134 protein-coding genes, 9 tRNA genes, 3 pseudogenes and 1 riboswitch are annotated in these 164,088 nt (G+C 64.4%); of the genes and pseudogenes, 64 read left to right on the top strand and 82 right to left on the bottom strand.

All coding sequences use genetic code 11. The features are described 5' to 3' along the window. Both J7360_RS10785 and J7360_RS10780 read right to left on the bottom strand, forming a co-directional pair. The coding region (locus J7360_RS10785; protein WP_059001059.1) for a transposase at nucleotides 1–200 on the bottom strand (200 nt) is incomplete at its 3' end. A gap of 64 nt (nucleotides 201–264) precedes the next feature. Further along, nucleotides 265–734: pseudogene (locus J7360_RS10780) on the bottom strand (BLUF domain-containing protein). Nucleotides 735–1,064: 330 nt separating this feature from the next. On the opposite strand from J7360_RS10780, the gene J7360_RS10775 reads away from it, so the two are divergent. Beyond that, a complete protein-coding gene (locus tag J7360_RS10775; RefSeq protein ID WP_209033839.1) occupies nucleotides 1,065–1,481 on the top strand; it encodes a hypothetical protein in 417 nt (138 codons plus the stop codon). 960 nt (nucleotides 1,482–2,441) lie between these two features. Here J7360_RS10775 and J7360_RS10770 read toward each other — a convergent pair. Both J7360_RS10770 and J7360_RS10765 read right to left on the bottom strand, forming a co-directional pair. Further along, the gene (locus J7360_RS10770; RefSeq protein ID WP_057664169.1) at nucleotides 2,442–4,262 is read right to left on the bottom strand and encodes a hypothetical protein; all 1,821 of its coding nucleotides are present in this window, start codon (nucleotides 4,260–4,262) and stop codon (nucleotides 2,442–2,444) included. A gap of 13 nt (nucleotides 4,263–4,275) precedes the next feature. Then, nucleotides 4,276–4,875 (bottom strand): NfuA family Fe-S biogenesis protein, encoded by a 600-nt coding sequence (locus tag J7360_RS10765; protein WP_007964449.1) that lies wholly within the window; start codon nucleotides 4,873–4,875, stop codon nucleotides 4,276–4,278. A gap of 88 nt (nucleotides 4,876–4,963) precedes the next feature. On the opposite strand from J7360_RS10765, the gene J7360_RS10760 reads away from it, so the two are divergent. From J7360_RS10760 to J7360_RS10745, 4 genes and pseudogenes are all read left to right on the top strand, one after another. Further along, nucleotides 4,964–5,320, top strand: coding sequence for a 4a-hydroxytetrahydrobiopterin dehydratase (locus tag J7360_RS10760; RefSeq protein WP_003489213.1), 357 nt, complete (start codon nucleotides 4,964–4,966; stop codon nucleotides 5,318–5,320). Further along, nucleotides 5,317–5,739, top strand: coding sequence for an energy transducer TonB (locus J7360_RS10755; protein ID WP_005916451.1), 423 nt, complete (start codon nucleotides 5,317–5,319; stop codon nucleotides 5,737–5,739). Before J7360_RS10760 ends, J7360_RS10755 begins: the two co-directional genes overlap by 4 nt. A 265-nt stretch (nucleotides 5,740–6,004) precedes the next feature. After that, nucleotides 6,005–6,823, top strand: a complete 819-nt coding sequence (gene zupT, locus J7360_RS10750) for a zinc transporter ZupT (RefSeq protein ID WP_209033837.1) — start codon at nucleotides 6,005–6,007, stop codon at nucleotides 6,821–6,823. A gap of 293 nt (nucleotides 6,824–7,116) precedes the next feature. Then, nucleotides 7,117–8,917: pseudogene (locus tag J7360_RS10745) on the top strand (DUF3300 domain-containing protein). A 32-nt stretch (nucleotides 8,918–8,949) separates the two neighbouring features. Here J7360_RS10745 and J7360_RS10740 read toward each other — a convergent pair. After that, nucleotides 8,950–9,936, bottom strand: coding sequence for an RluA family pseudouridine synthase (locus tag J7360_RS10740; RefSeq protein ID WP_022559188.1), 987 nt, complete (start codon nucleotides 9,934–9,936; stop codon nucleotides 8,950–8,952). Between the two features lie 409 nt (nucleotides 9,937–10,345). Here J7360_RS10740 and J7360_RS10735 point away from each other — a divergent pair, with 409 nt between their 5' ends. After that, nucleotides 10,346–14,005, top strand: a complete 3,660-nt coding sequence (locus tag J7360_RS10735) for an Rne/Rng family ribonuclease (protein ID WP_057664176.1) — start codon at nucleotides 10,346–10,348, stop codon at nucleotides 14,003–14,005. Between the two features lie 562 nt (nucleotides 14,006–14,567). Here J7360_RS10735 and xopE read toward each other — a convergent pair. From xopE to J7360_RS10715, 4 genes are all read right to left on the bottom strand, one after another. After that, the gene (gene xopE, locus J7360_RS10730) at nucleotides 14,568–15,641 is read right to left on the bottom strand and encodes a XopE/AvrPphe family type III secretion system effector (RefSeq protein WP_057661330.1); all 1,074 of its coding nucleotides are present in this window, start codon (nucleotides 15,639–15,641) and stop codon (nucleotides 14,568–14,570) included. A gap of 710 nt (nucleotides 15,642–16,351) precedes the next feature. Further along, on the bottom strand, nucleotides 16,352–16,999 hold the full coding sequence (locus tag J7360_RS10725; protein WP_003489223.1) for a response regulator: 648 nt from the start codon (nucleotides 16,997–16,999) through the stop codon (nucleotides 16,352–16,354). Between the two features lie 239 nt (nucleotides 17,000–17,238). Continuing rightward, the gene (locus J7360_RS10720; protein WP_057662149.1) at nucleotides 17,239–17,985 is read right to left on the bottom strand and encodes a sulfurtransferase; all 747 of its coding nucleotides are present in this window, start codon (nucleotides 17,983–17,985) and stop codon (nucleotides 17,239–17,241) included. Between the two features lie 99 nt (nucleotides 17,986–18,084). Beyond that, nucleotides 18,085–18,450 (bottom strand): DUF6164 family protein, encoded by a 366-nt coding sequence (locus J7360_RS10715; protein WP_007964431.1) that lies wholly within the window; start codon nucleotides 18,448–18,450, stop codon nucleotides 18,085–18,087. 59 nt (nucleotides 18,451–18,509) lie between these two features. Between J7360_RS10715 and J7360_RS10710 the strand changes: the two genes are divergently transcribed. Next, nucleotides 18,510–18,941 (top strand): FKBP-type peptidyl-prolyl cis-trans isomerase, encoded by a 432-nt coding sequence (locus J7360_RS10710; protein WP_209033833.1) that lies wholly within the window; start codon nucleotides 18,510–18,512, stop codon nucleotides 18,939–18,941. A 10-nt stretch (nucleotides 18,942–18,951) separates the two neighbouring features. Beyond that, nucleotides 18,952–20,217 carry a TIGR03862 family flavoprotein gene (locus J7360_RS10705; protein WP_057662153.1) on the top strand — a complete coding sequence of 422 codons (1,266 nt, stop codon included), beginning with the start codon at nucleotides 18,952–18,954 and terminating at the stop codon, nucleotides 20,215–20,217. Here J7360_RS10705 and J7360_RS10700 read toward each other — a convergent pair. Continuing rightward, entirely contained in the window at nucleotides 20,201–21,493 is a 1,293-nt protein-coding gene (locus J7360_RS10700) for a nucleotide sugar dehydrogenase (RefSeq protein ID WP_057662156.1), read from the bottom strand. The two genes, J7360_RS10705 and J7360_RS10700, sit on opposite strands and share 17 nt — an antisense overlap. Before the next feature lie 139 nt (nucleotides 21,494–21,632). On the opposite strand from J7360_RS10700, the gene J7360_RS10695 reads away from it, so the two are divergent. After that, a tRNA-Leu gene (locus tag J7360_RS10695) sits at nucleotides 21,633–21,716 on the top strand. Between the two features lie 329 nt (nucleotides 21,717–22,045). Here J7360_RS10695 and J7360_RS10690 read toward each other — a convergent pair. The 13 genes from J7360_RS10690 to J7360_RS10630 all read right to left on the bottom strand — a co-directional run bounded on the left by J7360_RS10690 (nucleotide 22,046) and on the right by J7360_RS10630 (nucleotide 34,285). Further along, a tRNA-Gly gene (locus tag J7360_RS10690) sits at nucleotides 22,046–22,121 on the bottom strand. Between the two features lie 81 nt (nucleotides 22,122–22,202). Next, a tRNA-Cys gene (locus J7360_RS10685) sits at nucleotides 22,203–22,276 on the bottom strand. A gap of 68 nt (nucleotides 22,277–22,344) precedes the next feature. Then, nucleotides 22,345–22,420, bottom strand: a tRNA-Gly gene (locus tag J7360_RS10680). A gap of 36 nt (nucleotides 22,421–22,456) precedes the next feature. After that, nucleotides 22,457–23,089, bottom strand: coding sequence for a CDP-diacylglycerol--glycerol-3-phosphate 3-phosphatidyltransferase (gene pgsA, locus J7360_RS10675; protein WP_209033831.1), 633 nt, complete (start codon nucleotides 23,087–23,089; stop codon nucleotides 22,457–22,459). Next, complete coding sequence (gene uvrC / locus J7360_RS10670; RefSeq protein WP_209033829.1) at nucleotides 23,086–24,945, bottom strand: excinuclease ABC subunit UvrC; 1,860 nt, start codon at nucleotides 24,943–24,945, stop codon at nucleotides 23,086–23,088. The genes pgsA and uvrC overlap by 4 nt, the downstream gene beginning before the upstream one ends. Next, nucleotides 24,942–26,360, bottom strand: a complete 1,419-nt coding sequence (locus tag J7360_RS10665) for a nhl repeat protein (protein ID WP_033481027.1) — start codon at nucleotides 26,358–26,360, stop codon at nucleotides 24,942–24,944. Before J7360_RS10665 ends, uvrC begins: the two co-directional genes overlap by 4 nt. Before the next feature lie 23 nt (nucleotides 26,361–26,383). Then, nucleotides 26,384–26,848, bottom strand: a complete 465-nt coding sequence (locus J7360_RS10660) for a low molecular weight protein-tyrosine-phosphatase (protein WP_078587421.1) — start codon at nucleotides 26,846–26,848, stop codon at nucleotides 26,384–26,386. Continuing rightward, a complete protein-coding gene (gene kdsB, locus J7360_RS10655) occupies nucleotides 26,845–27,624 on the bottom strand; it encodes a 3-deoxy-manno-octulosonate cytidylyltransferase (protein WP_057662164.1) in 780 nt (259 codons plus the stop codon). Before kdsB ends, J7360_RS10660 begins: the two co-directional genes overlap by 4 nt. Nucleotides 27,625–27,917: 293 nt before the next feature. Then, complete coding sequence (lpxK, locus tag J7360_RS10650; protein ID WP_057662167.1) at nucleotides 27,918–28,955, bottom strand: tetraacyldisaccharide 4'-kinase; 1,038 nt, start codon at nucleotides 28,953–28,955, stop codon at nucleotides 27,918–27,920. Then, complete coding sequence (gene msbA, locus J7360_RS10645) at nucleotides 28,952–30,721, bottom strand: lipid A export permease/ATP-binding protein MsbA (protein WP_057662171.1); 1,770 nt, start codon at nucleotides 30,719–30,721, stop codon at nucleotides 28,952–28,954. The genes lpxK and msbA overlap by 4 nt, the downstream gene beginning before the upstream one ends. Further along, nucleotides 30,718–31,182: a biopolymer transporter ExbD gene (locus J7360_RS10640; protein ID WP_057662174.1), complete on the bottom strand. Its 465-nt coding sequence runs from the start codon at nucleotides 31,180–31,182 to the stop codon at nucleotides 30,718–30,720. The genes msbA and J7360_RS10640 overlap by 4 nt, the downstream gene beginning before the upstream one ends. Nucleotides 31,183–31,185: 3 nt before the next feature. Continuing rightward, nucleotides 31,186–31,848: a MotA/TolQ/ExbB proton channel family protein gene (locus J7360_RS10635; RefSeq protein ID WP_022559179.1), complete on the bottom strand. Its 663-nt coding sequence runs from the start codon at nucleotides 31,846–31,848 to the stop codon at nucleotides 31,186–31,188. After that, entirely contained in the window at nucleotides 31,739–34,285 is a 2,547-nt protein-coding gene (locus tag J7360_RS10630) for a DNA internalization-related competence protein ComEC/Rec2 (RefSeq protein WP_209033827.1), read from the bottom strand. Before J7360_RS10630 ends, J7360_RS10635 begins: the two co-directional genes overlap by 110 nt. Before the next feature lie 300 nt (nucleotides 34,286–34,585). Between J7360_RS10630 and J7360_RS10625 the strand changes: the two genes are divergently transcribed. After that, a complete protein-coding gene (locus J7360_RS10625; RefSeq protein ID WP_209033824.1) occupies nucleotides 34,586–35,650 on the top strand; it encodes an SDR family oxidoreductase in 1,065 nt (354 codons plus the stop codon). Between the two features lie 208 nt (nucleotides 35,651–35,858). On the opposite strand, the gene lolD is transcribed toward J7360_RS10625, so the two are convergent. From lolD to J7360_RS21380, 10 genes are all read right to left on the bottom strand, one after another. After that, nucleotides 35,859–36,593 carry a lipoprotein-releasing ABC transporter ATP-binding protein LolD gene (gene lolD, locus J7360_RS10620; RefSeq protein ID WP_022559176.1) on the bottom strand — a complete coding sequence of 245 codons (735 nt, stop codon included), beginning with the start codon at nucleotides 36,591–36,593 and terminating at the stop codon, nucleotides 35,859–35,861. Continuing rightward, nucleotides 36,586–37,827, bottom strand: coding sequence for a lipoprotein-releasing ABC transporter permease subunit (locus J7360_RS10615; RefSeq protein WP_057662185.1), 1,242 nt, complete (start codon nucleotides 37,825–37,827; stop codon nucleotides 36,586–36,588). The genes lolD and J7360_RS10615 overlap by 8 nt, the downstream gene beginning before the upstream one ends. Nucleotides 37,828–37,850: 23 nt before the next feature. Beyond that, nucleotides 37,851–38,303, bottom strand: a complete 453-nt coding sequence (locus J7360_RS10610) for a hypothetical protein (protein WP_007963510.1) — start codon at nucleotides 38,301–38,303, stop codon at nucleotides 37,851–37,853. After that, a complete protein-coding gene (locus J7360_RS10605) occupies nucleotides 38,254–38,502 on the bottom strand; it encodes a succinate dehydrogenase assembly factor 2 (RefSeq protein WP_003482785.1) in 249 nt (82 codons plus the stop codon). Before J7360_RS10605 ends, J7360_RS10610 begins: the two co-directional genes overlap by 50 nt. A gap of 111 nt (nucleotides 38,503–38,613) precedes the next feature. Beyond that, a complete protein-coding gene (locus J7360_RS10600; protein WP_209033822.1) occupies nucleotides 38,614–39,396 on the bottom strand; it encodes a succinate dehydrogenase iron-sulfur subunit in 783 nt (260 codons plus the stop codon). 16 nt (nucleotides 39,397–39,412) lie between these two features. Next, nucleotides 39,413–39,616: a hypothetical protein gene (locus J7360_RS10595; RefSeq protein ID WP_209033820.1), complete on the bottom strand. Its 204-nt coding sequence runs from the start codon at nucleotides 39,614–39,616 to the stop codon at nucleotides 39,413–39,415. Between the two features lie 9 nt (nucleotides 39,617–39,625). Beyond that, entirely contained in the window at nucleotides 39,626–41,416 is a 1,791-nt protein-coding gene (gene sdhA, locus J7360_RS10590) for a succinate dehydrogenase flavoprotein subunit (RefSeq protein ID WP_057662188.1), read from the bottom strand. Between the two features lie 33 nt (nucleotides 41,417–41,449). After that, nucleotides 41,450–41,836, bottom strand: a complete 387-nt coding sequence (gene sdhD / locus J7360_RS10585) for a succinate dehydrogenase, hydrophobic membrane anchor protein (protein WP_022559171.1) — start codon at nucleotides 41,834–41,836, stop codon at nucleotides 41,450–41,452. After that, complete coding sequence (sdhC, locus tag J7360_RS10580; RefSeq protein WP_007963517.1) at nucleotides 41,833–42,228, bottom strand: succinate dehydrogenase, cytochrome b556 subunit; 396 nt, start codon at nucleotides 42,226–42,228, stop codon at nucleotides 41,833–41,835. The genes sdhD and sdhC overlap by 4 nt, the downstream gene beginning before the upstream one ends. Before the next feature lie 56 nt (nucleotides 42,229–42,284). Then, nucleotides 42,285–42,455 carry a DUF1674 domain-containing protein gene (locus J7360_RS21380; RefSeq protein WP_005929790.1) on the bottom strand — a complete coding sequence of 57 codons (171 nt, stop codon included), beginning with the start codon at nucleotides 42,453–42,455 and terminating at the stop codon, nucleotides 42,285–42,287. Nucleotides 42,456–42,494: 39 nt separating this feature from the next. On the opposite strand from J7360_RS21380, the gene J7360_RS10570 reads away from it, so the two are divergent. Then, nucleotides 42,495–43,367, top strand: coding sequence for a folate-binding protein YgfZ (locus J7360_RS10570; protein ID WP_209033818.1), 873 nt, complete (start codon nucleotides 42,495–42,497; stop codon nucleotides 43,365–43,367). A 133-nt stretch (nucleotides 43,368–43,500) separates the two neighbouring features. On the opposite strand, the gene ugpC is transcribed toward J7360_RS10570, so the two are convergent. After that, entirely contained in the window at nucleotides 43,501–44,589 is a 1,089-nt protein-coding gene (gene ugpC, locus J7360_RS10565; RefSeq protein ID WP_007963519.1) for a sn-glycerol-3-phosphate ABC transporter ATP-binding protein UgpC, read from the bottom strand. A gap of 420 nt (nucleotides 44,590–45,009) precedes the next feature. Here ugpC and zwf point away from each other — a divergent pair, with 420 nt between their 5' ends. The 5 genes from zwf to J7360_RS10540 all read left to right on the top strand — a co-directional run bounded on the left by zwf (nucleotide 45,010) and on the right by J7360_RS10540 (nucleotide 50,919). Then, the gene (gene zwf, locus J7360_RS10560) at nucleotides 45,010–46,440 is read left to right on the top strand and encodes a glucose-6-phosphate dehydrogenase (RefSeq protein ID WP_057662194.1); all 1,431 of its coding nucleotides are present in this window, start codon (nucleotides 45,010–45,012) and stop codon (nucleotides 46,438–46,440) included. Further along, nucleotides 46,437–47,444 (top strand): glucokinase, encoded by a 1,008-nt coding sequence (gene glk / locus J7360_RS10555; protein ID WP_005929801.1) that lies wholly within the window; start codon nucleotides 46,437–46,439, stop codon nucleotides 47,442–47,444. The genes zwf and glk overlap by 4 nt, the downstream gene beginning before the upstream one ends. Beyond that, a complete protein-coding gene (pgl, locus tag J7360_RS10550) occupies nucleotides 47,441–48,160 on the top strand; it encodes a 6-phosphogluconolactonase (protein WP_022559168.1) in 720 nt (239 codons plus the stop codon). The genes glk and pgl overlap by 4 nt, the downstream gene beginning before the upstream one ends. A gap of 130 nt (nucleotides 48,161–48,290) precedes the next feature. Further along, entirely contained in the window at nucleotides 48,291–50,207 is a 1,917-nt protein-coding gene (edd, locus tag J7360_RS10545) for a phosphogluconate dehydratase (RefSeq protein WP_007963533.1), read from the top strand. A gap of 52 nt (nucleotides 50,208–50,259) precedes the next feature. Then, the gene (locus J7360_RS10540; RefSeq protein ID WP_057662197.1) at nucleotides 50,260–50,919 is read left to right on the top strand and encodes a bifunctional 4-hydroxy-2-oxoglutarate aldolase/2-dehydro-3-deoxy-phosphogluconate aldolase; all 660 of its coding nucleotides are present in this window, start codon (nucleotides 50,260–50,262) and stop codon (nucleotides 50,917–50,919) included. A 462-nt stretch (nucleotides 50,920–51,381) separates the two neighbouring features. Here J7360_RS10540 and J7360_RS10535 read toward each other — a convergent pair whose 3' ends face one another. From J7360_RS10535 to J7360_RS10525, 3 genes are read right to left on the bottom strand one after another with little or no spacing between them, the layout of a single operon-like run. Continuing rightward, nucleotides 51,382–54,468: an efflux RND transporter permease subunit gene (locus tag J7360_RS10535; protein ID WP_209033816.1), complete on the bottom strand. Its 3,087-nt coding sequence runs from the start codon at nucleotides 54,466–54,468 to the stop codon at nucleotides 51,382–51,384. After that, nucleotides 54,465–57,974 carry an efflux RND transporter permease subunit gene (locus J7360_RS10530; protein ID WP_209033814.1) on the bottom strand — a complete coding sequence of 1,170 codons (3,510 nt, stop codon included), beginning with the start codon at nucleotides 57,972–57,974 and terminating at the stop codon, nucleotides 54,465–54,467. The genes J7360_RS10535 and J7360_RS10530 overlap by 4 nt, the downstream gene beginning before the upstream one ends. Next, a complete protein-coding gene (locus J7360_RS10525; RefSeq protein ID WP_209033812.1) occupies nucleotides 57,971–59,104 on the bottom strand; it encodes an efflux RND transporter periplasmic adaptor subunit in 1,134 nt (377 codons plus the stop codon). Before J7360_RS10525 ends, J7360_RS10530 begins: the two co-directional genes overlap by 4 nt. Nucleotides 59,105–59,308: 204 nt before the next feature. On the opposite strand from J7360_RS10525, the gene J7360_RS10520 reads away from it, so the two are divergent. From J7360_RS10520 to J7360_RS10495, 6 genes are all read left to right on the top strand, one after another. Further along, on the top strand, nucleotides 59,309–59,701 hold the full coding sequence (locus J7360_RS10520; protein ID WP_057662211.1) for a c-type cytochrome: 393 nt from the start codon (nucleotides 59,309–59,311) through the stop codon (nucleotides 59,699–59,701). Between the two features lie 8 nt (nucleotides 59,702–59,709). After that, nucleotides 59,710–60,171, top strand: a complete 462-nt coding sequence (locus tag J7360_RS10515; RefSeq protein ID WP_005915693.1) for a cytochrome c — start codon at nucleotides 59,710–59,712, stop codon at nucleotides 60,169–60,171. A 90-nt stretch (nucleotides 60,172–60,261) separates the two neighbouring features. Further along, nucleotides 60,262–60,337: transfer RNA gene (locus J7360_RS10510), tRNA-Ala, on the top strand. A gap of 46 nt (nucleotides 60,338–60,383) precedes the next feature. Next, a tRNA-Glu gene (locus J7360_RS10505) sits at nucleotides 60,384–60,459 on the top strand. Nucleotides 60,460–61,216: 757 nt separating this feature from the next. After that, nucleotides 61,217–61,292: transfer RNA gene (locus tag J7360_RS10500), tRNA-Ala, on the top strand. 47 nt (nucleotides 61,293–61,339) lie between these two features. After that, a tRNA-Glu gene (locus tag J7360_RS10495) sits at nucleotides 61,340–61,415 on the top strand. 298 nt (nucleotides 61,416–61,713) lie between these two features. Here the strand turns inward: J7360_RS10495 and J7360_RS10490 are convergent. Together J7360_RS10490 and J7360_RS10485 are read right to left on the bottom strand one after the other, a co-directional pair. Continuing rightward, nucleotides 61,714–61,890, bottom strand: coding sequence for a hypothetical protein (locus tag J7360_RS10490; RefSeq protein WP_003482805.1), 177 nt, complete (start codon nucleotides 61,888–61,890; stop codon nucleotides 61,714–61,716). Between the two features lie 368 nt (nucleotides 61,891–62,258). Continuing rightward, a tRNA-Leu gene (locus tag J7360_RS10485) sits at nucleotides 62,259–62,345 on the bottom strand. A 138-nt stretch (nucleotides 62,346–62,483) separates the two neighbouring features. Between J7360_RS10485 and J7360_RS10480 the strand changes: the two genes are divergently transcribed. Both J7360_RS10480 and J7360_RS10475 read left to right on the top strand, forming a co-directional pair. After that, a complete protein-coding gene (locus J7360_RS10480) occupies nucleotides 62,484–62,864 on the top strand; it encodes a response regulator (protein ID WP_007964402.1) in 381 nt (126 codons plus the stop codon). 211 nt (nucleotides 62,865–63,075) lie between these two features. Continuing rightward, nucleotides 63,076–66,459 (top strand): PAS domain S-box protein, encoded by a 3,384-nt coding sequence (locus tag J7360_RS10475; protein ID WP_209033810.1) that lies wholly within the window; start codon nucleotides 63,076–63,078, stop codon nucleotides 66,457–66,459. Nucleotides 66,460–66,956: 497 nt separating this feature from the next. Here the strand turns inward: J7360_RS10475 and J7360_RS10470 are convergent, their stop codons facing one another. Then, the gene (locus tag J7360_RS10470) at nucleotides 66,957–69,317 is read right to left on the bottom strand and encodes a Tex family protein (RefSeq protein ID WP_022559161.1); all 2,361 of its coding nucleotides are present in this window, start codon (nucleotides 69,315–69,317) and stop codon (nucleotides 66,957–66,959) included. A 102-nt stretch (nucleotides 69,318–69,419) separates the two neighbouring features. Further along, a complete protein-coding gene (locus J7360_RS10465) occupies nucleotides 69,420–69,647 on the bottom strand; it encodes a hypothetical protein (protein WP_017157548.1) in 228 nt (75 codons plus the stop codon). A 193-nt stretch (nucleotides 69,648–69,840) separates the two neighbouring features. Here J7360_RS10465 and J7360_RS10460 point away from each other — a divergent pair, with 193 nt between their 5' ends. Further along, nucleotides 69,841–71,052, top strand: a complete 1,212-nt coding sequence (locus J7360_RS10460) for an FAD-dependent oxidoreductase (protein ID WP_057659486.1) — start codon at nucleotides 69,841–69,843, stop codon at nucleotides 71,050–71,052. Here the strand turns inward: J7360_RS10460 and J7360_RS10455 are convergent. The 5 genes from J7360_RS10455 to J7360_RS10435 form a co-directional block, all read right to left on the bottom strand. Further along, nucleotides 71,010–71,486, bottom strand: a complete 477-nt coding sequence (locus J7360_RS10455) for a hypothetical protein (protein ID WP_007964398.1) — start codon at nucleotides 71,484–71,486, stop codon at nucleotides 71,010–71,012. The two genes, J7360_RS10460 and J7360_RS10455, sit on opposite strands and share 43 nt — an antisense overlap. Nucleotides 71,487–71,494: 8 nt before the next feature. After that, nucleotides 71,495–71,692 (bottom strand): PspC domain-containing protein, encoded by a 198-nt coding sequence (locus J7360_RS10450; protein ID WP_005915706.1) that lies wholly within the window; start codon nucleotides 71,690–71,692, stop codon nucleotides 71,495–71,497. Nucleotides 71,693–71,804: 112 nt separating this feature from the next. Further along, entirely contained in the window at nucleotides 71,805–72,881 is a 1,077-nt protein-coding gene (locus J7360_RS10445) for a class III poly(R)-hydroxyalkanoic acid synthase subunit PhaC (protein WP_057659482.1), read from the bottom strand. Continuing rightward, nucleotides 72,878–74,104: a class III poly(R)-hydroxyalkanoic acid synthase subunit PhaE gene (phaE, locus tag J7360_RS10440; RefSeq protein WP_057659480.1), complete on the bottom strand. Its 1,227-nt coding sequence runs from the start codon at nucleotides 74,102–74,104 to the stop codon at nucleotides 72,878–72,880. The genes J7360_RS10445 and phaE overlap by 4 nt, the downstream gene beginning before the upstream one ends. A 54-nt stretch (nucleotides 74,105–74,158) precedes the next feature. Continuing rightward, nucleotides 74,159–74,821: a CDP-alcohol phosphatidyltransferase family protein gene (locus J7360_RS10435; protein WP_209033808.1), complete on the bottom strand. Its 663-nt coding sequence runs from the start codon at nucleotides 74,819–74,821 to the stop codon at nucleotides 74,159–74,161. An 84-nt stretch (nucleotides 74,822–74,905) separates the two neighbouring features. Between J7360_RS10435 and J7360_RS10430 the strand changes: the two genes are divergently transcribed. Further along, the gene (locus tag J7360_RS10430; protein WP_057659478.1) at nucleotides 74,906–75,664 is read left to right on the top strand and encodes a 3-hydroxybutyrate dehydrogenase; all 759 of its coding nucleotides are present in this window, start codon (nucleotides 74,906–74,908) and stop codon (nucleotides 75,662–75,664) included. 359 nt (nucleotides 75,665–76,023) lie between these two features. Here J7360_RS10430 and J7360_RS10425 read toward each other — a convergent pair whose 3' ends face one another. The 3 genes from J7360_RS10425 to J7360_RS10415 all read right to left on the bottom strand — a co-directional run bounded on the left by J7360_RS10425 (nucleotide 76,024) and on the right by J7360_RS10415 (nucleotide 78,101). Then, entirely contained in the window at nucleotides 76,024–76,512 is a 489-nt protein-coding gene (locus J7360_RS10425; RefSeq protein WP_057659476.1) for an 8-oxo-dGTP diphosphatase, read from the bottom strand. Between the two features lie 69 nt (nucleotides 76,513–76,581). After that, on the bottom strand, nucleotides 76,582–77,091 hold the full coding sequence (locus tag J7360_RS10420) for a DUF1249 domain-containing protein (protein WP_007964391.1): 510 nt from the start codon (nucleotides 77,089–77,091) through the stop codon (nucleotides 76,582–76,584). Between the two features lie 188 nt (nucleotides 77,092–77,279). Beyond that, nucleotides 77,280–78,101 (bottom strand): pyruvate, water dikinase regulatory protein, encoded by an 822-nt coding sequence (locus tag J7360_RS10415; RefSeq protein ID WP_003482830.1) that lies wholly within the window; start codon nucleotides 78,099–78,101, stop codon nucleotides 77,280–77,282. A gap of 142 nt (nucleotides 78,102–78,243) precedes the next feature. Here J7360_RS10415 and ppsA point away from each other — a divergent pair, with 142 nt between their 5' ends. Both ppsA and J7360_RS10405 read left to right on the top strand, forming a co-directional pair. Beyond that, on the top strand, nucleotides 78,244–80,622 hold the full coding sequence (gene ppsA / locus J7360_RS10410; RefSeq protein WP_209033806.1) for a phosphoenolpyruvate synthase: 2,379 nt from the start codon (nucleotides 78,244–78,246) through the stop codon (nucleotides 80,620–80,622). Continuing rightward, the gene (locus J7360_RS10405; protein WP_057659473.1) at nucleotides 80,622–81,614 is read left to right on the top strand and encodes a mechanosensitive ion channel family protein; all 993 of its coding nucleotides are present in this window, start codon (nucleotides 80,622–80,624) and stop codon (nucleotides 81,612–81,614) included. The genes ppsA and J7360_RS10405 overlap by 1 nt, the downstream gene beginning before the upstream one ends. A 218-nt stretch (nucleotides 81,615–81,832) precedes the next feature. Here J7360_RS10405 and orn read toward each other — a convergent pair whose 3' ends face one another. The 3 genes from orn to mntR form a co-directional block, all read right to left on the bottom strand. Further along, entirely contained in the window at nucleotides 81,833–82,417 is a 585-nt protein-coding gene (gene orn / locus J7360_RS10400; protein WP_007971273.1) for an oligoribonuclease, read from the bottom strand. A 72-nt stretch (nucleotides 82,418–82,489) separates the two neighbouring features. Beyond that, a complete protein-coding gene (tadA, locus tag J7360_RS10395) occupies nucleotides 82,490–83,005 on the bottom strand; it encodes a tRNA adenosine(34) deaminase TadA (protein WP_209033804.1) in 516 nt (171 codons plus the stop codon). Next, the gene (gene mntR / locus J7360_RS10390; RefSeq protein ID WP_022559153.1) at nucleotides 83,002–83,469 is read right to left on the bottom strand and encodes a manganese-binding transcriptional regulator MntR; all 468 of its coding nucleotides are present in this window, start codon (nucleotides 83,467–83,469) and stop codon (nucleotides 83,002–83,004) included. The genes tadA and mntR overlap by 4 nt, the downstream gene beginning before the upstream one ends. Nucleotides 83,470–83,611: 142 nt before the next feature. Here mntR and J7360_RS10385 point away from each other — a divergent pair, with 142 nt between their 5' ends. From J7360_RS10385 to J7360_RS10370, 4 genes are all read left to right on the top strand, one after another. Continuing rightward, the gene (locus J7360_RS10385; protein WP_007964370.1) at nucleotides 83,612–84,946 is read left to right on the top strand and encodes an Nramp family divalent metal transporter; all 1,335 of its coding nucleotides are present in this window, start codon (nucleotides 83,612–83,614) and stop codon (nucleotides 84,944–84,946) included. A gap of 693 nt (nucleotides 84,947–85,639) precedes the next feature. Beyond that, complete coding sequence (locus tag J7360_RS10380) at nucleotides 85,640–86,464, top strand: alpha/beta hydrolase (RefSeq protein WP_007964368.1); 825 nt, start codon at nucleotides 85,640–85,642, stop codon at nucleotides 86,462–86,464. A gap of 489 nt (nucleotides 86,465–86,953) precedes the next feature. After that, complete coding sequence (locus tag J7360_RS10375) at nucleotides 86,954–88,387, top strand: NAD(P)-binding domain-containing protein (RefSeq protein ID WP_209033802.1); 1,434 nt, start codon at nucleotides 86,954–86,956, stop codon at nucleotides 88,385–88,387. Then, nucleotides 88,380–89,306 (top strand): SDR family oxidoreductase, encoded by a 927-nt coding sequence (locus tag J7360_RS10370; RefSeq protein WP_057659466.1) that lies wholly within the window; start codon nucleotides 88,380–88,382, stop codon nucleotides 89,304–89,306. Before J7360_RS10375 ends, J7360_RS10370 begins: the two co-directional genes overlap by 8 nt. 111 nt (nucleotides 89,307–89,417) lie before the next feature. Here the strand turns inward: J7360_RS10370 and J7360_RS10365 are convergent, their stop codons facing one another. The 4 genes from J7360_RS10365 to J7360_RS10350 all read right to left on the bottom strand — a co-directional run bounded on the left by J7360_RS10365 (nucleotide 89,418) and on the right by J7360_RS10350 (nucleotide 92,943). Continuing rightward, nucleotides 89,418–90,485, bottom strand: a complete 1,068-nt coding sequence (locus J7360_RS10365) for an AraC family transcriptional regulator (protein WP_057659464.1) — start codon at nucleotides 90,483–90,485, stop codon at nucleotides 89,418–89,420. A gap of 230 nt (nucleotides 90,486–90,715) precedes the next feature. After that, nucleotides 90,716–91,078 carry a hypothetical protein gene (locus J7360_RS10360; protein ID WP_057659462.1) on the bottom strand — a complete coding sequence of 121 codons (363 nt, stop codon included), beginning with the start codon at nucleotides 91,076–91,078 and terminating at the stop codon, nucleotides 90,716–90,718. Further along, the gene (locus tag J7360_RS10355) at nucleotides 91,062–91,631 is read right to left on the bottom strand and encodes a molybdenum cofactor guanylyltransferase (RefSeq protein ID WP_057659461.1); all 570 of its coding nucleotides are present in this window, start codon (nucleotides 91,629–91,631) and stop codon (nucleotides 91,062–91,064) included. The genes J7360_RS10360 and J7360_RS10355 overlap by 17 nt, the downstream gene beginning before the upstream one ends. A gap of 37 nt (nucleotides 91,632–91,668) precedes the next feature. After that, the gene (locus J7360_RS10350) at nucleotides 91,669–92,943 is read right to left on the bottom strand and encodes a molybdopterin molybdotransferase MoeA (protein ID WP_139792651.1); all 1,275 of its coding nucleotides are present in this window, start codon (nucleotides 92,941–92,943) and stop codon (nucleotides 91,669–91,671) included. A gap of 179 nt (nucleotides 92,944–93,122) precedes the next feature. Here J7360_RS10350 and J7360_RS10345 point away from each other — a divergent pair, with 179 nt between their 5' ends. Continuing rightward, on the top strand, nucleotides 93,123–93,398 hold the full coding sequence (locus J7360_RS10345) for a PQ-loop domain-containing transporter (RefSeq protein ID WP_209033800.1): 276 nt from the start codon (nucleotides 93,123–93,125) through the stop codon (nucleotides 93,396–93,398). A 36-nt stretch (nucleotides 93,399–93,434) separates the two neighbouring features. On the opposite strand, the gene xth is transcribed toward J7360_RS10345, so the two are convergent. Next, nucleotides 93,435–94,427 (bottom strand): exodeoxyribonuclease III, encoded by a 993-nt coding sequence (gene xth / locus J7360_RS10340; RefSeq protein WP_057659456.1) that lies wholly within the window; start codon nucleotides 94,425–94,427, stop codon nucleotides 93,435–93,437. Nucleotides 94,428–94,574: 147 nt separating this feature from the next. On the opposite strand from xth, the gene J7360_RS10335 reads away from it, so the two are divergent. Continuing rightward, nucleotides 94,575–95,345: an OBAP family protein gene (locus J7360_RS10335; protein WP_089095429.1), complete on the top strand. Its 771-nt coding sequence runs from the start codon at nucleotides 94,575–94,577 to the stop codon at nucleotides 95,343–95,345. A gap of 194 nt (nucleotides 95,346–95,539) precedes the next feature. On the opposite strand, the gene J7360_RS10330 is transcribed toward J7360_RS10335, so the two are convergent. The 5 genes from J7360_RS10330 to J7360_RS10310 form a co-directional block, all read right to left on the bottom strand. Beyond that, entirely contained in the window at nucleotides 95,540–96,709 is a 1,170-nt protein-coding gene (locus J7360_RS10330) for a zinc-dependent alcohol dehydrogenase (protein ID WP_057659452.1), read from the bottom strand. Nucleotides 96,710–96,722: 13 nt separating this feature from the next. Next, nucleotides 96,723–97,253: a hypothetical protein gene (locus J7360_RS10325; RefSeq protein WP_057659449.1), complete on the bottom strand. Its 531-nt coding sequence runs from the start codon at nucleotides 97,251–97,253 to the stop codon at nucleotides 96,723–96,725. 3 nt (nucleotides 97,254–97,256) lie between these two features. Continuing rightward, nucleotides 97,257–97,835, bottom strand: coding sequence for a DUF4142 domain-containing protein (locus tag J7360_RS10320; RefSeq protein WP_209033798.1), 579 nt, complete (start codon nucleotides 97,833–97,835; stop codon nucleotides 97,257–97,259). 380 nt (nucleotides 97,836–98,215) lie between these two features. Next, entirely contained in the window at nucleotides 98,216–98,431 is a 216-nt protein-coding gene (locus J7360_RS10315) for a hypothetical protein (protein WP_042675080.1), read from the bottom strand. An 82-nt stretch (nucleotides 98,432–98,513) separates the two neighbouring features. Beyond that, the gene (locus J7360_RS10310) at nucleotides 98,514–101,168 is read right to left on the bottom strand and encodes a TonB-dependent receptor (protein ID WP_209033796.1); all 2,655 of its coding nucleotides are present in this window, start codon (nucleotides 101,166–101,168) and stop codon (nucleotides 98,514–98,516) included. A gap of 185 nt (nucleotides 101,169–101,353) precedes the next feature. On the opposite strand from J7360_RS10310, the gene moeB reads away from it, so the two are divergent. Continuing rightward, nucleotides 101,354–102,559, top strand: a complete 1,206-nt coding sequence (gene moeB / locus J7360_RS10305; RefSeq protein WP_176214978.1) for a molybdopterin-synthase adenylyltransferase MoeB — start codon at nucleotides 101,354–101,356, stop codon at nucleotides 102,557–102,559. A 347-nt stretch (nucleotides 102,560–102,906) separates the two neighbouring features. Here the strand turns inward: moeB and glp are convergent, their stop codons facing one another. The 8 genes from glp to ndk all read right to left on the bottom strand — a co-directional run bounded on the left by glp (nucleotide 102,907) and on the right by ndk (nucleotide 111,077). Next, the gene (gene glp, locus J7360_RS10300) at nucleotides 102,907–104,127 is read right to left on the bottom strand and encodes a gephyrin-like molybdotransferase Glp (RefSeq protein WP_057659445.1); all 1,221 of its coding nucleotides are present in this window, start codon (nucleotides 104,125–104,127) and stop codon (nucleotides 102,907–102,909) included. A 311-nt stretch (nucleotides 104,128–104,438) separates the two neighbouring features. Then, the gene (gene der, locus J7360_RS10295; protein WP_007963808.1) at nucleotides 104,439–105,836 is read right to left on the bottom strand and encodes a ribosome biogenesis GTPase Der; all 1,398 of its coding nucleotides are present in this window, start codon (nucleotides 105,834–105,836) and stop codon (nucleotides 104,439–104,441) included. A 10-nt stretch (nucleotides 105,837–105,846) separates the two neighbouring features. Then, entirely contained in the window at nucleotides 105,847–107,064 is a 1,218-nt protein-coding gene (gene bamB, locus J7360_RS10290) for an outer membrane protein assembly factor BamB (RefSeq protein ID WP_057659444.1), read from the bottom strand. Further along, nucleotides 107,064–107,702, bottom strand: coding sequence for a tetratricopeptide repeat protein (locus tag J7360_RS10285; protein ID WP_007963810.1), 639 nt, complete (start codon nucleotides 107,700–107,702; stop codon nucleotides 107,064–107,066). The genes bamB and J7360_RS10285 overlap by 1 nt, the downstream gene beginning before the upstream one ends. 69 nt (nucleotides 107,703–107,771) lie before the next feature. Beyond that, nucleotides 107,772–108,632: a helix-turn-helix domain-containing protein gene (locus J7360_RS10280; RefSeq protein WP_007963811.1), complete on the bottom strand. Its 861-nt coding sequence runs from the start codon at nucleotides 108,630–108,632 to the stop codon at nucleotides 107,772–107,774. Then, a complete protein-coding gene (gene pilW / locus J7360_RS10275; protein WP_057659442.1) occupies nucleotides 108,629–109,417 on the bottom strand; it encodes a type IV pilus biogenesis/stability protein PilW in 789 nt (262 codons plus the stop codon). The genes J7360_RS10280 and pilW overlap by 4 nt, the downstream gene beginning before the upstream one ends. Nucleotides 109,418–109,427: 10 nt before the next feature. Beyond that, nucleotides 109,428–110,621 carry a 23S rRNA (adenine(2503)-C(2))-methyltransferase RlmN gene (gene rlmN, locus J7360_RS10270; RefSeq protein ID WP_254894380.1) on the bottom strand — a complete coding sequence of 398 codons (1,194 nt, stop codon included), beginning with the start codon at nucleotides 110,619–110,621 and terminating at the stop codon, nucleotides 109,428–109,430. Between the two features lie 30 nt (nucleotides 110,622–110,651). Further along, on the bottom strand, nucleotides 110,652–111,077 hold the full coding sequence (ndk, locus tag J7360_RS10265) for a nucleoside-diphosphate kinase (protein WP_007963814.1): 426 nt from the start codon (nucleotides 111,075–111,077) through the stop codon (nucleotides 110,652–110,654). A 218-nt stretch (nucleotides 111,078–111,295) separates the two neighbouring features. On the opposite strand from ndk, the gene J7360_RS10260 reads away from it, so the two are divergent. From J7360_RS10260 to J7360_RS10250, 3 genes are all read left to right on the top strand, one after another. Beyond that, the gene (locus tag J7360_RS10260; protein WP_209033794.1) at nucleotides 111,296–111,928 is read left to right on the top strand and encodes a TetR/AcrR family transcriptional regulator; all 633 of its coding nucleotides are present in this window, start codon (nucleotides 111,296–111,298) and stop codon (nucleotides 111,926–111,928) included. 24 nt (nucleotides 111,929–111,952) lie between these two features. Further along, nucleotides 111,953–114,325, top strand: a complete 2,373-nt coding sequence (locus J7360_RS10255; protein ID WP_007963816.1) for a 3-hydroxyacyl-CoA dehydrogenase/enoyl-CoA hydratase family protein — start codon at nucleotides 111,953–111,955, stop codon at nucleotides 114,323–114,325. 164 nt (nucleotides 114,326–114,489) lie between these two features. Continuing rightward, nucleotides 114,490–115,695 carry an acetyl-CoA C-acyltransferase gene (locus tag J7360_RS10250; protein ID WP_209033792.1) on the top strand — a complete coding sequence of 402 codons (1,206 nt, stop codon included), beginning with the start codon at nucleotides 114,490–114,492 and terminating at the stop codon, nucleotides 115,693–115,695. A gap of 316 nt (nucleotides 115,696–116,011) precedes the next feature. On the opposite strand, the gene crcB is transcribed toward J7360_RS10250, so the two are convergent. Next, on the bottom strand, nucleotides 116,012–116,413 hold the full coding sequence (crcB, locus tag J7360_RS10245; RefSeq protein WP_022559136.1) for a fluoride efflux transporter CrcB: 402 nt from the start codon (nucleotides 116,411–116,413) through the stop codon (nucleotides 116,012–116,014). A gap of 109 nt (nucleotides 116,414–116,522) precedes the next feature. After that, a riboswitch (Fluoride riboswitch) is annotated at nucleotides 116,523–116,590 on the bottom strand. Nucleotides 116,591–116,592: 2 nt separating this feature from the next. After that, a complete protein-coding gene (locus J7360_RS10240) occupies nucleotides 116,593–117,966 on the bottom strand; it encodes a replication-associated recombination protein A (RefSeq protein ID WP_057659437.1) in 1,374 nt (457 codons plus the stop codon). A gap of 236 nt (nucleotides 117,967–118,202) precedes the next feature. Here J7360_RS10240 and xopZ point away from each other — a divergent pair, with 236 nt between their 5' ends. After that, complete coding sequence (gene xopZ / locus J7360_RS10235; protein ID WP_209033790.1) at nucleotides 118,203–122,369, top strand: XopZ family type III secretion system effector; 4,167 nt, start codon at nucleotides 118,203–118,205, stop codon at nucleotides 122,367–122,369. A 120-nt stretch (nucleotides 122,370–122,489) separates the two neighbouring features. On the opposite strand, the gene lolA is transcribed toward xopZ, so the two are convergent. The 3 genes and pseudogenes from lolA to J7360_RS10220 all read right to left on the bottom strand — a co-directional run bounded on the left by lolA (nucleotide 122,490) and on the right by J7360_RS10220 (nucleotide 127,663). Beyond that, nucleotides 122,490–123,161: an outer membrane lipoprotein chaperone LolA gene (gene lolA, locus J7360_RS10230; protein ID WP_057659434.1), complete on the bottom strand. Its 672-nt coding sequence runs from the start codon at nucleotides 123,159–123,161 to the stop codon at nucleotides 122,490–122,492. 33 nt (nucleotides 123,162–123,194) lie between these two features. Continuing rightward, nucleotides 123,195–125,154 (bottom strand): annotated as a pseudogene (locus tag J7360_RS10225) (DUF3857 and transglutaminase domain-containing protein). Between the two features lie 151 nt (nucleotides 125,155–125,305). Further along, nucleotides 125,306–127,663, bottom strand: coding sequence for a DNA translocase FtsK (locus J7360_RS10220; RefSeq protein WP_003482906.1), 2,358 nt, complete (start codon nucleotides 127,661–127,663; stop codon nucleotides 125,306–125,308). 283 nt (nucleotides 127,664–127,946) lie between these two features. Here J7360_RS10220 and trxB point away from each other — a divergent pair, with 283 nt between their 5' ends. From trxB to infA, 4 genes are all read left to right on the top strand, one after another. Further along, entirely contained in the window at nucleotides 127,947–128,915 is a 969-nt protein-coding gene (gene trxB, locus J7360_RS10215; protein WP_057659430.1) for a thioredoxin-disulfide reductase, read from the top strand. A 57-nt stretch (nucleotides 128,916–128,972) separates the two neighbouring features. Further along, nucleotides 128,973–130,091, top strand: a complete 1,119-nt coding sequence (locus tag J7360_RS10210) for a GNAT family N-acetyltransferase (RefSeq protein ID WP_057659429.1) — start codon at nucleotides 128,973–128,975, stop codon at nucleotides 130,089–130,091. A 265-nt stretch (nucleotides 130,092–130,356) separates the two neighbouring features. Then, nucleotides 130,357–131,106, top strand: a complete 750-nt coding sequence (gene aat, locus J7360_RS10205; RefSeq protein ID WP_057659427.1) for a leucyl/phenylalanyl-tRNA--protein transferase — start codon at nucleotides 130,357–130,359, stop codon at nucleotides 131,104–131,106. 80 nt (nucleotides 131,107–131,186) lie between these two features. Beyond that, nucleotides 131,187–131,405: a translation initiation factor IF-1 gene (infA, locus tag J7360_RS10200; RefSeq protein ID WP_002813418.1), complete on the top strand. Its 219-nt coding sequence runs from the start codon at nucleotides 131,187–131,189 to the stop codon at nucleotides 131,403–131,405. Between the two features lie 284 nt (nucleotides 131,406–131,689). Here infA and clpA read toward each other — a convergent pair whose 3' ends face one another. After that, nucleotides 131,690–133,972: an ATP-dependent Clp protease ATP-binding subunit ClpA gene (gene clpA, locus J7360_RS10195; RefSeq protein ID WP_209033788.1), complete on the bottom strand. Its 2,283-nt coding sequence runs from the start codon at nucleotides 133,970–133,972 to the stop codon at nucleotides 131,690–131,692. Between the two features lie 142 nt (nucleotides 133,973–134,114). Continuing rightward, nucleotides 134,115–134,435: an ATP-dependent Clp protease adapter ClpS gene (gene clpS / locus J7360_RS10190; protein ID WP_017158321.1), complete on the bottom strand. Its 321-nt coding sequence runs from the start codon at nucleotides 134,433–134,435 to the stop codon at nucleotides 134,115–134,117. Nucleotides 134,436–134,536: 101 nt separating this feature from the next. On the opposite strand from clpS, the gene J7360_RS10185 reads away from it, so the two are divergent. The 6 genes from J7360_RS10185 to J7360_RS10160 all read left to right on the top strand — a co-directional run bounded on the left by J7360_RS10185 (nucleotide 134,537) and on the right by J7360_RS10160 (nucleotide 138,600). Beyond that, nucleotides 134,537–134,689 carry a hypothetical protein gene (locus tag J7360_RS10185; protein ID WP_176214977.1) on the top strand — a complete coding sequence of 51 codons (153 nt, stop codon included), beginning with the start codon at nucleotides 134,537–134,539 and terminating at the stop codon, nucleotides 134,687–134,689. Next, nucleotides 134,686–135,144, top strand: a complete 459-nt coding sequence (locus J7360_RS10180; protein ID WP_209033786.1) for an NUDIX hydrolase — start codon at nucleotides 134,686–134,688, stop codon at nucleotides 135,142–135,144. The genes J7360_RS10185 and J7360_RS10180 overlap by 4 nt, the downstream gene beginning before the upstream one ends. Further along, a complete protein-coding gene (mnmA, locus tag J7360_RS10175; RefSeq protein ID WP_057659422.1) occupies nucleotides 135,141–136,277 on the top strand; it encodes a tRNA 2-thiouridine(34) synthase MnmA in 1,137 nt (378 codons plus the stop codon). Before J7360_RS10180 ends, mnmA begins: the two co-directional genes overlap by 4 nt. Beyond that, nucleotides 136,277–136,891, top strand: a complete 615-nt coding sequence (gene hflD / locus J7360_RS10170) for a high frequency lysogenization protein HflD (RefSeq protein WP_209033784.1) — start codon at nucleotides 136,277–136,279, stop codon at nucleotides 136,889–136,891. Before mnmA ends, hflD begins: the two co-directional genes overlap by 1 nt. Before the next feature lie 60 nt (nucleotides 136,892–136,951). Further along, nucleotides 136,952–138,229 (top strand): methyl-accepting chemotaxis protein, encoded by a 1,278-nt coding sequence (locus J7360_RS10165; protein ID WP_014090132.1) that lies wholly within the window; start codon nucleotides 136,952–136,954, stop codon nucleotides 138,227–138,229. 86 nt (nucleotides 138,230–138,315) lie between these two features. Then, entirely contained in the window at nucleotides 138,316–138,600 is a 285-nt protein-coding gene (locus J7360_RS10160; protein ID WP_017158325.1) for a hypothetical protein, read from the top strand. 961 nt (nucleotides 138,601–139,561) lie between these two features. Here J7360_RS10160 and J7360_RS10155 read toward each other — a convergent pair. Next, nucleotides 139,562–142,348, bottom strand: a complete 2,787-nt coding sequence (locus tag J7360_RS10155) for an EAL domain-containing protein (RefSeq protein WP_209033782.1) — start codon at nucleotides 142,346–142,348, stop codon at nucleotides 139,562–139,564. 120 nt (nucleotides 142,349–142,468) lie between these two features. On the opposite strand from J7360_RS10155, the gene J7360_RS10150 reads away from it, so the two are divergent. Then, nucleotides 142,469–144,601 (top strand): PAS domain S-box protein, encoded by a 2,133-nt coding sequence (locus J7360_RS10150; protein ID WP_209033780.1) that lies wholly within the window; start codon nucleotides 142,469–142,471, stop codon nucleotides 144,599–144,601. Nucleotides 144,602–144,604: 3 nt separating this feature from the next. After that, entirely contained in the window at nucleotides 144,605–146,326 is a 1,722-nt protein-coding gene (locus J7360_RS10145; RefSeq protein ID WP_007964288.1) for an EAL domain-containing protein, read from the top strand. A gap of 140 nt (nucleotides 146,327–146,466) precedes the next feature. Here J7360_RS10145 and J7360_RS10140 read toward each other — a convergent pair whose 3' ends face one another. The 4 genes from J7360_RS10140 to flgA all read right to left on the bottom strand — a co-directional run bounded on the left by J7360_RS10140 (nucleotide 146,467) and on the right by flgA (nucleotide 149,230). After that, nucleotides 146,467–147,693 carry an ATP-binding protein gene (locus J7360_RS10140; protein WP_057659498.1) on the bottom strand — a complete coding sequence of 409 codons (1,227 nt, stop codon included), beginning with the start codon at nucleotides 147,691–147,693 and terminating at the stop codon, nucleotides 146,467–146,469. Nucleotides 147,694–147,859: 166 nt separating this feature from the next. Continuing rightward, entirely contained in the window at nucleotides 147,860–148,192 is a 333-nt protein-coding gene (locus J7360_RS10135; protein WP_003482942.1) for a flagella protein, read from the bottom strand. Between the two features lie 15 nt (nucleotides 148,193–148,207). Further along, entirely contained in the window at nucleotides 148,208–148,519 is a 312-nt protein-coding gene (gene flgM / locus J7360_RS10130; RefSeq protein ID WP_057659499.1) for a flagellar biosynthesis anti-sigma factor FlgM, read from the bottom strand. 66 nt (nucleotides 148,520–148,585) lie between these two features. After that, the gene (gene flgA, locus J7360_RS10125) at nucleotides 148,586–149,230 is read right to left on the bottom strand and encodes a flagellar basal body P-ring formation chaperone FlgA (protein ID WP_057659501.1); all 645 of its coding nucleotides are present in this window, start codon (nucleotides 149,228–149,230) and stop codon (nucleotides 148,586–148,588) included. A gap of 359 nt (nucleotides 149,231–149,589) precedes the next feature. Here flgA and J7360_RS10120 point away from each other — a divergent pair, with 359 nt between their 5' ends. The 13 genes from J7360_RS10120 to J7360_RS10060 all read left to right on the top strand — a co-directional run bounded on the left by J7360_RS10120 (nucleotide 149,590) and on the right by J7360_RS10060 (nucleotide 163,859). Further along, entirely contained in the window at nucleotides 149,590–150,534 is a 945-nt protein-coding gene (locus J7360_RS10120; RefSeq protein ID WP_003482947.1) for a chemotaxis protein CheV, read from the top strand. Nucleotides 150,535–150,855: 321 nt separating this feature from the next. Continuing rightward, entirely contained in the window at nucleotides 150,856–151,257 is a 402-nt protein-coding gene (gene flgB / locus J7360_RS10115) for a flagellar basal body rod protein FlgB (protein ID WP_003482950.1), read from the top strand. Between the two features lie 3 nt (nucleotides 151,258–151,260). Next, nucleotides 151,261–151,668, top strand: coding sequence for a flagellar basal body rod protein FlgC (gene flgC / locus J7360_RS10110; RefSeq protein ID WP_003482953.1), 408 nt, complete (start codon nucleotides 151,261–151,263; stop codon nucleotides 151,666–151,668). A gap of 37 nt (nucleotides 151,669–151,705) precedes the next feature. After that, the gene (locus tag J7360_RS10105) at nucleotides 151,706–152,371 is read left to right on the top strand and encodes a flagellar hook capping FlgD N-terminal domain-containing protein (protein WP_003482955.1); all 666 of its coding nucleotides are present in this window, start codon (nucleotides 151,706–151,708) and stop codon (nucleotides 152,369–152,371) included. 31 nt (nucleotides 152,372–152,402) lie between these two features. Beyond that, on the top strand, nucleotides 152,403–153,626 hold the full coding sequence (gene flgE / locus J7360_RS10100; protein ID WP_003482957.1) for a flagellar hook protein FlgE: 1,224 nt from the start codon (nucleotides 152,403–152,405) through the stop codon (nucleotides 153,624–153,626). A 158-nt stretch (nucleotides 153,627–153,784) separates the two neighbouring features. Further along, nucleotides 153,785–154,540: a flagellar basal-body rod protein FlgF gene (flgF, locus tag J7360_RS10095; RefSeq protein ID WP_057659396.1), complete on the top strand. Its 756-nt coding sequence runs from the start codon at nucleotides 153,785–153,787 to the stop codon at nucleotides 154,538–154,540. An 884-nt stretch (nucleotides 154,541–155,424) separates the two neighbouring features. Next, entirely contained in the window at nucleotides 155,425–156,210 is a 786-nt protein-coding gene (gene flgG, locus J7360_RS10090; RefSeq protein ID WP_003482961.1) for a flagellar basal-body rod protein FlgG, read from the top strand. Nucleotides 156,211–156,248: 38 nt separating this feature from the next. After that, entirely contained in the window at nucleotides 156,249–156,941 is a 693-nt protein-coding gene (flgH, locus tag J7360_RS10085) for a flagellar basal body L-ring protein FlgH (RefSeq protein WP_007971977.1), read from the top strand. A gap of 10 nt (nucleotides 156,942–156,951) precedes the next feature. Next, a complete protein-coding gene (locus J7360_RS10080) occupies nucleotides 156,952–158,070 on the top strand; it encodes a flagellar basal body P-ring protein FlgI (RefSeq protein ID WP_007971976.1) in 1,119 nt (372 codons plus the stop codon). Nucleotide 158,071: 1 nt separating this feature from the next. Continuing rightward, nucleotides 158,072–159,250, top strand: a complete 1,179-nt coding sequence (locus J7360_RS10075) for a flagellar assembly peptidoglycan hydrolase FlgJ (RefSeq protein WP_057659394.1) — start codon at nucleotides 158,072–158,074, stop codon at nucleotides 159,248–159,250. 11 nt (nucleotides 159,251–159,261) lie between these two features. After that, on the top strand, nucleotides 159,262–161,136 hold the full coding sequence (gene flgK, locus J7360_RS10070) for a flagellar hook-associated protein FlgK (RefSeq protein WP_209033778.1): 1,875 nt from the start codon (nucleotides 159,262–159,264) through the stop codon (nucleotides 161,134–161,136). Continuing rightward, nucleotides 161,136–162,341, top strand: a complete 1,206-nt coding sequence (flgL, locus tag J7360_RS10065) for a flagellar hook-associated protein FlgL (protein ID WP_057659390.1) — start codon at nucleotides 161,136–161,138, stop codon at nucleotides 162,339–162,341. The genes flgK and flgL overlap by 1 nt, the downstream gene beginning before the upstream one ends. 318 nt (nucleotides 162,342–162,659) lie before the next feature. Continuing rightward, nucleotides 162,660–163,859, top strand: coding sequence for a flagellin (locus J7360_RS10060; protein ID WP_057659388.1), 1,200 nt, complete (start codon nucleotides 162,660–162,662; stop codon nucleotides 163,857–163,859). Nucleotides 163,860–164,088 lie beyond the last annotated feature (229 nt).

Below are 164,088 nucleotides of genomic sequence, written 5' to 3'. Positions count from 1 at the left end.
TTGAGCCGGCGGTTCTCCTCCTCCAGCTCCTTCATGCGCGCGACCATGGACACGTCCATGCCGCCGAACTTGCTGCGCCACTTGTAGAACGTCGCCGAGCTGATGCCGTGCTCGCGGCACAGCTCCGGCACGGGCGCACCGGCCTGGGCCTGCTTGAGCACGGCGATGATCTGGCTGTCGGTAAAGCGGGACTTCTTCATGGAACCTCCTCGAGAAAGGGTACGAGAAAATTCCACTTCTGGCGTCTGCTAATGGGCGGGGGGATTACCCCGGCGGCGTGGCTCCCTCCCAGACTCCAGCAACCGGGAGACAGGCTCTGGCTTTTTTCCCGCAGACCACAGCGCGAGGCGTGTGCGCGACCAGCGTTGTGCGCTGAGCTCGACGATCGACCCGGGGAGCACTTTCCGGCACGCCATCTGCCAGTCGGGAAAGTAACGCTCGACGATGGAACCGTTGTAGACCTCCGCGATCACGTGATGGCGCGAAGACCGCTTGATGCGATCGTAGGTGTGCTGCACTCCGGCGGGTGAGCCCTCGAAATACTGGAAGAATCGAGCGCCGTCGTAGAGCAGGACACCGGTGATGGCGGCCAGCGAGTTGTGTGCACTGGAAGAGACAAGCAGCCGGTCGACCTCCCCCATCGACATGGGACGACGCACCTCGCTCACGTAAGCGATGGCCTGCAGCGGTGGATTTGCCAAGAACGCATCTCGATAGGTGATCTGCTCCAACATCCATTTCTGCAGAGTCGTCAGCGCCGGCTCCTCCTGAGGTCGCTGCGAGCGCCAGTATCAGGGCGCGACGCACCGGTTGGCAATGGAGACATTACAATTTACTTATACATAGCGGCGATGTGCGTCCATGGGCCAGCATGCTCGCCCGCCCCGGCTCGTGCAGTGCCATGCTGGCAGGCCAGTGGATCCGATGGACGGCGCGCGAAGACGCTGACGCTGAAGCAGTGGATGGCCGAAGACGTGACCGCGGTTTCATCTGAAGGAATCTGAAGGAAGTCGACAATGCACGCATCGCTCCAGGGCTACACGCTCCCTCAATCACGCCAGACGATGACCGTCGGCAAGCATGACCTTCATCGCGGCCCCTTTCTGTTTCTGGCAGTGCTTGCCGTCATGTCGCTCGGAGGATGCGCCGCCACGCCTCCGGCGGCCGGTCATCTCATCGAAGGCCCTGTGCGCCTAGGGGAGATGGCAGCGGTCGATGGTCCCAGAGTGCGGCCAGATCGCGTGGTCGAAGACAGCCGCTGCCCTGCCGATGTTCGATGCATCGTGGAAGGCCGACTGATCGTGAGTGCGACGGTCCTGGGGGGCGGATGGTCCAAACAGGTTGACCTCACGTTAGGCATCCCGGTCCCTATTGCCGATGGCATGTTGACGCTGGTGGATGCCACGCCCACGCCCATCGCCCCGGAAACCGCCGCACGCTCTGCGGCACGCTTCACCTTCACATTTCAAGGCGGTCGCTAGCCAAGCATGCCCTCAGGCTAAAGATCCGCATCTTGCGTCAGCGACCACTTCCAGCGGATTGGAAGTTGCCTGCCCTACTTTCGTTAAATTGCGCTGATCGCGGGCCGAATGCACTGGATCGCCACTGCGAAGTCCAAGCAGCTGGTCGGACGCAACAAGATCCCGCACCCATTACCGCAGCGATTGAAACGTTTCTCGCAGGTGGTCGACCAATGCAGGCGGATTTCCCATCGCAGCGAAATGCCCGCTCGCCCCGACCCGCGCGGCAATCGTCGAGAAGGTCACCGCGGAAGCGTGTGTGCGTCTGCAGGCGGCCCTGCCCGACGACGACGCCCCGCCCGATCCCCTGGCAAGCCTGAGACGCATCACGCACGCCTTGGTGGAAGACCTGGATCTGGTCATCTCCAGCGTCACCGGGATGGGCATGGACGGCGCCGAACGCGGCAATACCTGTTACGCCGCGCCGGAATGGCAGCCGTTCCAGGCGCATCTGGATGCTTCTTCTTGCATGGCCGGCAGCGCGGCGTGTTGGGTATCGAAATGTCGGCGTCCTGATGGAGCGACTTCTATCTCTCGTGCCTGTTCGGAGCCGGTTGGGCTGTGGCCACCGGCGCACTGGCACAGGCATCGGTCGTGCGTGCGGTCCCGACCTCGTTCCTGGACGGCGCACGTTCCGGTTCGAGAGTGCAATCTCCCTAGCCGCAAGCCGGGACAACACGCGATTGATCGCGTTTGCTCAGTTGAAGCGATCGGTCTCTAACGAAGCGGCAAGCCAGTTCGCCGGGGGACGGGCACGGTCTGCACGCGATGCACGAGGATCACCTACGCATCATGCGCTGTCGGCGGTTGATGCAGACGATGCATCTCCGCGCGCTCAGAGACGCAAGGGCACCGTCGAGCGAAAGATCGCAGGCCCCGAATCTGTGCGGTCAGGCAGACATCGCCGCACGTCATCGCGCCTCACGCTCCCCCGCCGTTATGGGGCAGCGCGCCCTTGTCTTCCTGTAGCTCGCGCTTGAACGGCACGTCCGGCGGTGGGCGTGCGGTGGCCGGTTGATCGTTGAGATTGGGGTCGCTCAGGCCGCAACCGCCACCCAATTGCAGGAGCGACACCACGCAGCTGATCTTGGTGGTCGTGCCCGGAATCGGAATCTCGATCTTCTTCAGGCCGCGCCGCACCCACTCCTGCAGCAGCGTCTGGTTCGGCATCCAGTACTTGTCCAGCGATGTCGGCGTGTAGCCGTACGGCGGACGTTTAAGCCAGGTGCCGCCCTGGGCAATCTGGTCGCGGGTCCAGGTATCGGCCTCGCTGCCCGGTGGTCCGCGGTCACCTGTCGCCTTGCCGGCATCACCTGTTCCGGTGGCCACCTTGACGCTGCCATCGGCATTGAACATGCCGTTGCGCTGGGCGTTGGCGCCTGTCGTGTCGCCTTGCCGATCGCGGTCGGATTTGCTCCAATCGTCGGCGTTGGCGGCCACGTCCCACCCGCCGCTGCGATCGGCAGGCGTCGGGCCGGCATGACTGCTGGCGGCGGGCTTGACGGGCGACGATGCAGCGGCCGCCGCGCTGCCGGAACGCTCGGACGGAGCAGGACTGGCCTGCGACTGCGCAGGTTGCGCGGCTGCTTGCGCGGATGGCGCCGGCTGCGGGTCGGGAGTCGCAGGCGCAGGCGCCGCTGGCACGACAGGTGTCGCCGCCAATGGCGCAGGCGTCGGATCCGGTACGTTCGGCAGCTCTGCAGGACGCACCGCGATGTCAGGCATGCGCACCGTCGGCGAGATCTCACGCAGGCGTGCAGCCGGCGCTGAGATTTGCGGGCGCTCGGGGATGACGACGTCGCGCTCGCGCACCGTTGGGGCCGTGGCGGTGCGCAGCGCTACATCCGTGGCCGGACGTTGCAGTTCGCGCACCTGCGGACGTTCGGTCAGCGTCTGGATGTCGCGTTGACGCACCTCGACCTGCGGTGCTGCGCGTTCGATCGCACGCGGCGTCAGCGTGATCGTTGGCGGCGGTGGTACGACAAAGTCGGTGGTGGCGACCGGGGTTTCGGTGACCTGCAGCGGCGATTCGATCGTCACCGGCGGTACCTGGAACGTCACCTGCGGAATGTCCGCGGCGACGGGTTCGCTGGCAGCTTGCACCGGTTCCGGCGCATGTTCCGGTGCCTGGGCCGTGTCCGGAGGCTCGACAGGATCGGCGGCTGGCTGCGCTGGTGTCGGTGTCGACAATGGAGCTGCCTCGCTTTTCGCCGCCGATGCACCCGCGTGCGCTGGCGAAGATGCCGCAGCTGCAGACGCCTGCGTCGACGCCTCAGCCGCAGGCTGCCCTTCCCCGCCGCCCTGCTCTTCCGCCCCATCGCCGATCAAGGTCATGCGCACCCGCGATTCGTCGCCGGGTGCGGTTTCCTCCGGCGCCCAGCGCACGGTGACCACCCAGACGAGCAGCGCAATAAACCCGAGGTGGATGAAAAAACTGCCAAGCACCGCCAACCAGTGCTGCCGACGCTGATCCTTCGGGCGCGGGTCCCAGTGCTGCCACCACAGGCTGCGGAACGCCTGGAACGGCGACAGGAGAGAGACGCCGGCCACACCGCGCCGGGCAGGCTGCTCACGCGCCAACAGCACATCCATGACCTGGTCATCGTTGAATGGCGCAGCCACGTGCTTGCGGTTGCCCATCCAGATGCCCCAGCCATACGGAAGGCCGGTGCGCCGATCCACAATGAGCTTGCCGGGCATGCGCGCGCGCAGTGCCTGCAGCAGATCGGCAGCCGTTGTCACCGGTGGTGCGGAATCAGGCCGCGCTGTCGCGCGGAATGTAGGGGGCGTCGCCGGTGGCGTGGTCGGTCGCGTCGCGCACCGCAGTCACGCCGGGCACGCGCCCCATCAGGGTCTTTTCGATGCCCTGCTTCAAGGTCACGTCGGCCATGCCGCAGCCGTGACAACCGCCGCCGAAGCGCAGCAACACCACGCCGTCGGCGGAGACTTCCTGCACGGCCACGCGCCCGCCATGCGATGCCAGCTGCGGGTTGACCTCGTTTTCCACCACCCAGCGCACACGCTCGACCATCGAAGCCGACTCTGCGGGCGCTTCGCCCTTGATCTTGGGCGCCTTGATGGTGAGCTGCTGGTTGCCGGTGGACTGGGTGACGTAGTCGATTTCGGCACCATCCATCCACGGCACGCTGGCGGCGACGACATACAAGGTGAAGCCGTCGCAGTCGATCGCCCATTCGTCGCCGCTCAGGTCCGCCGGTTCGGCGAACTCAAGCCGTGCATCGGCGCGTGGGGTGCCCGCATCCACCGCGCTCAGGCGCACGCCCATGCCGGGCACGCCCTCGCGCTCGATGAGCTTGCGGAAATAGGTCTGGGCTTTGTCGGATATCTGGATCATGCGGGTTATTCTACCGCTCAAAGCGCCCTCGCTCATGGAACACCGTGATCCTGGTGGGCGCGCCGTCCGCCACCCCTGCGAGACCGTCATGACCGATCTGATTCCCCTGGAGCAGGCGCATTGCCTCCCGCGCAAAGGCAGCGACCACAAGCTGGGCGAGGCGCGCCTGGCCGAACTGCTGCCGCAGGTGCCCGGCTGGGAGCTGGCCGAGGCCGGCATGGCGCTCACGCGCACGTTCCGCTTCGCCGACTATTACCGCACCCTGGCCTTCGTGAATGCGCTGGCCTGGATCGCCCACCGCGAAGACCACCACCCCGACCTGGGCGTGCATTACGACCGCGTCGTGGTGCGCTATTCCACCCATGACGTGGGCGGGCTGAGCGAGAACGACTTCATCTGCGCGGCCAAGACCGCGCAACTCTACGATCAAGGAATCACTGCATGAACATGTATCGCGCTGCGCTCGCCGGTCTCATCGTCGCCACCGGCCTCGGCGGCTGCGGCAAGTCGCCACAGCAGGCCTCTGCGCCCACCGTCGCGCCCACCGAACTGGCTGCCCTGAAGACGCCACCGCCGGAATATTCGCCGCAGCTGGCTTGCGCCGGTGTCGGCGGCACCACCGTGCTGCGGGTCGTGGTCGGCGCTCAAGGCACCCCCACCGACGTGTCGGTGGCACAGAGCAGCGGCCAGCCGGTGCTCGACGAAGCGGCCCAGAAGCGCGTGCGGGAATGGCAGTTCAAGGCTGCCACCCGCAATGGCCAGGCCGTGTCGCAGACCATCCAGGTGCCGGTCTCGTTCAAGCCGCCGGTACCGCGTCCAAACGAATGTTTCGCCATCGAGGAACGCGCACGCCGCGGCGGCTGAGGACCGCGCAGGTCGCTGACGCCTTGTTTCTGCACGGCGCAAGCGCGCCGACACAAGCGAATGAGCGCCAGCGCCCTGTTCGGGCGCGCTTGAGTTTCGCACATGGGTGACGCTGGCGCAGATGCGCTACGTTTCGTCTTCAACACCACGTCTTCGTCATCGCGGCATGGCCATCCTGCTTCCCCGGAGGTCGTGCGTATCTCGCGAGCTGCAGTCGCCACGCTCTCCGCAGGAAGTTCTTCATTCCACGAGGACGTCGCGCCACATGCTTGCAGTGTCATCACACAATCTCTGGATCGCGCTTGCGGTCACGCTGGCTGCCGGACTGGCGACCGGGCTCGGCAGCCTCATGGTGGTGTTCGCCAAAAAGCCCAATCCGCGGCTGTTGGCGTTCGGCCTGGCCTTCGCCGGCGGCGCCATGATGTACGTGTCGCTCACCGAGATCCTCAACAAGTCGATCGCCGCGTTTTCCCAGGCCTACAACGACAAGCTCGGCTTTACCTTCGGCACATTGACCTTTCTGGGCGGCATGCTGCTGATCATGGTGATCGACCGCCTGGTGCCGAATCCGCACCAGAGTTTGTCCAGCGACGATCCGCAGTTTCGCGAAGACAACCGGGCCTATATCCGCCGGGTGGGGCTGATGACCGCCGTCGCGATCACCGCGCACAATTTTCCGGAAGGATTGGCGACTTTTTTCGCCACGCTTGAAAGTCCGGCGGTCGGCATGCCGCTGGCGTTCGCGATCGCCATCCACAATATTCCCGAAGGCATTGCGATCGCGGTGCCGGTGTATTTCGCCACGCGCAACAAGTTCTATGCGGTGGGCGCCAGCCTGCTCAGCGGGCTGGCCGAACCGATCGGTGCGGGCATCGGATATCTGGCCTTGTCCAGCGTGCTCTCGGACGCGGTCTTCGGCACCGTGTTCGGGCTGATCTCCGGGGTCATGGTGTTTCTGGCACTGGACGAGTTACTGCCGGCTGCCAAGCGGTACGCCCAGGGTCACGAGACCGTGTACGGCCTGGTCTCGGGCATGGGAACGCTGGCGATCAGCCTAGTGTTGTTCCGCTTCGCGACGCCGTGAAGCGCGTCGTGCGCTGGCATCTCATGATGACCTGGCCGCAAAGTCTGCTGCGCTAGGGGCTGAGAGCTTTCTGCAGCGACACCATCGCTGTCTTGTTGATGACGAGCCGATGCGCGCTGCCTGCCTGAAATCAACCGCGTGCGTCTTCGCGCACCTTCGTGGCAGATGGCTTCCCGCACTTCTGCTGAACACCGTCGCGCCCGGTCGACTGAAGCACAGTTTTAGAAAGGTTCCAGACATTCAAACCGGCGCATGGTACGCGCGTCATCAACGCGCACACAGCGAGGTGCCGTATGCAACGCACATGGTCACAAGGGCGCCTTGCCTTGGCGCTGTCGATCGCATCCACCGGCCTGATCGCGCTTGGCGGGTGCCGACGTACTGACTCACCGGCGCCGGCCGCCGCCGAGCCTCCGCCGCCTCCCAGCGCGATGGCAACGCCGGCTTACGCGCCGCCCACGGCGGACCAGCTTTACCAATTGGTCGCGCCGATTGCCCTGTTTCCAGATAAGTTGCTGGCGCAAACGCTGGCGGCGTCGGTCTATCCCGATCAAGTGGTCACTGCACAGGAATGGCTACGCAGCAATAGCGGTTTGAGCGCTGCCGATCGCGCGCAGGCCACGGTGTCGCAATCGTGGGATCCGAGTATCAAGGCACTGACTGCCTTTCCCGATGTGGTGGCCCAACTGGCCGGCAATCTGGATTGGACGCGTACGCTCGGCGATGCCTATGCCCACGACCCCAACGATGTGCTCAACGCGGTGCAGATCATGCGCCAACGCGCCCAGGCCAGCGGCCATCTGCGCAGTACGCCGCAACAACAAGTGCAGGTGGCGCGCCACGTGGTGGTGACGCCCATTATGGATGAGGGCCGCATCCCGCCGCCCTTGCAGGTGATCACCATCGAACCAGCGCAACCGGACGTGGTGTACGTACCGCGCTACGATCCCGGCGTGGTCTACGGCACGCCATCGGGAGTATCGCTACCGCCCGGTCCGCTGGTACGACGAAGGCGACGTCGTCACCACCGGCCTGGTGTCGTTCGGCGTCGGCGTGCTGGTGGGCGGCGCACTTGAGCACCATCACGGTTGGTTCGGCTGGGTCGAGCCGGCGCCTGTCTGGCACCGCTGGGGCTGGAACAGCTGGGGTGTGGATTGGAACGCGCCGCCGGCCGCACCGCATTACGTGGTCTACCAGAACCATGTCTATGCGCCGCGCACCACCACCATCAACAACCGAAACACCTATATCGATGCGCGCTCGTATGTGAATCAGGATCAGCGCCATTGGTCCAATCCGACATCCGCGCCCGTGGCCGGGATGTCTCCGGCCAGCTTCCACGCAGCGCAGGCGGCCGCTCTGCCTGCAGCGGTCGCCAACGCACGTGGGCTTGGTGCGTTTGCAGGAGCCACCACGCCGGCGCCCTCGCCCGCGCAGCTGCATCGCCCGCCCGACTATGCGCATCTGGCCACACCGCATTTCAGTGCGCAGATGCTGCAGCCAGGGCGCCCGGTCGCGCTGAACGCGTCGCCGTCGCCGCATGCTGCGTCCCTGACACCTGCGGCCCGTCCGATGCAGCCATTGCCCTCTGGGATGCGTTCGCCGCGCGTGCAAGCGCCGGCATTCGCATCGGCCGCAGCGCCTGCGCGGGTGAATGACCTACAGGCCGCACAGCAGCGCGTGGCGCAGATGCACGCAGATTCGCGGGCAGCGCAGGAGCAAGCAGCGGCAGCCAACCGTGCACATGCCGGCATGCCGCCGCGTGATGCATTGGCGAGCCGCGACGCCCGCGACAGCCAGTTCCGGGCGCAAGCCCACCCTGCGCAATGGAAGCCGCCCGTGCAAGAGCAACGACAGCTGCCGCCCCATCAGCAATTCGCATCCGCAGCATTGCCGCGTGTCGAACATGCGCAGCAGTCGCAGCCGCGTTACGAACCGCACCCGGTCATGAAGGCAGAGCCGCAGCAGCGCATGCAGCGGATGGCGTCCTTCGCCCCGCCGCGCGCCGCTCCGACACATCAGGCCGATATGCACCAGCAACGCCCGCATCCGTCGGCGCAGCCGCAACATCACGACCACCGCCACGAGGGCTGAGCCAGCGCGCTGGCGCAGCCCTCGTGGCTGCGTCAGCGACCGAGCTGGTCCAGCGCCTCGGCCAGCTCTGGCGCCAGCGGCGCGCTCAACACATACGGCGTCTTGCCGGCATCCAGCGCGAATTCCAGCGATGCGGCATGCAGGAACAGCCGCTTCAACCCAAGCTGGTCGCGTAGGCGCTTGTTGACGTCCGCCTCGCCGTATTTATCGTCGCCGGCCACCGGGTGCCCCAGGTGCTGGGCATGCACGCGAATCTGATGGGTGCGGCCGGTTTCGATGCGCACTTCGCAATACGAATGCCCGCCGCGCCGTTCCAGCAACCTGAAATGGCTCAGCGACGGCTTGCCGATCGCATTCACCTGCACATGTCGCTCCCCTCCCTGGCGCAGGCCGATGTGCAGCGGCGCGTCCACGGTCATCACGCCGTCGGGCATGCGGCCCACCAGCAGGGTCAGGTAGCGCTTGGTGATGCCGCGCCCTTCGACGCGGTCGTCTTCACGCATCAAGGCCTGCAGCTCGGTCAGCGCCGAGCGCTTCTTGGCCACGATCAATAGGCCCGATGTATCGCGATCGAGCCGATGCACCAGTTCCAGGCTCTGGTTCGGCCGCAGCGCCCGCAGCGTCTCAATGGCGCCAAAACTGATCCCGCTGCCGCCATGGCTGGCGACTCCAGAGGGCTTGTTGAGGGCAAGCAGGCGCGCATCCTCGAACACGATCGCCGCTTCCAGCCTGGCCATGAACGAGGACGGTGGCGCTGCCTTGTCGCCTTCGTCGTTGATGCGTACCGGCGGAATCCGCACTTCTTCGCCGCCTTCGAGCTTGCGCTCGGCCTTGGCCCGCCCGCCGTTCACCCGCACCTGGCCGCTGCGGACCAGCTTGTAGATCAGGCTGCGCGGGGCGCCCTTGAGCTGGCCGAGCAGGAAATTGTCCAGCCGCTGTCCAGCACGGTCTTCCGGAACTTTGAGAATACGCACGCCGACGCGGTCGGCCGGCGGCTTGGGGGGCTGGGGGTCGGTCATCCGGCTCTTTATTCTGTTACACTCGGCGAGCGAGATAAGGGTTTGATTTTGTTGGAAGTTGATTGGCCAGAAGCCTGACTTCCGATGATTCCGGCACAGTGCGCGACCACCGCCCCCGGGGCGGCCATGTTAGCGGCTCACCGGCCTACCCGGCCATCGCCAGCGGTTTTTGACCGCTGCGCTGAACATGTCCCGTGCGCTGCCCCGGTTCGTCCGGACGCGGCTGCCGGCCCTGAAACACCTATAAAACTTAAACAAGCGCTCCCGCGGCCTGCCGTGGTGTTGCAGCGCTGGAAACTCTGGTCAGGCCTGTCCGCGCGTTGCGCGAAGGGCCGACAAGCTGTTCCAGAGGCGAAACGTCACGGCGTTCCGCGCGGTAGAGCGCGTGAGGAACGCAACAATGAAGCGAATGCTGATCAACGCAACGCAGGCCGAAGAGCTGCGCGTGGCGATTGTGGACGGCCAGACCCTGTACGACATCGACATCGAACAGCCGTCCAAGGAACAAAAGAAGTCCAACATCTACAAGGGCCGTATTACCCGGCTTGAGCCTTCCCTGGAAGCGGCGTTCGTGGACTACGGCGCCGAGCGTCATGGCTTCCTGCCGTTGAAGGAAATTTCCCGCGATTATTTCCAGGCCGGTGTCGACCATAACAAGTCGACCATTCGCGAGCTTCTGCGCGAAGGCCAGGAAATCGTGGTGCAGGTCGACAAGGAAGAGCGTGGCAACAAGGGCGCCGCCCTGACCACGTTCATCTCGCTGGCCGGCCGCTACATGGTGCTGATGCCAAATTCGCCGAGCGCCGGTGGCGTTTCGCGCCGCATCGAGGGCGAAGACCGCGCCGCGTTGAAGGAAGCGCTGGACAAGCTCGACATTCCCGACGACATGGGCGTGATCATCCGCACCGCCGGCGTGGGCCGCGATGCCGAAGAACTGCAGTGGGATCTGGACTATCTGCTGCAGACCTGGAAGGCAATTGCCGAAGCTGCGCTGAGCAAGCCGGCCGCGTTCCTGATCTACCAGGAATCGCGCCTGATCATCCGCGCCCTGCGCGACTACCTGCGCGCCGATGTCGGCGAGATCCTGGTCGATACCCCGGAGCTGTACGCCGACGCCCAGGAGTTCATGAAGCAGGTGATGCCGCAGAGCCTGCGCAAGCTCAAGCACTACACCGACGATATCCCGCTGTTCAATCGCTTCCAGATCGAATCGCAGATCGAAGGCGCCTATGAGCGCAACGTGCGCCTGCCCTCGGGCGGCTCGATCGTGGTGGACCAGACCGAAGCGCTGACCGCCGTGGACGTGAACTCCTCGCGCGCCACCAAGGGGAGCGATATCGAAGAAACCGCGTTCCAGACCAATCTGGAAGCGGCAGAAGAAGTCGCACGCCAGCTGCGCCTGCGCGACCTGGGCGGCCTGGTGGTCATCGACTTCATCGACATGGCCTCGTCCAAGCACCAGCGCGAAGTCGAAAACAGGTTGCAGAACGCGCTCAAGTACGACCGTGCGCGCGTGCAGTTGGGCCGCATCTCGCGTTTCGGCCTGATGGAAATGAGCCGTCAACGGCTACGTCCGAGCCTGGGCGAATCCAGCCAGATCGTCTGCCCGCGTTGCGACGGCCACGGCCGCATGCGCAGCGTCGAGTCGCTGTCGCTGTCGATCATCCGCGTGGCCGAAGAGCACGCCATGAAGGAAAACACCGGGCAGGTGCTGGTCCAGGCGCCGGTAGAAATCGCCAACTACCTGCTCAACGAAAAGCGTAGCGCACTGCGTGAAATCGAGCAGCGCCATGAGTCGCCGATCATCATCGTCGCCGACGAGCAGCTGCACACCCCGCACTACGAAGTCACGCGCCTGCGCGAGAACGAGCTGGGCGAAGAGAGCGGCAAGCCGAGCTACCAGCGCGGCACCCCGCGCAAGCTGCCGGTGCATGCACTGACCAAGGCGCAGTTGAATATTCCTGCCGCTCCGGCGGTCACGTCGATCAAGCCGAGCCAACCGGCACCGGTGCGCGAAGAGGCCCCTGCCCCGGTCGCGCCCGTCGCTGCTCCGGCGCCGGTGGTGACCGTGCCCATTCCGGCACCGGTCACTGGCGTGGTGGGTTGGCTGAAGCGGATCTTCGGCGGCGTCGAGCCAATTGCCCCGGCCCCAGAGTCGACCCCGCGTCCGCGCCAGAACGATGCCGGCCGCAATAACCGTAGCGAGCGCGGCGAGCGTGGCGGTCAGCGCCGCGATGGTCGCGATGCCCGCAATGGTGGCAACCAGCAACGTGGCAATGGCGGCAATGGCAACGGCGCCAACAAGGAACGCCGTGACGAGCGTCGTCAGCCTGCCAACGCCCAGGGCGCGCAGAATGGCGCACAGGCGCAGCAGCAGGTGCAGGTGCCCAAGCCGCCGCGCAGCGAAGCGCAGGCGCCAAAGCCGCAGCAGCAGAAGCCCAAGCCGCAGAATCAGAGCCCGCGTCCGCCACGTGGGCCTGCACAGCAGGATGGCGCGCCGGCCGAGCGTCAGCCGCGTCCGGCACGCCAGGATGAAGGCACGGCAGCGGCGCAGACCCTGACCCCCACTGCCGCAACGGCAACCACGTCGAGCGTGGTGTCCGCCATTGCCGATGCCGCTGCCGCTGCACCCACCAATGCGCAGACCAACGCGAATGAAGCGGTCCAGGCGCATCCGGTCGATGTCACCGTGATCGAATCCACCGCTGATCGCGGTGCCGACGCGAATGCGGCTGCACCGGCTCCGGATGCCGCAGGCGACGATGCAGCCAATGGGGAAGGCGGAAGCCGCCGTCGCCGCGGCCGTCGTGGTGGCCGTCGTCGTCGTCGTGGCGCTGGTGCCAACGGAGAAGGTGGTGCCAGCGTCGATGGTCTGGACGGCGACGATCTGGACAGCGATGCCGACAACGATCTCGATGGCGACAGCGAAGGTGACGACGCTGGGATGCAGGCGCATGCTTCGGCCGCACCACGCGCCGGCCAGCCGGAATTCGACTTCGACGACGAAGCACCGGCACCCGCAGTGCGCGCCAAGCCAGAACCCGCTGCCCAGGCAACCGCCAAGGCACGTCCGGTTCCCAAGGAGCGTGCAGAGCCACAGATCGGCAGCGATACAGCCTCGACCACCGCGCCGGTTTCCAATACCGTGCCGGCATCGCAGCCGTCAGCAACACCCGTTGCCAACGCTGACACCGCCCGCGAGCGCCCTGCTGCGCCCGTCGCGGCTACGGACGCAACTGCCAAACCCGCGCCGGCTGCCACAGCGCCGACGGTTGCCGGCACCGATGGTGCGGCAGCGCAGGCTGCGGAACAGCGCCCCGTAACGGTCGCTCAGCAGGCATCCGCCACCCCGGCACCGATTGCCGCTCCCGCACCAGTGGTATCCACTCCGGCAGCTGCAGTGGCTCCCGCCGCCGGGGCGGCACCGACGGCACCGGTGGCGGCTGCCGTGGCTCCGGCACCGGCTGTTGCATCGCCTGTGACCAGCAATGCGGCGACAAGCAGCCAGCAGCAGCCTTCGGCGCCGGCAACTGCAGCTGCGCCTGCCGCTGCCCAGGCCGCGAAGCCCGACCAACAGCAACCCGCTGCGTCGGCGGACGTTGAAACACCTCCGGTGCAAGCCACTCTGGTGCAGCCGGCACGTGGAACGCCTGCTGAGGACCTCTCGGCACCTGCGGCAGCTTCCCCGGCGTCGCAGGCCGCAGTGGTCACGGTGACGTCGCCGCACGCCGAGCAGTCTGCTTCGCAGACGCCATCTTCCGAGGTGGCAATGACCTCTACCTCGACGGTTGTGCAGGCAAGCCCGAGTGCAGACACCGCGCCCGTGCGCAAGCCGTATGCTCCGGTGCAGACCACCATGCTCGATGCGCTGAGCCCGAACGATGCTGCGCCAGCGGCCTCCTCTGCCAGCAAGCCTCCGGCAGCAGCCCCTGCAGCAGCGCAGGAATCGCAGGCAGACAAGCCCAAGCCGACGGTGATTGTGTCCGAAGCAGTCAAGCCAGTTGCTCCATCGGCCGAAGCCGACCAGGCGCAGGGGGACGACAGCAGCAAGCCGCGTGGCGATCACTGATCGCCAAGTGACCCGGTCGGCTGGCCTGGTTGGATAGCAGGCCATGTCAACATCGAAAACAGCGGCCTTCGGGCCGCTGTTTTTTATGCGCCACCTGCACTAACGCGAAGCCGCATCCGCCGGCTGCAATCCCGGCGAGGCATCTGCGCTCCACGTTGGGGTTCAGCCGACATACGTGTAAAAATGACTCGCAGAATCCGATTTCTTTTTTGAAGACATGAGGTTACCGGATAAAACGGCGCTTCCATCGGCTCATCCACTACCTCGTCCTTGTTGAGGTTCGGCACGCTGCAACTGTCTTGCGGGGAGTGTGCGAGACCGGTCGGTCACCAGGTGGGTAATAGACGGATGCCGCCGCCCCATGTAGCGGCGGTCATGAGGGTCGGCAGGGATTAACGACGCCCTGCCGACCCTCATGCCGGGCTACTGCTGCCCGTGCGCCACGTGGCAGGCCCGGCCTATAGCACCGCGCATCGCATGGCCGTGCTTGGGCGCGTAGCGCGCCCAAGCACGCTCCGGTGGCGTCATGGACGTCTCGACGCTCATCCGGTTTGATCCATCGTCACCAACTCAAGGGTGGGCGACCCAAGGCATCCAGGCGTTCTGCATCTTCAAGTATCGCAGCAGTTGTGCGCGGCGAAATTGGCTGTGCGTCATCCAGTGCATAGGCCTGCCGCGCAGCATCGGCGGCTAGAGCCTCACGCGTCCGCGGTGAGTGCTCTTGCAGCCTTTGACGCGTGCTCTGGGCCAGATCGGGCGCGATGACTGGCATCGAGGGAAAGGCGTATTGGGGCGCACGCTTGGCCTGGTTGAAAAGCAAGGCCTCCTCTAATTGGCGTGCATACGCATGGTTCGCAGTTTGCGGGTCCTCGATCTCGGTCTTGTATGCGTTCGCCTTATTCAGCGCTGCGCTCGCGGCAGGCTTGTCGAACTTTTCAACTACGGTGGTGGTCGTTCCGTACGTTTCGGCCCAGCGCGAATCCCTTAGTAGCGTGGCTGGACCGTCGCACCACGAGTCAAGGACCACCGCAGATTTCTTCGCTTCTGCCGCGCCTGGCGGCTGGTAAAGCGCGTAAACGTGGGGCACGCTGCATTCACGTACGGTCATCATCTGCCCGCCATCCTCCATGCGGACTGCATGTTGGCGGGCATTGATCGCTGCGTTATGGTCACAGTTGCCAGCCCCAACAGCTAGCCCGCTGCCTGCCTCATCTCGATACATGGCATAAGCCACGTCAGTGTAGATGGCGCTCCGTCCGTTGCTGAGCCGCAGATCGCTATCGACATTGCCTCGCCCACGGTGCAAGGCGAGTCGTGTCTCGTGCACCGTCTCTGTAGCATCGGCAAGGCGTTGACGGTCGCTCGCGTCTTCGATGGGTCTGCCGTTGAGTCGCATACCAAGCTGGTAGGCCGCCTGCTGAACTTCGTGCGGCTGTAGGGTCGGCTGCCGGAAGCGACCCCGCCTTGTTCCCGAAGAGCCGATTGCCACCAAGCCATGCAGGCTGGGTGACATGGGCGCCTCGGGGGATGAAGGCGTAGAGGGCGTGGTCTGCTCTGTGGTGTGGGTTAAATAATGCTCAGGTTCACCCGCTACGGGTGAACCCACTACGCTCGGCTTTGAAGTGCATAGCCCCATCTTGATCTCCTGCAGTGACTGTAGAAGCAAGTTTGGCGGTGAGCACTTCGCTTCGCTTCGCCTCACCGAAACCCTGGCTGGGATGGCGAAGCATGACGCGGGGGATGACCGACCCTCATGACCGCCGCTACATGGGGCGGCGGCATCCGTCTATTACCCACCCGGTGACCGACCGGTCTCGCACACTCCCCGCAAGACAGTTGCAGCGTGCCGAACCTCGAAAGGGACGAGGTAGTGGATGAGCCGATGGAAGCGCCGTTTTATCCGGTAACCTCATGTCTTCAAAAAAGAAATCGGATTCTGCGAGTCATTTTTACACGTATGTCGGCTGAACCCCACGTTCTTCCAACACGGCGGTCAAAGTGTGCCGCTCGTGCCTAGCGGTTGTAAAAAACCTTCGACCAGGAATTGCGACGACGCCAGAACTTGCCGGCACATGACGACCATCGTTGCGGAAAGCTCCCTGTGCGAGGCTTGTATTCATGCTCATTGCATGGGACCTCAGGGCGCACGCCGCCAGGTTCTAACGTAGTGCGCGCCTCTAGCAGGCCAGACTAATTCGCGCACGCATGCGTGTGCGCAATCCAGCTGCGGCTGCCGAAGGGCAAGACACGTCGTTTCTCAGCGCGCGATGAGTCTTCTCTACGCGATGTTGTTCGCCCTGGCCTCGCAATGCAGCGCAGCCAATGCGGCGCACTCAAGGCAACGGTTCACAGCACTCTGGAGGGATCGGTCAGACCGTATTGATTGGCTAGCCGTGCCAGCGCAATGTTGTCCTGGATGCCGACCTTCTCAAACAGGCGTGCCTTGTGCGTGTTGATGGTCTTGGCGCTGAGGTTCAGGCGCTTGGCGATGTCTTCCTGGCGCAGCCCCTGGGTCAGCAGTAACGCCACTTCCAGCTCGCGGGGCGACAATGCATCGAACGGTGAACCGCCACCTTCCAGATTGGACAGAGCCAGGTTCTGCGCGATCGTGTTGCCGAGATAACGCCGCCCCAATGCGACTTCACGCACCGCGCGCAGCAACTCGTGCGCGTCACCGCCCTTGCCCACATAGCCGGAGGCGCCTGCCTCGAGCAAACGCTTGGGCAATGGGCCGTCTTCGAGCACGGAGACGATGATGACCCGCGTGCCGTAGTCGCCCTTGACGATGCGCTCGGTAATTTCCAGGCCGCTGACGCCGGGCAAATGCAGATCGCACAGCACGATGTCCGGTTTGAGTTGACGAATCTGCGGCAATGCAGCTTCGCCGCTCTCTGCTTCACCCACCACATCGACGTCCACTTCCTTGGACAGAATCATCTTCATGCCTGTACGCACGAGTGCATGATCGTCGATCAGAAAAACTCTGATGGTCATCCTTGTTGTCCTCGCTAGCGGCTGGCTGGTGCAGCCTATCTCCGTGAATAATTCAGGGCAAGCTCGATGCGACGTATTACGCTCAAGTTAGAGCGTTATGACGCGTCACTAGAGCATGCATGACGTGCGCATGGCGCGATGTCTCTAGGCAAGATGTTGCAACGTATGTCGATGATGCGGGCGCCAGGCCGACAGGTGACATCGGGCAATGCAGTCGCGCTCGGTCAGATTTCCACTGGCTAGGCGGTACGGTCGGCGTCCACCAAGGGGTTTAACTCGGGATCCAGTGCGACGCGTTCGTCGAAGACAAAGCAGCGGCCGTCGTAGCCTTCGCCGCCGACCTCTTCGAAGTAGCCCAGGATTCCGCCCTCCAGTTGCAGCACGTTGTCCATGCCATCGGCCTGCATCCACAGCGCGGCCTTTTCGCAACGGATGCCACCGGTGCAGAAGCTGACCACCGTGGCATCGGCCAAGGCAGCACGATGCACCTCCAGCGCGCCAGGCAAGTCGGTGAACTTGTCGATCGGCAGCGTCAACGCACCCTGGAAGGTTCCGTATCTCACTTCCTGCGCATTGCGCGTGTCCAGCAACACCAACGGGCGGCCGCGATCATCCTGCCCGTTACGCAGCCAATTGCGCAGCACGGCAGGCGTCACCGAAGGCGCACGACCTTGCAGCGGCGATGCATCGTCGCGCCGAAAACTGATGATCTCCGGCTTGATCTTGACCTTGAGCCGCGCAAACGGCTGATGCTTGCTTTCGCTGTACTTGATGCGCATCTGCGCAAACCGCGTATCGGACTGCAGCCAGGTATAGAACCCGCCGATCTGCTCGGCAGCGCCTGCCAGAAATAGGTTGATGCCCTCTTCGGCCACCAGCACCGATCCTTTCAGCGCGTGCTGTTCGGCCTGCGCAAGCACGCTGGTGGCAAGTGTCTGCGGATCCTGGATGGTGGCGAACTGGTAGGCGGCGGTATTGGTAATCATGCGGCTATTTTAGAGCCGCGGGCAGCCCCTAGCGAGCGCTGTGAGCGGGGCGCCCAACGCGGTGCAGCAGCGAGCCTGCAACCGCGTGCTGCTTCGCACTCAGCCGCGCAACAGCACAAACGGCAGCAACACCAGCGAGGCGACGATCAGCATGCCGATCAGCGTCACGATCACGAACACCGGTCGCCTGCGCAGCAATGCGCCAAAGGTCTCCGCAGTGCCGGCTGCAAGTTCTTCCTGTCGCTGGGCACGCGCAATCGCGCCGCGCTGCGCCTGGTAGGCATCCATCGCCGCCTTGGCGCGTGGATAGTCGGCATCGTCGCCAAGCCAGATACCGCCAGCGGAAATCCCCCAGTTGCTGGGGCGCGTTTCGTAGATCTGCACGCCCTGCTCGCGCATCAGCGCCCGCACCTCGTCGGCTTCGTCGTCGGGGACATTGCGCAGATTGAGCAGTAGCTTGGCCATGCCGCGATGATACCGGGAGCCAGGTGCGATAATGGCCGTCTTTCTTCATGGACCCTGCCATGCGCCTTTTGTTGACGCTCGTCGCCGCCTTGTTGCTCGCAAGCTGCGCACCTGCCCTGCCGCCCTCCGGCGGCACCATCGCCAGTTTCGAACGGATCGACCGCAACGTGGGGACCGGCGCAGAGGCCACACCGGGCGAAATGGTCACCGTGCACTACACCGGCTGGCTGTACGACGAAAAAGCCGCCGACAAACATGGCAAGAAGTTCGACAGCTCGCTGGATCGCGCCGAGCCGTTCCAATTCGTATTAGGTGGCCACCAGGTCATCCGCGGCTGGGACGACGGCGTGGCCGGCATGCGTGTCGGCGGTAAGCGCACCTTGATGATCCCGCCCGATTACGGCTACGGCGACAACGGCGCCGGTGGCGTGATACCGCCTGGTGCATCGCTGGTGTTTGATGTTGAATTGCTGGGCGTGCAGCCGCGTTGAGTGCCTGACGATGACTGATCTGAGCAGGCAGCGGCTGGCAGTGATCGGCGGTGGGCCGGCCGGTTTGATGGCGGCGGAAGTGGCCTGTGCGGCGGGCCTGGCAGTGGATCTGTACGAGGCAAAGGGTTCGGTGGGACGCAAGTTCCTGATCGCTGGCAAAGGCGGCTTGAATCTCACGCATTCCGATTCGATGCCGCTGTTTGCGCAACGCTATCGCGACCGTCAACAACCGGTTTCCGCATGGTTGCAGGACTTCGATGCTGATGCGCTGCGCGATTGGGCGCGAGAGCTCGGTGTCGAGACCTACGTCGGCAGTTCCGGCCGTGTCTTTCCGATGGACCGCAAGGCGGCCCCCCTGCTGCGTGGCTGGGTGCGTCGGCTCAAGGAACAGGGCGTCGTGTTTCATGTGCAGCACCGTTGGCTGGGCTGGTCTGAAAACGGCGCACTCCGTTTCGACGCCCCCACCGGCACGGTGGAGTGCAGTGCAGAGGCAGTCGTGCTGGCGCTTGGTGGCGGCAGCTGGCCGCAGCTCGGTTCCGACGGGCAGTGGCAAGCCTCATTGCAGCAATGCGGGATCGCGGTAGCGCCCCTGGTTCCGGCCAACTGCGGCTTCGATATCGATTGGAGCGCGCACTTCGTGCAGCGTCATGCAGGTGCGCCGCTGAAACCGGTCGTTGCGCACTGGCAGGACAGCAACGGCATGCAGCATGCATTGCAGGGCGAATGCGTGGCCACAGCGAACGGCATCGAGGGCAGCTTGATCTATGCCTTGGCCGCGGACCTGCGCGAGCAGATCGATGCGCACGGCGTCGCCGAACTCGTGCTGGATCTGATTCCCGGTCGCTCGCTCGAACGCGTGCATGCCGAACTGGCCCAACCGCGCAAGGGACGCAGTTTCAGCGAGCATCTGCGCCGCCAGGTCGGCATCGATGGCGTCAAGGCGGCTCTCCTCTACGAAGAACTCGGCAAGCAGGCGGGCGACGCTGTCGCGTTGGTCGCACGCACGCTCAAGCAGTTGCCGCTGCGCCTGTTGCGGCCACGTCCGCTCGCCGAAGCGATCAGTTCGGCGGGCGGCGTACGACTGGAAGCGCTGGACGACCAGCTGATGGCACTCGCGCAACCTGGCGTGTTTTGCGCTGGCGAAATGCTCGATTGGGAAGCGCCAACCGGCGGCTATCTGCTCACCGCCTGTTTCGCCAGCGGCCGACGCGCCGCACGCGGCGCTGTGCAGTGGCTAGCGCAGCGCGACGTACGCGCTGCTACAGGCGATCGCTGACTGCCGCACGCGGCCACACCGATTTGACGTCGTACACCACCGCGCCCGGTTTGCCGAGCGCGGCGATCCGCTCCACGTCGTAGTCGCGATACTGCGCGTGCGCCACCGCCAGCACTACGGCATCGTAGGCGCCGTCTTCCGGCATCTCGCTTAAGTGCACACCGCCGTGCTGCAGCGCTTCAGCCGGGTCTGCCCACGGGTCGCAGGTGTCCACCTGCACGCCGGCGGCCTGCAGCAACTGCACCAATTCCAGGGCGCGGCTGTTGCGCAGATCCGGGCAGTTCTCCTTGAACGTCGCGCCCAGCACCAGCACCCTCGCCTGCGCAAGCGCGACGCCACGCATGGCCAGCATGCCGCACACGCGCTCGGCCACATGTCGGCCGACACGATTATTGACCTGCCGCGCGGTGTGGATCAGGTCCGGGTGATAGCCCACGCTTTCGGATTTGTGCATCAGGTAGTACGGATCCACCCCGATGCAATGCCCACCGACCAGGCCAGGGCGAAACGGCAGGAAATTCCACTTGGTTCCTGCGGCATCGAGCACATCGAGGGTGTCGATTCCCAACTTGTCGAAAATCAACGCCAACTCGTTGACCAGCGCGATATTGACGTCGCGCTGGATGTTTTCGACCACCTTTGCCGCTTCGGCCACGCGCATCGACGGAGCGCGCCAGGTACCGGCAGTGATGATGCTGGTGTATAGCGCATCGACGGCATCGGCGGCGTCTGCCGTCGAGCCCGAGGTGATCTTGCGGATATCACGCAGACGCCGCTGGCGATCGCCGGGATTGACGCGCTCGGGGCTGTAGCCGCAAAAGAAGTCGTGGTTGAAACGCAGCCCGGAGGTTGCTTCGAGCAAGGGCACGCAAACTTCTTCAGTGGTTCCTGGATAAACCGTGGATTCGTAGATCACCAGATCGCCGGGTTTGAGTACGGCGGCGATCAAGGCCGTGGCGCTACGCAACGGCTCCAGATCCGGTTGCTCGAAGCTATCGATCGGCGTCGGCACGGTCACGATGAAAATGCGACACGCAGCCAGATCCGCGGCGTTTGCGCTGTAGCGCAGACGCGTTGCGGCACCCAATTCGGCATCGTCCAGTTCCAGCGTGACATCGTGGCCGTCACGCAGTTGCGCAACGCGCTGCGCATCGATGTCGAAGCCCAAAGTGTCGCGTTGCTCCCCGAATCCAACCGCCAATGGCAGGCCGACGTAACCTAAGCCGATGACGGCGATGCGCCCCTGTGCGAGGGCGAGAAGCGTGGTGCCGGACATGCGGTTCCTTGGAATGGTGCGCAGCCGGTGGCGACGCGCTATGCGGCGGCAGCATAACGCAGGCCGCAGGAGCCAGGCAGTGCAGGAAGTACGCTGCAAAGATTCACAATCGCCGCGCAATCAGGCACGCTATCGCCATGCCCGGGTGGCGAAATTGGTAGACGCAAGGGACTTAAAATCCCTCAGCCGCAAGGCTATGCGGGTTCGACCCCCGCCCCGGGCACGCATTTATCAGGTAATCGAGTCGGCGCAATCGTGTTCGCGCCGCGCGACGCTTACCTGCTGATGTCCACGCATGATCATTCGCACCGTGCGGCCAATGTGGTGGTCACCCGAGCTCAGATTGCGTCTTCGATTCCCGCGTGCATTCGACCGCCTGTGTCCAAAGCGCCCAGGCACATATGTGCGCGCACCGGAACAGGCATTCATTATCGGACACCGCAGCGCCACTGCTCGTATTTAGCGGCAGCCGCTTAATGCGTGAACGTCCCCGGCCAATAACATGCGACAAATAAAAACCCTGGATATCGAGCGATATCCAGGGTTCGAATTTGGAGCGGGAAACGAGACTCGAACTCGCGACCTCAACCTTGGCAAGGTTGCGCTCTACCAACTGAGCTATTCCCGCGTGGAGCAAAATTGTACAGCGTATTACTTCGTTGCGCTAGCCCTGTCGTCGTTATCGATGGCAGGAATACCGCATGCGATGTGGAGGCCTGGGCCGGAATTGAACCGGCGTACGCGGATTTGCAGTCCGCTGCATAACCACTCTACCACCAGGCCGAAACATCAAACCCAAGGCATCCTGCCTTGAAACAACGAGACCCCTGACGCGGGGTCCTGTCTACATCTGGAGCGGGAAACGAGACTCGAACTCGCGACCTCAACCTTGGCAAGGTTGCGCTCTACCAACTGAGCTATTCCCGCTTGGGAGGCGAAATTCTACAGTGAACAGGATAGCTGTCAACTGTTGCTTTCGATTTTTTTCGGCTTGTTGCTGATCGCTGCTTTCTCGTCGGCGCGCAGGCTTGGCCATGCGGCCTGCAGATACTGAAACCCTGACCACAGCGTCAGCAAGGCCGCAATGGCTAGCGTCCAGTAGCCCGCACGAAAAATCAGGTTGCCCAGCCAGATTTCATGCGTGGGCATCTGCCCTGGGGTGACCGAATACAACAGGCACAGCAACGCCGCCATTTGTGCCGTGGTTTTGATCTTGCCGATTGCCGCCACGCGCACCTTGGCACGCTGGCCGATCTCGGCCATCCATTCACGGAGTGCAGAGACGGCAATCTCGCGTCCGACGATGACTGCAGCCCAGAACGCCATCCACGGCGTGGGATGGCCCTGCACAATCAGGAACAGCGCCACCGCGACCATCAACTTGTCGGCGACCGGGTCCAGAAATGCGCCGAATGCGGAATATTGGTGATAACGCCGCGCGACCCAGCCATCCAGCCAGTCGGTGATGGCGGCCAGCGCAAACACGCCGGCGGACGCGAAGTTCGTCCACGTGTAGGGCAGGTAGAACACCACGACCAACACCGGGATCATCACGATCCTCAGCAGTGTCAGCCACGTGGGGATGGTCAACTTCATTGCGGACTTGCCTCGCCTGCCGCATCGGGAAGCGCCAGCCCGTGCAGGTTAGCGTAGATTCGCGCGGCAAGTGCGGCATTGACCCCCTCCACCCGCGCAATCTCGGCCTCGCCAGCGGCCTTGAGCCCGACCATTCCTCCGAAATGCTTGAGCAGGCTCGCGCGGCGCCGAGGGCCGATGCCGGGGATATCCTCGAGCTTGCTGGTCATGCGCGCCTTCTGGCGGCGCCCACGGTGGCCGGTGATCGCAAAGCGGTGCGCTTCGTCACGCACTTGCTGGATGAATTGCAGCGCAGGCGAGGCCGCGCCCGGCCTTAGCTCGCGCCCGTCGGCCATGATCAACGCTTCGTGCCCTGCCCGGCGCTCTTCGCCCTTGGCCACGCCGACCAGCAACACGTTCTCGACCCCAAGATCGGCCAGCGCGGCCTGGGCCTGCGCCAGCTGGCCTGCGCCACCGTCGATCAGCAGCACGTCGGGCAGCACGCCGTTCTCTTCCACGGCGCGACGGAAACGGCGCTCGATCGCCTGCCGCATGGCTGCGTAGTCGTCGCCCGGCGTGATGCCGGAAATATTGAAGCGCCGGTACTGGCCACGCACCGGGCCGCTGGCGTCGAATACCACGCACGAGGCGACGGTCGCCTCGCCCATGGTGTGACTGATGTCGAAACACTCCACGCGCTTGACCGGCTCGGCAAGTCCAAGCATCTCGCGCAAGGCTTCGCTGCGTGCATGCTGCGCGCTCTGGCTGGTGAGCTCGGTGACCAGGGTCAGCTGCGCATTGCGCGTGGCCAGCAGCAGATAGCCGGCACGCTCGCCGCGCACGTTCCACTTCAGTGCCACCTTGTGCTCGGCGGCCGTACTGAGCGCGGCTTCGATCAGCTCGGCTTCCGGGATCTCGCGGTCGAGCAGGATTTCGCGCGGAGGAGAGTGCTCGGCGTAGTACTGCGATACGAACGCGCCAAGAATTTCGTCGGCACTGTCTTCCCCGTTGGTCTTTGGAAAGAACGAGCGCGTGCCGAGATTGCGGCCATCGCGAAAACTCAGCAACAGGACGCAGGCCTGGCTGGATTGCGTGGCGCAGGCCAGCACGTCCAGGTCCGCTGCACGGCCATCGACGTATTGACGGTTCTGCATGCTGCGCAGCGACGAGAGCAAATCGCGCAAACGCGCGGCGCGCTCGAATTCCAGCGCCTCGCTGGCCTGCTGCATCGAGTGCATGATCTCTTCGCCGAGCTGATCGCTCTTGCCTTCGAGAAACATGGTGGCGCGGCGCACCGATTCGGCGTAATCCGAAGGCGCCACCAAATCCACGCACGGTCCGCTGCAACGCCCGATCTGGTATTGCAGGCATGGCCGCGAACGGTTGCGGAACACGCTGTCCTCGCAACTGCGCAGCTTGAAGAGCTTATGCATCAGGCTCAGCGTTTCGCGTACACCGGTGACGCCCGTGTAAGGGCCGAAATAACGCCCTTGCACCGCACGCGGGCCGCGGTGCAAGGCAATACGAGGCCATTGTTCGCGCGTCAGCAACACGTATGGGTAGCTTTTGTCGTCGCGCAACGAAACGTTGTAGCGCGGCGACAGCGATTTGATCAGCTGGTTTTCCAGCAGTAGCGCTTCGGCTTCGCTGCGGGTGACGGTGACGTCCATGCGCGCGACCTGCGACAGCATCGAGGTCAACCGGGCGTTCTTCGGCGTCCCGTTGAAATAACTTCCCACACGCTTGCGCAACGCGCCCGCCTTGCCGACGTACAACAAGGTGTCGTCGCCCGCATACATGCGATAGACGCCAGGCGCGGTGCTCAGTTGCGCAGCAAACGCTTTTCCATCGAAATCGTTTTGGGGCCTTACGCTCATTCGTCTATCGAAACATCACTCAGTGCGCCGCTTGCAAGGTCGTACCGCAAGATGGCATGTGCATCGGTTTCTGCGATCCAGACCGCACCGGCGGTGACCGCCAGACCGGCCGGACCATGCAGACGACGCGGCAGCGTCACCGTGGTCAATTCGCCACCGCCCAGGCGCAGGCAGCGCAGGCAGCCATTGCCGGTGTCGGCGATCCACAGCAGCGGCGAATCGGCCGCCAGTGCAATGGCCTGTGGGAACTGCAGACGCGCCGTGCTGCGTGGGCCGTCCTGATCCCCAAACTGCCAGGTGCCCTGCCCGCCCACCAAGGTCTGCACCAGATCGCCGCGCAGTTGCATGGTGCGGATCGACGAGCCCAGCCCGTCGCAGACATAGGCCACTTGCTGCACCGACGCCAAGCCTGCCGGCTGTGCGAAAGCAGCGAGATGGCCACTGCCGTCGCGAATTTCAAGGGCACCGGTGCCTGCGCGCGCGGTCAGCGCGGCGCGGCCCAGGTGATAACTCCAGATCCGGTTATCGCCGGCCATGGCGATCAACACCTGGTTGTCGGCGATGGCCAGACCTTGCGGGTAGTTCAGCGCAGAGCCACCGGGCGACGCCAACGGGCCTTCGACCGGCTCGCCGGAACGACCGGTGCCGCACAAGGTATCCACCTGCCCGCTGCGCAGGTTGATACGACGCAGCGCATGGTTGCCGGTATCGGCGACATACAGCTGATCGCGTTCCAACGCCAAACCTTGCGGCCGCCGAAATGCTGCTTCGCCGACACCGCCGTCGATGAGATCAGCATTGCCATGCCCGAACTGGCGCAGCACGCGCCCGCTGTGCGTGCACTCGAGCACGCGGTGGTGGCCGGTATCGGCGACGTACAGCCGGTCTTCGGTCGCCGCCAAACCAGTAGGAAAACGCAACGCCAGATGCGGCTCGGGCTCGCGCTCGGCCACGCCGTGCAGGTCGGCGTCAGACGGGGGCGGCTGGCCTTCGCACAGGGCAGTCAGGGCCTTGTCCAGATCGCCGGTGACGCCCACCAGGCGCTGCCGCTCGCGGCCATAGGCATCCAGCAGCACCAGCGTGGGCCAGGCTTCGATACCGAAGCGGCGCCAGGTTTCCCAGTCCTTGTCGAGCAGGATCGGCGCACTCACGCCGTGTCCGCGCAGTTGTTTAAGCGAGCGTTGCGGCAGCCGTTCGCTGTCGAAACGCGGCACCTGTACCACGATCACCTGGAGCCGGCCAGGGCTGCGCGCCTGCCAGTGGGCAAGCTCGGCCAGGCGTTCTGCGCACCACACCGAGCTGGCGTTGACGAACGCCAGCACCAGCGCACGCCCGCGATGCTCCTGCAAGGTGGAGGGCCTGGCATTGAGCCAGGTGGGAAATTCCGGCAGTTCCTGGGTGAGCTGGGCGTTCATGTGGTGATTATGCCCAAGCGCGATTAGCCGCGGGTGAGTCTGGCTACGGTGAGGCGCGCGGCAGTGTCGACCAGCTGCCATACCTGCTCGAAGTCATTCATGCTGCCGGTATACGGGTCGGGGATTTCATCGCGCGCGTCGATGCCGGCCCAGGGCAGCCACAAGGCGAGCTTGTCGCGCTGCGCTGCCGGGGCCAGCCGCTGCAGATCGCGCAGGTTGTTGCCGTCTGCGCATAGCAGCCAATCGAAATGCTCGACATCCGAGTGCTTCACCTGGCGCGCGCGAAGACCCGAAATATCCACGCCGTGACCGCCCGCGCAGCGGATCGCGCGCGGGTCCGGCGGATCGCCGGCATGCCAATCGCCGGTCCCGGCCGAATCGACCTCGATGCGCCGCGACAGCCGTGCCTTGTCCAGTTGCGCACGCAAGGCACCCTCGCCCATCGGTGACCGGCAGATATTGCCCAGGCAGACGATCAGCACCTTCATGCCGAAGCCACCCGCATCTGCGCGCGAACGAGATCGTCCGCGGTATCGATGCCCGGCGGAAACGGCTCAGGCGTCACCGCCACGGCGATGCGATAGCCGGCTTCCATCACGCGCAATTGTTCCAGCGATTCGGTGCGCTCCAGCATGCCGGGCGGCATGGCTGCGAAGCGTTGCAGGAAGCCTGCGCGATAGGCGTAGATGCCGATGTGACGCAGCCACTGACCTTCTGCAGGCACGCTATCGTGCTGGCTGGCGAAGCTGTCGCGGTGCCAGGGAATCGGCGCACGGCTGAAATACAGCGCGTCACCGCCGGCCGTGCGCACCAGCTTCACCACGTTGGGATCGAACAGGTCGTGCGCGTTGTCCACCGGCGCGGCCAGCGTGGCCATCTGGGCACCGGAGTGCTGCAGCAGATCTGCAACCGCGCGGATGCCTGCAGCCGGCGCAAACGGCTCGTCGCCTTGCAGATTGACCACGCAGGTCTGTTCGTCCCATCCGGCAACGCGCGCGCATTCGGCAAGGCGGTCGGTGCCGGAAAGATGCGCGGTGCCGGTCATCGCCACATGCACTCCGGGCAGATGCTCGATCGCCGCTGCGATACGCGCGTCGTCGGTGGCCACCCACACCTCGCGCGCACCCGCCAGCAATGCACGCTCGGCCACGTGCTGGATCATCGGTCGATCACCGATCAGTTGCAGCGGTTTACCCGGCAGCCGCGTGGAAGCGTAACGGGCGGGAATGGCGACAACGAAATCGGCAGGCGTGGTGGGTGTCATACGTGCGCGCTCTGGATGCAGTAGGAAGTGGGGGGGGACGAAAGAACCGAATCGCTTGATGCCGATGTGTGATTGAGCGAAGTGGCGGTATTCAGTTGGCGCTGCGCTGCACGACATCAAAACGCGCCGCGCGCCCTGATCGCAGCGATGCGCACCAATATTTTAGGGTAGACCTTTACCCGAGTGGTGCGAGATTTCATCCAGCATGGATGACGCATCACAGCCGCAAGAGCGCACTCAACGCCTGGCTGCCGATGCTTGGCCAGCAACCGTCCAACTGCAAGCCGACTCGCTCACACGCCCTGCCGGCTCGCCAATTTGTTCAACCGGTCCAGCAGACTCACCCAGAAAGCGGCCGGCAGTTCCGCCTTCAGTGGCACGCTGTACAGCCACTCGTCGGCGAACGGACGGCATTTCACCGCGTCCTTTTCGGTCATCAGCACCGGCAGGCGGCTTCCGAAGCTGAAATCCGCGGCGCGATAGACGTGATGATCGGGAAACGCGTGCGGCACCACGCCGATGCCGCGCGCGCGCAGCATGGCGAAGAACCGTTCCGGATGCGCGATGCCCGCCACTGCATGCACGCGCTGTCCGGCAAGCATGCCCAAGGGCTGCGCACGCTTGCCGTCCATTGGCTGCACGCTGTCGATGCTCAAACGCATCTGCCATTCGCCGAAACCGGCATCATCCGGCGCCTGCGGTGCGGCAGTGGCACTGGCCTGGCCGAGATTGACCACGCGAAAATCGCAATCGTGCGCCCGCGCGGCCGGTTCGCGTAGCGGGCCGGCAGGCAAGAGGCGTCCGTTGCCGTAGCGTCGCTGGCCATCGACCACTTCGATCTCGACATCGCGCGCCAGACGGTAATGCTGCAGCCCATCGTCGCAGATCACGATGTCGCAGCCCGCCTCGACCAGCGCCCGCGCAGCAGCGAGCCGGTCGCTGTCGACGCGCACGCGCGCACCGGTCTTCCAGGCGATCAACACCGGTTCGTCGCCGCCGAGCGCCACCGGCGTGTCCGCTTCGACCCAGCGGGCGGTGCCGGCGTCATCGCGGCCGTAGCCACGGCTGGCGACCCCAGGGGTCCAGCCGGCTTCCTGCAGCTTCGCGACCAAGGCAATCGTCAGCGGCGTCTTGCCGGTGCCGCCGGCGGTGACATTGCCGACCACGACCACCGGCACCGGCACCCCGTGGCGCCTGCGCCAGCCGCGGCGATACAGCGCCCGTCGCAATGCGATCGCAGCGCCGTAGACCGGCGCCAGGATGCGCGCCGGCAATGGGATCGGCGTGTTGTCGTACCAGTAACCCGGGGTGCGGGTGCCGCGCTTGCTCATGCCTGGCGTTCGCGGAATTGCATGCCGTGCAGGTGCGAATACAAGCCGCCCTGCGCCAGCAATTGGTGATGCGTACCGCGCTCGACGATCCGGCCCTGGTCCATCACCAGCACCTGATCGGCATGCTCGATGGTGGACAGGCGATGGGCGATGACCAGCGTGGTGCGGTCCGGCATCAGCTTGTGCAGGGCGTCCTGCACCAATCGCTCGGATTCGTTGTCCAGCGCTGCGGTGGCCTCGTCCAGAATCAGGACCGGCGCGTCCTTGAGCATGGCGCGTGCGATCGCCAGACGCTGGCGCTGGCCGCCGGACAGACGCCCACCCTTGGTGCCGACATGCGACTGCAGACCGTCGGGCAGCTGCGCGACAAACTCCATCGCATTGGCGCCCAGAATCGCGCGCTCCAACTGGCCGGCATCGGCATTGCGCATTTCGCCGAACGCCACGTTGTCGGCGATGCTGCCGTCGAACAACATCACCTGCTGGCCGACCAGCGCAATCTGCCTGCGCAGATCCGCCAACGCATACGCCTGTACCGGATGCCCGTCGAGCAGGATCTGCCCGGCCTCGGCTTCGTAAAAACGCGGAATCAATTTGATCAGACTGGATTTGCCGCTCCCGGAACGCCCGACGATGGCGGTGACGGTGCCCGGTTGCGCAACGAAGCTGACATCGGCCAGTGCCGGATTGACCTGGCCGGGGTAGCGCGCCGTGACATCGCGAAATTCGATCAAACCCTTGGCACGCGTCAGCGGCACGGTACCTTGATCCGGCTCGTCCGGGCTGTCGAGCACCGAAAACAGACGCTCGGCCGATGCCAGGCCGCGCTGCACCATGTTCTGCACATTGGTCAGCTGCTTGAGGCCAGGAATGATCGTCAGCATCGAGGTCATCAGCACGACGAAATCGCCGGCCGTCAACCGCCCGGCCAAGGCCTGCGCACCGGCCACGAACAGCAATGCCGACAAGCCGATCGCGCCGATCATCTGCACGGTGGCAGTGGAAATGCCGCGGGTGGATTCGACCTTCATCGCCAGGCGCAGGTTGCGATTGGCCAGCGCGCCATAGCGCTCCATTTCGGTCTGCTGAGCCCCGTAGATCTTGACCTCCTGATGGCTGGACAAGGTCTGGTCGGCGGCCTGCAGCAGCTGCGCACCGCTTTCCTGGATGCTGTGGCTGATACGCCGGTAGCGCCGCGCCACCTTGTCCATCACCCAGGCCAGCACCGGGGCAAGCACCAGGATGGTCAATGTCACCTGCCAGCTATGCCACAGCATCAGCGCAAGCGCACCGATCACCTGCAGCGATTGCTGGATCATGACCTTGACCGCATCCACTGCGGCCTGCGCAACCTGGTCCGAATCCGAGCCCAGGCGTATCAGCATCGACGGCACCGGCTCCGAATCGAAGCGTGACCCCGGCAGGCGCAGATACTTGGCCATCACCTTGATGCGCAGATCGCGCGCGATGCTGCGTGCGGATTTGCCCATCGCCATGTCGGTGACGTAGCCGGCCACGCCGCGCACCACGAACAGCAGGATGATCTGCACCGGCAGCCAGCGACTGACCTCGGCGTTCTTGTAGATGAAGGTCTCGTCGGTGATCGGCTTCATCAACGCCAGAAAACCGGTGGTGCCGGCCGCTTCGATCAACGCAGCGATCAGCGCGGCCACCAGCAACAAACGGTATGGCTTGGCAAACGCCAGCAGGCGACGGTACGTGCGCCAGGAAGACACTGGCGCCGGGCGGCCGGTGGAGATGGTCACTGGCGGGTTCCGTTGGTGCTTGTCTTGCCGGTCGTACTGGCGGCGCTGGCCGGAGGCGCGGTGGCGATGGCAATGCGCCGGAAGCCGAGCTGGCCCAGCGCATCCTGCGCGGTCACCACGGCCTGATACGGGGTCCGCGCATCGGCGCGCATCAGCACGGTCTGTTCGCGGTCATCGCTGGCGATCTGGGCGATGGTCTGCTTGAGCGAATCCACATCCGAGCGCAGTACTTCCTGATCGTTGATGAAGTAACGCCCATCGGCGTTGACCAGCACGCTCAACGAACGTGGCGGTGCACCGCTGTGCTGGTCGCTGGCGGTCGGCAACTGCAGCTGCAGCGTGGAGCGCGCGTCGAAGGTTGTGGTCACCACGAAAAAGATGATGAGGACGAGGATGACGTCAATCAATGGCACCAGGTCGATATGCGGCTCGTCCTGGCTTCGGTCGCTGCCGATGCGCATCCGTCAACCCTTTGCCGTGACAGGCTTGGCGCCCGCTGCAGCCGGCGCGAAGGCGGCCGGCACGACACGGCCATCCATGGTGTCCAGCAACAAGATGGCTTCCTGCTCCATCTCGACGATGTAGCCGGCGATCCGCCCCTTGAAGAAGCGATGTGCCATCAATGCCGGAACCGCGATGATCATGCCGGTCGCAGTGCACACCAGCGCCTTGCCAATGCCGCCGGCGAGCTGATTCACATCGCCTACGCCGTGATCGAGGATGCCCATGAACATCTGGATCATGCCGACCACGGTACCGAGCAGACCCAACAATGGCCCGGCCGATGCGATCGTGCCCAACGCGTTCAGATAGCGCTCCATGCGATGCACCACATGCCGGCCGGTGTCTTCGATACGTTCGCGGATCACGTCACGCGGGCGGCCACGCACGTCCAGCGCAGCGGCCAGCAAGGCGCCCAACGGCGAATTGCGGCGCAGCGACTCGATGTGGGTGGGATCCAGGTTGCCGCGCGCGGCCCAATTGCGCACTTCTTCACCCAGGCCCGGCGGCGTCACCTCATTGCGGCGCAGGCTCCACAGACGCTCCAGCACGATCGCCAGGGCGATCACGCCCAGCAACAGCAACGGCACCATCGGCCAACCGCCTGCCTTGACCAGCTCCAACACGATTCGATTCCTCCGGCAACGCGGCCGCCTGTTCGCTGACCGATAGGATAGCAGCCGACCGCCGCCGTTCCGCAGCATCCCATAGCCGCGGCTGCCAGCGCCGTCGCTCGCGCAGTTGCAGGCCCGCGGCACCGAGCCACACCCGGATCGCTCCCGACTGGGCGGTGTCCAACACCCCTGCCCCGCCTGACTTCCAGCGTTGCATGACCTCGGCGCGCGGATGCCCGAATCTGTTGCCATGACCGGACGACACCAACGCCAGGCGTGCGCCGGTGGCGGCGATGAAACCGGCGTGCGAGCCGTCGGCGCTGCCGTGGTGCGGGACGATCACCAGGTCGGCACGCAGGTCGGAGGCGTGCCCGCGCAGCAGGCGACGCTCGACGATGTCGCCAATATCGCCCGGCAACAGTGCGCTCGCATACGCGGTCTCGACCCGCAGCACGCAACTGGATTGGTTGCGTAGGTAAGGAAAACCCACGCCGGGATGCAGGAAGCGAAAGCGCACCCCGTCCCACTCCCACTGCTGCCCGGCGCGGCAGCGTGCGGTGACGTCCAATGGCGCACCCGGTGGCGCAGCCGTGCGTGCCACCGGCAGCCCCGTGCGCACCGCGGCATAGCCACCAGCATGATCGGCATCGGCATGGCTGAGCACGATGGCGTCCAGCCGGCGCACACCAAGCGCGCGCAACGCCGGCAGCACGACGCGCTCGCCGGCATCGAAGCCGTCGCGTACCGCCGGACCGGTATCGAACAACAGCGCATGACGTTGCGTGCGCACCAGCACCGCCAAGCCCTGCCCCACGTCCAGCAACTGCACTTCCGCCTCGCCTGCGGCGGGTAGCTCGCGATCCGGCCAGAGCAACGGCAGCCACAGCAGCGCCGCCAGCGATTTACCCGGCGTCGCGCGCGGCAGCAACAGCCAGAACGCACCGAGCAGGGCGGCGATCAGGGCAACGCCATCGGACTCGGGCACCCACCACAACGCCACCGCGGTCTGCCCAAGCCAGACGAACCCCGGCCAGGTCAGCTCAAAGCACCAGCCCGCAAGCTGCCACGCCCACACGCCGGTCCCCGGGTAGATCGCCTCCAGTGCGGTCCCCAACAGGCATAGCGGTACCACCACGAAAGTCCACCACGGAATGGCGACCACATTGGCGAATGGCCCGACCAGCGACGCCTGCCCGAACAAGCTGACCGTCAATGGCAGCAGGCCAACGGTGGCCACGGTCTGCGCAGACAGGAAGCCGCGCACGATGGCGCGATCGTCAGACGGCAGGCACCAGACCAGCCATGCCACGCCGGCGAAGCTGAGCCAGAAGCCAGCCACCAGCACGCTGAGCGGATCCCACAGCAACACCGCCAACAAGGCGAGCGAGAGGACGTGCGCGGTCGAGGCGCGTCTACGCAGCACCCTGGCAAGGGCCACCACCGCAATCATCAACACGGTGCGTACCGTCGGCAGCGCCAGGCCAGCCAGTAGCGCGTAGGCCGCAGCGCCGAGTAGCGCGGCAATCGATGCCGCATGCAGACGCGGCATGAATGTGCCCAGTCGCGGCTGCCAGCGCCATATGCCAGCGACCAGCAGCGCGAAGAATGCCCCGACCAGCCCGACATGAAATCCAGAGATGGCGATCAGATGGCTGAGCCCGGTCGCGCGCAACGTTGCCCATGCGGTATCGTCCAGCCCCCGGGTATCTCCGAGCGCGAGCGCCCGCAGGTACGGCGCAGAGGGGCCGCCGACACGCTCGGCGATGCGGTGCGACATCCGTTCGCGCCAGGCATCCACGCCTTGCGGCGGTGCGGTCTGGCGTGCGATTGCAGGCATGCGCACATAGCCCGTCGCAGCGATGCGTTGCGCCAGTGCCTGGCGCTCGGCATCGAAGCCTCCGGGATTGCGCAAGCCGCGTGGCGCACGCAGCTTGAGCCGCAGCTGCCAGCGCGCACCTGCATGTAGGGCCGCGCGCGGGCCGATGCGCTCGGCGCCAAAGTCGTCGTACCAGGCCACCTGCAGGAGCTTGCCGCGCAGTGCCGCCGGCTGCGCCGGAGCCCCGTCCACGCGCAGCTGAAAGCGGGTACGGCGTTGCTCGGCGATCGGTAGCCCGACCATCTGTCCGCGCACGGTGACATCGCGTGTTTCATCCCGCGGAAGCAACTGCGCCTGCAGCGCGCCAGTCACCTGCCATCCCATCGCTCCGAATCCCAGGAGTGCCGCTGCGCCGGCCAGCAATAGCGCACTCCAGCAAGGGCGCAGCCACACCGTCGCGCCGCTGCCCAGCAACGCAACGCACACGCAGCCGGCGTAAACCATCCGCGGTAGCAGTATGGGCGACCAGGCGCACGCCACCACGCCCAGCAATAACGCGGCCGCGATGACCACCGCCGATCCCATCTGTGGCGGCGCTGGGTGCGCTGACACTTCCATGCTGTCGGTCGCCATCCTGGACCCTATCGAGCAACGTCTTCACCTTAGATCGCGACACTTTCCACGCACAGCGGAGATCTGCCCAAGCCTGGGTAGGAAGAACACTGCTGCGGCGGTCGCTGATTACGCATACGAACGACGTCCTGCGGCACATCGCAATCACTTGATGCGGTGCGTCGCACATCTGCACACGTGAAGATGCATGCCGCAGCAGATCGAGCGATCAACGGCGCAAGCATGCCCTCCGGCCTAGCGTTCGCCCCGATTTCATGGTGTCACCGCTAAGGTGAGATCCGTTTTTTCAGGAGCCTCCCCATGCGTAAAGGCATTGCATTGATCGTCGGTGTGACCGGCATCTCCGGTTACAACCTTGCCAACGTGCTGCTCGCCGACGGCTGGACCGTGTACGGCCTTGCACGTCGGCCACTGCCCCACGACGGTGTCATTCCGGTGGCGGCCGATCTGCTGGACGCCGAGAGCACGCACAACGCGTTGCGTGGTCTACCGATTACCCACGTGTTCTTCTGCACCTGGACGCGTCGCGATACCGAGCGCGAGAACGTCCAGGCCAACGCCGCGATGATGCGGCACCTGTGCGATGCGCTCAGCGATGCGCCGCTGCAGCACATGGCGCTGGTCACCGGCACCAAGCACTACCTGGGCGCGTTCGAAAATTCCGGCAGCGGCAAGGCCGAGACGCCGTTTCGCGAAAGCGAGCCGCGCCAGCCGGGGGAAAACTTCTACTACACGTTGGAAGACCTGCTGTTCGCGCATGCGCAGCAGCATGGTTTCGGCTGGAGCGTACATCGCTCGCACACCATGATCGGCATGGCCAACGGCAGTAATGCCATGAACATGGGCGTGACGCTGGCGGTATATGCGTCGCTGTGCAAGCACACCGGGCAACCTTTCGTGTTTCCAGGGTCGCAAGCGCAGTGGAACAGCCTCACCGACCTCACCGATGCCGGGCTGCTTGGCCGCCAACTGGCCTGGGCCGGGCTTAGCCCCGCGGCGCGCAATCAGGCCTTCAACACCGTCAATGGCGATGTATTCCGCTGGCGCTGGATGTGGGGTGAGATTGCGAAGTTCTTCGAGCTCGACGCTGCGCCCTGCCCCGCTGTGCCGGAACCGCTGGAACCACGCATGAGCCAGACCGCCCCTGCCCTGTGGGCTGAGGTGGCCGCGCAGCACAAGCTGGTAGAGTCCGACGTCAGTCGGCTTGCATCGTGGTGGCATACCGATGCCGACCTGGGCCGCGAGATCGAGTGCGTCAACGACATGACCAAGAGCCGTGAATTGGGCTTTCTCGACTTCTACGACAGCCGCGCCTCGTTCTTCGAACTGTTTACCCGCCTGCGGGCACTGCGCATCATTCCTTGACCGATGCTGTGGCATCTTCGCAGGCTGCACTGGCCTGCGGAGATCGTGCGGCATGTGCCATGGCAGTCGCGCTGCATGCGATTGTGCGCTGCCGCTGCACGTCAAAATGCGCCACCATTTCGGCTAACGGGCACAACACCAGTGCCCGCCGCAAATCCACGCTCATCCGCAACGCGATCGTCTGCCGATCGACCGCGTCTACATGCGCTTACACCGCAGACGGCGCCAATTCGCGCAGCTTGCCCTGGTGCAGCTCCAGCACGCGGTCCAGGCGCCGTGCCAAGCCGCGGTCGTGCGTCACCAACACCAGGCTGGTGCGCTGGGCGCGGTTGAGCTCCAGCATCAGCTCGAACACGGTGCCCGCGGTCTTGTCGTCCAGATTGCCGGTGGGCTCGTCGCCCAATACGCAGCCCGGCCTGTTGACCAGTGCACGCGCCACCGCACAGCGCTGACGTTCGCCCCCGGAGAGTTCGCTGGGCTTGTGTTCGACGCGATGCCCAAGCCCGACCGATTCCAGCAGCTGCAGTGCCTGACCCTTGGCGACGGCCACATCCTTGCCGGACAACAGCACCGGCATCATCACGTTCTCCAACGCGGTGAATTCCGGCAACAAGTGATGGAACTGGTAGACGAAGCCAAGCGCCTGGTTACGCAGCTTGCCGCGCTGCGCGTCGGACAGCGCCGACATGCGCTCGCCGGCCACATACACTTCGCCGGAGGTCGGAATATCCAGCCCGCCGAGCAGATGCAGCAAGGTACTCTTGCCGGCACCGGAGGCGCCGACGATCGCCACGGTTTCGCCGGTGGCCACCGATAGATCCAGGCCATCAAATACCGGCGTGCGCATCTTGCCTTCGGCGTAGGTCTTGGCCAGCGCTTCGGCGCGGATCACCGCTGTTGCCTGCTCTGGTGTTTGCACGAGCGTTTCCCGGATCTCATTCATAACGCAGCGCCTCCGCTGGCTGGGTGCGCGAAGCGCGCCACGCCGGGTACAAGGTCGCGAGGAAACTCATCACCAATGCCACCACGGTGATCACCACCACGTCCTGGGTTTGCATATCGGTCGGCAGGCCGGTGATGTAGTACACGTCTTCGGGTAGCAACTTGACGCTGAAAATCGTTTCGATCACGCCGAGGATGCGTTCAAGATTGAGCGTTAGCACGATGCCGCCGATCACGCCCATGAAGGTGCCCATGAAGCCGATCAACGAACCCTGCACCATGAACACCTGCATCACCCCGCCCGGCGACAGCCCGAGCGTGCGCAAGATGGCGATATCGGCTTGCTTATCGGTCACCAGCATCACCTGCGAGGACACCAGGTTGAATGCACCCATCGCCACGATCAGCGACAGCAGGATGCCCATCACCGTCTTTTCCATCTTCAACGAGTGGTACAGGTTGGCGTTTTCCTGGGTCCAGTCGCTGACCCGATACGGGCCGTGCAACTTCACCGCCAGATCGCGCGCCACCGGCCAGGCCTGATCCATGTCATGCAGGCGCAGGCGCACGCCGGTGACGCCGTCCATACGCAGCACGCGCGCCAGATCCTGCATGTTCACCACGGCGAGGCCGCGGTCGATTTCGTTGTATCCGGCCTCGAAAATACCGCTCACGGTAAAGCGCTTGAGCCGCGGCATCGCGCCCAGCGGCGTCGCCTGGGTGTCGCTGAGCAACACGACGATGCTGTCGCCAACATCCACGCCAAGCCACAACGACAGCTCCTTGCCGATGACGATGTTGTACGACCCAGGCGTCAGGCTGTCGACCGAGCCCTGCTGCATCTTCTTGGCCAGCACCGACACCTTGCCTTCTTCGGCAGGAATCACGCCGCGCACGATGGCCGGCTGCTTTCGCGGGCCCTGCAATAAGGATTCGGTTTCGATGTAGGGCGCGGCACCGGCCACGCGCGGATCGGACATGGCGACCTCGACCGCGTGCTGCCAATCGCGCATCGGCGCGCCTTCTGCACTGACGGTCGCGTGGGCAGCCATCTGCAGCAGGCGGTCGCGTATCTCCTTCTGGAAACCGCTCATCACTGCAAGCGTGGTGATCAGCACGGTCACGCCCAGGGCGATGCCCAGGATCGACGCCATCGAAATAAACGAGATGAAACCATTGCGCCGCTTGGCACGCAGATAGCGCAAGCCGATGGCAACCGGAATAGGTTTGAACATGCGGTTCAACCGGGAAGGGGACGCTATGGTGCCACTAGCGGCCGCCCGGACGAAATGGCGTGGGCCTGAGCGGCCAGACGCAGTTCACGTCGTTGCGGCGCCGGCAGGGTGTCCGGCCAGAAATGCAGGCGCTCGCGCCGGCCATCCGCTCGCTTCCAAGACACCACCGCAAGCGGCCCGCGCCAGCGTACCTGCAGCTCTTCCACCTGCACACCGTCAATGCTGGCGGGCGTTTGCGTCCATGGCACCAGCAATTGCCTCACCGGCGAACGCAACAGCTGACGCATTGCTCGCCCGCCTGCAAGCACCACGTATGCAGACGACAACAGGGCCAACCACAGCGGTACGCCACTGCGCCACACCGCCCACACGGCGAGCGCCATCAACACGCTCAATGCGCAAATCAGCCAGCGCGAGGGTCGCCATTCAAGCCGGCAAGGCGCGAATATCGGCGATGAGTGCGGCGTTGGCGGCATCGGGGCAAGCCTCGTATCCCATGAACCAGCGCCACAACTTATCGTCTTCGCAATCCAGTAGCTGTAGGAAAACCGCGCGCTCGGCGTCGGGAGCCTGCGCCCAGCGTTGATCAAGGTAGCGCCCGAACAATTGATCGAGTTCGCGCATTCCGCGCCGGCAACGCCAGCGCAACTTTTTCAGCAGGGTTTGTTCGTCCATCTCATCTCTCCACCGCACCGCATGGCGGTCCGAAAACGACAGCGGCACCTGACCCAAGGGCCGGTGCCGCTGCGAACCACATCCCCGTGGTGGGGAATCAATGCCGTGCGATCAGGCGCGACGCGCCATCATCAACTTCTTGATTTCGGCGATCGCCAGCGCCGGATTCAAGCCCTTCGGGCAGGTCCGTGCGCAGTTCATGATGGTGTGGCAGCGATACAGCTTGAACGGGTCTTCCAGATCGTCCAGGCGCGCACCGGTGTCTTCGTCGCGCGAATCGATGATCCAGCGATAGGCCTGCAGCAGGATGGCCGGGCCCAGATACCGCTCGCCATTCCACCAGTAGCTCGGGCAGCTGGTCGAGCAGCAGGCGCACAGGATGCACTCGTACAATCCATCGAGCTTGCGGCGGTCTTCCGGCGACTGCAGGCGCTCGCGATCCGGCGGCGGCGGCGTCTGGGTGCGAATCCACGGCTTGATCGACGCGTACTGCGCATAGAAGTGCGTCAGGTCCGGCACCAGGTCCTTGATCACGCTCATGTGCGGCAGCGGATAGATCGGCACCTCGAACTTGCCGCACGCGGCAATCGCCTTGGTGCAGGCCAGCGTATTGGTGCCGTCGATGTTCATCGCGCACGAGCCGCAGATGCCCTCGCGGCAGGAGCGACGGAATGCCAGCGTCGGGTCGATCTCGTTCTTGATCTTGATCAGCGCGTCCAGGACCATCGGGCCGCATTTATCCAGATCGATCTCGTAACTGTCGGTGCGCGGGTTGGCGTCGACGTCCGGATCCCAGCGGTAGACCTTGAAGGTGCGCGTGTTCTTGGCGCCCTGTGCAGGGTAATGCTTGCCCTTGCCGATCTTTGAATTCTTGGGGAGGGTGAACTCTGCCATAGCTGCTCTCGTTGGCTCAGGCGATGCACGGTGCGAACGACAACCGCACCGTGCGCATGAAGGTAAAGATGACGAATGCCACTGCCGAAGCAGTCGCGCAGCGACCAGCCATCTGCCGGCGCTGCTCCAGCGTCATGCGACGACCAAACTGCTGCACCGCCTCGCTGCCACGCGCAGAGGCGATGACGAGCGATGACAAGGCAACGGTGGGTCGCTGCATGCGCATCGATCAGTAAACGCGCGGCTTCGGCGGGACCACGTCCACATCCTGGCTCAGCGTGTACATGTGCACAGGGCGGTAGTCGAACTCGCACTTGCCCTTGTCGTCGACGGTCACCAACGTGTGCTTCTGCCAGTTGACGTCGTCGCGGTCCGGGAAGTCTTCGTGCGAGTGCGCGCCGCGGCTTTCCTTGCGCTGTTCGGCCGAATTGATCGTCGCCACCGCGTTGAGCAGCAGGTTGTTCAATTCATAGGTCTCGATCAGGTCCGAATTCCACACCAGCGAGCGGTCCGACACCTTGACGTCCTCGAAGGTGGCGAAGATCTCGGCCATCTTGTCCACGCCTTCTTTCAGCGTCTTGCTGGTGCGGAACACGGCGGCGTCCGACTGCATGGTGCGCTGCATGTTGTCGCGGATCACGGCCGTCGGCGTGGAGCCGTTGGCGTGACGCAGCTTGTCCAGCAAGCCCAAGGCCTTGTCACAGGCATCGGACGGCAAGGTCTTGTGCGGCTGATTCGGCTTGACCGTTTCGGCGCAGCGGTTGGCGACCGCGCGACCGAACACCACCAGGTCCAGCAATGAGTTCGAGCCCAGACGGTTTGCACCATGGACCGAGACGCACGCCGCCTCGCCGATGGCATACAGGCCCGGCACCACGGCATCCGCATCGTCGCCCTGCTTGCGCACGACCTCGCCGTAGAAGTTAGTCGGAATACCGCCCATGTTGTAGTGCACCGTCGGCAGCACCGGGATCGGCTGCTTGGTCACGTCCACACCGGCGAAGATGTGTGCGCTTTCGGCGATGCCGGGCAACTTTTCGTTGATCACTTCCGGCCCAAGGTGGGTCAGGTCGAGCAGGATGTGATCCTTGTGCTCGCCTACACCGCGGCCTTCGCGAATTTCCACCGTCATCGAACGCGACACCACGTCGCGCGAAGCCAGGTCCTTGTAATGCGGTGCGTAGCGCTCCATGAAGCGCTCGCCATTGCTGTTACGCAGGATGCCGCCTTCGCCGCGCACGCCTTCGGTGATCAGGCAGCCCGCACCGTAGATGCCAGTGGGATGGAACTGCACGAATTCCATGTCCTGCACAGGCAGGCCCGCACGCATCACCAGGCCGCCGCCATCACCGGTACAGGTGTGTGCGGAGGTGGCGCTGAAGTAGGCACGGCCGTAACCGCCGGTCGCCAGCACCACGCCGTGGGCGCGGAACAGATGCAGCGAACCTTCGGCCATGTCCAGTGCGAGCACACCACGGCAGACGCCTTCTTCGTCGAAGATCAGATCGAGCGCGAAGTACTCGATCATGAAGCGTGCGTTGTGCGCCAACGACTGCTGATACAACGTATGCAGCATGGCGTGGCCGGTACGATCGGCTGCGGCGCAGGTACGCTGCGCGGACGGGCCTTCACCGTACTTGGTGGTCATGCCACCGAACGGGCGCTGGTAGATCTTGCCCTCTTCGGTCCGCGAGAACGGCACGCCGTAGTGTTCGAGTTCGATGATGGCCGGAATCGCCTCGCGACACATGTACTCGATCGCGTCCTGGTCGCCCAGCCAATCGGAGCCCTTGATGGTGTCGTAGAAGTGATAACGCCAATCGTCTTCGCCCATGTTGCCCAGCGCTGCGGAAATACCGCCCTGCGCTGCCACGGTGTGCGAACGGGTCGGGAAGACCTTGGTCAGGCAGACCGTCTGCAGGCCCTTCTGGGCCAGGCCGAACGTGGCGCGCAGGCCGGCGCCACCGGCGCCCACCACGACCATGTCGTACTTGTGTTCTGTGATCTTGTAAGCGGACATCGAATTATGGGTTCCTGTTTGGTCGCTGACGACTCAGCTCATGCCCAGCGCGATACGCGCCACGGCAAACACGCTGACGATGGCGCCCAGCACGGCAACAAAACGCACGAGGGTTTGCGCAATCAGTGCGAGCAACGCGTCGTGCACGTAGTCTTCCAACACCACCTGCATGCCCAGTTGCGCATGCCAGAACGAAGCGACGAGGAAGGCCACCAGCAGGATCGCATTCCACGGCTTGGCCACTGCCGCGCTGGCAGCAGCGTGATCGGCACCGATCAGGCTCAGCACGAAGATCAGGAACCAGATCGACAGCGGTACCAGTGCGGCCGCGGTCAAGCGCTGGATCACGAAATGTTCGGTACCGGTTTTGGCGGCACCCAGGCCGCGCACATTCTTCAGCGGGGTACGGTAGCGGCTCATACGGCACCTCCGGACAGCAATACGTAAGCCCAGATGGCAGCGGTGAGCACAAGGCTCAGAACCACCGACAACCAACCCATGCTGATGAACGAGCGCACGGCGTAGCCTTGCCCGAAGTCCTGCAGCATGTGGCGCAGGCCACCGAACAGGTGGAAGGCGAACGACCAGGTCCAGCCGAACAGGAAGACCTGCCCATACCAGGTTGCCGCCTGATCGCGGAAACAATTCCAATGGTCGGGGCCAAGCATCAATGTGAGCAAGGCAGCGGCAATTCCCAGTGCGCCGACAGACAGTACGATGCCGGTGGCTCGATTGAGAATCGAGGTCACCATCTGTATCTGCCAACGGTATACCTGGAGATGCGGGGAGAGAGGACGTTCGCGGATCGCCATTCGCTGGGCTCGTTTTCTCGGCTGTGCGGCACTAGGCCGCTGTGGCTAAAAGCTGCTCAAAAATCGATGCAGCGTCCATTTTTTTCCCAGTCGCCGTAGCGCGTTGGCTCGGGGCCGTCGCGCCCACCAATCTCCTTCGGCAGTGGCTTTTTCTCGGGAATATGCTCCTGAGAAGAAGGCTGCGTCTCGGAATCCTGCGCTGGGGTGGGGGTTGGATGGCCTATCATAGTGCTCTCACAACTTGGCGATTTTAGTCCTCCCCTTCCGTGGCTGACAACCTGAATCTCATTCCGCAGGGTTTTGGCTCCCTGCACGACATGCAATACGTCCGACTGGCCGGTACGGATGCAGTGGCGTTTGCGCATGCCCAATTTGCCAACGACGTACAGGCGCTGGCGGTTGGGCAGTGGCAGTGGAACGCGTGGCTGACGGCGAAGGGGCGCGTGATTGCCATCTTCGCACTCCTGCGTGAGGACGACGCACACTTACTGATGCTGTTGCCGGACGGCAACGCGGCCGAGATCGCCACGCAACTCAGCCGTTTCGTGTTCCGCCGCAAGCTGAAAATCGTTACTGCCACGCTGTTTGCCTACGGCGGCTTCGCAGCACCGGAGCACGCGCATGCCGCACGGGCCGAGATCGGAACGCAGCGTATCGAGCTGGATCTGGGCAGCGCCGCGCTGCCGCGCACGTTATTGCTCTACAGCCCGGATGCATTGGCGACGCCTATCGAACTGCCGAGTGCAGATGCGCACTGGCGGACGACCGATCTGCAACTGGGGCTCGCCCGGCTGGTCGAGGGCCAGCGCGAACAATGGACGCCGCAGCAGTTGGCACTGGACCGCCTGCAGGCGTACAGCGTCAAGAAAGGCTGCTACCCGGGCCAGGAAATCGTGGCGCGGACGCACTTTCTGGGCAAGGCCAAGCGCGCGTTGCAGTTGCTGGAAACCGGTGCTGCCGTGAATGCAGGCGATGCCGTCGCACTGGACGGTAGCGCGATCGGCACAGTGGTGAGCGTGGCGGGTAACCTTGCGCTGGCGGTATTGCCGTTGGAGCTGACGCTGGACGCCGGTACCGCGTTGCAGGCAGGCACGCATGGCGCCCGGCCACGCGCACTTACGACGGGGCTGGAGCGTTAGCAGCTAACACAGTCGCGAGCCGTGCCAGGTGGGCGTCGACGTCATGCAGCACCTCAGTGACAAAGCGGCACCCGCCGATTCCGAACGCCAGCCGTGCCCGTCTGGCGGCGGCGTGCCTGTTTGACCAGTCGGCCTACGCGGCCTCCAGCCGCTGCCCGGTGGCTGGATCGAAAAAGTGCAAGGCCTCGCTGCGCAATGCCAGGCGCAACGGCTGGCCCACCGCCGGCAAGCTCTGCGGCGGGACACGGATCACCAGTGGCTGACCGCCACGGTCGAGATTGAGGAAGATCTCGTTGCCGACCGGCTCGATCACATCGACACGCGCATCGAAGCCCAGCACCGCATCGTCGGACGGCTGCAAGTGTTCCGGGCGTACGCCGACGATCACGTCCTGGCCGAACCAACCCGCATCGACCCGCGCCGCGCCAAGCGGGACGCGCCAACCATCGGCCATGACCAGGTGCAGGCCGTCGTGCGCGTCCAAACGTCCCTGCAGCACGTTCATCGCCGGGCTGCCCAGGAAACCGGCGACGAACAGATTGGCCGGACGGTCGTACAGCGCCATCGGGCTGTCGATCTGCTGGATCACGCCATCCTTGAGCACCACGATGCGCTGGCCAAGCGTCATCGCTTCGACCTGATCGTGGGTGACGTAGATCATGGTGGTGCCAAGCTTGCGGTGCAGCTGCGCAATCTCGGTGCGCACGCTGTGGCGCAACTTGGCGTCCAGGTTGGACAGCGGCTCGTCGAGCAGGAACACCGAGGATTCGCGCACCATCGCCCGGCCCAGCGCCACGCGCTGACGCTGACCGCCGGACATCGCCTTGGGCAGCTTGTCCAGCATCGGGGTCAGACCCAACAACTCCGCGGCGTTGTTGACGCGTTCGGCGATGACCTGCTTGGGATGCCCGCGCAGTTTGAGCCCGAACGCCAGGTTTTCGGCCACGGTCATGTGCGGATACAGCGCGTAGCTCTGGAACACCATGGCGATGTCGCGATCCTTTGGCGCCACGTCGTTGACCACGCGCTCGCCGATCTTCAGCGTGCCGGCGCTGATGTCTTCAAGCCCGGCGATCATGCGCAACAAGGTCGACTTGCCGCAGCCGGACGGCCCCACCAGCACCATCAGCTCGCCGTCGGCCACTTCGAAACTCGCGCCCTGCACCGCCACCTGGCCATTGTCGTAGACCTTGCGGACACCTTCCAACTGCACTTTCGCCATCGTTCGGCCTCAACGTAAGTTGTGCGCCCTGCCCTCGGCCCTCCCGATGGCGGTGACGCGACATGCGCTTGCAAGGAACTTCCTGCAAACGAATGCATTGGTTTATTCTGACATGTAATCGTTTTCACATGGCAACATCGATCGCCGGAGGAGCATGCCACCACTCAGTCATGACGCCATTGCCTGCAGTGCAGCTCGCCGCACGCAGCATGGCATGCCGTCACGCAGGTGCAGCTATGCCGCCGTGGCGCTAACCGCTGATCGCCAGTTGCTGCAACAATCCGGGATTGGGTGTCAGCGTCCATCCCCCGCTGCGCGCACGCAAGTGTCGCTCAGGAACAGACGTACCGACCGCCGGCCGACCGGCGCCTTTCCGCCAAGCTGCTGATAACGATGTCTCCAGAATCTGAAACGCGGTCCATGCACAACACCCTGATCCTGTTCGGCGCCACCGGCGATCTTGCCCAGCGCTATCTCTTTCCCTCCCTGCTGCGTCTGTTCATCGACGGCCTGCTGCCGGACGACTTCCGCATCCGTGCGCTGGCGCTGTCGCCGCACGACACCGATGGATTTCGCGACGTGCTGCGGCCGCGCCTGACCGAAGCGCTGCCGATCGCTACCGCCGAACAGATCGACACGCTGCTACAGCGGGTCGACTATCGCTCGGTGGATCTGCGCAATGCCGATTCGGTGGCCGACGCGGTCCGCGAACTGGCCAGCGGTCGGTGTGTGAGCTATCTGGCGATCCCGCCCGGCCTGTACATCAGTACCTGCCAGGGCCTGGCGTTGGGTGGCGCGCTGGCGGCACCGCATCGCTTGATGCTGGAAAAACCGATCGGCCACGACTCGGACAGCGCCCGTGGCATCCTGCAGTCGATTGGCGCGCTGATCGACGAAGACCGCGTGTTCCGCCTGGACCATTACCTGGGCAAGGCGGCGGTGCAGAATCTGATCGCGCTGCGCTTCGGCAACACGCTGCTGGAGGCGGTCTGGAACCGGACCTACATCGAGTCGGTGCAGATCCTGGTCGCCGAAAGCGAAGGCGTTGACGGGCGTGACGCCTACTACGCCCGCTCCGGCGCCCTGCGCGACATGGTGCAGAGCCATATCCTGCAGCTGTTGTGCCTGGTGGCAATGGAGCCGCCCGCCTCGCTGGAAGCCGACCGCATCCGCGATGAGAAGGTCAAGGTGCTGCGCGCCTTGCGCCCGATGACCGCCGAGCACGCCGCGCACGACTGCGTGCGCGGCCGCTACACCGCCGGCAGCATCAACGGCCAGCCGGCGCAGGCCTACCACCCGCCGGAAGGCAGCGACGTGGAAACCTTTGTCGCCGTCACCGCGCATATCGATAACTGGCGCTGGGCCGGCGTGCCGTTCCACCTATGCACCGGCAAGCGTCTGGCCGAGCGCTCCACCCGCATCGTGGTGACGCTCAAGCCGGTGACGCACTGGCTGTTCGAACGCCCCGACCGCCAGAACGCGGTGCCGAACCGCCTGACCTTCCAGTTGCAGCCGCAGGAAAACATCGAACTCGGCCTGATGAGCAGCCTGGCTGGCCCGGAATGGGGCGCGATCGAACTGCAGCCGCTGGAACTGGAACTGTCGGTGCCGACCGGCCTGCACCGTCGTATCGCCTATGAACGTCTGTTCGTCGACGCCTTCAACGGTAACCCGGCGCTGTTCGTGCGCGACGACGAGGTCAAGGCGGCGTGGTCGTGGATCGACAGCGTGAGCGACGCCTGGAAAGACGCCGCACTGCCGCTGCAGCCCTACCCGGCCGGCAGCTGGGGTCCCGAATCGGCCACCCACTTCCTGCCCCCGGCCACCGACGCACAGGGAAACAACGCATGACCGCTCCTTCTAAGCCGGTGCTGGTTGCCGATATCGGCGGTACCAATGCGCGCTTCGCGCTGGCCGATGTCGACGCCTCGGTGCCGTTGCTGGATGACACCTCGCGCGAATTTGCGGTGGTGGACTTCGGTTCGCTGGGCGAAGCGGCGCGCTATTACCTCGACCAGATCGGCGTGCAGGCCACCCAGGGTGTGTTCGCCGTGGCGGGCCGCGTGGATGGCGACGAAGCGCGTATCACCAACCACCCGTGGGTGATCTCGCGCTCGCGCACCGCCACCATGCTGGGTTTCAGCACCTTGCATCTGATCAATGACTTTGCCGCGCAGGCAATGGCGATCAGCCTGCTGCGTCCACAGGACGTGGTGCAGGTAGGCGGCGCCAGCTGGCGTCCGGCACCGATCGATCAAGCGCGCAACTATGGCGTGATCGGCCCGGGCACCGGCCTGGGCGTGGGCGGCCTGATCATCCGCAACGGGCGCTGCTTTCCGCTGGAAACCGAAGGCGGCCATGTCAGCTTCCCGCCCGGCACGCCGGAAGAAATCCGCATCCTGGAAATCCTGTCCGAGCAGTTCGGCCGGGTCTCCAACGAGCGGCTGATCTGCGGTCCGGGCCTGGTCAATATCCATCGCGCGTTGAGCGAGATCGCGGGGGTCGATCCGGGCCCGCTGCAACCCAAGGACATCACCGCACGCGCGGCTGCGGGCGACCCGCGGTCCTCGCGCACCATCGATCTGTTCTGCGCCATCTTCGGTGCGATCGCCGGCGACATGGTGCTGATGCAGGGCGCCTGGGACGGCGTGTTCCTCACCGGCGGGCTGGTGCCCAAGGTGCTGGATTCGCTGCAGCATTCCGGCTTTCGCCAGCGCTTCGAACACAAGGGCCGTTTCTCCGCGATCATGTCGAAGGTGCCATCGCTGGCGGTCATGCACCCGCATGCCGGCCTGCTGGGCGCCGCCGCCTACGCGGTGGATGCACAACGTCAGCACCCCGGGGAGCAGCGATGAATCTGCAAAACAACCCGCGCATCACCCTGGTGCGCTACGACGACCCGGCCGAATGGACCGAGGCGGTCGCCAGCGAAATGGCCGACCTGCTGGAACAGGAGATCTCCCGGCGTGGCCAGGCACGCATGCTGTTGTCCGGCGGTACCACGCCGGCGCCGGTATACGAGTCCCTCGCCCACCGGCCGCTGGACTGGTCGCGGGTGGAAGTTGGCCTGGTCGATGAACGCTGGTTGTCGCCGCAGGATCAGGACAGCAATGCCTGGCTGGTCAATCACAGCTTCCTGACCCACGCACCGGCCGCGACCTTCATTCCGCTGGTCCGTCCGGGCAAGCAACTGCCCGAATGCGTGCACACCGCCAACCTGCAGGCCAGGCATGCCGAACCAGCCTGTCTGGCGGTGCTGGGCATGGGCGGCGACGGGCACACCGCCTCGTTGTTTCCGGGTGCCACCGACCTGCCCAAAGCGCTCGCCAGCCCGCAGCCGTACGCATCGCTGGATGCCACGGGCTGCCCGGGCTCGAACCAATGGCCGTTGCGCATCACCCTGACGCCTGCAGGCCTTGCCAGCATTCCAACGCGCCTGCTGCTGTTGCGTGGCAAGCAGAAGCTGGACGTGCTGCAGGCTGCGCTTGCAGGCGACGATGTCAACGAATATCCCATCCGCGTGGCGCTGCAGCAGCCTGGTCCGCGGTTGCGGGTGCATTGGTGTGCTTGAATGCAAGTGGTTTGATGCGAGTTCCTCGCAACAGCCGATGTGATGCGAGTCCCTCGCAACAGCCCGTACATCCATGTGCGGGGAATTAAAAGAGCATTTCCTTCCCCCTGTTTCTCATAGCCGGTAGCCAATGAGCCTGCATCCGAATATCCAAGCCGTCACCGACCGTATCCGCAAGCGCAGCGCTCCCTCGCGCGCGGCGTATCTGGCCGGTCTCGATGCCGCCCTGCGTGAGGGCCCGTTCCGTAGCCGGTTGAGCTGCGGCAATCTTGCGCACGGCTTCGCTGCGTCCGAGCCGGGCGACAAATCGCGTCTGCGCGGTGCGGCCACGCCGAACCTGGGCATCATCACTGCCTATAACGACATGTTGTCGGCACATCAGCCGTTCGAGCACTACCCGCAGCTGATCCGCGAGACTGCCCGCACGCTTGGTGCTACCGCACAGGTGGCTGGTGGCGTGCCGGCGATGTGCGACGGCGTGACCCAGGGCCGCGCCGGCATGGAGCTGTCGCTGTTTTCGCGCGACAACATCGCCCAGGCGACAGCCATCGGCCTGAGCCACGACATGTTCGACAGCGTGGTGTACCTGGGTGTATGCGACAAGATCGTGCCGGGCCTGCTGATCGGTGCGCTGGCGTTCGGCCATTTGCCGGCGATCTTCATGCCGGCCGGCCCGATGACGCCGGGCATCCCGAACAAGCAGAAGGCCGAAGTGCGCGAACGCTACGCCGCTGGCGAAGCCACCCGCGCCGAGCTGCTGGAGGCCGAAGCCTCGTCCTACCACTCGCCAGGCACCTGCACCTTCTACGGCACGGCCAACTCCAACCAGGTATTGCTCGAAGCGATGGGCGTGCAGCTGCCCGGTGCCTCGTTCGTCAATCCGGAGCTGCCGTTGCGTGATGCGTTGACCCGCGAAGGCACCGCGCGCGCATTGGCGATCTCGGCATTGGGCGAGGACTTCCGTCCGTTCGGCCGCTTGATCGACGAGCGCGCCATCGTCAATGCCGTGGTCGCGTTGATGGCGACCGGCGGCTCGACCAACCACACCATCCACTGGATCGCAGTGGCGCGTGCGGCCGGCATCGTACTGACCTGGGACGACATGGACCTGATCTCGCAGACCGTGCCCCTGCTGACCCGTATCTACCCGAACGGCGAAGCCGACGTGAATCGCTTCCAGGCCGCAGGCGGCACGGCATTCGTGTTCCGCGAACTGATGGACGCCGGCTACATGCACGACGATCTGCCCACCGTGGTGGAAGGCGGCATGCGTGCCTACATCAATGAGCCGCGCCTGCAGGACGGCAAGGTGTCCTACGTGCCGGGCACCGCCACTACCGCCGACGACAGCGTGGCGCGTCCGGTCGGCGATGCCTTCGAATCGCAAGGCGGGCTGCGCCTGCTGCGCGGCAACCTCGGCCGCTCGTTGATCAAGCTGTCGGCAGTCAAGCCGCAGCACCGCAGCATCCAGGCACCTGCGGTGGTGATCGATACACCGCAGGTACTCAACAAACTGCACGCCGCCGGCGTGTTGCCGCACGATTTCGTGGTGGTGTTGCGCTACCAGGGCCCGCGCGCAAACGGCATGCCTGAGCTGCATTCGATGGCGCCGCTGCTGGGCCTGCTGCAGAACCAGGGCCGGCGCGTGGCATTGGTCACCGACGGTCGCCTGTCCGGTGCCTCGGGCAAGTTCCCGGCCGCAATCCACCTGACGCCCGAAGCGGCGCGCGGCGGCCCGATCGGCCGCGTACGCGAAGGCGACATCGTGCGCCTGGACGGCGAAGCCGGCACCCTGGAAGTGCTGGTCTCGGCCGAAGAATGGGCATCGCGCGAGGTTGCCCCCAATACGTCCATTGCCGGCAACGACCTGGGCCGCAATCTGTTCGCCATCAACCGCCAGGTCGTCGGCCCCGCCGACCAGGGCGCGATCTCGATTTCCTGCGGCCCGACCCATCCGGACGGTGCGCTGTGGAGCTACGACGCCGAGTACGAACTCGGTGCCGATGCCGCAGCCGCCGCGGCACCGCACGAGTCCAAGGACGCCTGACCCCCTTCCCTCCCTGCGACCGCTCCGCCGGTCGCCGTCACCCGGAGTTGCAATGACGATTGCCCAGACCCAGAACACCGCCGAACAGTTGCTGCGCGATGCCGGCATCCTGCCGGTGGTCACCGTGGACACGCTGGACCAGGCGCGCCGCGTCGCCGATGCGCTGCTCGAAGGCGGCCTGCCCGCGATCGAGCTGACCCTGCGCACGCCGGTTGCGATCGATGCGCTGGCGATGCTCAAGCGCGAGTTGCCCAACATCGTGATCGGCGCCGGCACCGTGCTGAGCGAATTGCAGCTGCGTCAGTCGGTGGATGCCGGTGCAGACTTCCTGGTGACCCCGGGCACGCCGGCGCCGCTGGCGCGCTTGCTGGCGGATGCGCCGATCCCGGCGGTTCCTGGCGCGGCCACCCCGACCGAGCTACTGACATTGATGGGACTGGGATTCCGCGTCTGCAAGCTGTTCCCGGCCACCGCTGTGGGCGGTTTGCAGATGCTCAAGGGCCTGGCTGGCCCGTTGTCCGAGCTCAAACTGTGCCCCACCGGCGGCATCAGCGAGTCCAACGCCGCCGAGTTCCTGTCGCAGCCGAATGTGCTGTGCATCGGCGGTTCGTGGATGGTCCCCAAGGACTGGCTGGCACAAGGCCAGTGGGACAAGGTCAGGGAAAGTTCGGCCAAGGCGGCGGCGATCGTGCGGCAGGTGCGGGCGGGCTGACGCGCTGACGCCATCTCCAGCGGGTTGATCGTTGGAAGACTTCGAATCTGTACGTCGATACAGGTGTACGGATTCGCTAAGGACGGCATTGAAGATCGAGTGATCCTGCATGACGGCGATCACTGCAGTGTTCGCTCGTAAGCCGAAGAAAATCTTTCGAAGCATCCTTGAGCGCGCGGCTTTTCCACTCGAAGCCCTGGCAATGACATACCGGGGCGGCAGCGTGGCCGGGGATCGGCGGAGAGCGGCACAGGGATGTGCCGCGACGGCGCGTCAGACAGGATGTCTGCCGCGCCGAAGAGCCGATCCCCGGCCGCGCTGTCGCCCCTCACCGAAGCCGGTGACTAACAGGCGGGGGCTTCAATTCTTGCACCGGCCGTACACACCGTACCCTCACCCCTCTCCCGTGGGGAGGGGGGCTTCAAGCGCATCATGTCGTTGGAGACTTGCGCGCTGTTGGTTTCACGACTCCAGCGCAGCGCTCGACGGCCTCGCCTTCGGCACACCCCGTGCGCGGCGTACCAGTGCCGCCGCACCGCTGCTCATGTCGTCGAGGATCGCGTAGATCGTCGGCAGGAACAGCAGGCTCACCACCGTCGAAAACGCCAGGCCACCGGCGATGGCGCGCGCCATCGGGAAGTACGGCGGGCCGTCGCTGAACATCGTGGTGCTGGTCAGCGAGATCGGCACCATTGCCAGGATCGCGGTGCCCATCGTCATCATGATGGGCCGCAAACGCTCGCGTGAGCCTTCGACCAGGGCCTGCGTGCGCCCCATGCCGCGACGGCGCAGGTTGTTGATGTGCTCGATCATCACGATGCCGTTGTTCACCACCACGCCCATCAGCACCAGGATGCCGATGAAGGACATGATGCCGAACGAGGTACCGGTGATCCAGAACAGCCAGAACACCCCGAAGATCGAGAACAGCACCCCGCTCATGATCGCCGCCGGGAACAGCAGCGACTCGAACACCGCCGCCATCACCACGTAGATCATCACCAACGCGATCACCAGATTGAACACCATCTGGCCCATCGCCTCGCCGTCGTTCTGATAATCGCCGCCGTCGAAGGTGTAGCTGTAGCCGGCCGGGAAACGCATCGCCTTGAGTGGCACCTCCATCGCCGCGCGCGCCTCCGGCACGGTGACCTTCTCGGCGAGATTGGCCTTGATGGTCAACGTGGTCTGCCGATTGGTGCGCCCGATCTGCGTGGCGGCCGGACGGATTTGCACCTCCACCAGACTCAGCAACGGTACGCTGCGGCCATCCTTGGTGCGCACGGTGAAGCTGGCCAGATCTTCAGGCTTGCTCTGCTCGGCGCCGGCAAACCGCACCCACACCGGCACCTCGTTGTCGCCGCGGCGGAACTCGAGCAGCGGCGTACCGCGCAATGCCAACCCGACGAAGCTGGCTACTTGCTCGGCGCTGAACCCGAATGCGGCTGCGCGCTCGCGGTCGACGCGAATCGCCAGCTCGCTGGTGCGGTCGCCCGTATCGACATGCACATCCCGCAGTTCCTTGCGCCGCGCCAGCAGCGGAATCACATCGTCGGCCAGCGCTTTCAGTGCATCGGTCGAATCGCCGACCAACTGCACTTGCACGCCTTGGTTGCCATTGCCGCCATCGCCCTGGTTGCCGATGCTGTAATCGGTACGCGCAGAGCGCGGCAACTCCTTGCGGATTTTTTCCAGCAGCGGCGGCAGGTCCTTGACCTTGCTCGCATCGAAGGTCACCACCGTATTGCTGCCTTCCACCTCGCTGAACCATGAGTAGATCTGCGTGATGTGGTATTTGGCGCGATTGGCTTCCAGATAGTTTTCGACCCGGCCGATCTCTTCGCCCAGCTGCTCGCGCGTGTACGAGCCTTTCCACTGGTATTGGATGAAGGCCTCGTTGCCGCCGTCGCCACCGAACATGTCGATCTTGGTCAGCTTCATCGGTACCAGGCTGATCGCACTGACCAGAATGATGCCGGCCACGCTCCAGCCGCGATGCGCCAACGTCCATGCCAGCACCTGGGCGTAACGGCGCTGCAGCCGTGCGATCACGCCACGCTCGGAGGTCACCATCGGCGGCGTCTTCATGCGTGCCGACAACATCGGAATCAGGCTGATCGCCACCAACCACGACGCCAGCAACGACACCGAAATGGTGATCGCAATCTGCGCCATGAAAATGCTGATGTTGTTGATTTCGCCGAATAAATTCGGCACGAACACGATGCAATGGCACAAGGTGCCGGCGCTGAGCGCAATGGCCACGCTGCGTGTTCCCAGCAGCGCGGCACGCTGCGGTTGGTCGGGCATGCGTTCGCGTTCCTGGTAGATGCTTTCCACCACCACCACGGCGTTGTCCACCAGCATGCCTACCGCCAGCAGCAAGCCCATCATGGTCAGGATGTTGAGCGTGACCCCGACGAAATACATGAAGCCCAAGGTGATGGCGAAGCAGATCGGGATCGCCAACGTCACCATCAACGTCGATGGCCAATGCCGCAGGAAGAAGAACAACACCGTGATCGAGAGCAACAGGCCCACCGCGCCAGCTTCGGCCAGCTCGGCCAGCGACGAGGTCACCGCCTTGCCCTGGTTGTCGATCACCTTGACCTGCACATCGCGCATCGCCGGCTGGGCGCGGATGTCTTCGACCTCTTTCAAGGCCGCCTTGGACACTTCCACCAGATTGGCGCTGCGCTCCTTGTAGACATCCAGGCCGATGGCCGGGCGCCCATCCAGGCGCCGCCCATAATTCATGCGCGTCGGCTTGAGCCGCACCTCGGCAATGTCGCCCAGCCGCACGCCTTTGGCGTTGAGCACCAGCTCGCGCAATTCCTGCAGGTCGCGCAGTTCACCGATTGGCTGCACCCGGATGCGCTGGCCGTTGTCGTCGATCTGGCCTGCAGAAACCGAGAAATTGAGCTTGCCCAAGCGCTCGCTCAGGTCGTTGAGGCTGAGGTCGTGCGCGGTGAGCCGATCCGGCGCGATCGCGATTTCGACCTCGTTCGGCGGCGCACCGGAGATTTCCACCTTGGCCACGCCCGGGATGCGCTCGATGCGCCGCTTGAACTCGCGGTCGAGCATGTCGTAGGCGCCGGTCAGATCGGTCTGGCTGGCCAGGCGCACCTTGAGCACCGGCTCGTCGCTGCTGGACCACTTGAAGACCTGGAAGCGCTGCAGATCCTCCGGGAAATCGTCGCGTACCGCGTCCAGCCGCTCGCGCGCATCGGAGGCGGCAATGGCGATATCGCGGTCCCAGTCGGAGAATTCGATGAAGATGTTCGCGCCGTCGGCGGTGGCGGTCGAGCGCATGCGCTTGATGCCGGTCATCGTTGCCAGCGCTTCCTCGGCCGGCCGTACCAGGTTGCGTTCCACCTCGTCCGGCGTGGAGCCGGTGTAGGGCAATTGCACGAACAGGAATGGCGCGGAAATATCCGGCAGCGCCTCCAACGGCAGCCGGAACGCCGCGATCAAGCCCACCACCACCAGCGACACGAAGCACATGATGGTGGTGACGGGGCGACGGATGCTGAAGGCGGCAACGCTCATAGCGCCTCCAGCCCGTCGACGTTGCCTGCCGCCTGCGCGCGTTGCCCGCCCATGCGCCGGCCACGCTCCAGGTAATACGCATCGGCGCGGCGATCCAGCAGGTCGTACACCACCGGTATCACCAGCAGGGTCAGCAAGGTCGAGACCAGCAATCCACCGATCACGGTGATCGCCATCGGCGCGCGCACTTCAGCGCCCTCGCCCATCGCCACCGCCAGCGGCAGGAAGCCGAACAAGGTGCACAAGGTGGTCATGATGATCGGCCGCAGGCGCGAGCGCGCACCTTCGATCAGCGCCTCGCGCTTGGGCACGCCGTCTTCGCGCAGCTGGTTGACCTTGTCGATCAGGATGATCGCGTTCTTGGTCACCAGGCCCACCAGCAGGATCAGGCCGATGAACACCACCACCGAGATCGGCTTGCCGGTCATCAGCAGGGCCAGCACCGCACCGACCATCGCCAGCGGAATGGTGAACAGGATGACGAACGGATGCAGCAGCGACTCGAACTGCGAAGCCATCACCAGATAGACCAGGAAGATCGCCAGCCCGAACGCGAACAGCAGCGACTTCACCGATTGCGCCAGCTCCTCGCCCTGCCCGCCGATGTGCATGCCCACGCCGGCTGCAAGCGGGTCCTTGCGCACCATCGTCTCCACTTCGCGCACCGCACCGCCCAGGTCGATGTCCTTCAGGCTGGCCGACACGATTGCCACGCGGGTCTGGTCGGCACGATGGATCTCGCTCGGCCCCGTCGTCGCCAACACCTCGGCAACTGCGGCCAGGCGCACCGGCCGGCTGCTGCCCGGGTTGACGATCAGCTGACGAATCGCATCCACACTGGCGCGGTCGCTGTGCTGCGCACGCACCAGCACATCGATCTTGCGATCGCGGAAGCTGTAGCGTGTGGCCACATCGCCGCGCACCTTCTTGACGATGACATCGGCGATCTGGCGCGTGGTCAGCCCCAAAGCGCCAGCGCGCTCCTGATCGAAACGGATCTGGATCTCCGGGAAGCCCTCTTCCACCGTCGATTTGACGTCGGCGTAGTGGCCGTTGGCGCGCAACATCGCCGCCAATTTCTGCCCGGCGCGTTCCAGCTCGCCCAGATCCTGGCCGCGCAGTTCCACTTCCAGCGGCGTGGAAAAACTGAACAACGCCGGCCGCGCGAAATCCACCTGCGCGCCCGGATGCCCGACCATGCTGCTGCGCAGCCGCTCGGTCGCCGCCGCTTCCACCGCCGGGCTACCGCCGCCGGCCATCACCACGGTGAGCTTGCCGATGTTCTCGCCGCTCTCGGTTGGGTTGGCATCCAACCGCGTGCCGCTGCCGCTGACACCGTACAGCGACGCGACGCCGGGGTCCCTGTCGTGCGCCAGCTGCAACTCGCGCACCACGGCGTCGGTCTGCGCCAGCGGCGTGCCGGAAGGCAGTTTGACGGTCATTTCGAAGCGATCCTGCGCCAACTGCGGAATCAGATCCGCGCCCAGCATCGGCACCAGAAACACCGTCCCGATGAACGCCGCCGCGGCCAGTCCCAGCACCAACCAGGGACGCCGCAGTGCCGCCGGCAAGATCCCCAGATAGCCACGCTCGGCACGAGCATACGGCGCCATCGCCAGGTCGCTGGCCTTGCGCATCACCGGCCCCACCACGCGGCTCAACCCGCGCCACACCTTCACCACGGCCCATGCCGCTCCGAAAAAGCCATAGCGCACGCTCGCACCTGCACCACGCCGGCCAGCCGCCACCGGCTTGAGCCAGCGCTGCTCGGGCTGCCACTGCGGATGGCTCGGCTCGTCCGGGAACGCCATCGGCGGCGCGCCCTTGAGCGAGCTCAGCATCGGAATCAGCGTCATCGACACCACCAGCGAGATCGCGATCGCGATCGCCACCGTCAATGCTTGATCGCGGAACAACTGCCCGGCGATGCCCTCGACGAACACCAGCGGCAGGAACACCGCAATGGTGGTCAACGTGGACGCCATCACCGCCATGCTCACTTCACGGGTGCCGGCAATCGCCGCGTCCAGCACACTCAAGCCGCGTTCGCGCGCCTTGGCAATGCTTTCAAGCACCACGATCGAATCGTCCACCACCAGGCCGGTGGCCAACGCCAGACCGCCCAGCGACATCACGTTCAGGCTCAGTCCGAGCTGGCCCATGAAGAAGAACGTGGTGATGATCGACACCGGCAACGACAGGCTGATGACGAACGTGCTCCAGCCATCGCGCAGGAACAGGAAGATGATCAGGATCGCCAGCACACCGCCGATTACCGCATCTTTTTTGACATCGCTGATCGCATGCTCGATGAAGTGCGATTGGTCCTCGATGGTGGTGATTTCCACATCGCCCGGCACGGTCGCCTTGAGTTGCTCCAGGCGCTTGCGCAACGCCGCCGCCGTGGACACGGTGTTGGCATCGCCTTCCTTGTAGATCGCCAGCTCCACCGCTTCCTTGCCGCCCAGGCGGATGATCGCCTCGCGCTCCTTGTAGCCCTGGCGCACCTGCGCCACATCCTTCAGCCGCACCGGCATGCCGCCGGCGATGCTGCTGCTGGACGAGGAGGAGGTGCTCTGTACTTCGGCCGCTGCCGCCAGCGCCGCCTGCGAACCAGTGGACGCCGCAATGGCATACATCTGCTGCATCGCCGCTTCGGCCGCGCTGCCGCTGCTGCTCTGCGTGGTCACCAGCATGTTGCGGATCTCGTCCAGATCCACGAACTGGTTCACCGTGCGCACCAGATAGCGCTGCGAGCCTTCTTCCAGCCGGCCGCCGGAGATGTTGACGTTCTCCTCCTTGAGCCGGGTGATCACGTTGTCGATCGGCAGGTTGAGCTGGGCCAGCTTCTGTTGATCGATGTCGACCTGGATCTCGTCTTCCAGCCCGCCGCCGACCTTCACTGCTGCCACGCCGGCCACCGGTTCGAGCTTCTTTTTCAGGTCTTCGTCGGCATAGCGGCGCAAGCCGGTGAGCTGGCGGATCGCATCGGTATCGGAGGCCGGCGCCTGCTTGGGCGACAACGCCAGCCGCATGATCGGCTCGGTGGAAGGATTGAAGCGCAGCAACACCGGCGGCTTGGTTTCCAGCGGCAGCGACAAGGCTTCCATCTTGTCGCGCACCTCCAGGCTGGCCTGGTCCATATTGGTGCCCCAGGCGAACTCCAGCACCACATCGCTCTGCCCTGTGCGCGAGATCGACTTGAGCTTGCGCAGGTTCTTGACCACGCCGACGGCTTCTTCCACCGGCTCGGTCACCAATGTTTCGATTTCCGCCGGCGCCGCGCCGGTGTATTCGGTACGTACGGTGAGCGTGGGATAGCTCAAATCGGGCAGCAGATTGACCTTGAGGCTGCGTAACGCGATCAGCCCGAACAGCAGCATCGTTACGGTAATCATGGCGATGGTCACACGCCGCCGCGTGGCGAAGGCCACCAGGCCACCGCCGCCAGCCAGTGGCGCGTGCGGATCATGCACGGGTCCATGCGGGTTGCCGTTCTCGCTCATGCGTGCGTCTCATCATGTGCGGGCGCAGCGGCCTTGGTCGCGACCGGCGTGCGATCGGGTTGGCCGATCACTTGCACCGCAGTCCCGTCGCGCAGCGCCACCTTGCCGGCAGTCACCACCTGATCGCCTTCCTTCAGGCCCTGCCGCACTTCCAGCCATGGCCCTTCGGCATAGCCCAGCTTCACCGGCACGCGGCTGGCCTTGCCGTTGCGCACCACGAAGACTGCCGGTTCGCCATCGTCCAACAACGCCAAGCGCGGAATCACCAAGGCGTCCTTGCGCTGGTCGTAATCGATGCGGATGCGCCCGAACATGCCCGGCTGCAACGCTTCGGCCCCCTGGCCGAACGCGCAGACCACACGAAACGTGCCACTGCCTGAATCCACCACCGGCGCGATGAGGTCCACCTTGCCGACGAATTGCTGGCCAGGCAGCGCATCGGCTAGCAAGGTCACCGGCTGGCCCGACTTGAGCGTGGCCAGTTCGCGTTCGGGCACGTTGAGCGTGGCCTCCAGCTGCGAATCGTCGACGATGCGGAAGATCGGCGTGTTGATCTGCACGAAGTTGCCGGTCTTAATCGAGCGCGATGCGATCACGCCGGAGATTGGCGCCTGCACCGTGGTGTAAGAGAGCTCCAACGCTGCAAGCCGGTGCTGCGCGCGGCTGTTTTCGACATCGAATTTGAGCTGATCCACATCTGCGGCGCTGACCAACTGCTGGCCCACCAATTGCGTGGCGCGGCGATAGCTGTTTTCCAGTTTGCGCAGTTGCGCTTCGCTCTGCGCGACCGCCAGATGCGCGCGATCCGGATCCAGGCGCACCAGCGCCTGGCCCGCCGATACCTTCTGCCCTTCTTCCACCATCACCGACAGCGCAACGCCCGAGGTCTTGGCCACCACTTGCGCCTCGGCGCGCGGCTCCAGCGCAGCGGTGCCGGTGTAACTGGCGGCGACCGCACGGCGCGCGGCCTTGGCGATTTCCACCGGCACTGCATCCACCACCTTCTTCTCCTCGGCCGCCTTGGCCTCCCCCTCTCCTGCCTTGCAACCGCCCAGCAGCAGGCTTGTGGTGATCAACAATGCAGCGGCGCAGGTTCCGCTGCGACCCGGCAAGAAGGAGAGTGGCGACATCGTCGTGTCCTAGTGGATGCGTGAACAGGTGTTGTAGGCAAGTAGACCACCCAAGTGCACATGCCGCCAATGCGCCAAAGGTCATGGTCTATTCAAGTTGGCCTATTCACCCGGTTTGCGCCGCGCCAAATCGCAGGCATACTCGGTCCGGTTCCGCCACGCCCCCATGTGCGGACGCTCAATCAGTCTTCCGGATACGAAACCATGCGCCCGCAGCCGCTCGCCGCTTGTCTCGCTCTGGTCGTCTTCCTGCCGTTTGGGGGCGCATCAGCAACACCGCAGGCCACACCCGTAGCTCCGGCCACCCCGGCGCCTGCTGCCGCGGTGGCAACCCCTGCCGCGCCGACCGGCAATCCGTCAAATGGGCGCTTGCTCGCCTATACCTGCCAGGGCTGCCACGGCGTCACCGGCTATAAGAACGCCTACCCCAGTTATCGCGTGCCCAAGATTGGCGGCCAGACCAGCCAGTACCTGACCCAGGCGTTGACCGAATATCGTCAGGGCAAGCGCAAACATCCAACCATGCAGGCACAGGCGCAGAGCTTCTCCGAGCAGGACATCGCCGACATCTCCGCCTTTCTGTCCACCCTCAAGTAAGCGCCCACATGCCGAACGCCCTGCACGCTCCGCGTCTAGCCATCGCCCTGGTCGCTGCCCTGATGATGGCGGCCTGCTCCCAATCGCAGGTTGAGTCCACCGACCACTCCGCCGGCGATCCCGGTCACGCCAGCGGCGAGCACGGCTCCGGCTCGTCGGCAGGTCTGCCCACCGGCCGCGCAGACGCCGGCGACAAGCTCGCCCATGCCAAGGGCAAGGCGACCGGCCAGAGCTGCGTGGACTGCCACGGTGCCGATGGCAATGCGCCGATCGATCCCAGCTATCCCAAGCTGGGCGGCCAATACGGCGACTACCTTGCGCATGCGCTGCAGGCCTACCGTAGCGGCGACCGTCAGCATCCGTTGATGACCGCCCAGGCCACCGCGCTGAGCGATCAGGACATCGCCGACCTGGCAGCGTACTTCGGTGCTCGGCAGACGCAGTTGCGCGATCTGCACGGCGTCAATTGAGGCGGAGGCGACGCCACACCGTCTCATTCGGAATGAAAAAGCGCTTGCGCGAACATTAACAGGCCGCTATCATTTCGTTCTCAGTTTCGTGGGGCCATAGCTCAGCTGGGAGAGCGCCTGCATGGCATGCAGGAGGTCGGCGGTTCGATCCCGCCTGGCTCCACCACTTCAGACATTAGGCCGTCTCAAGTGACAACGAGGTTTTGATACGCGTCCCCATCGTCTAGAGGCCTAGGACACCACCCTTTCACGGTGGACACCGGGGTTCGAATCCCCGTGGGGACGCCAATCATCTGAAAGCCCCGGCACTGCCGGGGCTTTTTTTGCCTGTCACCTGGCCGAATCCAGTCGCGCGCAACGTTGGGCATGCCCTGGGTTCATTGGCATCATGCAGCGGATAGAAGAGCTGAATCCATGCCGCGGCGAGCGCAGCGCCTGGTGCACGCATCGGTACGCGCGCACGGGCATTCGGCGGGCCATTACCGCCCTGCCAACGCCTGCTCGATCACAGCGCTTGACCAGTTGCGGTGTTACTCAAACCCATGAGCGTTCGCATGCGGATTTTTTGCTGCCGAAGATGTCTCTGCCCGCCATCGCAGCTGCCACGTTGCGACGTTGCCAGCGGCGTCGCTAAGGATCGCCGCGCCGAAAGCGCAGTGTGCGCGATGGTCGCGCTCTCGCATGCCGTCGATGACGACGAGCGAGGGACGCAAGATCGGGCGTTGCTTGTAAACCAGATGCAGCGGACCTGACGCCCGGCCCGGCAGAGCCGTTGCTCGCAAATCGACAGCTGTCGAATCAAGCGCACACTGGCATCGACGCCTCCAGTGCGCCGATATCGCTGTCACCGCGATTCATTGCGCCGCGAACACCAAAGACTGATGGCGCTTGAAGCGTTCCAGGTGGGCGCGGCTGCCGTTCAATCGTCGCAGCGGACGCGTACGGCCCTGCAGTTCCCCCGGCAGATGCGCTCTTGCTACAAATGTTGCCCAGCCACTTCCCATCGCGTGGCGATGTCGCTATGATTGCCGGCTCGCAGCAACGCGGGGCCATAGCTCAGCTGGGAGAGCGCCTGCATGGCATGCAGGAGGTCGGCGGTTCGATCCCGCCTGGCTCCACCACTTTAGACATTAGGCCGTCGCAAGTGGACAACGAGGTTTTGATACGCGTCCCCATCGTCTAGAGGCCTAGGACACCACCCTTTCACGGTGGACACCGGGGTTCGAATCCCCGTGGGGACGCCAATCATCTAAAAGCCCCGGCACTGCCGGGGTTTTTTCTTGCCTGTCCCTAACCTGCATCTAGGACGTATGTCGCGGCCATTGCGGGCGGCAACCAGAGGGGTGCAAGTGCATCTCGCTGATGCAGCCTGCATGCAACACCCTTCTACGCACTCGCAAACCGCTACGTCGCTAGCCGATCATCTCGCCACCGCGCAATCCGTTCCGAGTGCGGCGCAGGGCCCCCATCGCACGCTATTGCGATGAGTAGAGTCTCCGTTCGATTTCGAAGCCAGCCACGCAGTGCACTATGCGGAACACCTCAGGTCTGCCCGCTATCCAGCGCCTTGCGACCTTCGTGCGTCAGGTCGATGTCGCCATCTTCGGCTTGCGTGGCATAGCCGGCGCGTACCGCCCAGTTCCCCTCCTCGTCGGCTACCGGCTTGGTGTCGTGGATGTCGCGCAGGATGCGTAGCTGTTGCGAAGCATCGAAGTCCATGGGGCCACCTGTTCAAAAGAAACGTCCAAGGTACGCAAGCGGCGTGATGGTCGCGTGCCTGCAACGTCATCCGTTACCTGCGCACTGCATGGCGCACGGCAGTTGTGTGCCCGATGCGTGGACAGCCGGCAATCAGGCATCTGCGCCACGCAGACGCACTTGCAAGCGAATCGACTGCCGGCCCCAGCCAGTCCTGCACCACGCGACGATCACGCTTGCGCCTTCGTGCTCGGCTGGACCGCGCTGACGGTCGGCAGCCTCGCTGTCCGCGTTGTGATCAACCAAGCCCCACACCCTGACGAAAGGCTATACAGCAAAAAGCCCCACCGGACTTCTCCAGAAGGGCTTTCGCTGGTGCTGCAACAACTTGGTGCCGAAGGTGGGACTCGAACCCACACGCTTTTAAGGGCGGCGGATTTTGAGTCCGCTGCGTCTACCGATTCCGCCACTTCGGCGTGGCCGCGCAGTATAGCGACTTGTTGTTGAAACGAACAGTGTCAGTTTGCGCCTGACGAATTCAGGTGCAAGCGGGGTCTGCAGCGCCGTGTCCAGGCAGTCCCGATATACTGGCCGACTTGGTGAAGGAGTAAGCAATGTCGGTGTTGCGTGGAGTTCGGGTACTCGTGGTCGAAAACGATGACATGAATGCCATGCTGCTCGATCTGCAGCTTGTTCAGGCGGGTGCCGTCGTCATGGGCCCGGTCGGCGAGGTGCGCGATGCTTTGCAACTGATCGCCGCCGACGCACCGGATATCGCAGTGCTGGACTATCGCTTGGGCAATGGCGAAACCAGCGAACCGGTCGCACGCCTGTTGTCGGAGCGCGGTATCCCGTTCGTACTGGCGACCGGCGTTGCCATCGGCAGCATCCCGAGCGGTTTCGAACGTGGCGTCATCCTGATCAAGCCCTATCTGTCCGAAGAGCTGGTTGGCGCATTGTCCAAAGCGCGCGAGTCGCGCGGCGCTGAGGGCTGAGCAACAGCACGGGCGCACTGCCAGCCCGCCCCGGTGCCACCGTCCGGTGCGGCACGCATGCCCTCTCTCTAACACCCCATCATCCCGCCACCGGCGCGCTGTTTTGGGTGCGCGGGCAGCGATTAGCTGAATCGCCGTCTGCGCGGTATCAGCGGCGCCGGGCCGGTTGCTACTAGAATTTGCCATCGAAGAATGACGGGCGGGTCGCTGGATGGATATCGCCGTGTCGCCGTTGGCCGGCTTGCTGCCGGAGACGAGCGAAACCGCAGCATTGCTGGCCGCGTCAGTGCATCCTGCGGACGCGCTGCTAAGCGATAGCCCTGCGCTACGCACAGCGCTATCGATATGCCTGCATGCGCCGGTTCCGATGCTGCTCGTATGGGGCCGCGACAACCGCTGCATCTACAACGATGCCTGCATTGCACTACTGGGGCCACGCCATCCGGCGGCCTTCGGGCAGCCGCTTGCGGCGCTGACATATGCATCCGATGGCGATGGCGAGCCAGCAGCGACAATCGCCCTGGATCTGGCGAGCTGGTCATGCAGCCCAGTGCTGCAATCGGGCGAGCAGTTGGGCGCGCTCTACATCGGCGTTGCTGTTTCAACGACTGATGTCAGCGAACAACGCCGCAGCGATGGTCGCGACAGTTTTTTATTGATGCTCGAAGACGCACTGCAGTACGTGTCCGATCCGCGGCAGATCATCGACACCAGCGTGCGCTTGCTCGGCGAGCATCTGCAGGCGAACCGTTGTGCATTCGGCCTGGTCGCTGCCGATGGCAGCACCATGCATGTCATCAGCGACCATGTGCAGGACATGCCGAGCCTGCAAGGCGATTTCCCACTGGAGGCGGCACGGGGCCTGCGCGATGCGCTGCTGGAAAACCGCCCCTGGTTCACGACCGATGCGCTGGCGCCGGGTGCACCGGACTATGTGGCCGAGCAGTACCGCCGCTCCGGCTTGCGCGCCTCGCTGGCCATTCCGTTGCACAAGCACGACCGATTGGTGGCAGCGATCGGCGTCCATCAGCGCGCACCGCGGCGCTGGCTGTCGGCGGAGATCGAACTGGTGCGATTGGTTGTGGCACGCTGCTGGGAATCGATGCAACGGGCCAAGGCGCAGCAGCAACTCGCGGCCAACGAAGCACGCCTGCGCCGCCTCGCCAATACGCTGCCGCAGATCATCTTCATCGCCGATCCGGACGGACGGCCGCACTACTTCAATCAACGCTGGTACGAGTACACCGGCCTGGATCCTTCCAACAACGAAGATGCCGCCTGGCACCTCGCACACACTGCCGATGGTCTGCGCCTGTCCGAGCAGGCCTGGAGCCTGGCACTGAAGGGCGAGCGCGCCTTAGAAGTGGAGTGCGAACTGCTGCGTCACGATGGGCAATCGCGCTGGCACCTGGTGCGCGCGCTACCGGTGCGCGGCGACGAGGGCAGCATCAGCGAGTGGATCGGTACCTACACCGACATTCATGACCGGCGCGCATTCGAACAGCAATTACGCGAAAGCGAAGTGCGCTTCCGTGCGCTCTGCGAGACGGTGCCAGCGATGATCTGGATGGCCGACGCGCAAGGCGATTGCGTGTACTGGAATCCGCGCTGGTACGACTTTACCGGACAGGGGGAAGACCAGGCCCTGGACCAGGGCTGGTGGGATGTGATGCATCCCGACGATGCAGCACGCGTGCGGCACGCCTTCGAACAGGCGCTCGATCAACGCGGCGAATTCCTCGCCGAATACCGCGTGCGCCGGCACGATGGGCAATACCGTTGGTGCATCGACACCGCGTCGCCGCACTTCGCCAGCGACGGGCGTTTCCTAGGGCACATCGGCTCGCTCACCGACATCTCCGAACGCAAGCACATCGAAGATGCCACCGCCTCCGACCGCGCGATCCTGAGTTTGATCACCACCGGTGCGCCGTTGCCGGCGGTGCTGGATGCGATCGCACTGAGCGTGGAGGCACGTGGTGAAATCCCGTTGTACTGCTCGGTGATGGTGCGCGATGAGGTCCGCCACACCTTGAGTTTCGGCTCGGCACCGCATTTTCCGATCGAGTACCGCGGGCACTTCGAGCCCTCGCCGATCGGGCCGGAGGGTCCGCCCTGCGCCCTGTCGGCGCATCTGGGTCGTCAGGTCATCTGCACCGATATCCAGGCCGATGCAAGCTTCAGCGCCCACCATGCGATCTCGGCGGCGATGGGCATCGCCGCGTGTTGCGTCACCCCGATCCTGGCCAGCAACGGACAGGTATTGGGCACGCTCAATATCTATTACGACCGCCCTCACCTACCATCCTTACGCGAGCAGGCGATGGCGCGCTCGGCCTCGCACCTGGCCGGCATCGTCATCGAACGCACCCGGGTGGATGCCAAGCTCAAGCTGTCGTTGCAGGCGGAAACCGCCGCGCGCGCGCAGGCCGAGCATGCCAACCGGGTCAAGGACGAATTCCTGGCAACGCTCAGCCATGAGTTGCGCACGCCACTCAACGCGATCCTGGGTTGGTCCCGGTTGATGCAATCGGACATCGCAGATCCGGCCAATCTGGGCCGCGGACTGGTGATCATCGAACGCAGTGCGCGCGCGCAGACGCAGATCATCGACGACCTGCTGGATATGAGCGCGATCCTGTCCGGCAAGATCCGCCTGCAGGCCGAGCATTTCGATATTGCAGGGTTGGTGCGCAGCGCGCTGGAACTCATGCAGCCGACCGCGTTGACGCGCAAGATCGCACTGGAGCTGGATGCGCCTTGCGATGGCGAACTGTGGTTCTTCGGCGATGCCGGGCGACTGCAGCAGGTGCTGACCAACCTACTCAGCAATGCGCTGAAATTCACTCCTGCCGGCGGCACGGTGCGCGTGGCGATGGACGTCGAAGACGAGCGCCTGCGCCTGTGCGTGCAGGACACCGGGATCGGCATTGCGGCGGCGTTCCTGCCGCATGTGTTCGACCGTTTTCGTCAGGCCGATGCAGGCACCACCCGACGCGTGGGCGGCCTGGGGCTGGGCCTGTCGATTTCGCGTCAGTTGGTGGACCTGCATGGCGGCAGCCTGGGCGCGTCCAGCGCGGGCGAAGGCCACGGCGCGCTATTTACCATCGTGTTGCCGTTTCAGCACGGGGTGAGCGACCTGCGCCCTGCCTCGGCAGATACCCCCCACGTGGGCGCGCTGCCGGACGAGTGCCGCGACCGCCTGGCTGGTGCGCGCGTCCTGCTGGTCGACGACGATCAGGATTCGCGCGAAGCGGTGATGCAGTTCCTGATGCTGGCCGGCGCGCAGGTGCAGGCTGCCGGGTCGGTGGACGCTGCCGAGCACTGCCTGGCGAACGCGCACTTCGATGTGTTGGTCAGCGATATCGCGATGCCAGTGCGCGATGGCTACGATCTGATCCGCACGGTGCGTTCGGGCCGCGCCGATCTGCCACGGCATATTCCGGCCGTCGCCCTCACCGCCTATGTCCGCGAAGAAGACCGCGACCGCGCGGTAGTGGCCGGCTTCGATGCGCACATGGGCAAGCCGGTGGAACCGCCAGGCCTGGTCGATCTGATCGAACGCTTGATCTTGCCGACACGCAGTACGAGATGAGGCCTGATAGCACCAGAGCATGGCTGGCCAGCACCTTGTCGTTGATTGACCAAATCAACGACACCTCGCGGCATCGGGTGCTTTCACTTTCTACAGCACTGAGAGAGTGAAAAGCTTGCTTGGCCGAGTGCGCGGTGCCCTCGCCGTTCGCAGGACACGCCGTGAACCCGTCCTTGGGGGCCCGATGGCGGCAGGGACACCGCACCAGACAGTTTGCTGGGCTTGTTGAAAAGCGAGGAACACCGCGTCGTTGGTTGCTAGCTGCGTTGAAAACTCTGCATACCGACCAACTCCACTGGTCCTTGCCCGCTCACCGTCGCGTGACCCTTGGCGGCATGGATGCCGCCAAGGAGCTTACAAGGACGTACTTGCAGCGTGTCCTGCGATGGTGAGCGGGCAAGGGCCCTGCAGCCAAGCCGCAGATCAGCCCATTACGACGTTAGATCCATGCCACGCCACCGAACCACGCCGATCAACCAAACCATCAAAAGCGCGACTTAGCTACGTTTGGCACGCGCGAATGCCGCTGCCAGCGCATTGTCTGCCGGCGGTGCGGTGATCCGCGGTTTGCTGTTGGCCTGCGCCTGACCGCGTCCACCACCATCGCGCCTGCCCTGCCCCGGACCGCTGCCGCGAGCATCGCGCGGTTGCGCAGAGCCATCCGCCGCTGGCGGCGTATCGGACAAACGGCAGGTCAGCGCGATGCGCTTTCGCGCCACATCCACTTCCAGCACCTTGACCTTGACGATGTCGCCGGCCTTGACCACATCGCGTGGATCCTTGACGAAGGTTTCCGACAACGCCGAGATGTGCACCAGTCCATCCTGATGCACGCCGATATCGACGAACGCACCGAACGCGGCCACATTGCTGACCACACCTTCGAGCACCATGCCCGGCTTGAGGTGCTTGATGTCCTCGATGCCTTCGGCGAACTGCGCCGCCTTGAACTCGGGGCGCGGATCGCGGCCGGGTTTTTCCAGCTCCTTGAGGATGTCGCGCACCGTCGGCACACCGAATTGGTCGTCGGTGAACATCTCCGGCTTCAGGCCACGCAGAAAACTGCCGTCGCCCAGCAATGCCTTGATCGGCTTGCCGGTGCTGCCAACGATGCGCTCGACCACCGGATACGCTTCCGGATGCACCGCCGACACGTCCAGCGGCTCGTCGCCATCGGCAATGCGCAGGAAACCGGCGCATTGCTCGAAGGTCTTGTCGCCCAGCCGCGGCACCTTGAGCAAGTCCTTGCGCCGCTTGAACGGGCCATTGTCGTCGCGGTGACGCACGATATTTTCCGCTACCGTGCCCGACAAACCGGACACGCGCGACAACAACGCCGCCGAGGCGGTATTGACGTACACACCGACCGCGTTGACGCAGTCCTCCACCCGCGCTTCCAATGCCTTGGCCAGACGGTATTGATCCACATCGTGCTGGTACTGGCCCACGCCGATCGCCTTGGGCTCGATCTTCACCAGTTCGGCCAATGGATCCTGCAGACGGCGCGCGATCGACACGGCACCACGCAGCGATACATCCAGATTCGGAAATTCCTTGGCCGCGAACTCCGAGGCCGAATACACCGATGCGCCCGCCTCGCTCACCACCACCTTCTGTAATTTGGCCGCGCCGCACAGCGCAATCGCCTCACCGGCCAGCTTGTCGGTCTCGCGGCTGGCGGTGCCGTTGCCGATCGCGATCAGCTCCACGTTGTGCTGCATGCACAATTTTTTGATGGTCTGCAGCGACTGATCCCACTGCCGCTTCGGCTCGTGCGGATAAATCGTTTCGGTGGCCACCAGCTTGCCGGTGGCATCGACCACGGCGATCTTGCAACCGGTACGGATGCCCGGATCCAGCCCAAGCACTACGCGCGGGCCTGCCGGCGCCGCCAACATCAGGTCCTTGAGATTGTCGCCGAACACCGCGATCGCCTCGGCCTCGGCCTTTTCGCGCGCCTGATTGAACAGGTCCAACAGCAAGTGCATATGCAGCTTGGCGCGCCAGGTCAGCCGGCACGCATCCAGCAACCAGCGATCGGCCGGACGGCCTTCGTTGGAGATACCGGCATTGCGCGCCACGCGGCCTTCGGCGTACTGGTGCCCGGCCTCGGCATCGCTGCCCGGATCCAGATCCAGGTACAGGATTTCCTCGCGGCGTGCGCGAAACAGCGCCAGCAAGCGGTGAGAGGGAATCTTCGCCAGCGTTTCGGCGTGATCGAAGTAATCACGATACTTGGCACCGGCCTCTTCCTTGCCCTCGGCGACCCGTGCGCGGATCACGCCGTTATCGCCTAGCCAGCTGCGCAGCTCACCGACCAGTGCGGCATCTTCACCCCAGCGCTCCATCAGGATGGCGCGCGCGCCTTCCAGCGCCGCCTTGCTGTCGGCCACGCCCTTTTCGGCATCGATGAAGGCCGCCGCGGCCACGTCCGGGGACTGCGTCGGGTCCGCCAACAGGCCATCGGCCAATGGCTCCAGCCCGGCTTCGCGTGCGATCTGTGCGCGGGTGCGGCGCTTGGGCTTGTAAGGCAGGTACAGGTCTTCCAGTCGCGACTTGGTGTCGGCCGCCACGATCTCGTTGCGCAATTCATCGCTGAGCTTGCCCTGCTCGCCGATGCTGGACAGGATCGCCGCGCGGCGCTCTTCCAACTCGCGCAGATAGGTCAGGCGCGTTTCCAGATTGCGTAGTTGCGTGTCGTCCAGGCCGCCGGTGACTTCCTTGCGGTAGCGGGCGATGAAGGGGACGCTGGCGCCCTCGTCGAGCAGGGCGATGGCGGCGTGCGCCTGGGCGGGTTGGGCACCGATCTCATCGGCGATGGTGCGAGCAATCTGCTGGGCAAGCTGGCTATCGTGCATGACGGCGCGGCGTAAACCGCTTCATTGAAAAATGCATTTTCGCAGTGCCGGCCCGCCACGGAAACCCGTTGACAACGCCGCCGTAAACCTATGCAGCCGCGCTCAGCTGACCTGACGTGCGTAATGGGTGGCGGCACGTTCGACCAGAATGCTTTCGTGCAGCGATTCCAGCGCCATCACGCGCACCTTGCCGACATCCTTCAGCGGCACCATGCGTTCGACATACACCTCCGGGCCAGCATCGGTCATCGCGCGCGACTTGCTGAAACCGTAAGGCACCACGCCCTTGTCGCCATCTTTGCTGCCACCGACGTACAGGACAATCGACATACCCACACCCTCTTCTGCTGCTGTTGCTGCGTTGTGGTGGGAGGATACCCAGCGCGCCGTGAGGAGCTTTCCACGCACGTTAACGCCGGCTGTTTGCCGTTTGGTGACGGCGGCAAGGCCGGGCTCGCCTCACGGCCGCTTCACCCCGCTTGGCCGTCCAATCGCCATCCGCCTGCTCGCTGATCGACACCGCATGGACCTCAAAAGTGGCTACCCGTTCTGGTCGATCCGCAACGGGTTGATGCGCGCCTACCCGCGCCTGGAGCAAGACACCGTCTGCGAAGTCGCCATCGTCGGTGGTGGCGTGACCGCTGCGCTGATTGCGCACGAATTGCTGCGCCATGGGCACGAAGTGGTGGTGATCGAACAGCGCGACATCGGCTGGGGCAGCACCTCGGCCAGCACCGCATTGCTTCAATACGAAATCGATACGCCGATGATCGAACTGGCCAAACAGCACGGCATGCAGGCAGCGGCGCTGGCCTATGGCGCCTGCGCGCAGGCCATCCTCGACCTGCAGGGCCTGTGCAATACCTTCGGCGGCACCGACTTCACGCGCCAGGACAGCCTGTACTACGCCAGCCGCCCGCGCGACATAAAAGACCTGCGCAGCGAGCTGGAGGCCCGCAAGGCGCACAAACTGCCGGTGGAATGGATCGAACGCGAGCCGCTCTGGCACAACTACGGCGTGCACTCGGATGGCGCGATCCTGAGCCGCCTGGCCGCCAGCGTGGACCCGTACCGCCTCTGCTACCGCCTGTTTTCCGAGTGCGAGCAGTACGGCGTACGCATCCACGACCGCACCGCCATTGCCTCGATCGAACCGCACGAGCCGCACGTCGACCTGCGCACCGAAGACGGTGTGGGCGTGCGTGCCCGTCACGTGATCCTGGCGGCCGGCTATGGCAACCAGCGCTGGCTCTCGCAGCCGGTGGCGCGCAATCGCAGCAGCTACGCCTTCGTGACCGACCCCCTGCACGACAGCGACATGGGTGCGCTCAAGCACACCATGATGTGGGAAACCGCGCGCCCGTATCTGTACGTGCGCAGCACACCGGACGGGCGCGTGGTCGCTGGCGGAGAAGACGACAGCATCGACATTCCCGCGCGCCGCGACGCACGCGTGCAGAGCAAGCTCAAGACGCTGCTGAAGAAAATTGGCAAGACCATGCCCGATATGCGACTGCGCCGTGCGTTCGCATGGGCCGGCACCTTCGCAGAGACTGCCGATGGATTGCCGTTCTTCGGGCCGCATGCCGAACTCGGTCCGCGCGTGTCGTTCGCGATGGCCTATGGCGGCAACGGAATTACCTATAGCGCCATTGGTGCAGGCTTATTGCGCGCACAACTGGAGAGCACGCCTCATCCGCTGTCCGGATTGTTCGGCTTCTCGCGCTTGGGTTGAAACTCCCACGGCCACCAACCATGGCCATGCATCGCGTACGTATCGGCAGCCCGCTCCAGCGGGTTGCGCACATGGATACCGCCGCACAGAAAATATACGGGCAGAAACAGTGGCCCCAGCAGCATGTACTGATAGACATGCGCGCGCTCGTGGTCGCCCAGGCGCACCGGTGGATGTCGGCAACGGCCTGCGGCGTGCGCGTAGGTACTGCACTGCAGGTCGAGCGATGCACCGTTGAGCAGGATCACGTTGCCCAATGTCATCGCGCCACCCGGGCCCCATGGCCAGGCGCGGAAGACCACGGCGTGTTCCCGCGGCGACCAGACGGGACGCGCGCCAAAACACCATCCGGCCGCGCCGATCGCAAGCCCGATCAAGGTATTGGGCAGCGTCCACACCGCGCCAAGCGCCTGCAATGCAGGCAGCCCGCGCATTACCGGCTTCAATCGGCCTGGTTGGGGATCAGCAGCCACAGGATCAGATAGACCAGGATGCCGGGAAACGCGGCCGAGGCGATCGATACGATCACGAACAAAATGCGCAGCAGCGTGGAGCTCCAGCCAAAACGGCGCGCGATGCCGCCAACGACACCGGCGATCATGCGATCGTTGAGGGAGCGGGACAGCGTGGTGGTAGACATGGCAAGACTCCTGCAGAACGTAGCCAACAGTCTAGAAAACGCGGCCGCTGCGGATCGTGACGGCCGCCGGGCCTGCTCAGCGCAGCGTCACCTGCGCGTGCAGGCAGCGATCTCAGGCATTGCCGCCACGTTCCTGCAGCCAGCGATGGATTGCTACCGGCACCTCGCGCTGCGCACGCCCGGAGACGTAGATCCCGATATGCCCGCCACGGAAGCTCAGTTCGCTGTAGTCGTCGCTGCCGACCAGCCCTCCTAGCGCCCGTGAAGCGTCCGGCGGCACCAGGTGGTCGTGTTCGGCGTAGATATTCAGCACCGGCATGTCGAGCGCCTGCAGATCGACCGCCTGCCCCCCGATGCTCACCTGCCCGGTGACCAGCCCGTTGCGCTGATAGAACACGGTGACGAATTCGCGGAAAGCCTCGCCCGCCAGGTCGGGCGAATCGAAGATCCACTTTTCCATGCGCAGAAAATCTTCCAGCGCCTGCTTGTCGTCGAGGATGTCGAGCAGGCCCACGTATTTCTGCAGATTGAGCCGGAACGGCTTGAGCATCAGGTAACTGGCGTTCATCAGATCCGCGGGCACGTTGCCCATGGTGTCCACGAACAGATCCACATCGACCATGCGAGCCCAGTTGGACAGCATGTTGTCGGGAGTATGGAAATCCACCGGCGTCACCATGGTGATCAGGTTGCGCACCTTGTCGCGTTGCAGCGCGGCGTAGCACAACGAGAACGTTCCGCCCTGACAGATGCCGAGCACATCCATCGCGTCCAGCCCGGACTGCGCGCGCAGATGATCCACCGCGCCGTCGATGTAGCGCAGCAAATAATCTTCCAGGGTGAGGTAGCGCTCGGAGCGGTCCGGGTAGCCCCAATCCAGCACGTAGACGTCCTGGCCGTGACTCAACAGCCCTTTCACCAGCGAGCGGTCCGCCTGCAGATCGACCATGTAGGGGCGATTGACCAATGCATAGACGATCAGCAGCGGCGTCTTGGCCACCGGCGCCTGCTCGCCGATGAAGCGATATAGCACCACCTTGCCGTCGCGCCAGATTTCTTCGCGCTCGGTGACGCCGTAATCCACATCGTCCACGCCCGGCAGCAGCTTGAGCCCTTCGCGCAACTTGCGTTGCATCGACAGGGTTTCCTGCATCAGGTCTTCGGCGCTGAATCCCAATGGGCCTTTCATGCCTGCGCTCCACGTTTTTTAGCTGCGGCGCGTTTGCGGGCCGCAGGCTCGGGCGAGGATGTCGCGCCACCGTGCCTCTTGGGCGAGGTCGTTTTCGTCGACTTAGCAACGGCTGGCGTCTTTTTGGGAGCCGCCTTTTTCGTCGCGGTCTTGTCGACGGGCGCCTTCTTCGATGCACCCTGCTTGACTGCCCGTGCTGCGCCGGCCGGCCGCGCGACAGCGCTGGCCCCGGCGGACGACGCGCGCTTGCCCGCTGCCGGTGTCTCCGGTGCACGCTGCGCCGATGCAGCGGGCTTGCTCGCCGGCGAAGCTGCGTTACGCAGCATCCGCCTGACCAGGCGTTCCAGTTCGGCAATGCGGCGATGCGCGGCGTCCATCTCCGAACGTGTGGGCATGCCGAAGCGTTCGCTGAGTTGCTCGACCTCTTCCTGCAGCGCAGCGCGCAGGCGCATGTGCGCGTTGGCAAAGCCGCCGTACACCTTGCCGAACTGCTCCGACAAGGCGACATCGGCATAGGACTCTTCGGCCGCTTCGATCCATAGATCGAACAGGGCGCGGGCGCTGGTCAACTGGCTGCCGCTGCTCTCGTGCTCGCTCAGCTTGGACGCGAAACGCGCAAACGCCTGCTCGATCGAGGCCTTGAGTTGCTCGCCATAGGCCTCCGACTGGGCCTGGAACTCCTGCTGCGCGCGTGCCAGTTTCTGCAGGCGCGACTGGTGGTTGCGGTTCAACCCGAACGCCGGCATGTCCAGCCAGGGCGCATTTTCCTCGCGCCACTTTTGCAGCGCTTGCGCCGCGTCCTGCAGCCACGGGTCGAACCCGCCCGGGCTGCCGCCGCGCAGCGAACCCAGCGTCCACTGCATCAGCTGCTCGCCCTGCCCTTGTACGGCCTGGCGCCAGGCATCGGCGACTTCATTGGCCGAGGTGTCGTGCCCGGCAAACTGCGCGGCCACCTGCTGCATGGTGCCGAACCAATCGCCGGCCTGGGTGCGAAAGCGGTCGATGGCTTCCTGCGCCTGCGGGGCGGCCTGGGTGGGCAGCACTTGCGACCACCAATCCACGGCCTTGCGCCAATCCTGCGGGGCGTCGCTACCGGACGTGGGCGGCGGTTGTTGCGCAGCGGCGCCGGCCTGGCCGTGGCGCATGGCATCTCCCCAGGCAGCCCAGTATTGGCGCGCCTTGTCGTCGAAGTTGCCGTTGTCCGAACCGCTGCTTGCCATCATCCCATCCAGTGACCTTTACCCAGCCATCCTACCGCGTGCGTCGCGGTGTGCCTCTCAGGGTTTGGGGATACGCAGCGTCTTGCTGATCATCAGCGAGCCGGACACCGCAAACAGCAGCACCAGCGGATGGAACTGCCATGGCCCCAGCTGCCATTGGCCCCACCACAAGGTGTCGCCGATGTGCCCGCTGCTGGCGGCAACCGCGAGCAGGATCACCAGTACCAGGCTGGTCGGAATGGGCGTGCCTTCGAAATACGGCACCTTGTCGGCCTCGCCAGCGATCTCTTCGGCAGTGACGTTGTAGCGCGCCAGCCGGCTGACCCCGCAGCAGACGAAATAGCTCAGCACCAGCCAGTCCCAACCGCCGCGCATGCCGCAGGCATAGCCCAACGCCGCCGGCGCCACGCCGAAGGAGATCACGTCCGCCAACGAATCCAGTTCGCGGCCCAGCGTGGACGACGCTTTGCGCCAGCGTGCCACGTGCCCGTCCAGCGCATCGAACACGAACGCCAGCGGGATCAATGCCATGCCAAGCAGCAGATCGCCGCGATGCCCCTCTTGCAGGAACCGCATGGCCGCAAACACCGCACCGCTGCCGCAGAACGCGTTGGCAAGCGTGAACCAGTCCGCGAGTTGGAAATCGCGCAGCATCGAAAAATGGCGTTTCATGCGGAACCTAAGGTGAGCAAGACACAAAGGGTAACGCGCGCGCGCCATGCAGGCGACCGTTTCGCTGCACTCGGCTAGGCTGGCGATCCGCGTGACCGCTCCCGGCCGCGCACGACTTCACGAGGACATCCGATGCGCAGCATCCTGATCACCGGCGCGGGCAGCGGCATTGGCGCCGGTATCGCCACCCAACTGGCGGCCGACGGCCATCATCTGCTCGTCAGCGATGTGCAGCTAGCGGCCGCCGAGCGCACGGCGGATGCATTGCGCCAGGCAGGCGGCTCGGCGGAGGCGCTGGCGTTGGACGTGACCGATGCAGACAGCATTGCGCGGGCACTGGCCAATGCATCGCGCGCCCCGCAGGTACTGGTGAACAACGCCGGCCTGCAGCATGTGGCCGCACTCGAGGAGTTCCCGATGCAGCAGTGGGCGCTGCTGGTGGATGTGATGCTCACCGGCGCCGCACGCCTCAGTCGCGCCGTGCTGCCCGGCATGCGTACGGCCGGCTATGGCCGCATCGTCAATATCGGCAGCATCCACTCGCTGGTGGCCAGCCCATACAAAAGTGCGTATGTGGCCGCCAAGCATGGCCTGGTCGGCCTGACCAAAGTCATCGCGCTGGAAACCGCCGATTGCGACATCACCGTCAACACGCTCTGCCCCAGCTATGTGCGTACGCCGCTGGTGGAACGGCAGATTGCCGATCAGGCGCGCATCCGCGGCATCACCGAGGACGAGGTGGTGCGCGATGTGATGCTCAAGCCGATGCCCAAGGGCGCCTTCATCGACTACGACGAGCTGGCCGGCACCGTGGCGTTTCTGATGTCGCATGCCGCGCGCAACATCACCGGGCAGGCCATCGCCATCGATGGCGGCTGGACGGCCCAATGATCACACTGGCGAAATTTTGATCAGCCATCGCGCGTGCCAGATGGCGCAGGGGGTCCGCGCACTTGTCCACAGACTTGCGCAGCGTCCATCCACAGGGGGTGTGGAGAAGTGGGCGAGGCCTGCCGTTCTGCGGAAAACCGAGAGACTCCCCGACGCTCGATCTGCAACGCCGAACGGTTGAGCCTGGCTGGACTGAATGCTGCGCTGCCAGCCGGCACGGCTCGCCGATCGGATGTGCAGCGCTGGTCCGCTGACCTATCTCCCGCGCCGAGGACGTCGATCTACAGCAGTCGGGCCCGGCTAGATCTCTGCCGGCGCAGTGCCGGCGGCACGCGCCCCACGCTGTGCACGCGCAGCGATCAGATCCGCGAATACGTCCACGACTGCATGCGCCCGTCGCGATAGGGCATGACGCCGTGGAACGGGCGCGGATCGCCATCAAATACCAGCGGCAGGAAATTGCGGTCGCCTTCCCACATCGGCACCTGATCCATCCGCTCGATCGCGATCCACTCCAGCGTCCCCTCCGGATTGGAGATGTGCGGTGTGCCCTCGAAGCTGTGGATCAGGAACACGAAGCCCAGCCAGTCTTCGCCCTGCTTGCCGAAGCCCGGCCAGCTGATGGTGCCGCGCAACTGCATCTGGCCGCAGTCGACGCCGGCTTCCTCGCGTATCTCGCGGCGCATGCAAGCCAGCACGTCTTCGTCCGGCTCCATCTTGCCGCCCAGGCCGTTGTATTTGCCCAGATGCTGGTCGCCGGGGCGGGCATTGCGATGGATCATCAGCACCTGGGTGCCGTCCGGCGACAACAGGTAGCCGAGCGTGGCGACAATCGGGGTATAGGGCATGGCATGGGATCTGACACGAAGCGCATCAGTATGACTGAAGCGACATGCGCACGCGGCGGCAACGCCGGCTCAGCCGACGGCGGCCTGCGGGTTCGGGCGCGGCGGTGCCACGCGATCGGTATCCAGGCGCAGGGTCGCAACGCCGTGTCCGCGTTCGGCCAAATACTCCAGCCACTTGCCCAGAAACGTATTCATGCGCATGCGGTGGCTGATCAGCTCGGCCGGCGGCGGGAACATGCCCATCACGTCCTGCCAGCGCCGACCGACATAGCAATGCGTGGTCTCGGCCTGGCGCGCATCGCGGTACAGCCGCACATACGCCGACGGGTCCGGCTCGCCGGTGACCGGGTCGCACAGGTCGTAGGTCAGGCGCAGTTCCACCGTGTAGCGGTGGCATTCGATCACGTCCAGCCGCAGGTTCAGGCCATCGCCGATCGAGGACACGTACGAGCCCGGCGCCAGATCGGCCGGGGCAAATAACCGGGTCAGATGTTGGAAGTTTTCTGCATACAAGCCCATCAGCCAGCCGAAGCGGCTCAGTTTGGGAATGCGTTCGAGTTTGCTCAGTGCTTGCGCCATGGACCGATCCTACACGCTGCGCCGCCGCACGGGCAGCATTGACGGGGGCCCAACGACAGGCCTACCTTGGTGGAGCACTGCCCCGCCCGCTTTACTCCCCTAGCCGCCGCCGCAACGGCACCGGTAGCGCTCCATCCGGTGCGCACGTTCGCAAGAGCCTCGTGGCGGCTGCCAAGCCTGATCCCCGATCAAAACATCTCGCGCTGCAAGCCCAGAGTGGACAACACCTTGCTGGAGATTTCTTCGATCGAGGTGTTGGTGGTGCTGAGCGAGGGAATGCGCTCCATCTGGAACATGCGCTCGGCGATCGCCACTTCACGCCGGCAGGTCTCTGCCGCGCTGTAGCGCGAATTGGCGCGCCTCTCCTGACGAATTTGCTGCAACCGCTCAGGATCAATGGTCAAACCGAACAACTTGCTGCGGTAATTACGCAACCGCGGAGGCAACTGCTCGTTTTCCAGATCTTCATCGGTGAGCGGATAGTTGGCGGCGCGAATGCCGTAATGCAAGGCCAGATAGATACAGGTCGGTGTCTTGCCCGCGCGCGACACCGCCACCAGGATCACATCGGCCTCGTCGTAATTGAGCGCAATGCCATCGTCATGACTCAGCGCGAAGTTCATCGCGTTGATGCGGCGGTGATAGGTTTCGAAGTCGACCATGCCGTGCGCGCGGCCCACGCGCGAATGACGCGGCGCATTGAGCTCGCGCTCCAGCGGCTCGATGAAGGGTGCGAACACATCCAGCATCAGCGCGCCACTTTCGGCCAGGATCATGCTCAATTGTGGATCGACGCACGAATTGACCACGACCGGGCGCACCTGGTACCGCTCGCCTGCGGCGCGCACACGCATGGCCGCATCGCGCGCTTTATCTGCATCATCGATGAACGACATGCGGTCGGTGACGAAGTTGAAACCGCTGAACTGCGTGAGCAGGCTATGCCCAATCGTTTCAGCGGTGATACCGGTTCCATCGGAGACGTAAAACACCGGCCGAATTGTTGACATCAAGACCACCTCTTTGAACTGGTGTCCAAAACTTACGGATTCATGCTTGTGCAGGTTCCGCTGTGCACTGCATCATAGCGGCTTCTTCCTACGGTCGCGGCCATTCAGCCCGCTCGGGCGATGGCCTTACGGAGCATCGCGCTTGAACGAGAATATCCTGTGGTTGCATGAGCTACGCCTGGCCGACCTGGCCCGCGTAGGCGGTAAAAATTCCTCACTTGGCGAGATGATCGGCAACCTGGCCGGGTTGGGCGTCTCGGTTCCCGGTGGATATGCGACCACCGCGGAAGCTTTCAAGGACTTCATCGCACACAACGATCTGTCCAAGCGCATCTTCGACAAGCTGGCAACGCTGGATGTCGAAGACGTCAACGCACTCAAGCTGGCCGGCAAGGAAATCCGCGGCTGGGTGATCGATGCCCCGCTGCAGCCCGAACTGGACCGCGACATCCGCAGCGCCTACGCCCAGTTGTGCGCCGAAAACGGCGGCGGCCAGGTTGCCGTGGCCGTGCGCTCCTCGGCAACCGCCGAGGACCTGCCGGACGCCTCGTTCGCAGGCCAGCAGGAGACCTTCCTCAATGTGACCGGCGCCGACGATGTGGTGCACAAGGTCAAGGAAGTGTTCGCCAGCCTCTACAACGATCGTGCGATCGCCTATCGCGTGCATCACGGCTTCAAGCACGAAGACGTGTTCCTGTCGGCCGGCGTGCAGTTGATGGTGCGCTCGGGCGTGGGTGCGGCCGGCGTGTTGTTCACGCTGGACACCGAATCCGGTTTCCGCGATGTGGTGTTCGTCACATCGAGCTTCGGCCTGGGCGAAATGGTCGTGCAGGGCGCGGTTAACCCGGACGAGTTCTATGTCTACAAGCCCACGCTCACTGCAGGCAAGCCGGCGATCCTGCGCCGCTCGCTCGGCAGCAAGGCCATCCGCATGGTCTATTCGGACGTGCCCAGCGAGCGGGTGCGCACCGAAGACACGCCGGTGGAACTGCGCAGCACCTTCTCGATCAGCGACGAGGACGTGCAGGAACTTTCCAAGCAGGCATTGGTGATCGAAAAGCATTACGGCCGCCCGATGGACATCGAGTGGGCCAAGGACGGGGTCAGCGGCAAGTTGTTCATCGTGCAGGCGCGTCCTGAGACGGTGAAGTCGCGCAGCCACGCGACCCAGATCGAACGGTTTGCGCTGGAAGCCAAGGACGCCAAGATCCTGGCCGAAGGCCGCGCCGTCGGTGCCAAGATCGGTAGCGGCGTGGCACGTGTGGTGCGCTCGCTGGACGACATGAATCGCGTCCAGGCTGGCGATGTGTTGATTGCGGACATGACCGACCCCGATTGGGAGCCGGTGATGAAGCGCGCCTCTGCCATCGTCACCAACCGCGGCGGCCGCACCTGCCATGCAGCGATCATCGCGCGTGAACTCGGCGTGCCGGCGGTGGTGGGCTCGGGCAATGCCACCGACGTGCTCAGCGACGGCCAGGAAGTGACGGTCAGTTGCGCCGAAGGCGACACCGGCTTCATCTACGAGGGCCTGCTGCCGTTCGAGCGCACCACCACCGATCTGGGCAACATGCCGCCTGCCCCGCTCAAGATCATGATGAACGTGGCCAACCCGGAGCGGGCCTTCGACTTCGGCCAGTTGCCCAATGCCGGCATTGGTCTTGCGCGTCTTGAGATGATCATCGCTGCGCACATCGGCATCCACCCGAACGCGCTGCTGGAATACGACAAGCAGGACGCCGACGTTCGCAAGAAGATCGACGCCAAGATTGCCGGTTATGGCGATCCGGTGAGCTTCTATGTCAATCGCCTGGCCGAAGGCATCGCTACGCTGACCGCGTCGGTTGCGCCGAATACGGTGATCGTGCGTCTGTCGGACTTCAAGTCCAACGAATACGCCAACCTGATCGGCGGTTCGCGTTACGAGCCGCATGAAGAAAACCCGATGATCGGCTTCCGCGGCGCCAGCCGTTACGTCGACCCCTCCTTCACCAAGGCGTTCGCGCTGGAATGCAAGGCGGTGCTCAAGGTGCGTAACGAGATGGGCCTGGACAACCTCTGGGTGATGATCCCGTTCGTGCGCACGCTGGAAGAAGGTCGCAAGGTGATCGAAGTGCTGGAGCAGAACGGGCTCAAGCAAGGAGAGAACGGGCTAAAGATCATCATGATGTGCGAGCTGCCGTCCAACGCGCTGCTGGCCGATGAGTTCCTGGAGATCTTCGACGGCTTCTCGATCGGCTCCAACGACCTGACCCAGCTCACCCTGGGCCTGGATCGCGATTCGTCGATCGTCGCGCACCTGTTCGACGAGCGGAATCCGGCGGTGAAGAAGCTGCTGTCGATGGCGATCAAGTCGGCGCGCGCCAAGGGCAAGTACGTGGGTATCTGCGGCCAGGGGCCGTCCGACCACCCGGAACTGGCCGAATGGCTGATGCAGGAAGGCATCGAATCGGTTTCATTGAATCCTGACACCGTGGTCGACACCTGGCTGCGTCTGGCCAAGCTCAAGAGCGAGGGCTGATGGGACCGATGGGTGCAATGTGGGCGGCAGCTGCAGGGGCAGCTGCTGCAAAACCGGTTGCGGCAGCAGGAGCGGCAGCCGCGAAGCCGGCCGCGACCAGCGAGCCGGCCTTCAATTGGGCCGCCATCCCGTGGGCGCAGTACGCGGTCAATTGGGGGATGGCACTGCTGATCGTCGTGGTCGGCATGTGGCTGGCGCGGCAACTCAGTCAATGGTTGCACCGTGCGCTTACCCGCGCACGCGTCGAGATCACGCTCACCAACTTCCTGCGCAACGTGATGTACGCGTTGTTGCTGGTGTTGGTTTTCGTCAGCGCGTTGAGTCAGATCGGTGTGCCACCGACCTCGCTGATCGCAGTGCTCGGCGCAGCGGGCCTGGCGGTCGGTCTTGCGCTGAAGGATTCGCTGTCCAACATCGCTGCTGGCGTGATGCTCATCGTGCTGCGGCCGATGCGCGATGGTGATCACGTATTGATTGCCGGCCAGGAAGGCATCGTCGACGAGATCCGGATCTTCCAGACCAGGATCCGTTCGTTCGACGAACGCATGATCACCCTGCCAAACAGCACGATTACCACTGCCCCCATCGTCAACTACAGCACCTTGCCCAACCGCCGCCTGGAAGTGACGGTCGGCGTGGGCTATGAAGACGATCTGAAGAAAGCGCAGCAGCTGTTGCTGCAGATCGCCCAGGACAACCCGAACATCCTGGAATCGCCTGCACCATTCGTGCAGGTGACCAACCTGGGCGAGAGTACGGTCGACCTGATGTTGTTCGCGTATGCGACCAACGGCAACTTCGGCGCCGCCAAGAGCACCACGCTGGAGCAGATCCGCAACCAGTTGCTGGAAAACGGACTCAACATCCCCTACCCGCAGCGCGACCTGCACGTGTATCACCACGATGCCGATGGCAAGCCGATCTCTGACCTGTTGCTGAAAGGCATCGCCGACGATGGCGACCTGAGCAAGGGGCCTTCATTGGCGCGTTGATGCACGCGATGGCGTGATGGAAAAGCAAAAAGCCGCGTCGAACGATGCGGCCTTTTTGTTGATGCTTTTCGTGTTGGATGCATTTATTGGATGCGTTGCCACCGTGTGGCTTCCAACCCGCGCAGTCGGCTTGGAAATTAGCTGCCGCACGCGTGCGTGCCGTTGGCGTTGGACACCAGTGAGACGCCAACAGCATGCAACCACGCCATGGCCAGCGCTCAGGCCGGCACGTCGGCCTGGGTATCGCCACCAAGCGCCCCCATGAACTGACGATAGTGGCGCAACTCGTCGATTGAATCGCGCACATCGCTCAGGGCGGTATGCGCAGAACTCTTGGCAAACCCGTTGGCCACCGTCGGCGCCCAACGTCGCGCAAGCTCCTTGATGGTCGACACGTCCAGGTTGCGGTAATGGAAATAGCGCTCCAGGCGCGACATCTGCCGGTGCAGGAAGCGGCGATCCTGGCAGATCGAGTTGCCGCACATAGGCGAGGCGCCGGCGCGGATCCACTCGCCCAGGAATGCCACCGTCTGCGCTTCGGCCTGCGCGTGGGTCACCTGACTGTCGAGCACGCGCTGCCACAGACCCGAGCGGCGATGCTGATTGCGGTTCCATTCGTCCATCGCTTCCAGGGTTTCCAGCGGATGCGCAATGGCCAGTTCCGGCCCCTCGGCAAGCACGTTCAACTGCGCATCGGTCACGATGGTGGCGATCTCGATGATGGAATCGCGATCGGTATCCAGGCCGGTCATTTCCAGATCGATCCAGATCAGTCGGTCGTTGCCTGCAAGGTTCTCTGCCATGTCGCCGTCCTGTGGGGGGCCGTCGCCGGCCGGGTGCTGGAAAGGGCGCGCATCATACCGCGGCCGCGTCGCTCAGGGCGCAAGTGGCGGCTTGCCGCGTTTGGCCCTGAAGTAATTGGTCAGCCGCAGGCTCGCCTCGGCCGCGAGCACGCCGCCGCTGACCTGCACGCGATGATTGTGGCGCGGGTCGGCCAGCAGGTCGAAGACGCTGCCGCAGGCGCCGGTCTTGGGATCGCAGGCGGCGAACACCACGCGCGCGATCCGCGCATGAATCATCGCCATCGCGCACATCGCGCACGGCTCCAGGGTGACGTAGAGCGTGCAGCCGATCAGGCGGTGATTGGCCAGCCTGCGCCCGGCTTCGCGCATCGCCACGATTTCGGCATGCGCGCTGGGATCGTGGCTGGCGATATTGAAGTTCCAGCCTTCGCCAAGCACGTTGCCTTGCGCATCGACCAGCACCGCGCCCACCGGGATCTCGTCATAGTCGCGCTCGGCACGCTCGGCCAATTGCAAGGCGTGCTGCATCCAGTGCATATCGATCGCCGCGTGCGGCGTATCGGTCGGCGTAGCGGTGGGCATGCTCACGGGGCCGAACCGCCCTGGCGGTCCAGGAACGCGGCGAACGCGGCAACCGTGGCTTCGCTGACATGGTGTTCGATGCCCTCCGCGTCGCGACGCGCGGTGGCTTCATCGATGCCGAGCGCAAGCAGGAAGCGCTCCACAATCTGGTGGCGCTGCCGGCTGGATGCGGCCAGCGCCTCGCCGGCCGGGGTCAGGAACACCCCGCGGTAGGGCCGCTGCACGACCCAACCGTCGCGCACCAGCCGCTTGAGCATCTTGGCCACGGTGGGCTGCGCGACGCCCAGGCGCGCCGCGATATCGACCTGACGTGCCTCGCCGCCATCCACCAGTAGATCGGAGATCAGCTCCACGTAGTCCTCGACCAGCTCGGCGCGGCGCGCTTCGCGTACCTGACGGAAGCTCTCCATGTGCACCTGCGCATCGATCAGGACCGGCGCGGCCGCTTCCACCTTTTCGCTCTTGCCCACCCTCTTCCTCGTCATCGTCGCCGGCATCGATGCCGGAGCGCATAGTTTGAAGCACGCAGCAGATCAATACGATTGAAATTGCCAATGCTCAATAGCATAGCAACTGCTATATCATTCGCTAGACCCGTTTCGACCAAGCTGCATGCCCGCCGACACCGCCGCCTCAGCACCATCGTCAGCCACCGCCATCGGCGGTCTGGGCGACCACCAAGCCAGCGTCTCCGTGCCCAACGGCGGCCATTGGTGGTTCCGTCTGCTGGCCTTCCTGGGACCTGGCTACATGGTGTCGGTGGGCTATATGGACCCGGGCAACTGGGCCACCGATCTGGCCGGCGGCTCGCAGTTCGGCTACCTGCTGCTGTCGGTGATCCTGTTGTCGAACCTGATGGCGATCGTGCTGCAAGGCCTGTCGGCGCGGCTGGGTATCGCCACCGGGCTGGACCTGGCGCAGGCCTGTCGCGTGCGTTATCCGCGTGGCGTCAATCTGGCCCTGTGGGGCATTTGCGAGCTGGCCATCATCGCCTGCGATCTGGCCGAGGTAATCGGTACCGCGATTGCGTTGAAGCTGTTGTTCGGGATTCCGCTCACCATGGGCGCGATCATCACCGCGGTGGATGTGGTGCTGGTGCTGCTGCTGATGAACCGCGGTTTCCGCGCGCTGGAAGCCTTCGTGATCGCGCTGCTGCTGATCATCTTCGTGTGTTTCGGCATCCAGATCGCGTTGGCCGCGCCACCGATCGCGGCGGTACTGGGCGGTTTCATTCCGCGTGCCCAGGTGGTCACCGACCCGCAGGCGTTGTATCTGGCGATCGGCATCATCGGTGCGACGGTGATGCCGCATAACCTGTATCTGCACTCGTCGATCGTGCAGACGCGCGCATATCCACGGACCGATGTCGGCCGGAAATCCGCGCTGCGTTGGGCGGTCACAGACAGCACGGTGGCGTTGATGTTCGCGCTGTTCATCAACGCCTCGATCCTGATCCTGGCCGCGGCGGTGTTCCATGCGCAGGGCCGCACCGACGTGCAGGAGATCGAACAGGCGCATGCGTTGCTGGCGCCGATGCTTGGCGTCGGCCTGGCCTCGACGCTGTTTGCGGTGGCGCTGCTCGCCTCGGGCATCAACTCCACCGTGACCGCAACGCTGGCCGGGCAGATCGTGATGGAAGGCTTCCTGCAATTACGCCTGCCGCCATGGATACGGCGCTTGCTCACCCGCGGCATCGCCATCGTGCCGGTGGTCATCGTGACCTGGCTGTATGGCGAAGCCGGTACCGCACGGTTGTTGGTACTCAGCCAGGTGGTGTTGTCGATGCAGCTGCCGTTTGCGGTGATTCCGCTGGTGCGCTTCGTGTCCGACCGGCAGTTGATGGGCGCGCTGGTAGCGCCAGCGTGGCTGATACGCATCGCGTGGGTGATCGCTGCGGTGATCGTATGCCTCAATCTGAAGCTGCTGTGGGATACCGCGCTGCATTGAGATGCGGCATCGGTGCGGGTATTGCGCCAGCGTTCGATCAAGTGTTTCCTATCGCCCGGACAACTGGAAGACGGTGTCGCGCTTTCTTCCCTTCAACGCGCACCATCGCTGCTGGTGATGCTTGAGAGATTCCAAAACGTGTCCTGCAATGATGGGTGGGCAAGGTCTCTCAGCGGAGTCGACGGCGTCGGGGTGCGGTGCCCTCGCCGCACCAGACAGGTTCGGCGACGTGATTGAAGAGCGAAGTACCGCGCCAGACTTGCTCGAAGCAGCTGCAAGCGCTGTGCGCATGCTTACGATTCTTCCATGACGGCTGCGCATCGCGCGAATCGATCACATTCTGTACTCGTGGGTGCACTGCGCACGCGCGTGCAATCTGCCTCAAGCATCACGCGCTCTACTTGGCGCATGCACCGGTCTGTCCGTTGCCTGCAGTGGCCTTGCGCTGCTTGGGCATGCCTGACATGACGCGCCAACGCGCGCATGCGACCGCCGGGCTGCATGCCCTCGCCTGCAGGAGTTCTTATGGATCCGTTCGAGGCGCATCCGGCCGATGCCGGGCGCCGCCACTTTCTCATTTCCGGCACGGCAGCCGTGGCAGCGTTATCGCTGCCACATCTCGCCAGCGCTGCCGCGGCCACGCGCATGCCATCCACCTCGCCGCCCCACTCGTCCACTCACGGAGTCAAGCAGATGTCCAATTTCGTCAAACGTCCCGACGGCGCCACTATTTTCTACAAGGACTGGGGCAAGGGCCAACCGGTCGTGTTTTCGCACGGCTGGCCGCTTAGCGCCGATGCCTGGGATGCGCAGATGCTGTTCATGGGCCAGCACGGCTATCGCGTGATTGCGCATGACCGCCGCAGCCACGGCCGTTCGTCGCAGACCTGGGACGGCAACGATATGGATACCTACGCCGACGATCTGGCTGCGGTGATCGAGGCGCTGGATCTGAAAGACGCAATCCTGGTGGGCCATTCCACCGGCGGTGGCGAAGTGGCGCATTACGTCGGCCGCCATGGAAGCAAGCGCGTGGCCAAGGTGGTGCTGGTGGGCGCCGTGCCGCCGCAGATGGTCAAGAGCCCGACCAACCCGGGCGGCCTGCCGATGAGCGTGTTCGACGGCATTCGCGACGGCGTGGCCAAGGATCGGTCGCAGTTTTACCAGGACCTGACCACGCCGTTCTTCGGCGCCAACCGCGATGGCAACAAGGTCACCCAAGGCATGCGCGATGCGTTCTGGCTGCAGGGCATGTTGGGTGGGCACAAGGGCCAGTACGACTGCATCAGGGAATTTTCCGAAGTCGATTACACGCCCGACCTGAAGAAGATCGATGTGCCGGCGCTGGTGGTACACGGCGACGACGATCAGATCGTGCCGATCGATGCGTCCGGCAAGATGTCGGCCAAGATCATCAAGAATGCAGAATTGAAGATCTATGCCGGCGCGCCGCATGGCCTGACCGTTACCCATGCGGACCAGTTCAACAAGGATCTGTTGGCGTTCGCAAACGCCTGATCGAGGTTGAATGGATCAGCGAAAGGCCGGCTCGAGAGAGCCGGCCTTTTTTGATCTGGCGTCAGGGATTGTGCAAGAACAGCTCACGCACTCAGACAGGTTGTTGTCAGCCCGCATCGACGGTGCGCTCATACCGGCACCTTGCCAGTGATAGATCCGGTTTCGACGCGCTTGGACGCGACTGCGCATCGCTCGCAGGCAACGCTCGGCGCGCCGTGTCCTGCTGCCGACACGTGCGTTCGCGACGCCGGTCGCCGGAGCGCCGCGCAACGCGTCTGCGGGAAATGGCGGCCCGCCGCTGCGCAATGGCGCTCGACTGCTAGCCGCCAGCGCTTGTCATCGGCACCACGTCACTGCGTACGGGAACGCGGGCAACAGTTGCCCAGCGTGGCCGGTTTCGCCCTCTGCCTGGCCGAAAAAGTCCCCAGCGCCGGGCGCTCATCCGCCTACAGTCGAGCACGTCATCTCGGCTCGGACATCGCCACGACCATGCGTACGCCTTCTCCGTCCCAACCATTCCAGCTCGACCGCAGCGATGCGGTCTGCATCATCGGTGCTGGCCCGGTTGGGCTCAGCGCGGCGCGTGCGCTGAAGGCGCAGGGGCTGGACTACGACCAGTTCGAACGCCACGGCGACCTTGGCGGGATATGGGACGTCAGCAACCCCGGCTCGCCGATCTACGACTCCACCCACTTCATTTCCTCGCGCGATCTATCGGCCTTCATCGGCCATCCCATGCCGCGCCATTACCCCGACTACCCGTCGCATCGACAGATCCTGGCCTACCTGCGCAGCTTCGCCCAGACGTTTGGTCTGCGCGAGAAGATCCAGTTCGACACCGCCGTCCTGCGCATCGACAAACAGGCGGACGGGCGCTGGCAGGTGGCGTTGGCCGATGGCTCGCAGCGCATCTACGCCGCGGTCATCTGCGCATCGGGCGTCAACTGGGACCCCAGCATGCCGCAATTGCCAGGCCACTTCGATGGCGACATCCGCCACTCGGTGAGTTTCCGGCATGGCGACGAATTCCGCGGCAAGCGCGTGCTGGTGCTGGGCGCCGGCAACTCCGGCGCGGACATCGCCTGCGAGGCGGCCATGCATGCGCAGCGCGCCTTTCTCAGCGTGCGCCGTGGCTATCACTTCATTCCCAAGCACTTGATGGGGATTCCGGTCGACCAGATCGCCGAGACCGGCCCGCACCTGCCGTTATGGCTGGCGCGCCCGATCTTCTCGGCGCTGCTGCGCCTGGTCAACGGCGATCTGACCAAGCTGGGGTTGCCCAAGCCGGACCACCGTTTGTTCGAGAGTCACCCGTTGCTCAACGCCCAGCTGCTGCACCATCTGCAGCACGGCAACATCGCTGTCAAACCCGATATCGAGCGACTGGACGGCAGGCACGTGGTGTTCAAGGACGGCAGCCGCGAGCAGATCGAACTGCTGCTCTGCGCCACTGGCTACCGCTGGAGCTGCCCGTACGCCAGCGCGTATTTCCTCTGGAACGGCGGACGCCCGCAGATGTACCTGTCGATGTTCAACCGCACGCATCGCAACCTGTTCGGGATCGGCTACCTGGAAACCAATTCCAGCGCGTACAAGCTGTTCGACACCCAGGCCCACATGATCGCGTCCTACCTGACCGCGCAACGCCGCGATCCGGCCAGCGCACGCCGATTCGATGCGTTGATCGAAAACGATACGCCGGACCTGTCCGGCGGCATCCGTTTCGTGGCATCGCAGCGCCACGCCGTCTACATCGAGGCGCATGCATTCAAACGCTATCTGCAGCAGCTGCGCAGACAACTGGGCTGGGGCGAGCTGGGCGAACACATGTACGACGCGCTCAAGCTCGACGCCAGTGGCGATCCACGCATGCGCACTACCTCCACCGCACGGCTGGCCGATAGCGAGGTTGCCCATGGCTAGGCCGCAGGATCTGCGCGGCTGGCATGCGGTGATCACCGGCGGCGCCGGCGGACTGGGACGCGCGATCGCCGCGCGCCTGATACAGCGCGGCGTACGTTGCCTGTTGGTGGATATCGATGCCGATGCACTGGCACGTGCGGTGCAGGCGCTGGGTCCATTGGCATGCGCGCAGGTCGCCGACCTGACCGACTCCGCTTCGCGCGACCGGCTCGCAGAGCGACTCGACACGGACTGGGGGCAATTGCAGATACTGGTGAACAACGCCGGCATCGTCGGCACCACGCCGTTCGAAAAGCGCACGCCCGAGTCGATCCGCGGCGAACTGGAGTTGAACCTGCTGGCGCCGTTGTTGCTGACGCACCGGTTACTGCCGCTACTGCAGCGCGCTGGCGACGGGCGCGTGGTGAACATCGTCTCGCTGGGCGGCATGTTCCCGTTGCCCGAGTCGACGGTCTATTCGGCCAGCAAGTTCGGTCTGCGCGGTGCCATGCTCTGCCTGGGACCGGATGGCGTACGCCTGGGCATTCGCGTCTCCATCGTCAACCCGTCGGCCACCGACACCCCGATGCTGATGCGCGAGGCCCTCCACGGCGGCAACAAGCTACAGTTCATGGATCGGCCGCAACAGCCTGACGAAGTCGCACTGCAGGTGCTGCGCTGCCTGGATGCGCCGTGCCTGGAGCGCTTCGTGCGCCCCAGCGAGTCGTGGACGGTGCGGCTGGCCATGTTGCTGCCCAACCTGCTGACGCGCGCCCTGCCGCTGTTCGCGCGCAGCGCCGAGCGCGGGCATCGCACCTATCTTGCATCGCTGCAGCAACGCGGCCTGATTCGCCCATGCCAGGATGGCTGGGAAGTGGTGCCGCCTGATCAATGCGCAGACCCGCCCATTCCGGTGCAAGCGAACGCGCGACGCATCTGATTGTCACCACTTCCGTTGCCGGCATGTGGCGGAGCACTGCTGGCGGATTCCGAAGCTCCCATAGGACGCCAGCACGCATGTCGTCCCGACTCCCCGCCCGCCTTGATCAGCTCATCGCGACCCGCGCGCCTGTCCGGGCGCTTGACCAGCCCAGCGTTGAAAGGCGCGCCGAAACGCCCGTGCATCGGCGTATCCCACCGCATGCGCCACCTCGGCCACGGTCATCTGCGAATTGCGCAGCAGATCCTGCGCGCGTTCGTAGCGGGCGGCATCGCGCAGCGCCCGGTAGCCGACCTGCTGCGCGCCGAGCCGGCGCCGCAGCGTGCGCTCGCTGCAATTGGCCTGGCGCGCAAGCTCCGGCTGCCGCGGCGCACGCTCGGCATCGCTGCGCAGCCGCAATGCGATCGATTCGACCAATTCATTGCGCGACGGCGGCCGCTGGATCAGCGTCTCCAATTGTTGCCGCAACAGCCCGCAGGTGGTGCGGTCGTAGCCCGGCAGCCGCGCGGCCAACCACTTGGCATCGAGCGTCATCCGGTTCCTGCCGGCAGCAAAACGCACCGGGCAGCGGAAAAAGCGCGTGTAGATCTCCAGCGGGGCCGATCGCGCGAAGGCCAGTTCCACCGCGCGCGGTCGGATGTCCGGACCCAGCATGCAGCGACTGACATTGAGGGCGCCGGCAAAGGCTTCCTCGATGAGATAGGGCTCGATCTCCAGATCGAACACATGCGGCACCAGTTCGATGGACGCTTCGCGCCCCTGTTGCGCAAATACGTGCTGCATCATCGCCCCGGCTTCGTGCTGATGGCTCAGCCCATAGCCGATCGCTTCGCCGAAGGTTTCGCAGGTGAGCATGGCCAGCCCGGTCAGGCCCCAGGACACCGGCCGTTGCCGCATGCCGGCCGCCAAGCCCATCGCCGGCTCGTCCAGCAGCCGGCGCGCGCGCAGGATCAGCGCACGTACCTGCTGGTAGGACAGCAGCAGGTCGCGGTCGGTGAATCCCAGCCCCTTGCACAGCCGCCCCGGCGGATGCCCGCGATCTTCGACCAGGCCCAGCAGCGAGCGCACCGTGTTGGGAACGATATTGGCGATGCGGCGATCATTGGCCGGCGCCTGATCTGCCTGGCGGCTGGCCAAGGACGCCTGCCTGCGTATCGCCGAATCCACTGCACGCGGCATGCTCAGCCACCTGCCAACGCGTGACGACAGCCAACGCGGCCGCGCGGCGCAGTGCTGCCGGCAAGATCGGCACCAGACACGCGCCTGGCGGATGCAGAGGCCGGCCGGGTTTGAACGTCCTGCATGCGCCATCTCCTCGCGGCAATGCGGGCTCGACCGCTCGGCAGCAGCTTAGCGCACCCAGTGCCGCGCGAGCCTGCTCTGAACGCGCACCGCCATCGACAGCGGACTCAGTCGCGCGGCAGGCGCTTGCGCGCGCTATCGCGCACATCCACGTCGAAGGTGACTTGCAAGGCCATCGCCTCGGCGTGCCCGGCGCCCGCATCGAAACTGAACTTAAGACCATCGCGGCGCGGTAACTGCCGTGCATATTCCTCCAGCGCATCGCGCGGGATCGCCAACTGCCAATGATCGGTGGCGCAATTGCAGGCCGCATGGCCACCGGTGAGGCTGACGCTATGACGGACCAGCCGTGCGCCCTGCCCGCTGGGCAAGCGACTGAGATTGTCGACGCTGCGGCCGGCCAGCAGGCTGGCCAGCTCGTCCTCGTCGATACGAAACCGCAGATGTTGGCCTTCAATCTGGATTTTCATGGATCAGCCGGCTCCATTGCTCGGGCGTATTGCAATTGACGAACTCAGCGCGTTCGCTGGCGGTGACAGTCACGCGATGGCACTGCAGTGAATGCTGCAAGGCGCGCAGCGAGCGTGACGATGCAGCGCCTGCCATCAACACCGTCAACGCCTCGCGCACGCTGGCATCCAGGCGCAGGCACATCGGCAGCATCTGGTCCTCGAAGGCCACACAGCGGAACTGCGTAGGCCTCAGCAGCTTGGCCAGCAACGCAGCCGACAACAGCGGCATATCCACCGGCACCACCACCAGCGTGGTCGCATCGGCCACGCCTGCGATCACGCTTGCCAGCCCTCCGAGCGGGCCGAGCTCGGGCTGGACATCGGCAATGCCGGCGTATTCGGGCCGGTTGCCGCTGACCACCACGTGTTGCGCACCGGCCTGTCGCAGCAGCGCCTGCATCTGTTCCAGCAACGGACGCCTATGCCAGGGCAGCAACGCCTTGTCCTGCCCCATGCGTGAGGAACGTCCACCGGCCAGCACCACGCCCGTCCACGGCTGCTGCAGCGTCATGCAACAGCCCCAGGATGGATGGCACGCACCGGCAGGTTCATGGCGCGATGGCCGGCGCGGCCGGTTGCAGATGGCCCAAGCCGAACACCTCGGCATGCGTGCTCGCTGCTGCTCCTTCCTCCTGCGGCTCCAGCACTGCCCAGACGTTGGCCTGCAGCAACGGTGCCACGCGAAAGGACTCCTGCTGCGGCAGGATCTGCACCGACAACTGCCCGGCCGCGCTGCACAGCAGGCGTGCCCGCAGATGCTGCCGCCAGATCGGCCGGGCCTGCATCGGCGCTTCTAATGCGACGCGCAAGCCATGCTCAACCGGCATGCCCAACAGACCGCGCAATGCGGGCTCGACGAAAAATCGCAGCCCGGCCGCACTGGCCATCGGGTTGCCGGGCAAGCCCACATACAGCGCGCCATCACCAAAGCGTGCAAGCAGTATCGGTTTGCCCGGTCGCACCGCAACCTTATGAAACAGCACGTCGGCAGCATGACGTGCCAACGCATCCGGGATGAAATCGTAACGACCACGCGAAACCGCGCCGGTACTCAGGATGAGATCGGCACCGGCATGGCGGGCCTGTGCCAGTGCCGCATCGAACGCAACATCGTCGTCGCCCACCTGCCCGCGCCACACGACCTCGGCACCGGCGGCATGCAACTGAGCCAACAGATAGCTGCTGGTGCCATCGCGGATCTGGCCCGGCAGCAGGGGGTGTGCGGGGTCGCCGATCAACTCGCGTCCAGTGGCCATCAAGGCCACGCGCGGCTGCCGCACCACCTGCACATGCGCGCAGCCCAGGGCGGCGAGCAGCATCAGGTGCGCACCGCGCAGCACGGTGCCGGCATCGATCACGCGATCGTGCAAGCGCACGTCTTCGCCGCGACGGCGGATGTGCTGGCCCGCACGCACCGGCTGGCGCAGGCGGATGCGGCAGGGGCGCTCGCCGTCGTGTTCGAGGATCTGCACTTGCTCGATCGGCACCACCGCATCGGCACCCGGCGGCACGCCGGCGCCGGTCATGATTTCCCAGGCCGCACCGATCGCGGCCGCACCGGCGTCCTGCCCTGCCGCAACGGTGCCGCTCACCACGTACTCGCTGTCTGCCAACGCACCCACCCCCGCGGTCGCCAGTGCAAACCCATCCATTGCGCTGTTGTCGAAGGGCGGCAACTCTGCCTGGCTCGACAAGGCGTCGGCGAGCACGCGGCCCTCGGCGTCGGCGCTTGCCACCCACTCGCTGGCGAGGGTTGCGACGTGCGCGTGGACCAGCGCGAGTGCTTCGGCATAGCTGATCATGTGCAGGACAGTGCCGACCAATGGATGACCCGGCTAGGATACCGGCCCCTGGCGCAGCAGGTACAGGCGTGGCCGTTGCGGCGGCGTATGTCTATCCGCCATGTGTTGGGCATCCCTGAGCACTACGCTTGAAGCTGCTCGAACGGTATGCAGACAGTGTGCGCTGCAAGGTTGCAGGCCTTCCTTCAGCAACTGCACGCATGCAATTCGTCGACTTCGTGGGCTGGCTCGCCAGCATCATCCTGATCGCCACCTTGATCCGGCAGATCTACAAACAATGGCGCTCCGATGCCGCGCAGGGCGTCTCGCGCTGGTTGTTCCTCGGCCAGATCAGCGCCTCGGTGTTGTTCATCCTCTACAGCTATCTGGTTGGCAACGCGGTGTTTATCGTCAGCAATGTGCTGATCCTGCTGACGGCCCTGACTGGCTACGCATTGCAGCGGGTCAAGCGCCGCAAGTTGGAACGCGCAGCGTAGATAGGCTGCGTCGACTCCGGCCGGCCGGTGAGCTGATCAGCTGTTCTTTTTCGCCGACTTGCGTGGTGTCGCCGATCCGGCTGTGGTCCTCTTTGCGGCGATCTTCTTCACCGCTTTTTTTGCAGTGACACTCGACGTCTTCTTCGCGGCCGCCTTGGACACAGCCGCCTTTTTCACTGCGCCCGGCTTGCGCACCTTCGCCACAGGCGTGGTATCCGGCGCCGCTTCAGCGGGCGCATCCGGCACGCGCACGCTGATCCAGGTCGGTGCATGATCGCTGGCCGTTTCCAGTGCACGTACCCACTTGTCGACGCCGGCATCTTGCAAGCCGGGCCCCAGCGTGCGATTGAGCAGCAGATGATCGATGCGCAACCCACGGTCGCGCGCAAAATGCTGACGGAAGTAATCCCAGAACGTATAGATCGGCGTCTGGCCGTGAATTGCCGGCAAGCTATCGGTCCAACCCTGCGCTAGCAGGGTCTGGTAGGCCTCACGGCTTTCCGGCTGCAGCAGGGCATCCTTGCGCCAGCCCTTGGGGTCGTAGATATCCGCATCGGTGGGCACCACGTTGAAGTCGCCGATCAGCGCCACGGGATGCGGCAGGTCCACCAGCGTTTTCGCGTGCCGGATCAGGCGCTCGAACCATGCAAGCTTGTAGTCGAACTTCGGCCCGGGCTGCGGGTTGCCGTTGGGCAAGTACAGGCAGGCCACCACCACGCCATGAATCGCCGCCTCCAGATAGCGGCTCTGCGTGTCGCGCGGATCCCAGGGCAACCCGCGACGAATTTCCACTGGCTCGGTACCCCGCGCAAGCAGTGCCACACCATTCCAGGACTTTTCGCCGTGCCAAATCACACCGTACCCGGCATCGCGGATCGCCTGCTCAGGAAACGCAGACTGCGTCGACTTCAATTCCTGCAGGCCCACGATGTCCGGCTGCTCGCGTTGCAACCATTCCAGCAGGTGCGGCAGACGGCTGGCAATACCATTGACGTTGAACGTCGCGATCTTACGTGAGGTGCCTGACATGGGCATGCAAGTGGCCGCTTCCGTGGTGCAACAGCATGACCGCCGCCTGATGAAGCCGATGCTCAAGCGAGGTGAAGCTGCACTGCGTGACACGGCCCGCGCTCACGCCTGGCAAACCGCCCACGCTCTTAGCTTGAAGCACACTCATTGATGGGAAGCGCCATGCGACATTCCGCACTGTTGATCGGCGTTGCGCTCTGCACCAGTTGCTCGCGCAGCCCGCCGTCGGTCACCCCGCCGGGCGCACCGGAAAGTGCCAAGACCAATGTGCTGGAAGCCGGCGCGAAAGTGCTGCAACCCAGCGGCCCGGTCGGCAAGCTGGACATCTATCTGGTCGGTTTTCATCCGATGAAGGACGCACCAGATGAGCAAATGGAGGCGCATCACTATTGCCAGCAGGTCAACGAAGATCTCGCGCAATGCGCGCTCTACGACGGCAATACCGACCGCGCCAACCTCACCGGTATCGAATACATCATCTCCGAGACGTTGTTTGCGCAGTTGCCGGAACACGAGCGCAGCTTCTGGCATCCGCATAACGGTGAGATCCTTTCCGGCCAGCTTTCCGCTCCCAACCTGCCGCAGCTCGCCGAGAAGGAATTGATGCGCAGCAAGATCAACAGCTACGGCAAGACCTGGCACACCTGGCATTCGCGCAAGGGCACCACGCCCGGCGACACCTTGCCGCTGGGCGAGCCGATGCTGGCGTGGTCGTTCAATCGCGACGGGGAACTGCAGCAGCGGTTGGTTGCACAACGCGACCGGGCCGTCTCGGTGTCCACCGCAGAACGCCGCGCCAACCGTCAAGATCTTGTGCCGCTGGCAAAGCCACAAGAGGGCGTGGATGCATTGCGTGCACATTTTTCCGATGCCCAACCCATTCCTGGCGTCACGGACGCAAAGGGCAGCCATCCTTGAGCCCAGAAGAGGCCCTGCTGCACACGTGCAGCAGGGTCAGGCGTGGTGCACGTGCGTGGCAATGCATGCAGGTCAGGAAGAACGCCCGATGCAGCTGGCAGCGTGCGCGCACCATGCGCTTGTTACGCACGCCGGATGGCAAGCAATTTTCTGCCGCGCTCGCAGGCAACTCAGTGCTGCCAAGGTCTCTGGCGCTAGGGAACAAACCCCGCGCGCACGCACCCATCGTGCTTGTGTTTGAACATGTCGTAGCCCCGCACGGCGTCTTCCAGCGGCATCTTATGGGTCAGCAGAAAGCCGGATTTCAATCGTCCAGCCTGCGCCAGGTCCAGCAACTTGGGCACGTATCGCTGCCCGTGCTGCTGCGCGGTCCGTACCGTCAGGCCCTTGTTCATCACCGCACCCAGCGGAAACTTGTCCATCACCCCGTACACGCCCAGAACCGACAGGATGCCGCCTTTGCGGCAGGCGAGGATGGCCTCGCGCAGCGCCTGGCCGCGATCGGTGTGCAAGTGCAAGGCCTGCTTGACCCGATCGTAGGTATGGCCGATGCCGGTGCCATGGGCCTCCATGCCGACCGCATCGATACACGCATCCGGACCACGCCCTCCGGTCATTTCGCGCAGGACATCCACCACGCTGTCGACCGCCGAATAATCGATCACCTCCACACCTAATACGTCGCGCGCCATCGCCAGACGCTTAGGCAGCCGGTCGATGCCGATCACCCGCTCTGCGCCCAGGATGCGCGCGCTTTGCTGCGCCATCAGCCCCACCCCACCACAACCCCAGACCGCCACCGTGTCGCCGGGCTGGATATCGCAGAAGTCTGCACCCATGAAACCGGTGGGACCTGCATCCGACAGAAATAGCGCATCCTCATCGGACACACCATCAGGCACCTCGAAACACCCGACATCCGCGTGCGGCACGCGGATGTAGGTGGCGTGCGACCCTGCGTAGCCGCCAAAGGCATGCGTATAGCCATAAATGCCGGCGGTTGGATGCCCAAGCAGCGGCTCCTGCATCTCCCAGTTAGGGTTGGTGTTGTCGCACAGCGAAAATTCCTTGCGCTCGCAATGCCAGCAACCGCCACAGGAGATAAACGACGGCACCACCACGCGCTGACCCACACGCACGTTCTTCACCGCGGTGCCTACCTCCACCACCGTCCCCATGAATTCATGGCCGATGACATCGCCCTCGCGCATGGTTGGCAGGTAGCCGTCGATGAAATGCAGATCAGAACCACAGGTCGTGGTAAGCCCGACTTTCAGGATCACATCGCGTGGGTTGACCAGCACCGGGTCGGACACGGTTTCCACGCGCAAATCGTTAACGCCATTCCAGCAAAGTGCTCGCACGGAAAAGCCCTCCTTAAGAATGCGCGTGCGTCGACGCACGCGCCGCTGGGGTATGCAACAAGGTCGGCACCTCACCGGCTTCCAGCCATGCGCGCAGCCGCCGTAGTCCCTTGCCGGCCAGCACGTACGGCGCGGGATTCACCAACTTGGTCAACACCTGCGCCAGCATGCCTTCAACCGCGTAGTGCAGACTTAGCGTCGCCTCGCTGGCTTCGCGCCCATGTGCAGGGTGCACCTGCAATACGATGGTGAGCTGCAGCCCATGCTCGCCCTCGGCGTCGTAACGCACCGACTCGCCCAGCCGCGCATCGGCGCGGCGCAGGGTCAGCTGCACATCCTGATGCAGTGGTGCATGCAGCTTCCAGCGTGACGCCTGGCCGTCGCCGGAGACCAGTTCGGCGGCGCCTTCCAGCACGCGTTGCTGCACATTTGCATCACACCAGGCATCCAGTATCTGGTGAGGTTCGGCACGAATGGTCATGCTGCGCACGATGTGCGTGCCTTCATCGTCGGTGCCTACCGGATTGATCGATAAAGCAGCCATGGCTTAAAGGGCTCCTACGTTCTTGCCGGTGGCCTGTAGCGCCTTGGCACTACTCAGATGATCGGCGACGTGATGGCGCGTGGTCTGCAGGTGTTCGAGCACCGGCGGAGTCTTTACCTGCGGGATCAGCTTGTTGTCGAGCGCCGTCAATGCATCGCTGTGGTCTTTCACCATCGCGGTGATATAGGCCGTTTCGAACGCATGACCGTCCAGCTTTTGCAGCTTGGCCAATTCCGCCTTGCCCTTTGTCATTTGCAGCTTTGCCCCCGTGGCGGACGTGTCCGGTTGCCACTTGGCGATCTTCTGGTTGTTGTCGGTATGCTCCTTGACCATGCGCGTGGCGTAGTCGCGCGCGCCGCCTTGCACCTGCTTCTGCAATGCCAGATTTGCCGCGTTGATTTCGCTGGTGTTGATGGCACTCAGGATGCCGAGCGCCTCGCGCTCGTCTTCGCCAGGTGTCGCTGCGCCTGCGGTTTGCTGCCCGGTGGGCATTGCAGAGTGTGTCGTGTTCTGCGCCTGCGCAGATACGCCGACGCCAACGCACAAGGCCAGGACAAGAATGATCGGGTGGCGCGTGCTCATGGAAGTCTCCAGCTGGATGATGTGGCTCGATGCTGGGCTTCGTTGCGTGACTCGATCGTCGCGCCAGCGTCGAGACCTGGCGAAGGGCGCCTGCTGCAGCGCAACGCATCGTCACATTGTATGAAGGTCGCGCAGCTGACGATTTTTCTCCAGCCTTGAATTCGCTGACTGCCACGCCACTGCGCGGCAACGCGGAAAACCTCGTCATCGGGTGACGGAGATCCTGTTCCGGAAGGACGTAATCGCCTGCATGCGCACCGCCAGCCGGCCTGCTCCGCATCAACGGCACAGCCACCTCAAGTGAAACTCGCACTGCAGCGCTGCGACGTCGACTTTGCGGCATACGCTCCGACCTGCCACATCTCTTCAGCAGTCCCGCGTCACGCCCCAGGATCGGCCGGTCCCAGCTGGTTGGCGGCCAATATCTCGTCGATACGTTTGACGATCTGCGCGGCCTGCTCCTGCGACTGCGCCGCACCGGTGATTTTCTCGGAACGGGCTCGGAACACATCCCAGAAGTCGTCCGGGTGCTGAGTGCGCATGTCCGGCAACGCTTCGGCAAGCTGTTTCAGTTGTGCATCGATGTCAGGTGTCATCACGGTCTCCTCTGCTGGGCTCACGCTACCGTTGCGCCGGTGAGCCTGATGCCAACGTCTCGCGCAGACCGCGTTATCCGCATCATAATCGGAAGCGAAAACCCAGCGTGTAAGTGCGTTCGGGCGATGCGATCTCGCGCGGGAAGTCGCCATGCCGCTGACCGAAATAATTGTTGGTTGTGGTGCCGAGCAGATTGGTGGCCTCGGCAAACAAGGTCACATGCTTGTTGAGCTCGTAATTGACGGCCGCATCCAGCCACTTCTCCCGTCCCTGATTGATCTGTTCGGGCTGATCGCCTGAGCTGTTGAAACTCACCGCATAGTCGCCGCGCCAGTTGTAGGCGACCCGCGCCGAGAACCGCGCGTATTCGTACATCAGAATCGCGTTGTAGGAATTTTTGGACACGTTGGTCACCGGCTGGCTGATACCCTCGGGCGAATCGGCCTCGGCCGAGAGATACGTGTAGTTGAGCTGACTGCCGAAGCCGGACCACCAACCCGGCAGAAAGTCGTAGAACTGCGTATACCCCACCTCCACGCCCTTCAAGCTGCCCTCGCCGGTATTGCGCGGTCGGCTGATCGAATAGACGATGCCATCGATGGATTCATCGGCTGCGTAATTCTGGATATAGCCATCGATCTTGTGATGAAAGCCGGCAACCGACAGCAAGGAGCCGGGACGGAAATACCATTCCAGCGACACATCGGCATTGCGCGATTCCACCGGACGCAGCTTCGGGTTCCCGCCATTGCCGCGCGCCGGCAACGATTCGGTGGACCGGTACAAGGCCAGCTGCGGATTGAGATCGGCAAATTCCGGTCGCGTGATCGTCGTGCTGCCGGCGAGCCGCAGCATCAGGTTTTCATGCAAGCTGAGGTTGGCGCTGTAGTTGGGTAACACCTTGTCGATACGCCGATCGATGCTGACCGGGCTCAGCACGCCATCCAGCGACTGGCTGCCCTGCAATTGCGAATCCAATCGCGTCGCGCGCGCGCCGACACGTCCATCCACAGGAATGGACCCAAGCGAGAAACCGTAATTCACCTGCGCATAGATCGCATAGCTGTCTTCGCGATCGTCGAAAAACAAGGCAGGATTTTCATCGGGCGGGCCCGGCGGCTGCCCCATCAAGGTACGCACCTGGGTGCTTTGCTGCAGCAGAAAATCCTGGTTGGCCGATGCCCAGCGCTCGCTGGTGAATGCACGCGCGCCGTCGAGCATGTTGCCGGGCGTTACCGATGCCAGGCCGGGCACGTCGCTCAAGTAGATCGGTGCGCCGCTCAGATTGTTGCGTGCGCCGGTATCCCCGGAATGATTGGTCGCCGTCCGCCTGCTTGCGCGCGCACCCACGTCCACTGATCGCAACGGCCCCAGCTCCAGATCGAAGGTGGCATCGGCCCGCCACGCCCACTCCTCGCCTTTCTGGGTGTTCCAGCTGTCGTAGTACTGACTCAGTTCCCAATTGCCTGGCGCGGTGATGTCGTACGCGCTGCCATCGGCCTGGGTGATCCAGACATCTGCAGCGCCTCCCGCCGAACGCATGTTCAATCGCGGCGCCTGCGTGTTCATGTCCAGCGTGAATGAGCGGTTCTCGGCGGTGCTATAGGTATAGGCGAGTTCGCTGCTCGCACGCATGCGCTCGCCACTCCAACGCCCGCCCAGCGCAGCTTGGTAGGTGTCCGACGCGTTCTTGTGCGCCTGCGTGCTGGAGAGCGTGCGCATGTCGCGCGCCACCAGGTCGGCCAGCACGTCACTGCCCGGCCGCAGACCGACCGATTCGGTGTTCTCTGGCGTCGCCAGCCCCGGGAATGGCAACCAGTAATTCACTTGGGGCCGGTTGTCGTAACCGATGTACAGCGTGTCGACATACACCTCGCTGTTCTCGCTCGGCGCCCATTGAAACGAAAAATTCGCCGACTTGCGCTTGCGATCGCCGCGCGCCATCAATCCCCCTGCGCCGTAGGGCACGTAAATCTGCTGGGCCGGATCAAGCGGGTTCGGCTTCGCATCGTAAGTGCCATACAATGTGTTGGATTCCTGATACGGGCGGCGTTGATAGGACACGCTCCCCATGCGGCCCATCGCGGTGTCGCGGCGTTGGCTGATGGTGAGGCTGCCATTGGGAACGGTCTTGCCGGATTGATCGCCCCGCAACGCGCTTACGCTGCCGGCAATCGTGCTGTCCTGATCGAAATCGAACGGTCGCCGCAAATGCACATCGACCACTCCGGCGATGCCGCCTTCCTGAAATTGCGCGCCGGTGGTCTTGTACACCTCCACGCTGCGCAGCAATTCGGCCGGAACATCTGCCAGCTCCATGTCGCGTCCCACCGTTGTGAAGACGTTGCGCCCATCCAGGGTCGTGATGACGTTCGGCAAGCCGCGCACCAGCACCTGCCCCACTTCGCCGCCGGCGCGCGCCACCTGTACGCCGGTTACACGTTGCAAGGCCGCAGCCACGCTGTTGTCGGGCAGCTTGCCGATGTCTTCGGCCACGATGGAATCGCTGATTTCCGCATTCGATTGCTTGATCGAAATGGCGCTTTCCACGCTGCTGCGCACGCCTTTGACCTGCACCGCCTCCAACGTGGACGTGGCTGGCGCCGCGCCATCGGCGTTGGGCGCGGCCTGTTGCGCCGCCGCGTTGCAACTCATGGCCAGTCCGATGCACAAACCCAGCGGTCGATACGTGTTGGCACGCCGCGCGACGTACGCGTGCTGCGATGGAATAAGCATGATGGCCTCCTGAGGCAGGCACTGCGACGATGCTGCTGGGCGCGCTGCGCAAGACAGGCAAACCGGGCCGCACGAGCCGCACGAGGTGCTGAACGAGGCCGAATTACAGCGGTGCCGCTCGCAGTGCAGCGTGATCGCATCCGCCATCGCGCCGCGATCATGACGCGCCTTTCATCAGCAGCGAGGTGCGTGCGTGTCGTGGGCAAGATTGCACATCGCAGCTGCTGCGTTTGCGCGACAATGGCTGCATGAGCAACCACGACATCTCTCCCGCCGATGCCCGTGCCCGCGCCCTGCAGGGTGCCTTGCTGGTCGACATCCGGCAACTGCATGAGCGTGCCAGCGGCCAGGCCGAAGGTGCGATGGCGATCGCACAGCACTCCCTGGAAATGGAGCCTGCAGTCCATCTGCCCGAGCAAACCCGCGCAATCGTATTGATCTGCCAGAGCGGCAAACGCTCGGCGCACACGGCCGCCATCTTGCGCACGCACGGCTATGCGCACGTGGCATCGGTGGCCGGCGGCACCAGCGCATGGGCCAGCGCCGGCCTGCCGCTGGTACGCCCGACATTGCCGGCGGACGAGCAGGATTTTCTTGAGCGTTATTCACGCCATCTGCGTCTGTCGCAGGTCGGCCTGGAAGGCCAGCGGCGCCTGGCACGTGCACGGGTGTTGTTGATCGGCGCCGGCGGACTAGGCTCGCCGGCAGCGTTCTACCTCGCCGCAGCCGGTGTGGGGCATCTACGCATTGCCGACGACGACGTGGTGGACCGCAGCAACCTGCAACGCCAGATTCTGCACACCGAAGACAGCGTCGGCACTGCAAAGGTCGACTCCGCCGCACGGCGCATCGCCGCGCTCAACCCGCGCGTGGACATCGAGGCGGTGCAAACGCGCGTGACGGCCGACAATGTCGAAGCGCTGCTGCAGGACGTGGATGTGGTGGTCGATGGCGCAGATAATTTTCCCGCGCGGTATTTGCTCAACGATGCCTGCGTCAAACTCGCTAAACCACTGGTTTACGGCGCCGTGCAGCAGTTCGAAGGACAGGTCAGCGTCTTCGATGCCGGCCGCCACCGCGGTCATGCGCCCTGCTACCGCTGCCTGTTTCCCGAACCGCCGCCGCCGGAATTCGCGCCCAGTTGTGCCGAAGCTGGAGTGCTCGGCGTACTGCCCGGGGTGATCGGACTCCTGCAGGCGACCGAAGCGATCAAGCTGCTGCTCGGCATCGGCGCCGGTCTCACTGGCCGCCTGCTCAGTTTCGATGCGTTGGCGATGCGCTTCCGCGACATCCGCTTGCCGCCGGACCCGCACTGCCCGGTCTGTGCGCCTGGCGCGGTATTTCGCGGTTATGCGGACTACGCGGCGTTCTGCGGTAGTGCGGTTGGTTGAGGTCAGCTCATCGCCGCGGTGTGGTGTCCGTCAGTTGCCTGATTGACTTGCCACCGAAGCAACCAGGTGTATCGCTGCGTTGAGCAGTTCGGCGACGTGGGCGTGGATGGCTGTCTTCCGCCGTACCCTCACCCAACCCTTCTCCCGCCGAGAGCGGCTATCGAGCGATTCGCTCTCAATGTCGAGGCGTTCGCTTTTTCGAAGCGTCGCTTTTACGCCACGACCAAAACGCTTACGCAATTATCCTGCGCGTTGACGCGCCCCGCACGCCGCATCCCCTGCGCATCGCGTAAACACTCCAACCAGGCGCGCGTCATCCTGCCGGGCACCATCGATCAAGCAAACGCTCACAACGCGTACGGAATCACCCGCACGATCTCGCCGGCCTCGAAGCGCCGCGCCTGCTCGGGCAACACGATCAATGCATTGCTGTCGGCCGCGCCACGCAGTAGATGTGAGGCGTCGCCGCGGTGCGGCAGTGCGGTCAGCCGCCCATCTTCGCCGCATTCCAATCGCCCACGCAGGAATTCCAGCCGCTCATGGCGCTTTTCCCATGGGCTTGCCAAGGCCGCATGCCAGACCGGGCGCGGCTCGCTGCGTCCCTGCAATCCATCCAGCAACGGTACACCGTAGGCAATCAGCGTTGCCAGCACCGAGACCGGGTTGCCCGGCAGTCCCAAGACCAGGCAGCGACCAATCTGCCCCAACACCGCCGGCATTCCCGGGCGCATGCGCACACGCCAGAAATGGATGCGCCCCAATTCGCCGATCAGACGCGGCAGATAATCCTTTTCGCCAGCAGAAACGCCGCCGCAGGTGATCACCACATCGAACGCCGCGGCCGCATCTTCCAGCATGGTGCGGATACGTTGCGGGTCGTCCGGCAATGTCGGCCAGGCGGTCGGCGCGTAGCCCAACGCACGCAGTTGCGCCATCAGCATGTCGCGGTTGCTGTTGTAGATCTGTCCCGGGCCGAGCGGCATGCCTGGCTCGATCAGCTCATCGCCAGTGGCCAGCACCGCAATGGTCGGGCGCGGCGCGACCGCAAGCCGCGACACCCCCAGCGCAGCAGCCAGACCGATGCGTGCAGGCGTCAGCACCTGCCCGGCCTGGATCACCAGATCGCCGGCGCGTACGTCGCTGCCGGCCAAGCGCACAGCTGCGCCCGGTGCAGGCGTGGTCTGAAACCGCACCATGCCGTCGCGTTCGTCGGCATCTTCCTTGGCAATCACGGTATCGGCGCCATCGGGCAGTGGCGCGCCGGTGGTGATACGCAGGCATTGCCCGGCAGCCAGTGTGCCGGCCCAGCGCTCGCCGGCAAACTGTTCGCCAACCAGCTGCAACGACGCATCGCCGGCCGCAATATCGGCGTGCCGCAGCGCAAAGCCATCCATCGCGCTGTTGGCAAACGGCGGCAGCGCCAGCGGTGCGATCAGGTCGCCTGCAGAAATCCGCCCATCGGCACGCGAGGTGGCGATGTTTTCATCGGGCGAACGGTTGCTGGCCGCGACACTGTGCAGAATCTGCAGCGCCTGCGTGTACGGAATGCGGGAAGGATGATCGGTCATGCCGCGCAGGATACCAGCGCATCGCCAACGCGAAGGATGGCGGCACCACCCGGCCGCCGAAGCAGGAGATGGGCCTTAATAACGCGCTGCGCTACGAGCGACTTTCGCTTGCACCTGCACGCGCCGCCACGAGTGCCCAAGAACGAACGCATGCACGCGGCAGGAACTGTCTCAAGCCTCGATCGAACGCTCAGGAAGATGCACGAAACGTGCAAATCCCGGGCTCTGAGAACGATTTACCGCGCGCAAGCCACAGATCCACACGCCTCCCGCACCGCCTGGACATCACGCCTCAGGCGGCCTGCGCGCCGTTACTTCCCTTTGACATGCCGCATCAGGCGCCGCTTGCGGGCCACCTGACGATCGGAGAGCGGATTCTTCTTGCCCTCGTACGGATTGGCGCCCTCACGGAAGATGAAACGCACCGGCGTACCAACCAGCTTGAAACGCTTCCGGAAGAAGTTTTCCAGATAGCGCTTGTACGATTCCGGCAACACCTTCAGGCGCGTGCCATGCACGATGAAGGTCGGCGGATTCGCGCCGCCCGGGTGCACATACCGCAGCTTGGAGACATGCCCGCGAATGCTCGGCGGCGGGTTGGTCTCATAAGCGATTTCCAGCGCCTGGTTCACTTCGCTGGTGCTGAACTCATGCGTAGCCGATGCATGAGCGCGGTGAATCGCGTGGAACAGCTCGCGCATGCCCGAGCCGTGCAATGCGGAAATCCGCACCGCCTCGGCCCAGTTGACGAAGCCCAGCTTGCGCGACAGCAGATCTTCGGCCTGCGCACGCTGGTAATCGCTTTGCCCGTCCCATTTGTTGATCGCCACGACCAGGGCACGCCCGGCATCCAGGATCGCGCCGAGAATCGTCGCGTCCTGATCGGTCACGCCTTCGGTGGCGTCCAGCATCAGCACCGCGACCTGGCATTGCTCGATCGCCTGCAGCGTCTTGAACGCGCTGAATTTCTCGACCGCCTCTTCCACCTTGCCGCGACGGCGCAGGCCGGCGGTATCGATCAGGCGGTACTGCCGGCCATCGCGCTCAAGGTCCACCGCGATCGAATCGCGCGTGGTGCCCGGCACTTCCGAAGCGATCATGCGTTCTTCGCCCAGCAGGCGATTGACCAGGGTCGACTTGCCCACATTCGGGCGCCCCACGAAGGCGATGCGCACGCGCGCCGGGTCGTTGTCCAGCAGCTCGCCGGCCCCTTCCTCGGGCAACCGCGCACCCACCTCGTCAAGCAATTCGTCGATGCCCTGCCGATGCGCGGCAGACAACGCCACCACGTCGGAGAAGCCGTAGCGCGCGAATTCCGAGCGCACGGTTTCTTCGTCGGTGCCGTCGATCTTGTTGATCACCAGCACGGTCGGCCGCGCCAATTTGCGCAACCAGGCAAGAATCTCGTCATCGAGCGAGGACGCGCCTTCGCGGCCATCGACCACGAACAGCACCAGATCGGCTTCGCCGGCGGCGGCCCGTGCCTGGCGGGCCGTGGCCCCGGCAAGACCTTCCTCGTCGCCGGCGATACCGCCGGTATCGACGACGATGAAGGGCTGCTGCTCGTCGAGACGGCAGACCCCGTAGTTGCGGTCGCGAGTGACGCCGGGCTGGTCGTGGACCAGCGCGTCACGGGTGCGCGTCAGCGCATTGAAGATGGTGGACTTGCCGACATTGGGCCGTCCAACCAGGGCGACCAGGGGCAGCATCGCAAGATCCTTATTGTGCCAACCGGAAGGCGGTGAGATCGCCGTCGGTGTTTTGTACCAGCAAAATGCCGTCGACCACCTGCGGCTGCGCCATGAGCGTATCGCGTCCAGCACGTGCGCGCGCGGCCAGTGCGCCGTCGCTGAGTTTCAGCCAGTGCAGATAGCCCTTGTAGTCGCCAACCACGGCGTAATCGCCCTGGATGGCCACACCGGTCAGCGAACGGCGTGCCAACGCAGCCTGCGACCACATCGCCGCACCGCTGCTCTTGTCCAGTCCCCACACCGATCCGGCATTGTCCGATACGACCACGACCGCCGACGACACACCAACGCCGCCGGCGCCGCCATGATCGCGCGTCCACAGCGGGCGGCCGCTCGGGCCTTCCAATGCGAGGGTTTCATTCTTGAAGCTGGTCGCATACAGCGTGGTGCCATCCAGCACCGGCGCGCCATCGACGTCGGACATGCGCTCCAGCTCGGTGCGGCCTTCCGGCACGCCGATGGCCTGCTCCCACAACGGGCGACCATCCTGCAGCGCCAGCGCACTCAAGGTACCGCTGTCGTTACCGAGGAACACCACGCCCGGGCCGGTCACGATGGGCGCATTGCCGCGGACGGACAAGGTCGGGCCTTCTTCGGCGTGGAACCAGCGACGCTCGCCGGTTGCGGCATCAAACGCGGTCACCCGACCGTCGTTGCTACGTACCAGCACCAGGTTCTGTGCGATGGCCGGCGCAGCGATCACTTCGTTCGGCACTTTGGCCCGCCACTTTTCAGTGCCGTCGGCCTGGTTCAAGGCAATCACATCGCCGGACAGGCTACCAATCACCACCAGGCCCTCGCCTACACCGGGACCACCGGATAGACGCTGCTTGAACTTGCGGTCGTTACGCTCTTCTTTCTTGGGCTTGTATTCCCAGACGCGCTTGCCGGTCTGCAGGTCAAGTGCCTCTACGCCACCGGTGATCGCCGCTGCATATACCTTGCCGTCGGCCACGGCCGGGCGCTGACGGACGCCGATATGCCCTTCACCCTTGCCGACGCCGGCAGACCAGATCTTCTCGACCTTGACCGATGGCTCGAACTTCACCAGCTCGGCAGGTTCCTGCGCCTTCTTGGCGGCAGCATCCTTCCCGGCAAACCAGCCCTTGACGGTGCTGCAGCCAGCCAGCGACAGACCCATCAAAGCAATCAACGCAACGCGCTTGTACATATCAACCTGCTTCATCAAATCTGCTCCGCCGGATCGGGTACCTTGCCGCCCACATCCATCAGCTTGGTTTCCAGCAACCGGCGCTGCGGCGAGGCCACATCCACCGTGGTCAGGGCCTTGGTGTACAGCGCACGGGCCTCATCCGGCTTGCCCTGCACGACCAGCGCATCGGCGCGGATCTCCAAGCTGGCGTGATCCTGCGCCTCGGCCAGCAGCTTGATCGCTTCGTCCGGCTTGCCGCTTTCGGTCAGCAGGCGCGCCAGGCGCTGCTGCACGATCTGCTTGAGCTCGCCTTCGGCCGGGACATCGCGCAAGGTCTTGATCGCCTCGGCATTCTTGCCGGCATCGACCTGGGCCTTGGCCAGACGCAGCGCCGCCAACTCGGCGTAAATGCCGCCCTTGCCGTCGTCCAGCGCCACGATGTCCTTGGCGGCCTTGTCCAGGTCCTTGGCCTGAATCGACTTCACCACCGCCTCGTAGCGGCCATTGGCCTCGACCAATGCGGTGTTGGTGCGCGTCTGCCACCACTGCCAACCCAGGATCAGTGCCAGACCAAGCAGGACACCGCCCACCAGACCCGCGCCATTCTTTCTCAACCAGGAACGAACGCGTTCGCCTTGTTCGTGTTCGTCCAGCAGATCGTCGATCGCCATGCGTACTCTCGCTCCGTCATCCCGGAGGCGCGGAACATCAAAGGGATAAATGAAAAACCGCAGTCCGCCTCACTCGGAAGCAGGTACCACGGAGCCGTCGGAGGATACCGCAAAACGGGCCACGTTAGCGCGCTGGAACGGTTTCACATCGACGATACTGCCGCCTTGCTGAACCTGTACCGCCGAGGCATTGCCGAGCACGATGCGCCCCACCTGACCGGGCGAATACGTGCGTTGTTCACCGGCACGTATCAGGGCTTTTTCGACCGCACTGCCATCCGGTGCCAGGATCTGCACCCAGCTGTCGCCGCTGAAACTCAACGACAAACTGCCGCCGGGAGCAACTGCCGCCGCAGGCGCCTGGACGTCGGCGGTAGCACGCGGCACCGGGGTCATCGATGCGATATACGGCGCCGGCTGCTCGCGCGGCGCTGCGGCGGCCTGCGTTGCTGGATTGCGTGGCGCAGCGGACTTTGCAGCCTCCGGCATGCTGTCCAAGGACACCGTGCTTGGCGCCTTGCCATCCAGATGCGAGCGCGTCGCATACCAGACCGGTACCGCGAACACGCCGGTAATGACCACATACATGGCCTTGCGCGCGGTGCTTTCGAGAATGCGCCGCGCGCGCGGCGTATGCGTGTGACTGACCAGCTTGACCGGCTCGATCGGCGCAATCGTGGCCTGCTGCAACAGCGGCTCCAGATCGACCTGCAACAAGCGCGCATAGCTGCGCAGCTGCCCGCGTACGAACACCGGCGCGCCCAGTCGCTGCCAGTCCTCCTGCTCCAAGGCGTGCACCACGTGTGCCGGCATGCGCAACTTGCCGGCCACCGCGTCCACACTCAGACCTGCCGCCTCGCGCGCTTCGCGCAAATGCTGTCCGCAGCCCTTTTCCTGCTCGAAAAGGTTCGGATTGGAATCACTGATCACAATGCATTGGCCCCGGGAGTAGCGGTCGCTGCGTCAGGGAATTCCTTGACCAACCGCTGTTGGTAACGGCCGGCAGCTACCTTGTCGCCTAGCCCTTGCTCAATCTGAATGGCGAGTTGTAACACGGAAGCAGTTGCCGGTGCAGCCGCAAGGCGGCGTTCGATAAAAGCGCGGGCTTCGAAATAATTGCGGCGCCCGACTTCCAGACGTGCCATCGATTCGAGCGCATACGGATTATTCGGGTCTAGATCGAGCGCTTTGCGCAGATCGCCCGCTGCTCGCTCAGGCTGTCCTGCCTTAAGCGCGCACCCGCCGGCATTGCCCAATGCAGACGCAGGCGAGGCGTACGTCCGGTCGGCCAGTGCGCGATCGAACCAGGTCAACGCTTCGCTGGGCGAGCCATTCGCGCACAACCAGGCACCATAGTTATTCAGCACGTCGCCGCGTTGCGGCGCGATTTCTGCGGCCCGCCGGTACGACGCACCAGCTGCCGCCGCATCGCCCCTGGCGCCCTGAATCAGCGCCAGCAGGCCGATGGCATCCGCCGACTGCGGGTCCTTTTTCAAGGCGGCGCGCACCTGATCTTCAGCGCTGGCGTAATCGCCGGTCTGCAGCCGGTTGCGGGCCAGACCCAATTTCTCCTGGACGGCCAGGCGATTCTTGGTGGCCTTGTCGTCGCGGAACGAATACACCGGCGCGACTTCCTCCACACTCTTGGCCGAGCCGGCCTTGGCATTGCGACCACCGCAACCGACCGCGCTCAGCGCGATCGCCACGGCCGCCATTAACGCGAGTTCACGCTGCCGCATCTCGATCGGCCTGCCCTTCCAATGTGCGGCGGAACTCCGCCTGGCGACGGGTGCGGTCCATGACCTGCCCCTTGAGCTGCCCGCATGCGGCATCGATGTCGTCGCCACGGGTGCGGCGAACCATCGTCAACACCTGCGCATCGAGCAGGATCTTCTGGAACGCGCGAATCTCGGTCTCGCCCGAGCGCTCATAGCGCGTTCCAGGAAACGGATTGAACGGAATCAGATTGACCTTGCCGGCGTCCTTGGACTGCACGGCGTTGTCGAACTGCCGCATCAACCTGGCCAACTGGCGCGCATGCTCCGGCTGGTCGTTGATGCCTTTCATCAAGGTGTATTCGAAGGTCACCGAATCGCGTTTCTTGCTGCTGCGCAAGTAGCGCGCGCACGACTCCATCAACTCGGCGATCGGGTATTTCTTGTTCAACGGCACCAGGCTTTCACGCAGCGCATCGTTGGCTGCATGCAGCGACACCGCCAGCGAGACGTCGCTTTCGGTGGAGAGCCGGTCGATCATCGGCACCAGGCCGGAGGTCGACAGCGTGACCCGCTTGCTGGCCAGCCCGTAGCCAAGATCGTCGCGCATCACGCTCATCGCGCGCACGACGTTGTCGAAATTCATCAGCGGCTCGCCCATGCCCATCATCACCACATTGGTGAGACGGCGCTGCTGGTGCGGCACATTGCCCAGATGGCGCGCCGCCACCCACACCTGGCCGATGATTTCGGCCGTGGTGAGGTTGCGGTTGAAGCCCTGGGTGGCGGTCGAACAAAAGGTGCAGTTCAAGCCGCAGCCGACCTGGGAGGACACGCACAGCGTGCCGCGGCCCTTGTCGGGGATGTACACGGTTTCGATGGCGTTCTTGCCGTCGGTGCCCATGGCCAACAGCCATTTGTGGGTGCCGTCGGACGAAGGCTTGTCGAACACCACGTTCGGGACGAGAACCTCGGCGTGTTGGTGCAACTTCGCACGCAGCGCCTTGCCGAGGTCCGTCATCTGGTCGAAATCGGTGACGTAGCGATGATGGATCCACTTCATCACCTGATGGGCACGGTAACGCGCCTCGCCGAGCGTATCGGCGAAGAAGCGCTCCAGACCCTCGCGATCGAGGTCGAGCAGGTTCTGCTTGCGCGGCTCCGGGGGACGGACGGAGCCGTCCTGCAGCACGGAAGGGATCACGACCTCATTCACGATTCGACTCACTCGGCCTCAGCGCGAGACCACTTCGGTGGCGGCAAAGAAATACGCGACTTCGTTGGCAGCGTTCTCGACCGAATCCGAGCCGTGGGCGGCATTGGCATCGATCGAATCGGCGAAGTCGGCGCGGATGGTGCCCGGCGCAGCGTCCTTGGGATTGGTCGCACCCAGCAGGTCGCGGTGTGCGGCAACGGCGTTCTCGCCTTCCAGCGCCTGGATCATCACCGGGCCGGAAATCATGAACTCGACCAGCGCGTTGAAGAACGGACGCTCGCGATGAACGGCGTAGAAGCCTTCGGCTTCACGACGCGACAGCTGCTTGTACTTGGCGGCCACGACCTTCAGGCCAGCCTTTTCGAAGCGGCTGTAGATGTCGCCGATGACGTTCTTGGCAACGGCGTCGGGCTTGATGATGGACAGGGTGCGCTCCAGCGCCATGGGAAGTTCTCCGTTGGGCGGGCCACTGAAGGCCCGAGGTTATCATGAAAAAAACCCGCGACAAAACGCGGGCTTAGGCTTCTTTGCGATGGTCAATTCTATCTCGTCAACGCTGCGTTTGCACACCGCCTCCTGAATCGTGCTGCGTTGCGACATGACCTGCCGGCGGGCGAGCCCGTAGACTCAAACAATCGTTTGATTGAGTCCTGTCTTCGCGCATGCCCAAGCCCGCCCACTTCTCCACCAAGGACCGCATTCTCGGTGCGGCCGAGGAGCTGTTCGCCCAGCACGGGTTCGCCGGCACGTCGCTGCGCCAGCTGACCGCGCAGGCCGACGTCAATATCGCGGCGGTCAATTACCACTTCGGCTCCAAGGAAAACCTGGTCAACGAGGTGTTCCGCCGGCGCATGGACGAAATGACCGCAGCGCGCCTGCAGCAGCTGGAAGCGGCGAAGAAGTCGCAGCCCGGCGAGCTCACAGCCGTGCTCGCTGCCTTCGTCGAGCCGGCGTTGGCGATGGCGCAGGACCGCCAGAACGGCGGCGCGTTCGTACGCGTGATCGCACGCGCATATGCCGAAAAGAACGACAACCTGCGCAAGTTCCTGTCCGACCACTACGGGCATGTGCTGCGCGAATTCGGAAAGGCCATTGCCGGCTGCGTGCCGGGCCTGAGCAAGGAAGAGCTGTACTGGCGGCTGGATTTTCTTGCCGGCGCACTGACCTATGCCATGGCCGACTTCGGGCTCATCAAGCGGCCTGCGGGCGTCAGCGAGGCCGACCATCGCGCGCGCGCGGCGCGCGAACTCATTCGTTTCGCGGAGCCCGGTTTCCGCGCCCATTCCACACCGTAAACGTTCCACAAGAGGCCTATCGCTATGTCCAACCCGTTGCTAGTCCGTCGCGCCGCCGTGCTCGGTGCCGGCGTCATGGGCGCGCAGATCGCCGCCCACCTCACCAATGCCGGTGTCGACACCGTGCTGTTCGACCTGCCTGCCAAGGAAGGCCCGGCCGACGGCATCGTACTCAAGGCGATCGCCAATCTCGGCAAGCTGAGCCCTGCCCCGCTCGCCAGCAAGGCGCTGGCCGAGGCGATCACGCCAGCCAACTATGAGAGCGGGCTGGAGCAACTGCGCGACTGCGATCTGATCATCGAAGCGATCGCCGAACGCATGGACTGGAAGCAGGACCTGTACAAGAAGATCGCCCCGTTCGTCTCTGAGCATGCAGTGCTGGCATCCAATACCTCCGGCCTGGGCATCAACAAGCTGTCGGATGTGTTGCCCGAGCAGCTGCGCCACCGCTTTTGCGGCGTGCACTTCTTCAACCCGCCGCGCTACATGCACCTGGCCGAGTTGATTCCGGCCAAGGGCACCGACAAGGCCGTGCTCGAAGGCCTGGAAGCCTTCCTGGTGACCACGCTCGGCAAGGGCGTGGTGTATGCCAAGGACACGCCGAACTTCATCGGCAACCGCATCGGCGTGTTCTCGATCCTGTCCACCATCCATCACACGCAGGAATTCGGCCTGGGCTTTGACGAAGTCGATGCGCTGACCGGCCCGCTGGTCGGCCGTCCCAAGTCGGCCACCTATCGCACCTCCGATGTGGTCGGCCTGGACACCATGGCGCACGTCATCAAGACCATGGGCGACACCTTGCCGGACGACCCGTGGCATCAGTATTTCACCTCGCCGAAGTGGCTGGAGGCGCTGATCGCCAAGGGCGCGCTGGGCCAGAAGGTCGGGGCCGGCATCTTCCGCAAGGTCGGCAAGGACATCGTGGTGCTGGACCTGCACAAGCAGGATTACCGCGCCGCCGATCGCAGTGCCGCACCGGAAGTGGTCGAGATCCTCAAGATCAAGAATCCGGCCGAGAAGTTCGCCAAGCTGCGCGAAAGCGAGCATCCGCAGGCGCAGTTCCTGTGGGCGACGTTCCGCGACCTGTTCCACTACAGCGCCTTCCATCTGGCCGATATCGCCGAGACCGCACGCGATGTGGATCTGGCGATTCGCTGGGGCTACGGTTGGTCGCTGGGCCCGTTCGAGACCTGGCAGGCAGCGGGCTGGAAGCAGGTGGCGCAGTGGATCGCCGAAGACATTTCCAACGGCAAGAGCATGAGCAGCGCACCGTTGCCGAACTGGGTGTTCGACGGTCGCGATGGCGTGCATGGCGCCGAAGGCTCGTATAGCCCGGCGCGCGACGCCAAGCTGCCGCGCTCGGCGCTGCCGGTGTACAAGCGCCAACGCTTCCCCGATCCGTTGCTGGGCGAGCAGTTCTCGCCCGGCGAAACCGTGTTCGAGAACGACGGCGTGCGCATGTGGCATGACGGCGACGACATCGCGGTGGTCAGCTTCAAGACCAAGATGAACACCGTCTCCGACCACGTGCTCAATGGCTTGCAGGAAGTCGTTGGCCGCGCCGAGAAGGACTTCGCCGGCCTGGTGATCTGGCAGCAGAAGGAGCCCTTCTCCGCCGGCGCCGACCTGGCCGGCGCGCTCGGCCTGCTGCAGGCTGGCAAGGTCGATGCCTTCGAAGCATTGGTCGCCAATTTCCAGGCCACCAGCCAGCGCATCAAGTACGCGCAGGTGCCGGTGATCTCGGCCGTGCGCGGCTTGGCACTGGGCGGCGGTTGCGAGTTCCAGATGCACAGCGCCAAGACGGTGGCCTCGCTGGAGAGCTATATCGGCCTGGTCGAAGCTGGCGTCGGCCTGCTGCCGGCCGGCGGCGGCCTGAAGGAAATCGCGGTACGTGCGTCGATCGCCGCAGGCCCGGGCGGCGACGTGTTTGCCGAGCTGAAAAAGACCTTCGAAACCGTGGCAATGGCCAAGGTCTCCAACTCGGCGGTCAATGCCAAGGAACTGGGCCTGCTGCGCGCCACCGACAAAGTGGTGTTCAACAGCTACGAGAGCCTGCACATCGCCAAGGCCGAAGCGCGCGCACTGGCCGAGGGCGGCTACCGCGCCCCGCTGCCGGCACGCCACATCCAGGTTGCCGGTGACGTCGGCATCGCCACCTTCAAGATGCTGCTGGTCAACATGCTGGAAGGCCGCTTCATCAGCGAATACGACTACGAAATCGCCAGCCGCATCGCCACGGTGGTGTGCGGTGGCGAAGTCGATCGCGGCGCGCTGGTCGATGAAGAATGGCTGCTCAAGCTGGAGCGCAAGCACTTTGTCGAACTGGCCCAGCAGGAAAAGACCCAGGCCCGGATTGGGCACATGTTGAAGACGGGCAAGCCGTTGAGGAACTGAGATTTGGGATTCGGGATTGGGGATTCGTAACAGCGGATCCCCACTCTTGACGCTTCTCGCTTCAAACAAATTCATCCGCCGGGCAGGAAACATTCGGGCACCGGGATCCGCTTCGACGAATCCTCAATCCCGAATCCCCAATCCCGGCTTTCGGAGAAAGCCAAATGAGCAAGCAGATCCAGGAAGCCTACATCGTCGCCGCCAGGCGTACGCCGGTGGGCAAGGCGCCGAAGGGCGTGTTCCGTAATACCCGTCCCGACGACATGCTGGCGCACGTGCTGCGCGCAGTGGTCGCGCAGGCGCCAGGCATCGATACCTCGCGCATCGACGACGCCATCATCGGCTGCGCCATGCCCGAAGGCGAGCAAGGCATGAACGTGGCGCGCATTGGCGTGCTGCTGGCGGGCCTGCCCAATTCGGTGGCCGGTCAGACCATCAACCGCTTCTGTTCGTCCGGCATCCAGGCCATCGCCATGGCGGCCGACCAGATCCGTCTGGGCAATGCCGACCTGATGCTGGCCGGCGGCACCGAGTCGATGTCGATGGTGCCGATGATGGGCAACAAGGTGGCGATGTCGCCAAGCGTGTTCGCCGACGACCATGTGGCCATTGCGTACGGCATGGGCATCACTGCCGAGAAGGTCGCCGAAGAGTGGAAGGTGTCGCGCGAAGACCAGGATGCGTTCGCGCTGGCCTCGCACCAGAGAGCGATCGCGGCGATTGCGGCCGGCGAGTTCCGCGACGAAATCAGCCCGTACGAAATCCACTCGCATCAGCCCGACCTGGCCGGCAATGTGATCGCCCTGCGCAAGCGCCTGGTCGACACCGACGAAGGTCCGCGTCCGGACAGCTCGCTCGAGGGCCTGGCCAAGCTGCGCCCGGTGTTTCGCAACGGCCAGTTCGGCGGCAGCGTCACCGCCGGCAATTCGTCGCAGATGAGCGATGGCGCCGGCGCGGTGCTGCTGGCCTCCGAGCAGGCGATCAAGGATTACGGCCTCACTCCGCTGGCCCGCTTTGTCAGCTTCTCGGTCGCTGGCGTGCGCCCGGAAGTCATGGGTATCGGACCGATCGCCGCCATTCCCAAGGCGCTCAAGCAGGCCGGCCTGACCAAGGACCAGCTGGACTGGATCGAGCTCAACGAAGCTTTCGCGGCGCAGGCGTTGGCGGTCATCCGCGACAGCGAGCTGGATCCGTCCAAGGTCAACCCACTGGGCGGCGCAATCGCCCTTGGCCATCCGCTGGGCGCCACCGGCGCGATCCGTGCCGCCACGCTGGTGCATGGCCTGCGCCGTCGTCAGCAGAAGTACGGCATGGTCACCATGTGCATCGGGACCGGCATGGGCGCTGCGGGCATCATCGAAGCGCTGTGAGGCGCGCTGGAGCGCCGGGTCGGCCTTCCGGGGTCGATCTGGTGTTCCATAGGTGTCATCGACCTACGGAGATCAGGTTTAGCGATCAAATCTCCATGCTGTCACCAAAGGGCGTGCGCAAGTACGCCCTTTGCTCTGCCGGTCAACGCGATCTCGCCAACGTTCCGGCGAGGCGATCCAACGCATATCCCCCCGCGTGCCCACCGAAACGCGATGCGTTGCATTCTGATGCATCGATCATCTCGCCGCGGCGATTGAAGCTGGCGATGTAGATACGGCAATGGGCGCGCCGCTGAGCGCGACCAGGCGGCCGCGCTCAGCGCGTCACCAGCCATTGACCGGTCCGCGCACCTGCGAAGACCAGCGCCAGTCCAGCCAGCAAGGTCACCGCCAGATAGATGCCGATCATCGTCGAGCGGTCGGTGCGCGCGAATACCAGGCACTCCATCATCAGCGACGAAAACGTGGTCAGCCCACCGATCACCCCAACGATCAACAAGGCCCGCAGCGGCCAGCTCGATGGCCCGCGTGCATCCAGCCAGACCAGCAACACGCCGGCAACGAACGACCCGAGCAGGTTCACCGTCAGCGTTCCCCACGGGAAGACGGTACCGAAGCGTTGGATCAACGAGGCACCGATCGCAAAACGCAAACCGGATCCCAGTGCACCACCGGTCATGGCCAGCAACAGCTGTTGCCACCACATCGGTGCGTTCATGCGCACACCTCGTGACCGGAGCGTGCTTTCGAAAAAATAATGCGCGACATCGGCGTCATCCTTCCTGAGTCAAGAGCGATGCCGGGGCACAGACCTGCCGCCCCGGCGAGGGTGGGCAGGCATCATCAGCGCGCGGGTGCGGGCGGTTCGAGGAGGAATGCCATCTCCTGTGCGGCCGATTATGCCGCGGGCTTGCCGGCCTTGTCAGCCCGTGCCTGCGCGCGCGCCTCGCGCAGCCGATCGAGCTTTTCCTTCAGCTTGATCTCCATCCCGCGCGGCACCGGGTTGTAGTACACGCGCTCGCCCATCGCATCCGGGAAGCCGGTCTGATCCAGCGCGATACCGCCCTCGGCATCATGGTCGTACTGGTAATCCTGGCCGTAACCCAGCGTCTTCATCAGCTTGGTCGGTGCGTTGCGTAGATGCAGCGGCACCTCCTGCGTGCCGGTGGCGCGCACTTCGGCCTTGGCCTGATTGAAGGCAGCATAGCCGGCGTTGGATTTGGCAGTGCTGGCCAGATACAGCACCAGCTGTGCGAATGCCAACTCGCCTTCCGGGCTGCCGAGGCGCTCGAAGATGTCCCAGGCTTCCAGCGCCATGCTCTGCGCGCGCGGATCGGCCAGGCCAATGTCCTCGATCGCCATGCGGGTCAAGCGACGCGCCAGATACGCCGGGTCGCACCCGCCATCGAGCATGCGCGTCAGCCAGTACAGCGCTGCATCCGGGTTGGAGCTGCGCACGGACTTATGCAGCGCCGAAATCTGGTCGTAGAACTGCTCGCCGTTCTTGTCGAAGCGGCGCGTACGGTCGGCCAGCACCTGAAGCAACGTCTGCGGCGTAATTTCGCCACCCTCGCCTGCCGCCAGTTCCGCAGCAATTTCCAACAGCGTCAGGGCCCGACGCACATCGCCGTCGGCGGCGCTGGCGATTTCCAGCAGCGATGCTTCGCTGACCTGGATCGTCTCGGTCCCCAAGCCGCGCTCGGCATCGCGCAAGGCACGCTGCAAGGCCGCGACGATGTCCTGCGGCGACACGCCTTCCAGCACATGCACGCGGCAGCGCGACAACAACGCTGAGTTCAACTCGAAGGATGGATTTTCAGTGGTCGCACCGACGAACAGAATCGTGCCGCGTTCGATATGCGGCAAGAACGCATCCTGCTGCGCCTTGTTGAAGCGATGCACCTCATCGACGAACAACACGGTGCGGCGGCCACCGGCAAAACGCTGCGCCGCCTCTGCCAGCACCTGCCGCACGTCCGGCAGGCCGGACAGCACGGCCGAGATCGCCTTGAATTCGGCGTCTGCGTAGTGCGCCAGCAACAAGGCCAATGTGGTCTTGCCGCATCCCGGCGGGCCCCACAGGATCATCGAGTGCACGCGCCCGGATTCGACCGCGCGCCGCAAGGCGCTGTCGGGAGCCAGCAAGCGCTTCTGCCCCACCATCTCGTCAAGCGTGCGCGGCCGCATCCGCTCTGCCAGGGGCCCCATGGCGCTGCGATCGACATGCAGCAGATCGGGTGTGATCGAGTCGGGACGTTTGGCTTTGCTCACCCCTTCATTCTACCGCCTGCGCCTGATGGACGCTCCACAACGCAGTGTTCGACCATCGCTGGCAGCGACGCCGACGTTCTCTTTCCAAGCGACCACTTCGCGCAGGTGCACCGCATCGAATGCGCAGCGCAATACTGTTACTCAGTAACGAGTGATCGCATGTCATCGCTTGCCTGCACCCGCATCGGCCGCGAGCTGCGCCAGCGCAAGCGGCACGTCAGCGTACGGATTTCATCATGCCCCGCATTCCGCTTCGCCCCTCTGTCATCACCGCTTGCCTTCCCGGGATGGCCGAGACCATCTCGCATCCATCCAGACCTTCGGCGAAGCGGCAGACGCACAACAAATTGGCGACTCCGGACCCATGCGCGTTCGAGGCGGAACTGATCCAGGCCCAGGACGATCCGCTGGGTTGGTCCGCGACGCTGCTTGAGCAAGCGAGACAGCCAAGCGTCTTGGAGCCCGGATTGAAGGCCCCCCCCAAGCGCAAACATGCTCTCCCGCGGCTCTGCAGGAAGGCCGCAGAGCGATTGGGCATCAGTAGCGGTTCGCCAAAACCACATACGGCGCTGCTGCGCTACTCCTCGTTGCAGTGCGAGCAGGACAGACTAGCCGGTCCATCGGATCGTAACGCCGATCCCGCACGTGATCTGCGAGCACCCCCGCTGCTGTCCAACGCCACCCAGGATCTCAACGAGGCGCTGATCGCCCGCCTGGAGCAATCCAACCTCGACTTGGCCGCACGCATCTCTCGGCGTCGCCAGGACGAACTGATCTACGCGCATGCACAAACGCTACAGGCTGCACGCGAGCAGTTGGCCTTGAGAGCCCGGCGCGCCGCCAACCTCAGCGACAGCATCCACGTGCTGACGCGCGAACGCGCCGAACTGCTGCAACAGCTGCAGGGATGTCATCTGCAAACTGATGCGGTGGCGGCCGCAATCCACGATCTCGAGTCGGACATTCTCTCCGCGCGCGCTGCATTGAACGCGCTACCGGGCGATCAGCCGTCGCGTGCTGTCGCAGCGCACGCCGGCTCATCCTCGGCCAACGCGCAGCAGGGCGTCGATCGCTTACAGCTGCAGCGCACCTGCACTCGGCTCGAACACGCGGTGCAGCAGGCGCGTGCGCGCGGCGATACGCTGGCCAAAGCGGTCTTTTTCGGCCGCGGCTCAGCGCAGGCAGCACAAGCAGAGCAAGCACTTGCGGATGCCAACGCGGAGATCGATCAATTGCGGAGCGCGTATGCGCAAGCGCGCGATGCGTTGCAGTCAGATCAAGCGAGCAGCTCTGCCAACAGGCTGGCGCCTCGCACGCTCGGCTCGCACCTTGCTGCAGAGCGGAACCGGGAAATCGAGCCACTGCGCGCACGGCTGGCACGCGACGAGAACATGCTGACCCTGCAACGCACGCATGCCGAGCGCTGTCAGCGAAATGCGCGGCGCCTACAGGAGCGCCTCGCCCAGGTCGACGCGAAACTGCAGCAGGCGCGGCATTCGTCGCGAATCAACACCGAGGAGTTGTGGCAGCACGAACAGACGGTCAGCGCGCTGGAAGCAGCGAACGGCGACATGCAACGCGTGGTGGAACATGCAGCCGCACATCCGCCGGCCGAAGAGGCACGGCCCGTCGCTGCCGATATCGTCGCCGACACCATGGAGGCACTGCTCGAGGCCCTACCCGGCTTTCGCGAGGAAACCATCGACCTCGTGAGTCGACAGGTTCTACGCGCCTGGGCTGACGGTCTGCATGGCCGCAGCGCTGCGTTCGGGACCGACGCCTTGCAGCCGGTCGACGCGTTGCGCATCGCCCTGCAGGCCTTGGCGATCGCCAGCGAGGGCGATGCGACGGCAGCGGCCAACGTGCTGCGACGCCTGGGCGTGGTGCGCTTGCGTGAGCTGATCCCGTCGCCCCAGGTCTGCGTCGCTGCCGAGGCGGTCCAGCCGATGGAGACGGTCACCGCCTGCGTCGGCCTGTTGGCCAGCGTCCCGCGCGGCATGCAGGTTCTTTCGCACATGCTGCGCGAAGAACCCACGCCCCCCTCCAGGGAATGGCTGGAGGCAGCGCAGGTCCACCTGCGTGCCAGCCACCGGCTCGCACTGACGCCGGACGCAGAACAGGCTGAACGCACCTGGCTGGGCGATGCGCAAATGGGAGCGCGCTATGCCGTGCATGGAGACTCGCCGCTGCAGGGCCTGCAGTCTGCAACCGATGCCCAGCGCGGCGCCTTTCATGCGTTCCGCAACGGCTACGAAACCACCGCAGCAGGTTCACCCTATGCGCGCGTCAACGCATGCCTGCAGATGTTTGCGCAATGGGCGGTAGCAGGCAGCGGACGGCGCGGCAAGCGCGCCCTCAATCCCTTCAACGCCCTTGCGTTGGGAATGAAGGTCGGCGCCTCCGAAGCGCTTCCTACCGCTGAGCGGCGTGCCAACGACGCTTTCCGAGAGGCGGCCGGCCACTTGACCCGTTGGCTCGTCGCGCGCCGCCAGATCCAACTGGCGGGCGGACGAATGCCATCGCAGGACGAACTGGCAATGCAGGCGCTATTGGAATACGCGCAATGGCTCCCACACGAGCAGAACGCGACCGACCTGACCTTCACTGCGAAGGCGCTGGGTACGATCGAACGGCGTGCCCAGGAGCTTCAGCACTCGGTGGCTGCCTCCGTGAAGGAGGCCGACGATCTGCAGCCGGCGGCGTGCCATCCGGCGGTCGCGTCCGCCTGGGCTGCATTACGCGCGGGCCACATGCGTCTGCCGGAAACGCTGCGTCTGATCCAACGCGGCCTGCTCGACCACGCCGGACAGCCGAGCGACCTGCCGGTCGGTGCAGCGCCCTTGGATGAAGAACGGGCGTCGGTCGCGCGCAACCACTTTCACCAGGCCGTTGGTCATGCCAGTCGCTTTCTGCATGAGGGCGACACCTCCCGCGTCAAGTCGCCACGCGCGCTATTCCAATGCCTGCGCAACCTGATGGAACGGCTGGAATGGCGCGACAAGCTGCGTCTCACCGAACAACGTGTGATCGGACTCAACACGACGCCGCTGTCGGCTGCGCTTGCGATCATTCCCAGCGGCCTGGGACTGAAACTCTCCGCGGGCGGTCAGACCAGTTCCGATCGCTCGGTAGAGATTTACATGGGGCGGACCGGGCTGTCGCTGCAGATCGGGCGGCAGAAGGCGCGGCAGTTCAACGCCAGTACCGGCATTAGCGCGGGCGTGCTGCTACCCGGCACCGAACGCGCACCGGTGGGCATCACGGGCGCAGCCGAGTGGCGCATGAAAAAGGAGTCGGGCATCGAGCACGGCGTGCAGATCCGCGTACCACGGCGGGGCAAGGGCCAGGAGCTGGAGCAGCGCGCGCAATTTCTGGCCATGTTTGAACACTTGCTGCAGCTCGCCGAGCAGTCCGGCGGCGATGCAGGCCGGTTCACCGAGCGCGACTTTCTGGGGGAGCTGCTGGCGCACCACCCCAGCATCACCGTCGGCTTGATCGGCCATGCCGAGCGCAACGCTTCGGCCACCGAATCCAGCCTCAGCGTCGCTGCCGGCGTGCGTGTGGGAAACATGGACGGCCGACCGCGCCGCGCCACCCTGGGGGCATCGCTCGGCTTAAAAGCACGGCGGGAAACCTCCCGTTCGCAGACACCGATCGAAGGCTACATGACGATGGTGCTGAAGGATTCGAGCGCGCAATCCAGGGTGGAGATTGCAGGACGCGCATCGGCCAGTCTCGTCGCCCAGCAGTGGACGCACCCAAGCACCGGCAATGCGCCGCCCACCCCAGTGGCGCGGCTGTCCATGGCCACGCTCGATCTCGGCTATAGCAGGGAACTACGCTCGGCCGGCAGCAATACGTTCTCCACCTTGTGGATGTTCAACAACGAAATCGATCCTGTGCGCACGGATCGTGGCTTCGAATTCTTCAACTTCGCCGCATTCGAACGCGAGGTGAAACGCAACTGGCAGTTATGGACCCACTACGGAATCTCCAAGCTGCAGGGCAAGGTCGACGACCGGCGGCTCTATATGGTGGCCGAGCGCCAGTTACAGGACTTCATCGACCGGGTCCGCCTCCACATGCAAGACAACAAGTTCGCCTCGCTGATCGTGGACTGGGTGCTGCAGGCGGAGGCTGCACCGCGCCTGGACGCATTGCGCGCGCAGGCCCAGCTATTGCGGATCGCCGGATGCGAAGCGCAAGCGGCGGAAGCCGATCGCGCCTTCGATGAGCTGATCAGCCACCCAGGCATCTGGGAACCGACCATCCTGATCCTGCGCGAAAAGGGCAAACGCCAGCGCGAGCGTGGCATCGATTTCTTCATCAAACGCCAGACCAACCAGGCAGCGGAGGCGATGCGGACCGTCGGTCAATGGATCCCGTACGAGCCAGTCCCGTAGCGCTGCCGGCAGCGTCCCCTGTGTAGGGCGTCTCGGCCGCGCCACAGCGACTGCTGCGGCCCTCACAGGCACAGCCGCTCGCTGCACCATGCCTTCATCCCGAGCGTCCCGCAGACGCTTCTACTGCGCGTCGCCCACCACGTCCACGCCCTTGGCGGGCGTATAGCGGAAGGTGTCTGCAGCAAACGCCGGATTGCGCTTCCAGCCGCTGAAGCCGATCGCGGTGCGCTGGCCGACCGCGTCCACCACTTCCATCCTGGCCAGGCCTTCCCTGCCGAACCCCAGCGAGGCGATCTGGAAGCTGGCGTCGGTGTCTACCTTGGGCGTCAGCGACAACCACTGCAGGCCGTCGCGTGGCGCGGCTTCTTCGCTGACGTCGTACTTCTTGTCCAGAAGCGCCGGGTCGATCAACGCAACCAACGGGCTGTTCTGCTCTTCGCTGCCCTGTGCGCGCACGGTGACCTGCCCCAGATCCGGGTCGAATACCCAGACCTTCTTGCCATCGGCCACGATCAGCTGCTTGTAGGGCTTGGCGTATTCCCAACGGAACTGGCGCGGCGTTGCCAGTGCAACCCGACCGCTCGAGGTTTCCTTGACCCGGCCATTCGCGTCGGTCACGCGCTGACTGAATTGCCCATCCAGACCCTTCAACCCTCGCGTGAAGGTATCCAGCTCCTGGCGCGCACCGGCAAACGCGGTGCTGGCGAACAGAGCAGTGGCAAGGACGGCATAACGGAGCTGGCGATGCATTGCGGTCTTCCAGAAGGGCATGCGTAGATTCTGATACTTCATAGATGAATGGGCGAGCGCTATCGCACGACCTGTTCAGAGGGCAGCGTGTGCGCGGCAACCCGCCTCATCGTGCCGTCTGAACCCGGACAGATCGCCATAGACGATCTGCCCGCGAAACCCGCGCCGCACCTGTTGATAGAGCTCGCGAAACGCGCGGTAATCCTGCGGCTGGCACAACGCCTGTGGCCCGCGCACGGCGGCGCGCTGCAGGCGATGCACGGCGGTGACTTTCTGCCCCTGCCGTGTCCACTCAACCTGGTATTGGCCGGCGGCATTGCGAAAGGTGCTGCTGCGCGGAATGGCGATGATCGGCACCGTCTCGGGAAAGGTCACCACGTAGGTTTCTTCGCGCACGCTGTCGTTGCAGTAAAACGGGGTCAGATTGTTTTCGGCCGAGGTGGTCGTGTAGATGGCGCGCGTTGACTCGGCCCCGGGCATGTCCGGCAAGGTCATGCCGCCGACCACCGAGAAATCCACCGCGTCCTTGGCCTGGAAGGTGTAGCGGTAGTTGAACGGTGCATCCAGATCCAGCGGGTCGCCCTGAATCAGCAGATCGCCGGTGCCGTCGAAACCGGAACTGGGCAAGGATCGACTCTTCGATCCGGTTGCGATTCTGCGCATTGAGCTGCACGAACATCGCGCGCAAGCCCACTTCGCCGGTCTGCCCGCTGTCGAGCGTGGTGATGCCCTGCAGATCGCCCTGCGGCGTGAACCGGTAGTCGGTGCGGGCGACATAGCGATTGACCTTGCGGTCGTTCGGCGGCGTCTGCGTGACCTTGCCATCGCGCGTATGCACCACCGGCGCGCCGAGATCGCCGGCCGGCAACTGGCCGAAGCGCGCGTAGGGGTTGGTCGAGTCCACGTACAGATCGAATGCGGGAATGTAGGTGATGGCGTGGTTGAAGCGGCCCAGCACCGGGATCTGCGGCAAGGTCGGGCCGCCCTCTGCCCCGATCAGCACCGGTGTGCTGGCAATCCCCTTGGCCGCAAGCAGGGCCTCCAGAATCACGGTGTGGTCTTTGCAATCGCCGTAATGGTTGGCCAGGATGCTCTCTGCGCTGTTGGGTTCCAGCCCGCCATTGCCCAGATACACCGCCACATAGCGGATATTGCGCGCCACCCATGCATACAGCGCGGCAGCCTGCGCGCGCGGCGCATCGATACCGCGCGTGACTTCATCGGCCAGCGCCTGGATCGCCGGCGTCACCGCCGCGGCGCGCCCGCCTTTGACGTGGTAAGCCAGGCCCATCTGCGACCAGCTATCGAAGGTGCTGGCCATCAAGGTCGGACTGAACTCCCAGGTGGCCGCGCTCCAGTTCTGGTTCTTCATCGGTGCGCTGCGCTGGTAGCGCCACTCCCAGCGTGCCTGGTCGCCGCGCACCACCGGCTTGGTGCCGCCCTGCAGCCCGCGTGCAGAAAGATGCATCGGCAGACCCTTGGGCGCTACCAACGTAATCACGGCATCGTCGTACTGCGCGAACACGCTGAAGGTCTCCCACAGGCTGAAGTAACCGGGGAAATACGGCGTGTTCTGTGCCCGCCGCACGCGGTACACAATGCGCGCCCCCGGCGCCAGGTTCGGGAACACCACCACTTTCACCTTGCGGTCGGCATACATCGCTGCCGAGGCGCTGGAATAGCTTTCCTGGGTATAGATCTTGTCGGCCGCCACGTCCTGGCGCAGCCCTTCGGCTGTGACGGTATACGCCTGCAGCACATCGAGCGTTTCCATCTTTTCGCTATAGCTCAGCCGGACCTGGCTGAATTGCTCCACGGCCGACTTGGTCTTGAGCAGGATCTCGTACTCGTCGGTTTCAACGCTGCTGGCGTCGGCGCGCACCTCGTAGTCGGCGCGGTAGCGCACGAAGCTGTAATTGGTGTCGGCCTGCGCACGTGTTGCGGCGCTGGCAGTGGGTGCAGGCCGTTGCTGTGCCTGGGCAAGCAGCGGAATACAGAGGAGCAGCACGAGCACTAACGAGGGACGATGCAACATGGGTCTCGATCACGGCGGGCCGGAGCGGCCCTTGCCCACAGGGTAGCCGTTGTGCCCGGCAATGACAGGCACGGACTTCCAACAATGCGGCATTGCTGCAAGCGCACAACCGGAGGGCTGCACCTGCAACGCGTCACGACATCGCCGGCGCTTACTTGGGCGGCGGCGGTGCCAGCACGGTACGGTCGCCATTGTGCTCGGGCGGGCTGACGACGCCGGCCGCTTCCATCGCTTCGATCAGACGCGCGGCGCGGTTGTAGCCGATCTTCAAACGCCGCTGCACGCCGGAAATCGAGGCACGCCGGGTCTCGGTGACGATGCGCAAGGCTTCGTCGTACAACGGGTCCGACTCGTCGCCGCCACCGCCGCTGCTTTCCGGCAAGCCGGTCGCACCGACCACGGTGCCATCGCCCATGGTCTGCACTTCGTCCAGCACGCCTTCGACATAGGACACCGGTCCGCTCGCCTTGAGATGCTCGACCACGCGATGCACTTCCTCGTCGCTGACGAAGGCGCCATGCACGCGATCAGGCAGCGCGGTACCCGGCGGCAGATACAGCATGTCGCCGTTGCCCAGCAGCGCTTCGGCGCCAGACTGATCCAGGATGGTGCGCGAGTCGATCTTGGAACTGACCTGGAACGCCACGCGGGTCGGGATATTGGCCTTGATCAGGCCGGTGATCACGTCCACCGACGGCCGCTGCGTCGCCAGGATCAGATGGATGCCGGCCGCGCGCGCCTTCTGCGCGAGGCGGGCGATGAGCTCTTCGACCTTCTTGCCGACGATCATCATCATGTCGGCGAATTCGTCGATGAAGATGACAATGAACGGCAGCGTCTCCAACGGCCGCGGCGCTTCGCCCAGTTCCGGGTTCGGCTTGAACAGCGGGTCCATCATCGGTTGGCCGGCGTCGATGGCGTCCTTGACCTTCTTGTTGAAGCCGGCCAGGTTGCGCACGCCCACCGCGCTCATCAGCTTGTAGCGGCGCTCCATCTCGGCCACGCACCAGCGCAGGCCGTTGGCAGCCTCCTTCATGTCGGTGACCACCGGCGCCAGCAGGTGCGGGATGCCCTGGTAGACGCTCAACTCGAGCATCTTCGGGTCGATCATCAGCATCCGCAGTTCCTTGTGCGAGGCCTTGAACAGCAGACTCAACACCATCGCATTGACCGCCACCGACTTGCCCGAGCCGGTAGTACCGGCAACCAGCAAGTGCGGCATGCGCGCCAGGTCGGCCACGGTCGGCCGGCCGGCGATGTCCTTGCCCAGGGCAAGCGTCAGCGGGCTGGCCGACTTGTCGTACTCCTTGGAGCGCAGCAACTCGGAGAGGAAGATCATCTCGCGGCTGACGTTGGGTATTTCCAGGCCGATCACCGACTTGCCAGGGATCACGTCCACCACACGCACCGATTTCACCGACAACCCGCGGGCGATGTCCTTGTCCAGCGAGCTGATCTGGCTGACCTTGATGCCCGGGGCCGGCTCGATCTCGAAACGGGTGATCACCGGGCCGGGATAGGCCCCGACCACCTGCGCCTCGATGCGGAAATCCTTGAGCTTGAACTCGATCTGCCGCGACAGCGTTTCCAGGGTTTCTTCGGAATAGCCCTTGGTCTGCGGCTTGGGGTCGTCCAGCAGCGCCAGCGGCGGCAAGTCCGAGCCGTCGGTGCTGACGCCCTGGAACATCGGAATCTGGGTGTCGCGTTTGGCGCGCTCGCTTTTTTCCACCACCGGCGCTGGCGGCGGCTCGATCTTCACCGGTTCGCGCTTGGCCTGCTTGACCGCATCGACCTTGCGCACTTCCTCGCGTTCTTCGCGCATCACCCGGGTCTGCTGCCACTCGGTGGCCTGATGGGTCTTGCGCTGCATCAGCGGCCCCAATGCCAGCACCCACTTGCCGATACGCTCCATCACCGCAAACCACGACAAGCCGGTCGCCAGGGTGATCGAGACCAGCAATAACACCAGCACGAACAGGTTCGCGCCCAAGGCACCGAAGCCGGAACTGAGCGAGCCGGCGACCAATTTACCCAGGATGCCACCGGCCTCGGCCACTTCACCCTGGAACAGGCGCAGGTGCAGGAAGCCGGTCGACGAAATCAGGAACCCCACCATGCCGACCAGGCGCAGCGCCGGCCCCAGATCGCTTTGGGTCTGCTCTTCGCGGTCACCGATCAGGGCGATCCAGGCCACCGCCCCCAACAGTACCGGCAGCAGGAAGGCCACATACCCGAACAACTGCAGCAGCACATCCGCCGCCAGCGCACCGAATCGGCCGCCCATGTTGTGGATGGGCGCGACCAGATTGCCGGTGCGCGACCAACCCGGATCGGTCGCCGAGTAGGTGAACAGGCTGGCCAGCAGATACAGCAGCAATGGCGCCACCGCGATCAAGGCCAGATCGCGCCAGAGCTTCTGCCGCCGCGGATTGTCCGCCGCCGCCGTCTTGCGCGACGACGATTTGCCCTCTGCGGGCTTGCTGCTGCGTTCGGGAACCTGCTTTGCCACCTGTAGCCAGACCTTAGAAAAATGCTGTTAGTGTTTGATAATAAACGACTGAAGCCACGGTTTCAGCAGTTGCATGCGCCCTGGCCATCCAGCCAGGTGCGGCTCAACGAAAAACGCCGCACAAGGCGGCGTCGAGCAGGTGGTTTGAGCGGACCATGCCATCTGCGGTTCAAGCAGTTCCATCGCGCCGCCTTGATTCACCGGGTGGGGACCGCCACTCTATGCCGCCACGGGGGCGCGAATGACTTCGCCTGCCCTCCCAATTCCTAGATCGCGAGTATACATGAGCGCCTCTTCTGCCAGCCCCGCCAAGCACTCCCGCCTGTTGATCCTGGGCTCCGGCCCGGCCGGCTGGACCGCCGCGGTCTACGCCGCCCGCGCCAATCTCAAGCCGGTGGTCATCACCGGGCTGCAACAAGGCGGCCAGCTGATGACCACGACCGAAGTGGACAACTGGCCGGGCGACCCCCATGGCCTGATGGGTCCGGACCTGATGAGCCGCATGCAGGCGCATGCCGAGCGTTTCGAGACCGAGGTCATCTTCGACCACATCCACACGGCAGACCTATCGCAGCGCCCGTTCCGGCTGATCGGTGATGGCGCCGAGTACACCTGCGACGCACTCATCATCGCCACCGGCGCGACCGCCAAGTACCTTGGCATCCCCACCGAAGAAGCCTTCAAGGGCCGTGGCGTTTCCGCCTGCGCCACTTGCGACGGCTTCTTCTACAAGGACCAGGACGTGGTGGTGGTCGGCGGCGGCAACACCGCGGTCGAAGAGGCGCTGTACCTGTCCAACATCGCCCGCAAGGTCTACCTGGTGCATCGCCGCGATACGCTGCGCGCAGAAAAGATCATGCAGGACAAGCTGTTCGCCAAGGTGGCCGCCGGCAAGATCGAGACCGTCTGGCACCATGCGGTGGACGAAGTGCTGGGCAACGATGCCGGCGTGACCGGCGTGCGGGTGAAGTCCACGCAGGACGGCAGCACCCGCGACATCGATGCGCATGGTTTCTTCGTGGCAATCGGCCATCACCCCAATACGCAGTTGTTCGATGGCCAGCTGGCAATGAACAACGGCTACCTGGAGATCCGTTCCGGCCTGAACGGTGCAGCGACCGAAACCTCGGTGGCCGGCGTGTTCGCCGCCGGCGACGTGGCCGACCAGCATTACCGCCAGGCCATCACCTCGGCCGGCTTCGGCTGCATGGCCGCGCTGGATGCCGAGCGTTATCTCGACAAGAGCGCCTGAGATGGCGCCTGATTGCCGGCCGCGCCACGCGGCCAGCATCGCCAAAGGGCTCCCCGCGTGGGTATGACCGCACGCTGGTGTCGCCAGCTGGACGAGCTGCCAGCCGGCGCCTGGGATGCGCTGCACGATGGCACCCATCCCTTTATCAGCGACGCATTTCTGCAAGGCCTTGAACGCGAGGGCTGCCTGCGCCCGGACTGGGGCTGGAACCCGCTGCACCTGACCTTGTGGGAAGGCGACTCCCTGGTGGCCGCGGCTCCCGGCTACCTCAAGAACAACTCGCACGGCGAGTTCGTGTTCGACCACGCCTGGGCGCATGCATACGCGCGCTATGGTCAGGAATACTTCCCCAAGTGGCTGTGCGGGGTGCCCTACTCGCCCGTCACCGGCCCGCGCCTGCTTGGTGCGCCCACGTGGCGCGGCCACCTGCTGAAGGCGATGCGCGAGCTGGTGGAGCGCAGCGGACTGTCGTCAGCGCATGTGAACTTTTATCCCGCCAATGAAGACGCCGCCTTCGATGCCGACTGGCTGGAGCGCAACGACCTGCAGTACCACTGGCACAACGCCAGCGGCTGGAGCGATTTCGAGACGTTCCTGGCGGCGATGGATCACAAGCACCGCAAGAACATTCGCCAGGAACGCGCCAAGGTGCAGCGTGCCGGTGTGCAATTGCGCGTGGTGCACGGCAATGAGGCCAGCGATGCGGATCTGGCCGCGATGTATGGCTTCTATCTCAAGACCTTCAACGAATACGGAAATTCGCCCGCGCTGACGCCGCAGTTCCTGCAGCACCTGGCCACGGCCATGCCGCGCCAGCTGGTGATGTTCCTGGCCGACCTCGATGGCCATCCCATTGCCGGGGCACTCTGCCTGCGCGGCCACGACACCTTGTACGGCCGCTACTGGGGCGGTGAAGCGCTGCCCGGACTGCATTTCGAGACCTGCTACTACCAGGGCATCGAGTATTGCCTGCGCGAAGGCCTGACCCGCTTCGAGCCTGGTGCCCAAGGCCAGCACAAGATCGCGCGCGGCTTTCTGCCCACCCTGGTGCGCAGCAGGCACTGGATCGCCGACCCGGGCTTTCGCGAGCCGCTGGCACAGTGGTGTGCGGACGAGCGCGAGGCAGTCGCCGGGCACGCACGGGAACTGTCCGAGCACAGCCCGTTTCGCGGTTGATCCAGACAGGGCGCATGAGCGAGGCGGATTGAATGCGCAGCGCTGCGGGGTAGTTCCTGCTGCGCGGCGCATCCCGCCAGCAGCACGCAGGCTGGATCGGCCGACAAATGTCATGAGCAGTCGTCAGGTGGACGCGAACTGTGTGGAGGAACCGGAGCCTGCGCCTGGTCGCGCTAATTCCGGGCGGCGCTCGCAGACTCACCATGGGGCACAGCACGCATCGTGGTCCACGCCATCGGTTTGCCAGCTGCCCTACACTGCATAGATGGCGCGCCACCTCCCCTTTCTGCTCGATGCCGCTCCGGCGGCGCCGTTTCCGGCGGCAGGTCAGGCCCTGCGCGACCCAGACGGCCTGCTCGCCATCGGCGGCGACCTGTCGCCCCAACGCCTGCTCAACGCGTACGCGCATGGCATTTTCCCGTGGTACTCGGACGGTCAACCGATCCTGTGGTGGAGCCCGGATCCGCGCATGGTCTTTCGTACTGACGGCGTGCGCCTGTCGTCCCGCTTCAAGCGCCAGCTTCGCGCAAGCACCTGGACGGTTCGCGCCGATACCGCCTTCGAGCAGGTGATCGCCGCCTGTGCCGCGAGTCCGCGTCCTGGCCAGGACGGCACCTGGATCAGCGCGGAAATGCAGCAGGCCTATATCGCCCTGCACCGTCTAGGCCACGCGCATTCGATCGAGGTGTTCGACGGCGCGCGCCTGGTTGGAGGAATCTACGGCGTCGCGATTGGCCGGATGTTTTTCGGCGAAAGCATGTTCAGCGGGGAAAGCGGCGGCTCCAAGGTGGCGCTGGCCGCCTTGGCCGCCAATCTGCATGGCCGAGGGTGGCCACTGATCGATGCTCAGGTGGAAAATCCGCATCTGCTGAGCCTGGGCGCCGAACGCTGGCAGCGCACTGACTTTTTGCACGAGGTGCAACGCCAGGTTGCCCAGACGGAACCGCCGGGTAGTTGGTCTCAACGTTACGGCGAGCATGCCGCCAGCGACCTGTGTGAGACCCGCTTAACATAAAATTTGCACCGCGGGGAGATGGCGCGTAAAATGCCGTCCCTTACGGCCCTGCCGGGCCAGCCGTGATTGCACAGGATTACATGTCGAAAGACGACTCCATTGAATTCGAAGGCAGCGTCAGCGAGACGCTTCCCAACACCACGTTCCGGGTCAAGCTGGAGAACGGGCATGAAATCATCGCCCACATCTCCGGACGTATGCGCAAGAACTACATCCGCATCCTGACCGGCGACCGAGTCAAAGTTGAGATGACTCCCTACGACCTGACCAAGGGTCGTATTACCTACCGCATGAAGTAAGCGGTCCTGGTACGTCAGACGCGAGGCGGCCATTGGCCGCTTTTTGTCGTGCCTGCAATTTGAGCGCACGGTAAAAGGCATCGACCGAGAGGCACGGCCCTGCTCCGCACCGGCTGCTCGGCAACGTGCCTGCAGCGTAGAAACGCATCACTGCCGCGTCGAACATCAGGCATTCCCGCCAGGAGGCCAACGTCAGGGCGCGTGATCGCAATGCGCGCTGAGGACGTAAAAAAGCCGCTCTTTCGAGCGGCTTTTCGTTACCTGTCAAAACAATCGTATGGCGATCAATCCACAGTCGCGGGCAGCAGACGCTCCGGTTCCGGATGCGCCTCGACCACCAGTTCGCCGTCCTTGACGTCGATGTTGACCCGGCCACCGTCCACCAACTTGCCGAACAGCAGTTCGTCCGCGAGCGGGCGCTTGATCTTCTCCTGGATCACCCGCGACATCGGCCGCGCACCCATCAGCGGATCGAAGCCGTGCTGAGCCAGCCAGTCGCGCGCGGTCGGGGTCGCCGACAGGGAGACGTGCTTTTCCTGCAACAGCATTTCCAGCTCGATGATGAACTTGTCCACCACCCGCAGGATGTGGTCGAACGCCAGCGGCTGGAACTGCACGATCGCATCCAGGCGGTTGCGGAACTCGGGCGTGAAACCGCGACGGATCGACTCCATCGCATCGGTGGAATGATCCTGTTTGGTGAAACCGATCGACCGGCGCGACGCCTGGGTGGCGCCGGCATTGGTCGTCATCACCAGGATCACGTTCTTGAAGTTGGCCTCGCGCCCATTGGTGTCGGTCAGGATGCCGCGGTCCATGACCTGCAACAGGATGTTGAAGATGTCCGGATGCGCCTTCTCCACCTCGTCCAGCAGCAGCACGCAGTGCGGTGTCTTGACGATCTTCTCGGTCAACAAGCCACCCTGATCGAAACCGACATAGCCCGGGGGCGCACCGATGAGACGGCTGATCGAATGCGCTTCCATGTACTCGGACATATCGAAACGCACCAGCTCGATGCCCAGCTGCAGCGCGAGCTGCTTGGTGACCTCGGTCTTGCCGACACCGGTGGGGCCGGCGAACAGGAAGTTGCCGATCGGCTTTTCCGGATTGGCCAAACCCGAGCGCGCCAGCTTGATCGAGCCAGCCAGGGTTTCGATCGCCGGATTCTGCCCAAAGATCACCATCTTCAGGTTGCGCTCCAGGTGCTGCAGCACATCCTTGTCGGTTGCGCTGACTTGCTTGGCCGGAATCCGCGCCATTTTGGCGACGATGGTTTCGATCTCTTCGATATCGATCAGTTCCTTGCGCTTGCCTTCCGGCAGCAGACGCTGCCGCGCACCGGCCTCGTCGATCACATCGATCGCCTTGTCCGGCAGCAAACGGTCGCCGATATGCTTCACCGATAGGTCGACGGCCGCCTGCAGCGCGTCGTCGGCGTAGGTCACGCCGTGATGCGCCTCGTACTTGGGCTTGAGGCCCTGCAGGATCTCGAACGTCTCGCCCACGGTCGGCTCGACGATATCGATCTTCTGGAACCGACGCGCCAGCGCACGATCCTTCTCGAAAATGCCGCGATATTCCTGGAACGTGGTCGAGCCGATGCAGCGCAGCTCGCCCGACGACAGCGCGGGCTTGATCAGGTTGGAAGCGTCCATGGTGCCGCCCGATGCCGAGCCGGCACCGATGATGGTGTGGATCTCGTCGATGAACAGCACCGCATTGGGCACCTTCTTCAACGCGGCCAGCACACCCTTGAGACGCTTTTCGAAATCGCCGCGGTACTTGGTGCCGGCCACCAGCGCGCCCAGATCCAGCGAGTAGATCACCGCATCGGCCAGCACTTCCGGCACGTCGTTGTCGACGATGCGCTTGGCCAGGCCCTCGGCAATCGCGGTCTTGCCCACGCCAGCCTCGCCTACGTACAGCGGGTTGTTCTTGCGCCGGCGGCACAGGACCTGGATGGTGCGCTCGATCTCGTCGCTACGGCCGACCAGCGGGTCGATCTTCCCGGTGCGTGCCTGATCGTTGAGATTGGTGGCGAACTCGGCCAGGGCGTCGCCCTTGGCCTCGCCCTCCCCGCCCTCACTCTTGGACTCGCCATCCGGCGCGGACGGCTGCTCGCCGTCCTCGCCCAGCTTGGCGATGCCGTGCGAGAGATAATTGACGATATCGAGGCGGGTGATGTCCTGTTGGTTCAGGAAGTACACCGCGTGCGAGTCCTTCTCGCCGAAGATCGCGACCAGCACGTTGGCGCCGGTGACTTCCTTCTTGCCTGAGGACTGGACGTGGTAGACCGCGCGCTGCAGCACGCGCTGGAATCCCAGGGTGGGCTGCGTGTCGCGCCCGTCGTCTTCGGCCAGGCGCGAAACCGAGGCTTCGATTGCCTGTTCCAGGTCGTTGTGCAGGCGCACCTGGTCTGCCCCGCAGGCCTTGAGCACGGCCTGGGCGGAAGGATTGTCCAGCAGCGAGAGCAGCAGGTGCTCGACGGTCATGAACTCATGACGCGCCTCGCGTGCTCGCTTGTAGCACTGGCCGATGGTTTGCTCTAGGTCTTTGCTGAACATTGGTAACTCCGAACGGCTGTTGCCAACAATATGCGGCTTTTGTTGGGATTTTCCACAACCCTATCGGATAGGCATGTTCAGACAGCGTTAGCACGTGATCGCAGCCACACTGTTGCGCTGCTGGAATGATCTAGCGGGCGCCTCAGGCCTGTTCCATCGTGCACAGCAGCGGGTGCTGGTTCATGCGCGAAAACTCGTTGACCTGGGCCACTTTCGACTCGGCGACCTCACGGCTGTAGACCCCGCACACGCCACGCCCGCGGGTGTGGACGTGCAACATGATCTGGGTGGCCTGCTCCAGATTCAGGTTGAAAAACTGCTCCAGGACGGTCACCACGAAGTCCATCGGGGTGTAATCGTCGTTCAGCAACAGCACCTGGTAGCGCGGCGGTGGCGCCACTTCCGGCTTGCCGGCTTCGACCATCAGGCCGTGGTCGTGTTCGTGTGAGGTATTCCGAGGCATCCGGCCATTATACGGTTCAACCTTGCACGCATTGGACGATTTACGCTGTGGCCCGCACAATTTGTCTCCAATTCCTTGGCTGGCCCTTGATGACCGACCCCATGACCGCGCAGTTGCTGGCGCCGTCGTCGACCGCAGATGCCCTGATGCGCACCGTTCACGACGGCGCAATCGTGCCGGGGTGGTACCGCAGTGCCGGTTACGTCGCACGAGCGGCGCACTGGTGGCCTACCGCGCTGGAGCAGATTCGATGAGTACACCAGAGCAACGCTGGCATCCCGATGTGACAGTGGCCACAGTCGTGGTGCGCGATGGACGCTTGTTGCAGGTGGAAGAAGCCATATGCGGCCGCTTGCTGCTGAACCAGCCTGCCGGGCATCTGGAGCCGAACGAAAGCCTGCAGGATGCGGCCGTGCGCGAGACCCTGGAGGAGACTGGCTGGGACGTGCGCCTGACCCAGTTCATCGGGACCTACCAATGGGTTGCGGCCAACGGGCAGTGCTTCTTGCGCTTTGCGTTCGTTGCCGATGCGCTGACCCATCACCCCGAACGCAGTCTGGACACCGGCGTGGTGCGCGCGTTGTGGATGATACCGGACGAACTGCGCGCCTCCACCGAGCGCCTGCGCAGCCCGCTGGTGTGGGAGGTGGTCGCCGATTACCTGGCCGGGCAGCGCCATCCACTCTCCCTGGTGCGGCACATCGCATGAGTACGCCGCGCATTGTGGTGGGGGTGTCAGGCGGCGTGGATTCGTCGGTGGCGGCGTGGAAGCTGGCGCAGCAAGGCGAACCAATCGCCGGGCTGTTCATGCAGAACTGGGCCGATGACGGCAGCGGCGATTGCCGCGCCGAAGACGACCGTCGCGATGCGGTGGCGATGTGTGGCGTGCTGGGCATCCCGTTTCATTTTCGCGACTTCTCCGGCGAATACTGGAGCGGCGTGTTCGAGCATTTCCTGGCCGAGTACGCGGCCGGACGCACGCCCAACCCCGACGTGTTGTGCAATCGCGAAGTGAAGTTCAAGCATTTTCTGGATGCGGCACAGGCGCTGGGTGCCGAGCGCATCGCCACCGGCCACTACGCGCAGGTGGCGCATCGCGGTGGGCGATGGCGGCTACTGCGTGGCGCCGACCGCGGCAAGGACCAGAGCTATTTCCTGCATCAGCTGGGGCAGACGCAGTTGGCCGCCACCGTGTTCCCGATCGGCGATCTGGAAAAAAGCAGGTTGCGCCGTATCGCCCAGGATGCCGGCTTGCCGACCCATGCCAAGAAGGATTCCACTGGCATCTGTTTCATCGGCGAGCGCGATTTTCGCGAGTTCCTGGGCCGCTATCTGCCGGCGCGCACCGGCGAGATCCGCGATCCGCAGGGACAGCGCATCGCCGAGCATCCGGGGGTGTTCTACTTCACCCTGGGCCAGCGCGAGGGGCTGAATATCGGCGGCGTGCGCGGGAGGGCGGCCGCGCCGTGGTACGTAGTTGGCAAGGATGTGGCCAGCAATGTGCTGTACGTGGACCAGGACCGCGACAGCCCGCTGCTGCAATCGCGTTGGCTCCGGTCCGAACAAGCCCACTGGGTGACCGGGGCGCCGCCGGCACGCCGGTTCAACTGCACTGCGCAGACGCGCTACCGTCAGCCCGACGAGCCCTGCACGGTGGATGTGCAGGACGATGGCAGCGTGCAGGTGCGCTTCGAACGGCCGCAGCGGGCGGTGACGCCGGGGCAGTCGCTGGTGCTGTACGACGGGCAGGAATGCCTGGGCGGCGCGGTCATCGCGGCGACCGACGCACCGCTGGAACGCCAGTTGGCGGGATCTTCTTTTTCCTCTGAGGTAGTGGCTTGATGAGTGTTTCCATGGATCACCGTGTGCTGGCGCTTGCCGGGGTTGCTCAGGCCCTGCAACAAGTGCGGCGGATCGCCGAGACCGGGCATTCGGAAGCGGCGACGGTACGCACCGCCATGGACAGCGTGTTCCGTGTGGACGCTGCCTCGCCGGAGGCCGTGTACGGCTCGGCAGCGGCGCTGGCACCTGGCCTGCGCCTGTTGCATAACTACTTCCGCAACCAGGGCCAGGACGAAGTGCTGCCGCGCCTGGCACTGGCCGTGCTGCAGCTGGAGCGTCGGTTCGTACGCGATGCCAGCACCGTCGCCACTGTCGCCAGCGGAATCGACGCGGCAGCGCGCCAGGCCCAGAAACTGGGCGACAGCAGCCACCCCGATGTGTTGAGCGCGCTCGGCGGGCTGTACGCGCAGACCATCAGCCACTTGCGGCCCAAGGTCATGGTGCAAGGCAACCCGCACTACCTGGGCCAGGCGGGTGTGGTCGCGGAGATCCGCGCGCTGTTGCTGGCGGCAGTGCGCTCGGCGGTGCTGTGGCGGCAGATGGGCGGCAGTCTGTGGGATTTCCTGTTCGCCAAACGCGCAATGATCGAAGCGGTGGACCGCGCGTTGCGCTAACGGGCGCGAAAAACCGCCTACATCTGCGCGCTAGCGGCCGCTGAGGCGCGTCAACGGCGGTTGAACGGGCCAGGCGATGTGGCGATCGTCGCTAAAGACAACGGGGGCAGTGCCGATACAGCAACCGTGACTCTGCCGAGAACGCCCATGTATTCACGTCCACTCATCCGTCTAGCCGCCCCTTTGGCTCTGACCTTGCTGTTTCCTTTCGCTGTCGGATTCGACTGGCCCGCTTCGGTGCGCTGGGCGATCCTGGCGACCATGACCCTCAGTTGGTTGGGTTTCGCTGCCTGGGTGACGTATTCCCAGTTCCGGCCTAATCCGGACCAGGCCCGCATCCTGCGCGAGCAGGATCAACTGCTCAACGAACTGCGCACGTTCGTCAGCAACGAAGTCGACGGATCGCGCTCGGAAGTCGAGCGTGCCCGCGAACTGATCCGCCAGGCCGTGTCCGGCCTGGGTGGCAGCTTCGAAGCGATGAATCGTAAATCGCGTCAGCAAAGCCAGGCACTGGCCCGCATCGTCGACCGTGCCGGTGACGACGGCAGTGCCGGCGTCGACGTCGCGCGCTTCGCCCAGCATGCCAGCTCCCGCATGGAGCAGTTGGTGGAAGCGCTGGAACAGGTGAGCGGCCAAAGCACCAACACCGTCCATCACATTGATGAGATGGCCCAGCACCTGGACGGCATCTTCGCGCTGCTGGAAGACGTCAAGTCGATCGCCGACCAGACCAACCTGCTGGCCTTGAACGCCGCCATCGAAGCAGCACGTGCCGGTGAAGCCGGTCGCGGCTTCGCGGTGGTCGCCGACGAGGTGCGCAACCTGTCCGAGCGCTCCACCACCTTCAACGAGCAGATCCGCAAGCTGGCGCACAGCTCCAAGGAATCGATCGCCAAGGTGCGTGAAACGGTCTCGCAGCTGGCCTCGCGCCACATGGACCGCTCCCGCGAGGCGCGCCACGAATCGGCCGCCATGCTGGAGAACGTCGCCCAGATCAACGCTTCGTTGGGCGATGGCATGCGCGAGATCTCCGAGTGCGCACGCTCGATCGATGGCAGCGTGGCCGAAGCGGTGCGTGCCCTGCAGTTCGAGGACATCGCCACGCAGACGCTGAGCGGCATCCACACCCACCTGGATCGCCTGACCGCGATCAACCGCGAAGCGGTGGCGCTGCAGGAACTGCTGCATCGCAATGGCGGCGTGTACGACAGCGACCTGGTCGCCGCGCTGGCCAAGGTGTCCAACCGCCTGCGCGACATGCGCGTGGAGTGGGAACGCCCGCCGCACAAGCCGGTGGCACAGCAAGGCATGGGTGCCGGCACGGTCGAGTTGTTCTAAGACCGATGTCGCCACGCAGCTGCTGATTCCGACATTCCCCGGCCCTCCGGGGATTTGTCGTTCCGTCACGACCTGGTGTTTCGCCCATGACACTTGTTGCCCCGAGCATCGATGCCCCTACCGCCGCACTGCAGGCCGCTGCGCTGGCAGCGGCACACGCCGAGCGCATCGCGCAAAGCGATGCCGCCAGGCCTGCACTGCGGCGTGTCCGCATGCCTGCCGCGCTGGAACGGCTGGAAAACAGCGCACGCGCGGAGCTGCTGGCCCTGATCAACCCGCGCCGTGTATGCAGCGAAGGAGAGCTGTTGTTCGCCACGGTGGCCTGGGATCTGGGCCTGGATGGTGCCGCGGTCAGCGGATCGGCGCGGTAAGCCCAGCGCCGTACAGCGGGGCGTGCCTCGGCAGGCGCTCCGCTGGTTGTTTCCACTGCCCGAGATCGACGTTTTTTGCACATGCATTGCCGCCAGGGTGCTTCCGCATCACCCCGTGCCGACTCGCAATACTCTGCGTACGCGGTACTGTTCGCGCGCAGCATCAGGGTGAGCTCTCCCCTGCCCGTCTGCTCAGCCATTCTTGTGACCGAACGTGCGCCTTGGGTCGCTACGCCTATCGGAAGCCTGTGCGAGGCAATCGCGCGTCCGCTACGTGGCGGCCCAACTCCCTCACGCTCTATTGCCGGGCAAACCCAACTACGTCCTTGTCGCCTGAGCACCCCAAGTCATTTCAGCAGTAGAAATCGACCCGTCAGTTGCGGCGATGCTGATGTGTCGCCTGGCTGCGGGATCCTTGCGCGCGCCTCATCGCAGGACAGATGCAACTACAGCCTGAAGAGCTTGCACGGCATCCATTCCGTTCGAGTTCCTGCAATGGCGGGCGGGCAATGACCATCGAGATGGTCGCTGCGCGATCTGCGAGTGCATCAATCTGTGCTCTTCACTTGCCAACCAGGCAAGTCCCGGGTGCGATGTCCTCCCCGAGTGCGGAAGCGTTGGACCGGCATGGAGGTCGCCATCGAACTTCAATCGATGGACCCGCAGCTTGTCCTGCGAGCAGTGAGGCATCGCGCCAACTTCGACGCTGGGACGTTGTGGTGGTCTTGCAGCTTACGTCAGCTTGAGCGTCGTTGATGCCGCCACAACGTCTGTGTGGACGCCCTCACAGGTTGCCCTGTGGCTGGCGAGGCGCGGCATGCCCGACCTAACAAGTGATCAGCGGCGTTCGAACGCCGCGACGGCCTGCCATCTCTGATGTCTTCAAGCCAGTGGGCAATACACACCGGCTACTCGTAAGACGGCTGCTGCGGCTTAAACCCACGCAATGCCGCACACTGGGTCAGTTGGCAATGACCAGACGCGCGCCCAACCGCATGCCGGCGTCGGCTTCGCGCAACCACTGCGCCATGTCGCGCGGCGAGAGCGGGCGGGAGTAGAAGTAACCCTGGATTTCGTCGCAGCCCTGCTGGCGCAGCAGCGCGTCTTCCTGCACGGTTTCCACGCCTTCTGCGACTACCTGCATGCCCAGGGCGTGGCCCAGATGGACGATGGCCTGGGTGACTTCGGCCGTATTGGCGTCGTCGAGCATGCCTTGCACGAAGCTGCGGTCGATCTTCAGGCGCTGCACCGGGAAGCGATTGAGGTAATGCAGGTTCGAGAACCCGGTGCCGAAGTCGTCCACCGCCAGCAGTACGCCGTTCTGTTCGAACAATTCGAAGCAGCGGCGCAGCGAATCCGAGTCGCGAATCAAGGCAGATTCGGTCAGCTCCAGTTCCAGGCGCGAAGGCGGCCAGCCATTGTCGCGGCAGATTTCCAGCACGCGCTCGGCAAAGCCGCGTTCACGCAATTGCACCGCAGACACATTCACCGCAACGCGGCTGAAATGCAGCCCGGCTCGATCCCAAACCACGGCCTGACGACACGCTTCGCCGATGACCCATTCGCCCAGACGCACGATCTCGCCGCATTCTTCGGCGATCGGGATGAATTCGACCGGGCTGCAGGGGCCGTGGCCAGGGCGATTCCAGCGCATCAGCGCTTCGATGGCCGGCGATGCATCGTCCACGGTGTTGACCAGCGGCTGGTAGACCAGCGTGAATTCTTCGCGCTCGAGCGCGCCTTGCAGCGCATGCTCCAGCTCCAGGCGGCGCTGCGCCCGCAGCAGCACGTCCTGGCTGTAGTAATGGTACGTATTGCGCCCCGATTCCTTGGCTGCATACATCGCCGCATCGGCGGCGCGCAGCAGGCTGTCGAAATCCGATAGCCCTTCGCCCTGCAGCGCGATGCCGATGCTGGCGCCGAGCTTGAGGGTGACATGCTCCTTGCGCAGCGGCTCGCCGAGCGCGGCAATCAATTTACGCGCCACGTGGCCGGCATCTTCGGGCTCGGACATATCGCGCAGCAGCACGATGAATTCGTCGTCGCTGAAGCGACCGAACAGGTCGCTATTGCGCAGATGTTGATGCAGGCGCGAGGAGGCCAGCTTGAGCAGGTTGTCGCCGGTGGCATGGCCAAACGAATCGTTGATGCTCTTGAAGCCATCCAGATCGATCAACAGCATTGCCAATGTCTGGCCGCGCTCGTTCGCTTCGCGAATGGCGTTTTCTGCCTGCTCGCGCAACAAGAAGCGGTTCGGCAAACCGGTCAAACGGTCGTAATGGGCCAGCAGCTCGATGCGCTCGTTGGCTTCGCGCTCGCGGGTGATATCGCGGAACAAGGCAACAAACCGCGGCGGCAAGCCCTCGCGACGATCCAGCTCGATCAGCACCTGGACCCAGACACGCTGGCCGGAGTTGCGATAGAAACACAGCTCCAGCTGCTCGGGCAGGCCGCCATCGGAGATACGCAGCAGCGCCGCCTCGAAAGCGTCGCGCGAATCCTGGGTGTACAGCGACAGCGCCTGCTCCAGGGTGATGGTTTCCTTGCGCAGGCCGTGGATGCGATAACACTCCTCGGTCCATTGCATGCGCCGGGTGTCGACCTCGATCTCGCAGCCGCCGATCTTGCCCAGCGCGGACACGCGATTGAGCAGTTCGGTGCGCCAACGGATCAGCGCGTCGGTCTGGCGTTGTTCGGTGACGTTCTGCAGCTGGCCAAGCACGCGCACCATGCTGCCGTCGCCATCGAACACCGGCTGTGCCCACACGCGCAGATGATGCGGGTTGGCACCAAGCAGGCCGTTGATTTCCAGTTCGAAATGCACCGGCATGCCTTCGTGCTTGATCTTGCGCCAGGCGCTGCGCAGTTGCGCGACCGAAGGCCCAGCCAGCAGGCGCAGGATGTCGCGGATGCCTTGCAGACGAACATGGGTTATGCCCAGTTGTTGCAGGAAATCCTGCGACACCCACAGGGCATCGTGATGCGAATCCCAGCTCCAGGCCCCCATGCTGGCGATGCGCTGGGCTTCTTCGAGCTGTGCCTGCTGATCGCGCAGCTGCTGCTCGAGCAATTTTTGATGGTGCACGTCGGTATGCGTGCCGACCATGCGCAATGGACGTCCGTCGGCGGTGCGCGATACCACGCGGCCGCGATCCAGGATCCAGCGCCACTGGCCGTCGTGCTGGCGCAGCCGGAATTCTGCCACATAGGTATCGGTGCGGCCTTCCAGATGCGCCTGCACCGCCGCGCTGACATGCGCGTGGTCTTCCGGATGAATCAGCCCGGACAAGGCAGTGAGATTGTTCGGCAGCGGCTGCTCGGAATAACCGAGCATGCGTGTCCAGCGCTCGGAGCGATACACCACATCGGCCGGAATATCCCAATCCCACAAGCCGTGGTCGGCGCTGTCCAGGCCTATCTCCCAGCGACTGGTGCCATCGGCACCCTTCGGTTCTGGAATGCTCAGGGTGAATGCCATGATCTGGCCCTGCTCGTCGCAGACCGCGCGCAGCCAGCCCTCCAGTCGCCCGCCGCCGCTGCCCGGCAACACGCAGGGCGCCATGCCCCCGCTGTCAGCCAGCTGGGCACGGCTGCTTTCCAACACATCGGCGTATGCGCCAAGGGTTGCCGGCAATCCGAGGGATTGCGCAACGCGGTTGGCCGCCAGAGGCTGGCCATGCGCATCCAACAACACCACCGCCGAGGTCAGCGGGTGCTGCAGCATGCTTGCAATGACGCCTGAGTCCACTCTGGAACACTCCGAAGAATCGACCCCGGCCTTCGGAGTCGCAATGGATAACGGCCGTGCCGGCGAATAGTTGAGCCACCTGTTGCGAGCGGGACCGAACCGGCCCGAGTTACGGCTAAGATGGCCGCATCGCCAGCACTCAAGGTCGTCCGCGGATCCATGCAACAGCCCGTCGCCGCGCCCGCATTTTCGTCAGCCCCCGTCTCCTGTCTTCGTCTCGCCGAGCGCCTGCAGCAAGGCCTGTGGACCCTGACCGGCCTGTATCTGCTGGTTGGCGTGATCTGGCTGCTGCTGGGCAACCGGTTGCTCAACCTGGCCGGCGCCGCCATGCCGGAGCGCTGGTCTGACGCGAGCTTTCTGGTGCTGTCCAGCATCGTCATCCACCTGGTGCTGCGCCGCTTCACGGGCTTGATCGTGGACGAGTACGCCCAGCTGGCGCAGTCCGAAGCGTTGCTGCAAGCCAAGTTCATGGCGCTGCCCAGCCCGGCCTTCATTTACGACCTGGCCACCATGCGCATCCTCGACGCCAATCCGGCGGCGCTGGAATTCTTCGGCTGGGAGCGCGACGAGTTCCTGCAGCAGACGCTGCAGGCGATCTGGCCCAATGCCGATGGCGAGCGGCTGGAAGAGATCATTGCGCAGATCCGCGGCAAGGGAGATGCCACCTGCGTGTTGAACGAAGACCTGATGACGCGCAGCGGCACGCGACATGTCGAGGTGCGCAGCAACCAGCTGCATCTGGCCAGCGGCCCTGCCCGCCTGGTCGTCACTGTTGACCGCAGCGAAGAGCGCCAGGCGCAAGATCTGCGCGACGAGGCACTCAGACGTCTGGAAGAGGCGCAGAGCATTGCGCGGCTGGGCTCCTGGCAACTGGACCGCACCACCGGTCTGGGGCGCTATTCGCCAGCGGTCTACCGCCTGCTGGGGCGCAGCGTACCGATGCATCGTCGCGAGCATCGGCTGGAAGAATTGCTGACCGCCTCCGACAGCGCGACCCAGGCGCGCATCGAACGCATGATCGAAGACATGTGTACCGGTGGCGAGGTGCAGATCGATGTGCTGCTGCCGCTGACCGGTGGAGATTCGCAACCGCGCACGGTGCATCTGCGTGCCGAAAGCGTGACCAGCCCCAGCGGCGTGCGCCATGTGCACGGCACCTTGCAGGATGTGAGCGAACGCGAGCAATCGCGCCGGCTGCTGCGCGAACGCGAGGAGCAATTTCGCGAACTGGTGCGCGCGCTGCCCGACGGTGTGCTGATTCTCGCCGACGAGCATGTGATGTACGCCAACGCGGCCGGCTCGGCCCAGTTCGGCTTTCAGGGCGAAACCATCCTGGGCGAACCGCTGCAGACCCTGGTGGGCGACAACGACCTGCCGGTGGTGCGCGAATACCTGCGCGCAGGCAGCGATCGCAATGAGCCGGTGTCCAGCGCACGCGCGATGCGTCGTCGCGACGGCAGCACCTTCTACGCAGGCCTGTCGGCCGGCGACATCCGCTATGGCGGACGCAGCTGCAAGTTGCTGGTGGTGCGCGATCTGAGCGAACCCGAGCGCATGCGCGATGCCCTGGCCGAGAGCAATGTCGAGCTGCAGGCGATGGCCAAACGTCTGTTTTCGTTACAGGAAGATGAGCGGCGTGCCATCTCGCGCGACCTGCATGACGACATCGGACAAGCGATCACCGCGATGAAGTTGTCCGCGCATGCAGCCCTGGATGAGCCGGATGCGGACGCGCGCCGCGAGGACTTGCTGGAAGTGGTGTCGCTGGCCGATACCACGGTGACCAAGCTGCGCAATCTGTCGATGCTGTTGCGCCCGCCACAACTCGATGCCCTGGGCCTGGAGGCAGCGCTGCGCTGGCAGGCGTCGATGCTGTTCCGCGCCTCGCAAGTCCGGCTGGAGCTGGATATTCAGGCGCTCGACGAACGGCCGGGCAACGAGATCGAACAGGCCTGCTTCCGGATCGCGCAGGAAAGCCTGACCAACGCGTTGCGACACGCCTGCGCCGGCGAAGTGCACCTGCGTCTGCATTCGATCGACGGCGACAGTTTCCGCCTGGAAGTCAGCGATGACGGCGATGGCTTCGAGCCGGAGGGTCCGCGTGGGCTGGGGCTGATCGTGATGCGTGAGCGTGCGCAAACCGTCGGCGGCACGCTCGCGATAGAATCAGCCCCCGGAGCAGGCACGCGCGTGACGTTGCGCCTGCCCTATCACCCGGTCGGCGAGTCCGTCCACGACGATGGTGGACGTTGAGTCATGTGGAGCCCCGTAATCCCGCCCGGACTGGAAATCGTCAAGCCCACCCGGCTTGGCGCGGGCAATCCCGAATTGCTGCACCTGGTGGATGCGGCCGCGTCCGGCGGCCCGCCGCTGATGATCTTCCACGTCGACATCGATCACTTCGCCTCGATCAACGAGAACATGAGTGGCGAGGTCGGCGACCAGGCGCTGACGTTGGCAGCGCGCAGGCTGCAGGAATTTCTAGGCACGCGCGGCAAGCTGTGGCGCCACGGCAGCGATGAAATGGTGGTTGTGGCGGTGCGCCGCGAAGACACGCCATTGCCGGAAGATTTTGCCGAAGAAATCCGCCAGCAACTGGAACTGCCGCTGTCGGTGCTGCCGTACACCTTGTTCATGACCGGCAAGGTCGGCATCAGCCTGTGTCCGGAACATTCCACCTCCTTGTCCACGCTGCTGGATTACGCCGAAGAAGCCAGCTACCAGGCCGCGCGCGAAGGCGGCAACACGGTGCGGCTGTACACGCGCAACTCGGCCACCAACGCGCATAGCGAAAGCATCATTGCGCGGCAGATCGTCGATGCGATTCCGCACGGCGAGTTGCGCCTGCGCTACCAACCGCTGGTGAGTGCGCGCGACGGCCGGATCGTCGGCATGGAAGCGCTGCTGCGCTGGCAATCGCCCACCCTGGGCATGCTGGTGCCCGAACGCTTCATGCGCACCGCCGAGCGCCTGGGCGTGATCGTGCAGATCGGCGAATGGGTACTGCAGAACGCGGTGCGCCAGGCGCGGCTGTGGCGCGACCAGGGTTTCGACGATTTCAGCATCGCAGTGAATGTTTCCACGCTGCAGTTGCTGCGCCCGGGCTTCTTCAACGAAGTGATGGCGATGCTGCAGACCGCCGGTGTACCGGCGCAGTTCGTCACGCTGGAGATCAACGAAAGCGCGTTGACCAACAACGTCAACTTCGTCCACGAGACGATGGCCAACCTGCGCAACGAAGGCATCAGCCTGAGCCTGGACAACTTCGGCACCGGCGATTCCAGCCTGAGCGCGCTGGTGCGCTACCCGGTGGACCGGCTCAAGATCGACCGCAGCTTCATCAAGAGCGCACCGGCTGGCAGCCGCGAGGCGGCGATCGCGCGCGCCATCATCGCCATGGGCCACCAGCTCGGCATGACCGTCATTGCCAATGGCGTTGAATCGCAGGCGCAGCTGGGCTTTTTGCGCCGTAACGATTGCGACATCTTCCAGGGCTACCTGTTCGGCGAGCCGATGTCGGCCGAGTCGGCGGGCATGGCACTACGCCGACGCTACCTGCGCCCGGAATCGTTCGCCGAAAGCCGCCCCGACCGCACGCTGTTGCTGCTGGACGATGAAGAAAACGTGCTGCGCTCGCTGGTGCGCCTGTTCCGCCGCGACGGTTACCGGATTCTGGCGGCCGGCAACGTGCGCGACGCCTTCGACCTGCTGGCCACCAACGACGTACAGGTGATCCTGTCCGACCAGCGCATGAGCGACATGAGCGGCACCGAGTTCCTGGGACGGGTCAAGATGCTCTACCCCGACACGGTGCGCCTGGTGCTCTCCGGCTACACCGACCTGGCCACCGTCACCGAGGCCATCAACCGCGGGGCGATTTACCGTTTCCTGACCAAGCCCTGGAACGACGACGAACTGCGCGAACATATTCGCCAGGCGTTCCGCACGCATGATGAGTTGCGGAACGGCCGGGAATAGGGAATCGGGAGTGGGAATCGGTAGAGCAGACCTCCGCGTGTTGTTGCTTCTCAGACACGCAGCCAGATCAAGCGAGCGAAAAGCTACCTTACCGATTCCCGATTCCCGATTCCCAACTCCCCATTCCCAGCGCGTCAGCGCTACCGCGGCTGCCGGATCGGTAGCGTGATCCTGAAACTGGCGCCCTGCCCGGGCGTGCTTTCCACGTCGATGCGGCCGTGGTGCTTGTTGATGATGCCGTAGGAAATCGACAGGCCCAGGCCGGTGCCGCTGCCGACCGGCTTGGTGGTGAAGAAGGGGTCGAAGATGCGCTGCAGCAGATCCGGGGCGATGCCGGCGCCGCTGTCCTGGAACTGGATCCAGACGTTTTCCGCTTCATCGCGACCGGTAGTCACGGTAATCGTGCCGCGCTCGACGATGGCCTGGCCGGCGTTGAGCAGCATGTTCATGTAGACCTGGTTGAGCTCGGATGGCAGGCACTCCACCAGCGGCAGCTCGGCATAATTGCGCTCCAGCGTGACCTTGTACTTGAGCTCGTTCCAGATGATGTTGATGGTGGATTCGAGGCCCGCATGCAGGTCGACCATCTTCCACGACTCGGACCGGTCCGAGTACGAGAAGTCCTTGAGGTCGCGCACGATGCGGGTCACCCGCTCGATGCCTTCGCGCGATTCGGCCATCAATTGCGGCAGATCGCGACTGATGAAGTCGATGTCGGCGCGGTTGCGGATCTCGTCGATTTCCGGAATCAGCGCCTTGGGGTCCGGCGCCTGCAGCGCACGCTCGTAGGCTTCAATCAGGGTGAACAAGCTGCGCAGATATTCCTGCAGGCTGCCCAAATTGGAGTGCACATAACCGATCGGATTATTGATTTCGTGCGCCACGCCTGCGGCCAACTGGCCGATCGAAGCCATTTTTTCCGATTGCAGCAATTTGTCCTGCGCACCGTTCAAGCGCAGATAGGCCTGGCGTAATTCGGCGTGGCGCTGTTGCAGCTCGCGCTCGTAATCCTGCTGGCCTTCGATGTTGTGGAACAGCGCCAGAAAATGCCCGGGCCCGTACTCTTCGTTGTAATACAGGTGCGCAATGACCACCCGGTCGGCGACCGGCAGGCTGCCGGTCCAGCTGCCCTTGCTGCGCGCTTGATTGAGTGCGTCCGATGGCAATACCTGCGAGATGCGTTCGCCCAGATTGCGATCGTCGGTGGGGTCTTCATTGCACAGGCTCTGGCGTGCGATGGCATTGGCCAGAATCAGCTTTCCGTCTGCGCGGAACAGCAGCAGCCCCTCCATCATCTGGTCGCCGAAGGCGCGCAGGATATCTGGGGACGGCAATAAGGCTTGATTGAGAAAAAACTTGGCGGTCACGGGAGCAGGCGGCGTAGAGGATGCCTCAATATACGCCGAACCATTGACGCTCCGTATTGTCGTTTTGCATTAGCCGGCGGCGCGTCGCAGAGCGAACGACACCTGCCTGCTCGCCTAAGCCTGCCGCACCATCTGCCACCGGGTGTACTGCAAAACAGCGTGCAACTCAGGCCACCGCCAACGAACGCCCGCCGCGCAGTACGCTCGATTGCCCCTTGGCATCGTAGGACGGCGCACTTTCGGTGCGGCCCAGGTGGCGCAGCGCCCAGTTCACTTCGCGGCGCCGGCGTGCCAACAGCGCACCATTGGCGCGATTGGCTTCGGCCAACTCACGCAGCCGCTCTTCTTCGCCTGCAGGCATCGCCGCTTCCAGCGCTTGCAGCGCCGACAGCTTGTCCTGCGTGTGTCGCATCAGCCCGTCGATGTCGTTCTCGAGTAATGCCTGGCGTTCGCCGGCCAGCGCATCGCTGAGACGTTGCAGGAACTCGTTCACGTTCATCCTTTCAGTCGGGGATCAACCCGCCAGTTGCTGATTCAGATCCATCATGCGGCTGGCGATGGCGTCCGGGTTGATGGAATAGCTGCCGTTCTGCAATGCATCCTTCACCGCCTGCACGCGACCGGTGTCGATCGCCGAAGACTGCGAAAGCTCGCGCTGCAGGTTCTGCAGGTTGGTGGCTTCGCCGGTCAACTTGACGCTGTCGGTCGGCGGGGTTGCGGCAACCGGGGACGCGCGATCTTCGCCGACCGAAGCGATCTTGCTGCTGGTGGCCGTGGTGCGAAGGGTGGCAGCGGTCGGTAGATTGCCTTCGATTTTCTGGGTCATGTCAGGAACTCCTCTACAGGTCGTAGGGGATAACGGCACCCAGAAAAAAAACTTTATAGAAATTTTTTACCTGGAGACCACAACGGTTCCGCTCGCTTCAACGATGCCCTGCACCACCCGGCGCGAGGACGAATTTTCCACCGACACGCGCTCGTTTTCGCCAGCGTCCGACAGGGCGCGACCACTCATGCGCACCTCCAGCCCACCATTGCGCGAGACCAGCGGCACGGTGTCGCCGCGCCGGACCAGCCGCTGCGTCACCAGATCGTTGGCCGAGAGCAGCGAGCCGGCCGGAAGGATGCGGCGGGCGGTCTTGCCTACTGCAGCGGCCGGGTCGGCCAGCACCGCGCCGACAATGCGCGCGGCGTCACGCTTCTCGATACTGATATCGGCCAGCGAGATGGTTTCTCCAGCGCTGATGCCACGGCGCAAGACCAGCACGTCCTGGTTGCGACGCACCTTCAATGGCACGAACAAGCGCCAGCCGGCCGGCTGCGGGCAGGCCACTTCCACCGTATTGGTGCCGGTGGGCTGCGCCTGCAGCGCGACCGGGCAAGCCGGCATGCGCAGGCCCGGATCGAGCGTGGCCTCGGCTTCGGCGTCCGGGCCAACGGTCGCCAGCGCAGCAGCACGGATGGAATCGACAGACTGATAGCTCTGGGCCCAGGCCGGAGCGGCAGCCAACAAGATGACAAGCAGGAGCAGGCGCATGGGACCGGATCCGGAGGAAGACGGGACAGGCGATGCAAGCGGCGTGCCTGTTTTTGCCGGGATTGGGGATTGGGGATTCGGGATTGGGGATTCGTAAAAGCGGCCTTGTGGGCGATTCATTTATCCGCTGCCGAAGCCCCTTCAGCGACCGGATCTCTCCGACAACCATCACCGAAGCCCTCAAGGATGCAGAAGCAGCAGCGGCAGACAAAATCGCTCATGCACGCTTTTGAGCGAATCCCTAATCCCAAATCACCTCATCCCGGCGCTTGAGCGAATCCCAAATCACCAATCCCGACAGCGCCGCGACCAACCATAAAGCCCTCAAGTTTCCCGAGGGCGCTGTCGATATCTGCCCCATGACCCACGATCTGCTCAACCGCATCGACCAGCGCACCCGACTGGCTGGCCACAATCGACTGGCCCTGCTGCTGTTCCGGCTGGGCGGACGCCAGCTTTTTGGCGTCAACGTCTTCAAGGTGCAGGAAGTGCTGCGCCGGCCGGAACTGTTCCAGGTGCCTGGCTTGCCGACCGAGTTCGCCGGCGTGGCCGACGTGCGCGGGCGCTCGGTGCCGGTGCTGGATCTGGGCCTGGCCATCGGCCACCCGGAACGCGACTCGCATTCGGAAAACGGTCCCGGCTATCTGGTCGTTGCCGAGTTCAACCGCTCGGTCCAGGGCTTCCTGGTCAGCGGCGTGGAGCGCATCGTCAATATCGCGGTGGAAGATATCCACCCGCCGCCGGAACTGGGCGCCGAAGCCACTTATTTGACGGCGGTGACGCGCTTCCAGGGCGAACTGATCCAGGTCATCGACGTGGAGAGCGTGCTGGCCGATATCGCCAAGGTCAGCAAGGACGTGCAACTGGATCCCTCGCTGCAGCTGGTGGCCTACGACCGCCAGTTCCAGGTGCTGGTGGTCGACGATTCGCGGGTGGCGCGCCAGCAGATCCGCAGCGTGCTCGACCAGTTGGGTGTTTCGGCGACCCTGCTGTCGGACGGCCGCCAAGCGCTGGACCACCTGCTGCAAGTGGCTGCCTCGGGCGAAAACCCGGCCGACCGCTACGCCATGGTGATCTCCGACATCGAGATGCCGGCAATGGACGGCTACACGCTGACGACGGAAATCCGGCGCACCCCGGGCCTGCAAGGCCTGTATGTGCTGTTGCACACTTCCTTGTCGGGCGTGTTCAACAACGCCATGGTCGAGCAGGTGGGCGCGAACGCCTTCGTGGCCAAGTACAGCGCCCATGAACTGGCCGACTATGTGCTGGCCCGCCTGAAAGTGGTCGCCGAAGCGGCCTGAGCACACTGCTGGGCCGTGCAGTCGCTGAGCCGCGGGCGGACATCTCCCGCGCCTGTTCCCCCGCACAAAGGCGCCTGGTGGCGCAATTGCAGCGGCGTGAGCACCCCCTTGCTAGGTCCTGATTCCTGCCAGACAGTCTGGTCGGCCTGCAAGTTGCACAGCTAAACACCTGCAGCTTCCCGTGGGCGACCTACGTCGCGATCGCTGCCTGCCCAGCCCGTTTTCCTGCTGCTCCGGGTGCTCTCCCGGCGCGGCCCCTCCCCGGCCTCGATTTGGCACAAACATTGCTTTCTCCCTGGCAACACTTCGCGGGAGAGCACCGTGTCCAGTCCCTTCTCTTCGTTCCTCGGCGTCCATGGCGACGCGTTGACGCTGCGCGAGCAGCGCATGAAGCTCATTGCCAGCAATCTGAGCAATGTGGACACGCCGGGCTACAAGGCCAAGGACCTGAACTTCGAGGCGGCGCTGAAGTCGGCGCAGGGCGAGCAGGATGGCGGTCTGCTGCAGACCACCGACGCCAAGCATTACGAAGTAGGCGGCGGCGCCGGGCTCAACCCCTTCCAGTTCACCCGCGAAGCCGATCAGCCCAGCCTTGACGGCAATACCGTCGATCCCGATGCCGAACGCGCCGCCTACGGCCGCGCTGCGCTGGAATACCGCGCGTCGCTGAGCTTCCTCGAATCCAAGGTGCGCTCGATGCTCACCGCGATCACGGGCCAATAAGTCATGAGCAATCTTCCCATCTTCGATGTGGCCGGCTCGGCCCTGCACGCGCAGTCGGTGCGCCTGAGCACCATCGCGTCCAATCTGGCCAATGCCGATTCGGTCGCAGGCTCGGCCGAGGCCACCTACAAGCCGATCGAGCCGATCTTCCAGGCCCAGCAAAGCCGGCAGGACCCCAGCCTGACCTCGGTGAACGTCAAAGAGATCACCACCACCAATGCACCGCCGATCCGCCGCTACGAACCCGGCCACCCGCTGGCTGACGCCGAGGGCTATGTGTTCTCGCCCGACGTGGACCCGGTCTCGCAGATGGTCAACATGATTTCCGCCTCGCGCAATTACCAGGCAGGCGTGGAAATGCTCAATACCGCCAAGGAACTGGCGCTCGCGACCCTCACCATGGGTCGCTGACCCTTCCTAGCTGACCCTTACCAACGGAACACTCCCTATGAGCACGATCGGCAGCGATCTCTACAAAAGCCTTGGCCTGAGTACCAGCAGCACGGTCGCCAAGAAAGAGGATGCACTCGGCCAGGCCGACTTCCTCAAATTGATGACCGAACAGCTGCAGCATCAAGACCCGCTCAAACCGATGGAAAACAGCGCGTTTCTCGGGCAATTGGCGCAGTTTTCCACCGTGCAGGGCATTGGCGACCTCAATACCAAGGTCAGCAACTTCTCCGACTCGATGAACAGCGACCAGGTGCTCAAGGGCGCAGCGTTGGTTGGCCACAACGTGCTGGTGCCCTCGGCGCAGGTCGCGATCGATGCCACCGGCTCGGCCAAGGGCGTGGTCGCCGCGACCTCGGCCGGTTTCGTCAATTTCGAAATCACCGACGCCAACGGCACCTTCGTCAAACAGATCAGCGTGCCGGCCAGCGCTGCCGGTGAGGTGTCGTTTGACTGGGATGGCACCGACGCAAACGGCAATCGCATGGCGGCCGGCAAGTACGGCGTGACTGCCACCCAGACCGACACCGCCGGCTCCAAAAGCAAGTTGTCTACCTATGTCCAGGCACCGGTGGACAGCGTCACGATCGGCTCGGACGGTTTGTATCTCAACCTGACCGGGCTAGGCACTTCCCCGCTCGCCAACGTGCTCCGCGTCAGCTGAGCCGGCAACCAATACCTAAAGGAACTCATCCATGGGCTTCAATACCTCGTTGTCCGGCATCAACGCAGCCAATGCCGATCTGAACGTCACCTCCAACAACATCGCCAACGTCAACACGACCGGGTTCAAGGAATCGCGCGCCGAGTTTGCCGACATGTTCCAGAGCACCAGCTATGGCCTGTCGCGCAATGCGGTCGGTTCGGGCGTGCGCGTCAGCAACGTGGCCCAGCAGTTCTCGCAGGGCAATATCGACCCGACCGGGCGCAGCCTGGACCTGGCGGTCTCCGGCGAAGGCTTCTTCACCGTCTCGTCCAACGGCGCCAAGATGTACACCCGCGCCGGTAATTTCCAGACCGATGCCAACGGCTATGTGGTCAACCCGCAGGGCGCACGCCTGCAGGTATTCGCACCCAACCCCAGCGGTAATGGTTTCGACGTGGGCCGCCTGTCGGACCTGCAGTTGCTGACCACCGACAGCCCGCCGAAGTCCACCTCCACGGTCAACCTGGCCTTTACCCTGCCGGGCAATGCCACCGCGCCGACCGTGACCCCGTTCAACCCGGCCGACGACAAGACCTATAGCCACTCCACCGGCGGCATCAATGTCTACGACTCGCTGGGCGTCAGCCATGTGCAGACCTCCTACTTCGTCAAGACCGCCAACCCCAACGAGTGGCAGGTCTACAACTACGTGGACGGCGCTGCGGTCGGCGCCCCGACCACCCTGCAGTTCTCCGATACCGGCGCGCTGACCACCCCGGCCAACGGCATCATCGCGATGGACCCGTTCACCCCGAGCACCGGCGCGGGCGTGCTGAACATGCAACTCAACGTCACTGGCTCCACCCAGTACGGCGAAGCCTTCGCCCTGCGCGATACGCGCCAGGACGGCTACGCCAGCGGCAAGCTCAACGAAATCAGCATCGACACCAGCGGCGTGGTGTTCGCGCGCTATTCCAACGGCGCCGACAAACCGCTGGGCCAGGTCGCGCTGAGCAGCTTCGTCAACCCGCAGGGCCTGCAGTCGCAGGGCAACAACATGTGGGCCGAGAGCTACACCTCCGGTGCCGCGCGCACCGGCGCGCCGGACACCTCGGACCTGGGCCAGATCGAATCCGGCTCGCTGGAAGCCTCCACGGTGGACCTGACCGAGCAGCTGGTGAACATGATCGTGGCCCAGCGCAACTTCCAGGCCAACTCGCAGATGATCTCGACCCAGGATCAGGTCACTCAGACGATCATCAATATCCGTTAAAAGCCGGGAATGGGGAATCGGGAGTAGGGAATCGTAAGAGCTGGCATCGCGTGTATTAGATGCCAGCCTTGCACCCTACTCTCCCAGCTTCCCGCGACCCGCTTTTGCGATTCCCGATTCCCGATTCCCGATTCTCCATTCCCGATTCCCGGTGTCCCATGGATAAAGCCCTCTACGTCGCGATGACCGGTGCCCGTGCCTCCCTGCAGGCGCAGAGCACCGTGTCGCACAATCTTGCCAACGTCGATACGGTGGGATTCAAGGCTGCGTTGGCCAATACCGAGGCGTTCAAGATCCAGGGCAAGGGCTATCCGTCGCGGATCGATGCGCTGCATGTGGACCAGGGCTTCGATCGTAGCCAGGGCCATCAGAAGGTGACCGGCAACCCGCTGGACGTGTCGCTGCAGCAGGACCGCTGGCTGGCGGTGCAGTCGCCCGACGGCAGCGAGGCCTACACCCGCAACGGCGAATTGGCGCTCACCGCCAATGGCCAGCTGGTCACCGCCAACGGACATGCGGTGCTGGACGAAGGCGGCAACCCGATGACGATCCCGCCGCACCAGGCGTTGGAGATCGGCAGCGACGGCAGTATTTCGATCATTCCGCAGGGCGAAGGCCCGCAGACCATGGCCATCGTCGGCAAGATGAAGGTGGTGGATGCGCCCGCCGACCGTTTGACGCGGCGCCCCGACGGACTGATGCGCAACACCAGCACCGACCCGGCACAGGCATTTGCGGTGGCCACCGGCAAGACCATCAACAGCGGCATGCTGGAAGGCAGCAACGTGGACGCAGCCGGCGCGCTGGTGGAAATGATCCAGCTGCAACGGCAGTTCGAAATGCAGGTCAAGATCATCAAGAATGGCGACGACAACGCGCAATCGGCCAATTCGCTGCTGCGGGTGAGTGGCTAAACGCGGCGCAGGCCGCCGGCCAACTCGCCAATTTTTTGCTAACGCCGCCGCCAACCGTAAGGCGTGGTTGGCGCCCGCATTGGGCATACCGAAAAATCCGGGGCTTCATTACAGAGTGACTGGTCTGCGGCATGGCTGCAGAGCGGCTAGTCCGTGACCTGGCTGGAGGGCCCTTGCCCGCTCACCCTCCCGGGACACGCCGTGAATCCGTCCATGGAGGCTCTTACGCGGCATCCATGCCGCGTAAGGTCCCGGGAGGGTGAGCGGGCAAGGACCAGTGAAGATGGTCGGTGTCTTTGCGAAAGCAGTGCTCGACGTGCTGGTTGACCGCCACTCGCTTATCCCTTCATCGCGCCTATCGCATGTCCAATGCCCAAGCAAGCAATCCTGAGCAGCAAACTGCCCGATGCATGCGATGACTTGCTTCCGGTTGACCACCAGCCAACTGTCTGGCGCGGTGCCCTCACCGATTGCGGGACCCTTGGCGGCATGGATGCCGCCAAGGAGCCCCCATGGACGGGTTCACGGCGTGTCCCGCGAGCGGTGAGGGCACCGCGCCCTCGACCGACTCAGCTTCTGCCCTGGATTCTGACGCCGACACGTGGCCAACGAGCCTGCAACGCCTGCAATCAAACGAGTTCGCGCCAAGTGATCAGCTGCACTAACCGGCAACCGACCACGAGGTGATCAGCCACGCAAACGCAACCGCCGGCGGCTTGGCGACTTGCCTGCCGCCGCCCCTCCTGCCCTGAGTAGGTCGTCGCGCACCCAGGCGGCGTGATACGGCGCACACCCGGCAGAAATCCGACACCGCTTTGGCACGCCACGTGCATATACCCACCCGTACCCGGAACACATCCCCGGGTCTAACGAGGAATCGGGTCATGAATCAGGCTTTGTGGGTCGCCAAAACCGGACTGGATGCGCAGCAGACGCGCATGTCGGTCATTTCCAACAACCTGGCCAATACCAATACCACCGGCTTCAAACGCGACCGTGCCGCGTTCGAAGACCTGTTGTACCAACAGGTGCGTGCGCCCGGCGGCTCGACCTCCGCGCAGACGCAGCTGCCGACCGGCCTGCAACTGGGGACCGGCGTGCGCGTGGTGTCCACCTTCAAGGGGTTCGACCAAGGCAGCCAGCAGCAGACCGGCCGCGCGCTGGACGTGATGGTCAATGGTCGCGGTTTCTTCGAAGTGCAGATGCCCGATGGCACCTCGGCCTACACCCGCGACGGCACCTTCCAGATCAACGCCCAGGGCGAACTGGTCACCAACAGCGGCTACCCGCTGCAGCCGGGGATCCAGGTGCCGGAAGGCGCGCAGTCGCTGACCATCGGCAACGACGGCACCATCAGCGTCACCCTCGCCGGCCAGGCCGCCGCGCAGGAAATCGGCGCACTGACGTTGACCGACTTCATCAACCCCTCGGGCCTGCAGGCCAAGGGCGAAAACCTGTTCGTCGAAACCACCGCTTCGGGCCCCGCACAAAACGGCACCCCCGGCCTCAACGGCCTGGGTACCACCGTGCAGGGCGCGCTGGAAGGCAGCAACGTCAATACGGTGGAAGAGCTGGTGAGCATGATCGAGACGCAACGCGCCTACGAAATGAATGCCAAGGCCATCTCCACCACCGACTCGATGCTCGGTTACTTGAACAACAACGTCTGATCGGCTCGCCGCTCCTCGCCCTCTCAGGAATCAACGCCATGTCACGCCTGCCTTCTCTCTCCCGCCTGTGCCTCGCCACTGCCTGCAGCGCGCTGCTGGGTGGCTGCGTGGCCGCCGGCGATGTGCGTCCGTTCGCCGAAATGGCGCCGATCGTGCCGGTGGTGGCACCGGTGGCGCAACCGACGGCCGGCGCGATCTATGCCGCCGGCCCCGGCCTGAACCTGTATGGCGACCGCCGTGCCCGCGATGTCGGCGATCTGCTGACGGTGAACCTGGTCGAAAGCACCACCGCCTCGTCCACCGCCAACACCAGCATCAGCAAGAAAGACGCCACCACCATGGCCGCGCCGACCTTGCTGGGCGCGCCGCTCACCGTCGGTGGCTTGAACGTGCTTGAGAACAGCACCAGCGGCGACCGCAGCTTTGCCGGCAAGGGCAACACCGCGCAGAGCAACCGCATGCAGGGCAGCGTCACCGTCACCGTGATGCAACGCCTGCCCAACGGCAACCTGGTGATCCAGGGGCAGAAGAACCTGCGCCTGACCCAGGGCGACGAACTGGTGCAGGTGCAAGGCATCGTGCGCGCCGCCGACATCGCCCCGGACAACACCGTGCCCTCCAGCAAGGTGGCCGACGCCCGCATCGCCTACGGCGGCCGCGGCGCGATTGCACAGTCCAATGCGATGGGCTGGCTGAGCCGCTTCTTCAATTCCCGTCTGTCGCCCTACTGAGCCTGCGACCATGAACCTGTCTTCCCTGCCCTTCCGTCTGCTGGCTGCCGCCGTCGCGCTGTGCGCGATTGCCGCGCCGGCCAGCGCCGAGCGCATCAAGGATCTCGCCCAGGTCGGCGGCGTGCGCGGCAACGCGCTGGTCGGCTACGGCCTGGTGGTTGGCCTGGACGGCAGCGGCGACCGCACCAGCCAGGCGCCCTTTACCGTGCAGAGCCTGAAAAACCTGCTTGGCGAACTGGGCGTCAATGTTCCGGCGAACGTCAACCCGCAGCTGAAAAACGTCGCGGCCGTGGCCATCCATGCCGAATTGCCGCCGTTCGCCAAGCCCGGCCAGCCGATCGACATCACCGTCTCCTCGATCGCCAACGCCGTCTCGCTGCGCGGCGGCTCGCTGCTGATGGCACCGCTGAAAGGCGCCGATGGCCAGGTGTATGCAATGGCCCAGGGCAACCTGGTGGTCGGCGGTTTCGGTGCACAGGGCAAGGACGGCTCGCGCGTCTCGGTCAATGTGCCCAGCGTCGGCCGCATTCCCAACGGCGCCACCGTCGAACGTGCGTTGCCGGACGTGTTCGCCGGCACCGGCGAGATCACCCTCAACCTGCATCAGAACGATTTCACCACCGTCTCGCGCATGGTCGCGGCGATCGACAGCAGCTTCGGCGCCGGCACCGCGCGTGCGGTCGACGGCGTGACCGTGGCGGTGCGCTCGCCGACCGATCCGGGTGCGCGGATCGGCCTGTTGTCGCGGCTGGAAAACGTCGAACTCTCCCCTGGCGATGCACCGGCTAAGGTGGTGGTCAATGCACGGACCGGCACCGTGGTCATCGGCCAGCTGGTGCGGGTGATGCCGGCTGCGATCGCGCATGGCTCGCTGACCGTCACCATCAGCGAAAACACCAACGTCAGCCAGCCGGGCGCCTTCAGTGGCGGCCGCACCGCGGTGACCCAGCAATCGACGATCACGGCCACCTCCGAAGGCAGCCGCATGTTCAAGTTCGAAGGCGGCACCACGCTCGATCAGATCGTACGTGCGGTCAACGAAGTGGGCGCCGCGCCCGGCGACCTGGTGGCCATCCTGGAAGCGCTCAAGCAAGCCGGTGCGCTCACCGCGGAGCTGGAGGTGATCTGACATGCGTATCGCAGCCTCGCCCATTGATCTCAACCCGAGCACCAAGGCCGATCCGGCAAAGATCGACAAGGTCTCACGTCAGCTCGAAGGTCAGTTCGCGCAGATGCTGGTCAAGAGCATGCGCGATGCCAGCGCCGGCGACCCGATGTTTCCGGGCCAAAACCAGATGTTCCGCGAAATGTACGACCAGCAGATGGCCAAGGCGCTGACCAATGGCAAGGGGCTGGGTTTGTCGGCAATGATCTCCAAGCAGCTCAATGGCAACACTGGCGGTCCGGCCTTGAACACCTCGTTGAACACCGCCGAAGCGGCCAAGGCGTATGCCCTGGTTGCCGGCAAGCGCGATGCCTCGTTGCCGCTGCCCGCCCGCGATGGCGCGGCCACCGGCATCACGACCAGCAGCGTGGCCAAGGCGGCCCTGGGCGCAGGCAACTTGAGCGGCATCGGCATGAGCCAGGTGCTGGATCTGATTGCCGGGCGTACCGGCGGTGGCGAATCCGGCAGCGACGATGCGGCAGCGCTGAGCTGGCCGTCGGCCAACGATCGCTGGGCCGATGTGGCCGCCAGCGATGCCGCCGATGCCAATGCTGCGGTCAATGCAAGTGCCGCCAGCAGCGCCGCTGCCAGCCTGGGCGAGCGCACGCCGGAAGGCTTTGTCGCCAAGATCTGGACGCATGCGCAGAAGGCCGCGCGCGAACTGGGCGTGGACCCGCGCGCGCTGGTGGCCCAGGCCGCATTGGAAACCGGTTGGGGCCGTCGCGGCATCGGCAACGGTGGCGACTCCAACAACCTGTTCGGCATCAAGGCCACCGGCTGGAGCGGCGCCAAGGTCACCACCGGCACCCACGAATACGTCAACGGCGTCAAAACCACCGAAACCGCCGATTTCCGCGCCTATGGCTCGGCCGAGGAGAGCTTTGCCGACTACGTGCGGCTACTGAAGAACAACAGCCGTTACCAGACCGCGCTGCAGGCCGGCACCGATATCAAGGGTTTTGCACGCGGCTTGCAACAAGCCGGGTACGCCACCGATCCGGGCTATGCGGCAAAGATCGCGGCGATCGCCAACGGCCCGACCATCGACCGTGCGGTGGCCGCCATCGGCAACGCGGCGGCCGATCTGTCCAACCGCTATGCCAGTACCGCCGAGCCGGCCGGGTTCGGCACCATCCGTCGCTGAGGTAAACGCCCATGTCCATCATGTCCACCGGGACCAGCGCGCTCATCGCCTTCCAACAGGCGTTGTCGACCGTTAGCCATAACGTCGCCAACATCAATACCGAAGGCTATAGCCGCCAACGTGTGGAATTTGCAACGCGCACGCCCACCGACATGGGCTACGGGTTCGTGGGCAATGGCGCCAAGATCACCGATGTGGGCCGGGTGGCCGACCAGCTGGCCATCTCGCGCCTGCTCGACAGCGGCGGCGAACTCTCGCGCCTGCAGCAGCTGTCATCGCTGTCCAACCGCGTCGACGCGCTGTACTCCAACACCGCCACCAACGTGGCCGGGCTGTGGTCGAATTTCTTCGATTCCACCAGCGCGGTGTCGTCCAACGCCTCCTCCACCGCCGAGCGCCAGAGCATGCTCGACAGCGGCAATTCGCTGGCGACGCGCTTCAAGCAGCTCAACGGGCAGATGGACAGCCTGAGCAACGAAGTCAACAGCGGGTTGACCTCCTCGGTGGACGAAGTCAACCGCTTGACGCAGCAGATCGCCAAGCTCAACGGCACCATCGGTAGCAGTGCCCAGGCGGCAGCGCCGGACATGCTGGATCAGCGCGATGCGCTGGTGAGCAAGCTGGTCGGTTTTACCGGCGGTACTGCGGTAATCCAGGATGGCGGCTTCATGAACGTTTTCACCGCCGGCGGCCAGCCGCTGGTGGTTGGTACCACCTCTTCCAAACTCACCACCGTTGCCGACCCGTATCAGCCGACCAAGCTGCAGGTGGCGCTGCAGACCCAAGGCCAGAACGTCAGCCTCAGCGCCAGTTCGCTGGGTGGCCAGATCGGCGGTCTGCTGGAATTCCGCAGCAGCGTGCTCGAGCCGACCCAGGCCGAGCTCGGCCGCCTGGCCGTGGGCATGGCCAGCGCCTTCAATGCCGGCCACAGCCAGGGGATGGACTTGTATGGCGCGATGGGTGGCAACTTCTTCAATATCGGTTCGCCCACCGTTGCCGCCAATCCGAGCAATACCGGCAGCGCATCGCTGAGCGCCAGTTTCGGCAACGTGAGTGCCGTGGACGGCCAGAACGTCACGCTCAGCTTCGACGGCACCAACTGGAAGGCCATCAACGCCAGTACCGGCTCTGCCATGCCGATGACCGGTACCGGCACCGCCGCCGACCCGCTGGTGCTCAATGGCGTCAGCATGGTGGTGGGCGGCACGCCGGCCAGCGGCGACAAGTTCCTGCTGCAGCCCACCGCCGGGCTGGCTGGCAGCTTGTCGGTGGCCATTACCGATCCCTCGCGCATCGCCGCGGCCACTCCGGTCAAGGCCACTGCCACGGTCTCCAACCTGGGCACCGGCAAGATCAGCGACGTCAAGGTCACCAATGCGCAGAATCCCGCGCTGCTGCCCCCCTCGTCGATCGCGTTCATCGACGCCAACCAGTACACCATCGATGGCGCCGGCCCGTTCGCCTACACCGCCGGCCAGACCATCAGCGCCAACGGCTGGAGCTTCGCGCTGGACGGCGCACCCAAGGCCGGCGACACCTTCGGCGTCGGCCCGATGGGCGCCGGCTCCAGCGACAACGGCAATGCCAAATTGCTGGCCAACATCGACGATGCCAAGGCGCTCAGCGGTGGCACGGTCACCCTCAATGGCGCGCTCTCCGGCCTGACCACCTCGGTCGGTTCGGCAGCGCGTGCGGCCAGCTATTCGGTCGATGCGCAAAAGGTCATCAACGACCAGGCGCAGGCCAGCCGCGATTCGATTTCCGGCGTCAACCTCGATGAGGAAGCCGCCAACATGCTGAAGCTGCAGCAGGCCTACCAGGCCGCCGCACAGATGATCTCCACCGCCGACACCGTCTTCCAAGCCATCCTGGGTGCCGTACGCTGATGACCGACCGTATCTCCACCAGCATGATGTACAGCCAGTCGGTCGCCTCAATGGGCGCCAAGCAGTCGCGGCTGAACCAACTCGAATCGCAGCTCTCCAGCGGGCAGCGCCTGGTCACCGCCAAGGACGACCCGGTGGCTGCAGGCACGGCGGTCGGCCTGGACCGTGCCCTGGCGGCGATCACGCGCTTCGGCGAAAACGCCAACAACGTGCAGAACCGGCTTGGGCTGCAGGAAACCGCGCTCTCGCAAGCCGGCGACAAAATGGCGCGCGTCACCGAATTGGCGGTGCAGGCCAGCAATTCTTCGCTCAGCCCCGACGACCGCAAGGCGATCGCCTCGGAACTGACGGCGCTGCGCGACAGCATGGTGAGCCTGGCCAACAGCACCGACGGCACCGGGCGCTATCTGTTCGGCGGCGCCGCCGACGGCAGCGCGCCCTTCATCAAGAGCAATGGCGGGGTCACCTACAACGGCGACCAGACCCAGAAGCAGGTCGAAGTGGCGCCGGACACCTTCGTCAGCGACACCCTGCCCGGCAGCGAAATCTTCATGCGCATCCGCACCGGCGACGGCACCGTGGATGCGCACGCCAACGCCGCCAACACCGGAACCGGGCTGCTGCTGGATTTCAGCCGCGATGCCAGCACCGGCAGCTGGAACGGTGGAAGTTACAGCGTGCAGTTCACCGCCGCCAATACCTATGAAGTGCGCGACAGCACCAATACGGTGGTGGGCACCGGCACCTACAAAGAGGGCGAAGACATCAACGCCGCCGGGGTGCGCATGCGCATCAGCGGCGCACCGGCGGTGGGCGACAGTTTCCAGATTGGCGCCTCCGGCACCAAGGACGTGTTCTCCACCATCGGCGACCTGGTCGGCGCGCTCAATTCCGACACGCTGACCCCGGCGCAGAAGACAGCGATGATCAACACGCTGCAGTCGTCGATGCGCAACATCACGCAGGCGTCCTCGAAGATGATCGATGCGCGCGCCTCCGGCGGCGCGCAGTTGTCGGCCATCGACAATGCCAACTCCTTGCTCGAATCCAACGAAGTCACGCTCAAGACCAGCCTGTCGTCGATCCGCGACCTGGACTACGCCTCTGCGATTGGGCAATACCAACTCGAGAAGGCCTCGTTGCAGGCCGCTCAAACGATTTTTCAGCAGATGCAGTCGTCGTCGTTGTTCAACATCATCCGCTGATTTTACCGCGGAAAACCTGGGTTTCTTCGCTCCTGCACGTGAGCACCTGCGCAGGCGGACGAAGTTTGTTTTTTCGAAGAGTTATACCAGCACTAAAGATTGGCGGGGGGCTGCCGAATAAGCCAAACCCCTTGATACACAACGCTTACGTATTTCGTCCCGACGCAGAAAGACAGTAAAAAATACTGAATTTCGCTAAAGGTTCCCGACGCAACGCCGTTATTCATCTCAGCAGCGGCAACGGCCAACTTGATGGCCCCCCTGCGGAGGCTCCAGGCAAGTCCCCCTTGCCGGAAAAATCGCTTAGGAGAAATCAAAATGGCACAGGTAATCAACACCAACGTAATGTCGCTGAACGCTCAGCGTAACCTCAACACCAACAGCTCCAGCTTGGCGCTGAGCATCCAGCAGCTGTCGTCGGGCAAGCGCATCACCAGCTTTGCCGTAGACGCAGCCGGCGGCGCAATCGCCGAGCGCTTCACCACCCAGATCCGCGGCCTGGACGTTGCCTCGCGCAATGCCAACGACGGCATCTCGCTGTCCCAGACCGCCGAAGGCGCGATGCAGGAAATCGGCAACAACCTGCAGCGTATCCGCGAGTTGTCGGTGCAGTCGGCAAATGCCACCAACTCGTCCACCGACCGCGAGGCGCTGAACTCCGAAGTCAAGCAGCTGACCAGTGAAATCGACCGCGTCGCCAATCAGACCAGCTTCAACGGCACCAAGCTGCTGGACGGCTCGTTCTCCGGCGCGCTGTTCCAGGTGGGCGCCGATGCCGGCCAGACCATCGGCATCAATAGCATCGCCGACGCCAACATCGATACGCTGGGCAAGGCCAACTTCGCCGCCGCCGTTTCCGGCGCTGGCGTCACCGGCACCGCCACCGCTTCTGGTTCGGTCAGCGGCATCAGCCTGTCGTTCAAGGACGCCAGCGGTTCGGCCAAGAGCATCACCATCGCTGATGTCAAGGTCGCCGCCGGCGACAGCGCTGCCGACGTCAACAAGAAGGTTGCCTCGGCGATCAACGACAAGCTCGACCAGACCGGTATGTACGCCTCGATCAAGAGCGACGGCTCGGTGCAGATCGAATCGCTGAAGGCTGGCCAGGACTTCACCTCGCTGTCGGCTGGCACCTCCAGCGCCGCTGGCATCACCGTCGGCGCCGGCATCACCACCGCGTCGGCCGCTTCCGGCTCCACCGCTTCGACCTTGGGCAGCCTGGATATTTCCACGTTCTCGGGCGCTCAGAAGGCCCTGGAAATCGTCGACAAGGCGCTGACCACGGTCAACTCCTCGCGCGCCGACATGGGTGCGGTGCAGAACCGCTTCACCTCCACCATCGCCAACCTGAGCGCAACCTCGGAGAACCTGTCGGCCTCGCGCAGCCGGATCGCCGATACCGACTACGCCAAAACCACCGCCGAACTGACCCGCACGCAGATCCTGCAGCAGGCCGGTACCGCGATGCTGGCCCAGGCCAAGTCGGTTCCGCAGAACGTGCTGAGCCTGCTGCAGTAACTGGCAGTTGCCTGCCGCAGCAATGCGGCAACGCGCCACAGCAAGTCCAAAGCCCCTCTTCGGAGGGGCTTTTTTGTGGCCGCAGCCCGGCCACGCCAGCCTGGACGATTTAGGGAAGGTCTGAACAACGAGACCTGACAGGGCGGAAGGTGGCGTCGTTCCGAAGAGTGGCTTTTGGAACTTCGGAATTTCGCCATTTCTGGCGCTTTCCGCGGGAATTTCCCGGTTC

This window comes from Xanthomonas sp. D-99, assembly GCF_017746145.1.
GTDB classification, from domain to species: Bacteria; Pseudomonadota; Gammaproteobacteria; order Xanthomonadales; family Xanthomonadaceae; genus Xanthomonas; species Xanthomonas cissicola.
This window is presented reverse-complemented; position numbering and strand designations above follow the sequence as displayed.

Coding starts and splice junctions, on each gene's coding strand:
- J7360_RS10775 (WP_209033839.1), top strand. CDS start 1,065: ATGACCGTCGGCAAGCATGACCTTCATCGCGGCCCCTTTCTGTTTCTG.
- J7360_RS10765 (WP_007964449.1), bottom strand. CDS start 4,875: ATGATCCAGATATCCGACAAAGCCCAGACCTATTTCCGCAAGCTCATC.
- J7360_RS10760 (WP_003489213.1), top strand. CDS start 4,964: ATGACCGATCTGATTCCCCTGGAGCAGGCGCATTGCCTCCCGCGCAAA.
- J7360_RS10755 (WP_005916451.1), top strand. CDS start 5,317: ATGAACATGTATCGCGCTGCGCTCGCCGGTCTCATCGTCGCCACCGGC.
- zupT (WP_209033837.1), top strand. CDS start 6,005: ATGCTTGCAGTGTCATCACACAATCTCTGGATCGCGCTTGCGGTCACG.
- J7360_RS10740 (WP_022559188.1), bottom strand. CDS start 9,936: ATGACCGACCCCCAGCCCCCCAAGCCGCCGGCCGACCGCGTCGGCGTG.
- J7360_RS10735 (WP_057664176.1), top strand. CDS start 10,346: ATGCTGATCAACGCAACGCAGGCCGAAGAGCTGCGCGTGGCGATTGTG.
- xopE (WP_057661330.1), bottom strand. CDS start 15,641: ATGGGGCTATGCACTTCAAAGCCGAGCGTAGTGGGTTCACCCGTAGCG.
- J7360_RS10725 (WP_003489223.1), bottom strand. CDS start 16,999: ATGACCATCAGAGTTTTTCTGATCGACGATCATGCACTCGTGCGTACA.
- J7360_RS10720 (WP_057662149.1), bottom strand. CDS start 17,985: ATGATTACCAATACCGCCGCCTACCAGTTCGCCACCATCCAGGATCCG.
- J7360_RS10715 (WP_007964431.1), bottom strand. CDS start 18,450: ATGGCCAAGCTACTGCTCAATCTGCGCAATGTCCCCGACGACGAAGCC.
- J7360_RS10710 (WP_209033833.1), top strand. CDS start 18,510: ATGCGCCTTTTGTTGACGCTCGTCGCCGCCTTGTTGCTCGCAAGCTGC.
- J7360_RS10705 (WP_057662153.1), top strand. CDS start 18,952: ATGACTGATCTGAGCAGGCAGCGGCTGGCAGTGATCGGCGGTGGGCCG.
- J7360_RS10700 (WP_057662156.1), bottom strand. CDS start 21,493: ATGTCCGGCACCACGCTTCTCGCCCTCGCACAGGGGCGCATCGCCGTC.
- pgsA (WP_209033831.1), bottom strand. CDS start 23,089: ATGAAGTTGACCATCCCCACGTGGCTGACACTGCTGAGGATCGTGATG.
- uvrC (WP_209033829.1), bottom strand. CDS start 24,945: ATGAGCGTAAGGCCCCAAAACGATTTCGATGGAAAAGCGTTTGCTGCG.
- J7360_RS10665 (WP_033481027.1), bottom strand. CDS start 26,360: ATGAACGCCCAGCTCACCCAGGAACTGCCGGAATTTCCCACCTGGCTC.
- J7360_RS10660 (WP_078587421.1), bottom strand. CDS start 26,848: ATGAAGGTGCTGATCGTCTGCCTGGGCAATATCTGCCGGTCACCGATG.
- kdsB (WP_057662164.1), bottom strand. CDS start 27,624: ATGACACCCACCACGCCTGCCGATTTCGTTGTCGCCATTCCCGCCCGT.
- lpxK (WP_057662167.1), bottom strand. CDS start 28,955: ATGAGCAAGCGCGGCACCCGCACCCCGGGTTACTGGTACGACAACACG.
- J7360_RS10640 (WP_057662174.1), bottom strand. CDS start 31,182: ATGCGCATCGGCAGCGACCGAAGCCAGGACGAGCCGCATATCGACCTG.
- J7360_RS10630 (WP_209033827.1), bottom strand. CDS start 34,285: ATGGCGACCGACAGCATGGAAGTGTCAGCGCACCCAGCGCCGCCACAG.
- J7360_RS10625 (WP_209033824.1), top strand. CDS start 34,586: ATGCGTAAAGGCATTGCATTGATCGTCGGTGTGACCGGCATCTCCGGT.
- lolD (WP_022559176.1), bottom strand. CDS start 36,593: ATGAATGAGATCCGGGAAACGCTCGTGCAAACACCAGAGCAGGCAACA.
- J7360_RS10615 (WP_057662185.1), bottom strand. CDS start 37,827: ATGTTCAAACCTATTCCGGTTGCCATCGGCTTGCGCTATCTGCGTGCC.
- J7360_RS10610 (WP_007963510.1), bottom strand. CDS start 38,303: ATGCCGCCAACGCCGCACTCATCGCCGATATTCGCGCCTTGCCGGCTT.
- J7360_RS10605 (WP_003482785.1), bottom strand. CDS start 38,502: ATGGACGAACAAACCCTGCTGAAAAAGTTGCGCTGGCGTTGCCGGCGC.
- J7360_RS10600 (WP_209033822.1), bottom strand. CDS start 39,396: ATGGCAGAGTTCACCCTCCCCAAGAATTCAAAGATCGGCAAGGGCAAG.
- J7360_RS10595 (WP_209033820.1), bottom strand. CDS start 39,616: ATGCAGCGACCCACCGTTGCCTTGTCATCGCTCGTCATCGCCTCTGCG.
- sdhA (WP_057662188.1), bottom strand. CDS start 41,416: ATGTCCGCTTACAAGATCACAGAACACAAGTACGACATGGTCGTGGTG.
- sdhD (WP_022559171.1), bottom strand. CDS start 41,836: ATGAGCCGCTACCGTACCCCGCTGAAGAATGTGCGCGGCCTGGGTGCC.
- sdhC (WP_007963517.1), bottom strand. CDS start 42,228: ATGGCGATCCGCGAACGTCCTCTCTCCCCGCATCTCCAGGTATACCGT.
- J7360_RS21380 (WP_005929790.1), bottom strand. CDS start 42,455: ATGATAGGCCATCCAACCCCCACCCCAGCGCAGGATTCCGAGACGCAG.
- ugpC (WP_007963519.1), bottom strand. CDS start 44,589: ATGGCGAAAGTGCAGTTGGAAGGTGTCCGCAAGGTCTACGACAATGGC.
- zwf (WP_057662194.1), top strand. CDS start 45,010: ATGCACAACACCCTGATCCTGTTCGGCGCCACCGGCGATCTTGCCCAG.
- glk (WP_005929801.1), top strand. CDS start 46,437: ATGACCGCTCCTTCTAAGCCGGTGCTGGTTGCCGATATCGGCGGTACC.
- pgl (WP_022559168.1), top strand. CDS start 47,441: ATGAATCTGCAAAACAACCCGCGCATCACCCTGGTGCGCTACGACGAC.
- edd (WP_007963533.1), top strand. CDS start 48,291: ATGAGCCTGCATCCGAATATCCAAGCCGTCACCGACCGTATCCGCAAG.
- J7360_RS10540 (WP_057662197.1), top strand. CDS start 50,260: ATGACGATTGCCCAGACCCAGAACACCGCCGAACAGTTGCTGCGCGAT.
- J7360_RS10535 (WP_209033816.1), bottom strand. CDS start 54,468: ATGAGCGTTGCCGCCTTCAGCATCCGTCGCCCCGTCACCACCATCATG.
- J7360_RS10530 (WP_209033814.1), bottom strand. CDS start 57,974: ATGAGCGAGAACGGCAACCCGCATGGACCCGTGCATGATCCGCACGCG.
- J7360_RS10525 (WP_209033812.1), bottom strand. CDS start 59,104: ATGTCGCCACTCTCCTTCTTGCCGGGTCGCAGCGGAACCTGCGCCGCT.
- J7360_RS10520 (WP_057662211.1), top strand. CDS start 59,309: ATGCGCCCGCAGCCGCTCGCCGCTTGTCTCGCTCTGGTCGTCTTCCTG.
- J7360_RS10515 (WP_005915693.1), top strand. CDS start 59,710: ATGCCGAACGCCCTGCACGCTCCGCGTCTAGCCATCGCCCTGGTCGCT.
- J7360_RS10490 (WP_003482805.1), bottom strand. CDS start 61,890: ATGGACTTCGATGCTTCGCAACAGCTACGCATCCTGCGCGACATCCAC.
- J7360_RS10480 (WP_007964402.1), top strand. CDS start 62,484: ATGTCGGTGTTGCGTGGAGTTCGGGTACTCGTGGTCGAAAACGATGAC.
- J7360_RS10475 (WP_209033810.1), top strand. CDS start 63,076: ATGGATATCGCCGTGTCGCCGTTGGCCGGCTTGCTGCCGGAGACGAGC.
- J7360_RS10470 (WP_022559161.1), bottom strand. CDS start 69,317: ATGCACGATAGCCAGCTTGCCCAGCAGATTGCTCGCACCATCGCCGAT.
- J7360_RS10465 (WP_017157548.1), bottom strand. CDS start 69,647: ATGTCGATTGTCCTGTACGTCGGTGGCAGCAAAGATGGCGACAAGGGC.
- J7360_RS10460 (WP_057659486.1), top strand. CDS start 69,841: ATGGACCTCAAAAGTGGCTACCCGTTCTGGTCGATCCGCAACGGGTTG.
- J7360_RS10455 (WP_007964398.1), bottom strand. CDS start 71,486: ATGCGCGGGCTGCCTGCATTGCAGGCGCTTGGCGCGGTGTGGACGCTG.
- J7360_RS10450 (WP_005915706.1), bottom strand. CDS start 71,692: ATGTCTACCACCACGCTGTCCCGCTCCCTCAACGATCGCATGATCGCC.
- J7360_RS10445 (WP_057659482.1), bottom strand. CDS start 72,881: ATGAAAGGCCCATTGGGATTCAGCGCCGAAGACCTGATGCAGGAAACC.
- phaE (WP_057659480.1), bottom strand. CDS start 74,104: ATGATGGCAAGCAGCGGTTCGGACAACGGCAACTTCGACGACAAGGCG.
- J7360_RS10435 (WP_209033808.1), bottom strand. CDS start 74,821: ATGGCGCGCGCGCGTTACCCTTTGTGTCTTGCTCACCTTAGGTTCCGC.
- J7360_RS10430 (WP_057659478.1), top strand. CDS start 74,906: ATGCGCAGCATCCTGATCACCGGCGCGGGCAGCGGCATTGGCGCCGGT.
- J7360_RS10425 (WP_057659476.1), bottom strand. CDS start 76,512: ATGCCCTATACCCCGATTGTCGCCACGCTCGGCTACCTGTTGTCGCCG.
- J7360_RS10420 (WP_007964391.1), bottom strand. CDS start 77,091: ATGGCGCAAGCACTGAGCAAACTCGAACGCATTCCCAAACTGAGCCGC.
- J7360_RS10415 (WP_003482830.1), bottom strand. CDS start 78,101: ATGTCAACAATTCGGCCGGTGTTTTACGTCTCCGATGGAACCGGTATC.
- J7360_RS10405 (WP_057659473.1), top strand. CDS start 80,622: ATGGGACCGATGGGTGCAATGTGGGCGGCAGCTGCAGGGGCAGCTGCT.
- orn (WP_007971273.1), bottom strand. CDS start 82,417: ATGGCAGAGAACCTTGCAGGCAACGACCGACTGATCTGGATCGATCTG.
- J7360_RS10385 (WP_007964370.1), top strand. CDS start 83,612: ATGCCCGCCGACACCGCCGCCTCAGCACCATCGTCAGCCACCGCCATC.
- J7360_RS10380 (WP_007964368.1), top strand. CDS start 85,640: ATGTCCAATTTCGTCAAACGTCCCGACGGCGCCACTATTTTCTACAAG.
- J7360_RS10375 (WP_209033802.1), top strand. CDS start 86,954: ATGCGTACGCCTTCTCCGTCCCAACCATTCCAGCTCGACCGCAGCGAT.
- J7360_RS10370 (WP_057659466.1), top strand. CDS start 88,380: ATGGCTAGGCCGCAGGATCTGCGCGGCTGGCATGCGGTGATCACCGGC.
- J7360_RS10365 (WP_057659464.1), bottom strand. CDS start 90,485: ATGCCGCGTGCAGTGGATTCGGCGATACGCAGGCAGGCGTCCTTGGCC.
- J7360_RS10360 (WP_057659462.1), bottom strand. CDS start 91,078: ATGAAAATCCAGATTGAAGGCCAACATCTGCGGTTTCGTATCGACGAG.
- J7360_RS10355 (WP_057659461.1), bottom strand. CDS start 91,631: ATGACGCTGCAGCAGCCGTGGACGGGCGTGGTGCTGGCCGGTGGACGT.
- J7360_RS10345 (WP_209033800.1), top strand. CDS start 93,123: ATGCAATTCGTCGACTTCGTGGGCTGGCTCGCCAGCATCATCCTGATC.
- xth (WP_057659456.1), bottom strand. CDS start 94,427: ATGTCAGGCACCTCACGTAAGATCGCGACGTTCAACGTCAATGGTATT.
- J7360_RS10325 (WP_057659449.1), bottom strand. CDS start 97,253: ATGGCTGCTTTATCGATCAATCCGGTAGGCACCGACGATGAAGGCACG.
- J7360_RS10320 (WP_209033798.1), bottom strand. CDS start 97,835: ATGAGCACGCGCCACCCGATCATTCTTGTCCTGGCCTTGTGCGTTGGC.
- J7360_RS10315 (WP_042675080.1), bottom strand. CDS start 98,431: ATGACACCTGACATCGATGCACAACTGAAACAGCTTGCCGAAGCGTTG.
- J7360_RS10310 (WP_209033796.1), bottom strand. CDS start 101,168: ATGCTTATTCCATCGCAGCACGCGTACGTCGCGCGGCGTGCCAACACG.
- glp (WP_057659445.1), bottom strand. CDS start 104,127: ATGACCGATCATCCTTCCCGCATTCCGTACACGCAGGCGCTGCAGATT.
- der (WP_007963808.1), bottom strand. CDS start 105,836: ATGCTGCCCCTGGTCGCCCTGGTTGGACGGCCCAATGTCGGCAAGTCC.
- bamB (WP_057659444.1), bottom strand. CDS start 107,064: ATGAAGCAGGTTGATATGTACAAGCGCGTTGCGTTGATTGCTTTGATG.
- J7360_RS10285 (WP_007963810.1), bottom strand. CDS start 107,702: ATGGCGATCGACGATCTGCTGGACGAACACGAACAAGGCGAACGCGTT.
- pilW (WP_057659442.1), bottom strand. CDS start 109,417: ATGGCGGCCGTGGCGATCGCGCTGAGCGCGGTCGGTTGCGGTGGTCGC.
- ndk (WP_007963814.1), bottom strand. CDS start 111,077: ATGGCGCTGGAGCGCACCCTGTCCATCATCAAGCCCGACGCCGTTGCC.
- J7360_RS10260 (WP_209033794.1), top strand. CDS start 111,296: ATGCCCAAGCCCGCCCACTTCTCCACCAAGGACCGCATTCTCGGTGCG.
- J7360_RS10255 (WP_007963816.1), top strand. CDS start 111,953: ATGTCCAACCCGTTGCTAGTCCGTCGCGCCGCCGTGCTCGGTGCCGGC.
- J7360_RS10250 (WP_209033792.1), top strand. CDS start 114,490: ATGAGCAAGCAGATCCAGGAAGCCTACATCGTCGCCGCCAGGCGTACG.
- crcB (WP_022559136.1), bottom strand. CDS start 116,413: ATGAACGCACCGATGTGGTGGCAACAGCTGTTGCTGGCCATGACCGGT.
- xopZ (WP_209033790.1), top strand. CDS start 118,203: ATGCCCCGCATTCCGCTTCGCCCCTCTGTCATCACCGCTTGCCTTCCC.
- lolA (WP_057659434.1), bottom strand. CDS start 123,161: ATGAAGTATCAGAATCTACGCATGCCCTTCTGGAAGACCGCAATGCAT.
- trxB (WP_057659430.1), top strand. CDS start 127,947: ATGAGCGCCTCTTCTGCCAGCCCCGCCAAGCACTCCCGCCTGTTGATC.
- aat (WP_057659427.1), top strand. CDS start 130,357: ATGGCGCGCCACCTCCCCTTTCTGCTCGATGCCGCTCCGGCGGCGCCG.
- infA (WP_002813418.1), top strand. CDS start 131,187: ATGTCGAAAGACGACTCCATTGAATTCGAAGGCAGCGTCAGCGAGACG.
- clpA (WP_209033788.1), bottom strand. CDS start 133,972: ATGTTCAGCAAAGACCTAGAGCAAACCATCGGCCAGTGCTACAAGCGA.
- clpS (WP_017158321.1), bottom strand. CDS start 134,435: ATGCCTCGGAATACCTCACACGAACACGACCACGGCCTGATGGTCGAA.
- J7360_RS10185 (WP_176214977.1), top strand. CDS start 134,537: ATGACCGCGCAGTTGCTGGCGCCGTCGTCGACCGCAGATGCCCTGATG.
- J7360_RS10180 (WP_209033786.1), top strand. CDS start 134,686: ATGAGTACACCAGAGCAACGCTGGCATCCCGATGTGACAGTGGCCACA.
- mnmA (WP_057659422.1), top strand. CDS start 135,141: ATGAGTACGCCGCGCATTGTGGTGGGGGTGTCAGGCGGCGTGGATTCG.
- hflD (WP_209033784.1), top strand. CDS start 136,277: ATGAGTGTTTCCATGGATCACCGTGTGCTGGCGCTTGCCGGGGTTGCT.
- J7360_RS10160 (WP_017158325.1), top strand. CDS start 138,316: ATGACACTTGTTGCCCCGAGCATCGATGCCCCTACCGCCGCACTGCAG.
- J7360_RS10150 (WP_209033780.1), top strand. CDS start 142,469: ATGGCCGCATCGCCAGCACTCAAGGTCGTCCGCGGATCCATGCAACAG.
- J7360_RS10145 (WP_007964288.1), top strand. CDS start 144,605: ATGTGGAGCCCCGTAATCCCGCCCGGACTGGAAATCGTCAAGCCCACC.
- J7360_RS10135 (WP_003482942.1), bottom strand. CDS start 148,192: ATGAACGTGAACGAGTTCCTGCAACGTCTCAGCGATGCGCTGGCCGGC.
- flgM (WP_057659499.1), bottom strand. CDS start 148,519: ATGACCCAGAAAATCGAAGGCAATCTACCGACCGCTGCCACCCTTCGC.
- flgA (WP_057659501.1), bottom strand. CDS start 149,230: ATGCGCCTGCTCCTGCTTGTCATCTTGTTGGCTGCCGCTCCGGCCTGG.
- J7360_RS10120 (WP_003482947.1), top strand. CDS start 149,590: ATGACCCACGATCTGCTCAACCGCATCGACCAGCGCACCCGACTGGCT.
- flgC (WP_003482953.1), top strand. CDS start 151,261: ATGAGCAATCTTCCCATCTTCGATGTGGCCGGCTCGGCCCTGCACGCG.
- J7360_RS10105 (WP_003482955.1), top strand. CDS start 151,706: ATGAGCACGATCGGCAGCGATCTCTACAAAAGCCTTGGCCTGAGTACC.
- flgE (WP_003482957.1), top strand. CDS start 152,403: ATGGGCTTCAATACCTCGTTGTCCGGCATCAACGCAGCCAATGCCGAT.
- flgF (WP_057659396.1), top strand. CDS start 153,785: ATGGATAAAGCCCTCTACGTCGCGATGACCGGTGCCCGTGCCTCCCTG.
- flgG (WP_003482961.1), top strand. CDS start 155,425: ATGAATCAGGCTTTGTGGGTCGCCAAAACCGGACTGGATGCGCAGCAG.
- flgH (WP_007971977.1), top strand. CDS start 156,249: ATGTCACGCCTGCCTTCTCTCTCCCGCCTGTGCCTCGCCACTGCCTGC.
- J7360_RS10080 (WP_007971976.1), top strand. CDS start 156,952: ATGAACCTGTCTTCCCTGCCCTTCCGTCTGCTGGCTGCCGCCGTCGCG.
- J7360_RS10075 (WP_057659394.1), top strand. CDS start 158,072: ATGCGTATCGCAGCCTCGCCCATTGATCTCAACCCGAGCACCAAGGCC.
- flgK (WP_209033778.1), top strand. CDS start 159,262: ATGTCCATCATGTCCACCGGGACCAGCGCGCTCATCGCCTTCCAACAG.
- flgL (WP_057659390.1), top strand. CDS start 161,136: ATGACCGACCGTATCTCCACCAGCATGATGTACAGCCAGTCGGTCGCC.
- J7360_RS10060 (WP_057659388.1), top strand. CDS start 162,660: ATGGCACAGGTAATCAACACCAACGTAATGTCGCTGAACGCTCAGCGT.